The sequence below is a fragment of the Paenibacillus sp. FSL R5-0341 genome (assembly GCF_037975235.1).
Taxonomy (GTDB): domain Bacteria; phylum Bacillota; class Bacilli; order Paenibacillales; family Paenibacillaceae; genus Paenibacillus; species Paenibacillus amylolyticus_A.
Window position 1 is genome coordinate 6224585 of the sequence record NZ_CP150241.1, and the last position, 230686, is coordinate 6455270.

Annotated in this window: 187 protein-coding genes and 2 pseudogenes (1 of these 189 only partly in view); 59 read left to right on the forward strand and 130 right to left on the reverse strand. The window is 46.5% G+C overall.

Annotation, left to right across the window (positions count from 1 at the left end; all coding sequences use genetic code 11):
- From MKX75_RS27930 to MKX75_RS27940, 3 genes are all read right to left on the reverse strand, one after another.
- On the reverse strand, positions 1–8 hold the 5' portion of the coding sequence (locus MKX75_RS27930; protein ID WP_339167667.1) for an SDR family oxidoreductase. It extends 637 nt beyond the left edge of the window; the window shows 8 of its 645 coding nt (coding positions 1–8); its start codon is at positions 6–8; its stop codon lies beyond the left edge, outside the window.
- Between the two features lie 321 nt (positions 9–329).
- Complete coding sequence (locus MKX75_RS27935) at positions 330–1511, reverse strand: NAD(P)/FAD-dependent oxidoreductase (RefSeq protein ID WP_062836730.1); 1182 nt, start codon at positions 1509–1511, stop codon at positions 330–332.
- A gap of 24 nt (positions 1512–1535) precedes the next feature.
- Positions 1536–1982 (reverse strand): DUF1641 domain-containing protein, encoded by a 447-nt coding sequence (locus MKX75_RS27940; protein ID WP_017691658.1) that lies wholly within the window; start codon positions 1980–1982, stop codon positions 1536–1538.
- Between the two features lie 685 nt (positions 1983–2667).
- Here MKX75_RS27940 and MKX75_RS27945 point away from each other — a divergent pair.
- A complete protein-coding gene (locus MKX75_RS27945) occupies positions 2668–2841 on the forward strand; it encodes a CsbD family protein (RefSeq protein ID WP_076332039.1) in 174 nt (57 codons plus the stop codon).
- A gap of 165 nt (positions 2842–3006) precedes the next feature.
- Here MKX75_RS27945 and MKX75_RS27950 read toward each other — a convergent pair whose 3' ends face one another.
- Positions 3007–4008 (reverse strand): NAD-dependent epimerase/dehydratase family protein, encoded by a 1002-nt coding sequence (locus MKX75_RS27950; RefSeq protein WP_339167669.1) that lies wholly within the window; start codon positions 4006–4008, stop codon positions 3007–3009.
- 152 nt (positions 4009–4160) lie between these two features.
- Between MKX75_RS27950 and MKX75_RS27955 the strand changes: the two genes are divergently transcribed.
- Positions 4161–4679 carry a cupin domain-containing protein gene (locus MKX75_RS27955; RefSeq protein ID WP_339167670.1) on the forward strand — a complete coding sequence of 173 codons (519 nt, stop codon included), beginning with the start codon at positions 4161–4163 and terminating at the stop codon, positions 4677–4679.
- Between the two features lie 169 nt (positions 4680–4848).
- Here MKX75_RS27955 and MKX75_RS27960 read toward each other — a convergent pair whose 3' ends face one another.
- The 8 genes and pseudogenes from MKX75_RS27960 to MKX75_RS27995 all read right to left on the reverse strand — a co-directional run bounded on the left by MKX75_RS27960 (position 4849) and on the right by MKX75_RS27995 (position 16807).
- Complete coding sequence (locus MKX75_RS27960) at positions 4849–5931, reverse strand: DUF1835 domain-containing protein (RefSeq protein ID WP_339167672.1); 1083 nt, start codon at positions 5929–5931, stop codon at positions 4849–4851.
- Positions 5932–6006: 75 nt separating this feature from the next.
- Positions 6007–6666 (reverse strand): TVP38/TMEM64 family protein, encoded by a 660-nt coding sequence (locus MKX75_RS27965; RefSeq protein WP_083679557.1) that lies wholly within the window; start codon positions 6664–6666, stop codon positions 6007–6009.
- 267 nt (positions 6667–6933) lie between these two features.
- Positions 6934–7368: pseudogene (locus MKX75_RS27970) on the reverse strand (HNH endonuclease); the annotation flags it as partial.
- 1579 nt (positions 7369–8947) lie between these two features.
- Positions 8948–10123 carry an acyltransferase gene (locus tag MKX75_RS27975; RefSeq protein WP_145150370.1) on the reverse strand — a complete coding sequence of 392 codons (1176 nt, stop codon included), beginning with the start codon at positions 10121–10123 and terminating at the stop codon, positions 8948–8950.
- Positions 10124–10405: 282 nt separating this feature from the next.
- Entirely contained in the window at positions 10406–11752 is a 1347-nt protein-coding gene (locus tag MKX75_RS27980; RefSeq protein ID WP_339167674.1) for a deoxyribodipyrimidine photo-lyase, read from the reverse strand.
- A gap of 27 nt (positions 11753–11779) precedes the next feature.
- Positions 11780–12943, reverse strand: a complete 1164-nt coding sequence (locus tag MKX75_RS27985; protein ID WP_076332045.1) for a response regulator — start codon at positions 12941–12943, stop codon at positions 11780–11782.
- A 99-nt stretch (positions 12944–13042) separates the two neighbouring features.
- The gene (locus MKX75_RS27990; protein ID WP_339167677.1) at positions 13043–16138 is read right to left on the reverse strand and encodes an ATP-binding protein; all 3096 of its coding nucleotides are present in this window, start codon (positions 16136–16138) and stop codon (positions 13043–13045) included.
- Positions 16139–16378: 240 nt separating this feature from the next.
- Complete coding sequence (locus MKX75_RS27995) at positions 16379–16807, reverse strand: SRPBCC domain-containing protein (protein WP_339167678.1); 429 nt, start codon at positions 16805–16807, stop codon at positions 16379–16381.
- Positions 16808–17036: 229 nt separating this feature from the next.
- Here MKX75_RS27995 and MKX75_RS28000 point away from each other — a divergent pair, with 229 nt between their 5' ends.
- Positions 17037–17804 carry a class I SAM-dependent methyltransferase gene (locus MKX75_RS28000; protein WP_339167679.1) on the forward strand — a complete coding sequence of 256 codons (768 nt, stop codon included), beginning with the start codon at positions 17037–17039 and terminating at the stop codon, positions 17802–17804.
- Positions 17805–17980: 176 nt separating this feature from the next.
- Here the strand turns inward: MKX75_RS28000 and MKX75_RS28005 are convergent, their stop codons facing one another.
- A complete protein-coding gene (locus MKX75_RS28005) occupies positions 17981–19015 on the reverse strand; it encodes an NADH:flavin oxidoreductase/NADH oxidase (RefSeq protein ID WP_145150385.1) in 1035 nt (344 codons plus the stop codon).
- Between the two features lie 44 nt (positions 19016–19059).
- A complete protein-coding gene (locus MKX75_RS28010) occupies positions 19060–19254 on the reverse strand; it encodes a 4-oxalocrotonate tautomerase family protein (protein ID WP_062836719.1) in 195 nt (64 codons plus the stop codon).
- A 442-nt stretch (positions 19255–19696) separates the two neighbouring features.
- Between MKX75_RS28010 and pepT the strand changes: the two genes are divergently transcribed.
- On the forward strand, positions 19697–20935 hold the full coding sequence (gene pepT / locus MKX75_RS28015; protein WP_145150387.1) for a peptidase T: 1239 nt from the start codon (positions 19697–19699) through the stop codon (positions 20933–20935).
- Positions 20936–21085: 150 nt separating this feature from the next.
- Here pepT and MKX75_RS28020 read toward each other — a convergent pair whose 3' ends face one another.
- Positions 21086–21778: a cyclic nucleotide-binding domain-containing protein gene (locus tag MKX75_RS28020; RefSeq protein ID WP_339167680.1), complete on the reverse strand. Its 693-nt coding sequence runs from the start codon at positions 21776–21778 to the stop codon at positions 21086–21088.
- A 282-nt stretch (positions 21779–22060) separates the two neighbouring features.
- Here MKX75_RS28020 and MKX75_RS28025 point away from each other — a divergent pair, with 282 nt between their 5' ends.
- Positions 22061–22900, forward strand: a complete 840-nt coding sequence (locus MKX75_RS28025) for a methyl-accepting chemotaxis protein (protein WP_339167681.1) — start codon at positions 22061–22063, stop codon at positions 22898–22900.
- Positions 22901–23044: 144 nt separating this feature from the next.
- On the opposite strand, the gene MKX75_RS28030 is transcribed toward MKX75_RS28025, so the two are convergent.
- Entirely contained in the window at positions 23045–24481 is a 1437-nt protein-coding gene (locus tag MKX75_RS28030) for an alanine/glycine:cation symporter family protein (RefSeq protein WP_339167683.1), read from the reverse strand.
- 247 nt (positions 24482–24728) lie between these two features.
- On the opposite strand from MKX75_RS28030, the gene MKX75_RS28035 reads away from it, so the two are divergent.
- Positions 24729–25658, forward strand: coding sequence for a response regulator (locus MKX75_RS28035; RefSeq protein WP_062836714.1), 930 nt, complete (start codon positions 24729–24731; stop codon positions 25656–25658).
- Positions 25659–25831: 173 nt separating this feature from the next.
- On the opposite strand, the gene MKX75_RS28040 is transcribed toward MKX75_RS28035, so the two are convergent.
- Positions 25832–26008 carry an aspartyl-phosphate phosphatase Spo0E family protein gene (locus MKX75_RS28040; protein ID WP_062836713.1) on the reverse strand — a complete coding sequence of 59 codons (177 nt, stop codon included), beginning with the start codon at positions 26006–26008 and terminating at the stop codon, positions 25832–25834.
- Positions 26009–26440: 432 nt separating this feature from the next.
- Between MKX75_RS28040 and MKX75_RS28045 the strand changes: the two genes are divergently transcribed.
- Both MKX75_RS28045 and MKX75_RS28050 read left to right on the forward strand, forming a co-directional pair.
- Entirely contained in the window at positions 26441–27064 is a 624-nt protein-coding gene (locus tag MKX75_RS28045; RefSeq protein ID WP_036671640.1) for a GPR1/FUN34/YaaH family transporter, read from the forward strand.
- Positions 27065–27268: 204 nt separating this feature from the next.
- The gene (locus MKX75_RS28050) at positions 27269–27781 is read left to right on the forward strand and encodes an acyl-CoA thioesterase (protein WP_062837096.1); all 513 of its coding nucleotides are present in this window, start codon (positions 27269–27271) and stop codon (positions 27779–27781) included.
- A 34-nt stretch (positions 27782–27815) separates the two neighbouring features.
- Here the strand turns inward: MKX75_RS28050 and MKX75_RS28055 are convergent, their stop codons facing one another.
- Together MKX75_RS28055 and MKX75_RS28060 are read right to left on the reverse strand one after the other, a co-directional pair.
- Positions 27816–28892: an anthranilate phosphoribosyltransferase gene (locus MKX75_RS28055; RefSeq protein ID WP_339167684.1), complete on the reverse strand. Its 1077-nt coding sequence runs from the start codon at positions 28890–28892 to the stop codon at positions 27816–27818.
- 18 nt (positions 28893–28910) lie between these two features.
- Complete coding sequence (locus MKX75_RS28060) at positions 28911–29504, reverse strand: ANTAR domain-containing protein (protein ID WP_062836711.1); 594 nt, start codon at positions 29502–29504, stop codon at positions 28911–28913.
- 590 nt (positions 29505–30094) lie between these two features.
- Between MKX75_RS28060 and nirB the strand changes: the two genes are divergently transcribed.
- The 4 genes from nirB to cobA are packed head-to-tail and all read left to right on the forward strand — an operon-like array spanning position 30095 to position 34556.
- Entirely contained in the window at positions 30095–32536 is a 2442-nt protein-coding gene (nirB, locus tag MKX75_RS28065; RefSeq protein ID WP_062836710.1) for a nitrite reductase large subunit NirB, read from the forward strand.
- Positions 32537–32552: 16 nt separating this feature from the next.
- A complete protein-coding gene (gene nirD / locus MKX75_RS28070; protein WP_062836709.1) occupies positions 32553–32870 on the forward strand; it encodes a nitrite reductase small subunit NirD in 318 nt (105 codons plus the stop codon).
- A 37-nt stretch (positions 32871–32907) separates the two neighbouring features.
- Complete coding sequence (locus MKX75_RS28075) at positions 32908–33789, forward strand: formate/nitrite transporter family protein (RefSeq protein ID WP_339167685.1); 882 nt, start codon at positions 32908–32910, stop codon at positions 33787–33789.
- Complete coding sequence (gene cobA, locus MKX75_RS28080; RefSeq protein WP_339167686.1) at positions 33786–34556, forward strand: uroporphyrinogen-III C-methyltransferase; 771 nt, start codon at positions 33786–33788, stop codon at positions 34554–34556. The genes MKX75_RS28075 and cobA overlap by 4 nt, the downstream gene beginning before the upstream one ends.
- Before the next feature lie 232 nt (positions 34557–34788).
- Here cobA and MKX75_RS28085 read toward each other — a convergent pair whose 3' ends face one another.
- Entirely contained in the window at positions 34789–35427 is a 639-nt protein-coding gene (locus tag MKX75_RS28085; RefSeq protein WP_062836706.1) for a TetR/AcrR family transcriptional regulator, read from the reverse strand.
- 196 nt (positions 35428–35623) lie between these two features.
- Between MKX75_RS28085 and MKX75_RS28090 the strand changes: the two genes are divergently transcribed.
- Entirely contained in the window at positions 35624–36391 is a 768-nt protein-coding gene (locus tag MKX75_RS28090; RefSeq protein ID WP_076332059.1) for an SDR family oxidoreductase, read from the forward strand.
- A gap of 605 nt (positions 36392–36996) precedes the next feature.
- Here the strand turns inward: MKX75_RS28090 and MKX75_RS28095 are convergent.
- The 3 genes from MKX75_RS28095 to MKX75_RS28105 all read right to left on the reverse strand — a co-directional run bounded on the left by MKX75_RS28095 (position 36997) and on the right by MKX75_RS28105 (position 39449).
- Complete coding sequence (locus MKX75_RS28095) at positions 36997–37251, reverse strand: hypothetical protein (RefSeq protein ID WP_124116914.1); 255 nt, start codon at positions 37249–37251, stop codon at positions 36997–36999.
- A 171-nt stretch (positions 37252–37422) separates the two neighbouring features.
- A complete protein-coding gene (locus MKX75_RS28100) occupies positions 37423–38772 on the reverse strand; it encodes a HAMP domain-containing sensor histidine kinase (RefSeq protein WP_339167687.1) in 1350 nt (449 codons plus the stop codon).
- Positions 38772–39449, reverse strand: a complete 678-nt coding sequence (locus tag MKX75_RS28105; protein WP_036612327.1) for a response regulator transcription factor — start codon at positions 39447–39449, stop codon at positions 38772–38774. The genes MKX75_RS28100 and MKX75_RS28105 overlap by 1 nt, the downstream gene beginning before the upstream one ends.
- Positions 39450–39704: 255 nt before the next feature.
- Here MKX75_RS28105 and MKX75_RS28110 point away from each other — a divergent pair, with 255 nt between their 5' ends.
- From MKX75_RS28110 to MKX75_RS28120, 3 genes are read left to right on the forward strand one after another with little or no spacing between them, the layout of a single operon-like run.
- Positions 39705–40523 (forward strand): polyphosphate polymerase domain-containing protein, encoded by an 819-nt coding sequence (locus MKX75_RS28110; protein WP_339167688.1) that lies wholly within the window; start codon positions 39705–39707, stop codon positions 40521–40523.
- Entirely contained in the window at positions 40516–41196 is a 681-nt protein-coding gene (locus MKX75_RS28115; RefSeq protein ID WP_076332062.1) for a DUF4956 domain-containing protein, read from the forward strand. The genes MKX75_RS28110 and MKX75_RS28115 overlap by 8 nt, the downstream gene beginning before the upstream one ends.
- Positions 41197–41223: 27 nt before the next feature.
- The gene (locus MKX75_RS28120; protein ID WP_339167689.1) at positions 41224–43533 is read left to right on the forward strand and encodes a carbohydrate-binding domain-containing protein; all 2310 of its coding nucleotides are present in this window, start codon (positions 41224–41226) and stop codon (positions 43531–43533) included.
- 110 nt (positions 43534–43643) lie between these two features.
- Here the strand turns inward: MKX75_RS28120 and MKX75_RS28125 are convergent, their stop codons facing one another.
- The 4 genes from MKX75_RS28125 to MKX75_RS28140 all read right to left on the reverse strand — a co-directional run bounded on the left by MKX75_RS28125 (position 43644) and on the right by MKX75_RS28140 (position 47053).
- Positions 43644–45053: an MDR family MFS transporter gene (locus MKX75_RS28125; RefSeq protein ID WP_339167690.1), complete on the reverse strand. Its 1410-nt coding sequence runs from the start codon at positions 45051–45053 to the stop codon at positions 43644–43646.
- Between the two features lie 154 nt (positions 45054–45207).
- Positions 45208–45672 (reverse strand): MarR family transcriptional regulator, encoded by a 465-nt coding sequence (locus tag MKX75_RS28130; protein ID WP_264930984.1) that lies wholly within the window; start codon positions 45670–45672, stop codon positions 45208–45210.
- Between the two features lie 104 nt (positions 45673–45776).
- Positions 45777–46355 carry a class I SAM-dependent methyltransferase gene (locus MKX75_RS28135; RefSeq protein ID WP_339167694.1) on the reverse strand — a complete coding sequence of 193 codons (579 nt, stop codon included), beginning with the start codon at positions 46353–46355 and terminating at the stop codon, positions 45777–45779.
- A gap of 26 nt (positions 46356–46381) precedes the next feature.
- Positions 46382–47053, reverse strand: a complete 672-nt coding sequence (locus MKX75_RS28140; protein WP_169480002.1) for an FHA domain-containing protein — start codon at positions 47051–47053, stop codon at positions 46382–46384.
- A 293-nt stretch (positions 47054–47346) separates the two neighbouring features.
- Here MKX75_RS28140 and MKX75_RS28145 point away from each other — a divergent pair, with 293 nt between their 5' ends.
- Positions 47347–47502: a hypothetical protein gene (locus MKX75_RS28145; protein WP_175623730.1), complete on the forward strand. Its 156-nt coding sequence runs from the start codon at positions 47347–47349 to the stop codon at positions 47500–47502.
- Positions 47503–47908: 406 nt separating this feature from the next.
- Here MKX75_RS28145 and MKX75_RS28150 read toward each other — a convergent pair whose 3' ends face one another.
- The gene (locus tag MKX75_RS28150; protein ID WP_339167698.1) at positions 47909–50503 is read right to left on the reverse strand and encodes a DUF2339 domain-containing protein; all 2595 of its coding nucleotides are present in this window, start codon (positions 50501–50503) and stop codon (positions 47909–47911) included.
- A gap of 190 nt (positions 50504–50693) precedes the next feature.
- Complete coding sequence (locus tag MKX75_RS28155) at positions 50694–51737, reverse strand: LCP family protein (protein ID WP_339167700.1); 1044 nt, start codon at positions 51735–51737, stop codon at positions 50694–50696.
- Positions 51738–52070: 333 nt separating this feature from the next.
- Between MKX75_RS28155 and MKX75_RS28160 the strand changes: the two genes are divergently transcribed.
- Positions 52071–53045, forward strand: a complete 975-nt coding sequence (locus MKX75_RS28160; RefSeq protein ID WP_339170627.1) for an aldo/keto reductase — start codon at positions 52071–52073, stop codon at positions 53043–53045.
- A 144-nt stretch (positions 53046–53189) separates the two neighbouring features.
- Here the strand turns inward: MKX75_RS28160 and MKX75_RS28165 are convergent, their stop codons facing one another.
- From MKX75_RS28165 to MKX75_RS28175, 3 genes are all read right to left on the reverse strand, one after another.
- Entirely contained in the window at positions 53190–53651 is a 462-nt protein-coding gene (locus MKX75_RS28165; RefSeq protein WP_062836692.1) for a MarR family transcriptional regulator, read from the reverse strand.
- Between the two features lie 132 nt (positions 53652–53783).
- Complete coding sequence (locus MKX75_RS28170; RefSeq protein WP_062836691.1) at positions 53784–54461, reverse strand: TIGR00266 family protein; 678 nt, start codon at positions 54459–54461, stop codon at positions 53784–53786.
- On the reverse strand, positions 54458–54853 hold the full coding sequence (locus MKX75_RS28175) for a winged helix-turn-helix transcriptional regulator (protein ID WP_076332068.1): 396 nt from the start codon (positions 54851–54853) through the stop codon (positions 54458–54460). Before MKX75_RS28175 ends, MKX75_RS28170 begins: the two co-directional genes overlap by 4 nt.
- Positions 54854–55017: 164 nt before the next feature.
- Between MKX75_RS28175 and MKX75_RS28180 the strand changes: the two genes are divergently transcribed.
- Together MKX75_RS28180 and MKX75_RS28185 are read left to right on the forward strand one after the other, a co-directional pair.
- On the forward strand, positions 55018–56211 hold the full coding sequence (locus MKX75_RS28180; protein WP_062836689.1) for an MFS transporter: 1194 nt from the start codon (positions 55018–55020) through the stop codon (positions 56209–56211).
- A gap of 215 nt (positions 56212–56426) precedes the next feature.
- Positions 56427–57284: an aldo/keto reductase gene (locus MKX75_RS28185; protein ID WP_076332070.1), complete on the forward strand. Its 858-nt coding sequence runs from the start codon at positions 56427–56429 to the stop codon at positions 57282–57284.
- Between the two features lie 90 nt (positions 57285–57374).
- Here MKX75_RS28185 and MKX75_RS28190 read toward each other — a convergent pair whose 3' ends face one another.
- From MKX75_RS28190 to MKX75_RS28215, 6 genes are all read right to left on the reverse strand, one after another.
- Positions 57375–58427: a pectinesterase family protein gene (locus MKX75_RS28190; RefSeq protein WP_083679559.1), complete on the reverse strand. Its 1053-nt coding sequence runs from the start codon at positions 58425–58427 to the stop codon at positions 57375–57377.
- Complete coding sequence (locus tag MKX75_RS28195; RefSeq protein ID WP_339167703.1) at positions 58424–59536, reverse strand: glycoside hydrolase family 88 protein; 1113 nt, start codon at positions 59534–59536, stop codon at positions 58424–58426. Before MKX75_RS28195 ends, MKX75_RS28190 begins: the two co-directional genes overlap by 4 nt.
- A 70-nt stretch (positions 59537–59606) precedes the next feature.
- Positions 59607–60572 carry a LacI family DNA-binding transcriptional regulator gene (locus tag MKX75_RS28200; RefSeq protein ID WP_076332231.1) on the reverse strand — a complete coding sequence of 322 codons (966 nt, stop codon included), beginning with the start codon at positions 60570–60572 and terminating at the stop codon, positions 59607–59609.
- Between the two features lie 32 nt (positions 60573–60604).
- Positions 60605–62200, reverse strand: coding sequence for an extracellular solute-binding protein (locus MKX75_RS28205; protein WP_339167704.1), 1596 nt, complete (start codon positions 62198–62200; stop codon positions 60605–60607).
- Positions 62201–62269: 69 nt separating this feature from the next.
- On the reverse strand, positions 62270–63151 hold the full coding sequence (locus MKX75_RS28210) for a carbohydrate ABC transporter permease (RefSeq protein WP_145150450.1): 882 nt from the start codon (positions 63149–63151) through the stop codon (positions 62270–62272).
- A 30-nt stretch (positions 63152–63181) separates the two neighbouring features.
- Positions 63182–64123, reverse strand: coding sequence for an ABC transporter permease subunit (locus MKX75_RS28215; protein WP_339167705.1), 942 nt, complete (start codon positions 64121–64123; stop codon positions 63182–63184).
- A 448-nt stretch (positions 64124–64571) separates the two neighbouring features.
- Between MKX75_RS28215 and MKX75_RS28220 the strand changes: the two genes are divergently transcribed.
- Entirely contained in the window at positions 64572–65354 is a 783-nt protein-coding gene (locus MKX75_RS28220; protein ID WP_339167706.1) for an ABC transporter ATP-binding protein, read from the forward strand.
- Between the two features lie 200 nt (positions 65355–65554).
- On the opposite strand, the gene MKX75_RS28225 is transcribed toward MKX75_RS28220, so the two are convergent.
- The 5 genes from MKX75_RS28225 to MKX75_RS28245 form a co-directional block, all read right to left on the reverse strand.
- Complete coding sequence (locus MKX75_RS28225) at positions 65555–66283, reverse strand: class I SAM-dependent methyltransferase (RefSeq protein WP_339167707.1); 729 nt, start codon at positions 66281–66283, stop codon at positions 65555–65557.
- 151 nt (positions 66284–66434) lie between these two features.
- Entirely contained in the window at positions 66435–67730 is a 1296-nt protein-coding gene (locus MKX75_RS28230) for a glycosyltransferase (RefSeq protein ID WP_076332075.1), read from the reverse strand.
- A gap of 155 nt (positions 67731–67885) precedes the next feature.
- Complete coding sequence (locus MKX75_RS28235) at positions 67886–68761, reverse strand: diguanylate cyclase (protein WP_339167708.1); 876 nt, start codon at positions 68759–68761, stop codon at positions 67886–67888.
- A gap of 128 nt (positions 68762–68889) precedes the next feature.
- On the reverse strand, positions 68890–70002 hold the full coding sequence (locus tag MKX75_RS28240; protein ID WP_339167710.1) for a glycosyl hydrolase family 8: 1113 nt from the start codon (positions 70000–70002) through the stop codon (positions 68890–68892).
- A 78-nt stretch (positions 70003–70080) separates the two neighbouring features.
- A complete protein-coding gene (locus MKX75_RS28245) occupies positions 70081–70521 on the reverse strand; it encodes a MarR family transcriptional regulator (RefSeq protein ID WP_248278100.1) in 441 nt (146 codons plus the stop codon).
- Positions 70522–70745: 224 nt separating this feature from the next.
- Here MKX75_RS28245 and MKX75_RS28250 point away from each other — a divergent pair, with 224 nt between their 5' ends.
- Positions 70746–71186, forward strand: coding sequence for a GNAT family N-acetyltransferase (locus MKX75_RS28250; protein ID WP_062836676.1), 441 nt, complete (start codon positions 70746–70748; stop codon positions 71184–71186).
- A 165-nt stretch (positions 71187–71351) separates the two neighbouring features.
- Here MKX75_RS28250 and rlmN read toward each other — a convergent pair whose 3' ends face one another.
- The 3 genes from rlmN to greA form a co-directional block, all read right to left on the reverse strand.
- Positions 71352–72446 carry a 23S rRNA (adenine(2503)-C(2))-methyltransferase RlmN gene (gene rlmN / locus MKX75_RS28255; protein ID WP_339167712.1) on the reverse strand — a complete coding sequence of 365 codons (1095 nt, stop codon included), beginning with the start codon at positions 72444–72446 and terminating at the stop codon, positions 71352–71354.
- Between the two features lie 179 nt (positions 72447–72625).
- A complete protein-coding gene (locus tag MKX75_RS28260) occupies positions 72626–73981 on the reverse strand; it encodes a sodium-dependent transporter (RefSeq protein WP_076332077.1) in 1356 nt (451 codons plus the stop codon).
- 283 nt (positions 73982–74264) lie between these two features.
- Positions 74265–74741, reverse strand: coding sequence for a transcription elongation factor GreA (gene greA / locus MKX75_RS28265; protein ID WP_076332078.1), 477 nt, complete (start codon positions 74739–74741; stop codon positions 74265–74267).
- 287 nt (positions 74742–75028) lie between these two features.
- Here greA and MKX75_RS28270 point away from each other — a divergent pair, with 287 nt between their 5' ends.
- Both MKX75_RS28270 and MKX75_RS28275 read left to right on the forward strand, forming a co-directional pair.
- Entirely contained in the window at positions 75029–75901 is an 873-nt protein-coding gene (locus MKX75_RS28270; RefSeq protein ID WP_339167714.1) for an arylamine N-acetyltransferase, read from the forward strand.
- A gap of 159 nt (positions 75902–76060) precedes the next feature.
- Entirely contained in the window at positions 76061–76747 is a 687-nt protein-coding gene (locus tag MKX75_RS28275; protein WP_339167716.1) for a 4'-phosphopantetheinyl transferase superfamily protein, read from the forward strand.
- A gap of 149 nt (positions 76748–76896) precedes the next feature.
- On the opposite strand, the gene MKX75_RS28280 is transcribed toward MKX75_RS28275, so the two are convergent.
- The 12 genes from MKX75_RS28280 to MKX75_RS28335 form a co-directional block, all read right to left on the reverse strand.
- The gene (locus tag MKX75_RS28280) at positions 76897–78378 is read right to left on the reverse strand and encodes an MDR family MFS transporter (RefSeq protein WP_339167717.1); all 1482 of its coding nucleotides are present in this window, start codon (positions 78376–78378) and stop codon (positions 76897–76899) included.
- Entirely contained in the window at positions 78375–78611 is a 237-nt protein-coding gene (locus MKX75_RS28285; RefSeq protein ID WP_062836669.1) for an MbtH family protein, read from the reverse strand. The genes MKX75_RS28280 and MKX75_RS28285 overlap by 4 nt, the downstream gene beginning before the upstream one ends.
- Before the next feature lie 12 nt (positions 78612–78623).
- The gene (locus tag MKX75_RS28290) at positions 78624–85850 is read right to left on the reverse strand and encodes an amino acid adenylation domain-containing protein (protein WP_339167718.1); all 7227 of its coding nucleotides are present in this window, start codon (positions 85848–85850) and stop codon (positions 78624–78626) included.
- Between the two features lie 14 nt (positions 85851–85864).
- Positions 85865–86863, reverse strand: coding sequence for an isochorismatase family protein (locus MKX75_RS28295; RefSeq protein ID WP_339167719.1), 999 nt, complete (start codon positions 86861–86863; stop codon positions 85865–85867).
- Positions 86864–87161: 298 nt separating this feature from the next.
- Entirely contained in the window at positions 87162–88778 is a 1617-nt protein-coding gene (locus MKX75_RS28300; RefSeq protein ID WP_339167720.1) for a (2,3-dihydroxybenzoyl)adenylate synthase, read from the reverse strand.
- Between the two features lie 3 nt (positions 88779–88781).
- The gene (dhbC, locus tag MKX75_RS28305; RefSeq protein WP_339167721.1) at positions 88782–90125 is read right to left on the reverse strand and encodes an isochorismate synthase DhbC; all 1344 of its coding nucleotides are present in this window, start codon (positions 90123–90125) and stop codon (positions 88782–88784) included.
- 26 nt (positions 90126–90151) lie between these two features.
- On the reverse strand, positions 90152–90937 hold the full coding sequence (locus tag MKX75_RS28310) for a 2,3-dihydro-2,3-dihydroxybenzoate dehydrogenase (RefSeq protein ID WP_339167722.1): 786 nt from the start codon (positions 90935–90937) through the stop codon (positions 90152–90154).
- A 189-nt stretch (positions 90938–91126) separates the two neighbouring features.
- Positions 91127–91987 (reverse strand): alpha/beta hydrolase, encoded by an 861-nt coding sequence (locus tag MKX75_RS28315; RefSeq protein ID WP_339167723.1) that lies wholly within the window; start codon positions 91985–91987, stop codon positions 91127–91129.
- A 497-nt stretch (positions 91988–92484) separates the two neighbouring features.
- Entirely contained in the window at positions 92485–93534 is a 1050-nt protein-coding gene (locus MKX75_RS28320) for an ABC transporter substrate-binding protein (protein WP_339167724.1), read from the reverse strand.
- Positions 93535–93585: 51 nt separating this feature from the next.
- Complete coding sequence (locus MKX75_RS28325) at positions 93586–94800, reverse strand: AraC family transcriptional regulator (RefSeq protein ID WP_339167725.1); 1215 nt, start codon at positions 94798–94800, stop codon at positions 93586–93588.
- A 304-nt stretch (positions 94801–95104) separates the two neighbouring features.
- Positions 95105–95851, reverse strand: coding sequence for a Bax inhibitor-1/YccA family protein (locus MKX75_RS28330; RefSeq protein WP_145150883.1), 747 nt, complete (start codon positions 95849–95851; stop codon positions 95105–95107).
- Between the two features lie 243 nt (positions 95852–96094).
- Positions 96095–96451, reverse strand: a complete 357-nt coding sequence (locus tag MKX75_RS28335; protein ID WP_339167726.1) for a nucleotide excision repair endonuclease — start codon at positions 96449–96451, stop codon at positions 96095–96097.
- Between the two features lie 674 nt (positions 96452–97125).
- On the opposite strand from MKX75_RS28335, the gene MKX75_RS28340 reads away from it, so the two are divergent.
- The 3 genes from MKX75_RS28340 to MKX75_RS28350 are packed head-to-tail and all read left to right on the forward strand — an operon-like array spanning position 97126 to position 99965.
- Complete coding sequence (locus tag MKX75_RS28340) at positions 97126–98577, forward strand: PLP-dependent aminotransferase family protein (protein ID WP_076332089.1); 1452 nt, start codon at positions 97126–97128, stop codon at positions 98575–98577.
- A 12-nt stretch (positions 98578–98589) separates the two neighbouring features.
- Positions 98590–99510 carry a D-alanine--D-alanine ligase gene (locus tag MKX75_RS28345; protein ID WP_076332090.1) on the forward strand — a complete coding sequence of 307 codons (921 nt, stop codon included), beginning with the start codon at positions 98590–98592 and terminating at the stop codon, positions 99508–99510.
- Entirely contained in the window at positions 99507–99965 is a 459-nt protein-coding gene (locus MKX75_RS28350; RefSeq protein ID WP_076332091.1) for a GNAT family N-acetyltransferase, read from the forward strand. The genes MKX75_RS28345 and MKX75_RS28350 overlap by 4 nt, the downstream gene beginning before the upstream one ends.
- A 129-nt stretch (positions 99966–100094) precedes the next feature.
- Here MKX75_RS28350 and MKX75_RS28355 read toward each other — a convergent pair whose 3' ends face one another.
- The 4 genes from MKX75_RS28355 to MKX75_RS28370 all read right to left on the reverse strand — a co-directional run bounded on the left by MKX75_RS28355 (position 100095) and on the right by MKX75_RS28370 (position 103553).
- Entirely contained in the window at positions 100095–100880 is a 786-nt protein-coding gene (locus MKX75_RS28355) for a glucose 1-dehydrogenase (RefSeq protein ID WP_076332092.1), read from the reverse strand.
- A 224-nt stretch (positions 100881–101104) separates the two neighbouring features.
- Positions 101105–102613 (reverse strand): copper amine oxidase N-terminal domain-containing protein, encoded by a 1509-nt coding sequence (locus MKX75_RS28360; RefSeq protein WP_339167728.1) that lies wholly within the window; start codon positions 102611–102613, stop codon positions 101105–101107.
- Positions 102614–102820: 207 nt separating this feature from the next.
- A complete protein-coding gene (locus MKX75_RS28365) occupies positions 102821–102949 on the reverse strand; it encodes a hypothetical protein (protein WP_260986639.1) in 129 nt (42 codons plus the stop codon).
- A gap of 136 nt (positions 102950–103085) precedes the next feature.
- The gene (locus MKX75_RS28370; RefSeq protein ID WP_339167729.1) at positions 103086–103553 is read right to left on the reverse strand and encodes a DUF1877 family protein; all 468 of its coding nucleotides are present in this window, start codon (positions 103551–103553) and stop codon (positions 103086–103088) included.
- 96 nt (positions 103554–103649) lie between these two features.
- On the opposite strand from MKX75_RS28370, the gene MKX75_RS28375 reads away from it, so the two are divergent.
- Positions 103650–104114, forward strand: coding sequence for a DUF4385 domain-containing protein (locus MKX75_RS28375; RefSeq protein WP_076332095.1), 465 nt, complete (start codon positions 103650–103652; stop codon positions 104112–104114).
- Positions 104115–104218: 104 nt separating this feature from the next.
- Entirely contained in the window at positions 104219–105526 is a 1308-nt protein-coding gene (locus MKX75_RS28380) for a VWA domain-containing protein (protein WP_339167730.1), read from the forward strand.
- A 22-nt stretch (positions 105527–105548) separates the two neighbouring features.
- On the opposite strand, the gene MKX75_RS28385 is transcribed toward MKX75_RS28380, so the two are convergent.
- Complete coding sequence (locus MKX75_RS28385; protein ID WP_076332097.1) at positions 105549–106364, reverse strand: SDR family oxidoreductase; 816 nt, start codon at positions 106362–106364, stop codon at positions 105549–105551.
- A gap of 241 nt (positions 106365–106605) precedes the next feature.
- Here MKX75_RS28385 and MKX75_RS28390 point away from each other — a divergent pair, with 241 nt between their 5' ends.
- Complete coding sequence (locus MKX75_RS28390) at positions 106606–107274, forward strand: TetR/AcrR family transcriptional regulator (protein WP_339167731.1); 669 nt, start codon at positions 106606–106608, stop codon at positions 107272–107274.
- A gap of 131 nt (positions 107275–107405) precedes the next feature.
- Here the strand turns inward: MKX75_RS28390 and MKX75_RS28395 are convergent, their stop codons facing one another.
- Positions 107406–108467 carry an LLM class flavin-dependent oxidoreductase gene (locus MKX75_RS28395; RefSeq protein WP_315938715.1) on the reverse strand — a complete coding sequence of 354 codons (1062 nt, stop codon included), beginning with the start codon at positions 108465–108467 and terminating at the stop codon, positions 107406–107408.
- Positions 108468–109262: 795 nt separating this feature from the next.
- Between MKX75_RS28395 and MKX75_RS28400 the strand changes: the two genes are divergently transcribed.
- A complete protein-coding gene (locus MKX75_RS28400) occupies positions 109263–109877 on the forward strand; it encodes a hypothetical protein (RefSeq protein ID WP_339167733.1) in 615 nt (204 codons plus the stop codon).
- Between the two features lie 83 nt (positions 109878–109960).
- Here MKX75_RS28400 and MKX75_RS28405 read toward each other — a convergent pair whose 3' ends face one another.
- The 3 genes from MKX75_RS28405 to MKX75_RS28415 form a co-directional block, all read right to left on the reverse strand.
- On the reverse strand, positions 109961–110149 hold the full coding sequence (locus MKX75_RS28405; protein ID WP_339167734.1) for a hypothetical protein: 189 nt from the start codon (positions 110147–110149) through the stop codon (positions 109961–109963).
- Between the two features lie 278 nt (positions 110150–110427).
- On the reverse strand, positions 110428–111240 hold the full coding sequence (locus MKX75_RS28410; RefSeq protein WP_339167736.1) for a class I SAM-dependent methyltransferase: 813 nt from the start codon (positions 111238–111240) through the stop codon (positions 110428–110430).
- A 148-nt stretch (positions 111241–111388) separates the two neighbouring features.
- Positions 111389–111730 carry a zinc ribbon domain-containing protein YjdM gene (locus MKX75_RS28415; RefSeq protein ID WP_076332101.1) on the reverse strand — a complete coding sequence of 114 codons (342 nt, stop codon included), beginning with the start codon at positions 111728–111730 and terminating at the stop codon, positions 111389–111391.
- 240 nt (positions 111731–111970) lie between these two features.
- Here MKX75_RS28415 and MKX75_RS28420 point away from each other — a divergent pair, with 240 nt between their 5' ends.
- Positions 111971–113122 carry a VanZ family protein gene (locus MKX75_RS28420; RefSeq protein WP_339167737.1) on the forward strand — a complete coding sequence of 384 codons (1152 nt, stop codon included), beginning with the start codon at positions 111971–111973 and terminating at the stop codon, positions 113120–113122.
- A 136-nt stretch (positions 113123–113258) separates the two neighbouring features.
- Here MKX75_RS28420 and MKX75_RS28425 read toward each other — a convergent pair whose 3' ends face one another.
- Entirely contained in the window at positions 113259–114716 is a 1458-nt protein-coding gene (locus tag MKX75_RS28425) for a carboxylesterase/lipase family protein (RefSeq protein WP_076332103.1), read from the reverse strand.
- A 318-nt stretch (positions 114717–115034) separates the two neighbouring features.
- On the opposite strand from MKX75_RS28425, the gene MKX75_RS28430 reads away from it, so the two are divergent.
- The gene (locus MKX75_RS28430) at positions 115035–115844 is read left to right on the forward strand and encodes a LuxR C-terminal-related transcriptional regulator (RefSeq protein WP_076332104.1); all 810 of its coding nucleotides are present in this window, start codon (positions 115035–115037) and stop codon (positions 115842–115844) included.
- Positions 115845–116094: 250 nt separating this feature from the next.
- Here MKX75_RS28430 and MKX75_RS28435 read toward each other — a convergent pair whose 3' ends face one another.
- Positions 116095–116232 (reverse strand): class III lanthipeptide, encoded by a 138-nt coding sequence (locus MKX75_RS28435; protein ID WP_175623733.1) that lies wholly within the window; start codon positions 116230–116232, stop codon positions 116095–116097.
- A 51-nt stretch (positions 116233–116283) separates the two neighbouring features.
- Positions 116284–118893 carry a class III lanthionine synthetase LanKC gene (lanKC, locus tag MKX75_RS28440; protein WP_076332105.1) on the reverse strand — a complete coding sequence of 870 codons (2610 nt, stop codon included), beginning with the start codon at positions 118891–118893 and terminating at the stop codon, positions 116284–116286.
- Between the two features lie 342 nt (positions 118894–119235).
- On the opposite strand from lanKC, the gene MKX75_RS28445 reads away from it, so the two are divergent.
- From MKX75_RS28445 to MKX75_RS28475, 7 genes are all read left to right on the forward strand, one after another.
- The gene (locus tag MKX75_RS28445; RefSeq protein ID WP_076332106.1) at positions 119236–120072 is read left to right on the forward strand and encodes a LuxR C-terminal-related transcriptional regulator; all 837 of its coding nucleotides are present in this window, start codon (positions 119236–119238) and stop codon (positions 120070–120072) included.
- Between the two features lie 262 nt (positions 120073–120334).
- The gene (locus MKX75_RS28450) at positions 120335–120811 is read left to right on the forward strand and encodes a GyrI-like domain-containing protein (RefSeq protein ID WP_175623734.1); all 477 of its coding nucleotides are present in this window, start codon (positions 120335–120337) and stop codon (positions 120809–120811) included.
- A gap of 100 nt (positions 120812–120911) precedes the next feature.
- Positions 120912–121175, forward strand: a complete 264-nt coding sequence (locus MKX75_RS28455) for a hypothetical protein (protein WP_076332107.1) — start codon at positions 120912–120914, stop codon at positions 121173–121175.
- Positions 121176–121198: 23 nt separating this feature from the next.
- Positions 121199–121456 carry a hypothetical protein gene (locus tag MKX75_RS28460; protein ID WP_076332108.1) on the forward strand — a complete coding sequence of 86 codons (258 nt, stop codon included), beginning with the start codon at positions 121199–121201 and terminating at the stop codon, positions 121454–121456.
- A gap of 81 nt (positions 121457–121537) precedes the next feature.
- A complete protein-coding gene (locus tag MKX75_RS28465) occupies positions 121538–121726 on the forward strand; it encodes a hypothetical protein (protein ID WP_076332109.1) in 189 nt (62 codons plus the stop codon).
- A gap of 719 nt (positions 121727–122445) precedes the next feature.
- The gene (locus MKX75_RS28470; protein ID WP_339167739.1) at positions 122446–124683 is read left to right on the forward strand and encodes a peptidase domain-containing ABC transporter; all 2238 of its coding nucleotides are present in this window, start codon (positions 122446–122448) and stop codon (positions 124681–124683) included.
- Positions 124680–126059, forward strand: a complete 1380-nt coding sequence (locus tag MKX75_RS28475) for an HlyD family efflux transporter periplasmic adaptor subunit (RefSeq protein WP_339167740.1) — start codon at positions 124680–124682, stop codon at positions 126057–126059. Before MKX75_RS28470 ends, MKX75_RS28475 begins: the two co-directional genes overlap by 4 nt.
- 91 nt (positions 126060–126150) lie before the next feature.
- On the opposite strand, the gene MKX75_RS28480 is transcribed toward MKX75_RS28475, so the two are convergent.
- From MKX75_RS28480 to MKX75_RS28505, 6 genes are all read right to left on the reverse strand, one after another.
- A complete protein-coding gene (locus MKX75_RS28480; RefSeq protein WP_339167741.1) occupies positions 126151–127131 on the reverse strand; it encodes a metallophosphoesterase in 981 nt (326 codons plus the stop codon).
- The gene (locus MKX75_RS28485) at positions 127131–127469 is read right to left on the reverse strand and encodes a multidrug efflux SMR transporter (RefSeq protein WP_062836644.1); all 339 of its coding nucleotides are present in this window, start codon (positions 127467–127469) and stop codon (positions 127131–127133) included. The genes MKX75_RS28480 and MKX75_RS28485 overlap by 1 nt, the downstream gene beginning before the upstream one ends.
- A complete protein-coding gene (locus MKX75_RS28490) occupies positions 127466–128236 on the reverse strand; it encodes an HAD family hydrolase (RefSeq protein WP_339167742.1) in 771 nt (256 codons plus the stop codon). The genes MKX75_RS28485 and MKX75_RS28490 overlap by 4 nt, the downstream gene beginning before the upstream one ends.
- Positions 128237–128387: 151 nt before the next feature.
- A complete protein-coding gene (locus tag MKX75_RS28495) occupies positions 128388–129761 on the reverse strand; it encodes an ABC transporter substrate-binding protein (RefSeq protein ID WP_076332114.1) in 1374 nt (457 codons plus the stop codon).
- 37 nt (positions 129762–129798) lie between these two features.
- Entirely contained in the window at positions 129799–130644 is an 846-nt protein-coding gene (locus MKX75_RS28500) for a carbohydrate ABC transporter permease (RefSeq protein WP_339167743.1), read from the reverse strand.
- A 59-nt stretch (positions 130645–130703) separates the two neighbouring features.
- Positions 130704–131579 (reverse strand): sugar ABC transporter permease, encoded by an 876-nt coding sequence (locus MKX75_RS28505; protein ID WP_036671737.1) that lies wholly within the window; start codon positions 131577–131579, stop codon positions 130704–130706.
- 198 nt (positions 131580–131777) lie between these two features.
- Between MKX75_RS28505 and MKX75_RS28510 the strand changes: the two genes are divergently transcribed.
- Complete coding sequence (locus MKX75_RS28510) at positions 131778–132350, forward strand: transcriptional regulator (protein ID WP_339167744.1); 573 nt, start codon at positions 131778–131780, stop codon at positions 132348–132350.
- 242 nt (positions 132351–132592) lie between these two features.
- Here the strand turns inward: MKX75_RS28510 and MKX75_RS28515 are convergent, their stop codons facing one another.
- From MKX75_RS28515 to MKX75_RS28525, 3 genes are all read right to left on the reverse strand, one after another.
- Positions 132593–136558 (reverse strand): DUF4073 domain-containing protein, encoded by a 3966-nt coding sequence (locus MKX75_RS28515; protein WP_339167745.1) that lies wholly within the window; start codon positions 136556–136558, stop codon positions 132593–132595.
- A 384-nt stretch (positions 136559–136942) separates the two neighbouring features.
- Positions 136943–140542, reverse strand: coding sequence for an S-layer homology domain-containing protein (locus MKX75_RS28520; protein WP_339167747.1), 3600 nt, complete (start codon positions 140540–140542; stop codon positions 136943–136945).
- Between the two features lie 228 nt (positions 140543–140770).
- Entirely contained in the window at positions 140771–141514 is a 744-nt protein-coding gene (locus tag MKX75_RS28525) for an SDR family oxidoreductase (RefSeq protein ID WP_076332119.1), read from the reverse strand.
- A 240-nt stretch (positions 141515–141754) separates the two neighbouring features.
- Here MKX75_RS28525 and MKX75_RS28530 point away from each other — a divergent pair, with 240 nt between their 5' ends.
- Together MKX75_RS28530 and MKX75_RS28535 are read left to right on the forward strand one after the other, a co-directional pair.
- Positions 141755–142129: a helix-turn-helix domain-containing protein gene (locus MKX75_RS28530; protein WP_339167748.1), complete on the forward strand. Its 375-nt coding sequence runs from the start codon at positions 141755–141757 to the stop codon at positions 142127–142129.
- A 209-nt stretch (positions 142130–142338) separates the two neighbouring features.
- Entirely contained in the window at positions 142339–143385 is a 1047-nt protein-coding gene (locus MKX75_RS28535; protein WP_339167750.1) for a sugar diacid recognition domain-containing protein, read from the forward strand.
- A 128-nt stretch (positions 143386–143513) separates the two neighbouring features.
- On the opposite strand, the gene MKX75_RS28540 is transcribed toward MKX75_RS28535, so the two are convergent.
- From MKX75_RS28540 to MKX75_RS28550, 3 genes are all read right to left on the reverse strand, one after another.
- Positions 143514–144680: a glycerate kinase gene (locus MKX75_RS28540; RefSeq protein WP_339167751.1), complete on the reverse strand. Its 1167-nt coding sequence runs from the start codon at positions 144678–144680 to the stop codon at positions 143514–143516.
- 30 nt (positions 144681–144710) lie between these two features.
- Complete coding sequence (locus tag MKX75_RS28545) at positions 144711–146006, reverse strand: SLC13 family permease (RefSeq protein ID WP_145150568.1); 1296 nt, start codon at positions 146004–146006, stop codon at positions 144711–144713.
- Between the two features lie 117 nt (positions 146007–146123).
- Positions 146124–146558 carry an Lrp/AsnC family transcriptional regulator gene (locus MKX75_RS28550; protein WP_339167752.1) on the reverse strand — a complete coding sequence of 145 codons (435 nt, stop codon included), beginning with the start codon at positions 146556–146558 and terminating at the stop codon, positions 146124–146126.
- A 160-nt stretch (positions 146559–146718) separates the two neighbouring features.
- Between MKX75_RS28550 and MKX75_RS28555 the strand changes: the two genes are divergently transcribed.
- Positions 146719–147186, forward strand: coding sequence for a VOC family protein (locus tag MKX75_RS28555; protein WP_339167753.1), 468 nt, complete (start codon positions 146719–146721; stop codon positions 147184–147186).
- Positions 147187–147277: 91 nt separating this feature from the next.
- On the opposite strand, the gene MKX75_RS28560 is transcribed toward MKX75_RS28555, so the two are convergent.
- A complete protein-coding gene (locus MKX75_RS28560; RefSeq protein ID WP_339167754.1) occupies positions 147278–147832 on the reverse strand; it encodes a hypothetical protein in 555 nt (184 codons plus the stop codon).
- Positions 147833–147928: 96 nt separating this feature from the next.
- Between MKX75_RS28560 and MKX75_RS28565 the strand changes: the two genes are divergently transcribed.
- Positions 147929–148846, forward strand: coding sequence for a phosphatidate cytidylyltransferase (locus MKX75_RS28565; RefSeq protein WP_339167755.1), 918 nt, complete (start codon positions 147929–147931; stop codon positions 148844–148846).
- A 107-nt stretch (positions 148847–148953) separates the two neighbouring features.
- Here the strand turns inward: MKX75_RS28565 and MKX75_RS28570 are convergent, their stop codons facing one another.
- Together MKX75_RS28570 and MKX75_RS28575 are read right to left on the reverse strand one after the other, a co-directional pair.
- Complete coding sequence (locus MKX75_RS28570) at positions 148954–149523, reverse strand: hypothetical protein (RefSeq protein ID WP_339167756.1); 570 nt, start codon at positions 149521–149523, stop codon at positions 148954–148956.
- Positions 149524–149899: 376 nt separating this feature from the next.
- A complete protein-coding gene (locus MKX75_RS28575; RefSeq protein ID WP_076332127.1) occupies positions 149900–150277 on the reverse strand; it encodes a LysM peptidoglycan-binding domain-containing protein in 378 nt (125 codons plus the stop codon).
- A gap of 314 nt (positions 150278–150591) precedes the next feature.
- Here MKX75_RS28575 and MKX75_RS28580 point away from each other — a divergent pair, with 314 nt between their 5' ends.
- The 3 genes from MKX75_RS28580 to MKX75_RS28590 all read left to right on the forward strand — a co-directional run bounded on the left by MKX75_RS28580 (position 150592) and on the right by MKX75_RS28590 (position 153064).
- On the forward strand, positions 150592–151644 hold the full coding sequence (locus MKX75_RS28580) for a trifunctional transcriptional activator/DNA repair protein Ada/methylated-DNA--[protein]-cysteine S-methyltransferase (protein WP_339167758.1): 1053 nt from the start codon (positions 150592–150594) through the stop codon (positions 151642–151644).
- Positions 151645–151721: 77 nt separating this feature from the next.
- Positions 151722–152495, forward strand: coding sequence for an isocitrate lyase/phosphoenolpyruvate mutase family protein (locus tag MKX75_RS28585; protein ID WP_339167760.1), 774 nt, complete (start codon positions 151722–151724; stop codon positions 152493–152495).
- Between the two features lie 50 nt (positions 152496–152545).
- The gene (locus MKX75_RS28590) at positions 152546–153064 is read left to right on the forward strand and encodes a hypothetical protein (protein WP_339167762.1); all 519 of its coding nucleotides are present in this window, start codon (positions 152546–152548) and stop codon (positions 153062–153064) included.
- 188 nt (positions 153065–153252) lie between these two features.
- Here the strand turns inward: MKX75_RS28590 and MKX75_RS28595 are convergent, their stop codons facing one another.
- From MKX75_RS28595 to MKX75_RS28625, 7 genes are all read right to left on the reverse strand, one after another.
- Positions 153253–153951 (reverse strand): hypothetical protein, encoded by a 699-nt coding sequence (locus MKX75_RS28595; RefSeq protein WP_076332130.1) that lies wholly within the window; start codon positions 153949–153951, stop codon positions 153253–153255.
- Positions 153948–154823 (reverse strand): ABC transporter ATP-binding protein, encoded by an 876-nt coding sequence (locus tag MKX75_RS28600; RefSeq protein ID WP_339167763.1) that lies wholly within the window; start codon positions 154821–154823, stop codon positions 153948–153950. Before MKX75_RS28600 ends, MKX75_RS28595 begins: the two co-directional genes overlap by 4 nt.
- Positions 154820–155200 carry a GntR family transcriptional regulator gene (locus tag MKX75_RS28605; protein ID WP_062837083.1) on the reverse strand — a complete coding sequence of 127 codons (381 nt, stop codon included), beginning with the start codon at positions 155198–155200 and terminating at the stop codon, positions 154820–154822. Before MKX75_RS28605 ends, MKX75_RS28600 begins: the two co-directional genes overlap by 4 nt.
- A gap of 99 nt (positions 155201–155299) precedes the next feature.
- Positions 155300–155470, reverse strand: coding sequence for an aspartyl-phosphate phosphatase Spo0E family protein (locus tag MKX75_RS28610; protein ID WP_091035488.1), 171 nt, complete (start codon positions 155468–155470; stop codon positions 155300–155302).
- A gap of 242 nt (positions 155471–155712) precedes the next feature.
- Complete coding sequence (locus tag MKX75_RS28615) at positions 155713–157095, reverse strand: hypothetical protein (protein WP_062836623.1); 1383 nt, start codon at positions 157093–157095, stop codon at positions 155713–155715.
- Between the two features lie 273 nt (positions 157096–157368).
- Positions 157369–158286, reverse strand: coding sequence for an aldo/keto reductase family oxidoreductase (locus MKX75_RS28620; protein WP_339167766.1), 918 nt, complete (start codon positions 158284–158286; stop codon positions 157369–157371).
- Between the two features lie 147 nt (positions 158287–158433).
- Complete coding sequence (locus MKX75_RS28625) at positions 158434–159324, reverse strand: diacylglycerol kinase family protein (protein WP_076332133.1); 891 nt, start codon at positions 159322–159324, stop codon at positions 158434–158436.
- 354 nt (positions 159325–159678) lie between these two features.
- On the opposite strand from MKX75_RS28625, the gene MKX75_RS28630 reads away from it, so the two are divergent.
- Together MKX75_RS28630 and MKX75_RS28635 are read left to right on the forward strand one after the other, a co-directional pair.
- Positions 159679–161196: a leucine-rich repeat domain-containing protein gene (locus tag MKX75_RS28630; protein WP_339167768.1), complete on the forward strand. Its 1518-nt coding sequence runs from the start codon at positions 159679–159681 to the stop codon at positions 161194–161196.
- 273 nt (positions 161197–161469) lie between these two features.
- Positions 161470–162810: a glycoside hydrolase family 30 protein gene (locus MKX75_RS28635; RefSeq protein WP_339167770.1), complete on the forward strand. Its 1341-nt coding sequence runs from the start codon at positions 161470–161472 to the stop codon at positions 162808–162810.
- 539 nt (positions 162811–163349) lie between these two features.
- Here the strand turns inward: MKX75_RS28635 and MKX75_RS28640 are convergent.
- Positions 163350–164312 carry an endo-1,4-beta-xylanase gene (locus tag MKX75_RS28640; RefSeq protein ID WP_145150600.1) on the reverse strand — a complete coding sequence of 321 codons (963 nt, stop codon included), beginning with the start codon at positions 164310–164312 and terminating at the stop codon, positions 163350–163352.
- A gap of 252 nt (positions 164313–164564) precedes the next feature.
- Here MKX75_RS28640 and MKX75_RS28645 point away from each other — a divergent pair, with 252 nt between their 5' ends.
- A complete protein-coding gene (locus MKX75_RS28645) occupies positions 164565–166853 on the forward strand; it encodes a 5'-nucleotidase C-terminal domain-containing protein (protein WP_339167773.1) in 2289 nt (762 codons plus the stop codon).
- A gap of 92 nt (positions 166854–166945) precedes the next feature.
- Here MKX75_RS28645 and MKX75_RS28650 read toward each other — a convergent pair whose 3' ends face one another.
- Positions 166946–167884 carry a macrolide 2'-phosphotransferase gene (locus MKX75_RS28650; protein ID WP_339167774.1) on the reverse strand — a complete coding sequence of 313 codons (939 nt, stop codon included), beginning with the start codon at positions 167882–167884 and terminating at the stop codon, positions 166946–166948.
- Between the two features lie 617 nt (positions 167885–168501).
- On the opposite strand from MKX75_RS28650, the gene MKX75_RS28655 reads away from it, so the two are divergent.
- Positions 168502–169947 carry a DEAD/DEAH box helicase gene (locus MKX75_RS28655; RefSeq protein WP_076332142.1) on the forward strand — a complete coding sequence of 482 codons (1446 nt, stop codon included), beginning with the start codon at positions 168502–168504 and terminating at the stop codon, positions 169945–169947.
- 265 nt (positions 169948–170212) lie between these two features.
- Here the strand turns inward: MKX75_RS28655 and MKX75_RS28660 are convergent, their stop codons facing one another.
- Both MKX75_RS28660 and MKX75_RS28665 read right to left on the reverse strand, forming a co-directional pair.
- Positions 170213–170452: a hypothetical protein gene (locus tag MKX75_RS28660; RefSeq protein ID WP_062836614.1), complete on the reverse strand. Its 240-nt coding sequence runs from the start codon at positions 170450–170452 to the stop codon at positions 170213–170215.
- 390 nt (positions 170453–170842) lie between these two features.
- The gene (locus tag MKX75_RS28665; RefSeq protein WP_076332143.1) at positions 170843–172255 is read right to left on the reverse strand and encodes a DKNYY domain-containing protein; all 1413 of its coding nucleotides are present in this window, start codon (positions 172253–172255) and stop codon (positions 170843–170845) included.
- Positions 172256–172551: 296 nt separating this feature from the next.
- On the opposite strand from MKX75_RS28665, the gene MKX75_RS28670 reads away from it, so the two are divergent.
- Entirely contained in the window at positions 172552–174420 is a 1869-nt protein-coding gene (locus tag MKX75_RS28670; protein WP_145150618.1) for an AbfB domain-containing protein, read from the forward strand.
- A gap of 126 nt (positions 174421–174546) precedes the next feature.
- Here MKX75_RS28670 and MKX75_RS28675 read toward each other — a convergent pair whose 3' ends face one another.
- A complete protein-coding gene (locus MKX75_RS28675) occupies positions 174547–175155 on the reverse strand; it encodes a flavin reductase family protein (RefSeq protein WP_254847892.1) in 609 nt (202 codons plus the stop codon).
- Between the two features lie 153 nt (positions 175156–175308).
- Here MKX75_RS28675 and MKX75_RS28680 point away from each other — a divergent pair, with 153 nt between their 5' ends.
- Positions 175309–175662, forward strand: a complete 354-nt coding sequence (locus tag MKX75_RS28680; RefSeq protein ID WP_339167776.1) for a helix-turn-helix domain-containing protein — start codon at positions 175309–175311, stop codon at positions 175660–175662.
- Between the two features lie 233 nt (positions 175663–175895).
- Here the strand turns inward: MKX75_RS28680 and MKX75_RS28685 are convergent, their stop codons facing one another.
- The 5 genes from MKX75_RS28685 to MKX75_RS28705 form a co-directional block, all read right to left on the reverse strand.
- The gene (locus MKX75_RS28685; protein ID WP_076332146.1) at positions 175896–182534 is read right to left on the reverse strand and encodes an InlB B-repeat-containing protein; all 6639 of its coding nucleotides are present in this window, start codon (positions 182532–182534) and stop codon (positions 175896–175898) included.
- A 372-nt stretch (positions 182535–182906) separates the two neighbouring features.
- Complete coding sequence (gene minD / locus MKX75_RS28690; RefSeq protein WP_076332147.1) at positions 182907–183716, reverse strand: septum site-determining protein MinD; 810 nt, start codon at positions 183714–183716, stop codon at positions 182907–182909.
- A gap of 405 nt (positions 183717–184121) precedes the next feature.
- On the reverse strand, positions 184122–184841 hold the full coding sequence (locus MKX75_RS28695) for a response regulator transcription factor (RefSeq protein WP_339167778.1): 720 nt from the start codon (positions 184839–184841) through the stop codon (positions 184122–184124).
- Positions 184825–186966, reverse strand: coding sequence for an ATP-binding protein (locus MKX75_RS28700; protein WP_339167779.1), 2142 nt, complete (start codon positions 186964–186966; stop codon positions 184825–184827). Before MKX75_RS28700 ends, MKX75_RS28695 begins: the two co-directional genes overlap by 17 nt.
- Positions 186967–187184: 218 nt before the next feature.
- On the reverse strand, positions 187185–187778 hold the full coding sequence (locus MKX75_RS28705; protein ID WP_339167781.1) for a hypothetical protein: 594 nt from the start codon (positions 187776–187778) through the stop codon (positions 187185–187187).
- A gap of 228 nt (positions 187779–188006) precedes the next feature.
- Here MKX75_RS28705 and MKX75_RS28710 point away from each other — a divergent pair, with 228 nt between their 5' ends.
- A complete protein-coding gene (locus tag MKX75_RS28710; protein WP_339167782.1) occupies positions 188007–188867 on the forward strand; it encodes a GNAT family N-acetyltransferase in 861 nt (286 codons plus the stop codon).
- 47 nt (positions 188868–188914) lie between these two features.
- Here the strand turns inward: MKX75_RS28710 and MKX75_RS28715 are convergent, their stop codons facing one another.
- The 4 genes from MKX75_RS28715 to MKX75_RS28730 form a co-directional block, all read right to left on the reverse strand.
- Entirely contained in the window at positions 188915–189460 is a 546-nt protein-coding gene (locus MKX75_RS28715; RefSeq protein ID WP_339167783.1) for a hypothetical protein, read from the reverse strand.
- 177 nt (positions 189461–189637) lie between these two features.
- The gene (locus MKX75_RS28720) at positions 189638–189907 is read right to left on the reverse strand and encodes a CD3324 family protein (protein WP_339167785.1); all 270 of its coding nucleotides are present in this window, start codon (positions 189905–189907) and stop codon (positions 189638–189640) included.
- Positions 189908–190099: 192 nt separating this feature from the next.
- Positions 190100–191026: an oxidoreductase gene (locus tag MKX75_RS28725; RefSeq protein ID WP_339167787.1), complete on the reverse strand. Its 927-nt coding sequence runs from the start codon at positions 191024–191026 to the stop codon at positions 190100–190102.
- A 59-nt stretch (positions 191027–191085) separates the two neighbouring features.
- A complete protein-coding gene (locus tag MKX75_RS28730) occupies positions 191086–191994 on the reverse strand; it encodes a YafY family protein (RefSeq protein ID WP_339167789.1) in 909 nt (302 codons plus the stop codon).
- 69 nt (positions 191995–192063) lie between these two features.
- Between MKX75_RS28730 and MKX75_RS28735 the strand changes: the two genes are divergently transcribed.
- Positions 192064–192630, forward strand: a complete 567-nt coding sequence (locus MKX75_RS28735; protein ID WP_339167791.1) for a dihydrofolate reductase family protein — start codon at positions 192064–192066, stop codon at positions 192628–192630.
- A gap of 116 nt (positions 192631–192746) precedes the next feature.
- Here MKX75_RS28735 and MKX75_RS28740 read toward each other — a convergent pair whose 3' ends face one another.
- From MKX75_RS28740 to MKX75_RS28775, 8 genes are all read right to left on the reverse strand, one after another.
- On the reverse strand, positions 192747–193877 hold the full coding sequence (locus MKX75_RS28740) for an SGNH/GDSL hydrolase family protein (RefSeq protein ID WP_339167792.1): 1131 nt from the start codon (positions 193875–193877) through the stop codon (positions 192747–192749).
- Positions 193878–194095: 218 nt separating this feature from the next.
- Positions 194096–194818, reverse strand: a complete 723-nt coding sequence (locus tag MKX75_RS28745) for an amino acid ABC transporter ATP-binding protein (protein WP_076332156.1) — start codon at positions 194816–194818, stop codon at positions 194096–194098.
- Positions 194815–195471, reverse strand: coding sequence for an amino acid ABC transporter permease (locus MKX75_RS28750; RefSeq protein WP_074092820.1), 657 nt, complete (start codon positions 195469–195471; stop codon positions 194815–194817). Before MKX75_RS28750 ends, MKX75_RS28745 begins: the two co-directional genes overlap by 4 nt.
- Before the next feature lie 17 nt (positions 195472–195488).
- Positions 195489–196286 carry a transporter substrate-binding domain-containing protein gene (locus MKX75_RS28755; protein ID WP_339167793.1) on the reverse strand — a complete coding sequence of 266 codons (798 nt, stop codon included), beginning with the start codon at positions 196284–196286 and terminating at the stop codon, positions 195489–195491.
- 439 nt (positions 196287–196725) lie between these two features.
- Positions 196726–197619 (reverse strand): response regulator, encoded by an 894-nt coding sequence (locus MKX75_RS28760; RefSeq protein WP_339167795.1) that lies wholly within the window; start codon positions 197617–197619, stop codon positions 196726–196728.
- Positions 197591–198922 (reverse strand): sensor histidine kinase, encoded by a 1332-nt coding sequence (locus tag MKX75_RS28765; protein WP_339167797.1) that lies wholly within the window; start codon positions 198920–198922, stop codon positions 197591–197593. Before MKX75_RS28765 ends, MKX75_RS28760 begins: the two co-directional genes overlap by 29 nt.
- Before the next feature lie 157 nt (positions 198923–199079).
- Entirely contained in the window at positions 199080–202217 is a 3138-nt protein-coding gene (locus MKX75_RS28770; RefSeq protein ID WP_339167799.1) for an ATP-binding protein, read from the reverse strand.
- Between the two features lie 3 nt (positions 202218–202220).
- Positions 202221–203378 (reverse strand): response regulator, encoded by a 1158-nt coding sequence (locus tag MKX75_RS28775; RefSeq protein ID WP_339167801.1) that lies wholly within the window; start codon positions 203376–203378, stop codon positions 202221–202223.
- 174 nt (positions 203379–203552) lie between these two features.
- Here MKX75_RS28775 and MKX75_RS28780 point away from each other — a divergent pair, with 174 nt between their 5' ends.
- The gene (locus MKX75_RS28780; protein WP_076332161.1) at positions 203553–204050 is read left to right on the forward strand and encodes a DinB family protein; all 498 of its coding nucleotides are present in this window, start codon (positions 203553–203555) and stop codon (positions 204048–204050) included.
- A gap of 183 nt (positions 204051–204233) precedes the next feature.
- On the opposite strand, the gene MKX75_RS28785 is transcribed toward MKX75_RS28780, so the two are convergent.
- The 5 genes from MKX75_RS28785 to MKX75_RS28805 all read right to left on the reverse strand — a co-directional run bounded on the left by MKX75_RS28785 (position 204234) and on the right by MKX75_RS28805 (position 211390).
- Positions 204234–205184, reverse strand: a complete 951-nt coding sequence (locus MKX75_RS28785) for an SMI1/KNR4 family protein (RefSeq protein WP_339167802.1) — start codon at positions 205182–205184, stop codon at positions 204234–204236.
- 215 nt (positions 205185–205399) lie between these two features.
- Positions 205400–207025 (reverse strand): rhamnogalacturonan lyase B N-terminal domain-containing protein, encoded by a 1626-nt coding sequence (locus tag MKX75_RS28790; RefSeq protein ID WP_076332163.1) that lies wholly within the window; start codon positions 207023–207025, stop codon positions 205400–205402.
- 351 nt (positions 207026–207376) lie between these two features.
- Positions 207377–208249, reverse strand: coding sequence for an AraC family transcriptional regulator (locus MKX75_RS28795; RefSeq protein ID WP_339167803.1), 873 nt, complete (start codon positions 208247–208249; stop codon positions 207377–207379).
- 170 nt (positions 208250–208419) lie between these two features.
- Positions 208420–210528, reverse strand: a complete 2109-nt coding sequence (locus MKX75_RS28800; protein WP_076332165.1) for a TerD family protein — start codon at positions 210526–210528, stop codon at positions 208420–208422.
- Positions 210529–210796: 268 nt separating this feature from the next.
- Positions 210797–211390 carry a cysteine hydrolase gene (locus tag MKX75_RS28805; protein ID WP_339167804.1) on the reverse strand — a complete coding sequence of 198 codons (594 nt, stop codon included), beginning with the start codon at positions 211388–211390 and terminating at the stop codon, positions 210797–210799.
- Positions 211391–211557: 167 nt separating this feature from the next.
- On the opposite strand from MKX75_RS28805, the gene MKX75_RS28810 reads away from it, so the two are divergent.
- Positions 211558–212172 carry a TetR/AcrR family transcriptional regulator gene (locus MKX75_RS28810; RefSeq protein ID WP_145150680.1) on the forward strand — a complete coding sequence of 205 codons (615 nt, stop codon included), beginning with the start codon at positions 211558–211560 and terminating at the stop codon, positions 212170–212172.
- Positions 212173–212281: 109 nt separating this feature from the next.
- Here MKX75_RS28810 and MKX75_RS28815 read toward each other — a convergent pair whose 3' ends face one another.
- Positions 212282–216049, reverse strand: coding sequence for an S-layer homology domain-containing protein (locus MKX75_RS28815; RefSeq protein WP_339167806.1), 3768 nt, complete (start codon positions 216047–216049; stop codon positions 212282–212284).
- Positions 216050–216204: 155 nt separating this feature from the next.
- Entirely contained in the window at positions 216205–217341 is a 1137-nt protein-coding gene (locus tag MKX75_RS28820; RefSeq protein WP_339167808.1) for a response regulator, read from the reverse strand.
- Positions 217342–217519: 178 nt separating this feature from the next.
- Here MKX75_RS28820 and MKX75_RS28825 point away from each other — a divergent pair, with 178 nt between their 5' ends.
- Positions 217520–220609 carry an ATP-binding protein gene (locus MKX75_RS28825; protein ID WP_339167809.1) on the forward strand — a complete coding sequence of 1030 codons (3090 nt, stop codon included), beginning with the start codon at positions 217520–217522 and terminating at the stop codon, positions 220607–220609.
- 105 nt (positions 220610–220714) lie between these two features.
- Here the strand turns inward: MKX75_RS28825 and MKX75_RS28830 are convergent, their stop codons facing one another.
- The 9 genes and pseudogenes from MKX75_RS28830 to MKX75_RS28870 form a co-directional block, all read right to left on the reverse strand.
- A complete protein-coding gene (locus MKX75_RS28830; protein ID WP_339167810.1) occupies positions 220715–222220 on the reverse strand; it encodes a malate:quinone oxidoreductase in 1506 nt (501 codons plus the stop codon).
- A 379-nt stretch (positions 222221–222599) separates the two neighbouring features.
- The gene (locus MKX75_RS28835) at positions 222600–223571 is read right to left on the reverse strand and encodes a dipeptide/oligopeptide/nickel ABC transporter ATP-binding protein (protein ID WP_339167812.1); all 972 of its coding nucleotides are present in this window, start codon (positions 223569–223571) and stop codon (positions 222600–222602) included.
- Positions 223568–224368 carry an ABC transporter ATP-binding protein gene (locus MKX75_RS28840; RefSeq protein ID WP_036671813.1) on the reverse strand — a complete coding sequence of 267 codons (801 nt, stop codon included), beginning with the start codon at positions 224366–224368 and terminating at the stop codon, positions 223568–223570. The genes MKX75_RS28835 and MKX75_RS28840 overlap by 4 nt, the downstream gene beginning before the upstream one ends.
- A pseudogene (nikC, locus tag MKX75_RS28845) lies at positions 224365–225219 on the reverse strand (nickel transporter permease). The gene MKX75_RS28840 and the pseudogene nikC overlap by 4 nt, the downstream one beginning before the upstream one ends.
- Complete coding sequence (nikB, locus tag MKX75_RS28850; RefSeq protein ID WP_339167813.1) at positions 225216–226163, reverse strand: nickel ABC transporter permease; 948 nt, start codon at positions 226161–226163, stop codon at positions 225216–225218. Before nikB ends, nikC begins: the two are co-directional and overlap by 4 nt.
- A complete protein-coding gene (gene nikA, locus MKX75_RS28855; RefSeq protein ID WP_339167815.1) occupies positions 226163–227713 on the reverse strand; it encodes a nickel ABC transporter substrate-binding protein in 1551 nt (516 codons plus the stop codon). The genes nikB and nikA overlap by 1 nt, the downstream gene beginning before the upstream one ends.
- Before the next feature lie 301 nt (positions 227714–228014).
- Entirely contained in the window at positions 228015–228422 is a 408-nt protein-coding gene (locus tag MKX75_RS28860) for a contact-dependent growth inhibition system immunity protein (RefSeq protein WP_076332172.1), read from the reverse strand.
- Between the two features lie 252 nt (positions 228423–228674).
- A complete protein-coding gene (locus tag MKX75_RS28865; protein WP_139331903.1) occupies positions 228675–229175 on the reverse strand; it encodes a hypothetical protein in 501 nt (166 codons plus the stop codon).
- Between the two features lie 38 nt (positions 229176–229213).
- Complete coding sequence (locus MKX75_RS28870; protein WP_339167817.1) at positions 229214–230659, reverse strand: WXG100 family type VII secretion target; 1446 nt, start codon at positions 230657–230659, stop codon at positions 229214–229216.
- Positions 230660–230686: the final 27 nt, after the last annotated feature.

The window sequence follows — 230686 nt, forward strand, 5'->3', positions numbered from 1 at the left end:
ACGTTCATACGTCATTTCTCCTCTCGGTTGCACGGACAGCTTGTTGCTGCTAACCGTTCCTTTTTATTTAGAGATGCTCATCCTATAATTTAAACGAAAGCCGGCGCTTCTAAGCGCCGGCTTCCAGGTTAAAGTCCATTCAGTACATCTATGAAATATGAAATCTTCCGTTACCCCATTAATATTCCATATACCCTATGTGGTTTATACGTGGCCTCACATCGACCCCTTCTGCCGCACCTTTTTGACGTCTGATTATCTGTGATTCTTTATAATCGTGACAACCAAAAAGGACGCCCAAAAGGGCGCCCTTGAATGTGGCATTAAGATTAGTAAGCCAGTGCGAACAAACCGTGAATGTGAGCCAGGTAACGGATGTTACTTGCTTCTTTCATCATGGTTGCAGGCAGACCTTTCAGACGAGTCTGGTTGCCACCGATCATGCCGACAGCATCTTTACGACCCAGACTTCCCAGCGTACCGGAGAATACTGGTGTGAAGGATTCCATTGCGCCACCTTTGAACATTACGCCCAAGTTGTGACCGATGGTTTCACCCATTTGCCAAGCCAATTGTGCTGTTGGAGGGTAAGGGCGAGCGCCTTCGCTAGGGAAGACCACTGCGCTGTCACCAGCAACAAACACGTCTTTGTGAGAAGTAGATTGCAGAACTTCCGTAACTTTCGCACGGCCACGATCCACTTCAATTCCGCTGTTAGCAACAACAGCGTTGCCTTGTACGCCACCTGTCCATACGAGTGTGCTCGTAGGGATGGAGCTGCCGTCTTTCAGCAGAACTTCACTTTCTTTCATCTCAGTAATCGCTACGCCAACGATGAAGTTAACGCCACGTTTCTCAAGACTCGATTTAGCACGCTCAACCAGTTCTGGTGGGAATCCAGCCAGAATGGAAGGACCAGCTTCAACCGTGTGCAGGGATACTTCTTTGAAATCGATCCCTTTTTCTTGACATACAGCAGGAAGCAGGTCAGCGAATTCACCAACAAGCTCAATACCTGTCAAGCCGCCGCCACCAATAACAAACGTAGCGTCTGCTTTGTTGCCGGACTGTTTGTAAGCATCAAGACGTGCTTCAACGTGTGCACGAATACGGTTTGCATCGCTAACCGATTTGAGCGTGAAGCTGTACTCTTGCAATCCCGGAATTCCGAAGAATGCCGTTTCGCTGCCCAAGGCAACGACAAGTGCATCGTAAGAGTATGTGGAGCCGCTGGTCATCAGAACTTTCTTCTCGTCCGGCTTGATTGTATCCACCGTATCGATTTTCAAGTTCACGTTTTTGCCACGCAGCAATTTTTCGAGTGGAAGAGCAACTGCTTGTTCAGCAATGCTTCCTGCTGCAAGACGGTGCAGTTCCGTGATAATTTGGTGTGTAGGGTAACGGTTAACGACAGTAATTGTCGCTTCTTCCGGAGACAAGTATTGACGCGCAGTCAATGCAGTCAACAGACCGCCGTATCCTCCACCCAAGATCAAAATTTGCTTCGACATATCCATCCTCCGTTCTTCTAAGTCTTAACGTTTCGGTTGTTGACGCTCGTTCAGGATGCTCAAGAAAGATTGAGCAAAACGAAGCGATTGTTGTACATTTGGATCTTTAAGCATTTTCAGCATAGCGAACAAGCCAACTGAAGTTTGCTCTGTTTGCGCACGATCATTGGCTTCGATGGCAGCAGAAGCTACACCTTTAGCTTTGTCTACAACAGGCTTAGCGAACTCGCCCATTGCGCTCATTGTGTCGCTGATCAGAACTTTGTCTGTTGCTACACTTTGTGCAAAGTCATAAGCTTTTGTCATAGCAGTAACCATTTCAGCCAATTTAGGCAGGTTCTCCACCAGAACGGTTAAAGACTCCTGTACCTCAGGCTTCATCAGTTGATCCAGAACGTCCAAGGACTGGCGCTCGGAAACGTTGGCACCTTCTGTAACTGGCACCTCTTGTTGAGTAGGCGATTGTGACATAAGAGAAAGTCCTCCTTTACTTTGGGATAGAAGTCCGCGACTTTCATGATGCCTGTCAAGCAGAGCCGAACCACAAAATACATTGAATACAACTAAATGTACCAAATTTCACACAATAGGGTGAGCGTAGCTCAGGGCCACTCCCACATCATGCATTGTATCTTGGATCTATTGCGGACAACATGTGTTGACGCACAAAACGACAAGCAGGCCGAAACCGAACTCTATACCCTTATATTACACCTCTTACACATGAACATGAAAAAGAAATTTTTTACACTTGTGAAGATATTGTGAACATTGTAACAAAATCGATTTTTTTGTCAACCCATGAAGGCAGGCTAACGCCGCCGATCCTCCTGTCCAAGATCCGTATTCCTACCACATGTGGTATTAAGACAAGATCACATATGACCAGATGTGCGATATGTACACAAGGAAGGATTCGTTTATCCAAATGTTCAGGAATTGTTTTCCAATATCACGATAATCATGCAACGAAATTGGTCACTGTCGTTATTATGCAGCGTTGGGCTCAGCCTTATTCCATCATTGAGACATCTTTTCTATTTCAAGTATGAACCTCTTGCGTCACGAATGCAAAACTTGGAACACACCCTATGCGTTTAGAATATGGACATCCCGGTTAATAAGGACTACACCAGAAACGAAGGAGATGTTCGATATGAGTAATTCAACTAGCGATAAAATCAAAGCAGGCGTAAACAAGGCCAAAGGCGAAGTGAAGGATCAGATCGGTAATGCAACCAATAACAGATCCCTTCAGGCTGAGGGTAAGAAAGACAAAGCCAAAGGTGCTGTACAGGATAAAATTGCCGACGTTAAAAAAGATCACTAAGATCCTTTTAATGTAAGGTCAACAGCACGATGATTTCGTGCAATAGATCGTTACAAACTAGCCTAACTGTCCGTGTTCGGATGAAATCTGAACATGAGACGGAGGCGCAAAAAAGCCAAGGAAGGTGTTACTCAATACACCCTTCCCTGGCTTTTTTTGTGCGTTCTATACGGCTGGAACTGCGTATCTTGCCATATCGATAATGAAACTGCGCGTTTCCCTTGTTGTATGGTATTCACGGCTGAACTGTCTTACCCACTCGGGATGTTCCTGATACCAACGGAAGGTTCTTTCCAATCCTTTTTCCAATGTGGTTTGAGGTAACCATCCCAATTCCGCTCGTAATCTGCCTGAATGCACGACCAGACTTGACCCTCTGGACTGGGTTGGTTCTTGCTCCCGAATCTCTACAGCAGCTAAGGATCGATCCATGGGTTTCAACATCTCCCCGATCTCCTGCATGGTTGTTCCAAGCCCTGTTGATATGTTGTAGACCTGTCCGTCTTTGCCTTTCAGCATGATCTGTTCAATGGCCCGGAGAGCATCATCTACATACAGGAAATCACGCACTGCCGATCCCTGTATATCCAGAGGCAGTCCGTCCAGTATCCGACCAAAGTTTCGGGGAATAATACGGTCTGGCAATTGCCATGGACCATAGAGGTTGGTCAAGCGAAAGAGTTTAACTGGAAGCTGGTAACATTGAGCGTAGGAGTGAGCAATCATTTCACAGGCGACTTTGGATGCGGAATAAGGCGAGACGGGGGCATAAGCATCGGATTCATGATAGACTCTGCCCCAATCACCGCCATACACTTCAACAGATGAAGCCAGCAAAACAGGGACGTGATGTTCGGTCGCATATTGTAGAATAGCCTGTGTGCTAAGTGTATTATTGCGAAAAACTTCCCCTGGCTGATGATACGAATAATCCACATGAGGCATGGCTGCCAGATGAATAATATAATCTGTTCCTGGAGGCAGATGAATCCGGTCCGATGCAAGGTCACAACAGATGAACGGCATGTCATGTAGAGGAGAGACGTGAACAAGCCTCTGACAATAATCATCCCGATCCAGAAGAGTAATTCGATGCCCCTTTTGCGCCAAATACTGTGAAAGATTAAATCCCACAAATCCAGAAGCTCCTGTAATCACAATGTTCACACACGATTCCCCCTTGCGATTTATACAACGAGTGCATTGAAGAGAGTATATGTACTGAGTATAACCTTAAAATGATACATTTTGTATCATTTTACAATTGTTTTTTGTTCGTTCTTGAGGTTATCGGTTAATTTATAGGGAGGTGATATGAGATGAATGAACGGAAACAGAATATAGAGACGTTATTCCTTCAGGAGAACGGTGTGATTCCCAATCATCCGACCCTGCCTGTGCTCTTGTATAAGAACGTATGGGCAGAAGAGGCCCTTCATGCAGAATCGTTGTTGAATCGTAATGGATGGGGAAACAGCTGGTTGAATGGTGTGTTCAATTATCATCATTATCATAGTAATGCTCATGAGGCTCTTGCTGTGGTGAGCGGATTCGTGAAACTGATTTTAGGCGGAGAAAATGGACAAAAAGTTTACCTTCAGACAGGCGACGTTGTCGTGCTTCCCGCTGGAACTGGGCATAAACGTCTGGAGTTCAGCACGGACTTTCGTATTGCCGGTGCCTATCCCGGCGGTATGAGTTACAACACACGCACAGGTGAAGAAGGGGAGCTGCGGAAGGCTCTGCAGGAAATCCGAGAGGTTCCGATCCCAGATACCGATCCGGTCTACGGGGAAGATGGACCGCTAATGGAAATCTGGAATGGGAAGAAGTCATAACAGAAATGAAAATGATGAAGAAGAACGTTATTGTACAATGCACGAGAGAAGTCGGTCCAGTATTCAAACATGAACAAATAGACTGTCCCCCGGACAAGTAGGAGAATCATGCCGGAGTACAGTCTATATGTTTTTCTTCAATCTCTAATGTATCGCACGCCAGTAACTTTTAGTTCCGCTCCTTACTCGCAAGTCGGACACCATAGGATCTCATCGCATGTGGGATACCTTCCATCTCCAGTCGGCCCTGCAGCACAAGTTGACGTATTCGATATTCAATAAATGCGTCTCCCACAGTTTGTTCTAAATATCCAAGTACTTCACCTACAACACGGGCACATATTATAAATTCATCTGATTGTCTGGTTAACGTAAGATCTCTCACCTTTTGCATAATGAAATCATCAATTCCGTCCTCGGACACGCTATGAATCTTACTATCCTTCATTATTCGCAGATGGCCTGGTTGTTTAGAGAGAAAATTCCACTCTTGCTCCATCTGCTTGCGTTCTTCTGAAGACACCGGCTCTGCATTTACACAATGGTTCCACATGACTAATAACTTCTCAGAAACAATCTCTCCTGTTCTCAAAACATCATACTCAATGTCAGGGTTATGGAATAACTCCTGATACAGTGCACTTGTCTCGATCAGATAAACAGGACTCTTCCTGTTACGCAGCAAATGAATAGCATACAGAAGACCCGTTTTCTCATGGGCGTTATTAGCATACCAAATGGTTATTCTAGTCTCTTCATCAATGGAACTCATCACGTTTTTTAATTGAATCATTTCATCTACGCCTTTGATAGCGTATTTTCCGTGTTCACTTAAATGAAGTCTCTCCAGCAACCAGAGGTGTCTACGTTGTAGAACTATCTTATCAGTGAGATCCCCCAACGGCCCTATAGCATAGTAGTCATTCATAGAATAAAAACGTCGTGCCAAGCGTCCAGGAACACTACCCATGGCAACCTTAATGCTACCCAACGGTGATTCACCAATCGCTATATGAATTTCACGCGGCTTCTGTGTATCAAGCATTTGCTGCTCAGCTTGCTTCCGATTCCTCTCCTCGCCTAACCCCTCAAAAATCCGCTGTACACTCACTGCGAAATCAACTGAATGTTCTTCTGTCTGATGACTAACTGCCATGTCCGCGCTAAAATAGAGCATACGCAATAATGATCGAAGCTCTTCTTCATTCATGCGATATAATTCTTTATCAAAATCAAAGACATTTTCAATCATACTAATCCCCCTTTAAAAAGGTTCATCTCCGGGTAATTCATAAATACCACACAAATATACCATTTTTAACCCAAACTAGGAGGAAATCGATTTGCCAGTTGGTTGATTCAGATCATTCAGCTCTTCGCCATCTGACGATGAACGGGTAAAGTGTCGCTCCAGTTTGCGGCTTGCCCACAGGGATACCGCAATGAACAGCAACACGCCTACCCAGCGTACAGGGTGCTCCAAAAATTGTTCCACATTGGAACCGATATACGTAACAGAGAAGATCATGATCGCTTTACCACAGCCCACCGCAAGCAGGAAGGATAACAAGCGCATTCGTGCGATACCTGCTGCCACATTAATAATGACAAACGGACCTACCGGGAAGATGCTCAGCAGGAAAACATAACCGAACGCGTTCCTCCGAATCCATACCATACTGCGCTGCACACGAGGTTTGCGTGCCCATCGCTCTACAAAAGCCGATTTCCCGATCTCCCGTACGATCAGAAATGTAACGGTGCAACCGAGGACCATGCCGATCCATGAATATAAAAACCCTGCCCACAGACCGTATACCGCACCGTTCACACCCACAATCAACAACGTTGGAAGTGGCGGCACAAATGATTTCATAAACGTAAGCAAAATTCCCGGTAACGGGCCCAGGGAGCGAAACTTCTCTAGCCAGAAACGAATATTTTCTTCCGTAATATAGGACATAATGTCCAATGCTGCCGGGGTCATCTGCATCCATCCAATCTATACAGTCTACGTTCTCAGGTTTGATGTTCACTATACATTTCATCATTCATATGGATGATGAAGCTTCTTTAGCAACTCCCTCCCAGTATAACGTACATCTTCGATGAACACCGTTGTCAATTTGAAGAAATTATTGCACAGCGAACTGACTTCCACTCCAATCAAAATTAAATCAAAAAAGCACACCTCGACCTCTTGTGGTCTTGGTGTGCTCTTCATATCGAAACCCCGATCCTTCTTTGGGGGTATTTATCCTTCTTCCAGCTGCGCTTCCTGCATGGCCAGTTCAAGCAGTTCTGCCTGATGGGCAGCATTCCACTCAGGAATACCTGAGTTCATGAACTCTTCGGCATCCATCGCCGCTTTGGACTGGTTGCACAGATTACAGGCGCAGACACAGTTAAGCGGGGTAGTATGTCCACCTTTGGCACGTGGCAGCAGATGGTCAATCGTATCTCCATACGATCCACAGAAGTAACAGGTGTAGTGATCCCGGGTCAGAATATACCGCTTGAAATCCTTGTTGCTGAACAATCGGCGAATCGTGTACCGATTGACCACCACAGCAGCTTTTTCCTTGACCAGCGTAACCGCAAGCTCCATGTCCACTTCCTGATGCCAGCGCCTGCCCTTGTCCGTCTTGCCGCGCATCCGCACCATGCCTTGCCGGTTGGTCCGGAGCGAAGCCGGATCTTCCGGGTCAATAGCTACCGGGGCCGCCGGCGTCTGACGACGGGGACGACCGTCCATGCCAGCTGCGTGACTGCGGCTGGCATGCGCGGGTCGCTGCCCGGATGTACCGCGGGCAGCGTCTTCGCTGTTCGCCTTGGGCGCACGCTCCTTGCGCGCCTGGCCCGGCTTGGACCCTGGCGAGCCAGGCTGGCGCACGGGCGCAGGAGGCCCTGCCTCCGCAGCAGCCCCCGGCGCTTGCCCAGGCTCGCGCCTGGCGGCGGCAGGCTGCGCCTCCGCCGCCGAAGGTGCAGCGACCGTGGTGGCATCGCCACGGTCGCTCAGGGCCGGCGCATGGGCCTCAGCAGCTACGCTGCGGGCCTGCCCTGCGCCGGGCGCGAGCGCGGCAGCACGCTTGCGGCGCCGCTTGCGCTTGCGTTTGGCTGCGGTCGGTTGATCCGCAGCCATGGGCTCTGCTGCCGGGCCTTGCGGCTCAGCCGGCAGCAGAGCTTGGGCCGCCGCAGCCTGCTTGGCGGCCTGCACAGCAGCGCCTGCCCGCTGTGCAGTGCCCTTAGCATTCGCAGCAGCATGGCGCTGCGAATGCTCTTCCCCACGCCAGCGCTCGCCTGGCTGTGGCTCAGCTGGTTCAATCAATACCTCATCTGCCGAGCCATCATGCTCTAAGCTCGGTTCCGCTTGCTCATTGCTTGTCAGTCCCTCTGAACGCTTACTCTTCCTCCGTCTTCTCCGCTTCTTCCGATTACCAGAAGAAGAGACTAAGGAAGTCACCAAGTCAGCATGTTCATCGTCATTCGCAGACGTCGAGCCTACTGACGATTGAGACACCAGATGTCTGTCTGAAGACGACTCGGTAGCAGATCCCTGCTCCCTGCCATGAGAGATCCGATCCGCTTCATCTTTCACAGAGGCAGACGGTCTATTAGTAACATCACGTGTCTCCAAGCCACCTCGTGGATGCCTCATCCGTTCATTCGTTTGCCCGCTCATGCTTGAACCCGCATCATGATCAGCCTGTCCACCAAGCTGTCGACAGCTACGGCAGGCTCCCCGTCTGGCTCCGGGACCTGCCCGCTTTCCGGTTCTGCGCCGGAATTCGGACATAGGTCGCTGTTGTCCGCAATACATACATGTCTTGGTCGGTCGCGCTTCTTGTTCCGTCTTTCCTTGCCGGAAAGGGGCTGGACCCGTCTCCATGTTGTCACCTCGGTTCCGTATGAATCCGGTTTCTTTCTATTGTATCACATCTGCTCGCGAACACCCTCATGGCCAAAGGCCTGATAATCTTTCGAATTGTACTCCTGAGTCTGTTCATTGCATTCGTGAAGAATGTGTTCCACATATTCCAATATATCTTGCATCGGTCTCCCGCATTTTTCGCATGTTGTCATTATTTTCACCTTAATCCTGTCATCCATAATGTATTATCGTTCCGCCTTATGATTACCCCTCGTACATATAAAAGAAACACTCGTTCCCCACTTCTCGCATATCTGCATACATAAAAAAACCGCTTCCTGCTCTCCCCTAAGGTCGACCAAGAAACGGTTTATTATTCCTATATTGTAAATGTATCTCAACGAACATCCAATTGCCCCGAGTTCTGTTGTGGTGCCAGACGTGGTTTCGGTTTTGGCAGATTGCCGAAGATCACCCATGCATATGGAACGAACCTTGCCGTCAATCCAACGACGATCCACGAAGCGATCAGAGCTACACCAAATCCTCCGGCATACCACAGATGCACTAACCAGGACACTCCTGTTTGCGGCGGATAATTCCGATACACCAGCAGGAAGAATGGATGAATCAGATAGATACCAAAGGACAGTGCCCCAAGCCGATTCAGCGGCTTAACGATCAGAGACGGCCCTTTGCGGTAGAGCAGATAAGCAATCTGGATGAGTACGAGCGCACAAGCAAAGGTATGCACATTCCAGAAGAATTCATACCACAGCGTGTTATACGTTGCGATCTTCAGACGCAGCTGATAGTAGATGTACACATGACCCAGCCCGGCAATGATCCACACCGCCCAGAGCAGAATCCATGAAGCTATGCGCCCTTTAGTGGCATTGGCCCGACTGATGACGAACCATTGCTTGATTTTAGGGAAATACACCCCGATGAATGCCCCCAGCATGAAATAGGAAAAGTAAGAGAACGCCCAGCTTCCCTTATTAGGGACCTGGAATCCATATTTATTACTTACGATAAACGCCCATTGAATCAATAATCCAATCGGTACAGACCATTTGACCACGGAAGGATACTTCTTGAGCAGCCATAACACCAATGGGAATAACAGATAGAATTGCATGTTAATAAACACAAAGTACAGATGCGTATAGGCTTTACCCGTAAACAATTTCGTAATGAAACTTACAGCCGATTCGCCGAACGGTCGGCCCTGATAATGCGTGAAATGCAGAATAACAAAATACATCAATGAAAACAGGAAATACGGAAGTAAAATATACACAAATCTTTTCTTGTAAAAATTACTTACGAGTTTCTTGTCCAGCGGACGGGAATAATAATTATAGAACAGCACGAAACTGCTCATAAAAATAAAGGTTGGCGTACCATATTTCATAAAGATATTAATAAAGTTGTACAGCCAATAATAGCCCGAACCGGTCATGTCCACCGTCGCGTAAGAAGTGGAATGCACGCTCAGTACGCCGATAATCGCCATGGCACGTACCAGATTCAGCTCCGGAATTCGCTCTCTTTTCAGTGTTTCACTCATGTTTAAAATTTCTCCTTCATTTGTTCGTCAATATGTCAGATATGACTTAATACGATAAAGCTCTCTATCTATTAAAAGGCATAATGCTTAAGATGGGTAGTCCATTTTCTTAACAATTCCTAAATTTTCATCATATTTCACACTATTTTCATGTCTATATATGTAAAAAAGACCGCGAGTACGCGGTCTTTGGAACATCCTGATTTCAACCAAATGATTGTTGGTTCAACCGGATGAGATTGGTATATTTGGGTGTGGGCATGAACCAGCCCCTGACTCGGTCTACTTCTGGCGGCTCGCCAGAATCTGTTTGTACACGTCAATAGCCACCTGTCTCGATGCCTTCAGATCGACAATGGCATCCTTGCGCGGCTGATGGATGTCCTTGCTATGCAGATCCTTCAACTCAGGCAACCACTTCCGAATATAATCACCTTGCGGATCATACTTCTCGGATTGTGTTACCGGATTGTTCACGCGAAAATATGGAGCTGCATTCTCGCCAAGCGAAGCACACCATAGCCAGTTACCGCGATTCTGAATGTTATCATAGTCACGCAGCTTGCGCCTGAAATAAGCTTCACCCAAGGTGAACGGGCATTGCAGGTTTTTGGTGAGAAACATCGCCGTAAGAATCCGAAGCCGATTCGGCATATGTCCGGTTTCGTTCAGTTCCGTCATCGCTGCATCAATAATCGGAATGCCTGTCTCCGCCTTGCACCAATGTTCGAAATGACCATCATGAAGAGCCGAGAGATCATACACCTTTTCATATGTAAAATAGTGACTCTCATAGACCGCCCGATACAGGTAGAAGTCGCGGAAGCACAACTGTCTGATCCATTCCCCAGCCTCTGCTGTGCGACTCGCTGCATCATACATCTTGCGAATGGATACGGCCCCCACAGCTACGTAAGAACTGAGATGGCTCGGTTCGTAAGCCTCATATTCGTCCCGATGCTCACCATATTCAGCAATCCGATCCGATAAGAATTGATCCAGCAGCAGATGCGGGTCCTCTTCATCCGAGCCACTGGACTCCAGCAACTCCGGAGGTACCTTCATCGCATCCGGCCATTCAATCTGTCGATCACTCACCTTCAGTTCTGCAATCGTTGTTGCCGAGGGAGGATTGGGATGTTCATTCATGAATTCCACCCACCGCCGATGGAAAGCCGCAAATACTTTATAAGGCTCCGACTTGCCTGTAAAATTAGCAAATCCATTTAGATCCATCAGCAAATGATCCGTAAGTTGCGTGAACGAAACCTCATGCGCCTCACTGACTTTGCGTATGGCCCTATCCCGCTCGATTGCATATGGTGTCATGTCCCGGTGGACCACAATCTCCTCAATCTCGCCTTTGAATTCGTTCAGGATGAAATCAACCACTTCAGCCGGTTTGCCATAAGCAACATGCAGTTTTCGTTTGGCTTCAACATACTGCCTGCCTAATTCCATTGCATGCTGCCTAAAATTCACACCGCTGTGTTCCTTCTCTCGGCCTTGCCGCAGGAGGAATGGATCATAGATGAGAACATGCACACTCTCTTCTTCGTGTTCCCGCAAATAATCGAATGCAGCCAGATCATCCGTACGCAGATCTTTGCGGTGTATGAATAGCTTCATTCCTCATCCTCCTGTCTGAAATTACATTTATTTGTCCGTCAGGTTCTGATATAACCTGCTTGTTTCGGGCTCCGGCTCATGTCCCAAATCTTCATCCAGGGTTAATGTAAATGAATGATATAAACGAAGTATGCCTTGTTGATCATCTATGGATGCATACACTTCCATCATGAGTCGACAGATTTCTTCCGAATAAGGCTCCCGTTCCTGCAATATCGTTAATGGCTCAATCGCTTCCCTACCTCGACCATGCATCATGTCCCATCTCGCGATATCCATTACCAGACCTGTATACTTGCGTCTGAGTTCCCTTGCTTTGGCCTGCGCCCAGTGATAATCATGCTCTTCCAGATAATCGGCACGATAGAGTGGAATCATATGTCTCAGGTCATCAACGTTATCCGAGGTGATGGCAGTATAGACCATGGCTTTTTCGAATTGTTCCACATCACTCACCAGATTGCCTGATAACAGACGATAGCGGTTCATATTGTACTCCAGCTTGCCTGTCATGTTCCATTCCTTAAGCAGCTTTCGAATCTGGTACACGGAAGTATGTAGATGGGTTAGTCCCTTCTCCTGGGAAACATCACCCCACAGCTTATCCAGCAGAATCTCTTTGCTTACCCACTCTTCCCTGTGATGAAACAAAAAAGCAAACAATTCCTGCGATTTGGTTGTACGCCACTTATGCTTCTTTGCACCCTGATCCAGAGTTCTATAGATATCCAGATGTTTGAACGTAAGCAGCCCCGGCACTTCGGTGTCCAACTCCACAGATACAGATTCCGATTCCTGCACCTCCGCGGTGGCTGCAACTTGGGAATGATGCGACATGATGCCCGCAATCCGATCAATGGTTTTGGCTAATCGTGTGGAGCTTACCGGTTTCAGTACATAATCCAGTGCATGCAGCTCGAATGCCTCTACCGCATGATCCGCGTAAGCTGTCACAAAGATAATACGAATACTCTGATCCAATTGCTGTATATATTCAGCCGCTTCCAGGCCATTCATCTCCGGCATTCCGATGTCCAAAAATACAACATCCACACGTTCGTTTGCCAGAAAATGAAGACCATCGCGTGCTGTTGAAAAACATTGCACGGGTGTAATTCGTCCGTCCGTTTGAAGTAGGCGCTCCAGATGAAGCTGCGCTGGCTTCTCGTCATCAATCACAATGGCTCTCACCGTTCATTTAGCCTCCTGCCATGAAAGATTCAATAGGAATACCGTTTTTATCGGCATCCGCTTATTAGTCTGTTAACCATAATTGCTCAACTCGGCACATTATTTGGAATAATTCACCTTTTGTACAGGGATACGGAATCGGATCTGCGTACCTTGACCCACATGGCTATGAATCTCCAGTCCCTGACCATAGAGAGACATCAGGCGACGGTTTATATTTTGCAACCCGACACCTCCTGGACCTTCAGTTCGTCCAGACTTCACCTGAGCCATACGCTCAGGGGGGATACCGACGCCATCATCCTGAACCTGGACGACCACATACTCGCTCTCTTTGAAAATTCTAAGATGAACTGTCCCGCCTGCTGCCCGCTCCATTACGCCATGGCGAATGGCATTCTCCACAAGCGGTTGGATGCTGAGAGGCGGCAGATACAGATGCACATCCGGTTCCACCTCATACTCGACCACCAGTCTTTCCTCAAATCTGGCCTGTTCCAGATGCACATAAGACTCCACCAATTCCAGTTCTTTGGTCAAAGGAACAAGCTGCTCCCTGTTCTGGAAGTCAAAGCTTCCACGCAGGTAATGACTCAATTCAATCAGCAGATCGGTTGCTTTGTCCGGATTCACTGCACAGGTCGCGATAATGACATTGAGTGCATTGTATAGAAAGTGCGGCTTGATCTGGGCCTGCAAAAAGGCCATCTCGGTCCGAATAGCCTCCTGCACAGAACTCCGCATCTCAATTAACGTCCGAACCCGGGCACGCAATTCACCGGCATCCACCGGTTTGCTCAGGAAATCATTGGCCCCCGCCTGGAACCCATGCTTGATATCCTCAGGCAACCCTCGGGCGGTCAACATCAGAATCGGTAACTCTGACAAGGAACTGTGCTCACGCAGTTTGCGACATAACTCAAGCCCAGACATTTTGGGCATTGTCCAGTCCGTAATGACAAGATCAATGGACGGGAATTCTTCACGGAGTTTCAATGCAGTGGACCCGCTGTCCGCCGCAATCACACGATACCGTTCCGTCGATAACAGGTTAAGCAATACCTGTCGATTCACGGGATCATCGTCTACAATCAGAATCGTGTGCTCCGCTTCCGTAAGATTATCCGGCTCATCTGACTCTCTTGTCACCAGTTCCTTCGTCCCTGCCCCATGTGCAGCAACATATCGGGCGGCAGCTGGTTTTAACTGAGACTGTAGCAGCGGTAACTTCATAACAGGCAAGGTAAAATGAAAGGTAGAACCTTGCCCCGGCTCCGATTCAACCCAGATTTCACCTCCGCCAAGCTCAACGAGTTTCCGTGTAATACTCAGACCCAGTCCAGTTCCATCATTCAATCGCTCAATCGTCCCGTTACTCTGCTCATACGCCTGGAAAATATCCTCCTGTTTGTCCAAGGCAATGCCTACCCCCGTATCAGCGACCGATACCTTCACCCGATCCCCTTCAACACTGGCGTACAACCGAATCTCACCTTGCTCAGTGTACTTATAGGCGTTACCCAGCAGGTTATACAGAATCTGCCGAAGGCGATCTTCGTCTGCCTCAACAAGCGGCAACGACTGGGGCCATTGCTGAATCAGTAAAACCGGCTTGTCCTCGAACGTGAAACCCGAGACTTCAACTACAGTACGGGCAACCGATTCCAGATCGACAGCTACCCGTTTCAACTCAATCTCACTATTTTTCAGTTTGGAAAAATCCAAAATGTCGTTAACCAACAGCGACAGCCGCTTACCGGTTGCTGTAATCATGGACAGATTCTTGGCTTGCTTGGGTGTGACCGCTCCAGCTGCCCCTTCCAGCATCGATTGTGCAATATTAATGATCCCGTGCAGCGGAGTTCGCAGCTCATGAGACGTGTTCGCCATGAACTCGTCCTTGAGACTGTCAATGGCAAGCAAACGCTCCGATAGAGCCTCCACGTCACGGAATGATTGTGCGAAGCGGATTGCCGTCACAATCATCTGGGCAAATACAAATAATAAAAGTTCAATCAGCGCAAAGAACGCTGTATCTACAGCAGTGAACGCACCGAGCGTGTGCAATACAACAACCATGAGTATGCTCATCATGCTTACCAGTGCAAAATGGCTGTCATTCGGTCGTCCTTTTAACCAATAGAACATCGCTCGCAGCGTATAGAACATAACAACAAGCGAGATCAGTAACATGGGAAGCTCAAAAGAAGAGAATAGGGTCGGAGGGAGCGTTAGGCCCACAATGGTCTGGGCAATGATTAGCACTACAGCAAGACGAACAAACCACTGATGAACTGCCCCTGGTACACGAGCATCCATATATCGAAGCAAAAAGTAATAAGCAAAGGCTGAACTAAGAAGCTGAATCCGAAGCATTTCATTGTTAGTCAGGAACGGTACAAACGTTCCCAGTAACTTCTCCCCATGGGTCAAAGCGTAAAGTGCACCGGAAAGACTGAATAATCCGAGATAATTCAGTTCCTTCTCACTACGCCGCAACCGAAACAGTAGCAGGAAGAAGCCAGCGGGCAAGATAAAGCCGAACAAGGTCATCAGATCCTTGAGCCAGTCCTGTTGTTGGCTTTTCAGGATGCTATGCTCGTCTCCAAATAGAATGGGTGCCACAATGCCCCCAGACGAGTAACTATAATTTGATACTTGAATAATAATGTCAGCCGTGTTGCCCTCAATGGACGTGAATCCCGTAAAGGGCAGATTTAATTGTACATCCGTATCTGGGGTCATTCCCGGCAGTCCTTTACCGCCAATCTCTTTACCATCGATAAATACCCGGTGGGCCATACGTATATTCTGCGTGCGTATGCCGTAATCGTTTTTCATCGTTCGGGCTGTAAGCTGGACTTGCAGATGGTAGGTTCCGTACCCATGTGCTTGCCCCAGAGATTTGTTCCATCGGGCCGGAACTTGAGTGCCTGACGAAGGCGGCAATGGCTTGCGACCGGATACACTTGCTTCAATATCTGCCGGACTGAGCAACTGCCCAGGATAGAAATCCCAGACACCCTTTAGCGACGCTGGACCCTTGCGATCAAAGTCCCACTGGGTCAGGTCAATTCTTCCATCCGCAGCCTGGGGGTTACTCCGCTCACTAATTAACGTCTGGGCAATCCAGCCCAGTGGAACAATGACAATGCATATGAAACTTATGGTCAGCATAATCCAGTGTTTTCTCATCTATGTATTCCTTCCATCCACAATGGCGAGAGACGTCTAATTTTGTCGATTTATCACTATAATTCATGTTACACGTTTCTGGTGCTCACGGAAATAGTTTCCGTATCATAATCGGTCAACTTCGTTATAATTTGAAGGATTTCTATCTGTTTCCGCCAGATCTTGGTACACCAAGGAACCTCAGGCCGAATTTCACCGGAATGAACGGGCAAAATGGCCTGAGGTTGATTAAATGAAGATTTATTTAACAACTTGAGCAAGCTTCTGAACGATTCCGACCCATCCCTGTTCCATACGTTCGCGTACGATGGCGTGGGCCTGTCCAAATTCAGTCAGTTTATCCGCATCCCAACCACTGTGAATCAGTGTGAAATCCGTACCTTCCGGCTGTTCATTCAGTTGAAACGTCAACGTCCAGTCCCTTCCCCAGCGAAAAGATAATTTCTCTAGCGGTAGAACTTCCGTCACCTGACAAGGCGATTGACCGAAGGGGCCCGCTTCCAATATAAACTCGTGACCCTCCACGGGTTCCAGATTGCCTGCCATGAACCAGGAACCCAGTCCTTGCGCAGTCGAGACCGTCTCCCATACCTTCTCTATAGGTGCATAAAGCAATCGTTCCTGACGGATATCCGGCAGTGCACTTGATGAACTTGATGATGAATCCATTCGTATCACCTCCTTAATACATTTCATTTCGTATAACTACTCGAATAGAAGTTGACCTCCGCTTTATCCCCACCCTATAATTGGAACATATTACATAAAAGGTGCGTGATTCCTATGATAGTCTGCTCTGAAAAATCCAATTCCAACCGTTGCCGGAAGGGATAATCCCGCTCACTTCCCTTCCACGTTTTCATTTTAATACATTTAAATTGTGGGGGACACCTATACTATGTCATTCAGTTATTACGGTCCATTATGCACCGCCGTTTATGATCTAACGAAACCTGTGGAACACTCCTTGGGAGGAGACATTGAATTTTATCGCCATTATCTCCAGCGCTGCAAAGGACGTATCCTTGAAGCCATGTCGGGATCAGGGAGAGTGCTCATTCCTTTGCTTGAAGCAGGCTTGAAGGTGGATGGAATTGATTATTCAATGGATATGATCGACTCTTGCCGTTCTCGTTGCACCGAGCGGGCATTGCCCATGCCTGAGCTGTTTGTTGCCGATCTGGAGAAGCTTGACCTTCCATATCGATACGAGGCAATTATCATTCCCGGAGGTTCTTTGCTCCTTATTCAAGATAGAGAGGCATCGATTAACGCATTACGTAATCTATTTCAACATTTGGAACCTGGAGGCAGGCTCGTATTTGATCTGTTTCTGCCCGATGTGACACAGCCCTCTTCGGTAGAAACATCAACCGTTTCATTACCTGACGGCGATACGATCACAGTAGAAGTGAGAACCATTGAAGTGAACCTTCTACACCAATACAAAGTGAGTCTGATCCGCTATGAACAATGGCATCAGGGCGCTCTTGCTGCTACGGAGCTTCAACAACTTACCTTGCGTTGGTACGGCGTAGAAGAGCTACGTCTAATTCTCGAACACATTGGGTTCTCCGACATCAAGGTATATGCAGACTTTAAACCAGATCAACCACCTACACAGTCGAACCAAAAATTCGTCTATGAAGCGACTCGAAGAGCGTAATCATCCGTAATTGAGTGTACTTGCTTCCCATTATACAGATAAGGCCACAGCATAAGGTTTAACCCATGCTGTGGCCTTTTTTTATTATATAAGATTTGCAATAATATTTACACGAGAACGCAGAGGAACGAAATAACTTGAAGAAGCGGAGTGGCAAGTGTAACTGTTAGTGCAAATTAGTATCCACGAGAATATTGCTCCGCAATGGCGGCTTGATCCTTGCTGACGCCCAACTCCAGAGCCGCATGGTTTGCCCAGTACGGATCACGTAACATGCCTCTGCCAACCGCAACCAGATCCGCGTCTCCGTTGCCAATAACCGCCTGAGCCAGCGCTGCATCCTCCAGCATACCCACTGCAATTACAGGAACGTTCAGTTCTTCACGGAAACGACGGGCAAATGGTACCTGGTACCCCGGATAGTTCCCAGGTTTCCGTTGTCCGGAAGGACCTTCTCCGCCTGAGCTGATATGGAACATGTCCACGCCTGCATCTTGGTAGGCGCGAGCGATATTGATCGTGTGGTCGATGTCATACCCACCATCTGCGTATTCTACAGCCGAAATCCGCAAAATCAGCGGCATGTCTGCTGGCATTTCTTTTTTCACTGCACGAATGACTTCAACGCCGAAACGGGACAGATCCTGCCCATACACATCCTCGCGATGGTTCATCAGCGGAGAGTGGAACTGGTGAATGAGGTATCCATGTGCGCCGTGCAACTCAATGGCATCCACGCCAGCTTGTACCGCGCGGCGAACGCCGTCTGCGAACTTCTGTACCATAGCTTCTACCTCTTCTGTACTTAACGCACGAGGCTCCTTGTACTTTTCTCCCGGGAAAGTGACTACCGATGGGGCTACCGGTTGCGGAGCATCCTCTGCTTTTCGTCCCGCATGTGCGATCTGAATAGCTATTTTGGAGCCGTAAGCATGAATTCCATCGACAAGTTTGGTGAAGGCCGGCACATGCTCATCTGACCATATACCCAAGTCATTGTCAGTAATGCGTCCATCTGGATCGACATCCGTCATCTCGATTACAATCAGTCCAGTTCCTCCAACCGCACGACTCACATAGTGAACCTGATGCCAATCGTTCGGAATGCCGTCCTTCGCCGTCACGGAATATTGGCACATCGGTGCCATGACGACACGGTTATTTAATTGCAAACTTTTGAATTGATAGGGCGAAAATAATTGCTCCGTCATTTATACTGCATCTCCTGTTCCTTGATCATGATATATATGAAGCCTTACTTATTGTCCAAATCCGAAAACATTTTTCCATTCTTGCCGTAGTTGTCCTTCTCCAGATCCTCAATGAAAATAAAGACCTTGCTCGGTTCAACATCCAGTGTCTCACAGGCTACCTCGGTCATACGTTCAATCAACTGACGTTTCTGCTCAGTCGTCTTGCCTTCCAGTACCTTAACGGTGATAAATGGCATGTCTTGAACACATCCTTTCTTCATCATTTATTATGAACCTGGCGTATGGAAACACAAGTACGTACATTTTTGTGCCTTGGTACCCTTTTTGATACCTAGTTATTCTCATATTTCGGTTCTGCCCCATTCTGGAAATGACTGCAAAACATGATATGATAACCATAGAGATGCACAATAATTACTATACCCAATTTACATAAGTTGTGACTAACGGTTACACGATAACGGAGAGGGTAGAAATAACCTGTAGAAGCGGAGCTAAAAGCTTTCTGCAAGAAAGCTACTTCGAAAGCATACGCTATCCTCAGATTTTCACCTTTGTAAAAGTGGATCAAAAAATCTGGGGATAACAGCGATCAGAAGGTTATTCTGGCCTCGTAGTGGATCAGTGTAAAACAAGTAGCTCAACTTATATACTACTCAAGCTAGGGAGAGATTATAGATGAAAGATATATTAATTCAAAGACTGAGTACTTATGTTCAGATGGATACCCAATCCGATGAAAATAGCGAGACCTGCCCTTCCACACCCGGCCAACTGGCCTTGGGCAAACTGCTCGTTGAAGAATGTAACTCCATTGGTCTGCAAGAAGTGACGATGGATGAGAATGGTTATGTCATGGCTACACTGCCATCCAATACCGACAAAGATGTTCCCGTGATCGGTTTCCTGGCTCACCTCGATACAGCGACCGACTTCACAGGCAAAAATGTTAAACCGCAGGTTATCGATAACTATGACGGTGCTGACATTGTACTTAATTCGGAACTGGATGTTGTGCTGTCCAACAAAGATTTCCCGGAACTGCACGAGTATAAAGGCCACACGCTGATTACAACTGACGGTACAACATTGCTTGGTGCAGACAATAAGGCAGGCATTGCCGAGATCATGACGGCGATGGCCTATCTGATTGACCACCCGGAAGTGAAACACGGTAAGATTCGGGTTGCTTTTACCCCAGATGAAGAGATTGGCCGCGGACCGCACAAGTTTGACGTAGCTGCTTTTGGAGCCAAATATGCTTACACCGTCGACGGTGGACCACTTGGTGAGCTGGAATACGAGAGCTTTAACGCAGCTGCAGCTAAAATTACCGTACGAGGCACCAATGTGCATCCCGGAACAGCGAAGAATAAGATGGTGAACTCTCTGAAAATTGCGATGGAATTGAATCGACGCCTGCCTGTAGAGGAAGCTCCTGAATTCACGGACGGTTATGATGGTTTCTACCATCTGCTGTCTTTAGAGGGTGACGTTGAGCTGACGAAGATGAGCTACATCATCCGTGATTTTGACCGGGCAAAGTTTGAAGAGCGTAAAACGAATCTGCTCCATATTGCAAACGAACTGAAGACCAAGTACGGAGAGAAAAGCATTACTGTGGAATTGAATGACCAGTACTATAACATGCGTGAGAAAATTGAACCCGTACGCCAGATCGTCGATATTGCCCATGAGGCCATGACCCGACTGGACATCGAACCTGTTATTCGCCCCATCCGTGGAGGAACAGATGGTTCACAGTTATCCTATATGGGTATGCCAACACCGAATATCTTCACTGGCGGTGAGAACTACCATGGCAAATTTGAATATGTGTCGGTAGACAATATGGTGAAGGCAACCCGTGTCATTGTAGAGATTGCTCAATTGTTCGAGCAACGCGGAGATATCTAATCTGCGTGAAGCGCAGTGTATAAAGAGCACCCTCTGGTATTTTCCCGAGGGTGCTCTTTATTGTACCGTACTGTATTGTTCCTTATTATATTGTGTCGTGTCGTTTCGTTTCATATAGACACACAAGCTTGTCCTTATTTTCAAAAACGATCACTCATATATATTGCCTCCTGCGATCGTACGTAGCTGTTCCAGATCACAGATTATGAGCTTCCGACGCACTTTGCGAATAATATTTCGATCACACAGATTGTGAACGACCCTGTTGAGATGTCTGTAACTAGTGCCCAGCATATCCGCAAGCTCGGTCAGTTTGGAAGTCTGAATCTCTTCCGAGGAGGACTCGTCCTGCTCCATCGTGGACAACAGGTAACTGGCAAATCGACTCTCTACCGGATATAACATATTGAGACTCGAAAGGTTCGAGAAGGTGTACAACTTATGCGTTACTTGACTGAGCATGAAGTGGAGAAATTTAGGATTCTCTGCATATGTATTCTGGAGAACGCGATAGCTGATACCAAGCAGCAGGCTTTTGCTCACAGACTCTACCGTATTATTGGCCTCCTTGCCATTGACCAGCTCCAGATCGCCCACGAGCGCGAGCGGTGTACTGAAACGAAGCAACAGAGACTTGCCGTTAGGCAGTGTGGTATAGATTTTGAGCTTACCCTGCACGAGAAAATACAATCGCTCCGGCCGCTCGCCTTTGACACATATCATCTCGCCCTTCACAGCCTCCAGCAGTCGCAACTCAGCGAGTGCAGACTCGTCCAGCACCTGATCCAATCCATTCTCACGTGCGAGTTGACGTACAAGCCCAAAGTCCATAATTTCTTTCATTCCGACTTCCCCTCCGTTGCCGTATATAACGTATACAAAAGGACATATGTCCCATAATTGATATAGATCCGTACAAATATCTTGATATAAAAATAGTTACAACTAGCACTTATATCCAATAAATCATTTCACATGGAAAACATTTAAAAATTTAATCATAAAATGTTCATTCTTTCATGCAAAATGCCGTTCACGAAAAGCCATTTCCGTCCGATGAAAGATAGAGCATTCCATAGATCGTAAAAATAATTTATTCAGATATTGAAAGGATGAGCATATTCAATGAACGTTGTAGATGCACTGCTTAAAGTAATGCCTTATATTAGTCAGATTCTAAGAGAACCAGCCAGCTTATCCGTATATGATCACGAAAAGGTATTGGAAGTTATAACAACAGAGAAATTTGACCTTGGTTTTGAAAAAGGGATGTTGCTCCTGGACTCATTTCAAAACTTTGCCGTCTTGAAAAATGGAAGAGAAGCTACCCTCACCACTTTACCTAAAGAAATTTATGGTATTGAGCTGGATACGCTGAACATTCCGATCTTTGATGATCAGCAAAAAGTCGTTGCCGTTTTCTGTGTGTCTTATGACCAATCTAATCAGAATCAACTTGAAGATATTATACAAGAAAACCAAACCATCAATGGTAATCTGGTTGATATGGTGCAACACGTTGCTGCTCATGCTGAAGAATTGCAGGCCACCAGTGAGCAGATCCTGCAAAACACACGACTTGCTGTTCAGAACTCTTCCCAAATCAACAAGGTAGCCGGGTTCATTCGCGAAATTTCCGAACAAACCAACTTGCTTGGCCTGAACGCCGCTATAGAAGCTGCCCGCGTTGGTGAAGCTGGTGCTGGCTTTGGTGTGGTTGCATCTGAAGTACGCAAACTCTCTGTAGATGCCAAACAAGCTACAAGTGATATCGATACCAGTCTGAGAGATGTACAACAGGTGATCAAACAGATGGAAGTTGAGGTTTCCCAGATTGCAGCCTCTTCACAGGAACAAGCCACGCTTGTATCTTCCTTCACAGATGTCATCGAGAAGCTCAATGACACGGGCGAGCGTATGAAAGCTCTGTCTGAACAACTGATCAGTTATTCCGTTAAAAATTAATCAAAATATATCTTTGATGAACTTTGGCTAGTGCAAAGATACATTTTATATGTAATAAACAGGACTCGGGTTGCCCATGATGGATAATCCAAGTCCTGTTTATTATGTCCGTTTGGTTATCATTAACCAAATTTAGTTGCAATCTTAATTTGCTACATGTAATGATTTGTCCCCAATCACTTCTTCTTCCGACTCCCAGCACTCCACTTCACCCGGAATAAGGATACGGTCACGGGTAAAGACGGGATCACGTCCTTCGGCCTTTTGCTTCTTATAGTCCTTCAGCGCTTCAAACGTCACCTTGGACAGCATCAGAATCGCAATCAGGTTCACCACCACCATGAGCCCCATGAACAGGTCCGCCAAATCCCATACCAGCTGTACTTTGGCTACCGCACCGAACACCACCATCGCGATAACGCAAATACGGTACACCCACAGCCAAATTTTGTTGGATTTGATAAACTCAATGTTGGTTTCACCGTAGTAATAATTTCCGATTAGCGTACTGAAGGCAAACAGGAACACCATGACCGCCAGGAATCCGGATGCCCATGAACCAATATGTACACTTAATGCAGCCTGAGTCAATTCAATGCCACCCAGATTAGAACCTTTGTAGACTCCCGATAGCAAAATAATCATGGCTGTGCTTGTACATATAATAAGCGTATCTGTCAGCACACCAAAAGCCTGAATAAGTCCCTGTTTCACCGGATGTGTTGTATCCGCTGTAGCAGCGGCATTCGGGGCACTACCCATGCCCGCCTCATTGGAGAACAATCCGCGTTTCACACCGTTCATCAGCGCAGCACCCAACGTTCCGCCTGCCACCTGCTCGATGCCGAAGGCATTTTTGACGATCAACGCAACCATAGCCGGAAGCTGGGTAATGTTAGCCAGCACCACAAAAGCCGCTACCCCAATGTACAATACGGCAAGCACAACGACGATGTACTCCGATGCTTTTGCAATCCGTTTGACACCGCCCATAATAATTCCTGCAAATACCACAGCCATAATGATCCCCACCGTTAACCGATCCGTACCGAATGAGTTTTCGAATGCGACGGTAATGGTGTTGGACTGCACCGCATTAAATACCAAACCGAATGAAAGCGTAATGAGAATAGCAAATAAAATCCCCATCCAGCGCTTCCCCAGCCCACGCTCCATATAATATGCCGGACCCCCGCGGAATCCGCCCTTATCCTTCACTTTATAGATCTGAGCCAGCGTGCTCTCCACAAAACTGGAGGCAGAACCAATAATCGCAATGACCCACATCCAGAATACAGCCCCAGGTCCCCCTAGTGCGATGGCTAGTGCAATACCGGTAATATTGCCTGTGCCTACGCGGGCCGCCATACTAATACAGAATGCCTGAAATGGTGAAATTTTGCCTGGTTCCTTACTTTTCGGCTCTCGAAGCACCTTCACCATATCTCCAATCATGCGGAATTGCATGAATCGGGTCTTGGTGGTGAAGTATATACCACATACTACCAATAGTATAATTAACACTTTGGACCATAGAAAATCATTGAAAATGACGACAATATCTTGTATTGTTTGCTCCATCGGTATGCCCCTTTTATATGGTGTATTTCAAGTACAGAGATGGGTCAGATGAAAAGTTTGTACCATTCTGCACAACACTAGCCCCAGACTTTGGGATGTTACTTATACTACAAGCGCATCTACGAAAATCGACAAATACCTACATGCAATCTCTACAATTATTTTAAAAATGGGCTTTGATTGCCCAATCATTGTCATTTAACCTGACATGTCAGGTTCTATGCAAGCAGGAAAGGAGATGACTGATATACGTTATTTTATCGTGGATGATGATCCTGGCGTTCGTTCCATGTTGATGGATATTATTGAGGATGAAGGGCTTGGCGATATTGCCGGGGAAGCCGAGGACGGCGCACATATTCACGCGGAACTGTTGGAGCTGCATAAGGTGGATGTACTGCTGATTGATCTGCTGATGCCACAACGGGACGGGATTCAGACTGTCCGGGCGCTTGAAGGAAGGTTCGAGGGCAAGATCGTCATGATCTCCCAGATTGAGTCGAAAAATATGATCGGCGAAGCCTATTCACTAGGGATTGAATATTACATTACGAAGCCGATTAACCGGTTGGAGATACTGTCTGTTCTACGGCTGGTAGGTGAGCGGTTACGGATGCAGCAATCCATCGCAGATATTCAGCGGACATTGCAGGGATTGTCCGGTTTGCATCCTAACGAGCGCACTGCGGCTCCGGTTCCGGACAAAACGATTACTACAGCAGGACATTTCCTGCTGTCCGAGATGGGCATGATCGGCGAAGCCGGCAGCAGAGATCTGCTGGATATGCTCGAATATCTGGAGCAGGTAGAGACAGATGAGCATAAGCTGTCGCCCTATACGTTCCCATCCCTCAAAGACATCTTTCAGAACGTAGCGGTACGCAAGCTGGGAGAGAACGCCTCTCTGGCAGAGGTTAACAAGGAGATCAAGGCATCGGAACAACGTGTCCGCAGAGCCATCTTTCAGACACTCAGCCATGTGGTTTCACTGGGGTTAACGGATTATACACATCCCAAGTTCGAGAACTATGCATCCAAATTTTTCGATTTTACCGAAATTCGCAAGAAAATGCTGGAGCTGCAAAACAATGTGGAGCCTTCCCTGTCCCAGACCCGCATTAATACGAAAAAGTTCGTACAGGTGTTATATCTGGAAGCCAAACGATTGCTGCATTAAGCATGATGCATGATGGATACGTTGCAAAAACAAACGGGCATGAATATTACGCCGGATGACACCTCCTTCTTAACTGGAGGCTGTCCATTTCGGCGATATTCATGCCCGTCTGTATGACCAAGCGCTACGATCTATTTCTTCGTTCCGTATATTAAATTAAAATCCATTCGGATTCAGGACCGTGAATGATTTCGGCTAATTCGGTTATACTCATTAATTAATTCGTCCAATGCCATAGACTGCCGAATCACATCGGGATGTCCAAGACCACCCTTGTTATGCTCTACCAGCATATGAAGGTTATGTCTGGCCTTTTCTATTTTATTTTTCAAATCCAAACTCATAACCATGACCCCTGATACCTCCTTATTCTGTGAACCATTTTAGTTTTTCCTGTCAATCTATAGTTGGATTAACATATGGCATAGGGGACAAGGATGTTTTGTATTCTTCTCCAAATTTTGATAAATACTATTCTATCACACAAGTGCGTATCCGAAAATGGCTGATTTAACGCTATTTTAGCAGTTAATTCAGGGTTGGATTTTATCGTTGTAGCTCATCATTCATAGCTAGAATGGATTGTGTCGTTATTGTGTATATTGAAAAAACAGAAGTCTATTGACTTAAAAGGTAATAAAATCCCTTTCCATAACGGGGCCATTCAGGTACAATAGGGCGATGTGTGTGTCCGGACCCGGCGGATACAAATGATGTAATTTAGAGGACGGCCAACGAAGGCATTGATCCTGATTTGATATTATTGGAGGCTTATCATCACCATGCAGACCGATTCACAGACTAAAGTCAAAATTGTTAATGCCGATCCCAGCGCAATGGGATTATTTGGGTTGGCAATTGTAACCCTGGTCGCTTCTTCCCAGAAGCTTGGCATTACAGAAGGACTTAGCTACGCTATTCCTTGGGCAATCTTCCTGGGTGCATTTGCCCAGTTATTCGCATGCATTCAAGATTCCAAACGTAACAATACTTTTGGCACAACAGCTTTTGGCGCTTATGCATTCTTCTGGTTCGCTATGGCTGCCAACTGGATGATCAAAATGGGCGTATTCGGTTCCACGCTTGCTGAACAGGCCGATGGCAAGCAGCTCGGATTTGCTTTTGCCGGATACCTGGTATTCACCCTGTTCATGACGATCGGTGCTATTGAAGCGAATAAAGTATTGCTTATCATCTTCATTCTGATTGACTTCCTGTTCCTTGGCTTGACCTTTGACGCTTTCGGCGTAGCTCCTCACATTTTCCACACCATTGCAGCATACGCTGAACTGGCGATCGGAATTGTGTCCCTGTATGGTACAGGCGCTTCGGTACTGAACGCCCACTTCGGTTATGCGTTCTTGCCGATCGGCAAACCGTCCGGCATTTTCAAACCCAAGGCTTAATATACAGCAGTAAACCGCCCGCGCGCCGGTCCGCGCCTGGCGGTTTTTTTGCACTCTGACTTCATTTGAATATGTATCTGACCGACACCTATACTAGGGAAATAGATCATAAATAGACCCTGCAACACATGAAATGTCACAGCAGCCATACTGTAAGGAGGAAAAAGCATGAGAGAGATACCGAAACCTACGGAGATGGATCAGGTGGAGAAAAAGTACGTACGCGAAACGCGTTGTTTTAAGACAGCCCGGGTATTTCCAACCGATGTCAATAATCATAACACGCTATTCGGCGGGAGGCTGATGTCCTATATCGATGATATTGCATCCATCGCCGCTTCCAAGCTATGCCGGGTCAATACCGTAACGGCTTCAACCGACTCTGTCGATTTCCTGTACCCGATTAACCCGACGGATTCGGTGACACTTGAATCGTTCGCGTCCTGGACAGGACGAAGTTCCATGGAGATTTTTGTGAAGGTAATCCGCGAGGATCTGAAGACCGGAGAGAAGAAAATTGCAGCGACCGCATTTTTGACCTTTGTGGCTCTGGACGAAAACAATCGCAAATTAATCGTACCGCGCATTATCCCGGAGACGGAAGAAGAGAAGAAACTATACGAGACCGCTCCGGATCGGGCGGCCATGCGGAAACAACGGCGGGAAGAGAGCAAGAAATTCGCTGACTTCCTAACCGTAACTTATCCTTGGGAATAAGAACACACTAAGCAATCACAATGTTGCACAAAGGTTATCTGGACGATGCCGGATAGATGGAGACTGCTCTGCTATCCGGCAGTTCGCCACCCATGGAGACACACCATTGCTGATAGATGCGATACGCTGAACCACTCTCCAGCAACCCCTGACAAGTGTATATGCCCTCTTCGATGGAATTGACACGCCCCGCTGCGTACAAGCGGAAACCCCCATTTAACAATACCTGATTCACAAAAGCAATATGACCGTCGCCACTTAACACACTTTCCGCCACTTCAAGCTGCTTGGCAGCCGTCCAGACCAGTTCCGGCACAGGCATATCCAGTTCGTAGGCTGCAGGATCAACCAGTTCGAGCTTCATATCACCGTCTTCCACGGCGTATACGCGGGTTGGCCGATCAATGTATAGATCCTCAGACCCTTCCATTCCCTGTACCACATAAGCACGGCGATAGTTAAACCGAGTGAGCAGCTTCGCAATCCGATCCAGAAAGGTATTATGAAACACACCGAACACCAGATACGGTGAATGGTTATAATCAATGAGTTTCTCTGCCGTGTTAAACACCGTGCGGAAACCTAGCTCTTCCCGTAACGGACGAAGCTTGCGAAGAGGCTCGCACCAATCCTCGGAGGATACATACATGACACCGGAACGCAACGCAGCCCCACGGGCATCTTCCCGGTCCATTTTACGTGTATCAATTCCCGCTTCCTTTAACAGAACCGACAGCGTAACTCCCCACTTGGGTGGTAAAGGATCGCTCCCATGTAAAGTCACCGGCAACCCGGCCGCCGCGAGTACAAATGCAACCGGAAATGTAGCCATGAACGACTTTGTCCGTCCGTCATAGGGACCAGCACAGTCCAATCCGTTCTGAAATACGGAGAACCGTTCCGCGCTGTTACGGCACGCATGAACAAAGGCTTCCAGTTCCTCGACGTTTTCCATTTTCATTCGTTCAGCCATTAGAAACGCAGCCGTCTGGGCAGGGGAAACCTCCTGTTTCAGGATTTTCTCTGCAACCGTCAGCGCCTCTGTATAATTCAGATCACGTGAGCCTCGTTTCCCACGTCCGACCTCTCGGAGTATCTGAGACATATCCATGGAGAATCCTCCTTCCAATTAAGACTGGAGCAGTTGATGTGCCTTCACAATCGCTGTAGCTACATCGACCATCCGTTTGCGTTCATCCATTGCTTTCTTGCGTAACAGGTCATAGGCTTCGGCCTCGGAGATCTGCTTCAGATCACTAAGGATAGCCTTTGCCATATCAATCCACTTTCGATCCTCCAGCCTGGATTGCAACTGCTTCCGTTCCTGCTCCCACTGTTTGCGTTCCATGTAGCGCCGGGCTGCAAAGTGAAGAGTCCAGTGGATCTCGGGCCCGGTCATGGATGGTGTAAGTATTCCATCTAGTGAGGTTTCGACCTCGCAGGATTCTGCGGAGGAAGAGGCTGTATCTGGCGCGCACCACCAGAGCAGCGGGGTATCCGACTTCCCCTTTCCCAGGCAGTTCCCCCAGTATTCCACATCAGTCAGGGATAGGTGCAAAATGGATGCTTCCGCCTCACGAGCCAACTTCAGCGCTTCCGTTTCACTACCTGCCACCTGTACATGGTACCCGTTTGCTCCCAGCAGCCTCTCCGGTGTCAGAGGGATTGCATCGGATGAGGCAGCTATCGTTGGTTGTACACGGATGACCAATAAAGATCGCATGATGGATCAATCCCTCCCTATTACGTATAGTCAGAGTCCATAACATTTAATGCATTAATACATGAAAGCAATGAATGTGTTATATTACCTAACAAAAAGCAGGTGGTAACGATTTTGCGTCTTAATTTTAAATTTCGAATCATCGTTTCACGCCTCATCATCCTGTAATAAAAAAGGGCAAAACACCTTACATGGCACCTTTTCTACAATGTTTATTGTATCCGGTATGCCAACTTCATCTAAATCCTTCATTCATATGAAGATATACTCGTAAAACTTCGTCGTCCATTCGATATTCCAATAAACTCATGTAAACATAATTAACTTTAAATTTCAAATACTTTTTTATGTTAACTATATTGACATGGGTGGATGGATCTTTTATAGTTAAGCCATAACAACTCCATATTTGAATCGATCACAGTTACAACGGCGTAGCTGGTTGAAACGGCAATGAAGCCTGTTTTGCAATCTCGGAGCAAGGGATGCGTATGTATATGCGCAGTCCTCCGAGGCATAACAGGCTTTTTCGATTTTAGAGACAAGGTTTTGAGGCAGTTTGCAGAATGGACCTAAGGGGGCTAATCATAATGAGTACAACGAAAAAACTGGTGCTGGTCGGTAATGGCATGGCGGGAATCCGCACAATTGAACATATCCTTAAGCTTGCTCCGCATGCTTATGAAATTACAGTCTTCGGTGCAGAGCCGCATCCCAACTACAACCGGATCATGCTATCCTCTGTATTGGCTGGCGGAACAACGATTGAAGATATCGTAATCAACGAGTGGAGCTGGTACGAAGATAACGGCATTCGGGTGTACCCGGGTGACCCGGTCGTTCAGATCGATGCCGAGCGCAAGGAAGTTGTATCTCAGAATGGTGTACGTGCATCCTATGATGAGCTGATTATGGCAACGGGTTCACAGGCATTCATCCTCCCACTTCCCGGTGCGAATAAGGAAGGCGTTATCGGCTTCCGTGATATTAAAGACTGCGAGACCATGATGGAAGCATCGCAAAAGTATCGCAAAGCTGCCGTCATTGGGGGCGGATTGCTTGGACTGGAAGCAGCGCGGGGGCTGCTCAATCTGGGCATGGACGTCACTGTCATTCATATTAACGGACATCTGATGGACCGGAATCTGGATCTCCCGGCAGGCCTGATGCTCCAGCGGGAGCTTGAAGAGCAGGGCATGAAGTTCCTTTTGAACAAACATACCGAAGAAATCACAGGGAAACAGCGGGTGAAAGCCATTCGTTTTACCGATCAAACGGTACTTGAAGCAGATCTGGTTGTCATGGCTGTCGGGATTCGTCCTCAGATTGAACTGGCTCGTAATACCGGCCTCGACGTGAATCGGGGTGTCATTGTAGATGATTATATGCATACCAGCATTCCTGGTATCTCTGCTGTCGGTGAATGTGCAGAACACCGCGGTATTGCCTACGGACTGGTTGCTCCATTATATGAACAAGGTATGGTGCTCGCGAAACGTCTGGCTGGTGCGGCAACCGAAGGATACGAAGGTTCAGTCACTTCTACCAAGCTAAAAGTATCTGGTGTGGACGTATTCTCTGCCGGACAATTCAAAGACGCTGCGGACACTCGCAGCATTCGTATTCAGGATGATGTTGATGGTGTGTACAAAAAGATGGTGATCAAAGACGGACAGCTGATTGGAGCTGTATTGTTCGGAGATACCACAGACGGCGCTTCTCTATTTTCCCTCATTAAGAGTGGTGAGAACATCAGCGGTCGTGAGAAAGAAATTTTGCTCGGTGTGCCTTCCGGTGGTTCAGGCTCAGGTCCATCTGTGGCAGAGCGCATGGCAAGTATGCCAGATGACGAGATCGTCTGCGGTTGTAACGGTGTTACCAAAGCTTCCATTGGAGATGCTGTACTGAACAAAGGCTGTAATACGCTCGGTGCAATCAAGTCCTGTACCAAAGCTTCCGCTTCTTGCGGTGGATGCAAACCCATTATCGAAAACCTGCTCACGTATTACGCAGGTGATAATGTAGGCGAACAGACCAAAGAAGGCATCTGTGGCTGCACATCCTATGATCGGGATGAAATTGTTGCACAGATCAAGGAAATGGGACTTAAAAACGTTAAAGAAGTTATGAATGTTCTTGGGTGGAATGAACCGGAAGGCTGCTCCAAGTGTCGTCCTTCCCTCAATTATTATCTCGGCATGATCTGGCCGGCTGAATACACAGACGAGCGTGTATCCAAATTCACCAATGAACGTTATCACGCCAACATCCAGAAGGACGGTACCTATTCCGTTATTCCACGGATCTATGGTGGTGTCACTTCCCCGGCGGAATTGATTAAGATTGCTACTGTCGCGGAGAAATACGATGTGCCATTAGTGAAATTCACGGGTGGACAACGACTCGATCTACTCGGTGTACAAAAGGAGAACCTGCCGAAGATCTGGGAAGAGCTCGATATGCCTTCCGGTTTCGGTTATGGCAAGGCGCTGCGTACGGTGAAGACTTGTGTAGGTAATACGTTCTGCCGATTCGGTACACAGGATTCCATTGAGATGGGTATTCGACTGGAGAAAAAACTCGACAAAATGGTTGCTCCGGCCAAAGTGAAACTCGCCGTATCTGGATGTCCGCGGAACTGTGCTGAAGCGACGATCAAGGATCTGGGTGTCGTCGCAATCGATGGTGCTTGGGAGATTCATGTTGGCGGTAACGCTGGAGTCAAGGTTCGTGCAGCCGAGTTGCTCTGTACGGTGAAGACCGATGCGGAAGTGGAAGAGTGGACTTACTCTTACCTGCAATACTATAGAGAGAACGCAAAATGGAATGAGAGAACAGCGGCTTGGATTGAACGCGTAGGTCTGGATCATGTGAAGGAAGCATTGGCCGATCGGGATGTACGTCTCGCTCTGGTTGAACGTCTGGAAGTTACACTGGGTCATACGGTTGATCCTTGGAAAGAAATCATTGAAGACGAGAAATTGCGTAAAAACTTCACCCCACTGTCCGGTGCCGAGCCGGTAACCCACTAGAAGAGGAGGAACAGCGATGAACAAATTCCGGATTGGACACGTTGCGGATATTGATGAAAAGGGAGCACGGACCTTCCTTGTACAGGATACCGAAATTGCAGTCTTCAAGCTGAGCGACGGAAGTCTGCACGCCGTCGAGAATCGCTGCCCTCACAAGGGCGGAAAACTGTCGGAGGGCATGGTATGCGGGACAGCCGTCCATTGTCCTTTGCATGATTGGAAGATTGATCTGCGTAACGGCAAGGTACAGGAGCCGGATGAAGGCTGCTTGAATACCTACAAAACCGAAGTGGATGGCAACAGCGGAGAAATTTACATCACGATTGCGGGTTAAATGCTAGAGATACCCTGACATCAAGGAGGCGTGCGCTATGGATTTTGTTAAACCTGCAGAAGTGCTGCAATCGATGGTCGAAGCTGGTGAGAGCAAAGCCAGAATGAACCGGGTACAGATGCTGATCCGCGGTTTTCTGGCAGGGGCTATTCTCGCCTTTGCAACCACACTGGCATATACCGCTGTATCTCAAACTTCCGTTGGTTTGGCAGGTGCACTGATATTCCCGGCGGGATTCGTCATTATTATTCTGCTGGGTCTTGAATTGGTGACAGGAAACTTTGCGATGCTTCCACTCGCAGTGTTGAAACGTAGAATTACATGGATGGATATGCTCCGGAATTATTTCTGGGTGATCACAGGTCATCTGATCGGATGTGCATTCTATGCCCTATTATACGGACTGACCATTACGAAGATGGGTACGGATATGAGCAACCCTCTGATTCAAACACTGATCCAGACCAGTGAAACCAAAACATTGGGATATCAGCATCTGGGCGGAGCAGGTATTGTTCTGGTCATCATCAAAGCCATTCTATGTAACTGGATGGTCACACTCGGTGCAGTGATGGCAATGACGTCCACTTCTACACTGGGTAAAATTGTAGCAATGTGGCTGCCTATTACGATATTCTTCGCCCAAGGTTTTGAACATGCTGTGGTGAACATGTTCGTCATCCCGGCAGGTATGATGCTCGGTGCACAGGTTAGCGTCGCTGACTGGTGGCTGTGGAATCAGATCCCCGTATTGGTGGGCAACCTCATTGGCGGAGCTGTATTTACAGGCCTCGGTCTGTATGCCGCTCATCACTGGGGAAATCCAGTGAAGCTCTCGTCCAAACTGGCAACGGTTCAGGGTGGTCGTTCAGGATTGGCAAGTTCCGATGTCGCACCCAAATTGGGGACACGATCATGAGCCGGGGCCTGGTTAGTATTGTTGGCGCTGGGCCTGGAGATCCGGATCTGATTACGGTAAAAGCCCTGAAACGTATTCAGTCCGCAGATGTCATTATGTATGATCGGCTTGTGAATGATCAATTGCTCGCTGAGGCTCCTGAAGGAGCACTCCGCATCTATTGCGGCAAGGCTCCAGGCCTTCACTCCATGAGTCAGGAAATGATTGGACGAATGCTTGCTGCGCATGCAGCAGAAGGCAAACAGGTCGTACGACTCAAGGGTGGCGATCCGTTCATCTTTGGCCGTGGTGGTGAAGAAGCGCTTGTGCTGGCGGAAGCAGGGATTGCATTTGAAATCATTCCCGGCATCACTTCAGCTGTAGGCACGTCCGCTTCCTCCCTTATTCCGTTAACCCATCGCGGGGTTGCTTCATCCTTCGCATGTGTCACGGGAACCGGTAGCGACGGAAGTGTATCTTCGGTGCGCTGGGACCTACTCGCTCATAGTGTCGATACACTGGTCATCTACATGGGTATTAGCCAACTTCCTCAGATTCAACATGAATTGCTTCGCCATGGCAAAAGTGGACACACCCCTGCGGCTTTAATCGAACGGGGAACCACTTCGGAGGAACGGATTATTACCGGCACACTTGCCGAACTCCACTCCCTCGCCAAGTCGCATCAAGTGAATAATCCCGCATTAATCATGATTGGAGAGTCGGTCCTGGTTCGCGAGCAGCTACTTCAGATGCAGCAGGCCGCTAATGCCTCCATGACAGGGTAATCGAATTGGATTTCTTCATCTATATCAATTGAACTAAACATTTACACAAAACGGAGAGGACAGAAACGACCTGAAGAAGCGGAGCGTTCGCCTTTATCCCCGGATTTACCCTTTATAAAAGGAATCATAAAATCTGGGGATAACAGCGATCGGAAGGTTGTTCTGTCATCGGAGTGTGCAGTGTAAATATTCTTTAGTTCAATTGATATAGAACAAAACTCTCATTCGACCTTTAATCCAACAGCATACGTTCATGAATAGTCCGACCCTTCTGCCCTGGTTCAATCAGCAGACGGGTCGGTTTGATGTTAATAAGCGCTGTAAGCTGTTCCCCCATATAATGCGCAGAATACTTGAATCCAATCTCCGCCCAATGCATAATCACACCTACCGTAGCAGAGACCAGATAACTTAACATGATGTCGTAATTAATGGTTTGCTCGCTATCTTCGGTCACCAATACAAAATCCTCGGTTAAATACGTTCTAAACATATTACACAGCCGTGAGCTCATATCTGAATGCATCGTGATTAATGCACGGAAAATATCCTGATGGGCCTCAATATATTCGAATACAGGCATCGTGGATGGCAGTAATGCAGTCATGTCCACTTCTTTGAGCTGTGCATACGGTTCTGCGTAAGCTTGCCCCACTCCCTGCATGAAATCATCCAGAATGAACTGCAACAACTCCGGTTTGCCGGGAAAATGTAAATAGAAGGTTCCTCTGTTGTAATCCGCCCGTTCCGTAATATCCCGGATTGTGAGGGCATCTGCTCCCTTTTCTAATATCAAAGAAACCGCCGCAGCGATGATCGCATCCTGCGTTCTTCGTGCTCTCCGGTCCTGAGGATGTTCAATGATCAACATTTTCGCCTCCTTTGTTCATTATTGTAAACTAAATGAACACCGCTTACATCTCTGTCCGATAGCTGACATATGCGCTGTCAATGATTATTGTCACATAGCTATGTATATCTTAACATTGAGACAGGAAAGATAGACGACAGGTTGAAACTTTTTTTTAAGAAATGCCTGCCAATACAGAATAAGGAGCGAGTATATCATGAGTACATCGTATACACATACAGCCGTTATTACAGGAGCAGCCGGAGGCATTGGTAAAGAATTGGCACGCCGCCTCGCAGAGCGCAAAATCAATCTGGTTTTGGTGGATCTGAATGAAGAAGCCATCCAGCAAACGATCACCGATCTGAACCTCGACAAAGAGCATGTCATTGCTGTAAAAGCAAACGTATCTCAGGAAGCAGACGTGAAAAACTATGTGCAAAAAGCACTGGATGCATTTGGCCGAATCGATTACTTTGCCAACAACGCCGGGATTGAAGGTCCAACCGGACTGATCGAAGACCTGAGTGTTGAAGCACTGGATACAGTCTATAACGTCAACATTCGTGGCGTATTCCTGGGTCTGCAAAATGTCATTCCGGTGATGAAAAAACAAAAATCCGGTGCGATTCTAAACACCTCTTCCCTTGCGGGTCTGATGGGCGCACCTGCCGTATCTCCATATATTATGTCCAAACATGCCGTGGTTGGTCTCACACGTACCGCTGCGAATGAACTGGCACCTTACAATATCCGGGTTAACGCTGTATTGCCAGGCACAATTAATACCCGTATGATGCGTCAGATCGAAGCAAACTCCGGTAACGTGGAAGATTACCAGTCTGCTACGGTATCTGCCATTCCAATGGGCCGTTACGGTGAACCGGAAGAAGTTGCTGCGGTAATGAACTTCCTGTTGTCCGAAGAAGCATCCTATGTCACAGCATCCCTCTACACCGTAGATGGCGGCATGATGGGTCAATAAGAAGCCGTACACTGTAGGATTGATAGGCATTACCTAAAAAATCTTACCTTACAGCGATGTCCAATAGGGATGACTGTAGGGCAAACAGATGAGTGATGCGATGAGGTTGTCCGATAGGTCGGCACTCTTAGAGCCGTACTCATAGCGAGACTCGACAAATGATCCGATATAGTGGCCCAGTACGATAGAACTCAATTTCTATCCTTAGTAGCGTTAAACCAACAGGTGACCTGTAGGCATGCCAGGTCGCTACAATCTAAAAAAGGCCTCAACACCACAGTATTGTGGAGTTGAGGTCTTTTTGACGTACAACACTTGCCACGCAGAAGGCTGCATATGTGAAATTCACTTTAGAAACAGCCATCTAACACCTTGTTGCACTCTGTCATCACTCTAACGAATCTAGGGCACCTTATATCGACTAAAAGAGCTTATTTCCCAAACTAACGAATCTCAGCCACGCTAATTCCGCAAAAATGCTGCAATTGCACCGAAAATCCCTAAAATCCCGAGAATAACGTGTCTGAGATTCGTTACATTCACATACGAGCGAGAAATACCCGAATAACGGCTGTCAAGTTCGTTAGATTTTGCCTACACTTAACTTAATCGACGTATCCCGCGTGACCTTTGTCCATCAAGTAGTCCATCTCAGCATCCAAAATGCTTTCCACGGTCAACTCATCGAGTTTCACATCTTTACGACTAAGGATATAGTCCGCCAGATCATCGCCGTCAATATCCACATCGTTGCCTTTGGCATTTTCATGCGCCTTGTTGATGTACGCTTGCTCATGCTTCAGCACAAGAGCGATATTCGCCTGGCTTGCCTTCGTTTTATCTGCAATATATTGCATCATTTCTTGTTCATTAATTGCGTTTGCTTCTGCCACGTTCAGTTCATCTCCTTGATTCATACATACTGTTGCCATTGTAGCATAGGTTAACCCATTACAGGCAGAACTTATGCCTGACGAACGATTATAGAGCGGTAGCGAAGGTTAGTGTTGAGCCAGCGTATCACTCCAACCCTACGACAACCGCACGTAAAATGTAGCACCCTCTCCGACCACGCTTCGAGCATACACCTCTCCTTTGTGCTGATCCACGATGGAACGAGCAATCGCTAGACCCAGACCATGCCCACCATGTTTGCGGGCTCTTGAAGAATCGGTACGATAGAATCGATCGAAGATCCGATCCAGATGTTCCGGCGCAATGCCGTCACCTGTATTGGACACCGCCAACATAACATCATTATTCTGTCTCTGGAGCGTAACGTTTACGGACCCTTTAGGACCGGAGTACTTCACAGCATTATCCAGCAGAATCAGAATGACCTGTTTGATCTGCTCACTGTTCCCATGAACCATAAGATTCGGCTCAATGTTGTAATCGAGGGAGATGTTTTTCTCAAATATAACAGCTTCCATCGGCAAAATAATACTCTCTACCGCATCGCTCATATTGAACTTCGCATGAATCATCGTGGAGCGCGAATCATCCATCTGGGTCAGATAGAGCAGATCATTCGTAAGTCCGGTCATGCGCTCGGTTTCCGACTTGATATAGTGCAGCCACTTCGCCTGGTTCGCTATGGTATCCTCCTGATTGGCCAGAAGTACGTCGGCATTCGTATTAATGATCGCCAGAGGTGTCTTCAGCTCATGAGAAGCATCTCCGATGAATTGTTTTTGCTTCTCAAACGCTTCTCTGACCGGCGCAATGGAGCGATTGGCAAAATAACGGCTCAGGAAGTAGATGACAATCAGCATGACCAATCCAACAACTGCAAAGGTATAGATCAGATTCGTAAGAATACCTTGTTGCGCTGTCACATCAATGAATACGATCATATGCCCATCACCGCTCGGGTCAACCACATAGGCCCAGTCCGTTCCATCTAGCGCAAATTGCCCCGTCTGCCGTTCTGAATCACCAACTTTATTCTGGTCAACCTTTTGCAACGCCTCGGTGTAGAACGTATCTTCCATATCGAATCGGGAATGCGTATCCGTAATCTTCCACTGGTCATCCGTCTTGATCATAAATGAAACGGAACGTGCCGGAGGTGAGTTGGGATCCCCTCCCGGGCCTCCATTATTACCACCCATGGCATCGGAGGGCAATGAATCTGAACCTGCGCCTGTACTTGAACCTGTACCAGAACCTGTCCCTATCCCCCCATCTTCCCCGCGCGGCATCTTGGATGAATTATAAGGACTGTGGTAGAAATCAGATACCTTGTACAGCTCCATGCTGGTCTCACGTTGCACATTCTGGTACGTAATCGTATAGATCGTCGCAAATGCTACCAGCATCATAATGGAGATGGACACCAGATTCACGATCAGGAACCGATTTCGAAGTTTCTTGAACATCAGGACGTCACCTCAAGTACATACCCCACACCCCGAATCGTGTTAATGCGGACGGCAGAGTTCAGGAAGGTTAATTTTTTGCGTAAAAAAGAGATATATACTTCCACATTGTTATACTCCACTTCCGAATCAAATCCCCACAACTTCTCAATAATCTGCTCTTTGGAGGTAATCGCCTGTTTGCGGGCAATCAACAGCTCCAGCAGTTCATTCTCCTTCAGATTCAGCTTGATCTCCTTACCCTGAACGCTTAGCTTCAACTGGGTTGTATTCAGCTCAATGTCGCCAAATTTTAGTCCATCCTCGGGAACCACTTCGCCCTTCCGTCGTAAGGCTGCTCGAATCCGTGCCAGCAATTCCTCCGTGGCGAAGGGCTTGGCGATATAATCATCGGCGCCATAATCGAGGCCTGTGACTTTGTCCGATAGTTCACCTTTCGCAGTAAGCAGAATGACAGGCGTATGATTTCCTTCACTGCGGAGTTTCTTCAGGACAGTGATCCCGTCCATTTCCGGCATCATGATGTCGAGTAGTAACAGGTCGTAGATGCCGCTCTGCGCATAATCCAATCCTGATCTGCCGTCGTGGACCATGTCCACGGAGTAGTTGTTTTTTTTCAAAATCTGCGATACAGCCTCTGCCAAATGAACCTCATCTTCCGCAATTAATATTCTCATGCTCTATTCATTCCTCTGCTTGAATTATTCGTCTTCATTAAAACTCTTTATGATATCACCTATTCTACCAATTAAACCTTGAATCAATCTTAATTCATTTTGTGCATGCGAACTATTATAGGAAGGTAAAAAAATGTTAACGCAATGTAAAACCATTTAAGATTCATTCAAGGTTGGGGCTCTAAGATACAGACATGGAAGCAATACACGATGCAACAAAACATACAACCCACCAACGAAAGGAATGAGTCCCACATGGCTATTGAAGTATTCAACCGATATGAGAGCAAGTACCTTCTGACGGATGAGCAGTACGCACATTTCTACAACGACCTGCTGAAATACATGGAGCTGGATGCCTACAACAAGAAACATGAGTATTACTCCATCAGCAACCTGTACTTCGACACTCCACAGGATTCCCTGATCCGCGCCAGTCTCTCCAAACCGAAATACAAGGAGAAGCTGAGACTGCGAGCTTATGGAATCCCTGAAGAGAATGCCAAAGTGTATCTGGAGATCAAAAAGAAAGTATTCGGCCTGGTGAACAAACGCAGAACCGCCTTGAAGCTGGATGAAGCCTACGAATTCGTTCGTTCGGGACAGGCGCCGGAGCTGGCGGATTATATGAATAAGCAGGTTGTCGAAGAGATCAAATATTTCCTTAGATTATACGATCTTGAACCAAAAGTGTATCTGGCGTATGAACGCAAAGCGCTCTTCGACAAGAACAGCCGGGATCTTCGCATTACCTTTGACACCAATATTCGCAGCCGCAGATACGATCTGAAGCTGGAACAGGGAGATTACGGTGAACCGCTGGTAAAGGACGGTCGATGGCTGATGGAAGTGAAAGCCGAGAAAACCGTTCCGCTGTGGCTGTCGCAACTACTCTGTGAGCATGGTCTCTACCGCACCGGATTTTCGAAATACGGCAACGAGTTCAGACATCTGGTGAGAACAACCAACCTGAATTACCAGACGGAGCGCATCCTTGTACCAGGTACCGACTTCAACCCATCCATAGAACAAGATAAAACGATTATAGAAAGAGAGAGTGTCCTATATGCTTGATTCACTGTTCAGTTCAGCCCTAACCGATACCAACCTGACGTTTAACAACGCAGTCATCACCATTGGTCTTGCCATCATTCTGGGGTTAATCATCAGCCTTACCTACATGAAGACTAACCAAAGCACATACTCCCAGAGCTTCACCTTAACGATGGTCGTCCTGCCCGTCATTGTCGCCATCATCATCCTGCTCATCGGCAGCAACATCGCACGAGCTTTCAGCTTGGCAGGTGCCTTCTCGATCATCCGATTCCGAAGCGCCCCTGGTGATCCAAAAGACATTGCTTACGTATTGTTCACGATGGCTTCCGGTCTTGCCTGCGGTGTAGGCGCTTTTGGATACGCGGTGCTGTTCACCATTATCCTGTGTGTACTGATGTTTGTTCTGAGTCGCTTCAACTTCGGCGGCAAGAAAAGTCAGCTGAAAACGCTGAAAGTCACCATTCCCGAAAACTTAAGCTATGAAGAAGCCCTTAATGAAGTGTTCCATAAATTCAACGTACCTTTTGATCTGAAAAAAATCAGAACGACCGAACTCGGTAGTCTGTACGAGCTGGTCTACAGTGTAACCATTCACGAAAGTGTTAGCCAAAAGGAATTCCTCGATGCGATCCGCACACGGAACGGTAACCTGGATATCTCGTTAACCATGAGTCCAACAACGGAATATTAATTTTTAATTCGAAGGGAACGATCTAATATGAAGAAGAACATGATAACAGGTAGCAAACTTTGGTCCATCGCCATGATTACCAGCCTACTCGCAGCATGCAGTGCACCAGCAACGACAAGCACAACCGCCAATGCCGCAACATCAACGACAGGAACAACCAAAACGGTATCTGTCAGCGAGCAAACTTCTGTGAAATATGCAGATCTGGTCTCTCTGGATGCTGACGATACCAATATTAGCTGGAGTGAAGCAGATTCCACAGCGATTAAGCTGAACGGCACAACGGCAACGGTGACCGGTTCGGGCGCCAAAGCAGCCAACGGCTCAGTAACCATCTCCGAAGCAGGCACTTATGTACTTAGCGGTGAGCTAACGGATGGCCAGATCGTGGTTAACGTTGCCGATAAGGGTACTGTGCATCTCGTATTAAACGGAGCAACCATCCATGATAATGACAGTGCAGCGATCTATATTCAAAAAGCCGGTAAAGCGGTGATTACACTCGAAAAAGGAACCAAGAATACCGTATCCGATGGTAAAACATATGTGTACGCCGACGCTACGACAGACGAGCCGGATGCTGCGATCTTCAGCAAAGCGGATCTTACGTTCAACGGTGCAGGTCAATTGACCGTCACAGGTAACTATAATGAAGGTATTACGAGCAAGGATGATCTGAAAATCATTAGCGGTAACATCAGTGTTAAAGCAGCAGATGATGGTATCAAAGGTAAGGATATGGTCGCCATCCAAGCGGGTACCATCACCATTGAAGCCAAAGGTGACGGTATTAAATCAACTAATGACACAGATACCACCAAAGGTTACGTTGCTATCGCAGGAGGTACCTTCGATATCCAAAGTGGCAATGATGGTATTCAGGCTGAAACTGCACTCGTTACGGATGGCGGCACATACAACATTTTAACGGGCGGCGGTAGCGCCAATGCACCAGCTAAAGTAGAAGAAGGTCCGTTTGGCGGCGGTGGCGGTGGATGGGGTGGCGGCACACCACCAACCGATATGGGTACACCACCGGATGGCGAACCTCCTGCAGACATGCCAGAGATGCCTACTAACAGCGGTACGAATGCAGGTGCTAATACAAACGGCGCAGCAGCATCCAACTCTGCCAACACAACAACAACAACAACAACAGATAACAATGCTGATGCGGACACAGCAACAACAGCAACCGAGTCCACAAGTGCCAAAGCACTTAAAGCAGGTACAGACCTTACGGTTAATGGCGGTACGTATACCATTGATTCCATGGATGATTCCCTGCACAGCAACAATAACGTGACAGTCAATGACGGAACATTCAACATTGAATCCGGTGATGACGGCATTCATGCCGATCAGGCCCTGACGATTAACGGCGGAACCATCACGATTGCGAAGAGTTATGAAGGACTTGAAGGTGCAATCATCACCCTGAACGATGGGGATGTGGATGTAACAGCATCCGATGATGGCGTAAATGCTGCTGGTGGCGAGACGGAAACAGCTGCGAATACTGCGGCAAGTACAGATAGCGCTACTACAGCAACCGATGTAGAAACGACATCCAACATCTCTGTAACCGAAACAACAGGCACAACATCGACTACTGATCAGACATCCCAAGGTACAGCTGCTAATCAGCAAGGACGTGGACCTGGCGGTATGGGTGGTGCAGCAGCAAGCAATAACGAGTTCCACATTAACGGCGGCTCCCTCACTGTGAACGCAGGTGGTGACGGACTGGATTCCAATGGTTCCATCAACATGACTGGCGGAACAGTTATTGTGAACGGACCGACGGATAACGGTAACGGAGCATTGGATTATGACGGTACATTTGAAATCAGCGGTGGATACCTCGTGGCTGCCGGAAGCTCTGGTATGGCACAAGGAACATCCGATGCGTCTACGCAAAATACCATTGTAATGACATTCCCTGCAACGCAAAAAGCTGGAACACTTGTACATGTACAAGACAACGAAGGCAACAACATTCTGACATTTGCTCCGGCAAAAGATTATCAAACCGTGGTTGTCAGCTCCCCGGATCTGAAAAAAGATGGCTCCTATATGATCTACTCCGGTGGTACGTCTACAGGTAAAGCCGTGGATGGACTATACACAGACGGTACCTATAGTGGCGGAACTCAAGTAGTTGCATTCCAATCGACTAGTAATGTAACTTGGGTGAATGAATCGGGTGTAACGACAGCCAATACAGGTATGGGCGGTCCTGGTGGCGGTGGACAAGGCGGATTCGGAGGCGGCAGAAACAGATCGCAATCCGGTACAACATCCGGCAGCACAGGCACTACTGATTCTGCAAAATAATCATGATTTGTAGTTAAGTGTATAATTAGAAGCACTAGGTCCCGAAATCACGATAACAGTGAATTCGGGACCTAGTGCTTTCATTTTTCAGGAAGAACAGGAGTAACTGTTCATGCGTTCCTTTTATTTGTAAGATACAAACTAGGGATTAGAATAATTACAAGAATAACGCTGGATAATAGAAATCCGGCATGGTACCCCTTCAACTCATTTATGACCGTTGGTTGCAACCCTTGTATGACCGTTGCAACAACCGTCGCGATAATAGCTGAGCCAAAGCTTGAACCAAGATTCTCAATCATATTAATGCCCACACTCGCTTCAGGGAGCTGTGTGCTATCAAGCCCAGTGTATGCTTCACTTGTTAACGGCAGACTAATCCCTCCAATACTCGCACCACGAATGAACAATATAACGGAAATCCAGATCATACTTGTTTTATCAGAGATGAAAATAAGCGGAATTGAACCAATGAGAGAAAGAAATAAACTGACGATCACTACATATTTGGGTCCAATTTTATCAATCATTTTTCCAAGTAAAGGCCGAGTAACAAGCATCCCAACCCCTTGGGGGATAAGAGCAACTGCTGTTTCAATCGCCGTAAAATGGCGGAAGTTTTGAAAGAATAGCGGGAGGATTAACATCGGGCCCATAAGAGCAATATTTGCCATAAACAAGCCGGCACTTGAAGCAGCAAAACTTTTATAAGTAAACAAACTCATGGGCAAGACCGTCTGATTCTTGCGAATGAGATTATAAGCCATATATATGACAGCCAAACCCACACCAATACCCACCCATAAGATCGTTTCATTATTGTTAAACGTAGCATGTTCCGCAGCTCTCGTTATCCCGTAGATTAAAGCCCCGCTCATGGAAGACAAATTAATAATGCCAAACAGATCAAGCTTATTCTCTTTGTTGAAAGGTTCAAAGTCAGGAATTGTTTTCATCATTACTGGCGCAGCGATCAACACGATGAACACGTTAATGAAGAAAATCCATTGCCAGGATGCCCCCTGAACGATGAATCCTCCAAGGACTGGACCCAGAATAGGGCCGAAGATCATAGGCGTACTTACGATGGCCATCACTTTTCCCAAGTGATCTTTCCCTGCCGTTTTCACCAAGAGGGTAAACATGAGGGTCGTAATCACCCCTGCGCTGAACCCTTGAAGTAAACGAAAGAAGATAAAACTCGAAATGTTCCAGCTAACACCTACTAAAATAGAAATCACTCCAAATAGGATAACAGCACCAATGAAAATCTTCTTGCTATTAAACTTGTTCATAAGCCAACCGGAGATGGGAACTGCCATGGCAAGAGCCAGAACATATCCTGTAATGGCCCATTGAATAATATTTAAGGTTGTATTGAAATCATGTGTTAATTGATCTATGGAAATATTCACCATGGTAGAGTCAAGCATAGGTGCAATGGCTCCAAGAGCTATAGCCCAGGCTGCCATGAGCACCTCTTTGGGTAATTCAGTGGTTTTGACGTTTTCTTTAGTCATATGTGTCTCCTCTTTGTATTATTGTTTCCTTTTCAACAAAAAATGTAACTCTTTTTTGTTTCCTTGTCAATAATAATTATTCAAATAAAAAAGCAACCTACCCTCGATTAGAGTAGGTTGCTTTTTGTATTAACCTTCCATTACACACATTTATCTAAATGTCCAAACCCTGTTTCTTTATCTCTGCGTCCAAATGTTTGCTGTATTTCTCCATAAACCTGAGCATTCCATCTAATTGCGCTTCGGTTACCTGCTCAAACACAGCCTGATCCCGCTTTTGAAATTCTTGGTGAAGTTCCTCGTGAATACCGAATACAACGGTCCCTTTCTCGGCCAGTCTGAAATAGACTTCTTTCTTGTTCTCCGGCTTCTGGTAGACTTCGATCAATTTTTTTTCGATAAGTTTCTTCGTCAATTTACTTATGGCACCCTTGGTCATATACAGCGACTCTGCAAGCTTTGTCACATTGGGATCGATATTCTTTCCAATATATTCAATGCAATGAACTTCGGAAGACTTATAACCACGAAGACTGGCTTCCATCTTCGACTTGTTAATCCAGACCAGTTTATTAAATAATTCTCTGAAATGATCAGTCACTTGTTCTTGTTTATTCATAGCTATATACACCCCACGTGAGTTATAACATGCATTGAACGAAAGCAGAAACATGAGGGTCTCATTCCTCCGGTTTCTCCTGTCTCCAATCATAAGCTTCTTCATCAAAAAGCATACACATACACCTTGGTACGCAGGGCATCCCGGCATGTTATAGTGCGTAGCGGTTCCTTGCCCGGCAGGGCAAAACAGACGCTAATCACCTTGGCACCCGGCGGAAGCTCCCGACTGAACTTGTCCAGAAGTCGGGTCATCGCTCCCGGAAACAGATAACAAATCACACAATCTGCATGTTCATAAGAACTGGTGTAGATATCCCCGCGCATGAAGCGCAGTCTGCCCTTGAGAGAGTGCTTGTTTCCCTTGGCTCGACGTAAGCGAACACTGAGATAAGCAATTATCTGGGAAGACCATAAGGGAATAGTAGAATTCTCAATCCCGGTCAGCCTTTTACCAGGGCAATGCCTTACAACATCCATTCCCAATGTACCCCATCCGGAGCCGGCTTCGAGCACATCCCCGTACCCTGGAATACGGTTCACCTCCTGAATGACCACTTGTCTGACACGACTGGATGTGGGCATCGGGGAGATCCCGTTTTTCCAACTGACGAGTACGATGGATATGACACATATCAATGTCACCACGGCAATCAGCCATGGAATTAGATGAACGATGAACATAGCATCATCCCTTTGTTATCACGCATTCATTCGGGCACATGAGACTTCATGTATACCCCTTTTTTGTACACAGACTTGATCGTAAAATGTACACCCAGCTTGCGATTCGTCCGATAGATCAGCGAGTTAATCTCGTCGATCCCTACCGCTTCACTCTCCAGCATGCTCCGCTCCGGCCACACCTGAGCCACAATTTGTTCCCTTGTCACAAAGTGGTCCAGTTGACTATACAGCAGCTTGAACAGCTGATATTCCTTCTTGGACAGCGGAATCTCCACTTCACCGATCTGTACGGTTTGCAGGTGATCCTGTAAACGCACACCCTCACCCAGCAGATCCGACACACGATATTCCCTCGTCTCTCCAAGATCGCCTTCCGTGCGAAGCTGGATCAGGCCATTGACCAACGTCAGGCTGTCTCCCTCGCCAAACGGATATTTCTCATAGGGAACGAGGCGCTGCCCGTTCAGTTCGGTTCCATTTTTGCTATCCAGATCCTCGATCCATAGCTGTTGCTGTACATCATAATGAATGCGGCAATGCCGCTTCGATATCATCTGATTATAGACAGACAAGTCCAATTCACTGCCGCCTGTATAACGTCCCACCGTAATGGAGCGACCCTGGCTTACATAAGCGAATGATCCGTCACTTTCCTGTCCTGGCGTACGAATGACGATTTTTGCCGTCTCCCGCATATTATTCTCCCACCTTCAACGATCACTCGATCTCTATAAGAGGTTGTTCAAAGATCCCATCTTCTCGGTACTGAAAACCGGTCTTTTTGAACACGTACTATAAACATTTCATAATAATAATGATAAATTCATCAGATTTGTTCCATTGTTTGCCCCGCTATAGTTCAATATAGTGGTATACAGGAACGATTTATGTTTGGTTCTACTCACTCTACTATACCAGACGTTGTGCTTTTTTTCTCATGACGACCGGATGTATACTTTAGCTCATTCAACAAGAGAGGTACCTTCTAATGAACAAAAAAAACATTTTCATATACGTACTACTCGCCTTCGCCCTGTCCATGACATTAACCGTGCTCTCCCGTATGAACGATGATGGCGGAGAATCACTGAAAGGCACATCGGCTACCGAAACTTCATGGTTACAAATGAAGATCCAACCCTAAGTCTACTCTATTATAACGTGATCTCCGCGCAAAACGTTTCACGAATGTCATATTAGGCTAAGCCATAGACTCAAATCAATAAGGCCCCAGGTTGCTGTTCGCAGCAGCCCGGAGCCTCATTTTAATACAAAAAATCTATACTACTACACGAAAAACTTTCTATCAGTTGAACAACACAGATAACGACTTATTTGCCTAAGCGAAGTGAAGTGGACAGTGGACACTCCCACCATCCGCACTCACGTCAATGCCGCTTCTTTCTCACGCCGAATTTCCTCCACGCATACACGATAAGAGCTACAGGGCCAGCAAGCCACAACAGTTGCCAAAGCATAATTTTCATGTCGAATCCCATTTCAAGAATCCCTCCCCATATAATCGCAAATGCAACTTCGGTCGTTCAGAATCAAAGATAGTCTTGTTCTTCCTCAGGCACAGTCGGTTCAGCGTCAGGCTTCTCTGTCTCTCTGGACTGTATTTCCTCCATCCGGCTGGACACCTTCTGATACAAGTAAGAGATCCCCAGCAATAACACACCGAAGCTGAAGTAGGCAAATATTTTGCTGCCCGAGGTAAGCATCCCCACATCATAGAACACCATCTTACCCGTAGCGAACAACGTTAGACCCAGGCCCAGACGCCGAATCATGACATATTTTCTACGGAATCCATAGGCAATATAGAGAATCGCCAGTAGCAGATAGATCAGGCTGAACATCAGCCCCACATCACCCCACTGGAATTGAATCGTCAGGAAGACGGTGATAACCCCTAGCAGGTATACCCCTACGATAACCGGGTACCATTCAATGCTCTTGAACTGACCACGGATGCCTGCAATCAGCAGATCCCTTCCTGCAAAGAATACCCCTACGTTAAAGATGATCAGCACCAGCAAACCAACAATCTCTGCCGCTGTATGCTGCTGAACTTCCGGCTGAAGCGCTGGCATGGTTAAGGTGACAGCCAGTGCAATACAGCAACCAATGGCATGCAGGAAGGCGGTATACACCTGTACATATCGATCAAGCAGTAGCTTCACCTTACTCAGTCCATAGGCTAATGCAATGGTGAGCGCTGCGAACATGAGCAACTTATAGAACATGTATAACAGGAACGTCCCATCGACAGCTCTGGTATACAATTCATTCGACTCATACAGCACGTATAACCACACATTCGCAAGTGTCACATACTTGAATCCGTTCAGGAAACCCAGCTCCAGCGCGCTGTAATTGAATCTCTCTCTGGAAGATGAGCTGCTGTAAACTGCCCAGGCATAATACAATGTAATAAGCAGTGTACCCAGCGTAACGCTGGAGTATTTTAACATAAAGTAAGAACGTTCCCCGATGAAGAATAGCGTCAGCAGGTCGTAGTACATGAAAGTGATTAAGCATAGAAGCACGATGCCCCAACCTGCACGTTCCACCGATTTGAGCCTTTTCAGATGTCCGAGCGTAACTAGCAGAACCCCTTCAATCAGCCAGCCCATCGATAACCACTTGGCCCCGAACTGGAACGGGATAATCAGAATGGCAAACGTCAGGGAAGTGACATAAAAGAGCAGAATCGTCTGTTTCTCCTGAGCCATATTGCGCTGGACGAATCGTGCGAGGCCTAGATACACCACGCAGAAGATCAAGGCCAGCAAGCCTTGAGCATCATTCCAATCCGCCACATCAAATAACACGTATAACATCAGACAGCTAATGCTCGTATTCATAGCGAGTAGAGCGAAATCCCACCAGGTTAACTTCATCCGGTGTTTGAATGGATATGCCAGCGTAATGCCCAGATATAATGCAAACGTCACTATGGAATACAACATGCCAATCTTCTCACTTGGCGACAGCCATAATAGGATGAGCATGGATGGGGTGTTGAACAGGAAACTGATATAGTGCACCACCGGCCACCGTTTGCCAAACGAAATGAAAACAATAATACCGTTTAAGAGCAGCAAATAGATCATGGCTACATAGACAGCAGGGCCTTCAAGCCCGAACGAGAACATGTAGGAGAATAACGGAAGATACCCGCCCACCAAACCTAGTGAACAGATGGTCTTCGACTGGTATCTCAAGGACAACAATACGGAGATTGCCGATACCAATACAGACAAGCCAAGTCCCGTATATAACCCGATAATATGCAGTAAGAAGTAACTATAGAAGATGGAGCCGAACAACACCGATATCCCGCCGCCGAGCAGCCCCATCGCAAACGTCTGCCTTTTGCGGCGGAAAAGCCACTCTCCTCCGGCGAGCATCAGTGCACCGAGCAGGAAAAAGGCTCCGCTCTTCATCTCGTCATTAAACCAGGTCGAGTACGAGTAACGGAACGCTGCTCCAACCCCCAGAATGAGGAGCAGGATGGCAACCTTGTTGATCCAGCTGAGTCCAATCTTCATCTCCATGCGATTCTGCTTAATCCGGCGTTGAATGGTCTCTTCGCTCAACCCTTCCTCCGCCATCTGCTCATATCCACGTTCCATGTGCCCACGCAGAGCCTCTTCTCTCTCCCGAACGGCTCGTCTGTGCGATTCAATACGCTCATTCACCTCTGCCGCAAGGTAAGCGATCCTCTCCTTCACCTCGTGAGAATCCTCTTGCAACTCCTGTGCGGCCTGGTTGTATAGCGCGTTTAGATTGGACTTGGTTCGATGTTCATGGAATGCAATTCGATCATTATGTACCGCTGTTTTCCCTTGAAAATAGGTCTCCATCTTCTCCCGGGATACCCGGATCAGATTCAGCTTCTCGTCCAGCATCTGTTCGGATAACGCCATGCGAAGACGTGCATTCTCTTCTTCCATCTTGCGCGAGCGAAGTTCAAGCTGTTGCAGCTTGAGCTTGTGGGCTTCGTACTGTTCCTGCAATTGTTCATTCTTAACGATCAGGTCATCGGACTCGTATTCCTGGAGCAGGGCGTTATACTCCTTCGCCAGTTGCTTCTGCTGCTCCTGAACCTGCCCAAGCCGTTCCTTAAACTCCTTCATGAGTTTCCTCCGTTGGTTGATGTTTAATCTTTTCCCTATATTTTACTATATGTATGCCATAAAAAGAGGTTTAAACATTAGATATATCCGTACAATATTTCATCCAAAGGATTTCAAACGCAAAAAAGCCGGGAAGCAGCCGCTTCGCCGGACTTTTATTCATATGAGCATTCTGCATAAGAATGGATGCTTATGCTGCATCTGGTGTATCTGCCTGATCCGCTGACTCGGGTTCAATAATCTCGGTCGCATCCGGGTCCAGCCAACTGGCGATCATACCACGTACATATTGCAGATCGTCCTCCGACAGATCGTAGAACCATACGCCACTGCGCGTCGCGCCTTCCCCCTTCAGCATGTAGTTGCTGATTGTGGGTGTACTGTCTTTCATATATAAGGACTCGGCAAACTTCACGATGAAGTCCGAAGTCATGTTGGTTGTAAAATTCGATCCGGCAATCTGGATCACATCCGGGATTTTGGTCAGATTTTTGACCTCCAGCGCACGATTCATGAAGGCACTTAAGAAAATCCGATGACGCATCGTCCGATTGAAATCGGAATCTTCGCGGTAACGCACATAACCAAGCGCTTCTTCGCCGCTATAGATCGGTTTGTTCGCTTCAACGAACAGCTTCTCATGCGCTTTTGATTTGTTCTCGATGTTCTTCTTGATCGGCAGTTCAACACCGCCCACCGCATCAACAATGTCCTTGAGCCCGTTAAAATTAATCGCGGCATAGAAATCCACTTTGTTCTCCAGCAAATTCTCCACCGTATCCATCGCCATCTTGGCTTCGCCGTGGGCATAAGCCGAATTGATCTTCGACTTCACATCCCGGCCGACAATTTCGGTATAGGAATCACGTGGAATAGACAGCAGCAGCACTTTATTGTCTTCTGGACGCACGACGGAATAGATGATGGTATCCGAACGGCTTGGTTCGTTATCGCGTTGGTCAATACCAAGCAACAACAGTGAGAATGGGTCCGTATGTTCTACAACAGGGGCATCCTTATCGCCAGCTGGTTTAAAGGAGTCATCCAAGGCTTCCTTCACCGTACCTGAGGCGAACATGTTAAAGGCAAACACGACGAGTTGCTTTTGATAGATAAATCCGAGTCCTCCCAACACAAGCAGCACACTTAGGGTGATGATCAATGGCTTCTTCCATTTCTTCTTCGGTTTCTTCGGCTTCCGTCTTGTTAAATGTGCGGCACTGTTTTCCATCATATCTCCTTTAATAACGGGTTCTTAGAATCATTTAACTATATTAATAACACGTTTTCAATAGATTGCGTTATAATCTGCATTACAAATGCATGTGCAAAAAGTCTGATTTTCAGTACCGAGAAGATGGAATGAAGCTAGAAATGGAGTAGCGGAGCGTAGGGAAAACTACGTGAGCAACTACAATGTTTCCGAAGGAAACATACTTCGTAAGCCCCTACTTATTTCGGCTGAATTTCATATTCGATGCTGATGATGCCGCCAGGCATCATTCGTAATCAAAAGTGGACTTTTTGAACTACCTCTACAAGATGAACAGAAAAGGAGCGATGAATGATGGAGTATCGACGTTTGGGCAATAGTGGTCTGCGTGTATCTGCACTGGGGCTCGGCACCAATGCGTTTGGCAAACGCGCAGATGAAGCAGCTTCTACCCGCATTATTCATGCAGCGATGGATCAGGGCATCAACTTTATTGATACCGCCAATATCTACGCAGGTACGGAATCGGAACGTATCATTGGACAGGCTCTCACAGGTCGACGGGAAAACGCGGTGCTTGCTACCAAAGCCGGACTTCCCCGGCATGATGGTCCCCATGGGCGGGGTTCCTCCCGCTACCATTTGCAACAAGAGCTGGAACATAGCCTGCGGCGTCTGCAAACGGATTATGTGGATCTGTACCAGATCCATACCTTTGATCCGCATACACCGCTGGATGAAACACTGCGCACACTGGACGATATGGTCACTTCCGGCAAAGTTCGTTACATCGGAGCCTCCAACTACGCAGCCTGGGAGCTGATGAAAGCTCTGGGGATCAGTGAACAGAAAGGTTATATGCGCTACATCTCCACCCAAACCAGCTACTCTCTGGCAGACCGTACACCTGAGCTTGAACTGGTTCCGATGTGTCTCGATCAGGGGGTAGGCATTATCCCGTATTTCCCGCTGGCAGGCGGTATCCTGACAGGTAAATATAACGGACAGGCCAGCGTGCCTTCTGGTTCCAGAGCAGACACCGATCCGTCCTTCAACCGTTTCCTGCTGGAGCATAATATCCAACTAAGTGAACAAGTGAGTGCTAAAGCTGCCTCATATGGCTGTTCCCCAAGTGTGCTGTCGCTCGCATGGCTACTGACACGTCCAGCTGTATCCACAGTGATTGTGGGTGCTACACGCACCGAACAGCTGGAACATAATTTGGCTAGTTTGGACATGTCACTGCCCGATGAGCTGTTGGCCGATCTGGATCAGATCAGTGACTCTTTCCGTCGCCGCGAGCCGTTTGCATCCTATCGAATCGATTAAAACAACTGAAATAAACCTCCTGACGGATAAAGTCAGGAGGTCTATTTGTATTTTGTAGCAACGCTATAATTATTAGTAATTAGAAAAACTTCCAGTTCCACTACATTATGTAGTTTAATAAAATAAAAAAAATTATATTATGGATTAGCCCTCTGTTTTTTGGCGAAGAAACTCCTGCATGATCTCCAAATACTCTCCCTTACGATCATCCAAAGTTTCGAAGAATGCCTTGTCCGATTCCTCAACAAGATGAATTCCCTCCACAGCCAATCGGGTTCCTTCTTCCGTTGTTGTGATAATATTGGCACGCGTATCCGTCTGATGACGAGCGCGGGTAATTAATCCTCTCTTTTCAAGTGCACGCAGAACCTGAGAAGTCACGTTAACATCCACCTTGGCAAACTGAGCAATCTGAACCTGAGTTACGCCTTTGCCTTCCTCATCGTGTTCATTGAGCCATAAACAGGCGTGCAACAATACAAATTGGGGCTGTGTTAGTTCGAGTGGCTCCAACACCCGACGTACTTCCTTTTGCCACATCGCTGTTACCTGCCACAGCAGGTATCCCGGGCTTTCTTGTGCGTTTTTATACTGTGAGCTTGTCATCTCATACCTCCATGATGTGCGACCTTGTGCAACAGAATATGTATCCATCAGATATTACAGTAAGTCCGTTATTCATATAACGATGATGGAAACACATCCGTTGCAACTCTGTGTATTCTTCTATAAAAATATTTAGCGCGTAGGAATGAACTGCTTCACCCATTGTCCGAATCCTTGCGGATTGCGGCTCTGTATAAGAATGGTTCCTTCTCCACGGAACCGACATACCAATCCTTCTCCACTTGTAACACTGGATAACCAGCCCTGTGAAGCTTTCTCAATGCGGTAATCTACATAATGAGGCCATGCCACCAAATGGGCATTATCCACGATCATTTCTTCACCCGCGGCCAGATTGATTGCATGGATTGCACCATAGGAAGACAGAAATACGGTTCCACGCCCACTAATCTCAATAATAAAGAAACCCTCTCCCGAAAAGAGACCTTTCTTCAGGTTTTGCATTTTGGTATTCACCTGAATGCCTTCAGTTCCTGCCAGAAATCCGTCTTTCTGCACATAGAGTGAATAGGAACCGTCCAATTCAACGGCTTCCACATCGCCCATGCTTGAAGGTGAGAGCAGAATCTCTGCCGATCCGCCCGCAGCCGTCAATTCCTGAAAGAAGAACTTCTCCCCGCTCAGCATCCGACCGAACCCGGCAAACATCCCACCTTCTGCTGAACCCTTCAGTTCAACCGTCGGAGTCATGGATACCATCGCACCACTCTCCGCCTTGAACCGCTCTCCCCGCTGCAAATGTACTTTAAGCATCGCAAAAGCACCATCATATAGAATCTCATAGTTCACGGCTGCACCAGCTCCCTATTGTCTGAGTTAAAATCATTGAGCCCATTGTCTTCCAGCACTGCTGATTTATCTCCGTATTCCTTCACAATATGCTGATCTCCCCAATTACAGAGCGCATTGAGAATCGGTTCCAAACTGCGGCCATAATCACTCAATTCGTACTCCACTTTGGGAGGGACCTGATTATATACAATCCGGTTGACGATCCTGTCGTTCTCAAGCTCCCTCAGTTGCTGTGTTAACATTTTCTGTGTAATTGCGGGCATAATACGCTTGAGATCACTGGTTCGCTTTTTCCCATGTGTCAGGTGACAGAGAATGACGCATTTCCACTTGCCACCGATCACCTCAAGGGTAGCTTCAACCGAGATGTTATATTTTTTTCGAACCATATCTTGCTTCCTCCCTGATGAATTGGATTACATCCGTCGCATGCTGTATAGGCACCAAAAAGTACGTAGGGTACTAAAAAGTACGTACTATTCAATCTATACCGAATAACTCATAATAGCATTTGCCGGTACGTAAATCTACATTCTGGGGAGCCCAGCAAGAAATGTTACAAGATTCAAAACGCAGCACGTGGGCGCTGCTAGCGCTGGCCATTAGTGCGTTCGCTATCGGTACTACAGAGTTTATCAGCGTCGGGCTACTGCCCCTTATTGCAGATGATCTCGGCATTTCCGTAACTACAGCGGGACTGACCGTTACTTTATATGCCTTAGGCGTTACCTTTGGGGCTCCTATCCTAACCTCACTGACGTCTACCGTATCACGCAAAACGTTACTGCTTGCCATCATGGTTGTCTTCATTGCCGGTAACACGATGGCTGCACTATCAACGGGTATCACCATGTTACTCATTGCACGAGTGGTATCCGCTCTGGCTCACGGCGTATTCATGTCCATCGGCTCCACGATTGCAGCCGATCTGGTACCTGCCAATCGCAGAGCAAGCGCCATTGCCATCATGTTCTCCGGGCTAACGATCGCCACGGTAACAGGTGTACCTCTCGGTACCCTCATCGGTCAACATTGGGGCTGGCGCGCTGCCTTTATCCTCATTGTTGTGGTTGGCATCATTGCGATGATCGGAAACCTGATACTCGTGCCATCCACGTTAAAACGTGGAACACGAACGGCATTCCGGGATCAGCTGAAGCTGGTTACAGGTGGGCGCTTGCTGCTTGCTTTTGCCATTACTGCTGTTGGGTACGGAGGAACATTTGTTGTTTTTACGTATCTGTCCCCGTTATTGCATGATATCAGCGGCTATTCTGAGAAAACGGTAGCGTTCATTCTATTGTTGTACGGAATCGCCATTGCAGTCGGTAATATCATCGGCGGCAGAGCAGCCAATCGCAACCCGCTCAAGGCGCTCTTCTACATGTTCATCATTCAGACCATCATTCTGGGCATCATGTACTTTACGGTCCCATTCAAGTTGGCAGCATTGCTCACCATTATGGGCATGGGATTACTGGCCTTCATGAATGTGCCTGGTCTTCAGATGTATGTTGTAACCTTGGCTGAACGATATGCACCACAGGCCAAGGATGTAGCCTCAGCTTTCAACATCGCAGCATTTAATGCAGGCATTGCCATAGGTGCCTATCTGGGTGGCGTGATCAATGACTCCATCGGTCTGATTCACACGACATGGGTCGGCGCCTTGATGGTTCTCGTAGCTGTAATCCTGACCGCGTGGGCTAAAATGCTGGAAAACAAGGATCAACAAGTACCAGCCTAAATGGAGAAAGTTTCGTTCTAAGCTTCATTCCGACCACAGGCGCAGGCTTTTGTGTATCGGTTCCAGCCATTGAAGGGAACCGGTTTCAAATCGTATTTTACTATACTATATACGTTGAGCCCTATTTGATCTAGTATGATTTGATTTTGTATGATGAAATAACGGCAATTCAGCTTGAAATGACTGATTTTTACACATTTGAAGGAGGAACTCTCATGACAACAGCTCAAACCGCACAACATTTACAATCTACAGTAACTTTGCATAACGGTGTTCATATGCCTTGGTTTGGACTTGGCGTATTTAAGGTAGAAGAAGGATCTGAATTGATTGAAGCTGTGAAAAATGCGATTAAACATGGCTACCGCAGTATCGATACTGCCGCAATATACGGCAATGAAGCTGGCGTGGGCCAAGCCATTGCCGAAGCCTTGAAAGAAAACAATCTGAAACGTGAAGAGTTGTTCGTGACATCCAAAGTATGGAATGCAGACCTCGGATATGAGGAGACACTTGCGGCTTTTGATACCACATTGAACAAACTGGGATTGGAATACCTCGACCTGTACCTAATCCACTGGCCTAAGGCAGGCAAATACAAAGCAGCCTGGAAAGCAATCGAGGAGCTGTATGCAGCCGGCCGTATTAAGGCCATTGGCGTAAGCAACTTCCAGATTCACCATCTCGAAGACCTGATGCAGGATGCCAAAGTGAAGCCGATGATCAATCAGGTGGAATACCACCCTCGCCTGACTCAGGTTGAACTTAAAGCTTTCTGTGAAAAGCATAGTATTCAACTTGAAGCTTGGTCACCTCTGATGCAGGGTCAGTTACTGGACAATCCGGTACTCACGTCGATTGCTTCAGCCAAAGGCAAATCGGTTGCACAAGTCATTTTGCGTTGGGATCTGCAAAATGGGGTCATTACTATTCCGAAGTCGACCAAAGAACAGCGGATTATCGAGAACTCCTCCATCTTCGACTTTGAACTTTCAAATGAAGAGATGGATCAGATCAGCGCCCTGAACGAAGATGTGCGCGTTGGACCCGATCCTGACAACTTCGATTTCTAATTAAAGAATGATACTCCAAAGCCTCCATACTCTTCGCGTCAGCGGGGAGTATGGAGGCTTTTTTGATATTTTATAGTAATCGTTCTACGCTTATCCTAGTTTCTCATGTGGCTGCCAGCCATCATTACCAGATAGCACACGGGATATGGAATACTCCGCAGCTTCTTGCTCTGTCAGGAACTTGGCCCAAGGTACACGACCTGATGTATCATCCGCACCAGGCCCCGCGCTGTTATACTCCGCATATCCAACCGTCGCTTCAGCATCTGCCTTGTTCCAGTTATGCCAGCCCACCTGTTTCACATGAGCACCGATCCAACAATTCAAGAAACAGACTTTGGCATGATTACGCCATGGCCTGCCGAGGTATACCGACTGGGGAGGTGCATTGCTGGTGAGATCACAATCGATAAATACATACCCATAACGTACATCCTCGGGTGTAGATGCTGCGGTAATCCAGCCGTTCACTTCGCCATTCGCAATCGCCGTATCGGACAAACGGTTCTTGGCAAAGATCTCACAACCCTTGAACACTGCCGTAGCCGAGCCAAAAATAAAATCGATGTCGCCCTCAATGTAGCAGTGCTCATAATATTGACGCAGCTTACGCCGCTCCGCCCCATCCCGTGGCCCGCCAAAGTAGCTGCGATCCAGCGGCTGCTCTGGCAATGGTCCGGTAAAGATCGTATCCTGATGGCCGATGAAGCGACAACTGCGGAACGCTGCCCGATCTCCATCCACGTACACAGCCAACGCCTGACCTACTACCTTGCCCGGCCCGGCTGAGTTAACGAAGGATATTTGCTCTGCTGTAAAATCGTCTGCTCCGATGAAAGCTGTATAAGAATGAAAAGTATGATACTGCGACCCATCCGGGAACTTCTTGAGCGCATAATCATCATATGTAATGATCGTATGCTCCGCTCCCTCACCGATCAGATGAATCATAGGCTTCTCAATATCTAGCTTCTCGTAATATACGCCTGCCTTAATTCGAATCATGAAGCTTTCGGTTCCGTGGTCCGGAGCGGCATCAATTGCAGCTTGTATGGTAGCATAATCACCCGTTCCATCCGGAGAAACGGTATAATATCGCATCGATTGACCCAGATTTGTATCTGTTGATACCTGCTTGCTCATGGCAATCGCTCCATTTCCAACGCAGCCAGCAACAGCGGAGCCATGCCCATAAAGGAATCGCTTACAATTGCTTCGCTCACATAGTAGCTGTAAGATCCGTCCCGGTCCAGACTGAGTCCTGCCCCGTGGCAGATTCCATTCAGCTTCACTCCGTCAGCGGTTTCTTCCACCAGTCTGGAGGTGAGTCCGTTCCAACCTTTATCCGCTGCCTCTCTAAAATGTGGCTCCAGATAACGCAAGCGTACACCCTTCGCGAGTGCATACACGAACATACTAGAGCCGGAAGCTTCCAGATAATTGCCTTTGCGGAAACCCTGATCAAGCACTTGGAACCACAGCCCACTCTCCTGCTCCTGCACCCGAACCAACGCGTTACACATCCGCTCGAAGATGCCAATAATCGTTCCGCGCTTTGGATGATGCACAGGGAAATGCTCCACGCTGTCTACAATAGCCATCGCATACCAACCCATGGCACGACTCCAGAAGTGAGCCGAACATCCCGTCAATGAATCTGCCCAGACCTGTTCCTTCGATTCATCCCAGCCATGATAAAGCAGTCCGGTGCGTGGATCACGTGTCTTGCGTTCAATCAGCAGAATCTGATGAGCTACCTCATCCCATAATTCCGGTCGGTTGAACTGCTTCGCATACTGAGCCAGAAAAGGCGATGACATATACAATCCGTCCAGCCACATCTGGAAAGGATAAATCTTTTTGTGCCAAAAGCCGCCCTCAGATGTTCGGGGCTGCCCTGCAAGTTGCGCCGCCAGTAGATGTGCGGCTTCCGCGTAACGCTGATCTTCGGTAGTTTCCATCAGCCCAAACAGGTTTGTGCCCTGATTGATCTGATCCAGGTTGTATTCTTCAAGTGAATACGTCGCAATGGAACCCTCTTGCTGCACATACATATCCATATGTCTCTTCATAAAAGCAATATACTCGTCCTTACCGTACTGTTTCCCCGTTTGCGCCATTGCCATTAGTGTCATACCCTGAACATAAGCCCATCGTTCAGAAGGAAACGCATGATACCCGTCCCCATCACATTGCTGGATAATCGTCTCTGCTATTCGCTCAGACCAGGATAATTGCGTCTGTACTTGCATAACGGACACCTCCTTGAATGTTGTACCATCCTTAACGTGCACATGTGCGTCTAATCATTCTTGTTCGTCGTTACTGACACTTTGCCGTTGAATTACGATGATTCAGCTTCGGCTGAATTACTACCGGATAGTCCACCTGTTCATCACGTATCAACGATACAATCAGCTCTGCCGCCTGCGCAGCCAGTTCATCCAGCGGTGGTCCGATCGTTGTCAGTGCGACCTCAGCGTATTGCATATCTGGCAGATCATCGTAACCAATTAATGAGATATCCCCGGGGACGCTGTAACCTGCTTCAAGCAGAGCCCGCAGCGCTCCCCGGGTCACCAGGTTGTTCAATCCGATAAAAGCCGTGGGCGAATCCGGGCCAAATGTATGATGACGTATGGCAAAATATCCGTCCTCCCAAGAGGAGTATGCTGGCAGTACATGGTCTTCGTTGAACACCAGGCCTGTGCGCTGCATAGCCTCCCTGTATCCTTCCAGTTTGATATTTTGCGAGTTGCCAATAAAACCGATTCGGGTATGACCCAGTGATTGCAGGTGCTCCACTGCTTTGAATATGCCCTCTTTCCGATCAATCTTAATGTATGGAGAGTTCGGCGTCTCATCTGTACCCAGCACGAAACATGGCATGTTGAGCGTGGCAAACTTTTTCCAAAATACATCCCGATTGTCCAAGGCATAGTCCCACAGGATACAACCGTCCACGCGAAGCTGGCTGAAGACATCCACCCCGTCATCGGCGACGACCAGAATCATCTGGTATCCCCGTTTCTTCAGTTCTGCGTGCAGACTGCCGGATATGTTCGAGAACAACGGATTACTCAGTTCATCCAGCACAAAACCGATGATATTACTTCTGCCTGTGGAGAGCTGACGAGCCAACATGTTTTTCCGATACTGGTGTTTCTCCGCAACGGCGAGCACCTTCTGTTTCGTCGCCGGTTTGATCCGCGGATCATCGTTAAGGGCCTTGGATACCGTGCTATAGCTCACCCCCGCCAATTTGGCAATGTCTTTAATGGTTATCAAAATCAATCAACACCCTTCATACCTTGGGAAACTTATTGCTGTGCAGCTTTATATCGATCATACTGCGCCTGTCTACCCGCAATAACCTGCTCAATATTCATCTTTTTCAATGTTTCAATATAACTGTCGAACTGATCCAGACTGGCGTCTCCGCTAATAAATTTGAAGTTCATCTCTTCCACATATGTCGTGATGTCAGGCATCGCCATGCTCTCCACACTCGCTTCATCCGTCAGTGCGTAGACAAACGGGAACGGCTCACGGATGTAAGGCTCCAGCTCCTTATCGAACTTGGCATGCCATTCGGCTACGACAGAATCAGCAGAGTCGGTGGATTGAATGTTAGGCAGATTGACCGGACCGATGCCGAGCTTCTGAATGTATTCATTGTCTTTGCCTTTGTCCGTGAATGTCTTCACGCCGTTCTCTTCCGTATACGTATCGTCCTTGATACCCCACGTATAATACGTCTGCGCTTCCTCACTTACGGCATAGTCCAGGAAACGGAAAGCAAGCTCCGGATTTTTGCTGTCACGTGTAATGCCGAAGATGCCACTTACCGGTGTACGTCCTACATAGAACTGATCGCCATGCGGTCCTTTTAGTGGCAAGATGCCTTTGAAGATGGGCTCTGCCGGATCATAATCCTTGAAGAGCGGGCTGTAGACCATCGACATGTACCAGCTAAAATTAAACGTCGCTCCCGTCACATCCTGAGAGATGCGCGAGGTCACCTGATCACTTGTCGTACTGGCATAATCCACGCCAAGCAGGCCTTCTTTGTACAGTCCGTTTAAATAGGTGAGATATTCCTTATAGGCAGGCTCATAATAGCTGAAATGTACCTTGCCTTGATCGTCTGCATAGAATTGATTGGACAGATCAAGTCCAAACGCCGGGCCAAAGGCCATCGACACAAATTTCGATTCCATGGACAGTGGAATTTCATCAGCCTGCCCGTTGCCATTCGGGTCATCCGTCTTGAATTTGCGCAGCATCGCCGTGAACTCATCCAGTGTAGTCGGTTCGTTCAATCCCAGCTGCTTCAGCCAGCGCTGATTGATCATAAACACTGGCATATAGTTGCGGGTGAGCGTCTGCTGCGGGATATAATACATTTTACCATCTGGCGTCGTTAAACTGGCTTTAACCGAAGGGGACTTTTCATATATTTTTTTGAGATTCACACCGTACTTATCCACCAGTTCGTTAATCGGGATAAACAGACCACTATTAATGTATTTCATGAGCTGATCCTGATCCGGCAGATAAACGATATCTGGCAATCCCGTACCCGCAGCCAGCCTCGGATTCACAGCATCCGCGTAGTTCTGCGGCGGAATGAGATCCCAATCGACCTCAACACCAGCATTGCTCTCGATTTTCTTCACGATTGCGGCGGTAGACAGATCCACATTGGTCGTCCATGCGTTGGTGCCGAGAACAGACAATTTAGCATCCGGCTGATCGGTTACAGGACCTGCACCAGTGTAATTAAATGCTGGTTCCGAGCTGGTTGGGGTACTTCCCGCATCATTCCCCGCCCCTGTTCCACCGCTACAACCCGCAAGGCTGATTGCCAGTATCGCTGCCATTACACTTTTTCTTCCTGCCCCTTTAAATCTCATCCATCATTCCTCCTTAGGTATGATCCACTTTGAACTCCCTTGAATGACATGACACTTAAGTAATTAAAGCTATCCTTTCACGGCTCCGAGGGTGATGCCCTTAACGAAGTACCGTTGGATAAACGGGTAGATCGTAACAATCGGCAGAATACTGACCACAATGGATACATAACGAACCTGAAGGGAGGAGACCGCTAGTGCGCCCGAAGTCATCGTACCTCCCATCTTCTGCATCACTTCCGGCGAAGCCATGATCAGCACTCTTCGCAGGAACATCTGTAAGGGCTGCATATCCTGTTTGCCCAAATATAATAGGGCCGAGAAGAAGTTGTTCCAGTGGAATACCGCATAGTACAGGGTAAGTACAGCCAGTGTTGGCTTAATGATGGGAACCGCCAGACGGTATAGCATTGTCATCTCGTTGGCCCCGTCTATGCTGGCACTCTCGAATATCTCATTCGGTATTCCTTCAAAAGCCGAGCGGCAGATCATGACGTTAAACGTAATCACCAGCACAGGCAGCACCATGACCCAGCGGGTATTGTACAGTCCAAGTGAGGTAATGAGCATATAGACCGGAATGAGTCCACCCGAGAAATACATCGTGAAGGCAATGAAAAAATTCAGTTTTCTACGCAGAAAAAATTGCTGTCTCGATAACGGAAAGGCGGCGAGGCATGTTGCCACGATGTTCAACAGTGTGCCAACCACGGTGTACCAGACGGTGTTGTAGAATGACACCCACAACTCCTTGTATTGCAGGACCATTTGATAACCTGACAGGGTGAAACCGACAGGCCACAGCACGACTTTTTGTTTGTCGATGGCATCCACCGAGCTGAATGAAATACTGATTACGTACAGGAAGGGATACAACGTAATCACGACCGCCAGTATGGTCAGCAGGTAGACACATCCGTAGAACAACCGGTCACTACTCGATTTTTGCATACAGGATCTCCTTTGGGTTCGGTTATGGTGTTACCAGAGTGACATCTTGGTGAGGCGTCGGGTCATGGAATTGGCTGCAAAGACCAGCACAAATGTGATAATGGAGTTGAACAAACCCACTGCTGTGGCGAAGCCGTAATTCTGTCCCTCAATTCCCATCCGGTAGACGTAGGTCGACAATACATCAGCAGTTTCGTAAGTAGCTCCGTTGTAGAGCAGATATACTTTCTCAAAACCTACGCTCATAATGCCGCCAAGCGACAGAAGCAGGAGGATGACGATTGTTGGTTTGATGCTGGGAAGGGTCAGGTGCCAGAGCTCCTGAAACTTGTTGACCCCGTCAATTTTGCCGGAATCGTACATCTCGGGATCAATGCCCATAATGGCTGCGATGTAGATGATGGAGCTGAAGCCGAAGCTCTGCCAGATGTCGGAACTGGTGAAGATGGTTCGAAACCAGCCAGCCTCCATCATGAAGTTAACTTTGTCCATGCCAAGACTCGCGATGAGGGTGTTCACAATACCGTCTGTTGGTGACAGGAAGTTAATAATCATGCCGGCTACAACGACGGTGGAGATGAAGTGAGGAAGGTACGTAACGGTCTGGGCAAATCGCTTGAATGTCCGGTTCTTGATCTCCACGATGCAGACCGCGAATAAAATTGGAATGGAGAACCCGAACAGGAGTGGCAGGAAGGCGAGCAGAAATGTGTTACGCAGCAGTCGCCAGAAGTAAATGGAATTCACGAACTGCTCAAACCAGCGAAGACCCACCCATTCCCCACTGAACATGCCCTGCCCCGGTAGAAAATTGCGAAATGCCAACAGCACACCAGGCATCGGAAGGTACATGAAGATAAGGTAATACAGAAAAATTGGCGAGAACATCAGCAACAAATACTTATCCCGTCTGATCAAGCTGAACAACGTAGACATGCGTCTCTTCACCTTAAATCGCTTCCCTTCGTTCATAATTACAACGTTTGAATTTTTAGACGATCATAGCCTTCATAATTGGTACATGGATTATAATTATCCATATATCAATTCTATTACCATTGATAATTTGCTATTTTTTTATCATTGTGACTAGAACTGATTCGCTTCACCCAATGCTTAAACCATAATTACAACGTTGTAATTTTACCCTAAATGTATACGCTTACATAAACTTTTTCCCATCTTAGCAAAGTCTTCAATGTTTGGCAACAACAAAAATCAGTGTCATGCCTGGAACGTTCTAAATACAGTCCCGCATACGCGAGACTGCCCATTATAATCTACGCCTGATTCCGATATTCCATTGCTTCCTCATCATATTGGAACGGTAAGAACAGCGTAATGACCGTTGAAACCTCATTCGTTTTGTGACTACAATACACCTAGGACAATTGAGGATAACAGAAGGAAGGAATAATGCATGATTATTGATGTACAACATGTCACGTGGAAAAGGGGACCCCTAACCCTGCTGAACGATGTCAACTGGCAGGTTAATGACGGCGAACATTGGGCATTGCTTGGCCTGAATGGCTCCGGCAAAACAACACTCTTGAACATGATCACCGGGTATCTGTGGCCGACCGAAGGCAAAATTTCCGTGCTAGGTCATGAATATGGCGATGTGGATCTGAGAGAGCTTCGCAAGTCCATCGGCTGGGTCAGTTCTTCTCTGCAAGAGAAATTGTACGGCACGGATCGCACACAGTATGTCGTGATCAGCGGTAAACATGCCACCATTGGCTTATATGACAAGCTGTCAGATGATGATCTGGATCAGGCACAACAATTGATGCAAACGCTGGGCTGTCCGCACCTGTGGGATCGGGAATATCGTACCTGTTCTCAAGGCGAGAAACAGAAACTCCTTATTGCCCGAGCACTCATGGCCAATCCACGCGTACTCATTCTGGACGAGCCTTGTAATGGACTGGATCTGTTCTCAAGGGAGCGCCTGCTGGACAGCATTCGTGAACTAGCACAGCGTCCAGACACCCCTTCGCTCATCTACGTCACCCATCATACCGAGGAAATATTGCCTGTATTTAGTCATAGTCTTCTGCTTCGCCGGGGTGAAATAGTCAATAGTGGATTAACCAGCGATCTGATGAATACCGAAGTGCTGAGCAATTTCTTCGAGGCACCCGTGGAAGTTGATCGGCACGGGGAACGTGTCTATGTCAGAGCTGCGGCGGATTCATAATCGCGGGGTTATACACAGCAAACGTAGCATAGGTGTAGAAACAGAATAGTAAAAAGCCCAATATCTTATCCACATGTGGATAGATTTTGGGCTTTTTACTCCTATATCTAGTGTTATCCACTGTTTTCTGTGTAGAACTTTCTACTTTTTGAGTATAACTTAGCTGTTTCCATCTATTTATCTAAATGCATTATCACTCTCTACTTCCGGGCAGCCAGGAAAAGAAACAATGGAATCCGCTGCCTGCGCAGATAAGTTTCTTCGTTCATAAAATGAGCACGCTGTGGTGCTGACTCACGTAAATGTTCAATACGGAACCCCGCCCGTTGTAACGCCATATAGTACGATTCAATGGAACGATGCATCTTTTTCACAGAACCGCCCAGCCACTGTTGCTCACGAAATCCCTCCACAAAATACTGATCAACCACCCAATTCGTTCGAGTCCCGGAAGGTTGCAGCGTGGACGTGATCACAGGATGTTCTACCGAGAATATGAATGTCCCATTCTCTTTCAACGTATCGTATATGTTGCGGAACAGGCTGTCCACATCCTCAATATAGTGAACAGCCAGTCTCGATATCACCAGATCATACACGCTGGTCGGGTAGGTCCACTCTTCCATGAACGCTTGCTCAATCCGGGCATTCAATCCTTTTACTGATTGGTTAGCTGCCTGAATCATATTCACAGAACCCTCAATCCCCGTATACGTCGCACCTTCGCACTCTCCACTCAGCAATTCTGCGGCGAACCTTGCATCTCCACAACCGAGATCCAGTATATTCTTGCCAGCAACGTCTCCGATCAACTCCAGCATCACCGGCTTCTCCAATGTATCATTGGCGTTCTCCTGCCACTTACGACGTTCCATATACTTCTCGAAATTCGCTTCATTATCGTAAAAGTCCGATCCTCTGCCCTTCATTGCATAACCCCCATTTCTGTTAAGCATCCTCCTACTTACAGCCTGTAAGAGTATACAGAATATGGATGTGCCTGGCTATAACAAAAAGGCTGTTGCTTGAAATTATCCAGCAAACAGCCTCTCTGCCTTACCCTTATACGCTTATCGTTGCTTAGCCAAAACGTTGCGTCTTGTACCATTTGCTCTCGCGTTTCCGAATCTTGTCCATCAACAGCGAGTAGAATGCCTTGATCGAGATCAAAATGAACAGCTGTGCATACGTGAAGTAGGACACGCAGGCGTAGATGAAATTACGGGTATTGCTCTGTCCAATATCTGCGGCAAGTGCCAGATTGATCTGTAACACGTAAATAAAGTACATAAGTGCCCAACCAATGACCAGGAACACATACGCATCTCCAGCAAACTGGAACGGCGAACTTACCTCCGGTTTGAATATAGCAATGACTCGATAAACCAGATTCACGAGGAATATGATGTCCGATACAATGATCGCGAGCATGAACCAGAAATAACTGACGGCATAATAGATGACCAGCAACTTATTACGCCAACTGGAGCGGTTAAACAGGTTATGGATGTTATCCAGTACGACCTGGTAGTTCCCCTTGGCCCAGCGTTCACGCTGTTTCATGTATACACTAAGCTGTTCCGGCTCCTGCTGATAGGCTTCCGCTTGCGGCGCAAGCGCCACAAACTGTCCACGATTCAAAATCTCGAATGACAACGCGGTATCTTCTGTAATGGCTGTAACATCCCAACCACCAATTTCGCGGATCAACTCGGTTTTGATAATGTAGTTCGTTCCCGGGATGGAACCAAGCTGGAATAATTCCCACAGACCTGTGTGATACACACGTTGCGAAGTAATGATTTCCAGATTGATGCATTTGGAGAGGAAATTCTGACCTCTGTTGCGTGCTTTGTTTCTACCAAAAACAACACCATATTGTTCAGGGTTCTCAAGCGATTTTTGCGCCAAAAACATTAGTGAATTCCGCTCAGGTGCGGCATCTGCATCGAAGATACAGATCCAATCGCCCGTGGCTAGCTCCAGTCCGTCATTTAATGCTCCAGACTTGCCGCCTGTTCCCTTCCGCTCCATTACTGTCACATTACGATGCACATAACTAGTCTGACTAAGGAATGATCTCAGTTTCACTGCTGTATCATCTGTGCAGTTATCCGCGATCACGATGACTTGAACCTTATCCTCCGGATAATTCAGGCGCAGGATGTGCTCTACCGTCGCCACAATGACCAGACCCTCGTTGTGTGCAGGAACCATGACTGTGACTGTCGGATAATGATCCATATTGTCAGGGATCTGAATCCCTTTTTTGTCCTGTTTATTAATAAAACGAATCGCACCCGCCATAATAACAATCGACTCAAATACGGCAATCCAGATACTAAATATCGATAATATTAAAATAAAATCAGCCACTTACCTTCCTCCGATCATACTTGCGAATAACTTTCGATCGAAAACGAAGGGTTGCAATCGTTAACCAAATCGTAAATACCGCGAATAAACAACTGACGGCGATACAGATCGGGATGAACCAGGACATATAGTCCACAGCGCCTCTCTCCTTCCCGTTATATATATTCACCGATGAGATCGGTCTCTGTGTTTCGTTCAAGGGCAGCAATAACCGCGTCTATATCCTCATACTTGCTGAATTGCTCTTTCTGGAATACCAGAGCGCCGGATCTGATCACCGTCTGCAGCTCATTTCCCTTTTTATCAATCATGTGAAGATCCATTATCGCTTTTTTGATTCGCTCTGTAAGAACGGGCAGGTATTCCACATTCGCCATCGGACATAAAATGACAAATCGCCCGCGATCCACGAAAAATTTATAATCCTCATATCGAATCTGCTTCTGAATCGTATTCGAAATTTCAAGCAGGAACTGTGCATACCGGACAGAGCCAAGAGATTCCATCACCAGTGGCAAAAATTCAATCTTGAACATGGCAATGCTGAATCCATACTTTTGGGAGTACCGACGAGCAAGGTTACTGTGTTTAATTAACGTATCTGCCAGAGCATCCTTATTACCAAGCGTGGTATCCAGATCGATTTCGGGGTTAAGATCCTGCATATCCTGAAGACGTTCCACTACACGTGCACTGCGCAGCAGGCTTGCCTTGATGAACGCGGCCACAGCAACGTTGGCCGGGATGAGTAACCACCAGGAGAACACGAGCACATTCGCATCAGCGTAAGTAACAAGCCACACAAAATAGGAGACCAGGTATACAAAGCCCGCCACGACGGATACGCCAACAGGCAGCAAAAGACCAAATACCAATACACCCAGCGACACGATACTAAAAATCACATCCCCTGTAGTGTAGCTCTGATCCATATACACTTTAAGATAAATCAATAGTTGCTGCATTACGGCTAGTCCAATTAAAAGGGCATATCCCCATGCCATACGGCGGGTAGGTGCTTTATTTCTCATAGTTCCTTCTCTCCGTTGAATTTTTAGAACGCTTGTTCAAACTCACTTCTCTTATTTTTCAACATTTTATGACATGATTAGACAAAACTATGCTAACACATTGAACAGTTTATAAAATGACAAAATCATTACTTTTTAATGTTTTTCTGTAAATTCGTTTCTCCCAACAAAGGAAAAAGATTATCGAACAGATGTGTGTTGCCGTCAAATACATATCCACCTGGATAACGAGAGTCCTGGCCTCGCAACGTGATCATATGGTTATACAGCTGTTTGGCCCATTTTGGATCACCTGAACGCACAGCGAGTAAGATGGCGAGGCCATATACCGATGAAGATTCATAAGATACGGCAGGTGTGCGTGATTCTCGCTTATACTGTCCAGGCAGCTGATGCCGGGTGTTGAACTCCTTTTTCAAAAAAGAAATGAGCTTGTCCGGTTTGCGGTCGGTCACCGTTAGATGATTCGCCACGATCAACTGGTCGATCAGATTCACGGTATCATCATACGTATAATCTTTACGGACCACATCGAAGGTCTTCGGATAGAACAATCCATCGTCGGGCATCTTCTTCAGCAGCGCTTCGTACCTCGCATAGGTTCCTGGTTCCACCATTTGATGTTTTTCCATCGCTTGAAGTGCAGGCAGATCTACATAGACCAGGCTTAGCGTGTCCGTTGAATGTCCGCCTGCAAAATCGTGAAAATCCACTAAATATCCTTGCTTTTGAGCCGACTGTGTTAAGGCTCGGGAAATGGCTGCTGCTGTCGCCAACTTTGCCTCTCTCCCTTGCTCCCACTGATCTGCTGCCTGCAATAAGGCGCCTATAATACGAAGATCATCGCCAAGTGCATTGGTCGTCACATGGGATTCACCCTTGGCATCCAGCTTCCAGGCGATATACGGGTCTGGGGGCATGAGAAAATAAGTCGTCAGTTGCTCGTAGCTCTGCTCAAACATAGCCTGATCATCGCTCGCTGCGGCATACTCCATCCACAGACCGAGTGACTCCGACAGTGCCTCTCTACCCGCAACGATATCTGCTTCCTCCGAAGCTGCATCCTGTAAGTAGGTAGCCAGTGTCCCGTTAGGGTTGGTCATATTCTTTTCGATAAAAGATACCGTTGGGGATACTTCGTTCATTAGGAAACGCTCCCTTAACAACATCACGCTGGCTGCGGTAATAATGATCAGCATTAGGACCAGCCACGTTCGTTTTTTTCGAAATATGATCTTCACGCCATTCCTCCTGCACGTATACGACTGTGAACCCCTAACCCTTCTGGTCAAGGACTGAGACACATCTAAAGTTCGCATTTATTCGAGGTTATCCATATAGGGCCGTCGTCCACCCTTTTTGACAAATTTCCAGTCCACTTCAATGTTATGGCGCATCCGTCTGAGAAGATGAATGGCTGTCTCAATCTCTTCCTCTGTCAGACCATCCAGCGTCACCTGATCTGAATGCACGCCTTCTTTTCGAATAAATTCCCATGCTTCAAGCCCAGCTTCGGTGGGATACAACACTTTATTCTTCTTATTACCCATTGCTGGCTGTTTAATAATGAATCCATCCGATTCGAGTTTGCTAATGGCTCTGGCCGCAGTCGTGCGATCCACTTTGATCAGTTCAGCAAGCTGATTCGGAATAATGCCCGGATTCTCACAGATTCGATACAGATACAGATATTGTCCACGGGACAGGTTCAGATGCTGAAACTCGACATTACTGATGGAATCCAGACAGCGGGCAATCATGCCAATCTCACGCAGTACTTCTTTTTTCTCAGTCAACACATTCACGCCCCTATTAAATTGTTGCATTCGCAACATAATTGATGGTATAACTACAGTTGAAATGGTTTCAATTTTAAACATATAGCTCAAACCGTATACATGGAACGAAAATCGTTCCACATTCCTGTTATGTACCAGTTTATCACGTCAGGATAACATTACGTTCACCCAAAGGAGAAACATTCATGAATACAACGATTGTTGAAGTTAATAACCAGGAATTGCTCGATGCCTGCTTCGCGATTCGCACAGCTATTTTCGTTGAGGAACAAGGCGTTCCTGCTACGGATGAATTCGACGCTTATGATACATTAGACGCTGAAGCACGCCACATTCTGCTCTACGTGGACGGTGTACCTGCTGCTTCCTCCAGGCTGCGCGTGGTGGAACAGGTCGCCAAATTGGAACGAATCTGTGTCATGCTCGATTACCGCAAACATGGCCTGGGCCGTGTGCTGATCGACAAGCTGGAGCAGATGGCTCTCGCTCAGGGGCTTGAGAAGGCCAAGCTGCACGCACAAGTGCAAGCTTCCGGGTTCTACGAGCGCCTCGGATATGCGCCTGCATCTGACGTATTTATGGAAGACGGCATTCCCCATCTGCTGATGACCAAAAAACTAAAATAATGACACCAAAAAACGCCTCCGTCATCACTTCTCAGTGATATACAGAGGCGTTTTGTATCCAGGCAACGTATTCGCGATCCAACAACGGTAGATGGCACGTACAGAGTACAGGCACTGATTATAACAACCAAGCATCCTACTTATCTGCCAGCCCCGCGTTGTGTTTTATCCCAGTGCCAGACGGTCTGGCTCGGATTCGACAGCGTTGTTCTTCATTTGTTTACTACGCAACTGTCCGCAGGCAGCGTCGATATCGGTACCATGCTCCATACGTACAGTAGAGTTGATGTTGTTCTTTTTGAGCGTATCATAGAAGCCCAGAATCGATTCTTCTGTACTCCGTTGATACTGACTATGTTCATCCACCGGGTTGTATGGGATCAGGTTTACACTGACCATACTTCTGCGACTGGACAACAGTTCAGCCAGCTCCGCGGCATGCTCACGCTGATCGTTAACATCACGCAGGAGGATGTACTCAAACATGATGCGTTTGTTCGTTGTAGCCAGATAATAATCCACGGCATCCATCAATTGCTCGATCGGGAAAGCCCGGTTGATCTTCATGATGTGTGTGCGCAGTTCATTATTAGGTGCATGCAGAGAGATCGCCAGATTAACCTGCAGACTGCTGTCTGCAAATTCCTTGATCTTGTCCGGAAGGCCACTAGTGGATACAGTAATCCGTTTCGCCGCCAGCGCCAGTCCTTTGCGATCCTTGATGACTTCGATGAAATCACTCATGTGCTGGAAGTTGTCGAATGGTTCGCCAATCCCCATCACCACCACGTTGGTTACCCGCTCTTCTTGACCCGCTGCATCCAGATGTCGCTGCACATGCATAATCTGTTCCACAATCTCGCCAGCGGTCAAGTCTCGGCTCTTCTTGATCAGACCGCTCGCACAGAAGCTACAGCCAATATTACAACCGACTTGTGTGGTCACACATACGGTAAGTCCGTACTTTTGCCGCATTAATACCGTTTCAATCAGGTTGCCGTCCTGCATCCGAAGCAGAAATTTCACTGTACCATCTGCTGACTCCTGCTTCACATGTTCGCTCAGCGAGTTCATTGTGAAGTGTTCGGAGAGAACGTCCAGACATTCCTGACGGACATCGGACATCGCGGGAAAATCGTGTACACGCTCTTGATATAACCATTCCCAGATCCGGGATGCACGGGACTTCTTCTGCCCATGCTCCGGCAGCCAGGAACGTAATTGCTCTAATGTTAATCCATATATGGATGATTTGTTCATTGTATAATCCTCTTTTCGCAAAAAAGCATATGGCTTATCGGTCCTACCCAAAAAACCTCTACTCCGTATTGTCCCAAAATTGGCGAGGGAAAACAAGGGCTTTTGCATTTCTTCCAAGAGGTTTTATCCATGGTAAATGTGCACAACAGACAACATTTATGCCTATTTGGTCTTCACTTCTAGAAGTGAATGATACCGGATGTGTGCAGCAGAACCAGCAGAACCAGGATTGGTGCCACGTAACGCAGCATGAACAACCACACCCGGAACCATCCGGAACGCAGGCCGGAAGCTTCCGCAGCCGTTTTCCAGAAGTATCCTGCAAAAATCGTCACAAGCAGTCCACCGACAGGCAGCAGGATGTTGGACGCCATAAAGTCCATCCAGTCGAACACACTCTTCGACCCAATCGTCCATTCAGGCAGCAAGCCGAGCGATAATACCGAAGGGAGTCCTACGATGAAGACCGCGAGCGAAATCACCCATACTGCACGGTTGCGGCTCCAGGACAAGCGTTCCATGAAATATTTCACGGGAACTTCCAGCAAGGATACTGCAGACGTTAATGCTGCGATAGCCAGCAGGATAAAGAACAATCCCGCAAACAGGAATCCAAGTGGCATGGCCGAGAAGGCAGCCGGAAGTGCGATGAAAATCAATGACGGCCCTTGGTCAGGTGCAATACCGAACGAGAAGGTCGTTGGGAAGATAATCAGACCCGCAATGAGCGCATAGATCAGATCACCCGCACCGACGGCAACGGTAGCCGCACCGAGGGATTGATTTTTATCCACATACGAACCGTAGGTTACAAGAATACCCATCCCGAGTGACAGGGAGAAGAAGGCATGTCCGAGCGCAACCAGTGCGGATTCGGTTGTAAGCTGCGAGAAGTCTGGGTTCAGGAAAAATGATACACCCGCACCTGCACCCGGCAATGTAACTGCACGGATCATGAGTATAATCAGCAGTACCAACATCGCTGGAATCAGTACCTTGTTGAACTTCTCGATTCCGTTAGATACGCCTTTGGCAACAATCCAGCCTGTGATTAGAACCGAAACCAGTTGCCACACGATTGGCATGTAGCCACCTACAAAGGAGTTGAACTGTCCGGCATAATCCGGATTGTTAAACAATGTTCCACTGAAGGAAGTCACTGCATATTGCAATGTCCAGCCCGCAATAATGACATAAAAGGACAGGATGATAAACGGCGTCAATACTTGCAGCAATCCGGCTGCGAGCCAACCCTTATGTCCACCAGCTTTGATAAATGCTGTAGCTGCACTACCTCTGCCACTGCGACCAATCGCAAGTTCAGCGAGAAGAACTGGCAGACCAATCAGCAGTAAACACACGATGAAGAGCAGGAAAAACGCAGCTCCTCCGTTCTCACCCGTAATGTACGGAAATTTCCACATGTTGCCCAGACCAACCGAACTACCAATGGCTGCCAGGATAAATCCGGCACGCGAGAATCGCTCACCTGTGCCAGCGTTGTTTTGATCCAAATTAGGCTTACTAAAATTCATCGTATCTACTCCATCACTTTAAAGTTTTCCCGTAATTATATACTACTCCACGTGTCAGGTCATTCGAAAATCGAAATTTGTCGAAATGTTATTTATTTACATAAAAATACACACGAAAAACTTTATCCCATAAGTTCCCCTAGAAACAGTATGTGATAAAGTGCAGATGTCCAACCGTATGAAGTTAAAATGACATAAACCATCCCAAAATTTAAGCTCAATACCATTAAAAAGAGGTGTCCCCTCAGCCACTTTCATGACTTCGGAGCACCTCGTTCTCTTATTACACTTTAATTTGAAGCAACTCATATTTGATAACGCCCATCGGAGCATTTACATGAATGACGCTGCCTACTTCTTTGCCCATCAATTCCTTGCCCAGCGGGCTCTCGTACGAAATTTTATTATCCGCAACATCGGCCTCGGCAGGACCAACCAATTTATATTCAATCTTCTCAGCGAATTCGATATCATTGAGCAATACAGTGGAACCTACACCCACTTTGGTAGCATCCATGTTCTCGGATGTGATGACTTTGGCGTTTTTCAGCATCTTCTCCACGATCAGAATCCGGGTCTCCATAAAGGCCTGATCATCTTTGGCTGAATGATACTCACTATTTTCCTTCAGGTCACCGTAACTGATCGCGAGTTTCAGACGCTCAGCCAGTTCCTTACGCTTCACTGTCTTCAATTCCCTCAGTTCGTCCTCCAGCTTTTCCAAGCCTTCCTGTGTCAAAATCACTTCTTCATTAGCCATTTTTCCATCTCCTAATCCTGCTATCTATCTATATTCTAACCTATATCCACTCCAAAGGGTTAGCATACCCCAGAAAAAGAAATAGCTCATCCATATATTGTATTTCATTGACATCAATACCATGTTTATCTCTTGAGATGATTTTCAAAGCTGCACTCATAATTGTACCGTTACAATCTACTCAACTGATGATGTTGTTTTCGTCCGTTCACTTTTACAATGAACTCAGGGCAGCAGAAGTTTATAACCATTGCGTGCGGCCCACTATATGACATGAGGTGATCTAGATGAATGAACTTTTGAATCCATCTGAAATACAGGCCTATCTGAAACGGATCGGCATTGATGATATAAAGAAACCTACACTGGAATTCTTAGTTGAACTCCAACGAGCACATGTGCACTATCTATCCTGGCAAACGGTCGATATTTTTGCAGGTCGTCCTGCGGGAATCGGTCTTCAAGAGTCGATCCAACTTATATTACAGGGCCGCAGCGGCTACTGCTTTCATCTAAATGGTGCATTTAGTGTTCTTCTCCGCTCTCTCGGTTACACAGTTAACTGGCATAGCGGCGGAGTGCAGCCCCATGGAGAACAACCACGGGTGAACTCGTTCCACCTCGGTCTGTCTATCCTTTTACCGGATGCTGACCCGACAGTTGAGCGCTGGATTGTGGATGTAGGCCTAGGCGGAATGCCCTTCAAACCTCTGCCACTTCGTTATGGAACCTATGGTTCAGCACCATTTACGTATCAATTGATGCCATCACCTGTTGCTGCTGGGGGATGGCGGCTTGAATACGAGCCGAATGGGCCAAGTGAAGGTGTGGACTATGCTCCTGAAGCAATCACCAGTCTGGAAGAGTTCATTCCAAAGCATGAATTCTACAGTCGGGCGGTCGAATCACCTTGGCATAACGTATTTTTGCTTCGTCAGCGGGATGAGAATCGCAGTCATGAATTACGTGGATGCATGCTCCGAACACATGATATCGAAGGAATCCGAAAAACAGAGATCCAATCCTACCACGAATGGCGTGACGTATTAACTGAAGTATTCCATGAACCGTTGGTGAATTACAGTGAACTGGAATGTCAAGACATGTGGGAGCGAGTACAGGCTGCTCATACGGAATGGAAACGAGCACAAGAAGCATGATGATGAAGAGGCATAATCTGAACCCTTAGCATAAAAAGCAAGATAGCCTACTTGCTTATCAGGGGCATCCGTATAGTGATGATTTAGGAGGAAGTTGAGGGGTGCGTTCCACATAAAGGAAAGTTATTGATGCTCGCCGAATATGTCCACAGGTGATAAATGATGATAACTATTCGTGTGCTCCAAGTTCCAGAAGTATTGCCCGAGGCGTACTGGAACCACTTTCTGTCGCAAGTTTCTGCCGAGCGACGTGCTCAGGCTTCACGTTTTATGCGTCAGGCTGACGCGTATCGCTCCGTACTGGGAGAGATATTGACTCGTGTGACTTTGAGCAAGTTAACTGGCCTGAGACCTGCTGAGCTTTCTTTTACCCGTAATTCCTACGGCAAACCTTCACTCAGTCAACATTCGGATGTACAATTCAACGTCTCCCATTCTGGCGATTGGATTGCTCTGATCTCTGGCGGTACAGATGAACTCGGCGTGGATGTTGAAAAAATAGCACCCATCGACATGCAGATTGCAGAGCGTTTCTTCTCTCCAGGGGAAAGCCAGTTCCTGGCTGCAAAGCCCGCCGAGATGCAGCAGGAAACCTTCTACCGTCTATGGACGCTGAAGGAAAGCTATATCAAGGCAGTCGGTATGGGCCTGTCCATGCCACTGGACTCCTTCGCCATCCTTCCCGATGAGGGAGGAGGTTGGCATTGCGAGCAGGCTGGGGCACATCGTTTTCACAGTCAGCGACTGGATGATGGACATTTGCTTGCGGCATGTTCAGCTGGGGGAGAGCTTCCGAGCAAGCCGGAAATGGTAACCTTGGAGGATCTGTATACGGAGTTGGTGTAGTTAACCAACTACCTAACCGATCAAAAATAAGAGCGAGTCAATCCGGCGACAAATTTGCCCTTATCCGGTATGACTCGCTCTTATTATATCGAAACCCTTCCAGGTAGCCTCGGCTACTTGACTTTCATTTCTTTCTTCACAACATAATCCTATCCTTCTTGCTTTACCACCGATTCTGAACCCACCGTAGACGAACGTTTCAACTTCCCAAACAATCCTCCAGCCGGGGTCTTCCGTATCGTGGCTGCTGCGTCCGCATCACGGATTTTCAGGGCAAACCACAGCCCGATGAGCAAAAATGCAGCTGCCCCCAGCAAAGCCAAACGGTACGCCAGCATATTCGGCTCCATCGTGCCTGTCGCAGTCACCGATGTTGTACCCACACCTGCCAACACAGCAGAGAGTAAAGCCATGCCGATGGCTGATCCCAGACGATTTTGCACCGTGAACCAGGTGGAAGCTCGTCCCATGGATGCAGGCGGAATCTGGGCGAAGGCAGCAATCTGCACTGCTCCTACCGTCTGCCCCAGGAAAATTCCTACGCCGAATAATAATGAACGGATGAACCATGGATTCGTATCCACTGTGATCTGACTAAGCGTAATGAAGATAACTGCCGTACAGATCAAGCCCATCGATATCAGCTTCCGCGGGCCCAGCCGCGGATAAGTCCACGGGACAAGCTGAGAGGCGATCATCAGTCCTATCGCTTCCGGGAATGTCGTTAGCCCGGTTTCCAGCGCAGAGGCCTGTAGTACATTTTGGTACATTAACGGAAACACATACAGCATACCCAACAGCCCTGCTGCTCCACATACGGATACCAAGCCTGTATAGCGGAACAGGCGGTGCTTCAGCAAACGCAGATCAAGCAACGGCTGCTTCGCGCGCAGCTCCACCACGACGAGCAACGTCAGAAGCAGAACGCCTGCAAAGCCCGCTCCCATAATAAGTGGTGACGTCCATCCCCGCAGCGGTCCCTGACTGAGCGCATACATCGTCAGTGCGAGTCCTGGGGCAGATAATAGCCAACCTGGCAGATCCAGTCGACCTGCTCCCTGTTCTCTGTGCTCCTTCAGATACAGCATGCCGAAGATCACGCCTGGAATACCGACGGGCAGATTCACATAGAAAATCCAGCGCCACGACAGCTGATCCACAATCAATCCGCTCACAATTGGCCCGAGAGCCGGAGCAAGGGCGATGGGCAGCACCAACATGCGAGATACCTTGGCCCGTTCCTGCGGAGGAAAGGTCCGAAACAGCATCGCCATCCCTACAGGTGTAAGCAGACCACCCCCTGCCCCCTGCAAAATACGGAAAAATGTCAATGTGCCTAGATGATCAGCCGTTGCACAAAGTGCAGAGGACACTGTAAACAGTGTCAGCGCCGACAGGAAAACCCGTTTCGTGCCCCATCGATCACCAAGCCATCCGGCGACAGGCAGAAATACAGCCAAACTCACCAAATACCCCACATTCAAGGTACCCGCAGCAGCCGGAGGAACCCCCAGTTCTTCACTAATGGTTCGTAGCGCTACGTTTAAGACCGTTGCATCCATGGCAACCATAAACATCGCCAGAACATACACAATGCTCACAATTGCCTTTGGATTCAGACGAAACCTCATCTGCCAACCTCATGAATCATGCCCGGCATCCCCGTTTCATCACAGAGACTTAGCGGTTTAAGATCGGTCCACTGCTCCGCAATGTAATCCAGACATACACGTCGTTTGGCCTTCCCCAACATCTGGGTCCAACCTGCCGGTACCGGAATGGATGCAGGCCACAGCGAATACTGTCCTTCATCATTCATTAACACCAGATAATTGCTGTCTTCATATTCAAAAGGGTTGCTCATCAGCTTATCCTCCTATTTGTGTTGAATGTTGCGCTTCTTGTTCAGCATCTCCAGCCGGACGGAAAGGGTAAGGCAGATTTCCTCCAATGGACCCGGCTGACAAAGGTCTTTGTGACGACAAGCAATATCATGACGTTCCAATTGCCCTCCGATGAATGCATTCCACATCTCCGGTTCGATCGGATCGAACCAGTCGGGAATAATAGTGGATCGGAAGAAGATCAGGTCACCTTCGAATCGGGATGGCGTGTACGCCCCCAAGATCCGGACGGAATTTTCATAGGTTTTCCGCAGCTTCATGATCGTCTCTTCATCCAAACTTGCCAACGCACTGCCTTCGCTACGAAGGATACGCATCGCTGTTGCCATATCCAGCGGCCCATCCCCAATACTGTCCGGATCATATCCACCGAGTGCAAGCAATGCCGTTAACGCTTCTTCCTCATCCGGTTCGCCGCGAATAGGCAGATAATGACTCGGATATGCATCCAGCATAGCGAGAAACTCTACTTCCTCCCCTTCGGACTGAAGCTGCACGGCCATAGCCTGAGCCACGTTGCCGCCCAGTGACCAGCCGAGCAAACGATACGGGCCTTCGGGCTGCACAGACCGGATGTGACGGATGTAATCCGCCGTCATATCCTCCAGTGTCGAAGGAAGTACCTCGTACTCCGCGATGCCCCTCGCCTGCAATCCGTACAGCGGATACTCCATGCCCAGGTGTTTCATCAACCCGGCATAACACCAACTAAGTCCTCCGGCCGGATGCACACAGAATACGGGCAGATGCTGACCATGTGTCCGGAGCGGTAACAACACTTGCAGTGAGCTTTTCCCGGAATCTGCACCCATCTCCAATCGCTCGGCCAGTCCAGCCACCGTAGCAGTTTCGAACAAAATGCCGATGCCCGGCTCCTTGCCCATTGCTTCACGAATTCGACTCATCAGGCGCACCGCAAGCAGCGAATGACCGCCAAGTTCGAAGAAGCTGTCATCAATACTCACACTCCGCAATCCCAATACTTCGGCAAACAGATCACAGAGAATCTGCTCCTGCGGATTGCGCGGTGCTCGGCCATCAGCCGATAATTGCATCTCTGGTGCAGGCAATGCCTTGCGATCCAGCTTGCCATTTGGCGTAAGTGGCAGGATCTCCATCACAACAACCGCAGATGGAACCATATAATCCGGAAGGCTCGCTCCCGCATGTCGGCGTAACGAAGCCGTTTCCAGTGCTGCTTCACTGTCCGGTACAGGAACAATATAAGCGACAAGACGCTTATCCCCTGGCTGGTCTTCACGAACAATAACAGCAGCCTGAGCCACACCCGAATGTTTTGCCAATACAGCCTCAATCTCGCCAAGCTCAATGCGGAACCCGCGGATTTTCACCTGCTGGTCGGCTCGTCCCAGATAATCAAGCGAACCATCGTGCAGGCGCTTGGCCAAGTCCCCTGTACGGTACATTCGTGTACCCGGTGCACCATATGGGTCGGCGACGAATCGCTCTGCCGTGAGATCCGGCCTTCCCCAATAGCCACGAGCCAGACCGGCTCCCGCCACATACATCTCTCCAGTTACACCTGTCGGCACAGGCTTCAGATGATCATCCAGCACATAGACGCGCAGATCTGGAATAGGGCATCCAATCCAACTGCTTGCGCCCTCCGCAGCGCTGCCTGCGTGAAGTTCTTTGTAGCTGACATGGACCGTTGTTTCCGTAATACCATACATATTGATGAGTCTTGGGGCGTCATCCCCATGGCGTTCATACCAGTCATCCAAACGTCCCAGCTCCAGTGCCTCACCTCCAAAGATCACATAGCGGAGCGCAAGTTGCTGTCCCCAGACCGGATTTTCCCTGTCGGCCTGCATCAGTTGGTAGAACGCAGATGGTGTCTGATTCAGTACGGTTACTTTTTGCTCGGCGAGCAGTTGCAGGAACGCACCAGGTGATCGGCTAATCTCATGGGGAACAACAACCAAACTGCCTCCATACAGGAGAGGGCCCCAGATTTCCCACACGGAGAAGTCAAACGCATAGGAATGGAACAACGTCCACACATCGCTCTCGTCAAAATGGAACCAGTGCTGCGTTGCATCCAATAACCGGATGACATTTGCATGCGGAATCACGACACCTTTGGGTTTCCCTGTTGAACCCGAGGTATAGATCATATAAGCCGGACTCAGCGGAGTTACCCGTCCGTTCCGTTCATGGTCTGCCGGGTTTCGCTCATCCATGGATTCCAATTGCCGCAAGGTATGCAGATCGTCCAAGTTAATACATTTAATGTTCTCAACTTGCGGTAGCAGGGCATACACCTCTGTACTTGTAATCATCACTTTCGGCGCCGCGTCCGTGAGCATATGCGTTAAACGGTCTGCCGGATAGTGCGGGTCCAGTGGCAGATAGGCAGCACCCGTTTTGAGTACAGCAAGAATGGCTACGACCATCTCTACCGAACGAGGTAAGGCTAATGCCACCATCTGTTCCGGCCCGGCACCTTCTGCCATCAATAGTCTCGCCAGTCGATTAGCCCGTACATTCAGCTCCCTGTAAGTCACACGGATATCCTCGCAATGGAGGGCTACCGAACCCGCGTAAGCGGCTGCCTGCACTTCAAAACGCTCGGCAATGGTCAGCTGCGGACCTTCCTCCGGTGTAGATGTCCACTCCTTTTCAAGCTGGGCATGCTCTGACGGTGTAACCAGATCAAATCTGCTGATGCGTTCGTCCATCTGCTGTACAGCATCCTCAAGCACCTGCATCAACCGAACCAACAGTTCTCCGGCAGTCGATTTACGGTAGAGGTCTGCACTATACTCCAGTACACCTTCAATACCAGCTGGAAGGCCGTTCTGCTCCCGTTTCTCCGTCAGTTCAAGCGTAAGGTCGAATTTGGATGAACCTACACTGTGGATGCGAGTCTCTGCTTCAACCCCTGGCAGGTCAAGACGAACATCTGGCGTATTTTGCAGCACCAGCATCACCTGAAAGAGCGGATGTTTGGAACGCGATCGAGGCGGATTCAGCACTTCGACCAGCCGTTCAAACGGTAAATCCTGATGTTCATAAGCAGCAAGATCGGCTTCACGCACGCGGGCCAATAGCTCTCGGAAGGTCGGATCGCCCGAAGTGTCCGTACGCAGGACAAGCGTATTGATGAACATCCCCACGACATCATCCAGCGCATCGTCACTCCGTCCGGCAATCGGTGTGCCTATCGCAATATCCGTGCCTGCACCCATTCGAGTAAGCAGCACGGCTAACGCTGAATGCAGAAGCATAAACAGACTGACTTTATGCTCACGGGCAACTGTCGCAAGCTGCTCATGCAGACGTTGATTGATCGTAAATGGCACCGTCCCGCCTCGGTAACTGGACACCACTGGACGGGCATAGTCTGCCGGGAATGTGACTTGTTCTGGCAAGCCTGCGAGCCTGTCAGACCAGAACGCTAACTGCCTCGCGATCAGACTGTCCTGCCGCTTCTCATCCCCCAGCAGGCTCTCCTGCCACACTGCATAATCTGCATACTGAATGCGTAGCGGCTCCCAAGCCGGGGCAGCTCCACCCTGCCGAGCTGTATAAGCCTCCGACAAGTCCCGGATAAGCCGTGATAAGGACCAACCATCCCCTGCAATGTGGTGAATCAGCACCAGCAATGTATGTTCGTCCGCATCCGTATGGAACAATTCCGCACGTATGCCCGGCTCGGTACTAAGCTCGAAGCTGTAACGTGACGCTTCTGCCAGCAGCTCGGGCAGCTTCTCAGCCGGAGCCCGGGTGAGCTTCATATTCACTGTTACATCTGCTGCACGGAGGATATGCTGACTCGCCGAACCCAGATCTGGCGGGTACAATGTGCGAAGTGCCTCGTGACGGGCAACAATATCCTCCAGAGCGTTTCGGAGAGCGTCCACATCCAGCTTCCCGGTCAACCGGGCAACCAACGGAATATTGTAGGTGGGATTAGCACCCTCCAGGCAATAGAGAAACCATAACCGTCGCTGGGCAAAGGAAAGCGGAATCTCACCCGTACGCAGAACAGGCTGAATAACGGGTCTGACGGACTTCGCCTGATCCAGCTTCCGGGCAAGCCCTGCCGCTGTCGGTGATTCAAACACACTGCCGATGTTCAGTTCTGCCCCGAATACATCACGTACTCGGGCTGTAATTCGCCCAGCCAGAAGGGAATGTCCACCCAGTTCGAAGAAATCATCATCAATGCCTACCCGAGCCACACCCAGAATCTCAGCAAACAGGCTGCAAAGGATTTCCTCCTGCGGTGTACGTGCCTCCCTGCCGTTTGCATTAGATGCCAAAGCAGGCACAGGAAGCCGTCTGCGGTCGATTTTTTTGTTCGGTGTCAGCGGCATCTCTGGAAGTAGCATAAAGGCAGAGGGCACCATATAATCCGGTAACGCATCAGCTACGTGTGCTCTGATATCAGCCAGATCCATGTCAGCTTGATGATCTTCCGCATCAGCCACGATATATGCCGCTAACCGCTGGTTCCCAGGTTGGTCTTCACGTGCCATGACCGTAACCTGTGTTACACCCGGATATTTGGAGATTACCGACTCAATCTCCCCCAGTTCAATGCGGAAGCCCCTGATTTTGATCTGATGATCTGCCCGTCCCAAATAATCGATGGAACCGTCCGGCAACCATTTGGCCAAGTCTCCTGTCCGGTACATTCGACTGCCCGGTTGTCCGAAGGGACTCGCAACAAAACGTTCTGCGGTCAGATCAGGTCTGCCCAAATATCCCCGTGCAAGTCCCTCTCCTGCGATATACAGTTCCCCTGCTACACCCAGAGGTACAGGTTGCATGCTCTCATCCAGCACATAGAGCTGTGTGTTACGAACCGGACCACCAATGGATGGTTTGCCTGTATGTTCTTTCCCCAGCGATGCAGCTGTAGAATAGATGGTTGTCTCCGTAGGTCCGTATTGGTTATTGACCAGACAGCCCAACGCCTCCAGCGAAAGCTTCAGTTCCTCGGATAAGGCCTCTCCTCCCGTAATCACCGTTAACCCATCGAACCTTCCCGGACGGCTCGTCACCAGAGACTGCCATAACGTTGGCGTAGCCTGCATGATCGTTGTCTCTTGCTCTCTCATTTTCCCGGCCAGTGCTACCGGATCAAGAATCGTGTCCTTTTGCGCGATATCCAGTCTTGCTCCAGTCGTCAGTGGCAGGAAGATTTCCAGTACGGAGATGTCAAAAGCAATCGTGGTCACCGACAGCCAGTGATCCTGCGGACCGACCTGTAGTCTCGTCTTCATATCTTCAAGCAAGTTGGCTAATCCCAGATGGGTTACAGCTACACCCTTCGGCTTACCGGTAGAACCGGAAGTATAGATCAGATATGCAGGGTTGAGCAGAGAAGCCGTCCCTGACAGATCTTCACCTTCGGGATTGCTTCCCGACTGACTGTTCACTGCCTGTATCCTATCCGGTTCATCCATGACCAGAATCGGTACACTGGACGTCTGCGGAATGTGAGAGAAGTTGTTCATTACTGTAACCACACAAGCAGGCTTGGCATCCTCCAGCATGTAGATCAAGCGCTCTTCGGGATAATCCGGATCAAGCGGCAGATAGGCTGCTCCTGTTTTGTGAGCAGCTACAATCGCGATGACCACGTCCAGTGAACGAGGCATCGCAATGCCAACCACCTGCTCCGGTCCTGCTCCGTAAGCCTGTATCAGTTCATGTGCCAGTTGATTCGCACGTTCGTTCAGCTCTGCGTAGGTCAGCGATGTCCCTTCGAATGTCACTGCGGTTGCAAGAGGTGTACGCCGAACCTGCTGTTCAAATAGCGCTGCCGAATTCCACTCAGCGATGGCATGATGCGTCTGATTCCATCCTTCCAGCACTTGTTTGCGTTCGGCAGGAAGCAGGATGTCTATCTGTCCAACCGATATGTCTTCTGTCCCTTCTGACATCAGGCATTGCAGGATTTGCACATAGCGAAGCTGATGATCACGCAATTCCGAGTCCACATAGATTGAAGGGTTCGCATCAAAAGCAATACTCAGTCCATGACCATGTCCCTGGTCCACAATATGAATCGACAGATCATCCACTGGACCCGTGGACAGATTATGGATCATGCCGCGTGCGCCCGCAAAATTCAACTCATGATGGAAGGGCATCACATTGATCATCGGTCCAAACAGACGCCGATTCTCTCCCAAGAGCTTGAGATCACGCCTTAGATCCTGATGCCGATATCGCTGGTGTTTGCGTACGGCCCGAATCTCCTTCACGATCTGTCCCATCAAATCAGATAGATTCATCTGCGAATCTAGGTACAGGCGGAGCGGAAGCACATTCATGACCATGCCTGGAACACGCAGCGATGCTGAACCCAATCGGCACATCACGGGCAAGGCCAGAACAACATCGGCTGCCCCTGTCATCCGGTGCACATAGATTGCTGTTGCCGCTACACACAGATCCGGCCAAGTCGCACCGAATCTATTCGCTGCTGCTTGCAATTGCTCCCGCTGTGACGGCGTGAGCACCGCACTCTGCCGCAGGAACTCGGTTGATGTACGCGGAGCACGTTCACCCAGACTGACCACATCCGGTGCATCCGCGAATCGGTCGATCCAGAACTGTTGATCTTGCTCTAGGTTGGTGGAGGATGAGTAGACCTCATCTTCTTCGAGAACGGAAGTCAGTGATCCAAATGCTGCCGTACCCTGTGCCTGTGCTGCGCCCTCTCCCTGAATACTTGCAGAGTACAAACTGGCAACCCTGCGTGTGATCAGGGATACGCCGTACCCATCAATCGCAATATGGTGAATGCGTTGGTACCAGTAATACTGATCCTCACTCACCCGAAATAGAGCTTCTGTGAAGAGTGGACCCATTGCCAGATCAACAGGCCGTGCCAGATCTTGCTTCATCCAGTCGAGCGCAGCCGTATGAGGATCAGCCTGATCACGTACATCCATGACATGGAATGTCCAATCATTCATGTTGGTGCGCAGAGATTGCCACGGGCCTTGCTCATTTTCGCCATACACCATATTCAGCGATTCAGCCTCCATCACGGTCTGACGCACACTTTCTTCAAATCGTCCCGTATGGATCTGACCGTCGATAACCACATACTCGGCCGTGTTGTACATCGGGTTGTCCGGATTCAACTGTTGGGCATACCAGATGCCAGACTGTGCAGAAGACAAAGGCCAAGCTGTGTTCCGACGATGCGACATCTGCACCGCCCCGCTCAAAAGTAGTCTCCGTTCGGCAGTACTTTCGGTTGGGCATTATCCAGAAGTCCTGCCCAAGCTGCCAATGTAGGCTGCTCCGCCAGATCAACAAAGGTAACCTCTGCGCCTTCCGCGCGAAAACGTTCAGCCAGACTCATCATGCGAATCGAATCCATTCCCCAGTTCTGAATCAGATCATCATGCTCCCCAATTGAATCGGGCTGCTCCTGTAGCAGATCGGCAATCTGAGCCCGTAATGTTGCGAGTCTTGCCTGATCAACGCCTTCTTGTCCTTCCACGACATACCCAGTCTCCACGGTGGATGCCGATTGCTGCTGCACCTCGGATGTAGCTGTACCTCCAGTTCTGGTTGCGGCTGACGCATTCAGCAACGCAATCGAACGTTCGGTCGATAGTGTTACCGCACATCGTTCTGCCGCGTACGTCAGCGCCATGCGATGTTTTTCCTCCGAAAAATCTGCAACCGCATCGGCAACCAGAAACGCCTGAATGTCTCGCATAAATGCCTCACTTGACGTCATCAGACATCCGATATGCGCATATATGCCGCAGACAATCAATTGGTCCCGGCCCTGCCGCTCCATCAGTTCAAGCAATTCCGTCTTCTGGAAGGCGCTGTAGCGCCATTTAGTCATGAAGGTGTCCTGTGGAGCGGGTGCGAGCGATTCAACAATTTCTTTTTGCACAGGCCCACCATCGATCCCCGCTCCCCAGAAATCCAACTGTAATCCGCGCTGCTCCGGTGTCTGTCCGCCCGGTTGTGCCGAGTAGACCACGGGAATCCCAAGCTCATGACACGTTGAACGAAGTTGTGCAATATGATCAATCAGTTCCACCACCGGGGATGCTCCCGCCGTAAATGCATTCATAAAATAGTTCTGCATATCGTGGATCAAGAGTACTGCACGCTTCGCATCCGGTGTCCAGGCTACCTTGTTGACCGGAAGCTCCGACGCTACAGGCATTGCATATGGTTGAATCACTGGAAGTGCCATGAATATCCCTCTTTTCAGCTTTATTTATCAGATCATGTTCAGCCATATCAGTTGAACTAAAGAATGTTTACACTTGCCACTCCGATGACAGAATAACCTTCCGATCGCTGTTATCCCCAGATTTTTTGATTCAATTTTACAAGGGTGAAAATCCGGTGATAGCGTATGCTTCCGATGTAGCTTTCTTGCAGAAATTTTTTGGGCGCACACTTCGCTTCTTCAGGTTATTTCTGCCTCTACGTTCTTGTGTAAATGGTTAGTTCAACTGATAAAATGTAACGTTATCTGTTAGTAATTCTTATTTAGATGCCGGTTGCTCGATGGTCAACATCTCCCGTAGTGCTTTTTTGCTGACTTTGCCCACTTGTGTCTTCGGAAAAGCATCTACCAACTCAATCCGATCCGGGATTTTATAACTGGCCAGGCCCCGATTACGTAGAAATGATTTGATCTCGGCTACCGCCAGAGCTTCACCGCTTGGCACGATAAAGGCGCAAGAGCGCTCGCCCAGATACTCATCCGGCATGGAGACCAAAGCTGCATCATGCACACCAGGATGGGCCAGCAAATGATTTTCCACTTCCTCGGCAGCCACTTTATCCCCGCCACGGTTAATCTGATCCTTCGCCCGTCCTTCGACAACGAGATATCCGTCAGCCGTCAGACTCGCAATATCGCCTGTGCGATAGAAACCGTCCGTAGTAAACGATCTGGCGTTATGTTCCTCGGCTTTGTAATAACCACGAATGGTATAGGGCCCGCGTGTCAGCAGGTGTCCGGCTTGTCCCTGCTCCACCTCAACGTCTTCGTCATCCACAATCCGCACCTCGTCATAGGGAGACATCGGTTTCCCTTGTGTATGGGTAATGACATGCTCGGAATCGTTGAGACGTGTGTAGTTCACCAACCCTTCGGCCATGCCAAACACCTGCTGTAATGTACAGCCAAGAACCGGTTTGACGCGTGCCGCCACCTCTGCACTGAATTTGGCTCCCCCCACTTGAAGCACCTGGAGCGACGGAAGTTTTGTTCCTCGGGCAGCCGCTGCGTTGAGCCAGACGAGAGCCAGCGGCGGCACCAACGCCGTGATCGTTACCTGATGGCGCATAATCAGCGGAAAGGCTTCATCCGGGCTCGATCCCCGTGACAGCACAATCGTGCCACCTGCGTACAACGTGCCCAGAATGCCAGGTGAGCTCATTGGATAGTTATGTGCTACAGGTAGTGCAGCCAGATAGACGCTTTCGGGACTGAGACCACACACCTCAACACTTCTTCGCAAGCTGTAAATGTAGTCATCATGAGTACGTGGGATCATCTTGGACAACCCGGTACTTCCGCCCGACAACTGTAGAAAAGCAACATCTGAAGACGTCGGTTCATCCGGCAGTGTGATAGGCTCTGCATAGACATCTTCCAATGCTGTAAACCGCCCGGCCTCTCCCGCCACGAAAATATGACGAAGTCCCGGAACCTCTGCCTGTACCTCCTCTGCCAACGTGCGATAATCAAATCCTCCATCCTGATCCGGAATCAGATATGCTACGGCCTCGGAGAACCGAGCGAAATATGTGATTTCGCTCTTTCGATGCAAGGGAAGAGCGAATACAGGCAGCGCACCGATGCGGAATAAAGCAAAACACGCTTCAACAAACGCTATAATATTGGGCAGCTGAATAATAACCCGGTCATGCTGCCGTATGCCTTTGGCATATAAACCAGAAGCCAATCGATCCACCCGGTCATCCAGTTCTGCATAAGTGAGCTGTTGTTCACCGCTAATAACGGCTACCCGATTGCCATATAGATCAGCTCGCTGGCGAAGCATTTCCCCAAACGTAATCCCTTCCCAGCAACCCTCCTGCCGATAACGCTCTGCAACTTCCTCAGGCCAAGCCTGATATCCTGACAGCATTGCTCATTCCTCCTTCTGACTGGACACCGTCGAATCCAAACCCATCGCGAGCAGCATCGTTCTGAACTTGGCAGCCGTCTCTGCCAGCTCAGCTTCTGCCGTAGAACCTGCTACAATGCCCGCTCCAGCGAACAATTTCACAGCTGTGCCTTCCACTTCAGCACATCGGATTGTTACGGCCCACTCGCCGTCGCCCTCACTGTCGCACCAGCCCACCATTCCCGTAAATAATCCCCGGTCGAACGGCTCCTGTTGCTTAATCGCTGCCCGCGCAGCCTGTACGGGTGTTCCACAGATGGCGGGTGTGGGATGAAGAGCCAAAGCGAGCTCCAGTGACGTTGTGGCCGTGTCCGCCAGCTCTCCGTGGATTTCGGTAGATAAATGCCACATTGTGCGCGTCTGAATCAGCGAAGGTTCTGCTGGAATGGATAGTTGGCGGCATAATGGGCGCAGTGCCTCCGCAACTGCCTCAATGACTACGGCATGTTCATGCCGATCCTTGGCTGAAGCCAGCAGCGCCTCTGCACGGCGGCGATCTTCCGCTGGATCATCACTCCGGGCAGCAGAGCCTGCCAGTGGGTTGGCACGTACTTTTAATCCTTTGCGGGTAACTAACAGTTCTGGGCTTGCACCGATGAAGGTGCGACTCGTTTTGTATTCAATTTGTTCGTCCATTTTTAAATGTTTTTTATTCATTGTTAGAGGACTTTTTGACTGAATTATGGTCTTCATTGGCACAGCAAATGTATATCCATGTGTGTTGTCTCTGAACAGATTACGCAGTAATTGATGCGTGTCCACGATGGTCTGTGATGTCACCTCAAGTGTACGGGATAACACGACTTTGTGGAGATCCCCCTGGTTCAGATCAACCAGTACGTTATCTACACTTTGCTCATACACTATCCCCGCAGGTGCCTCAGCGACCTCACAACCTACGGCTGCTGGCAGCTTCTGAATTAATGCTCGTGATTCCGAGGGTAGCGGTTCAGCCCACTGCACCGTCTCTGGTACATATAGCTCAGCAGATTCGTCTAGCGGATCAAACGGGATGGCGCCAACCACCATTGGGTTCCATTGTCCAGCTTGTTTGGCCTTGTCCATAAGCTGTTGAATACCATCTATATAAAGATGTATCTCTTCCTTATGTTTATGTTCAATAAGATCAGCAGAATCGCTGGGATCTGTTAGAATTGCGTGCTCCGCATGTAGCGGAGACCAACGAATCCGTTCTCCTTGCGCGAGCAAGGTATGTTGCGGTGAAGACCAGAAAAAGGACGTCCCCTCCCGATATTGCTCCAGAAGGTGTATGGCGGAAGTGGCAGTAACCGTACCCGCTTTTGACATGATTCATCATCTCCTTATCTCTTGATTCAGGCACCGAGCGTGGCGCCTCCATCCACACACAGATCATGCATCGTAACATGTCTGGCTTGATCCGATACCATGTAGACCACCGCGTCCGCGATATCCTCTGGCAATGCCATCCTGTTGAGCGGAATGCCCAAACGGAAGGTTTGCGGTGAGCCTGCAATGACCGCCTCTGCACCATGCTCATCCTGCCACATAGCCCGCTGCATTGGCGTATCCGTTGAGCCTGGAGAGACAATGTTGCAGCGAATATGCCGATCCGCGTATTCCAGAGCCAGACATTTGGTGAAGATGGTCGAGGCTGCTTTGGAGGCCGCATAGGCAGACATGTGCATTCGCGGAACACCCGCAGCATTCGAACCAACAGTAACTACCGCACCCGTCTGGCGTTCAGCCATATTTCTCACTACCGCACGCGACATATAAAATACACCGTGCGTATTCACGTCAAACGTCCTCGTCCATTCTTCATCTGTCAGCTCACTAACTGCCCCTGTGTGCAGTACACCAGCGGCATTCACCAGAATGCCAATGGGGCCAACGGTCTCTTCGATCCGTTGAACGGTATCCTCAACCGCTTGACGATCGGATATATCAGCAACGTGGGCTGTTGCCTGATGGCCCTGACTGCGCAGATCGGTGACCAGCTGATTCAGCAAAGACTCCTGTCGATCCACCAGAGCAACGATAGCGCCATGCTGTGCAAGCAATCTCGCCACCGCTTCACCGATTCCTTGCGCAGCACCGGTGACCACGGTCACTTTTCCATCGATTCCTGTGTAGCTCACCTCGTTTACCTCCCTTACTGCCTTGTAACTGTGTTCTCCCCTGTTGGAGCGATGTGTTAGCTTGGGGTTGTATCCAGTTGAGTGTGATCATCCGTAAATTCGAAACATAGCTGTCCCTTGGCTACTGCCGCTCACTGATCCCTGATTCATATGACTGTCACCTGCAAAACATCCCTCATTTCATACCTTCTATGACTCCGGACTACAGGCAAAACGCATCGTTCGACTAATCAGAAAAGGCAAGACCGAGACATGGTTCTCTTCTTCGAACTCGGTGTAGGCGATATTCAGCCCAGGCTGCTTTAATGCGGATAAGCGTTCCGTCAGACTTGATGCCTTATCATTGTTACGAGCCGGGTGGGTCTTCTCCTGTTCTCCCATACCAATCCACACCTTGACGTTCACTGGATGCTGCTCCAGCCTTGCGACAAATTTCTGCTCCTCCGCCTGCATGACCTTCTGATTCCAGTGCAGCGAGGGACTGCCCGCGATGTAATATCGAAAAGCCTCTGGCTTCGTGAACAACGCATGGATCACGAACAACCCACCAAGCGAATGACCAAATATAGCCTGTCTGTCCCGATCAATCCGAAATTGCTGCTCCATCTCCGGCTTCAGTTCTTCTTCAATAAACCGCAAGAACTCATCGGCGCCTCCTTGTTCCGGAAGAGGTGTCCCGTCGGATTTTTGGATATATTCCGTTGTGGCCTTTGGAGTAAAGTCATAGTATCGATGAGGGGAAAAGGGGCCCGCGATCGGATACCCAATGCCTACGACAATCGCTGGGACCGCTCCTGTCTTCTCTGGTCTGCGTCCCTGCACACGAACAGCTTCCACCATCGTGCCGAATACGGAATTGGCATCCAGCAGGTAGATTACCGGGTAACCGGACGGGGGCGGAGGTTCGGCAGGCTTGAATACCATGATCTGATAGGCATGGTGGCCTGAACGTGATTTCATGGTCCATTGTTCGGCATGTGGGATCTGAACGGTACTGCGTGCGATATGCTCAAGGTTACCAGGAGCGGTTGGGTTGGGCTGAAACGTCATTACGGATGGGTCCTCCTCGTTGTTCTGCTTATATAAGTTGAATACTGAACTACACATACACTACGCCGTCAGAATAACCTTTCGATCGCTGTTATCTCCAGATTTCCTTCATCCCCCTTTAAAAGGGAGAAATCCGGAGATAGCGTATGCTTCCGGAGTAGCTTTCTTTCAGAAAGCTTTTAGGCACACGCTTCGCTTCTTCAGGTTTTTTCTGACTTCTCCGTTTCTGTGTAGTTCATAAATTCAACTTATATTGGTTATGGTTAATTAAATAAATATTCTGTATATGAGATTGATTCTCATTACCAATTATAAAAGAGTCAATCCGGCTGTCCCATGGACGATATCCAGAAATCATTTTGATTATCTCCATATTTCCATATTTTTGTCATATAATGTTCACCTTCTAATTTTAAAAAAAGCTCCCTCACGGTGCACCGGAAACGCTGGACTAACATCCGGTTCCCGGCACTCCAAAGGGAGCTGCACTATTCGAATTATTGCGTTAACGCTTTGAGCGTATCATCGATGACATGACCGTATGCGATCAGTCCACCACCCAGCCACGGAGCTGGCTCGACAGCGTACACATGCCCCGCTTTCACCGCAGGCATACTGTTCCATACGTTGGTTTCCGTCATTTCCTTCATGCTGCCCGGACCTTGTTCCACGGTGAAAATAAAGTCGGCATCAATCTCAGGTAAAACCTCGGTGGATACAATGGCGCTGTTCTCCGACTCGACCAATTTAGGCTTACCTAGTCCCAGTTGTTCATATACGACATAACCGCTGAAATAGTTACCACCCATCATACTAATGCCACGTGGGGCAAAACGGATAATAGCTGCTTTTTTGCCTTCGGCTACTTTCGCCAGTTCCGCTTTGGCTGACTCAACCTTGGCATGGTAGGTTTCAATGGCTTTTTCGGCTTCAGCCGTTTTGCCCAATAGATCACCAATAATCTGCAAAGACTTCTCTACATCACCCGAAGCGTTCGTAAATACGTAAGTCGGTGCGATTTTGGAATAACTCTCATATACCCCGTTCTCAGCATATTGGGCCGTATGCAAGATAATAAAATCAGGATTATACGACATCAACGCTTCAGGGGAAGGCAACCCACTGGAGAAATCAAGGGTAGGCACATCACTGAGCTGATCCTGGAGATAGACATGCCCTTTCGTACCACTCGCCCATTGGGCTACGGGCTTCACACCAAGGGTTAACAGGGAATCCTCCAGATATGGTGCAAACACCCGCTCTGTCTTGGCTGGAACAATTACATCATGTCCCAAGTCATCCTTTACGGTGCGTTCACCCGTCGTCTCTTCTGTTTGCTCTTCCTGCACAACCGTCTCGGTTGAAGCCGGGGTTGAAGTCTCCGTTGCCGGCTGCTCCTCCTGGGCCGCTCCTGTATTCTCAGATGCTGTACCACAGGCAGACAACAATCCTGTAACTAACATCAGCAGGATCAGGGCTGAGAGCCGGGCACTGCGGAATTTGCTACCAACGGAACGTTGTCCGATGTTTTTGATATAGTGAAACATGTGTGATATCCCCCTTGATAAACATTCTCATTAAGATACAAGGATTATATGTCACGTCGCCTGAGAATCACCATGGACGTTATCCAGATATATATTTGGACAATATCCCGTGAAGATCAGTAGAGCTTCATCCAGCATGCGCATCACGCCTACAGCCGAATAATCAAACCATGGATCACCTGTGATCAGATGGACCTGGTACTGACGAATGGCCTTGAGCTGACGCCATGTAACTGAATGCTGCAAGCTCAGCCAATACGCTCTTGAAGCCGCCTCAGGACACACCATAACGAGAATTCGATCAGGGTTCATTGCAGCGAGCTGTTCCAGCGTTAACGGAATATTGGCACTAAGATCAGAGAATGTGTCCAGTTGCAGCGCTCCATACAACACTTCTTCAATACCCGGATTGCTATAAAGGTAGAGATTCTGACCGTAGATCCGTACAACGATTACTTTCTCCCGACCCACTTCCCGCTGTACCGATTCCCGCGCCTTCTCTGCTCGCTGGTTGTACATGTGTATCCATTGCTCCGCCTGTTCCTCCCGCTCCAGGAATGATCCAATCATGCGTAGCTGTGTTCGCCAATCCGAATGATGTTTGGTGACAAAACAACAAGGTGCAATCTCGGCCAATTGGGCCTGATCCTGTTCACTAATCTGGTCCGTACCTACGATGGCATCAGGGCGAATATGAACCAATCGTTCCACATTAGCCTCAAACCGCCAACTCGTGTACGGGTCCGTCAATTTCAGGTGAGACTGAATCTCTGTACGATGTGCATTATAATAATACGCGGTCCATTTGGGATCGATAGGTGCAGCTACGGGGATGACATTAAGTGCCAGAAGCTGTCCAATCACACTGGAGGAGCAGGTGGCAATCCGTTTTCTGGCGTTTTTCGCATAATCCGAAGGAGATACGCCGACTTCCTTTTTAAATTTACGGCTAAAATAGTACTCGTCACTATATCCCACTCTCAGGGCAATATCGCGAAGTTTATATGTGGATTCCTTCAGGTATCGCTTGGCGCGGTTAATGCGCAGATCCGTCAGATACTCCATTGCGCTCTGTCCGTACGTTTTCTTGAACAGATCCACGAAATATTTCGGACTGATCCCCGCTTCCGAGGCAAGATCTGCAATCGATAGAGGTTGGTCGTAATGTTTGTCCATGTATGTTTTAACGTTGGCAAGATCCGTCTTGGGACTGCGGCCGGTAACGGGCTGGTGCGCAGCAATCTGCGAATCATTTTCCAGTAACATGAGGCCACTCCTTTCGATCTGCTTGATCGGTATGTTATGTAGCTAAAGGTAAAGAACTCTCCGGCAACTTATGCAATATTTAAACGAAAATGATAATCATTATCAATAAAATACCATAACCATTTCCAGACCGTCAATCCAAATATGGTAAAATGTACACACCTCAAGCCTCACTATTCCCTCTACTACTGTTCACTAAGTTGCTTATAAACTACCTCCATATATACCAAAAAAGCCAACGACGTGAGTATCACGCGTTAGCTTTAATGAAGTTCATACTCTGATGATGACGTTAAAAGCAGGACTAGTCCCGGCTCCGCAATTTGCCAAGCAGACGGATAATTTCAATATACAGCCATACCAGCGTCACCATCAATCCAAATGCACCGTACCACTCCATATACTTGGGCGCACCACGTTCAGCACCACCCTCGATGAAGTCGAAATCCAGGACCAGATTGAGCGCAGCAACAATGACGATAACGACCGAAATACCGATGCCAATCAAGCTATTATCATGCAGATAAGGAATCGAAATGCCGAAGAAACCCAGTACAAAGCTCAACAGATACATGATCATGATACCGCCAGTTGCAGCAACAACGCCCAACTTGAAGTTCTCCGTAGCTTTGATCAATTTGGTTTTATATGCCATCAGCAGGGCGATGAATACAGCCATAGTCAACAGGGCAGCCTGCAAGGTAATTCCGTTATACAGTGACTCATAGGTTGCGGAAAGTGCCCCTAGGAATAAGCCTTCTGCAACGGCATAGACGGGTACCAAATAAGGTGCTGCTACAGGTTTGAACGAAATCACAAGCGCCAGAATGAAACCAACGATTAATCCGCCATAAGCGAGCGGCATCACTTGTTGTCCGTTAAAGAACATCATCCATGTTGCAAACGCACTGCCCAGCAGGATCACAAGCGTAATAAACGCTTTGTTCACCGTGCCATTGATCGTCATGTAATTCTGATACCGATCTTCTCCATATCCTCTGTCTTCAAACGTGCTGTCTTTAAGTGTAGGGTTACCGCTACGACCGATCAACACAATCACCTCTTCATATGTATTTGATATATCTTTGATGCTACTTTCTGTGATGCTTAGTTCAAGCTCTGGCATTTCTACATTTCCAATTCTACAAGCTACTCTCTGGAGTTCATGCTCAAAAAAAATCGGGATGGTGCCAGACGAAGTCGGATGCAATCCTGCGATCACATCCTTCTCTACCGGCAACACACTTAGGACATATGTCCCAAAAAATCATGTTGATTGTGTTTTATATGCAATTTATTTGTACAAGACTTTATCTACATTGTATTTCGCACGCATCGTGTTAATGATATAGGTCTCATAAATTTCACGATCTACCGGATCTTCAACCAGGCATACTTCAATCTTCGTTACTTCCTCCCGGTGATTCTTGATTGGTGATACAGTATCTTCAAAATGCTTTTTGATGCGGGGTCTTAATTTTCGTGCTTTCCCGACAAATAACAACTCTCCAGCGGCATTGTAAAACATGAAAATTCCGCCTAGTTCCCGGGTAATCAAGTGAAAATCAGTAAATCCATAAATTTGGCTAAGCTGTGGATCAGCCTGCTTCGTGATGGTTACATTGGGTGTTGGCACGGTAATATTAATCAATAGGCTCACTTCCTCATTATCTATAGGTCTACATCCTATCACATATTATAAACGGACACCATTTCATTCTATATGAAGTACAATTCACGCAATTTTCGCTATTACGACAAATATTTCAAAAAAAAGGTTAACTTCCCTGATTCAAAGTGGTACTATAGGGGTATGAGGAAGAAATTGGGCACTAAGACATATGTCTTTATATCTACCTTCGTCTATTGTACCCTATGATTGATCATCTTTTTCATACTGATTTTTGTTACGTGATCACGACAAGAGTACAGTTAGCAAGAACCTTAGCTTATAGATTGTAGATTCATCTTCTATTCGAACTTGCAGCAAGCAAACGTAGAAAGACCTAGATTCATGATTTCACTGTAGATTTTAAGTATCACCTAGAAAGCCTGCAATTATAGCCGTACAGAAGTTAAATAGACACATGTAGAAGGTCAGATAGCTATCGATCCTAGAGAGATAAGTCATGCAATGCAACTGTAGAAAGTCATAGCAGCAGAACTATAGAAAATGGATCAAGTTTTACCACGGGTCCTGGCATATTGCCAGGGCTTTTTTGCGTTTACGCGAACCACCAACCACTCCCGCAGGGAAACAGAGGTATCGTGGTTCTTTCTGCTGGGTTTATAATATGGCAAGATACCAGTAGAGGGAGTGATGGGATGTATTCCGATCTGCAACTGACGGAGGACCGCCCTGTATATATACAAGTCAAAGATTATATGAAGCGATTGATGCTCAAAGGCGGCCTGCAAGCCAAACAAAAGCTGCCCTCGACCCGTGAACTCAGCACACTTATGAAAGTTAGTCGAAGTACGGTCCTGCTCGCTTACGCCGAGCTTGAGGATGAAGGCCTGATCTATGCAGTCAAAGGAAAGGGCAATTACGTCAGTGCCTCCATCGAACCCCCTGAGGCAACAGCAAGCTGGGAACTGGACTGGACAACGGAGGTAAGCGAGTATGCGATTCAGGCAGAACAGTACGATCTGATGAAGCATGGCTCCGGGGCAGAGCGTGGCGAGATATCTTTTACCAGCATAGCACCTGATGAGAAGTTGTTCGATCTGCACAACGTGAAACGGGCTTTTCTGGATCGCATGTCACTTGAAGGCGAAGTACTGCTGAATTACGGATATGCGCAAGGATACAGACCGCTGATGAAGTATTTACTACGATATATGGAGAACAAAGGCGTCGATCTCCGTGGCAAGGATATTCTAATCACCAACGGATTCACGGAAGGTTTCGATCTGGTACTTGGGGCTTTACGCAAAAAAAGCGGCAAAGCGCTCTGCGAGAATCCAACGCACCACACGGCGATTAAGAATCTAAAATTGCACCAGTTTCACTTGACTGGTGTGAATATGGAGCCGGATGGCCTGGACTTGAAGCAACTGGAACATGAGCTTGAGGCAAGTCCATATGATCTGGCTTATCTCGTGCCCTCCTATCACAATCCAACCGGGATTGTGACGTCCCCTGCGAAACGGGCGGAGATTATCCGGTTGATGAACCAGTACCAGGTACCGATTATTGAGGACGGGTTCAACGAAGAATTGCGCTATTCCGGTTCGCATGTCTCTCCCCTGATTGCCAGCATAGGCAAAGGGAACGGACTAGTGTATCTGGGTAGCTTCTCCAAAGTGCTATTTCCGGGCCTGCGCGTTGGTTGGGTTATTGCGGATGCGGCCCTGATTGATTATCTGGAGAGTATGAAACGGGCACGCAGCATTCATACCTCGACGCTGGACCAATCCTTATTGTATCAATATCTGAGCAACGGTAATTTCGAGAAATACTTGAAGCGAGCTCGTACGGAGTATAAGCGAAAATACGAGTTGGTTGTGCGTTGCCTGAAGCAGCATCTGCCAATGTGCCGGATTTCCGGTGCGGGTGGTCTGCATCTGTTCGTGCAGTTCCCGTCCAAATACAGAACACGTGAACTGCTGGCGGCCTGTAAGGTGAAAGGTGTGACGTTCACACCTGGGGATACCTTTTATCTGGAACCCGGTCAGGGCGTAAACACGATGCGTCTCGGTTTCTCCAGAGTCAGCGATGAGCACATACGCAAGGGCATTCGTATCATTGGCGAGACAGCAGCTCAAATGAGATAAGGAGGATTTTACATGAAGGTCGGCGTGATTATGGGCGGTACATCTTCAGAGCGGGATATTTCCCTGCTCACCGGACAGGAGATGATTGCGAATCTGAATAGAGACAAATACGAGGTTGTGCCCATTGAGCTGAATACCAAGCGGGATCTGATCGACAAATCGGCCGGGATCGATGTGGCACTGCTTGCCCTGCATGGCAAATACGGCGAAGACGGTACTGTCCAAGGCACATTGGAATCCTTGGGCATTCCCTACACAGGCTGTGGCGTGCTTGCAAGCAGTGTATGCATGGATAAAGACATGTCCAAACAACTCATGCAGCATGCGGGTGTGCTTACCGGAGAGTGGCTGCGAGTGAGCCATATGGAGGAACTGTCTTCTGTTCCTGTTCAACAATTAACGTACCCCGTGGTAGTCAAACCCAATTCAGGCGGTTCCAGCATCGGCACCCAAGTGGTTCAGGAAGCTTCCGCCCTACCCGCTGCTGTAGAGGCTGCCCTCGCCTGGGATGATACGGTCATGATTGAACAGTATATCGAAGGTGAGGAAATAACCTGTGCCATTCTGGATGGTAAGATGCTGCCGGTGATCTCCATTCATTCTAACGCTACGTTTTTCGACTATGCTTCCAAATATGATGACAACGGAGCCGATGAGCAGGTTGTGCAATTGCCTGCGGACCTTCACCAACGCGTCGAAGCAGCCGCATTGGCCTGCTATCAGGTACTCAAATGCAGCGTCTATGCGCGCGTTGATATGATGATTCGGGAAGGCATGCCTTATGTGCTTGAGGTGAACACGTTGCCGGGACTTACCCGTAACAGTCTGCTGCCCAAAAGTGCAGCCGCTGCAGGTATTTCTTTTGCAGAGCTACTGGACACCATTATTGAACTTTCGTTGAAGGAAAGACCCAAGGAGGATACAACATTATGAGCCTGGATGTGACGATTCGACATAGCTCCACTACCGATCTGCAAGATATGGTCATTCTGATGGATCAACTCGGTTACCCAACCACATTCGCGGAGATGGAGGAGCGCTATACCCATATTTCTGCGGACCCAAACTTCACTACACTGGTGGCTGAAGCACGCGGACGCGTCGTTGGACTGATTGGATTACAGACGTCTTATCTGTATGAAAAGAACGGAAGACACTGCCGTATCATGGCATTGGTTGTGCATGACCAGTTCAGGGGCTCAGGCATCGGCCGTCAGCTCATTCTGGAAGCCGAACAATGGGCCGCCACACATGACGTGGACTCCCTGTCTCTGAATAGTGGCAATCGCCCGGAACGCGAAGCCGCACATGAATTCTATCGCCAGATGGGCTTTACGGCCGGGAGTACCGGGTTTAGCAAAAAGCCGCAGATTCTACAGCACAGTTAACCTGCGGATAAGTTACACTGAAGCCTGAATATCACACAAAAAGAACGCCCACTCCGCACATTGGCCAGAACAGGGCGTTCTTTAGTATATATCTATGCCGCATCGATATGCTGTTTGATGATTATGGGATCAATATTTAGCTGACTGCGCACCATCAATCGGAATAATGGCTCCATTGATAAAGGGTGCTTCGCCAGACAGCAAGAAGGCAACGAGGCGACCTACTTCCTTCGGTTCACCCAAGCGCTTCGCCGGGTTGTCCTTCACGAACTCTTTGGATGCTGACTCCCAATCATTCGGATTGATCTGTTTGAATGAACCGATAACCATATCTGTCAGAATGGCTCCGGGTGCAATTGCATTAACACTGATCCCGTGCTCGGCGTATTCAATCGCTGCATCTTTGGTCATGCCGGCTACGGCATGTTTGCTCGCTCCGTAGGCAACCAGGTTCGGCACGGCGCGAATCCCACCAACAGAGGACGCATTCACGATGTAGCCTTCGCCCTGTTTCTTCATCACAGGCAGAACGTGCTTCAACCCGAAAAATACCCCCTTCAGGTTGATGTCGATGACTTTATTGAACATCTCCGTCTCGTAGTTCTCGATCAGGTCTTGCTTGCCTTCAATGCCTGCATTGTTGAAAAATGCATCGATACGCCCAAATTCATTGACCGTATCACTAACATACTTCTTCACAGCTGCTTCATCTGATACGTCACCTTCGATTAACAGAAACTCGGCATGCTGTACCTCTTCCGAGATCACACGCTTGGTCTCTTCCAACGCCTTCATGTTCACATCCACCAGGGCAAGCTTAGCCCCTTCACGTGCAACTTCCACAGCAGCTGATCGTCCAAGACCGGAGCCACCGCCTGTAATCAGGACCACTTTACTTGCAAATCGTTCAGTCATCTTTCATAGACCTCCCTATGCTTGTTTTTGATATCCTCATACATAAGTACCCGTTTCTTTATTTGCTCTAATCAAAAGCGAATCTGTTCCAACCAGCGTCTCAACCAGATTAGTATGCTTATATATTTATCCTGCCATTCCTCTGACCTGAGACGACATGACAAAGAGGAGCACCTCCAATAGAGGCACTCCCCTGCATTTTGTTATTTTTAAGTCATAGGAAGTTAAGGACGGTCAATGTAAATCCAGCCTGTTTCTTGTTCTTTATCTACAGTAGCTCCAAGGGATTCAGCCACAAAGCGCAGCGGCACATACGTCTTGCCGTCCTTGCCTACATAAGCGGATTCCACCATGGTTACTTCTTTACCAGCAACCGTTGCTTTCTTTGATCCTACAGTCAGCACAATCTCATCACCAGTAATGTCATCAATAACAACGATTCGGTTCGAGCCTTTGGTCCATTTCACTTCAGCATCCAATTCTTCGGACACGTAGCGAAGCGGAACAAATGTTGTATTCTTAACGGTGATCGCTCCAGCGTATTCATCATCCGGGAAGAGCACTACACTTTTACTCGTGATCCCAGCTTCATCTTTGAGCAATTGATATGCAAGTGAGTTGGAATCGAAATTGCGCAGCATCTGACCAGGCGTAATATCATCCTTCATCAGATCCATAACGCCGCCGGATACATCCACTTCATCGACTGCAACCGTACCACCAATATTCCACTGTTCACTGTCTCCGCTTAAAGTTACGGATTTCAACGGTAGTTCGTCGGAAGCAGGTATTGCCACTTTAAGCTCAAAGTTCTGTTTGCGGATATCCAGCTTGCTGTCGAGATAGAAGTCCAGTTTCAGTTTGGTTTCTGTGCCAAACAGCGTTTTCAAATCAGGGTCCTCATTCAACAGGTTGTTCAGCTCCTGATCATAATTGACCAGCATACCGTCCAGTCCCACTTTGATCATGGCATACAGTGAAGCCACAGCCTCATCTTTCGATTCAGGAACGATGGAATTCAGCGTTTCGTCTCCCCCGCCTTCAACCTCATTCACGGCTTCAAGTACAGGGTAGAACACATCATACAGATCGCCAATCAGCTCTTTCAGTCCTTGCTCATCCTTCGAAATACTCGTCAGGAACGGTTTAACCATGGCAAGCATCTCTTCACCACTAACTTCCAAATGCAGCTTGGAGAGACTAAGTGCTTCGCCATTCACGGATTCCTGTACCGGTGTTACAGAAATGTTCTTCGGATTGGACAGATGCTTCAGGACAAAAGAGAACAGTTTTGGGGATATTTCCTCAAGTTGCTTCTCTAGAGCCTTCATATCTACCATCGGAAGCGCTTGTGCATCTTGGAACGTATCCAGAGATATGTACAGCGGTTTCTGGGCTCCGTCCAGATCAATGACCAATTGGGACTCATTCATGGACAGGTGGAAAGGTAGCTTCGTTCCCTCCATGCTGAATGTACCTTTGATCGATGCTGTCTTCGCATCTTTCATTTTGGCTTGATCAATATCCAAGGATATGGAATTAATAAGTTCAATCATTTCAAGGTCTTTCTCTGTAGCCAAATCCGTAGCCGGTTCTATGTTTATATTCATGGATTGTCTGGATTCACCGGACTTGATACTCGCGCCATTAGCCATGGCTTTGCCAACATCTACTCCACCCACAGCCTGACATCCTGTAAGAACAACCATTAATAATACAAGTGGCACTGCCATCCATTGGACTAACTTTCGATTCGTAATATGATCTCCTCCTTAGAAAAATATGGTTCATTCCCATTATGAAGGTACAGGTAATTCTTGTAAACGGATACGCAAAAAATAAACCAAAAGGCCGGAACATGTCCGACCTCTGGTCTATCTATATTTCAGCATATTGTAAGTTTCGATAAAACATCCTGCTTCATTATGCAACGCTGGAAGTTATTCTTGCTCCTTACCTTCTGCCTGATCTTCATCAATTTCTTCATCTTCCGCAGTTACGGGAGTCTCGAATTGATCCGGCTCGTCCTCTTGAATCGCTTTGTTCTCTTCGTTCTGATCCTGTGTCATATCGCATTCCCTCTCTTCTACCGGATTGTCATGTCATCAAGGCCTGAGCCTTGTGTCTATCAATAACCCGAATAGGCGAAGTTCAAACCTGTCTCAGCGATGGCCCACCATTTTCCATCATTATTTCAGTGCTCATTTAGAAAACATAAAAGACGATCCCGTTTCCATTTTCAGCCGTTGCCTGAAACAAGGCCTGGATATGATCCACGGTCTGAACGATCTCCTGAAATGTCTCTTCTGCATCCCAATCTTCCATGACTGGATATACACCCTCAGCGATCATCTGGTCCAGACTATACCTTTGCTTTAACTGTTCCGGCGTGATCTGCTCTAATGCCATGTAGGCCTCCAGCACTTGCTCGTTACTAAGCATGAACAGATCCATGTCCGAATAGTTCCCCACGTACTGCTCACCTGCGAGCGGCACCACATAACCGAGGGGAGGCTCCCCGTCTAACAAGTTACCGTTCAGCGTGAACTGTAGCATCTGCCACGTTTTATCAATATCCAGATCCACTGCACAATCATGCACACTAACCTCGCCTGACTTGATAGATTCAATGAGCTCCTTCGTAACCACAAGATATCTGCCGGACATTCCCATACCGTTATCCCTCCTGTGTAATTGGTTCTGTTGTTCCCCATTAACCGTGCATGTTGGATCAGAATCGGGGTAATCCCTATCAAGGAGGGCGTATACATGAAAAAATTTGATTACAGTCTCAATTATGATGAGTTGGATCTGAGCAAACATCCTGAGCTGTACACCGTAGGCCGGGGCGAGCAGGGTGTGCTGATGGTAGAGCCGTACAAGGGCGAGATTCTACCACACTGGCGGTTCAAAACACCCGAGATTGCGACAGAGTCATCGGAGAAGATCTATGAGCTATTTTTGGAGTATAAGAAAAAGGGAGATTTCGTGGGTATGGATATGGCTCGTAAATTCCTCCAGATGGGCTATACACGGGCCAGACGATATACAAATCACAAAGGAGGACGTAAATACTCGAAGGAGGATGGCTCAATCTTGCCCTATCAGAATGATAAGGTGAAGGCAGAAGCGGCGGCCATATTCAAAGCGCAATGGGAGATCGCCAAGACCGATCCGGACTATGTGAAGATGAAGAAGGAGCATCGGGAAAAGTACGAGTCAGAACAGGCGTAGGAATACCAGATATATAATTGACTTATGGAAACATTTGTCTCAGAATCGATCTTGTTACTGTTCGTTTTCAACCATCATATTGGAGAAGAGAGGCGCATCCGATTATGACAGATTCGTTCATCCACTTAAACACAGGCCAGAATATTAGCATCAACGAATCCGCCCAACTTCAGGTAACCATTCAATGTACATCATCTCCTTCTCCCTTGGATGTTAGCTGCTTTATGGTGAACGAAGAGGGAAAAGTCCCATCTGACGACTATTTTGTATTTTATAATCAGAAGGCCGATCCCCATCAAAGTGTGCTTCTGCAACAGGCAGAGGAACTGAAATCCTCTTTTGTACTGGATACAAATCAATTACGGCAGGCCCCTGTGGAAAAATGTGTGTTTACGGCTACTCTGGATGCGGGAGGCACTTTCGCCAATGTTCAGGCATGTCAGGCGATTGTACGGGCTGGTTCCCAGCAGATTATCTATGAGATCACGCAGGTCACTGCGGAAACAGCGCTTATTTTCATTGAAATCTACAAGTATCGTGACGGATTCAAAGTTCGGGCGATTGGACGAGGTTTTTTTGGTGGATTGCAGCCGCTGGCAGAATCATTTGGTGTTGAGATCGAGAGTAACGACACCTCGGAAGCTGAACAGGTTCTTCTCACGGCACGAGCTGAAGTAGCAGCGTCCTCTCCAGAAGTCTTGGTACCTGTTGCTGCACCGAACACGAATCATGCACCGCTTAACCTGACCAAGATCGATCTCCTCAAACGTAAAGTAACCCTGTCTCTGCAAAAGAAAAAGATCGAACCTATACAGGCACGTGTTGCCGTCGTATTTGACGCATCAGGCTCCATGTACCATCTGTATCGCAAAGGCATCGTGCAAGAAGCCTTCGAACGTATCTTGGCGATTGCATCAGCGTTTGATGATAACGGAGAGTTGGACGTATGGTTCTTCGCCAAAGACTTCTTGCGTGCACCTAGCGTCACCGCTAGGGATTTCGAGAATTATATTGAACGCACATATACGCTGGGAAGCAAAGGCGGTACCAACAATGAACCTCCTGTGATGCAGGATGTCATTCGCAAATATACGATCGAGGAACCTAATGTGAAGATTCCAACGTATATTATCTTTTTTAGCGATGGTGGAGTCAGTCAAAAAGGGAAGATTATGCGGCTTATTACCGAAAGCTCAACCAAAAACCTGTTCTGGCAATTTGTTGGCCTGGGACAAGCCAATTACGGTATTCTCGAGAAACTTGATGACATGACTGGACGTTTCATCGATAATGCTGACTTTTTTGCACTGGACGACATCTCCAAGATCAGCGATGAAGAATTGTACGATCGTCTCCTCACTGAATTTCCAGGTTGGATAAAAGAAGCTCGGGCCAAAGGCATTTTGGCCTAAAGCTTTCACCCTATACCACTAACTAGACTTGTACTTTTTCTGGTTTACCACCCCTGGAACGTGGACGGAGCATGCTCCCTACGATTCGCAACATGGACTTGCGTGGTATGAGGCGGGTGAACTGTGCTGTCCAGTAATTCCTGGCCCCGGGCACAGCATAAGGTTTGCCTGATGCCAGTGCCCTTATGGCTACGGCCACGACATGCTCAGGTGTATCACGTTTGCCCACTGAGGCTTCATCAGCACCCACTACATCAAAGAACGAAGTCTCGGTTGAGCCTGGGCATAGTGCCAAAAACTGAACGCCACGCTTCCTGTTTTCTTCATATAACGCCTCTGTAAAAGAAAGTACAAATGCCTTCGTCGCTCCATACACAGCCATATACGGGTCAGGTTGGAAGGCAGCCGTTGAAGACACATTAATGACAGCACCATTTTTCTTCTGCAACATGCCTGGCAAGAAAAGATGCGTCATGTTCGTCAAGGCGAGTACGTTCAACATAATCTCCTCCTGCTGCCGGGAGCCATCCAGTTGTTCAAAATATCCATGAGTAGCGAATCCCGCATTGTTGATCAGCATATCGATGTGTATTCCACGATTCTGACATTCCTCATATACGTTCTGAGGTGCCTCTACTTCGGAGAGATCCGATACGATTACCTCAGCCCTTACTTGATATGTACGTTCTATACGTTCTGCCAATTGATTCAGTTTGGACTCTGTTCTGGCCACCAGCACGATATTTTTACCCTTGGAAGCCATTTCGAGTGCAAAAATTTCCCCAATACCTGAAGAAGCACCTGTAATAAGTACCCATTGATGCTGATCCTTTATCATCTCTCATCCATCCTCTAAGCATAGTTTGAACACTTGTTTTCATTAGGAAACATTGTTTCTTTATGAAATCATAGTAACCAGAATCCATGATCCTGTCAAATTGCATCTGTTGATTTTGCATTTAGACAATGGTGCTCACTTTCTACATTCGGATTAAATTGACGTTATCCAGCGTAAAACAGTAAAATGACCATAAGCGAAGGAAACGTAGTTTCTGTTCAACAACAATACGGTTACGAGGATGAAATCAATGAAGGATCTTAATTCGGGTTCCACGGAATCTACACATACAGTAACAACCTTTCAGGAAGCCAGACTCCAGCACTCGGATAATCTGCGGCAAAATATTGTGCATGCTGCTGCTGCTTTACTGCAAGAGCATGGACCAGAGGCTGTCACGGTACGCCGCGTAGCTGAACGTATGGAGTGCTCCACCAAAATCATATATAATCTTTTCGGTAAAAAAGAAGGGTTAGCCAAACATTTATATTTAGAGGGATGCTCCCTTATGGCCCAGTATTTTGAAGATATCCCCCGGCAGGCCTCGTTCGAACAATATTTCCGTGATCTCGCCTACGTCTACTGGGGCTTCGGCATTTCTCAATCCAGCTTCTATCAGCTGATGTTTGGAGGGTCTTTTTCCGAATTCAAACCGGATGGAGAGACCTTGCAGGGAACAGCAACTGCACTGAAGCAAGTATCTGCCTTGGTGGAGATCGCCATTGAACAGGGAATGATTCAGGTGCAAGATCCCCTGCTTGCTGTTCGAATGATCTGGGCTCCCTTACACGGTGTTATCCATCTGTACTTGGGAGGCCATATTGAGAGCGAAGAAGCTGCCAAAACCCTCTATGATCATACGTTGTCCATGGTTATACACTCCCTTGTGAGTACATCTGCGAATGGATAAGCATGAAGTCGGTGATGTGTTAGAAGCTTATAGAAGATAAACGAAAGGAGCATATCCATTGGCGTAATACGCCGAGGACATGCTCCTTTATTTGGTTGACTCTATCTAGTTCCGTATCGACCTTCAGTCGATTAACGTGCCTCTTGGTTCTCCGCTTCCCAACGTGCAATTTCCTTGCGCACGATTGGAGCGACTTCTTTACCGAGCAGTTCGATTGCTCTCATAACCTCGTTATGCGGCATGGTGCCGAGTGGAGTGTGTAACATGAAGCGGGTAATCCCGACTTCTTTGCGCAGATAGATAATCTTCTGAGCCACCGTATCCACATCTCCCACGTACAAAGCACCCTCAAGGCTACGCGCCGCATCAAATGTCGCACGGCTGTAGTGTCCCCAACCACGTTCACGGCCCAATATGTTCATGACCGCTTGCGCTGGCGGGAAGAATTTCTCCACAGCTTCGTCTGTTGTATCGGCAATAAAGCCGTGAGAGTGAGAAGCAACGGTCAGCTTGGAAGCATCATGTCCTGCATGTGCAGCTGCTTTCTTGTACAGCTCCACCAGTGGTGCGAATTGTACCGGACGGCCACCAATAATGGCAAGCACCAGTGGCAAACCGAGCAATCCTGCACGAACTACCGATTCCTGATTACCACCACTGCCAATCCATACCGGAAGTTTTTCCTGTACCGGGCGTGGGTAGATGCCCAGATTGTTAAAGGAAGGGCGGTGTTTGCCTTCCCAGGTTACTTTTTCCGAATCACGCAGCTTGAGCAGCAAATCCAGTTTCTCGTCGAATAACTCATCGTAGTCGTTCAGATCATAGCCAAACAGTGGGAACGATTCGATAAATGATCCACGCCCTGCCATAATCTCTGCACGCCCATTCGAAATGCCGTCCAGTGTCGCAAAATCCTGATATACCCGTACCGGATCATGTGATGACAGCACCGTTACCGCACTCGTCAGGCGAATATTCTTGGTCTGTGAAGCTGCGGCCGCCAGAATGACAGCTGGTGATGAAGCCGCATAGTCAGCACGATGATGTTCTCCCACGCCATATACATCCAGACCCACCTGATCTGCCAAAACAATCTCTTCAACGACATCCCGAATGCGCTGCGCATGACTGATAAGTTCTCCTGTTTTTACATCCGGATTTGTCTCCACAAATGTACTAATTCCGATTTCCATTGTCTGTTCCTCCCTGGTATGAAGCGATCCGTTGTTCATCTAACCTATTGTAAGTAGATCACCTTTTGTTATGTATATTAATATTGAACTATTTTGATGAAAAACACAAGTACCCTCTAAGACACTTATAATGGAACAAATAATCAATATTAACACTTCAAAAGAATCAGAGTTTGAAGAGACTGCTTTTACTCATCTACTAAATCAAATTATATTTAGAAGCAAGGCAGGAACAAACAGCCATTTATGATACAAGTTTCAATGTAGAAGCTAATCGGGTCGGCAATTTTATTAGTATTTTACTCATTCTTATGAAAGACCTGAAATCCCCAAATAATTTATAGTAAAGTTTGAACTACAAACGCTGGTAGGTCACTTTGAATTTTGAAATGATAATGAACATATCATACAGGTATGTAGCATTGCTGAGCTTAGTAAAAGTGCTTATATTGAACTGAAAGCTGTAGGCATTATAGATGTTTTTGTAGATTTCTAACAAATATTTTTAGGCTTCCAACCTTCTGATGTACTCATCTAATAGTATCGAAACGTAATCCATCCATGTCGAATTTTGTTATCTATAAAGTTTCCATTTTCACATTTAGACCACAATCTATGTGAATTTAACTATATAGAATATAAATATTTTTAGATATTTATAACTAATATATTAGTAAAAATATACTAATTAATTCAATTCACTGGATATTAATGTTTTTTTTAATGTTATGGTTTTTAAGCAATGCACCAAAATTTGTAATGTTGCAGTAAAATTTATTAGGAGGATTTTGATTAATGCAATCTATTAAGGGAAGAAAGAAGTTTACTCTCGTCACTCTGTGCTTAACGTTAATACTTGCGGGTATATTTATGCCAATTTCTAGAGCAAGTGCAGGCTCTGATAATTTACTCTTTAAGAAGCCAGATGGTGGTTCATGGAAGTATACAAAAATGGATGCTAACTATGTAAAACAAAGAGGATGGTCAGGTAACGATTTTAGAACGCTTGAAGTTGTTCAAGAAATGACGTATCTATCTCCAGCTACGGTCCAAATCATAGCAAACGATCTAGGGAATAAACTTGGAGTAACTATGACAAAAGCTGGACTTAAATTAGCTGTAGAAACTGCTGCGTCATCTGGAATCACAGCTGCTAAACTAATACCTTATCTCAATTTCTTTGCATGGTCGTATACAGCATATGATCTCTTTACTACAATCAATGATGGTAGAGATCTGAAACGATTAACGGATGCAGCTAAAGCAGGAAAAGGATTAATCTATAAAAAAGCTACAAATGGATTCGGTGACGGATGGTACGTATGGGATGGAAGTTCCTCATACGGTACATATCCTTACGCGAAATTAAACCCTAACAAATACCAGTTAGGGACAGTGAAAATCAACTAAAAAACGGCCTCTATCCCAAATCATAGGGATGGAGGCCACTTTTTTCACTTAACAAATAATAAATTCGTTTGTGTTATAAATATCTAATCTCTAACTTTTATTCTAATATATGCGGCAAGCCCTGCAACTCCTGTTGCCACAGCAGACTCAATCTTCAAATCCGCAATTTCCGACATATCTGTAGGTACATTAAAACATATCCTATACATGTAGTATAAAAAAATAATTATAGCAATAGCTAAAAAGACATTCGCAATTCTTTTTTTCAACATAAATTAATTCCTTTCAAATAAATTAATATTTTTAACTTAAAAAAAACAGATACAAGCAACTGAGTTGTGCTAATAATTACCATCTGCATATCTCCGTATTTTCTACTTCGTTCATAATCTCCAGTCCAGAGTAAAAAATACATTATTTTTCTCGTTCCTGATCCAATACACGGAACGCTTATTCAATGGCTTACACCTTGCCTTCATATTTGTATTCATACTCTTCCAAAATCTCATTCTTTAGCCCATCAACGCGCTCTTCAAACAATCCAAATCTATTATTTCTTTCTCCCGATGTACAGCAGATGCGACGAGATCCCCAATATGGAAGGGTCCTTAGCAGTATCTATCATATATCGAATCAGTTCTTCGTACTCGCCACGCTCTTTCCAATATTGCTGCTGCTCGTCCGTGAGCATGACTCTAAGGCTCGAGGATCCAATTAAATCGACAGTTTCGAAGTTGTGTTGCTCCATGAAGGGCGTAACGTCCTGAATATTAAAATAGTATGCTCCCGTAAATCGTCCGTGATCCTGATGATCGAATATACCCTTTTCCACAAAAGAATGGATTGCTGCCATGTTATCATTCGGACTCCAATGCTGCGGGGATTGCAACGAATTGATACTCATGCGCATTCGGCTTTGCATCGCTACAAACACCACGCCTCCTGGCTTGGTTACACGATACAACTCTCTTACAGCAGCCACACGCTCCTCGACAGTCTGCAGATGATATAACGGCCCCAGCATGAGGGATGCATCATATGTCTCGTCAGCCATACCGGAGAGCGAAGTGGCATCAAGAACATGAAATCCATCGAATTGCTGTGTCAGACCGAACTCCTGAGCCTTTTCCCGTGCAGTATCCACGGAGGAAGGTGTCAGATCAGATAAAGTGACCTGGTACCCCAGCTTCGCCAGTTCCATGGCATATTTTCCCGGTCCTGCGCCATTATCCAGAATACAACCAGTAGCGGGGAGATGCTCCCTGATGTAATGCATGTTAATGATGAATTCAATTGGTTCCCGCTCCAGTCTGCCCCACTCGTCAAACCCGGAATAATATTTAATAATATGATCTCTCTTCATCGCTCTGGCACCTGCCTTTTCTTATATGTAGACCACCTAACGATGTTCAAAAATTAAATTCCAACCAGTATATATCTACTAAATATTTCCTGTCAAACAAAAAAAACGTTCAATTCCCGTTGAAAGCGGGACTGAACGTTTCTCGATCTTATATCTTTTTCACAAACTCGGACTTCAACTTCATCGCACCCAGGCTGTCGATCTTGCAATCAATATCATGATCCCCATCAATCAGGCGGATATTCTTCACCTTGGTGCCCTGTTTAACCACAAGCGAGCTACCCTTAACCTTCAGATCTTTAATGACCGTAACGGTATCGCCATCATTTAGCACATTTCCGTTGGCATCACGGATTACTTTTGCATCCTCTGCGTTCTCATTGTCTGCTTCCAAAGACCATTCATGCGCACACTCCGGGCAGACCAGCAGGTTACCATCCTCGTACGTGTACTCAGAATTACATTTCGGGCAGTTAGGCAAATTAGACATAAGTATTAAACTCTCCATTCTACGATTGGCTTTCCCGCAAGTATACGGGATTTCGGCGGTATGTTCCATACGCTTCGTCACTGCATGAATGGATTTAAACCAAATTTAAGGTTCATGCCTCCCTCACTTTAAGGGTAACTACTTATGATGTAACTATTAGATACGCGCTATAAATACATGATATGAATCTCTATTTCTCCATGAGAGTTACTATATTTACTACCAAAGGAGTGCCCACTCATGTCTTCATATGTTTTCCCTGTGCAAACGGCTTTTTTGATCTTTGTCGTCGCGGCCATGTTCTTGCTGGTGCCGTGGTTGATCTATGGTTATCGTAAAGACGGCTTCTTTAGCTGGTCGCGGTTTGGCGTAAGCTTTTCCTTTATCTTTTATATTCTGGCTGCCTATTGCCTCGTCATTCTCCCGTTTCCGACTACACGAGATACCTGTGCGCAACAAGCGGCTGACACGATCTACTACAATCTGGTTCCATTCACCTTTGTCAAAGACATCATGAAAGAAACGCCCATTGTATGGTCCCAGCCATCCACCTATATCGGAATGATTCAGGGCAGAGCCTTTCTGCAAGTGTTGTTTAATGTCCTGCTTCTCATGCCGCTGGGTGTATACATCCGTTATTTTTTTCAAAAAAGATCGTTCTGGACGTATGCCCTGCTTGGCGGATTCGGGCTTTCCTTATTCTTCGAGATCACCCAAATCACCGGATTTTACGGTTATTATAATTGTCCTTACCGCCTCTTCGATGTAGATGATTTGCTATTGAATACGTCAGGAACCATACTTGGATTTGTCACAGCGCCCATCCTGCTTGCTTTATTCCCATCACGTGCAAGCATTCAGGCGAAGAGCGAACAGATTGTGGAGCAGAACCGAGTGTATACTATGCCTCAATTGCTCGCACTAATGATTGATGGATTCGTTGTTGTCTTCCTTTCGAATCTAATCTCCATCTTCACAGCATCTGATGTGATCAGTGATGCGCTAAGTACATCCATTGCTATGGTCATTGTCCTATTCTTCATCCCTTGGGTGCGAAATGGGGTAACTCCAGGATCGGCCATCTTGCGCTTCCGCTATGTGGATCGTCAGACTGGCACAGCTACCAGTGAATCTCTATTTAAAAGATTTATCGCACTCTATGTTCCATGGCTACTATTTACGATCATTCGCTTGGTCAACGACTATGCGTTTTCCGGTCATCCGGATGTCATACTTGAACCCTATCGCGCATGGATCTCCGTGGGAATGTTTGGTCTATCTATGCTGATCTCCTTCATCTTGTTCGTCCATATCTTGATTGTGCTGTTCTCCCGTGGAAAACGTTCCTTCTACTTCGATGAGGTGTCCCGCACACGGGCCTCTCGTAAATAGTTATCATGTCTGCTGTGCATCCGTAACCGGAATTAGAAAAAGGCGACTTCCATGATAAAGAATGGAGGTCGCCTTTCTCTATACTTCTGGCCTTATAGCTAGTTATGCATTGCATGGATGCGACAGCCCGTTTGGATTACAGCCCCAGTAACTTACGTTTGGAGGCCTCAGGATCATGTATAACTTCAATCTCATGGTTGAAGACTAATGTCGCGCGATTCTGCTCATAAGCAGGCCAGTCCACCCCTGCAGTCTCTGGTTTACCGATCTTGGCAAACGAAATCCAGGCATCCTGTACTTTGAGCGCCAGTCCCGTTGCGGCCTCATCCGGCTCGGCATTCATGTATTTCAATGCAGGCAGTGTATTGAAGACAAAGTACATTTCAATGCTGTGAACTGCTTTATGAAGAAGTGGATGCTCTGGCATCACCCAATCGAAACGATACATCCACACTGGCGCATGTTGCTGCTGTGCAGATGCATATTGTACCGAAGAACGCCAGAAATATAGATCGGTCATGACCTGCGCTTGTCCATCTGCCGTTTTGGGATAACTGTCTGCAATAGCTGCACGATTCTCCAGATCCGGCGTCATAAAGTCAACGGCTTGTACCATATCGATCTCTGGTGAATAGGGAATATGCGGCTGGATAAACAACGAACCTTCATGCAACGTTGTACCGATTAACACAGGAATATCCTTCGCCTTACCCTCGCTTATCGCCTGAAGCGGCGTCTGAGGCAGAGTTACTGCATCCAGTACAGGTTGGAATAATAAGGCCATCCCTGCACTGCTCTGCTGTTTGATCGTTTCTGCGGCTGCGATGATCTGCTCTGCCGGAATGGTCTTTAGCTTCTGTAGGTCACTTGGCTCTACGCCCAGAATCTTCAGCATGCCATCACGTACAGCAGATGCTTGTTCTGCCGGCATGAACTGTGAAGCTCCACTTTGCATAATAACACGTTGAAACAGTCCCTTGGAGGCAGGCATAGCCATCAACGCTGCGATACTCATGCTGCCTGCCGATTCTCCGAATACCGTGACTTGGTTCGTATCACCGCCAAAAGCAGAGATGTTATCTTTCACCCACTGCAGCGCTGCTACCTGATCCAGCAGACCAACATTCGTGGCAAATGAGTCACCTAGCGGTGCCATATGCATAAATCCGAGTGGTCCAAGTCGGTAGTTGATCGTCACAACGATTAAGTCACCTCGAAGGGCCAACTGTGTACCATCGTATACAGGGAAACTTCCGGAGCCGGCTACAAAGGAACCACCATGAATCCACACCATAACCGGCAGTGGTTTCGCTCCCTTTTCCTTAGGTGTCCAGATGTTCAGATATAGACTATCTTCTGATTCATTCGGGATTCCTGTCACACCTTCTGGTTGATGGTTTCGTGGCTGTATATTCTCAGGTCCAAATTGAGTGGCCTGTCTTATTCCCTCCCATGACTCGGGTTGAACCGGAGCCTGGAACCGTAACTCACCTACTGGGGGTTTAGCATAGGGTATACCCTTCCATACGCTCGCACCATGCAAAAGTTCGCCTTGAACAGTACCGTACTTCGTTACAACTTGAAGTTCTCTCATGCCGCTTCTACTTCCTCTCCATGAATAGGTTAGACTAGCGTTTACGCGTATCGCATGCGTATCACTTTGAGTATAAATCGTAGGTGTACCCATCTACAACTTTACCCAAGCTTATGTACTCACACTACGTTTCACGTGGAACTTTTACGATATTAGTCCAGATAAAATATATATGGTATTTATAGGTAATATTAACTATATATAAGGTCTTTGTAACTTAAATTCACTTAAAAGAAGGTAATTTGCCTATGGGGATATTTAACTATATACTAATACTAGTACTAGAAATTGTATATTAATAATATGAGGATGATTAACATGAGTATCATTGAGAAAAATCTCACAATAGCCATTCCACAGAATTGGAATTGTATGTCTGACTTTCCTCCGCAACAATCAATGAAGTGGAGAAAAGTTTACCAAGAAAACGTTAATACGGAAGCAATACACCAAATTCCTAAAATAGAATTGAAAGAACGATTGCAACAGAATAAAAAGTTGTTGGAGATATTCAGAGTAAATACACGCAGGGTACAGGAACAACTCTTCTACTCGCATCTTTTTTTTCTGACCGATTTAGAAGGGATTATATTGGACCTTATCGGAGAAGAAACGCTTCATAACGGTCTTAAACCTTTAGAGGTTGGTTTAGGAAGCTCAATGGCACTGGATTCAGGAGGAATTAACGCAATTTCAATTGCTCTAGAAACGGGACAAAACGTATTTCTGAAAGGTGATGAGCATCAGCTGTTAATTTTCAAAGACTGGCTATGTCTTTGCTGCCCCATCAAAGTTCAGGGAGATATCATTGCTTATATGAACTTCTCTCGTTCTACACCATTTATATACGACAGTATATTTGCTCTAGTTTCCTCCATAGTGTCCTCTATTGAACTTGAACTTGAGAAAGAATTAAGCAACAACCAGCGAGTACAAGCTTTATTCAATACATACTGTTTTACAAATAGAGAATGTGAAGTTGCTGCGCTGTGGTTACAGAATAAAGGGGCACTTTTTATAAGTGAACAACTTGGAATTACTGAGGGCACGGTTAGGAATTTTGTGAAGAAAATTTATACAAAATGTACAGTAAATGATCGTGGAAGTTTTATGAAAAAGTTTTATTAGGACGTATCTGAGAGCCTATCACTGAGTTAATATAACAGCCACATATAGAAATGATAAGAATTAGCTAAAAATACCGAACGATTTCCTATGAATCTTAACTATTACTTTGTAGATTGCTTCTTCAAAATCCAAACAACTCTACGGGATGGCAACCCATTACGAGGGGTTGGATGACACACTAAAGATAAATAAGCAGTTGCTTAGCTGATTTTTCAGTCAAGCAACTGCTTATTTAATATTAGAAACTCATTTAATTATTAATAATACATACTGTTGAGAGCTGGCCAGTGGTAATTGTTGATATAGGCCAGGTAAATGCTGCCTCTACCTCTTGACCTTTATCGTCTGTGTTATGCGCCAATTTTTGTAATTCTAATACCTCGTTCATTCTTTTCACCTCCTTATTTTAGTAATGTAAATGTATTGATACTTATTTTCCTCAATTCTCTGATACCGCCATGGCTTTCGTTCTTCCCAGGAAATTATCTGTGTTGACAAGTGGTAACCAGTAGAGTGGATTATTTTTGGAAATCCCCAATAATGCTAATATTATCCCTGAACTACCTGTATACACATCATCAGCTAATCTATAAGAAAATTGCCCTGGATATACGTAGTAACTATCTTTTTTGATTATGAAGAGATGAAGTAAATTTAATACATCGGTAAGAATTTGTTCTCGAGCTTCGCTGTGTTCTATCATACAAGGCAATAAAAGAAAGCTGCCAGCACCATCAAACAAGCTACCGCTAATCGTGGAACGAGTCTTTGATAATTTTAATATTGCCTTCATCTCTTCCCCATACAGGTTTAGTCCACTCACATGGTTGAAGAACCATATCGAAATAGCAATTCCAATTGAACCTCCAGAAAGATAGGGCAACAGGCGATTTCTTTGATCAAATGTTTGTAATGCGCCGGACATATCATCTACTTTAGTCTTCATTAGATCTTCTTTAATTAATGACTTAGCCTTTTCCAAATACTCTTTACTGTTGGTAGCTGAATACAGCGCAGAATAAAACAGTGCTACCCCAGATAAGCCATCAATTAAACCTATTTCTACTGTCATCCAGTCATTAACTTTTAATGACGTTTTTTTCTCTTTATTAACATCAATTAACTTAGCAATTTCTTTTGCAAACTGTAAGTATTCTACATTTCCAGTTTCGAGATATACACTAATAACGAACAATCCAATGCCTGAAAGACCTGATCGTAAAGTAATGTTAGTCTCACTAATATTATCTTTTAATACCTTCAATTCATTTAAGACTACATCTGTATAGCCTTGATCATAGAGCATTGCCAATATTCCAGTTCTACCAGTAAGTAATCCATCACCTTCAACTTGTGATAAATTGTCTAACAAAACATTTCCAATCCAATCATTCACTTCTGAAGCACTGGAGTTTACTTTATGGAGTGTGAAAGCAGCACCACTTCCACCAGTTAAAAAGTTGAATTTACCTCCGTTCATCTCATACTGACGAATATCTCCATTAATAAATCGTTCATCTTTTGTAAAATTATCTATAATACCACTGGTTAAATGATTGATTATAGAGGACACGTTAAATTCAATTGTCTCATCTCTTAGACCAAATTCTTGAGGAGTATAGTCTTGATAAAATTGAATTTTATCATCGCATTTTTTTTGTATATCTTTAATGAAACGATAAAACGAACTGCCATAGTTTTTCTTTATCCATCGGAGATGATTACTTTGCAGATACATATCTAAATCTTCTGAAGTTAGGACTGGAAGTGCTAAATACCTGACCAACCTCTTTAATCCATACCAGTCTCTTGCCCCGTTGACTCTCATTTCCTGAGAAAAGAATCCCAATGTAGCCATATTGGGCTTGTTTTCGGAGTTTACAGCCATGGCAGTTTCAAAATCAATGATCCTGACGCTTAAGTCTTCCGTTACCATCACATTCGCTGGTTGTAAATCACCCATTGCTATTCCACTATGATGCATTTCATCTATATGTGATAAAAGTTGTAGCAGTATCTTTTCCACCTTTTTGGCATGGTTGTGCATACCTTCACCATTCTCAAAAAACGGAAAATATCCTGCGAGCCATTGTCTTAAATCTTGCCCTTCAATGAATTCCTCTACCAGAAAATGATGTTCCCATTCTTGGAAATACTCAATTAAATTAACAACACCGGGCACATGTTGAAGCGTTTTTAAAGCATCGTATTCGTTAGTTTGTCTTGCTAAAGCATCTTGATATATCCCATCTAAACCAGCATTGGGCCTAGCTTCCTTAATGATCACTTTCATATTATCGTGCTTTCGATGAGCTAAATATACTCCTCCAGCGTTACTATAACTAAGGGCAGTTTCAATCTTATACCGCTTTAAATTACTTTCCTTGTTTGTTCCTGAATCACTTGTAATGTTGATCGTATTAAGATATTCGTCAAAATCTTTTACAAAGTCAGGGATTTGGTAAAAGGGAGTCCTTTGATCTATGATTAAATTACCTTTCTCATCTCTGATACAATGTTCCCCATGTTCATTAAGAACTTTGCTAAATCCTCCATACCTATAGAACACATTACTACTCTTCCATCTTTTATCACTAAGAATGTAAGGTCCCTTTTTAAACTCCTGAGTTGTTAAAGAAATTAAATCTAACAATTCAATAAACGCTTTATTATTTACAGGATATATTGTTATGAATTTCCCGGAAGTAGCACGATTAGCATTTTTTGAATTCACCTTAACGAAACTCTGTCTATCCTTCAGATGCTTGAATTCAACATTCTTATCTAGGCATAATTGTGCAACCTTATCCAACACGTTCTGCGATTCTTCGAAGGTTGAAGTTATATGAATTTTCCAACCTTGATCGGGTAAAGATATATGTTTAACATGATAATGCTTCCAAACGGACTCACTTGTTGCTATCACAGCATATGTATCAGGAAGCTTATTCATCAGTTCATACTCATTAGAGTTCTCAGTTGATTCTTGTTTACCGTAATATTCAGACTTCGGTTTCAAATATTGATGATAAAGCATGTTACCTTCCATAAAAAAACCTCATTTTTTTTAAAAATTAAACTTCTAGACTTATTGATAATTTGATTATAGGTCAGGATTATTACTTTTCTATATCCAGTACTGGATATAGAAAAGATGTTACATAAAATGATCTAATTTTATTATTTATTATTGTTTGTAACTAAACACCAGCTATTAAAATTTGTATTACAGCACAATGTCTGAATCAGCCTTTCTTTATAAACTATACTTAGGATTTCTCCCTTAAGGTTGTTCTTATATTTTCATTTTTTAGCAACTGCAGAAGTGGAGAGCACACAAGGCTTGAAAGCTGGGTAGAGTAAATATTCTATAATAAGGGAAGTGTTCAACATGAACTTGTTTCGTGAAAGTGAGACCGTCTCTCAACCCTGGATATCTCTCCAAGAGTATTCCGAACAAGAACGGGAACAATGGGATTGCGCTTTTCAAGCGTCAAGATGTAAACACTCAATCTCTAATGTCAGTACCAATACATTTAGGGTAGAACTAAACCGTAAACGAGTGAAACACGCCATTTTGCTACGTGCAACACAAATGGAAATAGACAGCATAAGTACATCCGTTATCCCGCCTCATTTATTTATATTGGCAGACGATGAAGGAATGTCTTTGCAATTATATGCTTCTTCCCAGCATTTAAATCAATTGAAAGAGCATTACATAATACCTGGTACGTATTTTAGTATGAAAAATTTAGGAATAAATGCTATTTCAATTGCAATGGAATCTGGAAAAACTGCAGTAGTCAAAGGGAACGAACATAGCCACAAATTATTTTCCTCTTGGTCCTCCATTTGTGCCCCCATCCGAGCCGAGGGAAAAATTCTTGGTTATTTGGGTATGTCCTTTGATTCAGCTGAAGATGTGATCTTTGCCGTACCGCTACTTGAAAAGATTATACGTAATATTGAGGAGTGCCGGGATTGGATGGACCCTAGTGCGCGAAAGAAAAGAATCAACCGGAAGTTGGAAGACTTTCGATTGACTAATCGTGAAATAGAGGTAGCTTACTATTGGCTGGAAGGCCACAGCCGTTCAAAAATTGCGCAAATGCTTAATATCTCTGAGGAAACCGTTCGATTTCATGTGAAACATATTTATGAAAAGGTAGAGGTAAAGCATCAGGTCGACTTTGTTAAAAAAATAATTCTATCTAAAATTGATTAAAGTGAATAATCCACCCAGGGCCAAAAAAGTCGTTCCAAAATGTTTTCCACCCTCAGGTAATTACGTGACACTAAAAACTACCCTAAAGGGTAGTTATCAAAGAGCTCCAAATCAACTAAAATATTACTTAAAGTACAAAGCGAGCTGAACACCGTTTCTTGTGACAGAAACGACGTCTTCAGGCTCGATATTATTCTAGCCTCCCACGGTGGTGGATGTATAGCATAAATGCATTTTTAGTTGAAGGGAACTAGACTTACATATGAGAATAATCGAAATAGAAAAAGAGTTTAAAATTGAGAATGTACTGTCTCTGAGAAAGAAAATGACTCAAGCAGACATACAACAGGAAATGATGAATATTGGTAAATTCCTTGAGCAAAATGACTTAAAAAAAAATGGCCCCCTTGTGACTGTTACCTTTGCAATTGAGCAATCAAACGAACAGCCACTATTAGATACGGAGATTTTGGTTCCACTAGATCAGCCTACGAAATTATATGGAGAATATAATTTCAAAAATGTTTTTCATCTAATGAACGCAGTTTATGCTAGGCATGAGGGTAACCCAAATACCTTACAGGATACATACAACGAGTTAAATCAATATATTAACCAGAAGGGTCTGCAACCGATAACAGCAGCTTACAATGTGAATGTTGTTGACTTACAGCCGGGGCAATCCATGGATAATATGATTGTAGATGTTTATATAGGAGTTAACCCATCAATTTTATAGTTGATGATTTTATCTGTATTACTTGATGCATAGTGCTAGCCTATGTATCATGCATACAGTTGAAATACATAAATGAATTATCACTAAAGGAGGATTACGAATGACAAATGCAATGAATATAAATAATCATTTTATTGAATTAACAAGTGAAGAAATGATGTTTGTAGAAGGCGGAAGTGTTGGGAAAGCCCTTGCGGGGGCAGCAGGAGCTATCTTGATTGGAGCTGCTCCAGTTGTCGGTATACTTGCAGGGATTGGTGGTAGCGTTGCTACGCCAGTTGCTGGAGTAGCAGCAGGTATTGGGGCAGCATCCGCCATGGTATCATCAGGTTCATATTTGCTAGATTATGCTACAAAAAAATAATTTAAATGAGAAGGGGTAACAAAATGGAATTATCTATTTCCCACGGTTTTGTTGAATTAAATGAATCTGTATTGTCCGAAATAAATGCAGGTGGTGTTTGGGGTGTAATCGGTGGTGTAGCTGAGGTAGTTGCTGGAGTTGCTGGAGTAGTTGGGGGAGTAGCAGCTATGGCTGTTCCGGAACCTACAACAGCAACTAAATTCGCAGGAGCAGCAGCTATATCACTTGGTGTAGCGGCTGTCGGTTCAGGTATTGCTAGTATTGCATCAAACTGGAAATAAATAATTTGATATGTTTTTATGCAAGAAGGAATTTTAATAAAAATGCCTTCTTGCATGATTTTTTAGGAGGTCATGAATATAATGGGGAAAAAAATTAAATCTTTAAGAGTTTCTCTGCTATTATCTATTCTATGTACTATTACATCGGGAATTAACTATTTAACCACTAAATTGCCTATAGTTGGAATAATGTTTATTGTTATTACAATTGCTCTTATTATTCAAGTTGTTGCTTATACAACAGAAATGAAAAATATTAAAAAATCATAGAGTGAAACAACGATTAAACAAGGGCATGTCAGGAGTTGCGGCGTTGCCTATTTTTGCTGTCTCTCTCTATACAAGCATTACGGTTTGTATAGAATATCAGAAACAACGGGGTTTGAAAATCAGGGACAATTACTCAAGTTTGATTAAAGCTCCCGAATAGTAGCTTGTTTTACTACTAAATTAAGCATCTCTTTTTACTCCATTTATGCATGCCCGTGTGTTAGTCTATAATACGCCCCTAGAAGTTTTCGTTAAAATTCATAAGTTATTTTCGCTAACTTAAAAGAGAATATAATGGGAGTGTTTTTCCCACCTATTAATACCGCAGCGATACATGTTGACGGTATATTTTGTATTCTATGGTCTCTAACAACCTGAAAAGTGATGTCAATTTACACAAATACTCTGCGAATTGTTTATATTAAATGTATTGTACGTACATATGCTCAATTTAGATAATGAAGCTACAATATCCTATACAGGATATTTTATTAATAGTAGAAATATATAAAATATAGAGGATAGGTGATATATCCAATACACAGATCAAGCTTGGCTGCTATTGGTAATTTGATATAAGCTACTTATTGAGGAGAATCTCTCCCCTATATTAATAGAAACATGAATAATAATGAATATGCACAATTAGCGTTTATATTACATATCCATTCTAGATACATTATTTTTATTTGATCAATTCACATTTCTATGGAGGTTACATGTCTTTATTTAGAGTACGATATACAGTTCAAAAACAATATGATGAAAAAGACTGCGGTGCAGCATGTTTAGCAACCATCTCTCGACATTATGGACTAAAAATCCCCCTTACACGAATTAGAGAAACTGCCGGTACAGATAAATACGGAACTAACGCGTTAGGCTTAATTAAAGCTGCTGAACAACTAGGATTTTCAGCAAAAGGTGTCAAGGGTAGTCAAGATTCGTTCTTTAGTGACTTCCCACTCCCTTGTATTGCCCATGTAGTTATCGATCAGAAGCTTCTCCATTATATAGTCATACATAAAATTACAAAGAAAAAAGTAATTATAGCTGACCCGGCAAAGGGGATTGTAAAGTATAGTCCTGAAGAGTTTTTTAAAATATGGACAGGCATCCTTATTTTTATGGTTCCGACCGCACAATTTCAGAAGAAAGATGAAACGCAGGGTGCTTTATCACGTTTCTTCACCCTATTACTCCCACAGAAGCGAATGTTGTTTGGGATCTTTTTTGCGTCATTGCTATATACGACTCTAGGCATCCTAGGCGCATTTTACTTTAAGTTCTTACTTGATTCAATCGTTCCTTATAGGCTAGAGCAGACCTTACAATGGATTTCAATCGGTGTTATTATTCTGACCCTACTACAGACATTATTAAATGCTTTTAGAAGTCATTTATTATTATATTTAAGCCAAAAGCTCGACATCTCCTTAATACTTGGATACTACTACCATGTACTGAGATTACCTCTCTCTTTTTTCGAAACCCGTAAAACAGGCGAAATTATCTCACGACTTATGGATGCATCCAAGGTTAGAGACGCAATATCCAGTGCAGCTCTGACCATTATGATTGATTCTCTGATGGTAATTGCAGGAGGTATTATCCTATATACTCAGAACTCTTTCCTCTTTGGTATAACGGCAATTATGATACCACTCTATGCGCTAATTGTCTGGGGTTTCCATCGCACATTCGAGAGGCAAAACCGTGAGCAGATGGAACAGAATGCAGAACTTACTTCATACATTGTCGAATCAGTCAACGGTATTGAGACTCTTAAAGCTTATCAGGCTGAAAGAGAAGCTAACTTGGAAACCGAAAAGAAATTCACTAAATTATTGCGTACTTTCTTTAAATTTGGTTTTTCCAACAACTTTCAGTCCACTTTGAAAGGTGCTCTTCAGGGAGTCAGCGGGATTGTTATCCTTTGGATTGGAGCTAACGAAGTCTTAAAGGGACAATTAACGATGGGACAACTGATTACATTTAATGCTTTGCTTGCATACTTTATAAATCCGATTTTAAACCTGATCAACCTACAATCTTCACTACAAACGGCTGTTGTTGCCGCAGATCGGCTAACTGAAATTATGGATTTGGAACCTGAAAAAAAAGAGTCAGATGAAAGCAATATTAAACCAGCGTCACTAAAGGGATCTATCGACTTCAAAGATGTGCATTTCCGATATGGAACAAGACAATCCATCCTGAATGGTGTTGATCTACATGTCGACAGAGGAGAAAAGGTTGCGCTAGTAGGAGAGAGTGGTTCTGGTAAGACAACCCTCGTTAAACTATTACTTCGTTTCTATGAGGCGGAAAAGGGAGAGCTATTGATTTCTGAAAATAATATAAAAGACATATCTATTGAGTCGCTTCGACAGAAGATAAGTTATATCCCACAACAGACATTTTTCTTCAGCGGTACGATTAGAGATAACCTTGCCATGGGAGCAACATCCGAGATTGAAATGGATGAAATTATCGAGGCAACTAAGCAAGCAAGTGCTCATGATTTTATTAATCAATTACCTATGCGGTATCAGACCAATCTTGAGGAGAATGCATCCAATCTATCAGGAGGACAACGTCAACGATTGGCTTTGGCACGCGCATTACTTACCAAACCTGACATTCTGATTTTGGATGAGGCAACCAGTAATTTGGATACCACTACGGAAAAAGCCGTTTCGGATACGATACACAGCCTGGATGATATGACGATGATTATTATTGCTCACCGCTTGAGTACGGTTATGCGTTGTGATCGGATCTTTGTAATGGACAAAGGTACTGTGGTAGAGGCCGGAACACATGATCAGCTGCTACAACAGCGAGGGAGATATTTCGAGCTTTGGAAAGATCAGTTACCTGGAATAGATACGGAAACTGTACAAGAAGAGAATCGTACTCTGCCTAAGCTGGAACACACGGGGGCGATGGTATGAGTCTTAAACTTCTAAATCCTGAAGAGTTGAGAGACAGCAGGGAAATGTTGGAGAAGAGATCTCCTGCATTTATTACCTGGTTTCTTCTAATACTGACGTTAATATTAGTCATTGCTTTTATCTGGAGCTGGAAAGCTCAGATTGATGTAGTTGTTAAAGCTCCCGGAGTAGTGAAACCTAATGAGAAGATATCCAAAATTGTTAATAAGGCTACAGGAAGTGTTTCAAAAATATATGTACAACAGGGACAACGAGTTCAGGCTGGTGATAAGCTATTTTCTATTCAGACAGGAACTCTTAAAAGCGATAAAAATCGTTTGCAAAATGATTATAAGGAAACAGAGCAGAGATTAGCTGGACTTGAACAACTCTCTACAGCACTTTCGTCAGGTAATGATACAATGAAGTCAAACAAGACAGCAAATGCTCTACTGGGCAATGATAATCCAGTACAAAACAAGTTAGAATTGGATATTTCCAAAACGATTGCTGATCAGGTTGAAACGGATAAAACCATTGCAAATAAACGTCTCCTGCTCAAAAGTCTTAATTACGGAAGAAATTATTTAACCTCTGGTTCCGTGGAATATGAACGATATGAGAACTATAGCCTAAAGGTATCTCAGAATACATTGGCTGAAACACAAATTCAGGAAGAGTACAAACGAGCGATCTTTAACAGTGATGAACTCACCACTACTGCGGCTATAGAAAAACTAAAAACGAACAAGCTACAAATGGAAACTAATCAAAGTGAATTTCGATACACAATACAGTCCGAGTTAGAAGATGCACTGAAACAAAAACAAACGCTGAAAAAACAAGAATCTGACTTGTACGTTCAGTTGCAGGATAGCATTGATGAGTTACGAAAACGGAAAAAGGAACTCTATAGCCAAATTAATACAATTCGTTCCAATCTGGATAAATATACGGCCACAGCACCTACCTCAGGAGTTATCAATACCATAAACGAAGTAGGTGAAGGACAGCTTATCCAGGAAGGATTGCAAGTCATGGATGTCGTTCCCGTAAACAATACGATCTATTCCATTCAAATTGCTATGAATCACCAAGATATTGGAAGAATACATGAAGGAGATCCTGTGCGTTTTCATTTTGCCGCCTTCCCCTTAGAAGAGTACGGTTCTGTCCTTGGCAAAATAGATTCCATTAGTAGCGATGCTTTAGTAAACCCTCAAGATGGTTCCACTTATTACGTGGTGGAGGCCTCTCTTGAATCAATACAACTAAAAGATGCCCTTGGTCAGCAGGAACAGATCAAATCAGGTATGCAAACGGAAGCTCATATTATAACGGAGCAGAAGTCAGCACTACAATGGCTCTTAGAGAAAATGGATTTTTGGACTAAATAACTTAATAAAAGAGCCGCCCTTCTGAGCGACTCATCGGGACTATCGAGAATATCTCGATAGTCTTATTTACTTATTCAACTAATATCTTTATTTAACTACCCTTCACAGGGTAACTTACCGTAAACGCAGCACCCTCGATCCATTCGCCCGTAACAAAGTTCCGCCCCTTCACAACCACTCGATCCCTATAAATCTCCACATGAAGCCCTTCGCTGCCTTCCAGATGTTCATCCTGATCCGTCCATAGATAACCTACAGACGACGCATTGAACATGGTTGGCATGTGGCCTGCACCATCGTACATCGTATGCTGTGCCTCCAATTGCCAATGGGTATGGCCCGAGAAGAGAATTGCTTGCGGGTATTTAGCCAGAACGGCCTTGAGTTCCGCATCCTGATTTACACCATACCAGCCTTGTTCCTTCAACGACCCCGCTACCGTATCCATAAGCGGCTGGTGCAAGAAGAGAAAGATGGGTTGATTCGGCGTTGCTCGCTCAGACAATTTCGACTCTAGCCACTCCAACTGTTCAGCCGACATATCACAATCCTTCGGATGAGGTTGCTCGGTGCCCAGGAAAATATAATGATACCCGTCAATCCAGTGATCGTGGTAAGAGCCCCTCATGCCTGTTGTCCCTTCAAAATCACTTAATCGACGCTGCCATAACCCGGCGACTGTAATTGATGCAGCTTCGTCTGAGATATCTTGGCCCTCCTGCTCCAATAACTCGGCTACTTCATCCTCTTTCATCTCGAGCAAAACGATCGGTGGATCTTGCCATACCACGGCTCCAATATCGTGGTTACCTACCGTGTAACGGATATCCGGCAAGTTCTCCGCATGTTGCTTCCATATGCGTTGCAACTCACGATATTCACTTGGCAGACCTCGATCCGTCACATCACCCACATGCATGATTCCGCTGCTTCCCTGACTGAACGTAGCTATGTCGGCTAACGCTTGCTCCAGATGCCGGTTATGAATATGATCTGCCTCATCCCGCACATGTGTGTCCGTAATGACCTGAAAGCTGGCAAGAGGTTGCTCAGAGGTATGTTTATTTCCCATCAAGAATCACTCCATTTCAGTCCAATAATGCCAATCAGAATAAAACCGATCCATACCATCGACGTGAGCCGCAGACGTTCACCGAAATAGTAATGCCCTACGACGCCAATGAGCGTGATGCCCACCCCAGACCAGATCGCATAGGCTACAGCCAGCGGCATATACTTCACTGCAAAATTCAGAAACGTAAAGCTTGCGCCATAACATACAAACATCATAATCGAAGGCCATAACCGTGAGAATCCATCCGATACTTTTAGCAAAATAGTAGCACTCAGCTCCAGCCCGATGGCCAGAGCCAACAGAACCCAGCCCAAGTAAGCGTGACTGTTCGTCATCGGCCAAGCCCACCATTCAGCAATTCATGGAACGATTGAATCGTTCTATCCGCCAAGCGGATTTTTCCCGGTTCTCCAATCCCAATCCTATACCCCGCACCAGCAGTTCGTGCCATCTCCATGTCTCCGTCCGTATCTCCAATAACCACCGTATGCTGTACAGATACACCTAACCGTTCACAAGCAAGTATAAGCATATCGGGAAAAGGTTTCCCCCGCTCCACCAGATCTGTACCAATCACCACGTCAAAGAAGGAATCCAGCCCCATCCACTGCAAGTGCTTGATTGCACTAGGTGTATCATCTGCCGTCACGACACCCATAACTACGCCTTCGGTACGGCACTGTTCAAGGAATTCTCGAACGCCCGGTAACGGATGTGCCGGACGATGCTGCTCCATCTCTTCCTCCGCTCGCGCCAAACACTCCCGGACCATAATCTTAGCTTCCGCCCAGCTGAGACCCGCACGATATCCATGCCATGTTAACACGGCATACACTTCATCCATGGTTCCCATCGCAAGCGGGCCCCGCACATCATACCCAATCATTCGACCCTGGTCATCGTGGAAAGTTCCCCAGATCTGCGGAAGTTCATCTGTGTTAATACGAAGTCCCCAGGTAGCTAGCTGGTCTCTAAACTCGTTCAACACACAATCGGTCCAGAACCCCCACATGCCCGTAAAATCAAGTAATGTCCCATCCTTATCAAACAAAACAGCTTCAATCGGATTAGGCAATCCGTCCACATACGTCTCATCTTGCATTGGTTAAACTCCTTGTCTGCGATCTTGTATAAACGGAAAGGACGGTACAGCATGTACCGCCCATTTCGCATGAGTTACTTATAGCAATACGTTTGCTTGTTATTCGAGCTGCTTCTCGACCGAAGCACGTGGAAGCAGTTTATCGATATCGTTATTTCGTTACACGATCCAGTTCTTTCTGCGCTTTCTCTTTCGCTTCCTTCAGCGCCTGCTCAGCTGGTATATTATTGATCTGTACTTTATCAGCTGCATCTTTCAATGCATCGTTGATTTTGCCACCTGTTGGATCCTGGAATGGAGCCGAAGCGTGAGCTGCTTGTTGCAGGGGTACAGTGATCTGTGGATTTTCCTCACTGAATTTCATGAACTCTGGATCTTGTTGAGCCGATTGACGCACTGCAATATATCCGGTATTCATAGACCATGAAGCTGTGTTGGACGTCTCAGAGAAGTACGTAAACCATTTATAAGCAGCTTGTTGTTGCTCTGGACTAGCTGCTGCCGGAATACCTGCCAAAATGGCATTCGCTACCGGTTTACCTTCACCAATGCCTTCCCAACCTGGTTGTTGCATCGCAGCGACTACGCTAAAGTCCAAGTCACCTTGGTCACCACTTGATCCGGTGTAACCTGCTGCTTTGTTTTTCATCACATTATCAATTGTTTTGTACCAATATTCCCAACCTTGACCACCATACTCGATGCCCATGATTTTGTCTTCGTTAATCCATTTACGGAACAGGTCCCATGTCTCGATCCACTCTGGGGAGTCAATCATAACGGTTTTGCCATCGTCGCTAAGAATCTGACCACCCTTACCCAATACGGCATCAATCATGTTGTCTTTACCCCACATCGGTTGCCAGCCAGAGAACGTTGTCTTGCCATTCTCTTGTTTGCTCATCTTCGCTGCTGCTTCAGCCAACGCTTCCCATGTTGTCAGACTCGCTGGATCGATTCCGTTCTCTTTTAACGTATCCATACGGTAATACATGATTTGGGTCGTTCCATACATAGGTAGGAAGTATTGCTTACCATCCACCTGTCCCTGGTTCAGGAACGTTTGAATGAAATCGTCTTTCTTAAAATTCGGGTCCGCCGCGATCATCTCATCCATCGGTGCATAGTATCCTTTGCGTGCCCAGTCTATGTTAGCACTCAGTACAGCGGCCGGAACCTTCTTGGAAGCAATCGCTGCTTGCAGCTTCTGTTCCGTTTCCGTGTAATCTGCTTGTACAATTCCCTTCACAACGACTTCGTTCTGGGAGGCGTTGAACGCATCAATCGTTTTTTTCATGTTATCGCCCAGATTACCACCCAGACCATACCAGAACTCGATCTCCACCGGATCTTTCGCCTGAGCTTCGGTTCCACTGGCAGCAGCCGTCGTGCTTGATTCTGCGGGTGCTTGTGTTCCACAAGCTGTCATTAGCGCAAAGCTAGTCGCGAGTACCAGCGACATGCCGCCTTTCCAGTTCAACCTCAATCTCTTTTTCCATGTCATGCTTGCCTGACTCCAATTCATTGTCGTTCCTCCCGTTTTAGGTGAATGGTAGTGCATATCAGTTCTTGTTCACACCAGCCGTAATATTCACGCTCTGCATGATCGTCTTCTGGGTGAACAGGAAGAGAATAAGTAGGGGTGCAATGGTGAAGGCACTCGCAGCCATAATCTGTGGCCAAGCCAGTCCATATGCCCCACCTTCTACAAAGAAGCTGCGCAGACCAGCCGATACCAGCTGCAGGTCAGGATCTTTGGTGATGAGCATAGGCCAGAAATAGTTGTTGTACTGTTCAATAAACGTAATCAGAACCATCACGGCGAAGCTTGAGCGAACAAGTGGCGTGATAATCGTCCAGAGAATCCGGAAGTGGGATGCACCGTCCAGCTGTCCGGCTTCCACCAATTCATGAGATACCTGCATGAACGCCTGCCGGATCAGGAAGATCGAGAACACGCTGACGCAGTTGGATACAATCAAGCCTGTGTAGGAATCTAGCAAGTTAAGTTCGCTAAGCACCAGGTAACTAGGCAAATATACGGCTGTACTCGGTATCATATAACCCACCAGAATCAGGGATGTCAGTACACCTTTGAGACGGAATTTCATATGTGTCAGAGCGTAAGCCATCATACTGGAGTTGACGATCTGAAATAGACAGATGGCTAAGGCCACCCCGGTACTGTTCAGGATGTAGCGGGCAAATGGTGCCGCATTCCAGGCGTCCACATAGTTGCTCCACAGGAACGTCTCCGGCCAGAAGGTCGGCGGGAACTGCCAGATCTCATCATTGGTTTTGAATCCACTAATGACCATCCAATAGAAGGGAAAGGCTGTACCCAGCGCGATAACGGCTAACAGCAGGTAGCGGATTAATTTACTTATTTTAAAAATTGGTTGTGACACGTTCTGCAACTCCTTGCGCTTCATCCGTTTAGACTTTTTGTTGGGCAATGTCATTGTCATTAGTAGTGCACCAGACGTCTGCCAAGCAGGAAGGATACTCCCGACAGCAACACGCAGATCAGAATGATCACAACGGCGATGGACGAAGCTTCACCTACATTAAAGGATTCGAATGCAGACTGGTAATACATGTACAGCAACGTTCTCGTTGATCCCGCCGGTCCACCCTGCGTCATGACATTGATCTGGTCATAGGCTTGCAAGGACTGGATAGTAAGAATAATCGAGAGAAAAAACGTCGTTGGTGAGATCAGCGGCAATGTGATACTTCTGAACTTGTCCCAACCGTTGGCTCCATCGATTGAAGCTGCTTCAAGCAGATCGGAAGGTAGATTTCGTAGCGCAACCAGATAAAATACCATCGCCCATCCTATCGACTTCCAGAGCGTGACAATCAGAACAGCAACCAACGCCCAGTCCGCGTCACGCAACCAGCCGATCGGAGATACGCCAACCCAGCCCAGCATCAGATTAGCGAGTCCGACTTCTGGCTCAAAGATCCAGGACCACGCAATGGATACCGCAACTGTCGGGGTGACCCAAGGTGAGAAGAGTAATGTCCGGAAGATGCCGGATGATTTGATTTTGCTATTCATGAGCATCGCAAGTGCCAATCCGCCCACAATGGTTGGGATTACACTGCCCAGTCCGAATAACAAGGTTACTTTCAGTGATCGATAGAATTCAGAGTTTGTCAGCAGATAACTGTAATTGTCCAACCCAACGAACAGCTTGTCCGGGCTCATGAAGTCCCAATCGGTGAAACTGAGATAAACGATATATCCCAGAGGTCCCAGCCAGAAGATCAGCAATGGGATTAGAGCAGGCAGCGTGAATAGAACCGCTTCAGACTCCCTCCATAGTTTTAAACGCAAATCCCCCACTCCTTACTGTCCAATTTTTCTTTAATGATTGGGAATTTTTGAGTATAATCGACTTTATATTTCTTCTGTACAAAATTGATTGTACACTTGTATTGAAAATTCTAATTCCGGCTTATGTTAAAATTGGAACAAGTCATGTAAAATATGAGGCAGCTAGTGGGAACGCTATCATAAACCAGAGGTGACAATGTGGGAAAAGAAACCGCCGGGAACCCGAATCATTCTTCGTTACCTGATCGGCATGCGCTGAGGGAGAGAGTCATTGAGGCCATCGCTAATACGATGGATCTGTATGGAGTTAATCATACGTTTGGCAAATTATACGGCATCATGTATTTTGAGGATCGACCGATGACACTTGAAGAGATGAAAACCTCGATGAATATGAGCAAGAGCAACATGAGCTATGCGGTTCGTTCACTTACAGAGTCACAGATGATCTACAAACTGGAGGAGAAGAAGGACCGCCAGGATCAGTATCTGGCAGAGACCGACTTCTATCGTACATTCCAGAATTTCTTTGGGGCCAAGCTCCAACGGGAAGTAGATGTCATGTTAGAAGGCATTCGTGAGGTCATTCCCGACCTGTCCGCAATGATTCTTTCGGAGCATACCTCTTCTGAAGATCGAGATGATGCACTGCGTGATCTGCACAAACTCCAACACGCAGAGCAATATTACGTCTGGCTCCAAGGATTCGTGGATCAATTGCGAGACGGGAAATTTTACGAGAATGCTGCACACGCACCCAACAAAGAGTAGTACAACTGCGTAAACAGAATAACTAGTAGGTGACCCAGGGGCGCTAACGAACCTAGACGATCTGACGTACCATTGTTGAGTCACACTAAAGCGCAAAAAAGAGCTGTTCCTAGCCAATGTATGGCTTTTTGGAACAGCTCTTTTTTTATTCTATCTATTGTATTGTCATATCCTATCCGTCATTAGGGGTTCTCTTTTCCATATGCTAATGCGTTAATGACCCCTTTTTTCTTTTAAAAACATTACTTTTGCGCTGCAGCTTCGATATCAGCATATGCCCAGTGTGATGCTGTTACATCACTGAACGTTGGCGTAGCTACGCCAGTGAGTGGTGTCCGGTTGAACAATACGTTCAACACTTTCACCGCTTCAGCACGCGTCAACTTGCTATCCGGTTTGAAAGTCCCATCGTTATAACCAACCATCAGGCCAGCGGATTGCACATAAGCAATGGCTTCTGCTGCCCACAGGTCTGCGGATACGTCTGTGAAGGAAACTGCTGGACCATTTACGGTTGTTGCACTCGCTTGTTGCTGCATCCAGCGATGAGCAATCGTCGCCATCTGTGCACGGGTGATCGAACCTTCCGGTGCAAATTGAGTGTTGCTCATGCCGTTCATGATACCAGCGGATTGTGCTTTTTGAATCTCACTTGTTGCCCAGTGTGTCGCAGATACATCCTTGTAACTCACGCTATTCGCGGAACCTGCTGCCGCTTCAGTTGGAAGATTGCGAGCCAGCATAGCTGCCATCTGTGCACGTGTTACGAATGCATCTGGACGGAAATCTGCACCAAAACCTTGGATATACGGTTGATGTGTACCTTGTGAAGCTTTCAGTCCATCCACAACAACGAGGGTGAACGTACTGAATTTGGTTACGGTAAATTCGATACCTTCGCTGTTATCCGCGAGTTTCACCAATTTGCCTTGAATCAATTCTTTTGTGCCGTCACTGTGTTCGATATAAATTGCCAAGTTGTCCAATGCCTGCTGACGAGCAGCCGGATCAGTTGGTAGACTGTCACGCAGTGGCAACGTGAGTGTCACTTCGCGGCTCTGCATATTCGTGTCGATCTCTACCGGACGAGCCAATACGCGAACATTCGTATTCGGAGCAATCTGTTGGATCAACTGTTCTTTCTTTGCACGCTCTTCAACTTCTTTGCGCTCCGATTCCTTTTTCAAAGGTACAACGCGGAAGTACAAGTCTTGATCGAATCCGGCGATGGAATTCGTCGGAACGGAAATCACTACATTTTCAGTGGAGATTTCAAGTTTCAGCGAACCATCATTCAATTCTTTTACCGCTGCCTTAGGTAGTTCAATACGTGTCTCGGACACGGAATCTTTGGTATCTGGAATAACAATGCGTGCGGTGTTCATATTCAATTGCTTCGCTTTTTCAACCGATTCCTTGGCAATTGCTTCGGTCATTTTCACCAGATCTTTGATCGTGCCGTTGGTTTCGGTTGTACGTGTGATTGGCGTTTTGGTCAAGTTGGTACCGTTTGTTCCATTAACGTCGACTACGATCTGTTCTTGTTTCGTTGTTGGAGCAGGTGTAGACGTTACTGGTGTATATCCTGCACTTCCACCGCCAGTTGATGGTGTAGGTGTAGGCGTAATAATAATGATTTGGTCGAAGAAACGATCGAATGCTTTCTGCACTTCGCTAATACTGCTATATCCGTTAGCAGACTTGCGATCAAGCATCCATTGAGCCAGTTTTCCCATTCGAGTATCATCTTCTACTAGATCCTTCATAGCATTCAACTTAAGTAGGAATGGTTCGAAAGGTTCCATCATCTCAGTAGATTGCTGGAAGCTGTATAGCATCAGCATGGCTTTCTTCATCTCGCTAACGTCTATAGCATCATTAATGTAGGAATAATTCATGACTAACATTAATGAAGCACCGTATACCTGTTCAATTGAAAGATCCGAACCCTGAAACAGACGTTTTGCAGTATAAGCAAGCAACTCTTTATCCACATTGGATGCATTTAAATATTTTTGACCTAACTCTTTAAACATTTCCATCCCTGGATATTCAAAGTACTCTGTTGACTCAACAAAAAGGGAATAGAACTCATTCAAATGCTGTTGGAAAAGAATCTTGTCTGTTTGTTTGATCGTCTGGATGCCTTTATACCCAATTTCTACAGCATATTGCACTTGTTTCTTAAGATCGTAGGCATAGTCAATCGGTAAAAAGGTCATTACCACATTAGCTATGGCTTTCTTCTCCTCAGGTTGGAGAATGTCAAAGCCAGCCGGAAGATCCAACCATTCCGGTTGAGTAATTGCCCCGAGTATAGCATCAGTATTCTTCGTAGCTCTCGCTTCGTTGATAACTCTCAAAGGATCTGCTGGATTAAAGAACTGATCAAAAGTTTTTTGGATGTTTTTATAGTTTTCATAACCACCAACTGGACGCTTATCAATCATCCATTGGGCAAGTTTTCTATATGTCGCATAATCTATGCTATCCACTTTGTCCATGTTAAGCGGAAACTCTACCATATATTTGATAGTACTAGGGAGATTGTTATACTGTGTTGATTCCTTCTGTACTAAACGCAGACGTACCAAAGCATTATACATCTTGGTTTGATTAGTTACATCATTGATTGCATTGTAAGTAGATAACGACGTAGAAAGTTGATCTCTGTTCTGATATGAAGGAATTTCATCACGCATTGAGTAAAATTTCATGCGGTATGCAAAAATTTGTTTATCTACAACAGACAAATTTTCATACGTTTTCCCTACTTTATATAGTGATTGAATACTTGGGTCGAGGTTTATGCTAAAAACTTCAGGTAAATTTAATAATTTGGAAAAATAAGCATTGATATTCTCCTCAACATCAGTCAGTGCAGGTTTATTAAAGAGGTTTCGTGGTTCTACAGCCATATCAAGTACATATTGCACTTGTCCTTTACTCACATATCCTTTTGCCCCATTCATTAAAGTGACAAATACAGCTACAGATTCTTTCTCATCGTTGCTCCAATCACTGAAATCTACAGGCAGTTCGAGTCCTAACGCGGAATCTTGAATTTCGCTAAGGACACCTTCTACATCTTCATTACTCTTAGCTAGATTCAATGATTCAAGCGGGTCTGTTTCTTTATTCTCTGTAAAGATTAAAATCTCATAGAGACTTGCGGCATTACTTTCGTTTGCTTTAACACGAACCCATACCGTTTTATTCCCTTTGAATTCGGGTGGGTTAGTGGTGCTGTAATCAAACCAATTCTCGCCATTATTCTGAGTGTATTCCATAGTATCATCCGCACCAACAATGACATTGACATCATCATCTACGGTTACTAACGGTGCTGCCGAATTAAAGAACTGATCGAAACTTTTTTGGATATCTTCTATTGAAGCAAAGCCACCTTGCGGCATCTTTTCAATCATCCAATTAGCCAGTTCTGTCATTTGTTCCGAGTCTTCCTGAATAGATTTCAATTTATCAAAATCCAATGGATAGGCTACTGCACCAGATTCAGGGTTATCATCAATAAACTCATCAATGGACCCTTTAAAGAACTGGTTAAAGTTCAACGTCTCTAACATCAATTCCTCGACTTTTGCTTTATTGATTTCAGGATACCCGGTTATCCCAAATATTACTTGGAAAAATGCGTTGTCTAACTCAGTTGATCCCTCACTACCATGAAATGCAATTAAGGTCATTTGGATAAAATGAGAAATTATTTGTCGATCAACACCGCTCATTTCTTCATACTTCACACCCGATTTATACATCATTTCTGTGGTGTCATTGGTGAAGTAGTTTTTAGACTGGCTCAACAGACTGTAGACCAGATCCATTTGCAATTGTATAGCAAACAAGTCCGTATTACTGATTAAAATCATGCCTTGATATGCCAAGTTAAAAGTATATTCTAATTGTTCCTCACTAGAATACGCTTCCCCTTTTGGCAAAGTAGCCACCAATCTCGCTATCGCTTCTTTCTCTTGTATAGACAACCCAGAGTAACCAAGTGGCAAAGTCACAATCAGGTTCCCTTCCAGTACCTCCTGTATTTCGCTAACAGATCCCTCGCTGATTGCATAATTTAACTTCTCCAAAGGTGTCATCGGATTCGCTTGAACAGGTACTACAGCGACAACTTGGATTAACATCAGCAACACCAGTACCGCACTGATTATTTTCCTCGCATATGTTTTCATTATTTCCTCCTTGAGCCTCCCAGCTCGAATCATTTATACTTTTCATTCTAGTACTTTGGTCTGAACGGATTCTGAACAATTGGCGTAAAATCGCGAAAAAACATTAAAATCCCGTATTTTTTTCGTGATTTTTCAACAATCCCCCTATGAAATTCATCTTTTCTTGCATTTTTCTGTAATTATTTTAATCTATAGACCCATGCATTTCTTCTCAGCATGTAGAATTTTACGAGGAATGCGAAAACGAAAGTGAGTGAGTATGTTAATCTTTAGGACTCGTTACAGCAAAGTTTCTGTCTAATACATTCATTGGATTGTATTCAAGTTCGTTAAACTGCAAAAGGCCACCCCCAAGGATGGCCTTCTTTATCTACTTTGATATTATTACTGCGCTGCAGCTTCAATATCTGCATATGCCCAGTGTGTTGCTGGTACATCACTGAACGTTGGCGTAACTGCGCCAGTTAGAGGTGTCCGGTTGAACAATACATTCAACACTTTCACCGCTTCCGCACGCGTCAGCTTACTGTCCGGTTTAAATGTGCCATCGTTGTAACCAACCATCAGGCCAGCGGATTGCACGTATACAATCGCCTCTGCTGCCCACAGGTCTGCGGATACGTCTGTGAAGGAAACTGCTGGACCATTCACTGTTGTATTACTCGCTTGTTGCTGCATCCAGCGATACGCAATCGTTGCCATCTGTGCACGGGTGATCGAACCTTCCGGTGCAAATTGAGTGTTGCTCATGCCGTTCATGACGCCAGCGGATTGAGCTTTTTGAATGTCACTTGTTGCCCAGTGTGTCGCAGATACATCCTTGTAGCTCACGCTATTCGCTGAACCTGCTACTTCAGTTGGAAGATTGCGAGCCAGCATAGCTGCCATCTGTGCACGTGTTACGAAGGCATCCGGACGGAAATCTGTACCGAAACCTTGGATGTACGGCGGATGTGCACTTTGTGAAGCTTTCAGTCCATCCACAACAACGAGAGTGAACGTACTGAATTTGGTTACGGTAAATTCGATGCCTTCGCTGTTATCTGCGAGTTTCACCAATTTGCCTTGAATCAATTCTTTTGTGCCGTCACTGTGTTCGATATAGATCGCCAGGTTGTCCAATGCTTGCTGACGAGCAGCCGGATCGGTTGGCAGACTATCACGCAGTGGCAAAGTCAACGTCACTTCGCGGCTCTGCATATTCGTTTCGATCTCTACTGGGCGAGCCAGTACACGCACATTCGTGTTTGGAGCAATCTGTTGAATCAATTGCTCTTTCTTCGCACGCTCTTCGACTTCCTTACGCTCGGATTCCTTTTTCAAAGGTACAACGTGGAAGTACAAGTCTTGATCGAATCCGGCTATGGAATTCGTCGGAACAGAGATGATCGCATTCTCTGTAGAAATCTCCAGCTTGAGTGAACCATCATTCAGTGCTTTTACCGCTGCTTTAGGCAGTTCAATACGTGTCTCGGACACGGCATCTTTGGTGTCTGGAATGACAATGCGTGCTGTATTCATGTTTAATTGCTTCGCTTTTTCCACCGATTCCTTGGCAATCGCTTCGGTCATTTTCACCAAATCTTTGATCGTGCCGTTGGTTTCGGTTGTACGGGTGATCGGTGTCTTGGTCAAGTTGGTACCATTTGCCCCATTAACGTCAACCACGATCTGTTCTTGTTTCGTTGTTGGTGCAGGGGTAGACGTTACTGGTGTGGTCGTGGACGATCCACCACCAGTGTTTCCACCCGGGTTAGGCGTTGAGCCATTACCGTTATCAGTGTTGCTATCACCGTTCTGTGTAAAGACAATCTTTATCGCGCGTCCTGGCAGTTCATCACTAACTGCTTTATGACGAACCCATACCGTTTTATTACCACTAAAGTCCGTTTTCTGAATAGAGGCAACGTCAATCCAATGCAGTTTGTCGTCAAAGGAGATTTCCATCGTGCTGTCCAAGCCCGTTAGGGTGTTATTGATGTCATTGCCCTTCACATTAGGAGCCGTAAAGAATCGATTAAATACATATTGCAGATTCCCAACAGTCTCGTAGCTGTCTTGTTCAGTAAGCATCCACTCTGCCAGTTCCTTTCGATCTTCGGAACTGAGTTCTGCCCTTTTGGATACATCGAGGGCGCCTGTAAGATCAAATTCGTATTTCTCGAAGAAAGGTTCCGCGTCAATTTGAACGTTCATAGCATCTTCTAGCCATTGATTCATTGGAATTAACTTGGTAGCCTTATCAATAGACTGATACGATTCAGTGAAAAGATATAGCACAATCATAGGTTCCACAATATCTCCTTGATAATAGCCTTCCAACTTTTCGTAGGCTATTGAATACAAGAATCTATAAGCAAAAACATTTTTATCTATTTCATTGGTACGTTTCAAGTAATCTTTACCATAAGTGCTAAATTCATTTGCTTGTTGATCATTAAAGTAATTTGATGCATCTTTCAATTTCTGAGCAAATGCATCCAGTGTATTTTCAAGAGCAGTAAGTTCATTCTGCTCCCATAGAGATTGTACCAAGACACCAAGCTCAATCATATATTGAACCTGATCTTTATTCTTAAAATCTTTTTCTGCATATCGGATGAGGAATCCTGCAATAAATTCTTTAACCTGCGGGGTTAACGTATCGTAGCCAGCAGGCAACGTAATACCCAGAGCCGGATTTTCCATAGCTACACGCATAGTATCTCTGTTAGAGTTGCTTTTTGCAGCATTTAAGGCAGTCAATGGATCGCTATCGTTATCATCAGGGAAAAATTTATTAAATGCAGTCTGAATTTCTTCAAAACTTGCATATCCACCAAGTGGTCTCTCATTAAGCATATGGTCTGCTAATTGTTCCCGTTCTTCGTTTATCAAACTATCCCATTTGCTGATATCCAGAGGGAATAATCTAAGTGAATATTCTTGATTTTCTTCATCGGCATTGTATGCTTCAATACCTGTCTGAATATCGTACATATCTTGTAAAACGTCTTCCATATCACCAAGTGTTTCAACCTTATTGATAAAAGGGGTATCATCCAAGGAAGATTTTGTATAATCGAGTATTTGTGAAATATCAAGATTTCCGGTGAGTTTACGCTCATATCTAAAAGCTGCCATACGTCTTTCAATTTCAGAGGAATCAAGATAATAGTGGATACGTTCATAGTACTCATTATCTTCTTCATGGCTATGAAATTGTAGCTGTAGTCGCTCTGCTTGTTTATTAAAAAATGCATCAAGGACTTCTCTGGAGTCAAGTCCACCAATTTCTCGAGGAAGATTCCGAGCTTGCAAGGCTAATTGCACTACATATTGGACTTGTTCCTTACTCTCATATCTACTAGATGCTGGTGGGCTTGACTCCTTTAACATGTACTCTGCAATCTCATATTGCTCATCCTCAGACAACGATTCAAAATCGGGATCAGCTAAGAAGTCTTTGTTACTAAACAGCTCCATTACTTCTGGTATAAAATCGGTGTAATGATCCAAAACTTTTCTCTCTTTAACATTGTTGAATTGCTCCAACGGACTCAGCTGTGTATTCGGATTGAATGATTTCATCTGATAGGAGGCTTCCATATCATCTTGATCTACAACCATCACATTATAATAGAGCGTTTCGCTGGTATCTAAACCTTGAAATATTTTGGAGAACGTATCGTCATTAGATGCTGAACCCAACACCCAATCTTCGTCTCCATATTCTAGATTGTCCCTGATCTCTGTCATGTTGTTCAGATTAGAAGTATTGGAAACAAAGACCTGATATTTTAGGTTACGAGTTTCCGTGGTGTCAGAGAAACCAGCACCCCAACGCACCTCTATGTTATTATCATCAGTAAGCTTGACTGTGATTAGTCCATTATTGCCTGGCACAGGGCTTGATCCACCTGCACTAACCTTTGCTGCTGGAGCCAGCCATGGTGCTACCAGCACCAAGATGAGCATCAAACTAATTATTTTTCTGTAATTCATGTAATTGATCCTCCCTATCTCATGTTTTTTACACACAAATCCATTACCTCTGATACGTAAGGCCTATTGTATTGCACTGCGATAAACAGAATCTAAACAAAAAGAGCAAATAAAAGGAAAAAGATCCACCCCGTAGTAAAAAAACAGGATAGATCTCAACTTTTTTCGTCATAATTCATCATTTTATTTTTGAAAAATCATTATTTTAGACCTATATAACTTCAGCTGTTAAATCAAGGTGTACCCGCCATCCACATACAACGTACTGCCCGTAGTGAACGTATTCGTCATTAGATACGTAACAGTATGTGCAATTTCTTCATTGTAACCAACCCGCTTGAGCAGGGACAGCTTCTCATAATCTTTAAAATGCTCGCCGCGCGGCGTGCCTTCCTGCCCTTCCCGCCAGATGGTTCCAGGGGATACGACATTCACACGAACCGGTGCTAACTCCACAGCGAGTGCTTTACCCAGACTCTCAATTGCACCGTTACATGCAGCGTAGGAAGCACCGCCATCCAATGGGCGCTGGCTGAATCCACCAGACATTAACGTGATCGAACCGGAAGTCGAAAGATGCAGTGCAGCGTATTTAGCCGCAAAGTATTGAGGCCAGAACTTGCCTTTGAAACAACTCTCTGCCGTGTCCCGATCCGATGTCAGTGGTCCCCGGGTGTAGGCAGCACCTGGTGTGAACAGATGATCGAACGTGCCGATTCGGGCAAAAAATGCTTCGAGTTGCTGTTCATCCTGATTGTCCAATACATGAACTTCCACCACCGCTTCCCCATGCTCGCCTTTGCCTAGAACCTTCGCAATCTGTTCCCTCGCTTCCTCCAGTCTGGACGCTGATCTGCCTGCTATAATCACATCCGCACCTACCTCTGCTGCCTGAATTGCCGTAGCCAGTCCGATGCCTGAGCTCCCGCCAATAACAACGACCCGTTTATTCTCCAATGTATAGTGACTCATCTATGCTCATCCTCTCATCTCCGGTTATATAAGTGCATGTGCTCTCACGTTGTGTTCATTATTCATGAAATGAAGAACGTTGAATAGTACGCATTTACATCGTACCTAGTACGAATATTCGTACTATTGGAGCAGCTCACCACGGTTTTCCCCCATTTTTTCATAGAGACGATCGAGCAGAGACCACGAAAAACCGTTATGATGGAGATACATATAGACGTATAAACTGAGGTGATTACTATGGATTTACAAGAACCCAGGTTACAGGGAGTATTAACAACGCTGGAGACCATTAATGGGAAATGGAAACCACTTATCTTGTTTATTTTATTGAAGGAAGGTACGAAACGATTTGGTGAACTACGACGCATGATTCCTGATGTAGCCCAGGGCACATTAACAAAACAATTGCGCGAGCTGGAGCAGGATCGAATCATTGTGCGCACGCTCTATGGGGATGTTCCACCGAAGGTGGAATACAGCCTGTCCGAACACGGCCAGACGATCAGCACGTTATTGGACGGCATGTGTGGTTGGGGCAAAGAACATCTGAACTACCTGAACAGCACACAAGGTGCCATAACGGACAAGGGTAACACGAGCGAAGCGACTTGAATAACAACTATAAAATGAAATGCCACAGCAAGGTATCAGGTATCCAACAATCCAGCCATTCCAGGAACACCTTAATCCTGACCGCCCTGCTTGTGTAAGCCTTACCATTGCTCTATAATTTCGTTCAGATGCACAATATGGTATCGGGCGGAATGATCATCAGAGAAGATGCGCATTTAGCACGATGAGATGGAAGGGGAGGAGCTTCGTTGTTGCAGCTTTCGGAAAAACAGGCACAGGACATTGTCGATAAAATGATGCAGGACATCCCATACAACATCAACATTATGAATGAACATGGCATTATTATTGGAAGTGGTCAGAAGGAACGTGTGGGCACAGTTCATCAGGGTGCTGTCCGCGCGTTAACGACAGGAAGCAGGATTGAAGTTTGGCAGGATGGTATACTGGAGAAAATGGGGACCAACGAACCGATTCTAATCAATCAGCAGCATGTCGGAGTCATTGGCATATCCGGTCATCCGGATGAAGTTCGACCTTTCTGCAACATCGTGCGTACTACCGTGTCTCTCTTGATCGAACAGCGTAATCAATTGGAAAGTATGGCCCATGAAGCTTCACGTCAAAAAGCCTTTATCGAACGACTGCTGAACCAATCGGGTTCCTACTCACAAAAGGTCAAAAAGGAAGCTCTGCAATACCGGATTGATCTGCAATTGCCGACCGTTCTTCTATATGTCCGTTTCCCCGGGAAATCCATCGCGGCTGACACTGAGATCATCCGAATATTGCTCCAAGTTCCTTCATTCTCTGTTGAAGGTGATGGCGACACACAGATCATCCTGATCCAGAATGAAGCAGACGTTGATCCGATGATTCAGCGTTTGAGACAGATCACACCCGCAGCATTCATCGCCGTCAGCCAAAAAGAAGCGAATATCGCCACCAGTTACGAACAGGCCCGGTGTGTGATGAACATCCTGCTGGCGCTTCAACCAGACTCACCGATCATTCGGTATGAGGATGTGCCCTTTTTGGTACGATTCAGCGCGGCTGATCTAACACCGCATGCCAATATCGTCAGCAAACTTGAGGATACAGCTGACCTGCTAGATACGCTGCGCAGTTTTATCCATCATAACGGCAGCATGACCACAACAGCGGACCATCTCAATATTCATCGCAATACCCTTCAATATCGGCTCAAACGCATACAGACCCTGACGGGCAAAGACCCGCGTAATTGGCTGGAGCTCATCGAGCTCACCCACGGACTACTCGCGTTCTATCAGTAGCGTCAGAACAGCTTCGAGGATAGCAAAGAGACGAGACACAGATCACCTGATCTCAGGCATATCCGTATCCCGTCTTTGTCACATCTCAGTCCAATACGTCCCCGTACGACCTTATGCAAAATACTCACCTAAGATAGCAGACCCAGCTTCAGCACCCTGGCAATATTCTCGGTTGTACGCTCCACATTCTCCGGGCCTTCTCGCAATAGTCGCTCCAGATCTGCTGCCCCAGGCACAATACCAAATATGGCATCAATGCCTTCCCCGTAAAGGGTGTCAATCCCTTCGCCCACGTAGCCTGCAATGGCAATTACAGGTTTACCCGCTTCCTTGGCTGCCCGAGCAACGCCATAGGGGGTCTTGCCAAATTTCGTTTGAAAGTCGATACCGCCTTCGCCCGTAAATACGACATCCGCAGCAATTAATTTACCACGTAACTCCGTATATTCAATGACAATTTCAACGCCTTTACGCAACACTGCCTGTGTAAAAATCAAAAGTCCCGCACCCAGTCCGCCAGCCGCTCCGGCACCGGGTATATCACGGATATCTTTGTACAGCTGCTGCTTTACCACATCTGCATAATGGGACAGGTTCGCATCCAGCTGCTCAACTATCTCTGGAGTAGCCCCTTTTTGCGGCCCAAACACCCTTGATGCACCATGCTCCCCACAGAGCGGATTGGTCACATCACAGGCCACAATGAACTCCACTTCCTGCAAACGCTCATCCAGACCCGACACATCAATCTGGGCCAGTTGATCCAAAGCCCCTCCACCCCGTGCAAGTGGCTGACCCTGTTCATCCAGAAATTTAGCGCCAAGCGCTTCAGCCATGCCGGCACCACCATCATTAGTCGCACTGCCACCAATGCCGATGATGATTTTGCGTATGCCTCGGTCCAGACACGCTCGAATCAACTCGCCCGTTCCATAGGTTGTCGTCCGTAGCGGATCTCGGGTTTCTTTGGTTACCAGATGTATGCCACTGGCCGATGCCATCTCAATGGCCGCCGTTGTTCCGTCACCCAGAATGCCATACTGGGCAGTCACTGTATGACCTAATGGTCCGCTCACCTCTTGCTGGTGAAGGGAACCACCGGAAGCATCCACAAGGGACTGTACCGTGCCTTCCCCACCATCTGCCATGGGTACATGGATATAACTTGCCGTCGGGTATATCTTACGCAATCCTTTTTCCATCGCGACACATACTTCTTTCGCTGTCATGCTTTCTTTGAACGAATCTGGTGCCAGAACAAATGTCTTCTCTCTAGTCTCTTCAGTTTCTCTCATCTCTCTCACTCCATCCGTTAGATTAAAGAATTAAAGAATAAATCCGTACAGTAACGTCGCTACAATAGCCATCGTGCCACCCACAATCGCTTCATATGGAATCACGCCCATCCGCTGACGAATCGTCATCTTCATGCTGTCAGCCGACACGTGAAAATAATTTCCTTGTGGTAAGGAATCAATAACGGTTGCCCCCGTGTGCACCATCACGGCAGCTGCGAGCGGCGCTGTGCCCATGTTCAGAATGGCGTCACCGAAGGAGCCTGTTGCCAAAATAACTCCTGTCGACGTCGAAGCCGTCGCTGCCGCCATCAGAATTCCCGCGATCGGTGCGAGGAAGGTACCGGATATTCCGGATGCTTCAATCAGACCCACCACCTGACCTGACAGATCAGAAGCAGAGATAAGTCCCGCTATCCCACCTGCACCCACCAGAATGAGCACGGTTGCTGTCATTTTATTTAATCCTGCGGTTGAGTATTTCACGATGTTTCTACCTTGTCCCATCGCCAACATACCGATGATACCTGCTATTGGAAGAATGTACATCGCATCCACTTTAAAAGTAGACAATGCTTCAATACCCGCGATAGAGCCGATGGGATTGATCATCAACAGAATGATCGCAACCAATGGGGCAACAATGGCTTTGCCAAGTGGCGGATACTTCGATGTATCTACATCGCCCTGTTCTGCTTCTTGATCAGTAACCATTACACCCTTGTTCTTGAGCATTGAAGCTACAATTACAGTTACAATCAAGCCGCAGATCGCTGGAATAACGCCTGCCAGCATAACATTGCTCAGATCCAGATCAAATCCTCGCGCTGCTGCAATGGTATTGGGATTCGGGGAGATAATGTTCCCCGCCTTGCCCCCACCCGATAAGGCCAGCAGCAGGGCCAATTTGGATATGCCCATTTTATTACCTACAGACAAGGCAATCGGTGCAACGATCAGCACAGCCACGGGGATAAATACCCCAACGGCGGTGATGATCATCGTGGCCAGTGCTAGCGCCAGAATGGCTTTACTTCCGCCAAATTTACGTACAATCGCCTGCGCTATCGTCTCCGCGGCTCCCGATTCCATCATCACACCCGCAAGCACCCCGGCAGCCAGTACGCGGAGTACGGTTCCCATGACACTTTGTGTGCCATCCACCAGTATGTTTACGGTCTCTTCCAGGTTCGCTCCGCCAATTAAAGCGCCTACAATTGCGCCCAGAAATAAAGAATAGACCGGGTTCAGCTTCCTCAAAATCAAAATGATCGCAATAGCCAGTCCTGCCAGAGCACCAATCCAGCTAATCGTTAATGGTTCCATTGTCAATTGCCCCCCATGCACTTGTTGAACACGCTTTCATTATAGTTGCTGGAGGCCAGAATAAATATTGATGAAAGGACGAAATTCATTGTGCATATGCACAACGAACTTCATCACCTAGAGGAGAATACGATTTTCCATGATATTTTTCATGCTGATATGGGATTTCGAGGGTCCCAGCTTCACCAGTGAATCCTGGAACTCGGCCAATTCTTCAATTGACGCCGTCTGTACCTTGATCAGATAGTTATACTCACCGCTAATCCGATAAACGTCCGTGACTTCGATGGCCTGTTCACAGAACTGGACCAACTCGTCGCAATGCTCTGTTTTGAGCAAAATAAACGTCGTGGTTCCACGGTTTAATTGGGCCAGATTATAGATGGTCGAATAGCCCGTTATCACACCTCTCTCCTCCAGTTTCAGAATTCTTTCCTTAACGGAAGGCTGAGACATATTAATTTCTTTACTAATCTGTGCAATGGGCATACGTGCATGATGTTGCAGCAAACGCATAATCTGCTGATCGATCTCATCTATCATGTGTTCCATTGGTAAGACCTCCGAGTCGTCGCCTTATTTAATAAGGTTTTCCTGATAAATTAGCTAAGAATGTATTGATTTTATCTCATTATATCCTTTGATATCATATGGTTCCAACGCGATATTGTCCCTATACTTTAGAATACAATCTGAAGAGGGAGCGATGAATGTGAGTGTTATAGGACTTGCACATGTGGCTATTCAGGCCCGAAATTATAAAGATACCCTGGAGTTTTACACAAAAGTATTAGGATTCAAGGTCGGTCACTCTTGGAGTTTGCCTTCCTTCCACATTACGGAGGCATGTATGCTGATCTCTCCGGATCAACGCACCTGCATTGAGGTGTTTGACCCCAAAGCCGTCATTCCTGCGGAGGGTGAACCTGCCACCTCTCCTGAAGCGGTCCGGCACGGCGCACTATTACATTTCGCCTTTTACGTGCACGATGTAGAAGACATCTATCAGCGAGCGCTCGCATATGGGGCCAAGGCCTATGTTGAACCGGATTGGTTATCGCTTGGAGAACCTGCACTTCGGGTTAGAAATGCGCTCGTCCACAGTCCGAATGGTGAAGTGATTGAATTCCTCGAAGAGGTTAATTTCGACCGATCATCATCCCCACCATCATCCATATGAAGTACACAAACAGCCTGTTGCCTCTTCATCCGTGGCAGCAGGCTGCTTTATTGTTGATCTTACTTGAGAGCTCACAGCACACGCACCTACCCTATTCCTGCTCTGCATTGCCCAGCGTATATTCGCTTAGCTTCCCTTCATAGACCAATTTCAATCGTTCACTCTGGCGAAAATCATCCGGTGTCACCAGTGCCGGAAGCTTGTTCCACAGTTTGATTCCCGAACGCTGTAGAATTTCAGCTACAAATTGGGAGCAGAAGTAGGAGTTGCTGAACTCCACCGGCTCCTTGAGCGTAATGCCGATCACGCCGAGCAGATTGTACATATATTTCTGGCGGCTGCGGATGAAGATGTGTAGCACACGTTTCATCTTTTCCACTTCACGATCTGTCACTTGAAGCTCATATATGACACATGTCGTATTGGGATACTTGCTGTATGTACCTGTCTGGATATCTTCCTTCACAAACCCGCCGTTCAGCGGATTGCTCGGATGCTTGCGGCCGAAGCTGTACAACTCCGTTAATTCCCGGTCAAATGAGATCGATGCGTGATTATATGGCGCTCGGGTATAGCTCTGAATAACCTTGGTAAACAACGTTCCTGTATTCGTAAGCAAGATATAGATGGAGCGTTCATCTGTCATAGCAAAATTTCCCCTTATCAAGTTGGCACTATTCCTTCATAATAACATAGGTACCCTATAATGGAATCTTACTTTGAATAAGCAGGTGATCGGTACGTGAGCAGTTCACTCTTTACACTAACGCTAATCTTCACAGCTTTACTTGTGATACATATCGTGTACAAAGTTATTGCAAAGCTTCAGCCAACCAAAGACTATTCAGGCATCGGCCAAAAAATCAAAACCTGGTGGGGCATGTTTGTCATCTTCTGCCTAGCTACCCTCTTCAATCCTATTGTGTCCCTGATCTCCCTCATGGTGCTTGCATTCTTCTCACTCAAAGAATACTTCTCCATGATTCGCAGTACGCGCAAGGCCGACCGCAGGCTGTTCCTGTGGGCGTATCTGGCGATTCCGGTTCAGTTCTACTGGATCTACATTGGATGGTATGGCATGTTTATCGTGTTTATTCCGCTATATGTGTTCCTGGTGCTGCCCTTGCCACGCTTGATTAACAAAGGTACGGTCGGGTTCCTGCGCAGTGTCAGCTCCACACAATGGGGATTAATGCTGATGGTGTTCGGACTGAGCCACCTGGCCTATTTCCCTTTCGCCACACCGGAGTATGGCTCCAAGCTGGTACTGTTCCTCGTCGTGTTAACACAGCTTAATGATGTGGTGCATTATCTGGTTTCTCTCTATCTGGGCAAACGAAAAGTGGTGCCCACCGCTAACCCATTTGTCACTTGGGAAGGGTTCGCGTGTGCATTTATTGTAACGACAGCAACGTCTTATTTTATCCATCCCTACCTGACGCCATTTGATTGGAAATTCTCGCTGTTCATCGGGGTACTGATCAGTTTGGCTGGATTCTTCGGTATTCTGACGGTATCTGTACTGAAGCGCGATCTATTAATCGGGGATGATAACAAGTTCGATTCGCTCAAAAAAAGCTACCTAAGCCGGGTCGACAGCCTGACCTATACCTCTCCGGTTATGTTCCACGTGGTCCGTTATTTCTTTGACTTTATGTAGCAACAGATGGATCGGCGATCTTGTAATTAGGTATGTCAAAAAAAGCAGCCCCAGTGGCTGCTTTTCCTGTTCATCAGGCTCCAGACGGAGCCTTCATGATATGCCTGCTACTTCAACGTGATTTCTTTCTCGGACATGATTTCGTTCCCCTCATCATTCGTGAACACAAACGTAGCTTTACCGCGCTCGCCCTTCATCTCATCCGAATAGATAAAGCCGGAGAATTGTCCATTGCCGCTAAAGTAAAAGCCCTCTTCACCATTCCCACCATGTTCAATAGCTTCCTGTAGCGAATTCACAATCGTCACCGTGTTAGACGTCCATCTCATCTCCGTTAGTGCATAACCCTTCGGAACCTGTTTAATTCCAAAATCAAAGCTATTGCCCTCCATCGGTTTCTCTGACTGGTCGATGACGATATCAATCTGCTCCGACGGTTCAGTGGATTCCGATTGCGCCGTAGGCTTTCCTTCATCACCACTGGTACTGCCTTGGTCATTGTTATTCTTCGCATCCGCATTGGGAACAGAGCTTTCCCCAGCTTTCTCTATGGGTTGCTTCGATTGCGGATAGGCATGCTCCTGAACGGATTCGTTATTATTTTTGGCACCACAGGCACTGACGAATAGCGAAATACAGAGCACAGACATGCAAAGTGCAGATTTCTTTATATTCATGTTCATCATCTCATTCTCCCTTCATCTATCTACAGCACATATGTCTATATCAGTTGAACTAATCATTTACACGATAACGGAGAGGACAGAAAAAACCTGAAAAAGCGAAGCGTTCGCCTTTATCCCCGGATTTTACCTTTAAGAAAAGGGAATCAAAAAATCTGGGGATAACAGCGATTGGAAGGTTATTCTGTCATCGTAGTGTCAGTGTAAATATTCTTTAGTTCAACTTATATAGCACACCACTTACTAATCACTACACCATATCGTCCCTCATGAAGCTCCATTATATGTAAATGATTAATGAATTCAGTATGCGAATGTACCTCGATGAATAAAGTAAGAACTCTGTTAATGACGTCATGCACCGTTTATTTTATCGATCAAATCCTGGCAAGACTAAAACTTGTCCAATTCGAATGGAGTTTTGCTCCAGTTCATTTACTTTTTTGACCGCTTCTATATATACACGCGTATCCATCTGCTGAGGTTTATGCGCCAAAGAAATACTCCACAGCGTATCTCCCTGAGATACAACGACCTGGTCCCCTGATAACAACTGTTCATCCCCAGCAAATACGGTGAATACAGCACTGCATCCTATGATTATAATTAGGGCTATGATGATCATCTTCGAAAGCCAGGTTGGCATCTTTACACGCTGCATGAATTGCTTTTTGACATACATGGTGCGAGACTCGGACGTTTTTGTATAAACGGGTTCATAAATACTTTTGTACGTGGAATATCTCATTCTAGTCGACCTCCAAACTTTCGTTCCGCTAATCTTTAGTTTTAGTTTTTTCATGCTTACCTATGTAATTTTCCTATAACAATGAACCGTCAATAATCATCTTTTTTACCAAATAGGCATCTTTGCCTAAATCACTCTACTTGGATAGGTCTATATTACCAGTTCACTCTAAACAAATTCTGAACAAAACCAATTCCTTCTCCAATCAAATTCAACATATCGAATATTCATGCCTGATTTTCGGCGATGCTTGCTGTAACACTTTTCTATAATGGGATAAAGATTAAGATTCTAACGAGGTAAGGACGTGCCCCATGATTTCTGATGATCTAAAGGAACAATATTACGAGGCGCTTGTGGCCAAGGATTCGGAATACGAAGGTTTATTCTATGTTGGGGTCCGAACCACAGGTGTGTTCTGTCGTCCCACATGCCCGGCGCGAAAGCCAAAATTCGAAAACTGCGAATTCTATGAGACGGCTCAGCAGGCACTTCTGGCTTCGTATCGCCCTTGCCAGCGCTGTCGCCCGTTATCTCACCCCAATCAAGTATCGGATGTCGTTCGCATACTGGTGGAAGCTGTCGAGAAACAACCGGAGAAACGCTGGAAAGAGCAGGATTTCAAGGCCCTCTCCATCGATGAGTCCACGGCGCGCCGACAATTCAAGAAGCGGTTCGGCATGACCTTTGTCGAATATGCCCGTGCCCGCCGCATGGGACTTGCACTAAAAAATATTCGCTCCGGCCGCACCGTGATTGACAGTCAACTATCTACCGGATATGAGTCAAGCAGCGGCTTCCGCGATGCCTTTTCACGGATCATGGGTGCCGCCCCTACACAAGTTGATGAAGGGCATGTCCTGAAAGCGTCCTGGATTGACACCCGCCTTGGTCCGATGATGGCCATTGCAGATGACGAGGCTCTATATTTACTGGAATTTGTGGACCGAAGAGGCTTGGAGCGCGAGGTTGAGCGTCTGCGCAAACGAACCAAATCGTCTATTGTTCCCGGTACTACGGCTCCCATACAGTCCATTGAGCGAGAATTAAACGAGTATTTTCAGGGCGAAAGGACAGCATTCGACACACCGTTGTTCTGTTTAGGAACACCATTTCAAAAACGTGTGTGGGACGAGCTTATAGCCATTCCGGCAGGGGAGACGAGGTCGTATCAGGATATTGCGAATGCACTGGGAAAACCAACTGCGTGTCGAGCCGTGGCACAGGCGAATGGGGCCAACCAGCTTGCGATTGTGATCCCATGTCACCGAGTAATCAATGCCAGTGGTGAACTGGGCGGATACGGCGGGGGATTAACTCGCAAAAACTGGCTTTTGACTCACGAGAAACAGGAACAGGATAGCTGAAAAACGGAATGAATTAATGGAGTACGCATCAAATGTCCAAAGGAATGCATGATATAACAAAGGAGAGTCAACATAATATGAGTACCTTAGAAGAAAAAGCTGCGTTGTTCCAAAAAAGCCATGTGAAAGGAAAACCACTTGTTCTGGTCAATGTGTGGGATGCTGGAAGCGCAAAAGCCATGCAATCGGTTGGAGCAACGGCCATTGCAACCGGAAGCTGGTCTGTGGCTGCGGCCCATGGTGAGCAAGATGGGGAAGCCCTGTCATTCCATCTGGTACTTGCCAATCTCGCACGGATTACAGGGAGCGTGGATCTGCCTGTAACGATCGATATAGAGGGAGGGTATGGGAGGTTGGTGTCAGAAGTAAAGCAAAATATCCTGCAAGTCATCGATCATGGTGCTGTAGGAGTCAACATTGAAGATCAACTCTCCGCTGGTTCGGGATTGTACACTGTGGAGGAGCAATGCCCTAGGCTGTCCGCCGCCCGGGAAGCTGCCGAGCAAGCAGGCATACCCTTGTTCATTAACGCCCGCACAGATATTTTTCTACAACACGCACCTGAACACCATAACCAATCTCTCCTAGAGGAAGCACTTATACGTTCGAACCATTATGCAGAGGCAGGAGCCAGCGGTCTGTTCGTACCGGGTTTGCAGGATCACCAACTGATTCAAGAATTGTGTGAGCGTTCGCCGCTGCCAATTAACGTCATGGTTACCTCTTCTGAACCTTCACCAAAACAACTTGCTGCACTCGGTGTAGCTCGCGTAAGCTATGGACCTTATCCTTATCTGCAAGCTATGGAACACCTGAAAGAACTGGGGAGAAGTATTTTATCGGGAAATTAACTGGAGGGCATGTTATAATCACCTCTATTGAACATTTACAGGAGGCAATTATGCTTAACGTGGAACAAAAGCTTGAAGTGCTACAATCGTATCCCCAACTGCAACGCAAAGATGTTTCTCTCGGTCGTGTTAATTTCCACTACGAGGATAGTGCGTATGATAAAAAAATTGTTGCTCTCCATATTCACCCTAACGGTAACGGTTATATCTATGCAGGGCTGCTGCCTGACTATGAGACCGATGCTAAAGGATTCGTCAATATTCGTGATTACTCCGAAGCAGATCTGCGCACATTGTTAGATGAAACGATCCAAGCGATGTCTCACAATCCCAACTCAGTTGAATTCGAAGAGCCAGAACAAGTAAAAGCTGTTGCTCCTGCCTTGTCTACAACCTCTACGGGTGGCGGAACATGGGTCGATGAGGATGGACATACGCTGACTTTAAAATACGAAGATGACATGTGGTATGTGTATTCCGGTGTTAATCTGGATATGGCTTTTGAAACGCGTAGCGAAGCCGGCGAGTACCTCAAAGACGAAGGCTTCAAACCACAGACTCAAGCTTAACGCGCATACACATTAGTTTGGATTGCACAAAGATTGTTGAAGGTATATTCAGCGATTTAGGATGATACCAAAAACACGAGGCGCGTTCGCACCTCGTGTTTTTCTGATTACAGTGGAATTTCATTCCTCCGTTATCGTGTAAATGATTAGTTCAACTTATACAGATTTCTTTATACAACAGTTTCCCGTTAGTCTTTTTTGGATTTCATGGTTAGCGGCGCATTCTTCATCATCGGATACGTAGACAGAAGTAGCGCACCACCAATGCATCCCAGAACAGTGAACAGTGTCATGCGATTGACCCTAGCAATCCACAACGTAAACTCACCAAGATCGCCCAATGTAATGATCAGCGTAATGACCAAGCCTACCCCAAAGAACATAATGAAAAAGTTACGCAACCCCAAACGCATCCAACAAACCGTCGGGAAGACAGAGACTCCCAGTACGAGAAAGCCACACATCAGATCAATCCACAGGTAGGATAAGAAATGATATTCACTTGAATACAACATGCCTGGCTGATAGAGGGTAACGTCAACAATCCCTTTTTCCTGAAGCAGGTGTATGAGGAAATACACCACATGCAAAATGACCATAGTGCCTGCAACCATCCATACCGAGTTCATATAGAAGGATTTCATGAATTGAATTCGTGTACTGCCCATACCAATCGCAACCGGAAACAGTGTAATGATTCCCCCGATCGCAAACGTGCATATCCCTCCGTACATGGGACCAAACAGTTGTGTGGCATACGAGACATCAAATATGAAACCAATTGCCAGATATACAACGGTGAGCATGACCGCAATGGATGAAAATATGCCTAAATACAAACGCATATCATCCCGAATCAGTCGATTCGTGCCTTTTACTGCGTTCATGGTTTAACCCCCTCTTGATTACGGGTTCTGTTAACCAAATAATCCTGTAATGTCGCCTTCTCAATGGAAAGCCCCTGCGCATGAGCAATATCCTTCCACATTTTCGAGTATGGCTCATCAATCATCACTTTCAATGTCGATCCCATCTGGGAAGATTCGATAACTTTAACATCTGCTGTGACTTGATTAATATCGTCAATTCTCCCTGTTAGAAGAACTCCTTTTTCGCGCATCTCTTCCATCGGCTGATTTAACAACACCTCTCCGTCCTGCAAAACGATAAGCGACTCACATAAGGGCTGAATCTCCTCAATATGATGGCTGGATATCAGGATCAGACGCGGGTTATCTTCATAACTTTCCAGAAGCGCATTGTAGAAGAATTTACGCTTCTCCGCATCGAGTCCATTGGTAGGTTCATCTAGAATGGTTATCTTTGCATTACTGGCAAGACCCAATATAATCTGGGCGGCAGTCTTCATACCCTTCGAAAATTTAATGATCTTTTTCTTCCCCGGTAGTTCGAACACATCGATTAAACGCTCCGCCAAATCCTGATTCCACTGCGGATGAAAATATTGTCCCATTTGAACCATGTCACTAACTGTCCAGTTTTTCCCCAGGGGATGATTCTCCTGGATGTAGCACAGATGCTCTTGGGCTGCCAGATTATTATAGGGGTCTTGACCCATGATCTGAACGGATCCACTGTCCGGGCGATTATGCCCTGCAAGTAAACTCATCAGTGTTGTTTTCCCCGCTCCATTTCTTCCCCAGATGGCACTAATGATCGGCTCACTCTCATGTAGCGTAACCTGGTTTAGAACGGGTGTCTTCTGGTAGCTGTAGTTGACCTGCTCCATATGAATCATAAGTCACTCTCCTTATCCTTCTTGCCGCGAATCAGATCAATAATCATGTCTTCATTCATGTGAATCCGTCTGGCTTCTTCAAGTAAAGGCTTGATGTATTCTTCATAAAAATCTTGCTTCCGTTCAACGAGCAATGCTTCTCTTGCTCCCTTTGCAACAAACATTCCAACACCTCGCTGTTTGTATATAATCCCCTTGTCCACGAGTTCCTGCAGTCCTTTGCGGGCTGTAGCCGGATTGATATTGTAGAAGCGTGACAGTTCATTGGTTGAGGGAACCTGTTCTTCCACCTTCAATCTGCCCTCCACAATATCGTCCATAATCATCGTGGCAATCTGATGAAAAATAGGCTGAGATTCATCCAAAGTCGATTTCATGTGCTTCCAACTTTCATACGTATTCATTAGTCAGTTAGTCGGTTAGTTAATCATGTAACTAACTATAGTATACAAAGACGCAAATGTAAATAGGCGAACTTAACTCATTGCCTTTCCTACCTTGGCTCTGTTGTATTGATTAATAAGACCGTCCAGGACTACGGATTGCTGGATCACTTCCGGATGAAGCAGACTGCCGTATTCCATATGCATGCGATATAACAACTGTCTGGCATCTTCGATCCGTGATATCAAATCCAGGCGATCCATAGTATCCCTCCTTTTTGTCATATTTTAGTGTATTATGCCAATCAAAAGCGCGTGTAAGATACGACATACTTATTCTTCCACTTCAATACACAAAAAAGAACGCCTCTGAAATAAATCAGAAGCGTCCATTGGTTCAGGCTTATGTCCCCAAACCGTGATCATTCGTTCGGTAGATTGAAGGGTCTGGACTTCCCACAGTCGGAGCAGGTCCAGTAACAGGGGCTACGATGCTCACCACTATACTACATGTAACTATCAGCAAAGCCAGCTTTCTCTTCATTGAGTTTCTGCACCTCACCAATCAAGATTTTGTACTGCTTTATAGCTGTGTCAGACGCATAGTCCCTATATTGTTCAAACAATCCGACACCTCTAAGCATACCTCGTCCATCGCTAATTTCAATAGAAAATCTCAAGCTATGGAGGACAAAATCTAATCCCTCTGCAAACCTGTCTTTTTTAAGATAATATGTTCCTAATCCGGCCAAAAGACGAACATATCGATCATCGGTAACCTGCTTGCTTACTTTCCCAATCCGATTGCTCTGTTCCTGATAAGTGAAGTAAGACTCATACTGCTCAAGTACATGATCAATATTCATATCATAGCGGTTAGCCGCCGTTACAATATCACATAGCGCTGGGAAAATCTCATTTTCCTTCGTCGAGATATAGACCAGATAATCAGGTAATACCTCAAACTGTCCGGCCATTAATTGATATATATAACGGTTACCCTCAGCCCATTCCTGAAATTGATGAATGACCACTTTTTCCTCAGGTTCAGGTTCTTTCACCCAACTGTAATCGGTGTACAATGCAACATACTTCAATGCCATTTCATAGTTGTTCAAGTGGAAATGGGCACTTCCCGATGCTAAGTAAGCATACATAATATAAAAAACGATAGGTCGTTTAGTCTCTTCTTGTTTCCTTCGGCCATTCATCTCATAATGGATGGTTGCTTTCACTTTCAGCTTTTCAGATAGCTCCTGAACTTTGCTCCATCTGTGGAGTGATGCAAAAGCATTAATCAGTTCATTAAGCGCATCCAACTGGTAGCGTTCATCCAACCGATCCACATAGTATTCAAACCGGGCAGCGATAATCAGATTCCGTTGCTGATCATTCGTCAGTCCCAACCTGAACAGTCGATATTGACAGAGTGCAAGCCGCTCGGAATGTTGCATTTTCTCACTTTCGGCGATGTTTTCATATAGAAGAATAGCCGGTTTGAATTTACCCGCTTGGTAGAATTCTTCAGCCACTTCAAATAACAAAGGAATATAGGATAGATTATCCATCATCAGACGAATAACCTCTTCAATACAGTTTAACTTGTCCAACTCGGCACAGCGTTGAAGGAAGGGCCCCAGTCTTCGCCAGTCCGGTGTTGCGTGCACGAAACACTCATCTATGTATAACTCATAGAAGTAACCCTCTTCCAATCTCATGGCAGAAGTAATACGATCCAACTGCTGCATGGCAATAGGCCGATTTTTATTCAAAATATTGCTCAGCGTACCCGAATTAATCCCTGACGTCTCTGAAAAATGACTAATGGACATCTGTTCACGCTTCAGATAACTTTCCAAATGATCGCGTATCGTGGTTGTCGGCTCCAAACGAACACCACCCTCCAAAATAAAAACCATAAACAGGATTATCGGTATGCAAAAGTAATTATATGTAATTAGAAAGTAGCGGTCAATATAATAAATTCAACTAATTTGTATTACTACCATTTTAATCCTTTAATTATAACAAAGTTATCTATCCTTATTTTATATCGGAAACTCGCCTGACATCAAACCTGAAAACAGACAAAAAACACGAGCCATCTACGGGCTCGTGTTCTCAACTGACTCAGTAGTCAGTATGCTCACTATAACTTGGATTTAAGGCAGGATATTGCCTGCCGCACGATAAATTTCATACCACTCTGGACGAGTGAGATGAACATCTCCCGCTTTCACACAGTCTTGCAGACGCTCAATATTCATTGTGCCTGTCACTGGCTGCATTTGTGCAGGGTGACGAAGCAACCACGCGATTGCAATCGTCGTATTGCTCACGTCATACTTCGCAGCGATGTCGTCGATCTTCGCATTCAATTCCGGGAACTTGTCGCTACCCAGGAATACACCTTCGAAGAATCCGTACTGGAACGGAGACCATGGCTGAATCGTGATATCATGCAGACGACAATAATCAAGGATACTGCCGTCACGGTTAACCGCAGCGTCATTCTCCATGTTCACGTTGATTCCACTGTCAATCATTGTGGTATTGGTAATACTCATCTGCAACTGGTTGGCTACCAGTGGCTGTTTCACGTATTTTTTCAACAATTCGATCTGGTTCGGATTCTGGTTGGACACCCCGAAGTGACGCACTTTGCCTTCACGCTCCAATTGATCAAAGGCTTCCGCCACTTCCTCAGGCTCAACCAAAGCATCTGGACGGTGCAGAAGCAGAACGTCAAGATATTCGGTTTTCAGACGTTGCAGGATACCATCCACCGAATTAAGGATGTGCTCTTTGGAGAAATCAAACATGCCTTTGCGGATACCGCATTTGGATTGAAGAATCATATTTTCACGAACTTGGGGATTCATCTGCACCGCTTCGGCGAAGATCTCCTCACATGTTCCTGTACCATAAATGTCGGCATGATCAAAGAAATTCGCGCCAACCTCCATTGCAGAACGAACAAAATGTTCGGCTTCCTTGCCGTCTAGTGAATTAATCCGCATGCAGCCCACGGCCACTACAGGTACTTCTAGTGCGCTGCTGCCCAATTTAATGGTTCTCAAGATGTTTTCCCTCCATATTCGAATATTATCGTGTATCTTACCTTTGATTGTGACACAAATCTGCAATCGGTTTCAATAGATTTATCCTACAATTATATGGAGAAATGATAGGTTCTGAGTCTCAGCCTATCATTACACAGGAGTGAGTTATACGTTTTCCGGTACGATAACCTCAATATGTCTTGGCAGGACAGTGATGTGAATCGGCAGGGCAGGGCCCTCTTCACCATCTACATTGGTGCGTATGGCTTCAGATGAGTGAACACGAACTTCTTTTGCCGTAAAATAATCCACATCCTTATGGTCTTTCAGACTACCAAACAACAGGGAAGTGCCCAGGGTCAGGCTGTTGAACACACTGATGTTACGAACAACAAAACAATGAATCAGACCATCGTCCACCGCAGCATCCGGTGATAACTTCTCGAATCCTCCAACCGAATTGGTCAGTGCCGCCAGAAAAAGAGGAGATTCTCCCTCCCAAATCTGGTCCTCATATTCAACGGTTAGTTGATTGGCTGGTGTATTCACCAGGTCTTTCAAGCCTTCTTTCAGATATGCGAATGATCCCAGCTTCGACTTCTCTTCCGAGGATACGGAGAATAGGGCTTCTGCCAAAGACCCTGCAGCCACCACATTGGCAAACAGGCGATCATTGATTTTCCCCAGGTCCACAATATGAGTCTGATCGGAACGTAACTGCCTAATGGCTTCCTCCGGGTCAAGCGAGATATTCAGCGCACGTGCAAAATCATTCACCGTACCCAGAGGTACGATTCCCAATCGAGGGCGATGTTCCTGATCCATCATGCCGTTAATCGTCTCATGCAGCGTACCATCGCCTCCGATGGAAATGACCAGATCACAGCCGTCCTTACAGGCGTTCAGGCAGTAGTTGGTCGCATCGCCTTCTCCGGCTGTCTCGTTAACAACCACCTCATACTGCTGTGACTCCAGAATTTCTCTGACTTGGGACACATACTGCTCGGCCTCTTCCTTACCTGACGATGGATTGCTAATGATCATGGCTTGGCGCATACTCACATCTTCCCCTCCATATTGGCATCTTTACTTCATCTATACCCGTTTTAAGGGTGGGTTGAATAGGGTCTGTGGGCGATGTGCAATTTTTTTTGATAAAGATGTCTCCGAAGAGTGCAGAGCAGGGTTTGTTTCATATAGAATAGAAGTAGAAGAAATACCTATTTACGAAATCTCTTGTTCCTTTTTCCCGTTGACGGGTTAATAACTATAGATGTGCTTTTAGCGGAACCTGTATATGTTAAACTGTTCCATTTACACTGAACACTCCGGGAGCAGAACAACCTTACGATTACGACTGTTCGGAGTATTTTATATTTTATATCAACGGAATCGGAGGGAATGCATGCAATGAGAAGAATGACTCTACTATTTCTAGTATTCATCCTGAGTCTCGGGGCATCGGGGCAAGCAATGGCTTACACGACTACGGACTTGGGCGAGGGAATCATTGAAGATCCTCTACTTGAAGACGGACTGAAGCTAATCCTGAACAAACCTCTGGATGTTCCACTGACTTCATCTGATCTGGAGCAGCTTGAAGTGGTAGATCTGAGCAATGCAGGTATTCAAAGCCTGTCGGGTCTGGAATATGCAACCAACCTGACTCACCTCCGATTATACGGAAATGAGATTGAGGATCTCACACCGCTGGAGCACCTGACCCAGCTTCGCGAGATCGATGTTCGCAACAATTATATTACATCCATACACGCACTTGCTGAATTGAAAGACTTGGGACGGCTGTATATCAGCAACAATTCCATTTCTTCCATAGAGGTTGTACGTGGGTTCACCCGATTACATACGTTCCACGCGAGTGGTAACCAGATTGCCAGTCTTGCGGCCCTCACGGATGCGGATGCACTGAAGTGGCTTGAGATCTCAAACAATACAATTAGCGATCTGACACCGCTCATGAGTAAAAAGCGGCTCCAACAACTCAATGTGGCGAATAACCAGATTCAGACGCTGGATGTACTGGCTGAACTGCCAAATACGCTTCGGAATCTGAATGTGGCAGGCAACCAAATCACGGATCTGACACCACTGGAGCACATGACACGGCTGCGGACACTTGATATATCCGGTAACCAAGTACAGTCCCTCAAGGGGCTTGAGGGACTGACTGGGCTAACGGAGCTGAATGCAGAATCCAATCAGATCTACGATCTGGAACCTTTACGTGAGCATTCCAATCTGGACGTATTGAAATTATCCAACAACCGGGTATGGGATTTGACACCGATTGAGGGTTTTACGTTTACCCGCGATCAGTCAGCGACGAATGCTATACAGGATATCTCGGCGTCCACCTCGTTATCATCCGGTATTCAGACGTCTATCTCCGAAGTTGAGCCTGCTGGACTCACGGTGCAGAACAACTATCTGGATGTCGCGAGCGGCAGTCATACGATGCAGCTTCTGAACCGGATGAATGTGCGGGAGCAGAAACGAACGCCGCAGGGCAGCTTTCAGCGTCTGATTGAAGGGTCCACCACCGCCTATGTAGGTGATCGTGCGTACGCACTGGATGCTGCACCTTTTATCGATGAAGGCCGGACCTATGTGCCTCTGCGCTTTGTCTCGGAGCAGTTAAACGCCAGTGTGAACTGGAACAGCGGTACGCGAGAAGCCGTGATCACACAGAATGACAAGACCATCCGTTGGAGCGTGGGCAATAAACAAGTCGTCGTGAATGATGCGCTTGCGATCCATGATGCTCCTCTCTTGATGAAAAATGGCAAAGCATTTGTACCGGTTCGCTTTATTTCGGAGCAATTCAATACCTCTGTTGGTTACATCGGAAGCAGTAAAACGATTCTGGTTTTTGAAAATAAACAGCTTGGTGAAAGTGTACAGCCATAAGAAAAATACAGCGAAAGTCCCCGTCTGAACAATCAGCGGGGATTTTCGTTGCGCTATGACAGTTGTGCTACGACATTGGATAATGGTATATGGGTTGCGGCAATCACAAGCGATTACATTATATGATCTGTCTGTACGGACATGAACTCGTGATACTCCATCTTGGATTAGGGTAAATTTCACGTGGTTTAGCACATCTTCTTTTGCAGTGGGAGTTGTTATACTGAACGTAATATATATGACAACTAAGGTTCACGCGAGGAGGAGATTCGCATGACATTCACGCTCACTGGTTATTCCACAACCCAAGACAACCCGTGGAGAGCGCTATCTTTTGTACCAACAAATGAAAACGCTAACTTAAAGCTCACAGGGGAGCAGCACCAGCTTGTAGAAGGGTTTGGTGGCTGTTTCAACGAGCTTGGTTATATGGCTCTATCCCACTTAAATGAGGACCAACGCCGCGAGGTATTCCATTCTCTCTTCCATCCGGAGGGTGAGCACAAGTTTAACATCTGTCGCCTGCCCATCGGCGCAAGTGATTACGCGGAGCAGTGGTATAGCCACAACGAGGTGGACGGTGACGTGGCCATGGAACATTTTTCGATCGAACGTGATTTCAAATATCTGATTCCTTACATCAAGGAAGCTCTGACTTATAACCCGAACCTGCAATTCTTCGCCTCGCCATGGAGTCCGCCAACGTGGATGAAGTCACCTAAAGCCTATAACTATGGCACGCTTCGTTGGGAGAAAGATATTCTGGAGGCCTACGCCCTGTATTTCGTAAAATTTGTACAGGCTTACCGTGAAGCAGGCATAACCATCCATCAGGTACATGTGCAGAACGAAGTGATTGCAGATCAGAAATTCCCTTCTTGCATGTGGACAGGTGAGCAACTCCGTGAGTTCATCGCCGATTATCTGGGCCCGGCTTTTGACAAACACGGTCTGGATACGGAAATCTGGCTGGGAACGATCAACGCCCCTGATCCATGGGAAGAATTGATCAAGAAAAAAACAAACGACTTCGACGAGTACGCCGGGCTTGTCCTGAGTGATCCCAAGGCCTATTCCTATATCAAAGGTGTTGGATATCAATGGGCAGGCAAAAATGCCATTCAACGTACCTCAGCAAGTTATCCAGAGCTTCGTTATATGCAGACCGAGAATGAATGCGGCGATGGCAACAACTCATGGAACTACGCCAAATATGTATATAACCTCTACCAGCATTACTTCAGCAACGGAGTGAACGCGTATATCTACTGGAACATGGTTCTGGAACCGAAAGGCCGCAGTACATGGGGCTGGGAGCAGAACTCCATGATTACGATAGATCCGGACACGACGGAGGTTACTCGGAACCCCGAGTATTATGTGATGAAGCACTTCGCACATCATATTGTTCCTGGTGCTCGAAGAGTCGGCCTGTCTGGCGCCTGGAGCGGTAAATCCGTCGCTTTCCGCAACCCGGATAACAGTCTTGTGATTGTCATCAACAATCCATTCCAGGACCGTCGTGACCTATATCTAACGCTTGAAGAAGGACAGACCCTTCACATTGGGCTGGAAGCCGATTCGTTCAACAGCATGGTTATTCAACCGAAATAATAACTCTACACATCGTTAAAAACGCGGACATCACAAGCGTCAGGCTCAGGAATTCCTTGGGCCGGCGCTATTTTTCATGAGCCAGATCATGCTTATTTGTCACCATTATTACTCCTGTAGAACACAAGTCGAAGACGACTTAAAGATAAGACGTTTCACCTTTTATATTTACAAAACTATAAATCTAGATTCAATAAGCCGTGAAGGAAAAGATCTCCTATGGCAAGCAGCTCGGTATTCTGCGCAGACTTGGGAATACATCAATTGATCTGGAGCGGAATGATATTTGCGCTGATTGCTTTGGTCTTGATTTGGGTTAAAATCAAATGCTTCAACCACGCTCGGTTGCTTAGAGACTAAGGCTCACATACGTATTGCACAACCCCTACACTCCATTAATTATTGAACGTAACCAAACAACACAGCCGCACACAAATAGCGCCATGTTCCCATACTAATCATGCGGAACAGGCACTATTTGGTGTTATATAATAGTCATCGGAATCACAAGGGAAGCTCAGATTCGTGCAAACGCAGGCTTAAGGATTGTTCGCCAGGTAGTTTCTCAGCCATTGCAGAGCAGGACGCTCCGTACCGTTGCTATTGACCAGATGGGAGCCGCTCACCCAGGTTTGGTTCTGGTTGAAGCCCCACAGCGTTACACCTTTTACAGCTGAATGTTTCCACAGTACAGGAAATTTCTGCTGATAACGCTGCAATTGTGTATTATCATCACCCGTCATATCCAGCTCAGATACATAGATCGGCAACCCTGTCGCTGCTAGCTTGTTCAGTACCGTATTCATCGTGCTCACAGAGACGTTGTCCATATTGAAGTAATGCGCTTGGATACCAATACCATCAACTAGACCTCTGTTTTTCAAAAGGTTGATAATCTGGATATATTGGTCAGCTTTAGCTGGATCACCGATAATACCATATTCATTAATTAACAATTTGGAGTTAGGGAAGGCTTGTCTCGCCTGTTGGAATGACCAGATCACCCAATCCCAACCCGTTACCCCATCTCCACCAATGGCATTACGATAGGATGGTTTCGCATGCAGAGGTTCATTGACGACATCCACAAATGCTGCCTTGGAATACCGCTGTCCTGCGGCTTTAATCCATTGTGTCACTTCAGCTTTCTGGTCTGCAGCTGAGAGACCGTTAATCCATGTTGGCTGCTGATTTCCCCATACGAGCGTATGGAATTTGAACGGAAATCCATTGTTGTTAGCGTAATTGTACGCCATGTCTGCCTGCGACCAATTCATCACGTTGCGTGTGCCTTCCACAGCATCCCATTTGGTTGAATTCTCCGGGGTCACTTGATTCCAGTAAGGACTGAAATTAGAGGGTACACTACTTGCGATAATGTTCCCCAGAAATTTGCTACCTTTGGCTAAACCTGCACTTACACTACCAACCGCAACAGAAGCAGCGAGAATCCCTACCAATGCCAATGAGCCAACTGTCTTGAACCATTTGGACTTGATCAATTTATGTCCTCCTTCGTTTCAAATATTTTGTTAAGCGCTTACAATTACCATTTTAATGGATAATTGCAACTTTAAAAACCTGACAAATTATAGTACTTTACACCAATAATAGAGATCGATATTATATTTCCATCCATTTATCTGCTCAAATCCTACATGATTGTTACATTGGAGTTTACATTCCCCAAATGTTTATCTAGTATGAAATGATACATATCTTTACACACACTAGATAACAAGGGAGATTACAACATGCGCAAAATTTCAATGAAACGTTTCGCCGGATGGCCTTTATCGTTCCTCTTATGTGCCTCCATTTTGTTCGCCCCTTTTGCTTCCACTCCGGTTCAGGCTGCTGAGGCAGACAGGGAAACCAAGATCACGTTGCTGGGTACATCGGATATTCATGGCCGATTCATGCCGTGGGACTATGCTCTGGACGGTCCAAACCCAACCGGAAGCATGACACAGCTCTACACCATTGTAAAAAAAGTGCGTGCGGAGAATCCCAATACGATCCTGCTGGATGCAGGAGACATGATTCAGGATAACTCGGCTGAGTTATTCAATGATCAACCTCAATCTCCCATGATGGTTGCAATGAACGAAATGAAATATGACGCATGGGTTATGGGTAACCATGAGTTTAACTTTGGACTGGACGTACTGGAGAAGATCTCTTCCCAATTCAATGGACAGCCTCTCGTGGGTAACATTTTCAAAGAAAACGGCGACCGCTACATGCCTGCCTATACGATTATTGAGAAAGACGGAATCAAAGTGGGGGTCATCGGAATGAACACACCTATGATTACCGAGTTTGAGAAAGGTACGGATCACCTGGACGGTATCATCGTCAAAGACCCTGTGGAAGAGACCAAGAAGGCCATTGCTGAGCTGAAAGGCAAAGTCGATGTCATGGTTGGACTTATGCATATGGGATTGGATAACGAGAACGGGAACCCGGGAACCGGAGTCACGGATATCGCCAATGCCAACCCAGAGCTGGCTGCCATTTTTGCCGGACACATGCATACCTTAATTGAATCCCAAACGGTTAACGGCGTATTGATCTCCGAACCGAATAAATATGGCTCACATATTTCACGAATCGATCTGACATTTGAAAAAGACGGCGACAAAGTCGTGCTAAAAAGCAAAGAAGCTCAAGCACTCGCTGTAAAAGCCGCTGACGGAACGTATGAAGTCTCCGATCCTGCGCTGGAAGAGACCTTACATCCATTCCACGAGTTCGCTCGTGCCGATGCCAACATCGAAGTGGCTGAACTGAAAGGAACCAACCTGGTCCCTGCTGATGAGATTAAGGGTATCCCTGCGGTGCAGATCCAGGAAACACCTTTGTCTGATTTTTTCACCGAAGTGATGTTGCATTACAGTGATGCCGACGTGGTCGCGCACCAGATTGATAACGACAAAGCCAGGCTGGATGTAGGCCCAATCAAGAAAAAGGATATTGCATTCAACTACCAATACACCTTTGGTGAAGTGACCGTATATGAAGTAACCGGACGCGATCTGATGGATTATATGGAGTGGTCTGCGGGTTACTTCAACTCCACACGCCCGGGTGATGTGACGATCAGTTTTGATCCGAAACGACGTGCCTCCAAATACAGCACCGATGATTTCTTCGGTGGCGTGACGTATGAGATTGACCTGACCAAGCCATACGGCAGTCGGATTACGAATCTCAAGTACAGCAATGGATCAGTTGTCAAAGAAGACGATACGCTGAAGCTAGGTATGAATGCGTACCGGATGGAAGCCCTGATTGCCAAAGGCGGCGCCATGGAAGGTCGTAAGTTCAAGCAGCTCTGGTCCTCCAAGGACGCTTCGGCATTTGGTGAGATTCAAGGTACAATTCGCAACCTGTCCATCGCTTATTTGAAAGATGTCATGAAGGGTGTCTACGAACCGAAGATTCAGCACAACTGGAAAATCACCGGCGTAGACCTGACTGCACCAGAACGTGCAGATGTGGTGGAGTTAATTAACGATGGCATCATGTCTGTGCCAACAACAGAAGATGGCAAGTACACCAACATTGCCTCCATTAACATTTTGGATACAGTGACTCAAGAAGAGATTGATACGCTAACTGCCAAAGCAGGTGTGAATGCAGCACAATTCGCAGGCGTGAAAACCAAGGGAGCGTTCTATCAACAGCTGAACAAAGCTCGCAAAACAGTAGGCAGTGGTGAGGAAGAAACTACACCCGAGAAGCCTACGACACCAACAGTGCCAAAACCAACACCGACTCCAGGCACGTCGAAACCTGGTAAACCATCAACACCAAGCACTGGTAAACCAGGAACTGTCACCAAAGGCAAACAAGCCAAGGTTACTGCGGCTTACCTGAACGTACGTGCTGGCGCTTCATCCAAAGCCAAGGTTGTTGCTGCCGTGCCAAAAGGTACCCTGCTTGAGGTAATCAGTACAGACAAGTATGGTTGGGTAAAAGTGAAGCTGAATGGACGTGTAGCATTCGTATACGGGAAATATATAAGTATTCTGAAATAGATACAATCGTTACGCATTACGCTTCATGAAAAAGAAAAAGGGCGATTCTCCCATGGAACTCATGGTTGGGATCGCCCTTTGCTATGTTAAGCTCAACCTCTCTTCACATCCCAATTTGCAAGCATACCTCTCGCCATCTCCATGTCCGACTCCTTCCCTGTAATTAGCGCAAACTTGGCAACAATCGCAGGATAGGCTGCCCACTGCTCCCGAATATGCTCCAGCATCTGGGGCCATGTCCTTCCCCCTGCCTTCTCATAGCGTCTCAACAGCTCACGCAGCCCATCCTCCTGAAAGAGTGCATAGTAGATGACGAAGTCCTTACCCGGATCTGCAATCTCCGCTTCCGTCCAATCAATAAGTCCAGTTACTCGCTGGGCATCATCGACAATAATATGCGGCGGATGCAGATCACCATGGATGAACGCCGAGTGCTGTGGCCAATAGCTATTTATAGAAAGCCATACCGTCCACCGTTCAACTAGCCTGGTTGGTACCGTAAAGTTCTGCTTAATCTCCTCTATATTGGCTGCAAATTCTTTGCGAGCTTCCATAGGTGTCTTAATCCGCACTCCACCTTTCTTCGCCTTGTCGGGATCGATGTTATGCAACGTGGCGAGAGTCGTAGCCAGGGAATCGAGAAACGTATCAGATAAACTTTCCTGGGGGAATTGCCACACATAACCTCCCCCTGCAGGATCGACAACTGCGATCGGATCACCTTCAAGTAAAGGATAAGCGATCAACTCCGGCGTGCAGATCCGCCAATCTGGTACTTGTGCGGGTATACTGCCTCGGATCACATCCAGCACCTTGCGCTCATTCTCGGCTCGCTCCCATACGTCTTCGCGTCGCGGCTGACGCAGAACCCATCTGCGGCCTTCTTCATCCGTGGCGAATGCTACACGAAAATCCATACCCGACTCGTTGATCTCCAAGGATTCCTCAACGATAAGAAGTCCGTTCTGTTTTGCTAAAGATAATAGTTCCTTTTGAATTGCTAAATACTCATTCGAGTTTGATTTTGTCATATCAGGTACTCCCCTTTTCCTGGATAAAATAAAAAACACAGACATGTTCGCCTGTGCAGTTCATTTCGGATGTTGGCATACCTGAATGCTCACAAAAAATAGTAGTACATCAAAGAACCACTTAAAAAAGTGATTCATTCATGACTAGCGGCATACGTGTAAAATGGCAAACCCATCCCGATGAACTGCACACAGGCAGAAAACAGCAAGCGTAAACAAACGTTTCGCCACACTATCTCAATCGGGAAAAATTTTGCACACGTATCCCTCCGTTCAGTAAGTTATCCATATGCTAACATATTCCAAATGCCAGTTCCAGACTGAATGGAATAATTTCGGTCATTTTTTATTGATGTATAGGAACTGAAGATGGTCATTCATGAACTTAAAGCAAAATGAGCTGATACATTTCGTTTCACGTGGAACGTTATGATACACATACGAATAGCAACGAATGTTGCTCCCTCAAATCAGAAATGATGAAAACAATTTAAACACTTGAAGCATTTACTCCGTTAGCCTGCCTGCATATAGAGTATAATGAAGAGGTATACGATAAATGTACGGTGCAATGCTTGTATGTAGAGTATTCAAAACTAACGCAAAAGAGGTAAACGATGAGCGAGCAACAATTTAAAGATTATGGACTTGGTGAAGAGATCGTAAAAGCACTGGATAGTCTGGGCTATGAGACACCAACCGAGGTTCAAACTAAAGTTATTCCGGTAGCACTGGAGAATCAGGATCTTGTGGTTAAATCACAGACAGGCAGTGGTAAAACAGCCGCCTACGGCATTCCGCTCTGCGAGCTGGTGGATTGGAATGAGAATAAGCCACAGGCTTTGATTCTTACCCCAACCCGGGAACTGGCTTTGCAGGTTAACGAAGATATTACGAATATCGGCCGCTTTAAGCGTATTAAAGCAACCGCACTATACGGACAGTCCCCTTTTCACATCCAAAAAGCTGAGTTAAAACAAAGAACACATGTCGCTGTAGGTACACCAGGTCGGGTACTCGATCATATCGAACGCGGCACGCTGCCACTCGAACGGATCGCCTATCTCGTTATTGACGAGGCCGATGAGATGTTGAATATGGGCTTTATCGAGACGGTGCAATCCATCATTCAGAAACTGCCGCAGGAGCGAGTAACGATGCTGTTCTCTGCTACGTTCCCTGAAGATGTAGCCAAGCTGTCACGCAAATACATGAACAACCCGGTAGAGATTGAGATCAAAGCAAGTGGACTGACGACAGCCACCATCGAACATGCTGTGATTCACGTGCCAGAGGTGAACAAAACCGCGCTGCTTCAGGACTTGTTCATTGTGGAAAATCCCGATAGCTGCATCGTGTTCTGCCGTACGCAGGAGAATGTGGATAAACTGTTCCGGGTCATGGCTGACCTTGACTACCCAGCAGATCGTATCCATGGTGGTATGGAGCAGGATGAGCGGATCGAAGTGATGAACGCATTCAGACGGGGACAATTCCGTTATCTGATCGCGACGGATGTAGCCGCACGTGGTATTGATATCACGAATATTACCCATGTCATCAACTACGATATTCCTTTGGAAAAAGAGGGATATGTTCACCGTACAGGCCGTACGGGTCGCGCAGGCAAAACAGGTAAAGCCATTACGTTGATTACACCGAAAGATGGCAGACGTCTGGCTGAGATTGAATCCTATATCGGATTCCAAATCCCTGTCGTGAAAGCCCCTTCCGAAGATGCTGTGGATCGCCGCAGAGAAGATTTTGAGAAGCGATTGAAGATCGTGCCTGAACGCAAAAAGGACAAGCGTGAACAGTTGAACCAACAGATCATGAAGCTGAACTTCAACGGAGGCAAGAAGAAGAAACTTCGTGCTGTTGACTTTGTAGGTACCATTGCCAAGCTCGAAGGAGTAACCGCAGACGACATCGGGATCATTACAATTCTGGACAATGTGACGGATGTAGAGATTCTGAACGGCAAAGGCCCACTCGTATTGGAGCTTATGCAAAGCACAACGATCAAAAAGATGCAGCTCAAGGTTCGCAAAGGCCATAAATAGATTGAGAACTTGCGTAGAATCATAGGGATAAATTCGATTTACTTTCCTATATCTATCGCTATGCCCTCCTATAGCTTTTAAAAAAAGACAAGCAGACCTGATAACATGATGTTATGACAGGTCTGCTTGTTTGGCATGCCAACATCGCCCCTCTCTTCATTCCACCTTCCTCTCGAACCCGTTTGTTCATCTTCTACCTCCAGAGAATATCCATTGCGCTCCACGTAGGTCTTAACACCAAATCTCCACCTGTCTGCTATGAGGGTTATCCTACACCATCACTTTCTAACAAGGAGTAAAAATTATCGCGGTCTTCATCATCGAATTTGCCAAGCGCCCGTACCCTAATAAATTCATGTCCACCAAACATGTCGATTTCCTCGCCGCAATTATTGTAGAGTGCGATCATATGTCCATCCCGATTCAGCTCCATATACCCGTAACAAGTTGCCTCTGGTGCTTCGCCGTTTAAGAGTAAAAATCTGATTTTATCCACGCTGTTCATGCAGATCTCCTTTCCTTATTTCTTATTAATGTTAAGAATATTTTACGTAACACCAGATGAATTGGAAAAAGCGATTTCACCCTGCATACCGGGATATACATTCCTATTTAGCAAGCATGAGGGGGGAACACTCGCTAAATCGTTCATTCTCACATTATCTCTTGACGTGATGCGATTTTGGGATTATTATAACGTGCCGGTTTATCAACAAGATAAATCAAGTAAAAGGCTGACTTTTCGAGTGTGTTGGCACCGAATCATCAGCCTGGATAAAGTATGACATGATGCTAGACTAAGATCTCCGTGTAGGAGAGCTTGTTCGTTTCACCTTCGAGATGGTACTAGTGGCTGTACCACAAGTAAAAGCATTTTCTATAAAGACTGGGGTTTTCACCTCTTCTTTTTCCGCACTGTACCGCCTTCCACCGTATACCGGAATAGCGCATCTTCGGCACCCCCGATATCATCCGTAACCTGAAACGTCGCTGCATCTCCAGACTTATATACACTTCCCGTCACAAAGCTGAACACCACATGCTCATCTTTGCCCCAATATGGATTCAGCATGACAAATGTACTGCCGTTAACACCCTTTATTGTGCGTTTGCCATTGGCATTATACAGACCATTCTGGTCCATTGCCCAACTCTGGGGATCGGCATCGAATAGATGTGTAAAGCTAGCTTGATCAATATGTTTATTCGGTTTACCCCATAGATACACTCGATCAGCATCCACTGCCCAGCTCCCAGAAGGTGTTATTAACTCAAACGTTGCTGCGTCTGCCCCCTTAATGATCTGAAGCACGTCGTCAGGATGTCCGAAAGGCTGACTTGTCCGAACAACCTCAGCGCGATACACGTGGTGTTGATCCTTCGAAAGTCCAAGATGCTCCGTCCCGGCAAACACTTCAAACTGCCGGGCATCTGCCTCGCCGACACGATATCCGTTGTAATACACATGATTGCCATCACGACCGAAAGGTCCACCTAGCGGTTGGAACGTATCCGGGTCTGCTCCTTTTACAGTACGCCACTGAAAATAAACCCGTTGCTGGTCCCGTGCAAACTGCTCATCCAGTGCTTCAAAGGTAGATCTGTCGGCTCCACGGACAAGGTTGAATACCGCTTTTGCCTCCCGACGATACGTACCGCCCCACTCGGTTCTATAAAAAATAGACGACGCGGTCTCAACCCAATTGCCTCTGAGCTGCGTAGCGCCCTCTGCACTGTGGGCATAATGCGCATGCCACCAGCCAGGTACGTCGGGATGATGTTCTTGCAGCCATGCCCTCACCTCATCCTTTTCCCCATTCGCATAGCGAAGAGAACTGGACATATGGAACAAATGGTCCTTGTCGGTGCAATAGTCGTGATGAGCAATCACAGCATTCGTATCGATATCCTCAAATAGATGAAAATGCGTACTGCTCTTTACATATAAATAACGTTGGTCCTGAGCAAAGTAGGGCGTATCCGGCAATAGCCGAAAGCTGTTCGGATCAGAGTCAGGCACGGCCTGATCTTCCAGATATACGTACTGAGAGTCGCAGCAGTAATCTTCATCAATCACACGAAAAGCTTCCGTATCCCGACTGAACAAACTCGCCTTGTTCTTTCGAGCATTGAACCACCATATTCCCTGACAATCACGCAGATAGGCAAAGGTCAGCCATCCTTTTGTATACGTAGAGATGACTTCAAAATCCTGAGCAGTAATACCTCCCTTAATGGGAGTGGTCGCTCCCTCTTCTTCATTTTGCAATATCACCTGAAGGTCTTCATCTACAATAAACTTGTTCATGACGGTTCACCCTCCAACCCTGTTGTAAAATCAGTCTCTCCTCATTTTAGCGCGTGTTCCTGATTCTCTCCACATCATCGCACATGATATTTCAGCACAATTCCTCCGCTCTCACCGCTCAGCCCCGTTGAAATGCCGGTTTGTTCAGCAATGGATGGATTGTTCACTTGAAAAAGTGTATGGCACAACTAAAATATAAATGAAAGAATCAATTTCATACTCCCTTTACTTAGTGCGTTATGAAATTGATTTGAGAACGCTATATTTAAGCTAATATCTCTCGGGAGGTGTATGTAATGGGTAACAGGAAAGCGGTTTGGTTTCTGGTCTTCGCACTCACGTTCACCCTGTTTGGACTTCATCCTGAACGGACAAGCGCAGCAAGTGTCACGATAACCAACGGCACCGATTGGCTCGACACGGCAGGCAACCCCATCCATGCGAACAGCGGCAACATTCTGCAGGTAGGCTCGACGTATTATCTGTACGGTGAACATGCAGTGGGTGGCAGGTTCGACAGCGTGAACGTCTACACCTCCACCGATCTGAAGAACTGGACTTTCAGCAATTCCATCCTGACGAAAGATTCCGCAACCGAGCTGGCCTCCAGTAAGATCGAACGCCCCAAAGTCATCTATAACGCCTCCACCAACCAGTATGTGCTCTGGGCACACTATGAGAACGGTACGGACTACAACCTTGGGCGTGTAGCGGTCGCAACAAGCAATACCCCGAATGGCAAATTCACCTATGAGGGCAGCTTCCGCCCACTCAATTATGAATCCCGTGACATGACAGTCTTTGTTGATACAGATGGCACAGGTTATCTGGTTACTGCTTCACGCAAAAATGGCGGTGCCAATGATACGATGGCTATTTTTAAAATGAATGCAAGTTACACCGGAATACAATCCTTCGAGGGCTGGCTGTTCGAGAACGCCTACCGTGAAGCACCTGCTGTTGTGAAAAAAGGAAACCGTTACTATCTCTTCACCTCTCAAGCCGCTGGCTGGTATCCGAATCAGGGCGCTTATGCTACAGCAACTTCTATGACGGGTCCATGGACTGCGCTTACGCCATATGGCAATCCATCTGCCTTCGGTTCGCAGATTCACGATATTGCCACGATTACAGGCAGCAACACCACATCCTACATCTACATGGCAGATCGCTGGAATCCGATGAACCTCGGAGAGCACAAACATATCTGGCTGCCACTAACCTTGAATGATTCGAACGGAACAGCATCACTGGAATGGTATACCACATGGAATATCGATGCAGTAACAGGTGTAGTAACACCGCCTGCTCTCGTCAATCATGCACAAGGTAAAACAGCTACCGCCAGCTCCACAGCCTCCGGTTCGTCTGCATCCAACGTCAATGATGGCAACTACCAGACTTCATGGGTGGCTTCCTCCAATAGCTGGCCTGCCTGGTGGCAGGTGGACTTCGGCGCACCGAAGACGATCACCGAGATCGACACGTCCTGGTTTATGTATAAAGGTTCCGAAGGATACTACAAATACAAAATTGAAATTAGCAACGATGGAGTTAATTACTCCACCTTGGATCGCACCAATAATCTGACCTATGGCTTCACCACGGATGCCGTGCATTTCACTGCCCGTTATGTACGGATCAATATGGTGAACGCCGTCTTGTGGAATAATCCGGGGAACTGGTACACCCCAACCCTGCACGAGGTCAAAATGTTGGGTCCTGCAACACCTGAAGCCACAGGTTACAGCCGGTTCAGTTCACACAACTATCCGGATCGATACATCCGGCATGCCAATTACACCGCTCGCGTGGATGCCAACGTCTCTCCTGTTCTGGATTCACAGTTCCGCGTCGTACCGGGCCTGGCCAGCTCCACGGGAATTTCACTGGAGTCTGTTAACTTCCCAGGCTACTTCTTAAAGCGCAACACCAGCAATAAAATTGTACTTGAAGCTTATGCCGACACCTCCGCCTATAAGGGAGATGCTACGTTCCTAAGCAGTCCAGGTTGGGCTGACAGCACCAAAGTATCCCTTCAATCGTATAGTCAGCCCGGCTATTACATCCGGCATTATGATTACGTGTTACAGCTCGATGCCATCAACGCATCTAGCAGCTCGACGGTGAAAAGTGACGCCACGTTTGGGCGAACCAATTTCTAAGTAAAATAATTGGAGTTGAGGATGAGTCATCTACAATTCAAGGAAAGGCCGTTTTTTCAGGAGTCACAACTGAAGAAGCGGTTTTTTCTGCTACACCGTTTCAGATATAGATGACGTAACCCCATCTCAGACTGAAAATGCAGGTTTCATTAGAGCGAAATCGCCAGCCAGACTAGCTAGTGGCTGCCAGCTCTCGATCGCTATTTTATAATGACCGGCATATGCCTCTGCATTCACCCGTACGTGCTCTACTTTTCCAAGAACCACATGATCTGTACCCACCTCGATAATACGATCCAGTGTAAGTTCAAAAGCAATCGGAGATTCGAGCACGGAAGGTACATCTACACGTATGCCTGCCTTGGGTGTAACCCCCGCCAGTTGAAATTCATCTTCGCGCGATGCTACATCTGCTGACGAACGCTGCATGGACGCTGCAAGTACAGCGGGAACTACATTGATCACAAACTCTCCCGTCTCTCGTATATTGACGAGTGTATCCTTCACTGTTCCTTCTCTCTCACCTACACCAGGCCCAATGGATAGGAGCAGCGTCGCCGGATTGCGTGAAGCAACGGTAAAAAAACTAAATGGAGCGAGGTTAAGCACACCCTCCATACTTCGCGTAGAAACCCAGGCAATAGGCCGTGGTACCACGGAACCGATCATCAATTTATACATTTCATCGATGGTGATATCACCTGTTGCAAACTCAAATACATTGTTTTTTTCCAATGACACTCGCTCCTTTTCCCCATTCCAACAGAAGCTCCTTCGGTTTACAAAGCCCCATGGGAAACATATAGTTGGTATAAGAATATACACTTGTTCACCACAAAAAAAGTACGCACTTTGAAGTGCGTACCTGCATAAAGGAGCTTATTCGTGATGGATAACCCGAGTAAAAAAACAGCGGAAACACTCACCCCATTCGACTACACCCTATCCATTATCGGCGGAAAGTGGAAGATGAAAATCATGTATCAACTTGCCTTTCATGGGGTCACACGCTACGGCGAACTCAAAAGGCGTGTCCCCGGGATCACGTACAAGGTATTAACCTCTCAACTGAACGATTTGGAACATGAAGGTGTGATAAAACGAGTGGAGTATGATCAGACTCCGCCCAAAGTGGAGTATTCCTTAACCCCCCGAGGCAAGAGTCTAATGCCCATTCTGGAGGAAATCTGCAAGTGGGGTGTGCATAACGTACAGGAGGCACAACCGTTGCATGAACTATAGTGAATTGGGTTGATAAGTGCGAAGGGCTTCATCCAGAACAATGCTTCCCAAGCAGGATTTCCACCTACTAAACTTCGCAACCGAAGGTTGGTCGCACCGAAGGTTGAGTTATTAATAAAAAAAGCAGGTGAAGAAAAACAAATTGTTTTTTTCACCTGCTTTTTTAGTGCCATATAAGACAGTCTTGTTTCACGTTCTGTGCTACCAAAACTCATATATCGTGCGCTTTGACATCACTGGTGTGTCATAAAGTTCATGGGAATCGTTCTCTTTTGGTCTGCATACCAACCATCATATATATAGGAATCCATTACTGATTTAAAAGCTAGCGAAACAACACTGTCTTCCGCCACCGTCTTATCATCTGTTAGGAAATTCCCGTCACTATTGTTGATCTCATTATTGTCGAGAGGCAGCCACTTTCCATACAACGTGTAAGTATAAGAAACAATTCCTAAATTTGACATATTTGTCTCGAAATCATAGGCACTGGTATGACGTGTATCTCTATACCAACCTTCGAACACAAATCCTGGTTTCACTGGAGGTTCAGGTACTTGGACTTTATCCATACCTCCAAGGAGGGTCTGAGAAGCAACCGCTGAACCACCATTAGACTCGAAGTTCACCGTATAGGGACGTCCAAAATATGCGTCTAACTCAAAGTTTCCTGTCACTGGCGTCTCGAAATTGTAAGCATCTGCCCAAGGCTTACCCTTTACGTACCACCAGTAGAGTACCCATCCATTTTTATCTGGAGGAACGGCGTCAGGTCTAGTAACCACATCGCCCTCTGCCACTGACTTTTTAACCACTTCAGTTGCTATACGTAAAGTTACCGTATATAAGACCTTCCATTTTGCATACAATGTGATGTTCGTCGTCACCGGTGTCTCAAAATGATAAGCATTGGTCAAATCTTCATCGCTATACCAACCGATGAAGGTATAACCTTCTCGATGTGGTGCGGCAGGTTCAGAAACCACTTCCCCTTCCAGCACCGGCTGCTGATCTGTCACCGCTGAACCATCCTTATGGTCGAAGATTATTGTAAAGACAGGTGTCCATTTCGCATACAACGTGAGATTTGTCGTTACCGGTGTCTCAAAATTATAGACACTGGTCAAATCTTCATCACTGTACCAATTGCCGAATTCATAACCGGTTCGCATCGGAGATGCGGGCGCCGCAATTTTAGCATTATACTCCACTGTCCCGGCATTTACTGTTGAGCCGCCTTTACTATCAAATCTCACGGTGAACTTAGGCACCCACTTCGCATACAACGAAATTTCACTCGTCACCTGAGCCCTGAAATCGTAGAGTATCGTCAGATCGCTGTCACTGTACCAGCCTTTAAACACATAACCTTCGCGCGTTGGACTTGAAGGCTCCTTAGCAGATTGTTGATGGTACACGGACTGACTACTCAACTTCTTGCCGTCGCTTATGAAGCTTACCTCATAGCTATTCAGTATCCATGCCGTGTGTATCTCATAATTTCTCATTATTGGTGTTGTGAAGTCAAAGGCTTGATTCCGCTTCTCTTTATCTCTCCAGTACAAGAACGTATGATTTGGTTTCGGTGTTGGTTCAGGTGCAACTGCCACACCACCTTCAGTTACCATCTGATCGATTGGCTGAGATTTTTGTTCATCATAGAAGCGAACTCTATACTGCATTTTTTGAGCAACTACCCATTTCACATACAGGGTGATATCACCTTTCACGATTTCGGTTGTGAAATTATATGCCTTTGTCAGCTCTTTGTCGCTAAACCAACCTCCGAACACATATCCCTCCCGCGTTGGTGGCTGAGGTGCCGCAGGTTTTGTTCCTTCGTAGACCGCCTGATCGGATATCTCTGTCCCACCATTACTGTTGATGCTCATCGTATACCCACGCATCCACTTCGCATACAACGTAATATTACTCGTCACCGACATTGCGAAATTGTAAGGTTGCGTAAGATCACTGTCGCTGTACCAACCTCCGAACGCATGATCTTTCTTCGTTGGTGTGACTGGTGCGATGACAGTTTTTCCATAAGCTAACGTTTGATCAGGAACTTCTTCCACTCCACCATTACTGTTAAATTTGACAGTGTGCTGGTCTATGTCCCACTGAGCGATATACTTGATATCCTGTGCAGGCATGGTTACCGCTGGGACAGCTGACCATCCCGTGAATTCATGACCTGCCCAAGTTGGATCACCGAAATGTAGTGAAGTCGTTGATCCGTATTGTACATCGATCTCCTTTGCAGGTGTATTCAGGTCATTGTAATCTATGGTCAACTTATACGTATTGCGCGTATAGTACACCCGTAGAACCGTTGTACCGTCGCTGGCAATATCGGCATCTAACACCGTTCCCGGAAGAGCTGTATCTACAGTGAATCCTTCGTAAGACCTGAGTGATTCTTTAGGCAGAGTTACCCTCGTATTGGTTATACCCCGATGCGTTTCTACATCTGCAACCGTGTAGGTTGGATGCCCTATATTTTGCTGCAAGTATACGACTTTGTAAGGCGTATCATCCCTGACTGTCCAGTTTGCGGTATAAGTCGCGTTATCCGTTGGCATCGTATTTGGGACATTCGGTGACCAACCCGCAAACGTATATCCCGTTCTTGTCGGAACTGGAATTCGATTAACGATATTTTTATAAATTAGATCCGTTAGTTTACCTTCCGGTGCTCCCTCATAACCTAAATTAAAAGTTAATGTCCGACTTATCGGTTTGTAATAAATATTAACAACCGTTGAACCATCGCCCTTAATATAGATACCTTTTACTGCAACTTCATTATAACCACGATCTCTATATTTGTTAGAGGTTATACGAATCTCTGTATTTGTTGTTCCTGTCTTCGTTTCGGAATCCGTAAGCACAGATATTTTCTGTGAGTTTGCATCTATCAAATAATGATTGACTTTGTACGGTGTGTCTGTGTTCACAATCCAACGTGCATACAGTTTTGGAATACCTGTAGGCATCCTGTTGGGGATGTCCACTTTTGTACCACCATAGGCAGAAGTATACCAGCCATCGAAAGTATATCCCGGATTTACTGGGACTTTGTTTTTCACTTGAATGGCTGCATTAAAGGCAGCAGTCACAATCTCAGATGGTTCTCCATTACTTGGATCGAATTCGATCGTTAGATCACCATCCGCACTTTTAATCCAGTTCAGCGGAATCGTACGCTGAATCGGAGCTGACGTGAATGACATCGGCGCTCCCTTCCAAGTAATAACTAATTTAGCCGCACTCGATGGAATCGTCTTATTTCTAACTTGTACCCCTTTTTTATCTAGCAAAAATCTGAAGTTATCACCGCTTAATTGAATATCAAATTGTGAACTATCATATGTTTCTTCCGTCGTTATACCTGTTTTCAAATTAAGAGTATTCATCTTGAAAAATGACTCTGGTAAATTGCGAGAGTCAGCATTTCCTCTAAAGAGCAACCCAAGCTCATCATCCTGTGGATAGGCGAAGTCATAGACGTTCTTTTCTTCCCCAATCGTATACAGTGGCCACTCTTCATCCGCCAGTTCTACGCTATCCGAGAGCGCTCCATCGCCTAATTGGGCGCCAAGTGCCACCTCCAAATAGATGCCGATCTCGACGAACAGGGCCCCTAAAGACTTCGTCGTCTTCACTCCGCTAATATTTTTTAGCTGATAGTAGAAGTAACCCCACAGATTCACATACACGCCTGGTTCTACAGCAATTCCGATACTATTCAAATCAACACTGCCAATTCCCGCTTGAACCTCCATATGAATACCGGCTCGCAAACCGAGCGTCCCCATCACATAGAAGGTAAACTGGTAATCGCCGTCTTCTGGCAAGCTAACCGTATTACTCGAACCACTGAAACTCAATACACGTAAGGTCACTGAGTAGCGCTTAGCCATCTTATAATAGAAATCTGCCCCGATGGTTAAGTTCACCTGCGCGCTAACTACAAACTCAGCTTTGAATTGGACTTCAATAATCCCCAGTGCCACACGCACGCTCTTTTCAAAGAGCGTCTTCTTGATTAATGGAACCCACTCCGTTTTCTGACTCAACATCTCTTGATACTGTTCCTTCAATGATTCCGCGTCTACGGCGGTATCTTGCACACCCTCCATGACCGCTTCAATCTCTGTTGCAATGTTTCGCACCTGACTAAATTTTCCAGAGGTCTTCGCATCCAGCCAGTTCGTCAGCGCAGCTTCCAACTTATCTGGTTCGACAAGAGCCATCTCTGCCGTGATGTTCATTCCGGTATAGCTATAAGCATCCAGATTCGCTGTGATTACATAATCATCAATGACTGGGAAGATCGGGATATCGCCCAAAAATGTCGAAATGGTATACCAATGCCACTTCGTCTCCGAATTCACACCGAGATCCAGGCTCATCTCCTGAACGAATGTACTGGTCATATGGATGATCAGATCGCTATCTTCACTAACATTCACAACAATATCCGCGCCCACTTGCAGTGTAGCACTCACACCGGAGGATCGGCCGTTAATGTTCTTCAGTTTTGTGCCAAGTTTAGCAACAACGGTCAGATTCTCCACACTTACCCGACCACTGTCACCAGAGAGGGCACGTGATGCCTGAGCATTGATCTTCTGAATCTCCTCTGTCTCCATCGCCAGTTCTGACAGATATTCCGCCGCTTGATCAACGAACCCGCTATCTAAGGCTTGCTCCTCAATCTGTTCTTCGAGCTGTGCGATCTGGTCTTTCGACAACAACTCTTCGCCTTCAATGGCTTGCTTCTGATAGAGGTCGAACGCACTCGTGACGTCATCTAGCGTAGCATCGGTATACGTAATGATATTCATTTCTGCCGCAGGCGTAATTGACGTGATGCGCCCGTAACCAGTGGCCACAAAATCCGATTGGGCAAATCCACCCTCATAGAACCCGATAAAGTCGCCTACATCCACTGTCGTCAGCTCATCCAAGCCGAGTGGCTCATACATGCTGTCACTATAGTTCATCACAGTCTGCTCAACCGTGATGGAATGGTTATCAGGATCATTGTCTGTGTCTGCATCTACACTCACTGGCAGCACATCCGGTTTGAACAATACTTGATTGATATCTGCTTGACCATAGGTGTAGGTCGTACCGTTCACCGCTGAGATATGGACATAGGCGATATCGCCATTGTCTTCACCGGTTGTTTCTAACGTGCGCAGATCAGGGCGAACCCCTTGATAGATGGCGACGGTATCGCCAGCTTCAACCTCGGTGCTTCCGTTATATACGAACGTACCGCTGCTTGCATTGGCTTCAGCCAGCGTATTTCCACTACCACCTACCGTTGTGGCGACTACAGGAATGGCTGCCGAACCAACCTCCGTGCCGTTCAGCATCATATCCGTGACATCCGCAAAGGACAGGTAGACCATGCTCGTATGCAGCGGGATGTCCATGATTTCTTGCTTCGCAACGCCAAACACATAGATTCTCGTCGTCGCGTCTTGGCCTTGGAAGGTCAAGTTGTCGTCTGTCAACGTAAGTTCATACGTGTTGCCTTCTACGAAATGACCACCTTCTACTGCGGACGCTACCGTGAACTTCCCGTTCCCTCCCGTGACGGTGATCCCCTCAAATTCAGGATTGGCTGTATCCTGAAACGTCATGCGAGCTTTGACCTCAGATGCTGTTAGGCTGCCCGATGTATCTTGTACAGCGATCGTATAGTTCGTCGCAACATCCAGTACCGAGTAGCTAGGCGTACTTTGTACAGCACTGTCCACGCGATCCGTATACTTTGCATATAATTTCGTATCTGCGGTCAGGGTACTGCCACTTGCAAAGATGAGTGAAAGATCACTATCTGTAAACCACCCTTGAAATATATATCCATCCCGCGTTGGAGCAGGAAGATTATTGAGCACCTGGCCTGGTCGTACCGTCTGCGCAGCGACCGCCGAGCCACCGTTGCTATCAAACGTTAGTGTATACGCGGTGGAACCCGTTCCGGGGTTACCTCCAGGTGTTGGCGCTGGTGTCACCGGTTCCGTCGGTGTTACGCCACCATTATTACCGCCGGGTGTTGGTGTTGGGTTTACCGTTGGAGTTCCCGGTTGTGTAGGTGTTGGAGTAGGCGTCACCGGCGTTTGATTCTGATTTTTCCACGGCTCTACAACCGCGTTGTTGCGCATGAAGAGAACCGCTGCTTCCGCGCGACTCGCTTGTGCACGCGGATTGAAGTTCCCCTTTTCGTCCCCGGTGAACACACCGGCTTGCCACAGCTTGATGACCGCGTCAGCCGCCCAAGGCGATACATCCCCGAGATCGCCCGGCTCTGTCGTGACCGGATTCTCGGTCTGATAAGGGATCTGTTCGCTTTCGAAATACCGCAACGTCATCGTCGCCATTTGCTCCCGAGATACGGTAGCATCCGGCGAATATTTCCGATCCCCCGTGCCATCGGTAATTCCCTTCTTAACCGCCCATTCGACATATGGCGCATACCAGCTGCCCGCCTGTACATCGGCAAAGCTCGAAGTGGAGTACGCCCCGGCATCGACTCCGGCCATCCGTCCAAGTGCCGTCACATACATGGCACGTGTCATTGTCCCCTTAGGAGAGAAGCTACTCGCGTTCGTTCCGCTGAATATGCCCTTCTCCTGCACATGGACGACTGCATCATAGAACCAGTCGGTGGGACTCACATCCTGGAATCCACTGGATGTGGTTACTTTTGTCATCTGCATCGGCAGTTCAGCCGCTACTGCCGATTGCGCTGATAATAGGGGCACGGCAGAAACTACTAAGCTGATCACCAGCATCCACATCAGGATCTGCCGGCTCACCTTCCATCCCTGTCTTACTTTCTTCACTTTCATTCATCCCTTCTATGTATAGCTCAAACTAAAAAAGACCGTCCAAAATTCGACTGCTTTAAGGTACGATAATGCCAACTTTACAGATTGAATTCGTTCACCGACCTTTCTTATCAGTCGCAGTCGAATTGTGACACCAATACATGCAAATTATGTCGTTTTTTCTTCCGTATTTTATCATGCGAGATAGGGGCGCTTGTGAATTATAAAGAAAACTTTAAGTAAGCAACTACTTGCAAGTGAGAACATCAATGACATCAAAAATAGCGGCGTAGGGAAGGTAACTCCCACACCACAATTTTTCATGAATTTTAAAGCTAGTCTGCAATCCATTCCAGATGATTCGCGTGTGAACGATTCACCCAGCAGAATCGACTATAACGAACTGCTCTTCCCCCAACGCAGTCTTTGAGGAAGTGAAAAAATACTAATATGCCTCTTGGGTTTCACTGAGATAAAAGGCTCCTGCTGATTCTTCGCCACATTGTGGGCGATATGCCTGAAGCGCAGCCCGCTTTCAAACTCGGGATTAAGCGCAATCGGGATGCCCTTATGTACGGAACGTATAATTTCTACATCGGCATGGATCACGCCAATCACACCGATATTGAGAATATCGATAATATCCTGCATCTTTACCGTTGCCGAACGGGCTTCCTGTCCGTCGGCCATATTAATGATGAGCTGTGGCGGAGCCGGAATCATATCTTCTAATAATCCGATTACGCGATCCGCGTCCTGAAGCGATGTACGATGAGGCGTAGTAACGACAATAGCCTCATCTGCTGCCAAAGCTGCATTCCAGAATCCATTTTCAATGCCTGCCGGCGAATCGATCAGCACATAATCATAGTTCTGGGCTATTTGCTGCACAACCTCGCCAAAAACTTTCGGATCATCGTGATGCACCGCATCGTTACTACAGGAGATAAAGGACAAGGTACTGATTCGCTTATCTTTGACGATCACTTGATGTAAAGCACATCGACCCGTCAGAAAATCGGAAATATGATACCTTACCCTATTGCTCAAACCAAGCGGAATATCCAGATTTCTCAATCCAAAATCAGCGTCGATCAGGCAAACGCTGCTCCCCGATAAGGCAAGGGCAGTCCCGAGATTAGCTGTGACCGTTGTCTTGCCAACTCCACCTTTCCCTGATGTAATACATATAACTCGTGCCATCAAAGCCACTTCCTTCTTCAAGTACTAATGCGGGACAGCAAGACAACCATTTCTTCAAGTATTATCGTTTGATCCGGCTCGAATGAACGTCCTCTTAGCTAATAATCAGTTGCAATTTGATGAAATATGTCGTTATATCGACCAATGTGATTTTATCATGATGGATCATCCTACTTGAGAAACCTAAAGAAAACTTTAAATCCGTGCGTATTGGATCGTTTAATTCTTCGGAGAGATGGCACATCATTTTGACGAGGATGGAAAAGCGCAGACTGGTGTTGAGGAATTCAATATCTTGAGTCGATTACGAAGCTAGTGGAAAAAACAAAAATGGGCCAATAGCGTCAGGTACTGCTCCAACGCCATTTTCCCATTTATAATAGACTACCACCCTTACTGCTATATTCATGCTTGTGACGTACTGTTAGAAACCAGCATATATCCGCTCCCCCGAACCGTAATGATTCGCTCGGGGTCTGCAGGGTCAGACTCAATTTTTTTGCGTAAATTACTGATATGTACAGCGACCGTTCTCGTATCCTCCAGACTTTCCATTCCCCAGATGATTTGAAACAACGTATCGACACTAACGACACGATTCACGTTTTGTGCCATATAGGACAGCAGACTGAACTCTTTTTTCGATAAATAGATAGGTTTACTCCCCGTGTTGACGGACTGCGTGTAGAAATCCAGTGTCAAACCCGGTAACTCCAGCAGTTGTTCCCTTCTACCCGTCGACACTCTGCGAAGGTGAGCCTTGATCTTGGCCATGAGCACTCCCGGACTGAACGGTTTGGTCACATAATCGTCCCCGCCATAGGACAATGCGCTAATTTTTATTTCGTCTTCCTCTTGACTGCTCAGAAACACAATCGGGGCACTGGTGAGATTACGCGCATTCCTGCACCAGTCAATACCGTTTTCATTAGCCAGCAATATATCCAGTATAATTAAATCCGGCTCAAACGATGCAAGCAGCTCCATCGCTTCTGACCCGCTATGACTGCAGGTGGAGACAAATCCCTCCCTATCACAATACACCTGCACAATCTCGCATATATGAGGATCATCATCAACGATCATGATTTTGTGCGTGTCCATCTCATCATCCCTTTCCTTCAATCACCGTACAAGGAAACGTTACATAGAATGTCGCCCCCATCTTGCCGTCGCTCTCCGCTCGAACCATGCCTCCGTGCGCTTGTACGATTTCCCTGCAAATTGCCAGCCCCAGTCCACTGCCCTCTATGCCCATTCCCGGCCGATCATATCTGTAATTACGTTCGAAGATTTGCTCAAGCTGCTCCGGAGGAATACCCATTCCAGAATCCTGTATGCTAATGACTGCATGGGGAGCATGATTCACCATTTCCACAATTAGTGCAATACGCACCAGCCCCCCGCTGGAGGTGAACTTCATGGCATTTGAAACTAGATTAAATAAAGCCTGTTCTATTCTTTTCGTATCCATCTCGACAACTGGCAAAATAGATCGTCTATCCTCGGTATCTCCGATATCCAGTATGAAGTCTAATCCTGCGTCGCGCACTACCAACTCATATTGTTCAAAAAAACCATGCAAGAAAGGAATCATCTGAACTGGCTCCATTCGGTACGAGACTTGTCCGGTCTCCAAATGAGACAAGAAGGACAACTCCTCAATCATACGGTTAATCCTTATCGTGTTCTCCCGGATGTACTTCAGATATTGTTCATTGCGTTCCGGTTTGACCCTGTCCTGTATAGCTTCTACATATCCAAGCATACTGGACAACGGCATACGCAGATCATGCGTAATATAAGCAAGTAGCTTCTTCCTCCCTTGCTCGGAGTGAAGGAGTCGGTCATACGAGGTTTGGAGATCATCATGCACTGTAGATAAGGCCTGTGTTCGCTCCTGAACGGTCTGTTCCAGATTCATATTCATTTCAATCAGCTTGTCATTAACGTCCTGTAATTCACGTGTAATTCTCTCTTCGTTCGATGCCGTCCTCGTAGATCGCGAAGACAGCAGAATCAGCTGCGCGATCGTAAATATCAATAAGCCAAGCGGAGATGTATTTCCAACTAGCGACCAACCGTTAAAATACAAAAAATCGTTGACAACCGTGACCAAAGTAACCACCGACACCAGCAGGAAGATCAGTGCTCCCTCCATACGTCGCACAGCTGCCTGAACCAGCCCGATCATCAGATAAATCATGTGTAGAACTACCATCACACCGATGACCAGCAAAAATTTTGTATATATAATTGCAGGGGTTATCACTACAAGGATACAGAATGCACCAGTTACGATCCGGGTGCCAAGACGAAACCATCGCGACACATAATTCGGAAAAATACAATCAAAATACATGGTGATGATATAACCACTGACACAAAGAATCAGATATTCGATCTTGAACTGCAATTCCCAAGGAAAATGAGGCAACCATTGTGTAAAGATAAGCTCGCCGTTGAACAAGGATCGAATACCAAGCAGTACAGTAAACAGGCCAAAATATAACGGAGCTTTATCCTTACGTCGCAGCATGAACAACAGCAGATTATACAAACCGATCACTAGCAAACTTGCCGTGATGAACATATCCCTGGCAAGATTCAGATTGGTCTTGGTCGTTATTACGCCACTGCCACCCAGCTCGATATTCTTGGTAATGCCGCCCCGATGATGTTGGAAGTTGGAGACTTGCATGACCAGCTCTAACGTGTCGCTTTCAGGCTGAAAATACACCAGCTTTGTTTCCAGTTGCGGGGTCATGCTGTGCTTGTCCTGACCAACCTCACCAACTTCTGCCTGCAGCTCACCATTGACCCATAATTTGTACGCATTAAAAATGCTAGGCAGCCGCAGAGCAAGCATCTCATCTCGATCCTGCTCACTTAGATGAACGACCAGCCCAAAGGTTGCATAGCCTGTACCGCTCAGCCGCTGACCTTCTAACGGGTAGCCCAGCCAGGAGCTTGGGATGCTAATCCAGTGGTCCTGATTTCCTTCCCTTGCCGAACGAACTCGCATATCCTCAGGCGACAGTAGTTCTTGCCAATAGAACGCCCACTTCCCTGTTAATTTTTGCGGATTCGTACTAAGTTGCGCCTGCGTTAAATCCAGAATACCTTCTTCACTTTGGAACTTAGGAGAGTCCTGCTCAGAGAGGACGACATAGCCTGCAACCAAACCAATAACAGCAGCAATGATATACAACCAAACCTTACGAGAACCGACTCGGAGAATCTCCCTCATGATGAATTAAACCCCAATCTCTAAAAGCGCAATAAGTAAGTTTATTTATCCAAATGATATCATCATTAAAGGAGAATGTACCCTGCAAATTTCTAGCAGGTGTCGATAGCTAACATCGCGATGAGACCCTTTTGACGACGCGCGCTTAGCTGGGTACGCCGCCACAAAAAAAGTACGCACTTTGAAGTGCGTACTGATATGAAGGAGCTTATTCATGACTACAGTGAATTATTGATGATGTCCGCAAATGCATCCCTATTGTACGTGTCATCCTGAATGCGCCATTCTCCCTGATCCTGCAAAAAGGTGATATCGCCCGATAGCGGAATAGACTTGAACTCCTTGTCATTCTCGTCAGTAAATTTCAGATCAAGCGTGTATTCCACAAGAATCCAGTCGCTCTTGTTATCTTTGATCTTGGTTTGTATATTTTCAGGATGCAGCTTCGCTTGTTCGATGTGTGCAACCTGAAGAGGCAAGACAATATATCGATTAGCCATGTAAGCCTCGTAGTTTCTGGAGGTCAGGAATGGCTTCATGGTGTCCCCTTTGGCCAATAACCCTTCCATCTCTAACGTATCCTCATAGTCCTTGCCATCCACGGTGAGTTCTGTTGTCTTATAATCCAGCGACATTTCCAGCGCATGTTGCTGCTCCTCCGCTGTCGCCTTCTGATCACTCACATCACTCGGCTGTTCCGTTACTGGTGGAGTTATGGGTTCAGTGCTTTCCGCTGGTTCAGATGGTGTACACCCCATTAACATGGCGGCGGAAAGAAATAATGTACCCATCACAGATGCCAACTTGCGCATGGTTAATCCCTCCCTTTCTCGTCAGTATTACTCTCAATTATCCCTTCAATAGGATATAATGTCCAGTTATTGAGTGCATCTGAATAGACATCCAGTGAATTACATCCATTGGGTGTCATCATCATCATAGATTGTGTTATAGTCATCGGGAAGTGGACCGAATCTCGAAGGATAGCGCCTGCGGGTCCAACAACTGCGTGTTTCCTTCAACAATGAAGGTGTGAAGCTATGTCATCTTATCAAGTCGTTCCCATGGTCTATAACTCCAAGGAACAGATTAATGCTATTATTTTGCTCGAGCAACAATGTAAACAGCTGGATTCCGTCCATCTGAAAGCAGACCTTGACCATATCAGCAAAAAAGATGGAGACCATGCGCTCCTCTGTTATCGTGACGGTAAATTGGTAGGACTCCTCAGTTGGTATGCATCTGACACCATAACCGGAAATATTAATGCCATCGTACATCCGCAGTATCGTCGCCAAGGTGTATTCAGCAACCTACTGAACAGGGCCATCCTGGATATGAAACCACAAGGGATCAACCAACTCAGCTATCGCGTTCCTCAGGGCTTATCTCCTGGCATTCATACTGCTCAATCCCTTAGAGCCATTTATGATCGTGCCGAGTATTCGATGCAACTAGTAAATGAAGCGCTTGAGGTTGCAGAACCGTCTGAACTAACGTTATCCGTGGCAAAAGACGAAGATATGGAGTTTATGGTCACTTGCTCATCCCAAGCTTTTGGGGATTCGGAGGAATGGACACGCAATTACTTTATGCAAACCAATGAACCCAGCCGAGTCAACTATATTGCATGGCAGGATCAAACACCTGTCGGGCTGGTACGGATCAACTCCATCAATGCGACAACCTCATTTATTCATAACTTCTGTATTTCACCTGATTATCAGGGACGGAAAATAGGACGCACAGCGCTTCGTATTTTGGTGAATCTCCTAAGAGAACAAAGTTATACAGATATTCGCCTGTCTGTGGTTACCGAGAACGAACGTGCTTTGAATCTGTACCGCAGTGTTGGTTTTGAAGTGAATTCCGAGTATCACTATTTCAACGGTAGTGTATAAAAGGCAGTGGAGAGAGATCGTTTTCCTCAAAGGGAGACGGTCTCTCTTTATATATTGGAGAATTGAAAAATCAATTTATAGCCATCGAACGTTTGCCCGTACATTTCCCGATAGTTACCTTTGGTATAATGAGTCACTGTTTTCCGCCAGAAAGATTGGCCAATCTTATTTTTCTCCGATGGATTGGTGAATAACTCCCAGTTTCCTCTAAACATGCCGAAGATCGTCGATGCCACGTGTTCAGCAACGCCTACACCTCGAAACGGCTGCATCAGAAAGAAATCATGTACAAAGAAATCCGTACCTTGTGAACAATATGGCGGAGTAGCTATGAACGCAAACCCTGCCGGTATGCCATCCACAATCATGAGGAACGGATAAAGACACTCCGGTTTTTCCCACCATATGTTCTGCACATCATACTGATCCTGTAATGTTTTATAATCAGGACTTGGCTCAAAAATGCCATGTTCGTTCGGGGTATGCTCTCCACCCAGACCATAATGTCCGGATAAATTATGAAGGTATAGTGGGTACATATTTTTAATCACATACGCCTCGTCTTTATTCGTTAATTTCACTTCTATATTCATATTCACCCACCTTACCAGATTATTTAAGGTCTTATATCAAGAACCTCATCGCACATCCTTGTACCGTCGAATTAATTCTACGCGCAGTTACACTACTCGAATATGTAAAGAATCCTTAATAACCATTCTTTACAGTAAAAAAGCCACATTCGATTGCTCGAACACGGCTTCCATATTTCATCCTTTTTTGCAATACACAATTTTCTTGATGCTATCGACGGATAAACAGTATTGCTCCGCAAGCTGATCGATGGTTGTTCCCGCAGCAAAAAGCCTGCGGACCTCGTCGTTCCGCTCCCGGACAATCCTTCTGCCACCCGAATTCTCGCCCCACTTCTTGTGGGCATCCTTGGGCCTCGGAATATAGATCAGGCCTCCGGGGATATAACGCTGTATTTCTTTGAGCAATTCTTCCGGGAAGATTGTATCCGCATTAATATATTTCACGTTGCTCCACTCCTTAAAAGTTAAAATCTTTAAGGCAGCAGAGTCGTAAGATGAACGCATTAGATATGCACTATAAGTATGGCGGAAAAGAATTTCAAGCTCTATGCAAACAACCGCCGTTGTTCATCACATGGACTCTGCATAGAGCGGGTCGTTAAACTTATTATGAATCGAATCATGGTAGCCCCCCATTCAATCGTTAAATCTGTAATAAACCCCTGTTAATTCTTCTGATACGCTCCATAGCTTGTTTGAAATGTTAGCGTCATATAATTTTTCGATAATCTTAGCGCTCCTGGGATAACCCTTCGTGCCGCCCATACCACTGGGAGCAATATATTCCCCTCCCCTGATTGTCGGATCTGCTGCAGCATACAAGGTAGGCAATGCTCCCATATGTGCTGGTTGACTAATGATTTTCAAAAGACTACGCATAAATATATTGGTCTGTTTTCCCGAACCGAAAGAAAATAGATTGGTATGCGAAATTCCTGGATGAGCGGCGATACTCATGGAATCAATATGGGCGGAATTAAATTTATTCTGCAGCTCTCTCGCAAACATCAGATTGGCTAGCTTGCTTTGACTGTAGAACTTCATGGGAGCATATCCTTTGGAGCCATCCAAATTATTAAAATCAATTGTACCATTACCAGCTGCCAAACTGCTTACAGTAACTACTCTCGATTTCGGAGTAGATATCAATCGAGGCAATAGTAGACCCGTAAGCGCAAAATGGCCTAGATGATTACTACCAAACTGCAATTCAAAACCATCCTTCGTCAACTGGAATGGAGGGTTCATAATTCCTGCATTATTAACGAGAATGGACAAAGAATCATATTGCTCAAGAAAAGCGGCTGCGAACTTACGGATACTAGCTAAATCGCTAAGGTCGAGCTGCATAACGATTACCTCTCCAGCTACATGCACAGACGATTTTATTTTATTAGCTGCCTTTTCACCTTTGTCCAGATTACGAACTGCAAGGATAACTTTCGCACCTTTTTCAGCCAATGCTAATGCCGTTTCATACCCTAACCCGCCGTTCGAACCTGTCACAATCACTACTTTATCGGATACAGTCGGGATGATGTCTTTAGTCCAAACTTCGCCCATTTTTCTACACACCTTTCTTATCTCTTCCTTGATACCCGAATATCCAGCGTTTAAAGCTTTTATCCCTCATCATACTGGCTTAAACTCCGTTCCAGCAACTCTCTAACCTGCTGCTTTAACTCAGATGGCGTGATCACCTTCACTTCCGGACCATAGGAGAGTAACTTTCGCGCTGTAAAAGAGAACTCCTCCAGCGGAACCAGTCCGCGCCACTCATGGCCTTGAACCGACTTGAACAACACATCTGACGCGGCAATCCTTGCTCCAAATTCCGTGAATTGCAGCACCACTTCTACGCTTGCTCTGTCTTCTTTGGCAGCTAGCCATGCCTTTAGACTCGGAACTGACTCATCCACGGATTCCAGAAAGACCAACTGCTGCATGCGATCCACCCGATACAATAATACGCGGTCCTTATTTCGGGCTGGCATGTACCAATATCCCTGCTCATAGTAGATACCATATGGGAAGACCTGGACTTTTTTACGCCCATTGCGGGCATGATACATAAATTCGATTTCTCTCTTTTCTACCGCTGCACTCAATATCTCGGTTGTTAAAGGCTCGGCATGCTCACCAGGATGCTGGGCAAAGGTGATATGCTCTCTCATTCGCATAATCAGATCCCGTACATCTTCAGGCAAAGTAGAGAAGTATTGCTCAGCCAGATGCTCACGCATTGACCCATATGGAAAATCCGGGACTTGCTGTAGATATTCCAGCATCATAAACAGTCCTATTGCCTCCTGCTGTGTCAGTTGAAGAGGTGGCAAAATCCGATTGGGCAATACCCAGTATCCACCGTTCACGCCAACTTCTGTGTACAAGGGAAAACCCAGCGCCTGCAATGCATCCAGATCTCGCTGAATCGTACGAACCGATACGTCGAACCGTTCTGCCAGTTCCCGGGCAGTGAACTTCTGTCTGGAATCCATCAGGCGCATGATCGCCAGCTTTCGATGATTCATGAACTCAACATCCTAACTACGTCAACTTTTGTCATAGTTAAAGTGTATCATACATTGTAGAAGGGAGCGATGAACATGTCTGATAACAAAACAATTTTGTACATTGCTATGAGTTTGGATGGATATATCGCAAGACTAGATGGTTCGGTCGATTGGTTATTTGATGTGGAGGGTGATGGTGGAGACAACGGGTATGCTGCCTTTTATGAAACGATCGGTAGCGTCGTTATGGGACGTTATACGTATGAAGAGGTGCTCACACTGTCTGAAGAATTTCCCTATGCGGATCGCTCAACGTATGTTCTTTCCCGCTCAGAACAGCCGCCCGCTCCGCATGTACAGTTTACAACCGAGACGGTAGATACGCTCATTCCCCGATTAAAGCAGACTTCTGACGGAGACGTATGGATTGTGGGTGGCGGCATATTGGTTCAAGCTGTGTTAGCCAAAAAATTACTGGATGAGATTGAAGTCGCCATCATTCCCAAAATTCTTGGTGAAGGCATCCCCTTATTCCCGGCAGGCACGGTGCCAAGCCAGTTCAAAATGATCCGAACCCAGACGCTCGGACAGATCATTTCAATTCGTTACGAGGTTCAAAACAGCGGCACAGCGGACACACCTCCGAATGTCTAGATGAGCAGAAAAGGGAAAGACCATTCTTATAATGAAGGGACTCCATAAATTTAGACACGATCTACCATTGGGGTACCGTTCATGAAAGAGTGGTCTTTCCATTACCATGTATCAAGTTATCCTATCAATCCTCGTAGATATTCCGCTAACACATCTGCCGTCCTACGGTGAGATAACTCGCCTGGATGGGTGCGCGCCCCTACCGTTTCTTCGGTAGTATCCGGAAGTTGGATGATCGAGACCTTACGGTCCCCTGTCCCCTTCATATACGCATCAACCGCACGGTAGATGGCTGGCATCATGGGAAAACCAAGCATGCCATAAGCCCATACGAGATGTGCCGCCGGATTGTTTTTCCGAAGTTTGGACAGGAACTGTTCCACCGCTTTCTCAAAAGCAGCCAGATCTTCTTCATGATACGTACCATCTTCGTTCAAACGCTGCTTGTACACCTTGCCCGTGTCGGGGTCTTTCCACTCAGGTGACTGGAATGCACCTCCATCATTGCTGCCCAGGTTCACGACCACCACATCCGGCTGCCACGAACCAAAATCATGCTGATCTCCCGCGCCGAGCGCTTCGTTACGTTCACCAGCAAGCAGACCACAGACCTGTTCGTAATAATCCGGAATGTTGCCCTTCGGATTGTTATCCCAACTTGTCAGCACACCCCAGCCACTTTGCGAGATGACCCGGTATTCTGCATTCAATACCTCTGCTGTCATAAACGTATAATTATGTATGGCGCTAAACCACATCGGAACCCAATCCTCCTCTGCTTTAGCTCCAATGGCACCTTCACCAGATGTAATACTGTCACCGATAAACTCGATCTTGTAGGGTTTTTCCTGCACAGGCAGGAACGCTCCATCTAACTTCACCGCATGAATCTGCAAGGAACAGCCTGGGTCGCCACTCATCGCTTGAACATCTTTAACGATCCGTACATTCTTCACCACATACGCGTTCATGCCCCGGAATATACAGACCCAGTACCTTCCCGCCGTTAACATCTGTCTACTCACCGAAACACCGTTGATCAGAATGCTAATCCATGACTCATATATATCATATTCAGACTCCACCTCAACCCAAAGTTCGGAGCTCTGCACATTGAGTTCGACTGCACTCCCCGTCCAAAATAACGTCAGCGGCGATAACTCTCCAGTTGTTCTGCCATGCACCTTGAGATAAGGCAGTTCCGTTAAGTCATAGATCTTTAACCCGGTATTCGCTTGTACGCTCATCCTTCATTCCCCCTCAACGATTCATGAAAAGTAGTTATTAAGCGCTTTCCTTTGTATCGATAACATGTTCGTCGTGCTACATCTATCTTATTATGTATTACGCACAGCACCAAAAATCCCCTGCAAGCGAGTCGTGCTCAAGTCCATCATATCAGATGTGCTTGATGCATCGTCCGCCCATAGGGGATTTTTTCAGTTCTTTTTTTGATCCAGTATCGTTATAAAACCTTACCCAGAAACGCCTTGGTCCGCTCATGCTGTGTATTCTGAAAGAGCTCTTCAGGCGTGCCTTCCTCCACAATATAGCCGCCGTCCATAAAGATCACCCGATCCGCCACCTCACGGGCGAAGCCCATCTCATGCGTAACGACAATCATCGTAATTCCCTCGTGAGCGAGGTCTTTCATAACTTGCAGCACTTCTCCAACCATCTCCGGGTCGAGTGCAGACGTAGGCTCATCGAACAGCATCACACTCGGGTTCATGGCGAGTGCACGTGCGATGGCTACACGCTGTTGTTGTCCACCTGACAACTGCTCGGGATACGCATCCCTCTTCTGCGATAGCCCGACCTTGCCAAGCAGCTCCATTGATTTTTTCTCATTCTCGGCCTTACTCAGTTTCTTGATATGCTTCGGTGCGAGCATGATATTCTCCAACACAGTTAGATGGGGAAAAAGGTTGAATTGTTGGAACACCATGCCCACATTGGTTCGCAACTGATCAATATCCGTCTTGGGTGAAGTGACCTCGACACCACCGATCGTCACCTTTCCAGACGTCACATCCTCCAGTAGATTAAGGCAGCGTAAGAAGGTACTTTTACCAGACCCGGAAGGTCCGATGACGCATACGACTTCTTTCTCCTGAATCGTTGTGGAGATATCCTTCAGCACCTCATTGGCACCAAACTGCTTTTTCAGATTCTGTACGGTAATCATCGGATCGCATACCTCCTTTCAATGAATCGGGAAGCCCGGGACAACAGAACAATGATGATCAGGTAGAATATACCCACCACACCCCAGATTTCGAATGCCCGGAAGTTGGAGGAAATAATAATTTCCCCGCTTTGTGTCAATTCTGCGATACCTATCGCCGATAGCAGCGATGTATCTTTGATCGTAATAATGAACTGGTTTACAAAGGTAGGAATCATGCGCCGGGTTGCCTGAGGTAACACGACCAGCCTCATCGTTTGGAAACGAGTTAAGCCCAAGGAGCGCGCCGCCTCATGCTGCCCATTGCTAATCGAATTAATCCCTGCTCGGAAAATCTCCGAGATGTAAGCTCCGGCATTCAGACTAATCGCAATAATACCTGCGGTCATCGCCGGAATCCGCATATCCAGGAACACTGGCAGTCCGAAGTAGATGAAATATACCTGCACCAGAAGGGGTGTGCCACGGATGATATCCACGTAAAGCGTAGCTACCAGCCGCAACAATCGATTCAAAGAAGTACTCATCAGACCTGAGATCAATCCGATCACCATCGCAATGATGAGCGAGATTACGACTAGTTTCAACGTAACTACTGTACCCTCTAACAGAAGAGGCAGTGCGTCTATTATGACTTGCAAGGAGGAGTCCATCCGTACCACATTCCCTTCTATTTAGCCGTTGTTCCCAGATAGTTGCCGACAATCTCATCATACTTACCGTTTTCCTGTAATTTCTTCAGTCCATCATTGATCTTCTTCTGCAACTCTGCATCGCCTTTGGTAACAGCAATGCCGTAGAAGTCACCGTTCAATCGGTCTCCAACGATTTTGAGCTTGGCATTCGGGTCAATGGCAATCTTATAGGAGATGACGGGGAAATCCTCCAGCGTAGCATCTGCGTTTTTGTTCGCAACTTCCTGATACATCGATGGGCTGTCATCAAAATATTTCACGGTTGCCCCGTAGGTTTTCGCATATTCATCTGCGAGATTGGCACCTGAGGTTCCTTTTTTAATCGCAATAATTTTTCCTTTTAAATCTTCAGGACTTAGGATGTCCGTGTTATCTTCATGCACGATCAAGGACAGACCAGCCTGATAATACGGTTCCGAGAAGTCCACGACTTTTTTGCGTTCGTCCGTAATGCTAATGCCTGCAATGGCTCCGTCCAGCTGATTTGCCGTGATGGCTGGAATAATGCCTTTGAAGTCCATCGGTTTGATCTCTACTTCAAAGCCCTCTTCTTCCGCAATCGCGTTCATGAGGTCAATATCGATTCCTACATATTTGCCGTCCTTCTGAAACTCAAAAGGGGGATACGTTGCATCGGTACCAAATGTATATTTCTCAACAGCTGAACCACTTGCCGATGGTACATTGCTCTCTTCACCGGACTTTGCTGCACCGCAGGCACTAAGTGTTAAAGCAAGAACGGACGCCATTACAATGGATGCTACCTTTTTCATAGAAAAAACCCCTTTTCCGAATTAGATTGGGATCGACCTAATCGACCGTTTGTATTTCAGCATTTTGCATAATTCGAATCAAACTCGCTTCCGGGTATAAGATATAGACGAATTGAATCATTTCGATCTATATCTTTCTGATTGAAAGACGCTCGCCGGGTTTATGCAAAATGCTATTCATGTACGTATTGTAGTTCGCTCCCTACGCCAACTTACATGATCCTACACAAAATAATAACAACTCATGAAAATATAATTAACATGTAATGTTTTTAGATAGATAAATGCGCAAAAAGTGCTAATAAAAAGTCCAATTTCAATATTATATGTAAGGTTATATAACAATAAAGAAGGTGGTAAACAAAAAAAGCCGAGAATCCATGAAGGTGTTGCCTTCGGGAATTCGGCTTTTGGATAAGAGATAGCATATCTCGATTATTTAATTATTCATTTTTTCAATCGTCTCCATGTAGAACACATGCAGGAACTTTTTGATATTCACCTTGCCTTTGTCGCCTGCCTGATCTTCTTCCATGGCTCTCATCTTCATCCGTACATCCTGGAAGTCAAAGTAGAGGGGCGCATAATGCTCAAACTTGTGGTTGCTATAATCGTTGAGTCCAATCGAGGCCATATTCGTCAGCGCGGCAATCACCGTTCTGCGAATGCGTTGTTCCATCGCCTTACTCTCTTTCTCCACGTCTTTGGGCGTAGACTTGTACGTCTGGGCCACCGCTTCGTACGACTCCTTCAACGGCGGCCACTCCCCGGCTCGCTTCTGATCAATGGCATACTCCATAAGGGCTACAATATCCTTGCTGCCACTTTCCCCGATGATCCCCAGATCCATCAGAATGCTTCTTGCCGCATCTCGCACCGTACGACCTTGGGCATGGGCCGGCGCTTCCATCAGATTCAATCGGGCCATCGACTGCTTGATCTCCAGCACGTAACGTTCATACTTCCACTGTTCATTCACTTTGCTGAGCACATGCTCCACTTCCACCCGATTAATCGGTTTATGAATAAAGAATTCAATCCCGTTCTGGTAGGCCGCCCCTACCATCTCCTTATTCTCCACCTGAGAGATCATAATGAATTTCCCGGTATATCCACTCTGCCTCAGCTTCGCAACGGTCTCAATTCCGTCCTGATCCGGCATCAACAGATCAATCAGCACCACATCGGGACGAAGATCCATGATCATCCGCGCCCCTTCTATGCCGCCCTCTGCCATGCCTGCAAGCTCGCCGATTCCACAGGATTCAATGATATCATGCAGCATGCTCCGGCTTACCACATCATCATCCACGATCATGATAGAAAGTGTCATTGACATCGGCCCCCTTTATTAGATTCATTTTGGGAATTGCTATACCAAATGTAGTGCCTTTCGCTCCCGCAGGCGCCGATTCCACCGTAATCTGTCCCGCCAACGACTGAACGATATCACGTACATGGGACAGGCCAATACCCGTCGCGGCAATGCCGACTTCATTGAACTTCGTTGTATAGCCCGGTTCAAAAATAACATCCCGTTTGGCTTCGGGTACGCCTTTTCCATTATCTGTAACGACGAAATGTACGTCATCTTCCTGCTCATATACACGAATTTGGATCGTCCCATCATGCTCAATCGCCTCCACCGCATTGGCAATCAGGTTGTTCATTACCGTTAGGAGCGGAATGTAATACGGAGATTCACAATCATATTGTTGCTCAATATCGATCTCGACCTGCTTATGCAGCATCTCGCTGTATTTTCGGTTTGCTTTGCTGGCAAAGTTCAGTACTTCAGATAAGCTCATGTTGACTGCTTTTTCATTATCATACAGCTTCAGTAGACCCGCCAGAATACGTTGTGAATCCTTCTTTACTTCATGAATCTGCTGAGCGATGCCCAGCGTGCGCTGACTGTATTGGTTCAAGTCCTGCTCCCGGAGATCACGATATAGATCATAGCTGTCTGCCGTAATGCCTTCAATCGTATTCATCGCTTTCTTCAGGTAAAACACCTCGCCATACAGACCGGAGTTCACATTCAGCATCTGTTCCATCCGCTTCTCCTGCTCTGCATGCAAGAGCCGCATCTGCCTCACCGCAAAGCTGTTGTAGAGCCCAATGACGAAGTAACTTCGCAGACCGCCCACCACAAGCAGATACAACCATTCCTTCATATAAAAGATATTGGTCCCGCTTAACATTCCGCGAAGCAGCAGCTCAACAAGATTAGAGGAGAAATCGATACATGTGATTAACCCGCCGAGCAGAAGAGGCTGCATCTCATGGAATCGATGCCTGAACTTGCTAAGCCCATAGGCAAAAACCACGTAATACACGCCTGCCCCCAGGTTATCCCGCATGCTTTCCAGGATGGACACGGTCTGTACATGATTGATGAGATCTGCCGACTGGAACAGCAAATTCGCGATGCCTGTCAGGATTCCTGTCTTCACATAAGACAGATGCGGCATGATCATCAACAGAAATAAAAGGATACTGACCCCTAGGCCGATTCGGAAGTAGTCTTCCCGGAACGGATTAATCTTGAATTGTGCCCCTACCGCTGTGGCAAAGGCAATGGCCGTCATCTGCACATTCTCATTTTTGACCCAATTGCGCATCGATCTCTTCACCCACTATAACAACGTTTAGCGCCCACCACCGGAATCCGCGCTTCTAATGTTAAATATACTAACATATGAAACAAGCATTAGAAATAATTAAAATTAGGGAATGAACACGCAAGCACAACAAAAAAGGCCGGAAGTCTTCACTTCTGCGGCCTTTTCCTTATACCTCATCCGGAATATCAAATGACACCATCGTTCCCTCACCCGGTTCACTTACGATCGATAATCCTTGACCATACCGTTGCAGCAATCTGCGGTTCGTATTCACAATGCCTATGCCGCCCTTTCCGCCTGGCGTAGCATGTAACAGCTCTGCAACCTTCTCCGGTTCGATGCCTTTGCCATTATCCTTCACCTCAATACGGGTATAACCCTCATGGCGAGTAATAGACAGGCATACCGTCCCACCCACACTTCGGCTTAATAACCCATGTCTTACGGCATTTTCGATCAACGGCTGAATCGATAGCGGCGGGAGAAGCAACGGAAGGTCTGGCTCTACGTTTAATACCACCGACAATCGATCCTCAAATCGCGTTTTCTCAATAAAAAGATAGGCTTCCACGAGTTCCAGCTCGTATGATAATTTCACCAGTTCCCCTGTATTGAGATAGTTGAAGCTGATCCGCAAATAGGATGAAAAAGCTTCACCAAGCTTCCGCATATGCTCTGTATCAATATCACTTAGGACCATAAGTGAATTCAGCGTATTGAACAGGAAGTGGGGCTGAATCTGTGCCTGCAAATAGGCAGCCTCCATGCGCAGGCGCTCTTGAATGGACTGATTCAACATGGTCAATGCACGTATCCGATATTTCAGCTCCACCGCATCTACAGGCTTCGTGACATAATCATTCGCGCCCGATGCGAAACCCGTGTAGATATCAGGCGGCTGACTTCGTGCAGTCAACAGCAGTACAGGAAGCTCAGACATCGAGAATTGTTCCCGTACCTTCTGGGTTAACTCATAGCCGGACATATTAGGCATCATCACATCTGTAATGAGCAGATCCCACTGACGTGTGCCGAGCAATTCCATCGCTTCCTGCCCCGAACGTGCTGTAGTTATATCGTATGGCTCCGTCGAGAGAATACTGACCAACACATCCAGATTCACCGGATCATCATCCACAGCCAGAATGGTGGCTCTCCCCTCTTTTAACAACGGAGCCATCTCCGCTGTCGCCGAAGTTTCCACGACGTCCATCCCAGAGCGAGGTAACAGGAATCCGCCAGGAGCATCTTCCATCATCTCCATTGCCTGCTCCCAGATCAGGGGAAGCTGCGACTCAGCCTGATGGGTTGTTTCATGCGCGAGCGGCAGATCGAAGCTGAACACGGAGCCTTTTCCAAGTTCCGAGTGAACCGTTAGTGCCCCACCATGAAGTTCTACAAGTTGTTTGCAGATGTTCAGTCCAAGCCCGATGCCTTGTCCATCACTTATGCCATACGACCCTTGTTCATACGGAAGAAAAATACGCATCCGCGTGTCTTCATCCATGCCAATGCCTGTATCCGTCACATGAATCAGAGCATGTCCTTCGCGAATATCGGCACTTACGGAGATCGTTCCTTCCTCTGTATGTTTGAGCGCGTTGTGCAGCAGATTATACAAAATCTGAACCAGTCTTTCTTCATCAGCCATAACCAAAGGGAAGGACTCCGGAATATCCATATGTAGACGGACCGGTTTTCGCTCTGCCATGAATTGCAGCATGGCGATAATACCAGGCACTACTGACTGTATGGAAAGAGGAACCTGGCGCAGCACAATGCGATGCTCCTTCAGCCGGACTACATCCAGTAGATCGCCAAGCAGATGGGACATCCGTCGACCGATCGTGATAAGCAGTTCCATATCCTCCAGGCTCCGTTCATCCAGCCTGCTCTTCTCTCTGGTAACGACGTTATGGGCGATGTTAATGATTCCGTGCAGCGGAGTCCTCAGTTCATGGGATGTATTCGCCAGGAATTGATCTTTAATTTTGTCACCCTTCTGCAGTTCTATATTCAGTTTCATATTCTCACTGGCATTCCTGAAGTACTTCTTGAACCAATAGGCGGAGAAGCCGGTAATCGCAAAAATAATATCAATCGGATAATAGACGGTTGTCACATCTCTGGCCGTCTCGGCCACACTCCATAACAGATTGGATGTAATACCTCCTGCGGTAAGCAGCAGAAACACAATGTCCCGGTCCCCCTGTTTCCTGAAGATCATCGTTCCGACGATGTATAGAAACCAGATCATGGATACAAGAAAGAATACGTTAATGACATTGTAATGGATCATGGCATATGTAATATGAATGGGCACCACCACGATTATGGCAGTATAGATCAAGGTAATGAGCACATGTAACTGAAGCCATGCCTTTCGCACATGAACCATCGTTAATCTCTGGAATAACAGAAGGATACAAGCATTTTGCAACAACAATGCGATCAATCGAATTTTAATGCCCCAGGTATAATTAATAGGAAGCCATAACATCAATATATTATCATGACCTATCATAACCGCGACGCCAACAGATACAGTTAACATGGTTCCAACCAGCAAGGAACGTTCCTGTGGATTAAATGCGTAGAGAATACAGGCATACATACCGTGAAGGATCAGAATTAGAAAGGTAACCATCTGAAAACCAATGGAGTACCATCGCGAAAAATCAACAGCTGCCTGTGAACCAAAGCGAACAGGTTTGCTAATTCCGCCCATATACGGGCTGTCGTAATTGGCTACACGGATCAATAATTCAATGGAAGTTGTTCCTTCCTGATCGTAGGTCGCTGTATATGAAGTGCTTCTGGGTGTATAGGTACTGCTATCCATAGAGACCGTACCCATTCCCCCATCGGCATCTCCATTCATCTCAATCTCGGATGAACTTCGAATTCCCTTGAACCAGAAGGTAACCGGCGTCTGAAGCGGATCTGTCAAAATGCGCAATCGATATGTTCCGTAACCATACGAACTCTCTTGTTCCTGATTCTGTGCACTCCCCCAGTCTCCTGGGACCTGAACACGCTTCGCACCGCCATTCCTCTTCGCAATATCTTGTTGGGTCAGCAACTCATCCAGGTAAAGTTCCCATTCCCCATTCAAGTACATGACCGGGGATTGATCCAGATGCACACCTCTCAAATCAAGCACCCCATTAACGGCGCGATGCTCATCTGCTGTGTAGAATAGCTCGGTCCATGCCGAGCGCATACCAATCAATACGCCAAAAATGATCAGCGTGATGATCATATATTTGTAACGGTTTACAGGTTTCGTTTGAAGTGATTTCATTATTTATGTTTTCATGACTTTGGTTAACCCGAGCTTCCAGTCCTGATACCATTCGCTAATGTTTTCACTGATCGGTATCTCCAAATCTTGCTCCATTCTGGTGGTTAAGAGACGATACTGCTCCTCCACACCGAGATCATTGTTCATTTCGTTGTATAGTTTCATTAAAATAAAATAACTTTCTTCCTCATCCGGAAGCATCTGCTGGATACGCCGCGTGCTCTCAATCACTTTCTCCCCCAGCCCCTGTTGCTGGTAATACAGACTTAGTTGTCTCATATGATACAGCCACAGGTAGCGTAATCTTTCCCGTTCGGGCTCAGCCCACATGTATTCGTAATTGCCAAGATACGTGCCCTTGTAAAGATGAAGCGCTTGCTCATAGGCATCAATGTTACTGGCATCCACGACTTTCCATTGTCTGATCTCTTGTTCCCACTGCTCACTATCCAACTGAGCTTCACCCAATTCGAGCCGATAGCCGGCTTCCAAGTGTCCACTCTGAATCGTGATCATATCCATGTTGCATGCTTTCAGGGTTTGGCGGACATGATACATTGCGGTATAAAGCTGATGTACCGTCTTGTCCTCTTCCAATTCAGGCCACAACATCTCCAGCAACACACTGCGATGAATCGTCTGATTCCGGTGGTGAAGTAAATAGGCAAATAGCTCCTGCGCCTTGCTTGTGCGCCATTTGGCAACCTGAATATCCTTGCCCGGAAGCTTAAACTGAATCTGATTGAAACTGCAAATTAGAGGTACGTTCGTATCCTTTGACCGCTGCTCGCGTTTTACGCTCAGTTTCTCCCGGACTCGGCTCACAGTCTGCTTCAATCGATCCTTTTGTATGGGTTTCATCACATAGTCCAAGGCCTGCAGCTCGAAGGCATGCACCGCATATTGGTCATAACTGGTCACAAATATAATCTCGGTGCCCGGTGTTGCTGCCTGAATCTGTCTTCCCAGATCCATTCCATCCATCTCCGGCATATGAATATCCAGAAATACAACATCAGGACGGTTCTCCACAATACCTGCCATGGCCTCTGTCGGATTCATATATGTAGCGATAATTTCGATGCCGCTTACTTCTTTTTCTAGTGATTTTTGAAGGCCTATCAACGCTAGACGTTCGTCGTCAACCAATATCACTTTCACCGGAGCTTCCTCCTCGACCCTGAGGTCTTGAGATTTATTTCCACTATTATATCATAGGAATTTTAAGTATTTAGGGTTCTTGGTTATCCATTTTTAATTTCTAGCAATTTAATTGTATAATACTTAATAGAAGACAGGTTAACAGATCCGGTCTGGAAGAGAGGAAGGTTCCCTATGTCAGATGCTAATCATAGCTTTGGGCAAGCCCTTGTCAAATCATTAGTGGGCGAACGCGGTCATATCCGCATCGCTCGTGCTCTACCCGATATTGATATCACACTTGCTGCTCGTACGCACGATGCTATGCCATATACGATCTATCAGTTGGTGAAGCACATGCATTACTGGCAGCAGTTCATGCTCGAGCACTTGGAAGGACGTAAGCCGCAGCTCCCTGCTAACGTGAGCGAGAGCTGGCCTGAAGAGAAAGGTCCACAGGACGAAGCCACGTGGCAGGCGGATATTCAGGCATTCTTGGATGGGGTTGATCAAGCCGTAGCCATTGCGGAAACGGCACAATTGGATGATGCACTGCTCTATTTCCCAGGGGAAACCAAGGCAGGACTCCTGCGCAATATCGCATCCCACAACTCGTATCATCTAGGCGAGATTGTTCTGCTTCGCCGCTTCTATGGCGCATGGCCACCTCCAGGTGGCGGGTTCCCGGCGTAAACAGAGAAGATTCCGGTAGAACGAAAGCAAGCCGCAAGGGAATGTCTATCCCTCGCGGCTTGTATTGTTTTTACCATACTGTACATTGTCTAGATAAAGCTAGTATAGAGGTGTGTCAACACACCGATAGGATACATACTTTGCTCCATCCATATATCTTAACGTGCTATCGTCCATAAGGTTCTAGACCTCCGGGGTCATTAATCCTTGGATAAACGTCTCAAAGTTCGGTGCCAGCGGAATGGTCTCTTTGGGATTCTCCCTTTTCACATAGACCACCTCGGGTTCTCCATCATTACCGAATGAACGATAATCAAGCATGACAACCCCCGACTCCGAAGGAGATACTGCGATGACTACACCAATCTCAGGATAGCCTTCACGTTCAATCAAAGTCCAGCTACCTTGTGCACCGGCTAATGTGCGAGGCTTCTCACGGCCAATGCCCAGTATGCCTTCAATTTCGACATAATCCGTAGCTCCTGTATCTGTATTCGCTACAGGGAAATAACGATTGTACGGAATACCACCATTATGTAGCTTCATCATCTCAATGTAGGAGGCAGGGAGTCGGAACACCAATTGCTCCTCCACAGAGTCAATGAGACCATCACTTGGCGGATTGGACACATAATGCTCCAAGGCCTGTTCACTATCGTTCCAGAATTCGCCGGATTCTGGTCTGGGAACCGTTGGAAGGGTCGCTACAACGTCAACGGGTACACGGAATTCTTCACTAGCCTCTGGATCCGTTTCAACTTCAGGTTCAGACTCGGACGGCTCCTCCATTTTGCTTCGAATCCATTCCAGAAACTCCAGCGTATCATCATCCTCAGGCTCCAATTCATCCGCTCTTTCGAACGCTTGCTGCGCATGCGCATATTGCTCCAGATAATAATAAGCCAGTCCAATCCGATAATGCCAGAGTGGGTCACCTGTGCCCTCTTTAGCAACCGTCAGGAATTGTTCGACCGCTTCTTCATACCGTTCCAGGTTATTTAGCGCTCGTCCCAAATGGTTAACCAGCTCATAGTCCCTTTCTTCCACAGGAATCGCTTGAATTGCATCTACAATTTCCTGAAATTCATCCTCTTCATGCCACTCTTGCAATTGAACCAACAGATCGTCTCTCATGCCTTTGGCCTCCCCGTTCATTCACTCATGATTACGTATTGAAAATTATACCACTATACGGATTACCATCTCCAGTAACGTAAGATTCTTAGACATATTATGAATCGATATCTTATCATTTCCAATACCGAAACTAAAAAAGGTAACCTGAACCCTGTTATGAAAACCAGGCAGGCTACCTCCTTTATTTCTTGTACAACATTTGAATTCTTAACTCAATTCAGCAGCTCAACACAATCGTAGACCCAACCTGCACTCAACCAATTACCCAAGTCACTGGAACCACTGATCGGCGTAATTGTGATGGTATTGGAACCATTGACGAAGTAGGATGCTGGAACATTCCAGCTAAAGGTTGTGTTGTTACCACGATAGGTACCAATGGTGAAGCTACGAGAATTGGGCTGTGAAGATGCAGCAGGATTGGTTAAAGCACGTCCATTAACCGATACACTCGGTCTGCCATTATTGTAGGCTGCGGTAATCCCGATATTGAGCATATGAGAAGATGCCGCTTGAGATGCATTCAAGTTAAACGTTATTGTGGTTGGAGAATTCTGACCACGGAACTGGATTGCCGGGAATCGATTGGTCGCACTTCCTGTAGCGTAGCTAACCGGTCCCCAGCTTGGGTTGCGACTATCGGACGGGTGACGAATCGGAATCGTCTGTCCATTCAGGAACTCCCGTGGTGTACCATCCCAGTTACCGATTCGCCAGATGCTTGAGGCTTGACTCGGGTCATTGTTAATCGTACGTGTATTCAGTGTCGTCGTTTGGCCTGCCGTGACATTAACCGTTTCCGTATATACGGCCAGTTCTCCCTTATAGGCTGTCATGGTGTACGTCCCTGGGATCATGCTATATTTGGCGGCCGCTCCACTTGAAGATGTACTCACCCAATACTGGGCGTTGCTATTGGCGAACCCAATTGTATATGCATAACCCGTATCCATCCCGGAGAGGCCGTTAAGCACTACGTTCCCCCGACTGGATACCCAACCCTGCAGATTCAGACCAGACATCCAGCTGAAATCGGGTACACTTGGCGTACCTCCCGTTGTGAAGATCAGAGCGTACGGCCCATGCAGACCCAGGCGCCAATTCTCCGTCTGTGCATGTCCCGAGTTCATGTAGTTATATACTTCCGTCTCTGTTCCACTTTGGAACTGGATGTCGCGGAAGAATGGACCACCGGAGCTTTTCTCCCGATTCCCGTAGGCCATAAATACACCTACACCATTACCCGTAACTCCACGAACGGATAAGTCTTTGGCCTGATCATTTCCATAATATTTGGAGGCCGACTGTCCATTTGCAAACCCGAACACATCCTGACTTTCAATCGCTCCAGTGTTACCTCGATTATTGGAATTCGCCGGAACACCTGTCAACACACTACCATTACCGCGGAAAATGTACCGCAGCTCCCCGATCGAAGGTTGAGCCGTGATATGCGTTGCCATGTATATGATATTCTCGCCACCACGCGAAGCATAATAGTGAGTCAGTGTGCTTGTGGATACCGTGATTAACACGGTTGATCCTGAAGGAGAGGTATTCCACGTCACATTGGCGGAGGAGCCCAAACCTGAGCCGATATGTGATCCTCTATTGCTGTTCAGCTCCGTACCGTTCATTTTGGCTGAGATAATATCCCCATTGGTTTTGTTCACCACATAGACTAATCCTGACCCAGTGTTTACTTCAATTCTGGAGCCGTTATCGGTCACATTAATGGTTGCCGCGTGTCCGGTAGATGCAGGGTATACAACAGCTGTTGCGATCATAACGATGATTAAAAACAAACCAAGCGCCTTTCTCACTATACTTTTGGTCATGAGTAAATCCCTCCTTGGAACTCATTCAATAAAGCGCTTACATAATGATATATAACAACTGACACTTCCGTCTCATATCGATATGTCTGCTATGCGGGCATGTCCATAGTCACTGAAATGTTATGTCTGTGTGCGTATAGAATAGAGTCATCACATCATGTAAACCTGATCTCGCCACCCCCTTCTTAAATCACTCTTCTACATACAAGAATTCTTACAATTCCAATAAAATAATACCATTATATTACATATACTTGCAATGAAAAACGGCTCATATATCCGATAGCAAATTCTAAAACAAAAAACGCAGCTTCAAAAAGCTGCGCCCGCAGATATCAAACTAGAGATGCATCATCTCTTCCGAATAGGTATCCATATCTCACTTCGATATTGCTCTACAGTAACATCCTTGTGCTCATTCCATAGCATTTCCGGACCCTCACTCAGCTCATAGTCCGATGAAGGAAACCATTCCGCATAGATCCGGCCCCACACCTCCTGAAGCGTGCCTGGAAACGGGCCAACGACGGTAAATACTGCCCACGTCGAAGCAGGAACCTCCAGGTGTTCCAGTCCTTCAGGCGTCTCTTTTGTCGTAGCTGCACCAATGTAATGATCCAGTTCTCCCTGTTCCGCCATACGTTCCTCACTGAAATGGGCTGAAGCACTGATTAAGCCCAGAGGCTGGACGTTCGATGCCCCCTTAATCGTATCGATCAATTCCGGTGTAAGACTCTGGTACATCGCAGCGATCTCCGGATTTATCCCGTTGAATACGATTGGCACCCTTTTACGAATACCCACAATTCGAAAAGCCTCTTTGTCTTCAATACGGTAGTTCATTTCGCTTCCTCCTTGAATGGTCAGTTGAAATGTCATCCGCGGGAAGGCTTTAAGGGACGGACCATGGTTTCGCGCTTCGGAGGGCGTAGTGCCGTGCATGCTTTGAAACGCCCTAGCGAAAGAATCCGGCGATGTATACCCATATTTCAGCGCAATATCAATGATTTTGCTGTCACTTTGACTTAGCTCCATGGCCGCAAGCGTCAAGCGGCGACGTCGAATATATTCCGACAGCGTTACACCACTAAGAAAAGAGAACATACGTGTAAAATGATACTCCGAGCAGCAGGCAATTCGGGAAATCTCCTTCATATCCAGGACATCCACCAGATGCTCCTCAATGTAATTCAAAGCTTCATTTAACTGTCTCAACGTATTCATATCATCCCTCCCACGTTAATCCAAGCTTAGCAAAGTCATTCTCTTTGCATCCGACATTACCTGCACCATTCTGTAGGGTCTTTGTACCCGAACCAGAAAAAAAGAGCAGCATTCCGCTGCTCTTCTCTAACCTTGATACTTACATCTCGCTAGCATTTAAGTCAAACAGGTCAAATCAGATACTCCGCCATAATCTGCTCGATATCATACGGCGTAACGCCTTGATCGACCGAATAGATTGTATCCGCCTGATCTATTGTATCCACCAGCTCTCCTCTAGCTTTGGCATGGAGCATGAACAAGTCATGCAGATCAGGTTTGCGTAAAGTCGTTAGTGCTTTACCCATCAGGACCATACCTTTTTGATTGCCCTCCACATTATTGTAGTAATCCGGATGACTTGTCAGCGCCAGGTCTGTCCAGATGACAGTGCGCTCAACCAGATCCATAATGACAGGGATCGCAATCTGCGTATCCGCGGTAATATCGATTTTGTTCGCTACGGTACACGGTTCGAAAATCTCACCAGACCCCGGTTTCTTCCGCATCATCCACCCTACAAAACATTCGGGCAGATCACAATACGGATGACTGGTAAACGAAAGTAGTGTTGCCACCACATATCGTCCACCATAAGCCACGATGGATGGAATATGCAGATCAATAAACTCACTTGCTCCGTTAGGTGCAGTCACGATATCTCCGCTATGGACAGCCTTATAGTTAGAGGATCGCAGATTCGTATAGGAAATATGCTCCACATAGTTCCAGTCCTTATCGTACATCACCGCAGACAAGTCAATGTCCACGCGTCCTGTGGATTTGCCATCCACGTCCCCCTCTTTCCACCAATTGAAGAAACGAATCGTATCTCCCTCTGCCATCGGCACACGACTCCCTCGAACAATGGTATGAAGAGCCTTACTCGCCGATCTCTGGGAAAAGGGCACCAGATAATCATGAAGCTGTGGATCGACATAAGTCTTCCCAAGCGGGGCAAGGGCAGCGAAGCGCTCTACCAGCGCCTGCTCACACAATTGCACGACATCCTGACACGTGGCTTCATCGATCTCTGACAACTCATTCGGAATAGCAAAAGCTTTGGCGACATTGCCTTTCGGGAAGAAGACACGCAGATCCTGCGGTTCATTACGGCGGGCAAAATGCTGTCGTACCTGCAATAACACCGGGGTGGATACTTGCTCCAGTACCTCACCAAATGCCAGCAGTACATACGTTTCATCTTCGGTCATCCGCAACAAGTGATCCAGTCTTCTCGCGAATTCACCTGGACGCTGTGACAACAGATCGATCAGACTCCAGACATTCCGATATTGGAAGGCAAGTTCGACACTTCCGTTGAAGGTCGAAAATGGCTTATTATTACGCAAAATATCAAAGGCTTCTTCGCATCGCGGATACCGAAGCTTATATTCCGATGGATGCAGAATTTCGCCAAGGCGAATCCAGCGATCCTTATATCGCAACATATCCTCCGTGATGGAGCCACATTGCTCCAGCAATCCGAGCAAAAGGCGTCTCTCACGCCGTTTGAATTTTCGGAAGGGAGAAGCCACAGCGAGGCTAACATCACCATTGGACCAGGCAACAGCCAGACGGAGGACATCACTTACCGTTTTGAAATACGGACTAATTCGGTCGAGGTTCGCCTTTTCATGCTTCAACAGCGAGGCGACCACAAAGCCCACATTTTCTTTGAACGGAATCTCAGCAGGTAGAATCGCATCCACTTCACTTGGATCTGCATGCTCCAACACCATGTCGATATCTGCCTTGTCTGTTTCCGAGATGGAACCCTTAGCTTCAATGATCTGGCGGATCAGCGTCTGGAATGCTTGTTTGTTTCCCAAACCAATGACTTTCAAGGCCGTCTTCTCCAGCAAAGGCATTCTTTCCACAGATTGTTGATCCGGATAGACCACAGTCAGATTGGTCAGATAATGAATAATTGCATTAAGGTATAACTCCGCTTCATCCGCTTGCATCACCTGCATTGGGAATCCTGCATACATCGGAGTGTACTTCACATGTGCGCCAACCATGACTCTCAGATCAGCCACAAGTTGAATATATACCTCTTCAAATTGCTCCTTGGACAGCTGCCGCATCGCCTGCATTAACTCATCCGAGAAGGTGTATCCGAGTGCTTCAATATTTTTAAGGGCGGTCGCCAGATGAGTCTTCGGCAACTCTTGTTTCCCTTCGTTTGATTCGATAATGAGTTTGTTCGCTCTGCGCAAATAGATCGTATTGTTCATGATAAAAGAGTCCAGGAAAGCCACATCCCTATTAACATTTGGTAGATGGCTTTAGAAGGAAGGAATGTGATAGCCTGGACGCCTCCTCTCTGAAATAAAATCTTCAGGAGAGCTGCGACCCTATGATCTCCAATGATGTAGAAGGAAGGATCGCAATAGCCTGAAGGCCAGCGGTTCGAAGTTCGTCACCCGAACCTCTGGTGAACCCATCATCTCAGATTCCACGATCTGCCAACAGGGCGAAAGTATTACGACACGGTAAGATGAACTAATTTGTATTGGATAATGAGTCTGCCCAGTCATCCACAGATCTGACCTCTGCTTGAAGAGGGAATACTTTTTCCATAAGTACACGATGAACCTCAGGATCGGCATCGATGCAAGCATCCGAGAGCACGGTGAGCGCATAGTCTTTATCCGCCGCCTCTCTCAAAGTCGACAGAACAACACCGCTTGTCGCAATACCACTAAGAATGAGTGTGTCTATCTGGTGAGACCGAAGAATGACCTCCAGATCACTTCCGGCGAATGCGCTAACCCGAACTTTGGTCACAATAGGTTCGTCCAGCTGGGGTTGTACAGATTCATCAATCTGCACCGCAGCTTCCATGGCTGCCACCGCATCTGCTCCAGCTCCAGCCCGACCAGGAATTCCGCCGAACATTTTGTTACGTAAACTAATCTCTGGATAACCCGGACGGAACGCTACTCTTACGTAGATCACAGGAATCGCATGACGACGTGCAGTCTCAATCGCTTTTTGAAATGGTAGCAGGTCCTCTCTGTCTTTAACAAACTGGGACACGACACTCTTTTGCATATCCATGATCAGCAACGCACTTTTGCTCATTGAATGTGGCATATTATCCTTCTCCTTTGGAATTGAGTTGAGAAATTCAGAATAGATCGTATATTACTTCCCCGCAATAAACGGAGGATCGGTTCCGTTTAAGATTATACGGAGGACACCCTCCGTTTGTCAACAAATCAACAGTGGGGTATATTTATGAAAGAGGTGTTGATCCCATAATGTCTAAAAATACTAATCCTACTCCTGACGGTCAGGTTACGAATACTGAATCCATCGTCACTCAGGTTCCAGAGAAGACACTGCGTGCAGATGCCAAGAAAAATCGGGATAAGCTGCTCCGTGTCGCGCATGAAATTTTCAAAACGGAGGGCATTGCTGTCTCAATGGATGAGATTGCAAAGCGTGCCGGTGTCGGTATAGGCACGGTCTATCGCCATTTTCCAACGAAGGAAGATCTGTTCGGGGCCGTCATTGCCAGCCACAAGATGCGGCTGATGGAAGAGGCGGATCAATTGCTTCATCACGACGATCCGGGCGAAGCATTTTTTCAATATTTCACCAAGATCATAAGCGAGGGGATTGCCAACAAGGCGATTACCGATGCTCTGGTTAGCAGTCTGACTATAGATACTGGCCGCTCAGAGATAGCGAATGAGTTCTGGCGTGGCATTACCTTACTACTTGAGCGAGCACAGCAACACGGCTCTGTCCGAGCAGATGCAAGCATTGAGGATATTAAAATCATGCTGATCGGTGTGCTTCAGGCCACCGGAGATCGAGGAATTTTCCCGGAACGCGTTGTGTCGATCCTATGTGATGGTCTGCGTAGGTAATTCATTTGGGAGCAGAAAATCATGAAATTCCCTTTATATTTAAAATGAAATATGAAAAAGCCTTTGCCGACCCCCAATGTCAGCAAAGGCTTTTCGTTTTAGATTGTGTTTATTGATCAATCAGGTTTGTTACTTTCAACATTCTTGCAATCAATGCGGTGACCTCAGCACGGGTCATCGTTGTCTTCGGACTCAGAACCTCTGGCCCGTTACCTTGAATGATTCCAGCTGCAATTAACTGGGCTACATCTTCTTTTGCCCAATTGGATACATTGGCTGCATCACTGTAATGTTCCAGTTCAGCATTCACCTGATCCGGGCTGATTGAAGCTTCCGGTTCAATCAGACGGTAGGCACGAGCAACCATAGCAAATCCTTGCTCACGTGTGATTTCCTGATTACCGTAGAAGTTGCCATTATCGTAACCACGAACGATACCGAATTCATTCGCAAGGGCTACCGCAGAGCGGAACCATGCGGAATCGTTAACGTCAGGGAATAGATTCTGTGGTGCATCCTGACGCATTAAGCCCAGTCCAAGCACAACAATCTCGGCAAACTCAGAACGAGTAACCTGACGGTTCGGTGAGAATGTGTTATCTCCGTTACCTTGCAGATCTAATCTCGCAGCGATGTTGTTCACATCGGTTTTGCCCCAATGGGATCTGGCATCTTCAAAATCCTGCGGGTTCCAGATAACCGAGTAACTTCCGCTGCTACGCAAGTCATTAATGAGTGCGTAGTAACGACTACTGATCTTAGTGACAACCGTTGGTACATGGAAGATGCTACCGTCCGGATTAATGATTACGCCTGTAGTAATCCGGTTCGGGTCGATACCTTCCGGAAGTGCAATATACTTCGGTGCATAGCCGTTAAGCTGTTCTGATCGAACGGTCTGTCCGTCTTTCGTAAACGTCAGATCCAGATCAACCGGTGTGACAAGTAGCTCGTATCCTTGGGATGCGGCTCTTGTCTCGGCACTGTCAATCAAAGCATCCGAGGAACGTGCGATATCGATATGGACATCAATATCATTCAACGCTGCATTACCAAGCTTTCTGGACACACCGTTCAAGTCCATTTTACCGCCAGGTACCGGATAGATCGCCAGCGGATTGCTAATGTTCATTTTGGAACCTTGATCCACTAATTGTTTCAGAGTTTCGAGGGTTAAACCGTCCACCTTCATATCCCCATCATTCGGTGAATGAATGGCAAACTGCTGTCCTGTGCCTTGTGACATGGCAACATTCAGCTTGGCTGGATCAACTTGAACCAACGTTTCTTTGTTGTCAGATGGTTTGGATGTAGCAAACGGTTGATGGCTACCATCCCGTGTTGTTTCCAAATTATCCTTCACGGGTACCGGAGTTGGCGTTGGTACTGGCGCAGGTGTAGGTGTAGGTGCTGGTGTGCTTCCACTGTTACCTCCCGTATTTCCACCGCCGCCATTATTGCCTCCACCATTGTTACCATTGTCACTGGATGCTCTGTTCACGTTGATTTTATACTCCGTAACATGACCAAGGGCGTCTGTGACTTTAACAAGAATCGTATTTCCACCGACTTGGAGAGGTAGATTCTCACTTGCATTACCACTTGTAACCTCGTTCCATTCTCCATCTCCAACAGCTATTTCAATCTTGGAAAGTGGATCAAGTGCCGTTGGCGTTAGCTGGAATTGATATACGCTATTCGGCACAGAAATTGCGTAAGTATCTTTAGCCGGATCAAAGGCCGGAGAAAAACTTCCTGTAGATGGAATCAACGTTTGTAGCGTTGACGTGTCAGCACCATTCACTTTAGTAAGTCCTGTCCTAGCGATAGTCAGATCTTGAAGTGCCTTGTCTACCTGCGCTTGAGTCGCTGTCGGTTCATTCAACACTCGCTCTGCTTCATTCATCGCATCATCGAGAGTTTCCCAGCTCGCTGGCGTATACGCTGACTCTTCCAGGCTTTCACCTGTAATTTCAGTTACTTTCGCTTGCAAAACTGATTTATCTACAACGGGTACAGATGTTGTAGGGATTAGGCCCGTTCTTGCATCTGTCAGATCCAAAAGCGCCTTATCTACCTGCGCTTGAGTCACTGTCAGATCATTCAACACTCGCTCTGCTTCATTCATCGCATCTTTGAGTGCAATCCAGCTCGCTGGTGTGTACTCGGATTCCTCTAGATCCTCGCCTGTAACTTCAGTTACTTTGGCTTGCAGCAAGGACTTGTCTACCTTTGTCACAGCATTTTCGCTAAAGCTTTGAGCCGGGGCGCCGTTAGTCCCTTTTAAATTACCTTCTTCAATATCGTAAGACACGATTACTGATGCATTGGAAGGGATAATCTGACTCGTTCTTAACTTCAATGTCTTGCTGTTCGCCCCTTTTTCGAAACTGTCAATCGTGATTGGTTGCCCATTGATCTCCAGCTTGAAGCCAGTTAAATTTGCTACATTCGAAAAATCCAGTTCCTCATCGAACGTTACAATAACCTCATCTTCTGTCACAGACACATTACTTACATTGGCGCTTGTGTATTTTGGTGCCCACGCACTGAACGTGAAATACTCGCCATCTTTTAATGCCGCCTTGGCTGTATAATGTGGAATTCCATTTACATCTTTGAGGCTCAATTCATAGCCAGATGCATCTGTAAAATCTTCACTGTCACTTACCAGTAATTGATAACCTGCTGGAACTGACACTGCGGGGATACCAATCTCCACTTCACCCACGTTATTCGTATTCTGCACTTTCCAAACTCTTTGTGCATGATATTGTCCCGGTTTATTTATAGGCTGATCATAGGTTAATGGCAGACCGTTATCCGCCCATACCAGATATTGTTGATCCGTCAAAACGCTGGGATTGTCCGCATTTGTACTTGCCAACGTGTTAACACCTACGGCGACTTGTGGTACTCCAGCATTGATGCTTAGGCTTTGTTTTTGATTCAAGCCCTGTGCTTCATCTTTGCCGATTCCTGCAATATTGTGCTTATACTTGGAATCGACAGTCCAAACTTCACTTTCGTTAGTTGAAAGATAAGGACTTGCTCCGTTGTTGAGCGTAATACCATATTTAATGGCCAGATAAGACTCAATTTTTGAAGCGTCGTTAGCTGTCTGATTATCATACAAAATAATCTCAGCAACATCGGCTACGAGACCACTCCAGTTATAGTTTCTTCCGCTAGTCGCACCAATTACAGGAGTAAAGGTAAACGTATCAAAGTTCATCCTATTTGTGAATTTAGCTCCAGCACCATCTATTCGAGCCGTATGATCGGTATTGCTAACGATATCGAAGTTCACAATCTGAGCTCGACTTCTATCCACTGGATTGTAGTAGTCAAAGATACTATGCACGCCATTACCTGTAGTAAAATTGTCTCCATATCCGCCCATAATAATGACACCATTAGTTCCTGTAGGCTCAGTCGCTCCCACAAGTGCTCCGCCGCTCTTAAACTTATAAACGGCATAGCCTGATTGGAACGTAATCGGTTTGTCACCTACAAACTTTACTGAGCTATTATAGTGATTCCAACCTGTCGGATTATCGAAAGCTACACTGGGATTAAAGTTAATTCCTCCCGGATTATAACTCGGTGCTGTCTTCCCAGTAGGAATAACCAGATCAAATCCTACCTCGTTAGCTGATTGATCTTTCCAATCTGTTAGTAAACCGTCTGCCGTGGTAGCATCCGAGTCTGCTTTCAGCCATAACACAGGTTCAAGACCCGTTCCTCCTGGAACAGGGGCGCTAGCTGCGCTTACTCTCTCTGAACCAATTGAAGAGATGAATGTGCTTAATAACAACATGCTTACTACGGATACTTTAAATCCTTTTTTCCACTTCTTACTGTACAAAAACGACATACTTATCCTCCCTCTTTTACATTTCGCGTATTGTCGACCCTCATCGTGCTTATTCTACACATAGCCTCTTACCAAACTCTTACCAAACCTTTTCGCTAACAAATACAACAAAAAAACAGCCTTGCAACTGAAGCTGCAAGGCTGTATATTTTCAATTAAATATTCGATTGTTTCCATTGCTGGTACCACAATTCAACTTCCAAGCCAGGACGTATGCCCGCCTCTTGCTCTAACGCAGTAACCAACTGGTTATATTGAGCGATCACGGGATCTTTATTGCCTAATCGATCATAGATCTTCATTAACGCCAGTCCGACTTGCTCCAATGATGGCTCGAATTGCTGCACTCGGTGATATAGCGTGAGTGCTTCTGCATTCTGTCCCACTTCGATGTAATATTGTGCCAGTTGCATGGCATGATTACGCCATAATGCATGCAAGCGCTGACGCTCTAACTCAGCCCATACGTAATCGTCCTCGCCATAATACTTGCCTTCATATTGATCCGAAGTCTGCCGATGCTCAGCTACTGTAGAGGAGGATAATAGAGACAATCGGTTAAGACGACTCTCCCATTCTTCCGCGTCGATCCTGAATTCACCCGTTTCCAATAGATAACCAAACTGCTGATAGCGAATGACCATCTTATCCTCGCCCATGAATTCATTCATCATGCTACGTAAGCGATGGATGCCACTATGCAGATTGGATATACCCCTCCGCTCATCCAACTCTGGCCACAACAGTTCAAGTAGCGTATCTCGCTTAATCGGTTTGTTCCGATGGTGAAGCAAATAGGCGAATAACTCTCTGATTTTGGTTGTTCTGAACTTCATATGTTTTGGTAACTCATTTGGATGCAGTTGGACCTGAAGCATTCCCAAACAGCGCATAATCATGGATGGTCCTTCTGCTACATTCAGATTTGCCGGCACTGTTCGGCGTTGATACATTTTCATCGTTTTTTCCAAACGGTCACGTGTTACAGGCTTCATAATATAGTCGAGCACTTCAAGCCCATAGGCGGTCAGTGCATGTTCGTTATATGCGGTTGTGAAAATAACTTCTGTTCCAGGAGAAACCTCATGGATACGTTCGGTTGCCTCGATCCCGTTCATCCCCGGCATCTGAACGTCCATGAAGACGATTTCCGGCAGATGAATTTCGATCTGATCTATGGCTTCCTGTGCCGTCAGAAAAGAGCCGATAACTTCGCAATCCTCTCTCTCTAGCAACAGTTTGTTCAACCTGCTCAGAGCGAGATATTCATCATCTACCAAAATCACTCTCATATGCACAACTCCTCTGGCTCACTGATCACCCTTTAATCTATAATTTTACCATAAATCCTTGTGTGGGACCGCTATCATTTGAATATAGAATCTATGTTCCGGTATTTAAAAAATATGTTCACCATTGGCGGAGGGCATGCAGGAATTTGAAGTAAACTGTCGAAAACTAAAGTCTGCCATGAAACCAATAACCTATAAAAAGATACCCCGATATGTAGTGCTGTCGATTCTATTCCTGACTATTTTACTTGGTTTTCGCTGGATATGGTCCGAGTCTTTCACTATACCCAAACATCCTGAACCCGTTAATGGCCTGTTAGACCTTCGAGGGTGGGACCTCGCCAACACTTCACCCATATCTCTGGATGGAGAATGGGAATTTTACCCGCAGGCGTTCATTTCTAATCGTGACGTACAGATAGTGGATAACTCATCCACACATATTCAAGTTCCCGGTGACTGGCGTAATGCATTACCACATTCCTCATCGTCGTTCGGATATGGAACGTACCGTCTTCGTATACTTTTAGATCCATCTGTGGAGGAAGTCTCTCTCTGGGCTCAGAAAATCCAAACATCATCGATCATCGAGATGAACGGGACCATTGTTGCCGAGTTCGGTCAACCTGCCACCCATGCCGAAGCCTATCAACCAGAAAGGACTGCATTTACGACTTCTTATGCACTTGACGGTTCCACCGAACTCAATCTTTTGGTACAGACAGCCAATTTTGACGACCCTTATAGCGGTGGAATCACGCGCTCTCTCTATTTTGGTTCTCCAGAAGCCATTGGAAGTGAACGAGGACTGTCCATCGATTTGCAAAAGATTACGTTCGCCATACTGCTCTTGCACAGTCTATATGCTTTTGTCATGTTTCTGTTTATCCAGAAGGAACGAGCTCTGCTGACGTTCTCCATGTTGACGCTGGTAGCTGCCCTAACGGTCGCCTCCGACCATGACAGTCTGTTATTGAGCTGGATTCCACTCAACTTCACTTGGATCGTTAAGGCCAAAGCGTTGTCCTATCCATTGTTCGCATTCTTTCTTTTACAGATGGCTAGAAGCTTCTCCCATAGTCTACAAGGACGTAAACTATTCCGTATCTATGCCAGCGTGCTTGGAATCTACTGTGTATTTTTGCTAATGGCACCCGTGACCCTGATCTACCATGCACTTGAAATTGGGATTTCTGATTTCCTTTATCTGTTTGCCATCGGCTGGTCTGTGTACCTGTTCTTCCGAATGGCAGCCGAGAAGCGAAGCGACGCAAGCTTTTTGCTCTTTGCAGCAACCAGCAGCTTATCCAGCGTACTGTGGGGAATTGTGAACTCGCATAACGAAATTACAAATGTCTATTATCCGATTGATGTGATCGCGGCCATATTTGGCTTCTCCGCCTATTGGTTCAGGAAATACTTCCGCAATTCAAGTGAAATCGAGAAGTTGTACGAACAGCTCAAAGAGGAGGACCGCCAGAAGGATCAGTTTCTTGTGAATACGGCTCATGAGCTGCGTACACCGCTACATGGCATCATCAATATTGCCGAGAGCATCGCGGTTCGTGAACGGCGTACATCAGGTGGCCAGCAGGCAGAAGACATGAAACTGTTAGTTACCATCGGCAGACGCATGTCCCAACTGGTTGATGACCTGCTTGATGTGATTCGCCTGAAGGAAAAACGGATTACGCTTCAGAAGAAGCCTTTATCTCTTGCATCTGTCATTCCAGGTGTGATCGGTATGTTCCGATTCATGGCAGAAGGTAGGCCTATCCAGATGAAGGTGGATATTCCAGATTCGCTGCCGCTGATTCAGGCCGATGAGAGAAGACTTGTTCAGGTACTCTACAACCTGTTGCATAATGCGCTCAAATTTACCGATGAGGGTACCATTACCGTGTCTGTTCGGGAACATGGAGAGCACGTCTTGATTCAGGTTTCCGATACAGGTGTTGGTATGAGCGAGGAGATACAGCAGCGAATATTCGAGGCGTATGAACAAGGGACCCCAGAGGCCCGTTTAAGCGGAGGAATCGGCCTCGGTCTCAATATCAGCAGGCAGCTCACCGAACTCCATGGCGGCCAACTCACCGTGCAATCTGTACCTGGGCAAGGATCCATCTTCCAGATCTCGCTTCCACGGGAAGATACCGCATCGCTATCGGATCAGACGGAGCAGCGATGCGATGTTCACAGCTTCGAGGAAATTGCGATTGCAGAACCTCAGCACCAGACCGGATCTCACGATAAGACTGCCGCACGTATTCTTGCCGTCGATGATGACCCTGTAAACCTGCGAGTACTGATCTCCATGCTTGCAAATGAACCGTACCATATTCAACCTGCGACCTCGGCACTTGAAGCACTTGAATTGCTGGATACGGAGCCGTGGGATTTACTGATTGCCGATGTGATGATGCCTCATATGTCGGGCTATGAACTGACAGAAAACGTACGCAAGCGTTATTCGGTATCAGAGCTTCCCATCCTGTTGTTGACGGCCCGTAACGAACCAGCCGATGTGTACGCTGGATTCATGGCTGGCGCTACGGACTACGTCACCAAACCCGTGGATGCCGTTGAGTTAAGACATCGCATCGGATCATTAATTGTGTTGAAACAGTCCATCGATGAGCGGCTACGCATGGAGGCTGCTTACCTACAAGCACAGATTCAGCCCCATTTTCTTTTTAACACGCTCAATTCAATCATGGTTCTTAGTGAAATGGACACAGAGCGAATGCAGAAACTGGGCGATGCTTTTATTGAGTATCTTCAGACCAGCTTTCACTTCGTCAATTCGGAGAAGATGGTGGAGGTCACTCATGAGTTGGATCTTTCACGAGCCTATCTCTACATTGAGAAAGAACGATTCATGCATCGGTTGAACGTCATCTGGGATATCCCCGATGATCTGGATCTATCCTTGCCGCCACTCACCATTCAACCACTCATTGAGAATGCCGTTCGACATGGTATTCTCAGCAAAGTTGAGGGTGGAACCGTGCATATCCGGATTATCAACCAAACAACGGGTACCTTGATCGAGATCGAGGATGACGGTGTGGGGATGCAACCTGAGCAGATCGAACGGGCATTGGCATGGCCCAAGAAAGGACCCGGCGGAACCGGAGGCATTGGATTAACCAATACGCATCGCCGGTTGACTCAGATGTATGGACAGGGCTTAAGCATCGTCAGCTCGCCGGGCCAAGGTACGAAGGTTTCCTTTGTCATCCCTTTGGACCGCAGCACAGGAGTCTGAGTGATAAAATCGTTAAATAAACCAAAAGAGAGCTAAGCACGGGATTCATCCCGGCTTAGCTCTCTTCTTTGGCCTGATTCTTATTTAACACGATTCGATTAATCGTTATACGTGCAGGACATGTTTTTCATCCGATAACCCCAGCGCCTTGGCTGTTGAAGAATGAACCTCTTTGAGAAGATCCAGGTTCTCCACAAGTGATATGCCATAGGAAGGAATCATTTCCTTAATCTTCGGCTCCCATGCCTCCATATGCTGCGGGAAGCAACGCTGAAGAATCTCAAGCATGACCTGAACTGCGGTGGATGCACCTGGTGATGCACCTAGCAAAGCCGCAATCGTTCCATCTGCAGACGTGACCACTTCCGTACCGAATTGGAGCGTACCCTTGCCACCTTGGACGGTATCCTTGATCACCTGCACACGCTGCCCCGCCAGAACCATATCCCAATCCTCGCTCTTCGCACCCGGAACAAAGTCACGCAATTCAGCCATACGTTGTTCTTTGGATAACATCAGTTGTTGGATCAGGTACTTGGTCAAAGAGATTTCTTTGACACCTGCTGCGAGCATCGTAAGCAGATTATGCATCTTAACCGACGTAATTAAGTCGGCATTGGAACCGGTCTTCAGGAACTTCGGTGAGAAGCCGGCAAACGGACCGAATAGCAGCGACTTCTTATTGTCGATAAATCGAGTATCCAGATGGGGAACGGACATGGGCGGAGCCCCTACCGAAGCCTTGCCGTATACCTTGGCATGATGCTGTTCCACGACTTTTTGATTTTTGCACACCATAAAGATCCCACTGACCGGGAATCCGCCGATATGTTTACCTTCCGGAATGCCCGTCTTCTGGAGCAAATGCAAACTTCCGCCGCCCGCGCCGATAAAGACAAATTTCGCCTTATGGCGTTCGACTGCACCACTCTTCAGATTTTTCACGGATAATTCCCATTGTCCATCGCTGGTACGTTTCATATTCTTCACGCTATGTTCGTAGTGGATACCCACGTGTTGTTCCTTCAAATGTTTGATCAGCATACGCGTTAAAGCACCAAAGTTAACGTCCGTACCGGTGTCAATTTTGGTCGCTGCAACAGGTTCATTACTTGTGCGATCTTTCATCATCAGCGGCATCCATTTCGCCAGCTCTTTCTTGTCATCCGAGAATTCCATACCTGCGAACAGCGGGTGATTCGATAAGGAGTCATAACGTCTTTTCAGAAACTGGACATTACTCTCTCCGTGCACATAACTCAAATGAGGAATCGGCATAATGAAGTCCCGCGGATTACGAATCAGACGGCTATTGACGAGATAGGACCAAAATTGCTTTGAGATCTGAAATTGTTCATTCACTTTAATTGCTTTGCTAATATCTACGGTTCCGTCTGGTCGTTCAACGGTATAGTTAAGTTCGCACAATGCAGCATGCCCGGTTCCGGCATTATTCCATTCGTTGGAGCTTTCCTCTCCTGCAGTGGCGAGCTTTTCAAAAACCTTAATATTCCAGTCTGGTGCCAATTCTTTTAGCAAAGTTCCCAAAGTTGCACTCATAATTCCGGCACCAATCAAGATAACATCTGTACTCGTTTGTCCCTGGCTCATGTCTACCGTCCTTATATCCTATATTTGCCAAAAGGATGTAAGCGTTATCGATTTGGCATTTGCAGCAAGCCCATTCTTGAACGGGATCGCACCTTCTCTGAATGAATATAACCTTGATCTAGTGTATCAATAATATAGAGCAATTTAAATATGCAATTTCAAGATATTTGCTATTCCATCAGTATACGCTAGTTTACATCGGAACGTTAGCCCGGTTATAGGCCTGAAAGATATATTTGTTCAAAACAAAGAAAGGTGCTCGGTTTTAGTGGGACTTGGGTGATCAAATGGATGCACTAAAAGCCGCTTTCGAATCACTTCGTAAGGCGGCTTTTTATATAAAATTAACGATTCCCACCCCCGGCGTTTCCGGGAGTACTCAGAAGATCGAAATCAGTTCTTTTGTATACGAATGGCGTTCTTCAGCGAACAACGCATCCGCGCCAAATCGATCAACGATCTGACCTTCCCGCATGACGATGATACGCTGGCTCATGCGATGTACTGCAGCCAGATCATGCGAGATGAACACGTATGACAGACCAAGCGATGTCCGCAGATCGGTGAGCAACTGCAAAACGGCACCTTGCGAGATCACGTCCAGGCTGGCCGTCGGTTCATCCAGAACGACAACGTCCGGCTCAATGCCAATGGCACGCGCGATCGTGACACGCTGACGCTGTCCACCACTCAGCTCATGGGGGTAACGTCCAGCCAAATCGCTTGGAAGCTCGACAGCTTCAAGCAGCTTTTGGACGTAAGCCTCCTTCGACGTATAGGTAAAATGGGACAACTCGGCATTCCGTCCAAGCTGTTCGTACGGATCGATTAGCGAATCGGCAATCTTGAGCTTTGGATTCAGTGCAGCCATCGGGTTCTGGAAAACAATCTGAATCTTCCGGCGATGAGGTCGCAACCGTCGGCCGCTCAGCCGTGCGATATCCTGTCCGCCCAGTGTAATCGAGCCCTTATCTGCATCTTCAATTCGTAGCAGACAGCGGGCGAGCGTACTCTTGCCGCACCCACTCTCACCAACCAGGCCAAGACACTCGCCGCGGTTCAGGGCGAAGGAAATATCATTCACAGCCGGCCGGTCTGCACCTGCATACGTTCGACTGAGATGTTCCACGTGAAGCACAGGATTGCTGAGGATATTGGAAGATGAAGCATTGTCTGAACCGGCGGTATTTTTATTCGTATCTGTATCCGCAAGATCTGTATCTGTAGTCGTTATGACTGCATTATCTATGTCTACATGGTTTACGTCTTTTGCAAAATCGTGGCTTCGCACACCAGATTCTTCTTCGGACTGCATGAGTCCAGGACGTTCATCATTTGCAGTTGTCTTCATTCGGTTCCTGCCTCCTTCAATCCCGACTTCAGCGAGCGACTCAGGACGGGAGCCGCATCAATCAACTGGCGCGTATATTCATGCTGAGGATGATCGAGAATGCGATGTTTCCCGCCAGATTCGACGATCTGCCCTTCCTTCATCACAGCCAAGCGGTTCGCATAGCGACGTACATGGCGCCAATCATGCGTTATAAACAAAATCGCACAGCCCGTCTCCGCTTGTTTGCGTGCCAGTAACTCCAATACGCGATGTCCGGATACACTATCCAGTGCCGTTGTTGCTTCGTCAGCAATCAGCAGACGAGGAGACAACATCAGCGATGTAGCAATTGATGCCCGCTGAAGCTGTCCACCGCTCAACTGGAACGGATAGCGGCGCAGCAATTCAGCACCAAGGCCAACCGATTCCAATGCTTCCTCAGCCCTTTTCTTGCGGATGGCAGAAGACTTTTCCCCATGTACCTTCTGGTATTCATCAAAGTGCCCACCAATACTGCGAAATGGCGTAAACGCTCCCTGATAGTCTTGAAAAATATACGAGATGCGGCTTCCCCGCAGGGCGCGCATCTCCTTTGGTTTCCGTTCGAGCAGATTACTGCCCTCGAACATGACTCGCCCCGACGCATGCAGGTTGGGCGGCAGCAGACGACCAATGGCTTGCGAGAGCAAGCTTTTGCCACTACCGCTCTGTCCAACCAATGCCATGAATTCACCTTCACGAACAGCCAGCGAGACTTGATCTACAATTGTACGATCCCGACTGGAGATGCTCAATTCCTCAATGGAGAGAATCATGGCTGCACCTCCTTCTTCACGTCAAACCGGTCTCGCAGATAGTCGCCCAGCATGTTGGCAAGCAATACAACAGAGACAATGGCAAGGCCCGGATAGATCATCAGCTCTGGCCGGGACTGGAAGTAAGGCCGTGAGTCATTCAGCATCGCACCCCATTCAGGTGTTGGCGGCTGTGCGCCAAGGCCGATGTAAGACAACGAAGAGATAAGCAGGATGATTTTGCCCAGATCGAGACTGGCTAACACGAGCACATGGCCTGCAATATGGGGAAGCAGATGCTTTCTCATGATACGACCGTCCGATAGTCCGTTGGTCCGGGCGATGCGAATGTAATCCTTTTAGGACTCCGATAAAACTGTACTCCGAACGAGACGGGCGTAGCTAACCCACTTTACGATTACGATCGCCAATACCAGATTACCGATTCCCGCGCCAAGCAGGCCACTGAGCACAATCGCGACGATGGTATCAGGAAAAGCGAGAAAAGCATCAGCGATCCGCATGAACAGCTTGTCGACCCAGCCGCGTTTATAGCCTGCAATCAGTCCAAACGGAATGCCAATCAGCAATGCAGCACCGAGTGCCAGCAAGCTATACCCCAGTGTTTGGCCGCCGCCAAGCAACAGACGTGTCAGAACATCGCGGCCCAGGTGGTCGGTGCCGAACGGATGGAGAGCACTTGCGCCCTGCAATCGTCCGCGCAGATCGGTTAAGGTATGATCATGCTTCAAGTATAAAAAGGCATATAAGGAGGCCGCGATGACCAGCAGGGCAAACAGCAGACCAATGATCGCCTGCCAGCTATGTTTTTTAGATTTTGTAGGCGGAATGGGCAGGGAAGTGGTTTTCATCGGTGGGCCTCCTTTTCCTTGAGTTTCATTTCAGGATTTAAATAACGATAAGATAGATCAACCGCCGTATTCACGAGGAATACCACGATGGCCATGATCAGGATGTAACCCTGGATCAGTGGATAATCACGCTGACGGATCGCGTCGACAACGAGCTTGCCGATACCCGGATAAGCGAACAACACTTCAATCACGACAACTCCGCCAATCAGGCTGCCGAGACTTACGCCAAATACCGTAATGACAGGCGGAAGACTATGCCGAAACGCGTGTAGCATGAAGATCCGGCTTTCGGATAACCCTCTTGCCCGGGCGGACCGAACGAACTCCTGACTGAGTGAATCTAGCAGGCTGGAACGCAAAAGACGCACATAAACGCTGGAGATGGCAAGTCCCAGCGTCAGAGATGGCAGAATAAGTGAGGTGAATCCATCCCGGCCCATGGTCGGCAGATTGCCAAAGCGTACGCCGAACATGTCGATCAGGATCAGACCCAGCCAGAAGCTCGGCACCGCCGCACCCACAATGGAGAGCATGCGGCTGCCCCGGTCAATCCAACTGCCACGATGGAGTGCTGACAGTGAGCCGAGCGGGATAGCTATAACGAGCATGACCAGCAGTGCGCCAATCGTCAGTTCAGCCGTAGCAGGCAGCGCACGCATCAGGGTCTGCATGACGGGCTGGCCTGTTGAATACGATACGCCGAAGTCGAGTCGAACGAAATCGAGCAACCAGTTACCAAACTGGACAGGAAGCGAATCGTTGAAGCCCATTTCCTCGCGTACAGCTTCGACCTGCTCATGACTAACGGACAGTTCGTCCACATTCAGGATCGTCAGCACGGGATCACCGGGAGCCAGACGAATGAACAGGAAACTCACAAACATAATGAACAACAGAAAGATAAATACCTCAAGGAACTTTCGAAGCAAAATGCGAAACATTACATCACATCCAGCTTATTGGTAATCATGTAATATTCACTACGAGTGGTAACCCAGTTCTTGATCTTCTTACCGTTGTAGGCAACGATCGTACCTGGATGCAGCACGAATGAATTCAGTACGTTATCATGCACATAGTTTGCTGCCTTCTCGGCTAGCTCTGCGCGCTTCTCTGGTGCAACTGTGAGATTCAATTCGTCGATGATCTTGGTCAGCTCCGGATCTTCCGATCCGCTGAAGTTAAGAGCACCTTTCGGATGGTACGTCGCATTCAGGTAATATCCTGCATCCCCACGAGGAGCCGTCAAATTACTGTACGTCGCAATATCCCAGTCGCGGTTGGACGCCATATAATCTTCCGGCGTGTCGATCTGGCGAATCTGCACGTCGATACCGATCTTCTTCGCATCAGATTGGAACACTTGAGCAATTAGTGGCAGATCGGCACGAGCCGAATACGTCAGCAGCGTCAACTGCAACGGTTTGCCGTCCTTGGTCATCACGCCGTTTTGCTGCGTGTACCCTGCTTCGCCAAGATATTTTACAGCGACATCAGCTCCAGATTCCGTTGCTGTATCCGTATAGGTTGGTGCGAAGGGCAGTGATGGCAGGAACGGTCCGATAGCAGCTTCGCCATATCCTAGCAGGATCGTATCCACGATGCCCTGACGGTCAATCAGCGCGTCCAACGCACGACGAACATTAAGGTCCTTCATACTCTCCCGCTGCATGTTCATCGTTAGCTGATGCACGCGGAACGTCGATGTAGATTCAACGGTCATGCCGTCCATCGCTTTGAGCGATTCGAGACTCTCGACCTCTGGACGGTATACGATATCTACCTGTCCAGATTTAAGCGCTAGTGTGCGGGCATTAGCATCTTCATTGAATGAGAATGTGATGGAATCCAGAGGCGATGCTCCGTCCCAGTATTCATCATAACGATCCAGTTCCAGCTTGCTGCCTGGGGTAAAAGAAGTCAGCTTGAAAGGGCCCGTACCAATAGGCTTGTTCACAATGTCCGGCTCACTCACGTCGATAATCGCCGTGTTGGGATTCACCAGCTCGGAAGCGAACTCCGGGAACGGCTGAGTTGTAGTGATCTCCAGCTTGTCGCCCTCGGCTTCAATCGTATCGATCTTCAGCGCGTTCTGGATGGCTACATTCTCTTCCAGCGCCCGCTCAAGGGATGCCTTAACGGACTCACCCGTCATCGGCTTGCCGTTCTGGAAGGTCACATCATCTCGCAGGTCGATCGTCCAATGCTGCCCGTCTTCGCTCTCCCAGCTCTCGGCGAGCCATGGAGCAACCGTCAGATTCTCTTCATCGAGACGAACCAGCGTTTCCGTAATGCCCGCGCGCAGCGGCACATAGCTAGAATCCACATGTGGATCTAGGGAACTGGTGGAGAAGTTATATAGGAAGTGAACATTTTTATTATCAGTGGATGGCTGCGCAGCGGGACTGGACTCAGATGATCCGCAGGCGCTCAACAGTCCAGCGCTCAAGGCCAAGGAGACCAGCGCTAGCAGTGGCGTCTTTTTATTCAAGGTAATGCCCCTCTCTCTTAATCGTAATCATTATGATCTAAACAATGAGTATTATCATATCGTAATGATTACGTTTTGACAAGAGTTATATTGGTGTTAGAACGAGAAAAAATCCGACTCTCGGATGAGAGCGGATTCTTCATGTTTTTTGTTACATATGATGGCTTGATTAGTAGGTATTTTCTTTACGATCCGGGATTGTTTAGATGTAGAACCATGCAGGGTTTCTCGAAAAGTTACAATCCAGTTTCGTAGTCTTCCAGCATATGTGACCAGTAACCTCGATGTTGTTATCACAATTTTAAAGGCTAACCTTTTTCAGAAAACGTTCTAATAACTCAGCGTACTCTTCCTGATCTTCTTCATCAGCCCATTCGAACTGAGAAAGATTACTCTTGATAGTCTGGAGTAATTTTTTCAGTTGTAATAAGTCTCTAAAATTATTCGTTTCAATAGAACAAAGAAGCTTCAACAGATGTCCATCATACATCTCCCCAGCAAGGGGATCTTCTGATAAAATTTCTATAGCCTTTTCTATACCAAGATCTATAAATACATGTTGGCCCAACATTCTACTAACATCTTCTAAGTCAAGCTCATCCACTTTCTTATTTATAAGTCTATCGTACCAATGATCTAAAGGTGACTCAGAGTTATCAGTCTGGATATTTTGATTTATTGAATATATTTCTTTAATTAGTTTACTCATTTATTTTGTTCAGCTCCAGCATTAGGTAATACTAATAAAAATCAAGCAATATTAGATAAATCTGAAATGTATAGAGCGAACATTTCTTATGATTGTTCAGAAATAGCGGAGAATCTAGCGATAAAAGATTTAGAAAATATAAAACCTGTTCTTCCTGACTAAGTATGCATCCGGATTAAAAAGGCCTATCTACGATCTTATAGGACGCAGGTAGGCCGCTTCATTTAAAAATTGCCTTGAATGGCGAGAAAGTTATTGGTTTACCCAAGCTTGCAAGCCTTCATCACTAATATCAATAGGTGCCTGTTTTGACATGTAGTCAGCGTTTGCCAAAGGGAATGCATAACCCCCAGCAATAATATCACCATGTCGTCTTCTAAGGGATCCTCCTCTTTCAATCAGAAGAATTAGAGGTTCGTACAAATCATGGAATTCCAATGCAATCTCATTTCCAGTATCCTGCAAGTTTAACCACTCTAGATAAGCTTCACATGTTCCTTTCATAAACGTATTTTTTAACCCGCTCAACCCAGGACACTTTTCTGATATACCCAGATCACAATCAAATCCAATTGCATGAGAAGCTTTAAAGAAAGGATACGGTGTTTCTAGATCATATAATGTAATTAGCACTGCTGCTCGTCTTATATATTCTTGTATTAGCGCCATATTTGAAGGCTCGTCTATAGTACCAGATAGATTCCAATCTATATTGTTTATTCTTTCTACTCCTTTGGAAAAATAACTCATCATTGCCTCCACTGTTCCGAGTTTTGTTTAGTATTTTGCGATTATTTAAATGGATCAAAGCCTTCAAATGTACCATATTCCGGTTGCTCAGGTGCCTTTCGATGTGCGCCATCATTCGGAGGTTGATCAGTATACGTTCTCTTATCATCTGACCATGACTCTATACGTCTGTACGGAATTCCCTCCTTCATTAATTTTGCTTCAGTAAGTTCATGATCGGCTAATTGTTTAAACCAATCCTTCTGGGCTTGATTGAGTTCTTTTTTCTGAGCTAATTGCCAAGCATATGCTATTTCATCGTCAGGTGAGAAATGTTCTTTTTTGATCAGAATCCCTCCTGCTTTCGGAATTTCATGTTTCTCTAAGAATAAATGTTTCTTTAAATTTGTAATGTCTGAAATATTTAAGCCTGTATTCTTAGCAACATCAGGAACATCCTCTAATTGTATATTCCTGATTTTATCATATGATTTCATACCATAATCTGAAATGCTATCTTCAAAGAGGATAAGTTCATCCAACTTGTTAAACGAAGAATTCGGCATATCATCTTTATTGATTCTTACTACTTTATTATCATGTGTAACAATTTCAGAATAATTATCATATACAGTCACCTTTTTAGCATGTTTACGAATATCCTGTACATTATCTCCAGAGACTATTTTTCTTATCACATTTTCTGTTTCAATGTTAGGTTTTCTTAATACCTCTGTAGCTTTACCCTCTATCTTACCATTCTTCGCCTTAGCAGCCTCAATATGCTGCTTAATCTTCGCCACAGCAGGATTAGAAGCAGGCAATCGTAACGGTCCTTTACTGCCCGGCATGCTCCCACGAACCATCTGAATCGCCATGAATATCTGACTAAACTTCAGAGAGGTCACCATCATCTGAGCATACTTATCTGATACAGGCTCTCCTGTCGTAGGATGAATACCCATCTCAAACGCCTTGATCTGTAACGCAAATATATCTTCCCCAGGCGGTTCAAGATTCACAGCTTGCATGCGATTAAAGTCCAGATTTCCCTGATCCCTCTGATAAGCCTGAAGGGCAGCCTGATCCGTAACACCTTTCTCGTTCACAGGCATCATTTTACCAAGCATCGCGTTATACGCCATCCGATAGCCCTTATCACCCGAACCAGAATCACCTGTTGATTTGGTCATCACAGCTGCGGCACCTACTGCTCCAATTGCACCACCCAGACTTACCTTCTGAGCATCTGCATCTTGGAAACGCGTGGCGATATCCTTCAATTCCTTGGATGTATTCACCATACTCTCCAGCGCTTTATCCAGTATAGGTCGTGACTGCTCGAACTCATAGTAAAATCGCTCCTGCGTCGCGCCCATCCACATCATCTGAACGAACATGATCTGTCTCGTCAGATCACTTCGTATACTCTCCAACTGTTGTCTGGCTTGATCCACCTGATTTGATACGTGATGTAGTTGTTCAGGGGTAACTTTGATTGTACTCATACGTTTCTCCGCTCATTTGAAATAGGA

Bases quoted from the DNA above. Each gene is read 5' to 3' on its own strand.
- MKX75_RS28270 (WP_339167714.1), top strand. From the start codon at position 75,029: ATGAATGAACTTTTGAATCCATCTGAAATACAGGCCTATCTGAAACGG.
- MKX75_RS28545 (WP_145150568.1), bottom strand. From the start codon at position 146,006: ATGGAACCATTAACGATTAGCTGGATTGGTGCTCTGGCAGGACTGGCT.
- lanKC (WP_076332105.1), bottom strand. From the start codon at position 118,893: ATGGAAGGTAACATGCTTTATCATCAATATTTGAAACCGAAGTCTGAA.
- MKX75_RS27955 (WP_339167670.1), top strand. From the start codon at position 4,161: ATGAATGAACGGAAACAGAATATAGAGACGTTATTCCTTCAGGAGAAC.
- MKX75_RS28425 (WP_076332103.1), bottom strand. From the start codon at position 114,716: ATGAGAGAACTTCAAGTTGTAACGAAGTACGGTACTGTTCAAGGCGAA.
- MKX75_RS28800 (WP_076332165.1), bottom strand. From the start codon at position 210,528: ATGAACAATACGATCTATTTGCGCAGAGCGAACAAACTCATTATCGAA.
- MKX75_RS28395 (WP_315938715.1), bottom strand. From the start codon at position 108,467: ATGGAAATCGGAATTAGTACATTTGTGGAGACAAATCCGGATGTAAAA.
- MKX75_RS27975 (WP_145150370.1), bottom strand. From the start codon at position 10,123: ATGAGTGAAACACTGAAAAGAGAGCGAATTCCGGAGCTGAATCTGGTA.
- MKX75_RS28095 (WP_124116914.1), bottom strand. From the start codon at position 37,251: ATGATGCAATATATTGCAGATAAAACGAAGGCAAGCCAGGCGAATATC.
- MKX75_RS28745 (WP_076332156.1), bottom strand. From the start codon at position 194,818: ATGATTACCGTACAGAATCTGAAAAAGCAGTTTGGTGCCAATGAGGTG.
- MKX75_RS28635 (WP_339167770.1), top strand. From the start codon at position 161,470: ATGACATTCACGCTCACTGGTTATTCCACAACCCAAGACAACCCGTGG.
- nirB (WP_062836710.1), top strand. From the start codon at position 30,095: ATGAGTACAACGAAAAAACTGGTGCTGGTCGGTAATGGCATGGCGGGA.
- MKX75_RS28220 (WP_339167706.1), top strand. From the start codon at position 64,572: ATGATTATTGATGTACAACATGTCACGTGGAAAAGGGGACCCCTAACC.
- MKX75_RS28345 (WP_076332090.1), top strand. From the start codon at position 98,590: ATGAAGGTCGGCGTGATTATGGGCGGTACATCTTCAGAGCGGGATATT.
- MKX75_RS28870 (WP_339167817.1), bottom strand. From the start codon at position 230,659: ATGAGTACAATCAAAGTTACCCCTGAACAACTACATCACGTATCAAAT.
- MKX75_RS28295 (WP_339167719.1), bottom strand. From the start codon at position 86,863: ATGGCACTTCCAGTGATTCAACCATATGCAATGCCTGTAGCGTCGGAG.
- MKX75_RS28530 (WP_339167748.1), top strand. From the start codon at position 141,755: ATGGATTTACAAGAACCCAGGTTACAGGGAGTATTAACAACGCTGGAG.
- MKX75_RS28770 (WP_339167799.1), bottom strand. From the start codon at position 202,217: ATGAAATCACTTCAAACGAAACCTGTAAACCGTTACAAATATATGATC.
- MKX75_RS28355 (WP_076332092.1), bottom strand. From the start codon at position 100,880: ATGACTGAACGATTTGCAAGTAAAGTGGTCCTGATTACAGGCGGTGGC.
- MKX75_RS28205 (WP_339167704.1), bottom strand. From the start codon at position 62,200: ATGAGATTTAAAGGGGCAGGAAGAAAAAGTGTAATGGCAGCGATACTG.
- MKX75_RS28090 (WP_076332059.1), top strand. From the start codon at position 35,624: ATGAGTACATCGTATACACATACAGCCGTTATTACAGGAGCAGCCGGA.
- MKX75_RS28445 (WP_076332106.1), top strand. From the start codon at position 119,236: ATGAACTTGTTTCGTGAAAGTGAGACCGTCTCTCAACCCTGGATATCT.
- MKX75_RS28835 (WP_339167812.1), bottom strand. From the start codon at position 223,571: ATGAAGACAACTGCAAATGATGAACGTCCTGGACTCATGCAGTCCGAA.
- MKX75_RS28670 (WP_145150618.1), top strand. From the start codon at position 172,552: ATGGGTAACAGGAAAGCGGTTTGGTTTCTGGTCTTCGCACTCACGTTC.
- MKX75_RS28055 (WP_339167684.1), bottom strand. From the start codon at position 28,892: ATGGATATGTCTCAGATACTCCGAGAGGTCGGACGTGGGAAACGAGGC.
- MKX75_RS28110 (WP_339167688.1), top strand. From the start codon at position 39,705: ATGGCTATTGAAGTATTCAACCGATATGAGAGCAAGTACCTTCTGACG.
- MKX75_RS28710 (WP_339167782.1), top strand. From the start codon at position 188,007: ATGTCATCTTATCAAGTCGTTCCCATGGTCTATAACTCCAAGGAACAG.
- MKX75_RS28210 (WP_145150450.1), bottom strand. From the start codon at position 63,151: ATGCAAAAATCGAGTAGTGACCGGTTGTTCTACGGATGTGTCTACCTG.
- MKX75_RS28575 (WP_076332127.1), bottom strand. From the start codon at position 150,277: ATGAGATATTCCACGTACAAAAGTATTTATGAACCCGTTTATACAAAA.
- MKX75_RS28320 (WP_339167724.1), bottom strand. From the start codon at position 93,534: ATGTTTCACTATATCAAAAACATCGGACAACGTTCCGTTGGTAGCAAA.
- MKX75_RS28405 (WP_339167734.1), bottom strand. From the start codon at position 110,149: ATGTTGAAAAAAAGAATTGCGAATGTCTTTTTAGCTATTGCTATAATT.
- MKX75_RS28430 (WP_076332104.1), top strand. From the start codon at position 115,035: ATGAGTATCATTGAGAAAAATCTCACAATAGCCATTCCACAGAATTGG.
- MKX75_RS28030 (WP_339167683.1), bottom strand. From the start codon at position 24,481: ATGGAGCAAACAATACAAGATATTGTCGTCATTTTCAATGATTTTCTA.
- MKX75_RS28115 (WP_076332062.1), top strand. From the start codon at position 40,516: ATGCTTGATTCACTGTTCAGTTCAGCCCTAACCGATACCAACCTGACG.
- MKX75_RS28560 (WP_339167754.1), bottom strand. From the start codon at position 147,832: ATGACAGATGAACGCTCCATCTATATCTTGCTTACGAATACAGGAACG.
- MKX75_RS28140 (WP_169480002.1), bottom strand. From the start codon at position 47,053: ATGCGGGAGACGGCAAAAATCGTCATTCGTACGCCAGGACAGGAAAGT.
- MKX75_RS28135 (WP_339167694.1), bottom strand. From the start codon at position 46,355: ATGTTCATCGTTCATCTAATTCCATGGCTGATTGCCGTGGTGACATTG.
- MKX75_RS28290 (WP_339167718.1), bottom strand. From the start codon at position 85,850: ATGTCGCATCGTCGGAACACAGCTTGGCCTTTGTCTTCTGCACAGTCT.
- rlmN (WP_339167712.1), bottom strand. From the start codon at position 72,446: ATGAACAAATCATCCATATATGGATTAACATTAGAGCAATTACGTTCC.
- MKX75_RS28450 (WP_175623734.1), top strand. From the start codon at position 120,335: ATGAGAATAATCGAAATAGAAAAAGAGTTTAAAATTGAGAATGTACTG.
- MKX75_RS28390 (WP_339167731.1), top strand. From the start codon at position 106,606: ATGAAATCAATGAAGGATCTTAATTCGGGTTCCACGGAATCTACACAT.
- MKX75_RS28655 (WP_076332142.1), top strand. From the start codon at position 168,502: ATGAGCGAGCAACAATTTAAAGATTATGGACTTGGTGAAGAGATCGTA.
- MKX75_RS28300 (WP_339167720.1), bottom strand. From the start codon at position 88,778: ATGCTGTCAGGATATCAGGCTTGGCCTGAGGAAGTTGCAGAGCGTTAT.
- MKX75_RS28515 (WP_339167745.1), bottom strand. From the start codon at position 136,558: ATGAAAACATATGCGAGGAAAATAATCAGTGCGGTACTGGTGTTGCTG.
- MKX75_RS28235 (WP_339167708.1), bottom strand. From the start codon at position 68,761: ATGAGAAATAAAGCACCTACCCGCCGTATGGCATGGGGATATGCCCTT.
- MKX75_RS28680 (WP_339167776.1), top strand. From the start codon at position 175,309: ATGGATAACCCGAGTAAAAAAACAGCGGAAACACTCACCCCATTCGAC.
- MKX75_RS28715 (WP_339167783.1), bottom strand. From the start codon at position 189,460: ATGAATATAGAAGTGAAATTAACGAATAAAGACGAGGCGTATGTGATT.
- MKX75_RS28000 (WP_339167679.1), top strand. From the start codon at position 17,037: ATGTCATTCAGTTATTACGGTCCATTATGCACCGCCGTTTATGATCTA.
- MKX75_RS28155 (WP_339167700.1), bottom strand. From the start codon at position 51,737: ATGATGGAAAACAGTGCCGCACATTTAACAAGACGGAAGCCGAAGAAA.
- MKX75_RS28730 (WP_339167789.1), bottom strand. From the start codon at position 191,994: ATGAATCATCGAAAGCTGGCGATCATGCGCCTGATGGATTCCAGACAG.
- MKX75_RS28685 (WP_076332146.1), bottom strand. From the start codon at position 182,534: ATGAAAGTGAAGAAAGTAAGACAGGGATGGAAGGTGAGCCGGCAGATC.
- MKX75_RS28260 (WP_076332077.1), bottom strand. From the start codon at position 73,981: ATGAATTTTAGTAAGCCTAATTTGGATCAAAACAACGCTGGCACAGGT.
- MKX75_RS28045 (WP_036671640.1), top strand. From the start codon at position 26,441: ATGCAGACCGATTCACAGACTAAAGTCAAAATTGTTAATGCCGATCCC.
- MKX75_RS28820 (WP_339167808.1), bottom strand. From the start codon at position 217,341: ATGAGAGTGATTTTGGTAGATGATGAATATCTCGCTCTGAGCAGGTTG.
- MKX75_RS28645 (WP_339167773.1), top strand. From the start codon at position 164,565: ATGCGCAAAATTTCAATGAAACGTTTCGCCGGATGGCCTTTATCGTTC.
- MKX75_RS28375 (WP_076332095.1), top strand. From the start codon at position 103,650: ATGAAAAAATTTGATTACAGTCTCAATTATGATGAGTTGGATCTGAGC.
- MKX75_RS28790 (WP_076332163.1), bottom strand. From the start codon at position 207,025: ATGACCAAAAGTATAGTGAGAAAGGCGCTTGGTTTGTTTTTAATCATC.
- MKX75_RS28125 (WP_339167690.1), bottom strand. From the start codon at position 45,053: ATGACTAAAGAAAACGTCAAAACCACTGAATTACCCAAAGAGGTGCTC.
- MKX75_RS28075 (WP_339167685.1), top strand. From the start codon at position 32,908: ATGGATTTTGTTAAACCTGCAGAAGTGCTGCAATCGATGGTCGAAGCT.
- MKX75_RS27995 (WP_339167678.1), bottom strand. From the start codon at position 16,807: ATGGATTCATCATCAAGTTCATCAAGTGCACTGCCGGATATCCGTCAG.
- MKX75_RS28275 (WP_339167716.1), top strand. From the start codon at position 76,061: ATGATGATAACTATTCGTGTGCTCCAAGTTCCAGAAGTATTGCCCGAG.
- MKX75_RS28175 (WP_076332068.1), bottom strand. From the start codon at position 54,853: ATGGTTCGAAAAAAATATAACATCTCGGTTGAAGCTACCCTTGAGGTG.
- cobA (WP_339167686.1), top strand. From the start codon at position 33,786: ATGAGCCGGGGCCTGGTTAGTATTGTTGGCGCTGGGCCTGGAGATCCG.
- MKX75_RS28280 (WP_339167717.1), bottom strand. From the start codon at position 78,378: ATGAGGTTTCGTCTGAATCCAAAGGCAATTGTGAGCATTGTGTATGTT.
- MKX75_RS28480 (WP_339167741.1), bottom strand. From the start codon at position 127,131: ATGGGAAATAAACATACCTCTGAGCAACCTCTTGCCAGCTTTCAGGTC.
- MKX75_RS27990 (WP_339167677.1), bottom strand. From the start codon at position 16,138: ATGAGAAAACACTGGATTATGCTGACCATAAGTTTCATATGCATTGTC.
- MKX75_RS28570 (WP_339167756.1), bottom strand. From the start codon at position 149,523: ATGAATATAAAGAAATCTGCACTTTGCATGTCTGTGCTCTGTATTTCG.
- MKX75_RS28540 (WP_339167751.1), bottom strand. From the start codon at position 144,680: ATGAGAGAAACTGAAGAGACTAGAGAGAAGACATTTGTTCTGGCACCA.
- MKX75_RS28410 (WP_339167736.1), bottom strand. From the start codon at position 111,240: ATGAAGAGAGATCATATTATTAAATATTATTCCGGGTTTGACGAGTGG.
- MKX75_RS28360 (WP_339167728.1), bottom strand. From the start codon at position 102,613: ATGGCAGTGCCACTTGTATTATTAATGGTTGTTCTTACAGGATGTCAG.
- MKX75_RS28630 (WP_339167768.1), top strand. From the start codon at position 159,679: ATGAGAAGAATGACTCTACTATTTCTAGTATTCATCCTGAGTCTCGGG.
- MKX75_RS28100 (WP_339167687.1), bottom strand. From the start codon at position 38,772: ATGTTCAAGAAACTTCGAAATCGGTTCCTGATCGTGAATCTGGTGTCC.
- pepT (WP_145150387.1), top strand. From the start codon at position 19,697: ATGAAAGATATATTAATTCAAAGACTGAGTACTTATGTTCAGATGGAT.
- MKX75_RS28485 (WP_062836644.1), bottom strand. From the start codon at position 127,469: ATGACGAACAGTCACGCTTACTTGGGCTGGGTTCTGTTGGCTCTGGCC.
- MKX75_RS28020 (WP_339167680.1), bottom strand. From the start codon at position 21,778: ATGAAAGAAATTATGGACTTTGGGCTTGTACGTCAACTCGCACGTGAG.
- MKX75_RS28420 (WP_339167737.1), top strand. From the start codon at position 111,971: ATGTCTTCATATGTTTTCCCTGTGCAAACGGCTTTTTTGATCTTTGTC.
- MKX75_RS28085 (WP_062836706.1), bottom strand. From the start codon at position 35,427: ATGTTGATCATTGAACATCCTCAGGACCGGAGAGCACGAAGAACGCAG.
- MKX75_RS27980 (WP_339167674.1), bottom strand. From the start codon at position 11,752: ATGAAGCTATTCATACACCGCAAAGATCTGCGTACGGATGATCTGGCT.
- MKX75_RS28340 (WP_076332089.1), top strand. From the start codon at position 97,126: ATGTATTCCGATCTGCAACTGACGGAGGACCGCCCTGTATATATACAA.
- MKX75_RS28415 (WP_076332101.1), bottom strand. From the start codon at position 111,730: ATGTCTAATTTGCCTAACTGCCCGAAATGTAATTCTGAGTACACGTAC.
- MKX75_RS28435 (WP_175623733.1), bottom strand. From the start codon at position 116,232: ATGAACGAGGTATTAGAATTACAAAAATTGGCGCATAACACAGACGAT.
- MKX75_RS28465 (WP_076332109.1), top strand. From the start codon at position 121,538: ATGGGGAAAAAAATTAAATCTTTAAGAGTTTCTCTGCTATTATCTATT.
- MKX75_RS28740 (WP_339167792.1), bottom strand. From the start codon at position 193,877: ATGAGCGTACAAGCGAATACCGGGTTAAAGATCTATGACTTAACGGAA.
- MKX75_RS28605 (WP_062837083.1), bottom strand. From the start codon at position 155,200: ATGAAATCGACTTTGGATGAATCTCAGCCTATTTTTCATCAGATTGCC.
- MKX75_RS28010 (WP_062836719.1), bottom strand. From the start codon at position 19,254: ATGCCATTTATCACCGTTAAGGTACTGGAAGGCAAGACGACTGAGCAG.
- MKX75_RS28165 (WP_062836692.1), bottom strand. From the start codon at position 53,651: ATGACAAGCTCACAGTATAAAAACGCACAAGAAAGCCCGGGATACCTG.
- MKX75_RS28810 (WP_145150680.1), top strand. From the start codon at position 211,558: ATGTCTAAAAATACTAATCCTACTCCTGACGGTCAGGTTACGAATACT.
- MKX75_RS28370 (WP_339167729.1), bottom strand. From the start codon at position 103,553: ATGGGAATGTCCGGCAGATATCTTGTGGTTACGAAGGAGCTCATTGAA.
- MKX75_RS28180 (WP_062836689.1), top strand. From the start codon at position 55,018: ATGTTACAAGATTCAAAACGCAGCACGTGGGCGCTGCTAGCGCTGGCC.
- MKX75_RS28595 (WP_076332130.1), bottom strand. From the start codon at position 153,951: ATGAACGCAGTAAAAGGCACGAATCGACTGATTCGGGATGATATGCGT.
- MKX75_RS28285 (WP_062836669.1), bottom strand. From the start codon at position 78,611: ATGAGCAACCCTTTTGAATATGAAGACAGCAATTATCTGGTGTTAATG.
- MKX75_RS28225 (WP_339167707.1), bottom strand. From the start codon at position 66,283: ATGAAGGGCAGAGGATCGGACTTTTACGATAATGAAGCGAATTTCGAG.
- nikB (WP_339167813.1), bottom strand. From the start codon at position 226,163: ATGTTTCGCATTTTGCTTCGAAAGTTCCTTGAGGTATTTATCTTTCTG.
- MKX75_RS28460 (WP_076332108.1), top strand. From the start codon at position 121,199: ATGGAATTATCTATTTCCCACGGTTTTGTTGAATTAAATGAATCTGTA.
- MKX75_RS28815 (WP_339167806.1), bottom strand. From the start codon at position 216,049: ATGTCGTTTTTGTACAGTAAGAAGTGGAAAAAAGGATTTAAAGTATCC.
- minD (WP_076332147.1), bottom strand. From the start codon at position 183,716: ATGGCACGAGTTATATGTATTACATCAGGGAAAGGTGGAGTTGGCAAG.
- MKX75_RS28245 (WP_248278100.1), bottom strand. From the start codon at position 70,521: ATGATTGCCCGCTGTCTGGATTCCATCAGTAATGTCGAGTTTCAGCAT.
- MKX75_RS28725 (WP_339167787.1), bottom strand. From the start codon at position 191,026: ATGGGCGAAGTTTGGACTAAAGACATCATCCCGACTGTATCCGATAAA.
- MKX75_RS28795 (WP_339167803.1), bottom strand. From the start codon at position 208,249: ATGAATACGTTGAGACAGTTAAATGAAGCTTTGAATTACATTGAGGAG.
- MKX75_RS28060 (WP_062836711.1), bottom strand. From the start codon at position 29,504: ATGCGATCTTTATTGGTCATCCGTGTACAACCAACGATAGCTGCCTCA.
- MKX75_RS28130 (WP_264930984.1), bottom strand. From the start codon at position 45,672: ATGAATAAACAAGAACAAGTGACTGATCATTTCAGAGAATTATTTAAT.
- MKX75_RS28400 (WP_339167733.1), top strand. From the start codon at position 109,263: ATGCAATCTATTAAGGGAAGAAAGAAGTTTACTCTCGTCACTCTGTGC.
- MKX75_RS28490 (WP_339167742.1), bottom strand. From the start codon at position 128,236: ATGCAAGATGAGACGTATGTGGACGGATTGCCTAATCCGATTGAAGCT.
- MKX75_RS28750 (WP_074092820.1), bottom strand. From the start codon at position 195,471: ATGGACTCCTCCTTGCAAGTCATAATAGACGCACTGCCTCTTCTGTTA.
- MKX75_RS28830 (WP_339167810.1), bottom strand. From the start codon at position 222,220: ATGAGCCAGGGACAAACGAGTACAGATGTTATCTTGATTGGTGCCGGA.
- MKX75_RS28705 (WP_339167781.1), bottom strand. From the start codon at position 187,778: ATGCGCAAGTTGGCATCTGTGATGGGTACATTATTTCTTTCCGCCGCC.
- MKX75_RS28195 (WP_339167703.1), bottom strand. From the start codon at position 59,536: ATGCAAGTACAGACGCAATTATCCTGGTCTGAGCGAATAGCAGAGACG.
- MKX75_RS28840 (WP_036671813.1), bottom strand. From the start codon at position 224,368: ATGATTCTCTCCATTGAGGAATTGAGCATCTCCAGTCGGGATCGTACA.
- MKX75_RS28580 (WP_339167758.1), top strand. From the start codon at position 150,592: ATGATTTCTGATGATCTAAAGGAACAATATTACGAGGCGCTTGTGGCC.
- MKX75_RS28365 (WP_260986639.1), bottom strand. From the start codon at position 102,949: ATGACACAGGATCAGAACGAAGAGAACAAAGCGATTCAAGAGGACGAG.
- MKX75_RS28805 (WP_339167804.1), bottom strand. From the start codon at position 211,390: ATGCCACATTCAATGAGCAAAAGTGCGTTGCTGATCATGGATATGCAA.
- MKX75_RS28860 (WP_076332172.1), bottom strand. From the start codon at position 228,422: ATGAGTAAACTAATTAAAGAAATATATTCAATAAATCAAAATATCCAG.
- MKX75_RS28700 (WP_339167779.1), bottom strand. From the start codon at position 186,966: ATGAGGGAGATTCTCCGAGTCGGTTCTCGTAAGGTTTGGTTGTATATC.
- MKX75_RS28625 (WP_076332133.1), bottom strand. From the start codon at position 159,324: ATGCGCCAAGCCATGATCATTAGCAATCCATCGTCAGGTAAGGAAGAG.
- MKX75_RS28650 (WP_339167774.1), bottom strand. From the start codon at position 167,884: ATGACAAAATCAAACTCGAATGAGTATTTAGCAATTCAAAAGGAACTA.
- MKX75_RS28785 (WP_339167802.1), bottom strand. From the start codon at position 205,184: ATGAGAGACGATCTGTTGGTTCAATTGCAAGAGTGGCATGAAGAGGAT.
- MKX75_RS28150 (WP_339167698.1), bottom strand. From the start codon at position 50,503: ATGAAGGAGTTTAAGGAACGGCTTGGGCAGGTTCAGGAGCAGCAGAAG.
- MKX75_RS28005 (WP_145150385.1), bottom strand. From the start codon at position 19,015: ATGACGGAGCAATTATTTTCGCCCTATCAATTCAAAAGTTTGCAATTA.
- MKX75_RS28105 (WP_036612327.1), bottom strand. From the start codon at position 39,449: ATGAGAATATTAATTGCGGAAGATGAGGTTCATTTGGCAGAGGCTGTA.
- MKX75_RS28520 (WP_339167747.1), bottom strand. From the start codon at position 140,542: ATGAATTACAGAAAAATAATTAGTTTGATGCTCATCTTGGTGCTGGTA.
- MKX75_RS28455 (WP_076332107.1), top strand. From the start codon at position 120,912: ATGACAAATGCAATGAATATAAATAATCATTTTATTGAATTAACAAGT.
- MKX75_RS28660 (WP_062836614.1), bottom strand. From the start codon at position 170,452: ATGAACAGCGTGGATAAAATCAGATTTTTACTCTTAAACGGCGAAGCA.
- MKX75_RS28385 (WP_076332097.1), bottom strand. From the start codon at position 106,364: ATGATAAAGGATCAGCATCAATGGGTACTTATTACAGGTGCTTCTTCA.
- MKX75_RS28600 (WP_339167763.1), bottom strand. From the start codon at position 154,823: ATGATTCATATGGAGCAGGTCAACTACAGCTACCAGAAGACACCCGTT.
- greA (WP_076332078.1), bottom strand. From the start codon at position 74,741: ATGGCTAATGAAGAAGTGATTTTGACACAGGAAGGCTTGGAAAAGCTG.
- MKX75_RS28040 (WP_062836713.1), bottom strand. From the start codon at position 26,008: ATGGTTATGAGTTTGGATTTGAAAAATAAAATAGAAAAGGCCAGACAT.
- MKX75_RS28825 (WP_339167809.1), top strand. From the start codon at position 217,520: ATGAAACCAATAACCTATAAAAAGATACCCCGATATGTAGTGCTGTCG.
- MKX75_RS28585 (WP_339167760.1), top strand. From the start codon at position 151,722: ATGAGTACCTTAGAAGAAAAAGCTGCGTTGTTCCAAAAAAGCCATGTG.
- MKX75_RS28145 (WP_175623730.1), top strand. From the start codon at position 47,347: ATGAACAAAAAAAACATTTTCATATACGTACTACTCGCCTTCGCCCTG.
- MKX75_RS28780 (WP_076332161.1), top strand. From the start codon at position 203,553: ATGTCAGATGCTAATCATAGCTTTGGGCAAGCCCTTGTCAAATCATTA.
- MKX75_RS28190 (WP_083679559.1), bottom strand. From the start codon at position 58,427: ATGAGCAAGCAGGTATCAACAGATACAAATCTGGGTCAATCGATGCGA.
- MKX75_RS27935 (WP_062836730.1), bottom strand. From the start codon at position 1,511: ATGTCGAAGCAAATTTTGATCTTGGGTGGAGGATACGGCGGTCTGTTG.
- MKX75_RS28865 (WP_139331903.1), bottom strand. From the start codon at position 229,175: ATGATGAGTTATTTTTCCAAAGGAGTAGAAAGAATAAACAATATAGAT.
- MKX75_RS28495 (WP_076332114.1), bottom strand. From the start codon at position 129,761: ATGAATTGGAGTCAGGCAAGCATGACATGGAAAAAGAGATTGAGGTTG.
- MKX75_RS28525 (WP_076332119.1), bottom strand. From the start codon at position 141,514: ATGAGTCACTATACATTGGAGAATAAACGGGTCGTTGTTATTGGCGGG.
- MKX75_RS27945 (WP_076332039.1), top strand. From the start codon at position 2,668: ATGAGTAATTCAACTAGCGATAAAATCAAAGCAGGCGTAAACAAGGCC.
- MKX75_RS28120 (WP_339167689.1), top strand. From the start codon at position 41,224: ATGAAGAAGAACATGATAACAGGTAGCAAACTTTGGTCCATCGCCATG.
- MKX75_RS28475 (WP_339167740.1), top strand. From the start codon at position 124,680: ATGAGTCTTAAACTTCTAAATCCTGAAGAGTTGAGAGACAGCAGGGAA.
- MKX75_RS28325 (WP_339167725.1), bottom strand. From the start codon at position 94,800: ATGTTACTGGAAAATGATTCGCAGATTGCTGCGCACCAGCCCGTTACC.
- dhbC (WP_339167721.1), bottom strand. From the start codon at position 90,125: ATGTCAAAAGCGGGTACGGTTACTGCCACTTCCGCCATACACCTTCTG.
- MKX75_RS28665 (WP_076332143.1), bottom strand. From the start codon at position 172,255: ATGAACAAGTTTATTGTAGATGAAGACCTTCAGGTGATATTGCAAAAT.
- MKX75_RS28215 (WP_339167705.1), bottom strand. From the start codon at position 64,123: ATGAACGAAGGGAAGCGATTTAAGGTGAAGAGACGCATGTCTACGTTG.
- MKX75_RS28735 (WP_339167791.1), top strand. From the start codon at position 192,064: ATGAACATGTCTGATAACAAAACAATTTTGTACATTGCTATGAGTTTG.
- MKX75_RS27960 (WP_339167672.1), bottom strand. From the start codon at position 5,931: ATGATTGAAAATGTCTTTGATTTTGATAAAGAATTATATCGCATGAAT.
- MKX75_RS28470 (WP_339167739.1), top strand. From the start codon at position 122,446: ATGTCTTTATTTAGAGTACGATATACAGTTCAAAAACAATATGATGAA.
- MKX75_RS28350 (WP_076332091.1), top strand. From the start codon at position 99,507: ATGAGCCTGGATGTGACGATTCGACATAGCTCCACTACCGATCTGCAA.
- MKX75_RS28380 (WP_339167730.1), top strand. From the start codon at position 104,219: ATGACAGATTCGTTCATCCACTTAAACACAGGCCAGAATATTAGCATC.
- MKX75_RS28550 (WP_339167752.1), bottom strand. From the start codon at position 146,558: ATGGAACACATGATAGATGAGATCGATCAGCAGATTATGCGTTTGCTG.
- MKX75_RS27965 (WP_083679557.1), bottom strand. From the start codon at position 6,666: ATGACCCCGGCAGCATTGGACATTATGTCCTATATTACGGAAGAAAAT.
- MKX75_RS28160 (WP_339170627.1), top strand. From the start codon at position 52,071: ATGGAGTATCGACGTTTGGGCAATAGTGGTCTGCGTGTATCTGCACTG.
- MKX75_RS28760 (WP_339167795.1), bottom strand. From the start codon at position 197,619: ATGACACTTTCTATCATGATCGTGGATGATGATGTGGTAAGCCGGAGC.
- nirD (WP_062836709.1), top strand. From the start codon at position 32,553: ATGAACAAATTCCGGATTGGACACGTTGCGGATATTGATGAAAAGGGA.
- MKX75_RS28755 (WP_339167793.1), bottom strand. From the start codon at position 196,286: ATGAAAAAGGTAGCATCCATTGTAATGGCGTCCGTTCTTGCTTTAACA.
- MKX75_RS28250 (WP_062836676.1), top strand. From the start codon at position 70,746: ATGAATACAACGATTGTTGAAGTTAATAACCAGGAATTGCTCGATGCC.
- MKX75_RS28610 (WP_091035488.1), bottom strand. From the start codon at position 155,470: ATGGATCGCCTGGATTTGATATCACGGATCGAAGATGCCAGACAGTTG.
- MKX75_RS28590 (WP_339167762.1), top strand. From the start codon at position 152,546: ATGCTTAACGTGGAACAAAAGCTTGAAGTGCTACAATCGTATCCCCAA.
- MKX75_RS27940 (WP_017691658.1), bottom strand. From the start codon at position 1,982: ATGTCACAATCGCCTACTCAACAAGAGGTGCCAGTTACAGAAGGTGCC.
- MKX75_RS28315 (WP_339167723.1), bottom strand. From the start codon at position 91,987: ATGACGTTTCAGCCCAACCCAACCGCTCCTGGTAACCTTGAGCATATC.
- MKX75_RS28025 (WP_339167681.1), top strand. From the start codon at position 22,061: ATGAACGTTGTAGATGCACTGCTTAAAGTAATGCCTTATATTAGTCAG.
- MKX75_RS28185 (WP_076332070.1), top strand. From the start codon at position 56,427: ATGACAACAGCTCAAACCGCACAACATTTACAATCTACAGTAACTTTG.